The organism is Sphingomonas sp. (assembly GCF_036731925.1).
GTDB lineage: Bacteria > Pseudomonadota > Alphaproteobacteria > Sphingomonadales > Sphingomonadaceae > Sphingomonas.
In genome coordinates this window covers 425867-653635 of record NZ_DAINDJ010000002.1, presented here as the reverse complement: position 1 = coordinate 653635, position 227769 = coordinate 425867, and the positions used below count along the sequence as shown (strand labels likewise).

Here is a 227769-nt window from a genome sequence, read left to right as displayed (position 1 = left end):
ACAGCAGGCTCTGACTCGGCGTCCGCCAGCGTTTGCCTGATCCATCTGTCGTTCGGCGGCTTGACGATGGTGGCGCACAGTCCCTTAGAAGTACGAGAAACCGCAGACGTTATCTGATCGGGCCTAATTGTGCCAGGTCGGTTCCTGCCAAGCGAGGATGATCGACATGGCTCTCAAGGCAGCAATCAGCCAAATCGTGCAAACCGCTCGCATTAGCGTTGACTCTGCGAGGCGTTCTCAATAGCAGGCGCGTAACGATAATTCCCGGGGGTTACCTGCCTTGCGTTCTTCCTCGCCTGTACCGTCCAACCGCGTTCCTGCTTTCCTCGCGCTCGCCTGCGTAGGCTTCGTCGCCACCGCTCCGGCGCATGCTGATTCGGACGGCGCTGTTGCCGATCCCGACGATCAGGACCGGATCGTCGTCACCGGCCAGAAGGTCCGGGAGCAGGTCGGCCCCAAGGCAGTGGCGCCGCTCGTCAACACGCCGCGCTCGGTGGTCGTGCTCTCCCGTGAGGTGATCGAGCAGACCGGATCGACCAGCCTCGCCGATGCGCTGCGGACGGTGCCGGGCATCACCTTCGGCGCGGCCGAGGGCGGCAACCCGATCGGCGATCGCCCCTTCATTCGCGGCTTTGACAGCCAGGGCTCGACCTTCCTTGACGGGGTGCGCGACATCGGCGCGCAGACCCGCGAAGTCTTTGCTACCGAGCAGGTGCAGATCGTACGCGGCTCGGATTCGACGCTGGGCGGTCGCGGCAGCGCCGGCGGGTCGATCAACATCATCTCGAAGCTTCCCGTCGAGGGCAACTTCGTCGCCGGGACGGCGAGCGCCGGCACCGCCGATTTCAAGCGCTTCACGCTCGACGTGAACCACAAGCTTGCCGACAAGGTGGGCGTGCGGATCGCGGCGCTGTGGCACGACCAGGATGTCGCCGGTCGCGACGCGATCTGGCAGCGCCGCTGGGGCGTGGCCCCGTCGGTTACGATCGGCATGGGCACCAACACCCGGCTGACCGCGTCCTATTACTATCTCGAAAGCCACGAGCTGCCCGACAGCGGCATTCCCTATGCCTATACGCTGGCGAATGCGCCGGGCACCGGCACGATCCTCAGCCAGCCGGTGATGGGGGACTTCACCACCATTGCGGGCGTGAAGGGGCATGTCGATCGCAACAACTACTACGGCATCGCCGCGCGCGACTTCCGCGATGCGACAACGAACCAGGCGACGCTGCGCGCCGAGCATGATTTCGGCGGCATCACGCTGCGCAACACCGCGCGCTACAGCCATACCGACCAGGCCTATATCTTCACCCTGCCGGACGACAGCCAGGGCAACGTCTACGGTACCTCGGCAACGCCGGCGACCGGCGCGGCCGCCGCGCGCGGCGACGTGCTGACCGGCGGCCTGGTCTGGCAGCGCGCCAACACCCGCTATGGCTACACGCAGACGCTGAGCAACCAGACCGACCTCTACGGCACGTTCGAGACCGGCTCGATCAAGCACAGCTTCTCGACCGGCGTGGAAGTGAGCTGGGAGAAGGCGCGGCGCGGGACCTTCGTGGTCGCCAGCGGCTTCGGGGCCAGCCCGCGCTGCAACGCGGCGACGATCGCGCGCTTCTATTGCACCAGCGTCTTCAATCCGGTGCAGCAGCCCTGGGTGAACTACACCAACGACACCTCGACGGTGCAGACCCCGATCGTGAAGGGCGCCCCGATCACCGAGACGCAGAACGACGCAAGCACGGTGGCCGTCTATGGCTTCGATTCGATCACGCTGCTGCCGCAGCTGATCCTGAACGTCGGCGTGCGCTATGATCGCTTCAAGTCGACCGTGACGCCGGGCCAGGCGGCCGCCGCCACCAGCACCTTCCAGCTCAGCAAGACGAACAACCTGTTCAACTGGCAGGCGGGTCTGGTGTTCAAGCCGACCCACAATACCAGCCTCTATGCGAGCTATGCCACCGCCGCGACGCCGCCGAACAGCCTGGTCGGCGAGGGCCAGGAAGGAAACGGCCTTGGCACGAACGTCAGCGCCGCCGCGGTGCTGGACAGCCTGAAGGTGGAGAAGACCAAGTCCTACGAGGTCGGTGCCAAGGCCAACCTGTTCGACGAGCAGCTGTCGCTGACCGCCGCCGTCTTCCAGACCGACACCCAGAATGCCCGCGTCAACGGCCCGAACAACACGGCGGAGTTCATCGGCAAGCGCCGGATCCGGGGCTTCGAGTTCAACTTCAACGGCAACGTCACCAAGTGGCTTACGATGTTCGGCGGCTATACCCACCTTGATCCGAAGATCGTCGATGGCGGATACACCGTGTTTGGCACGATCCTGCTGCCGTCGGTCAACACCGGGCGCCAGGCGCCGCAGACGGTGAAGGACAGCTTCACGCTGTGGGCTGACGTCAAGCCGACCAGCAAGTTCAGCTTCGGCGGCGGCGCCTTCTACGCCAGCACGATGATTGGCGGTTATCAGGACAATCGCAGCGCCACGCAGACCACGGCAACCAAGGTGATCGTCCGCTCCGTTCCGTCCTACTGGCGCTTCGATGCGCGGCTTGCCTATCAGTTCACGCCGAAGATCGGGGTGAGCGCCAACGTCCAGAACCTCACCGACAAGACCTATTTCACCCAGGCCTATACGTCGCACTATGCGACGATCGCGCCGGGCCGCTCGGCCTTCGCGACGGTGAGTGTGAAGTTCTGATGCGCGTCGCGCTCGACGCCCTCAGCGCAGAAGACATCGCCGCCCGTCTCTCCGGTTCCCCGGAGGGGCGGGCGGCGCTCATTCGTGAGGGCGCCGAAGCGGGCGTGGCGGAGGCACAAGCCGTCTGGGGGCAGATGCTGCTAGACCAGGGCCGCAAGACGGAGGCGTTCGCTTGGTTCGGCCGCGCCGCCAAGGCCGGACATCTCATGGCGCTCAACATGCTCGGGCGGTGCTACGACCTGGGCTGGGGAACGACCATCGACAAGGTCCGCGCCGCCGAATGCTTCCGCGTCGCGGCCGAGCGCGGGCTCGACTGGGGCATGTATAATTATGCGACGGCACTCGCGCTTGGCGAAGGCTTGACCGAGGACAAGGCCGCTGCGCTCGGCTGGTTCGAAAAGGCCGCGGCGACGGGCAACGCCAAGGCCATCAACTATGTCGGCAGCTTTCACGAGGATGGCTGGGTGGTGCCGCAGGACATGGCCAAGGCGGCAGACTGCTATGCTCGCGCGGCCGAGGGCGGCGACTTCCGCGGCGCGTTCAACCATGCCCGCATGCTGGCGGGCGACGGGCTGCTGGAGACGGCGGCCTATTGGCTGAAGCGCTGCCGCGAAACCGCGACTCCGGCCTTCGTGGAAAAGGCCCGCGACTGGCTCCGCCGCTCGCCCTGGCCGGAACTGGAGACCCATCTTTGCTGATTCCGATTCCCGACCTGCTGACCGCAGACGAAGTCGCGCAGATCCGCGGCATCATCGATGCGGCGGAATGGGTCGACGGCAACGTCACCTCGGGCGCGCAATCGGCGCTCGCCAAGCGCAACGAGCAGCTGCCCGAAGGCGGCGAGGCGCATCGCAAGGCCGGCGCGATCATTCTCGACGCGCTGGCGCGTTCGCCGCTGTTCGTCGCCGCTGCGCTGCCGCTCAAGGTGTTTCCGCCGTTGTTCAACCGCTATGCCGGCGGTCAGGCGTTCGGGACGCATGTGGACAATGCGATCCGCATCCAGCGCGGCAGCGATTTCCGCATCCGGTCCGACCTGTCGATGACCGTATTCCTCGAGCCGCCCGAGGCCTATGACGGCGGCGAGCTGCGCATCGAGGGGCTGTTCGGCGAGCAGAGCGTGAAGCTGCCTGCGGGGCATGCGATCCTCTATCCCTCGTCGAGCCTCCACCGCGTGGAACCGGTGACGCGCGGCGCGCGGACCTCAAGCTTCTTCTGGCTCCAGTCGATGGTGCGTGACGATGGCGCACGGCGCATCCTGTTCGACCTCGACCGCTCGATCCAGGCGCTCGCCGGCGAGGTGGGGCAGGGGCATGCGGAGGTGGTGTCGCTCACCGGCGTGTACCACAATCTGCTGCGGCGCTGGGCGGACGCCTAGGCGCCGCATTGACAGGTTGGGGTTTGCCCGGCGGAGCGCTACAAGGCGGCATGGGTGTTCAAGGCAGCTGCCATTGCGGAAGGGTGCGCCTGGAGGTGCCTAGCGCCCCTGACTGGGTGGCGGACTGCAACTGCTCGCTCTGCCGCAAGCAGGCATGGCGCACGGCCTATTATCCGCCGCACGAGGTTCGCATCACCGGTGAGACCGTTGCCTATGTCTGGGGCGACCGGATGATCGGCATCCATCATTGCCCCGCCTGCGGATGCGGAACGCACTGGGCGACGCTGGGCGAGGATTTCGGCAGGATCGGCGTCAACGCCCGTCTGCTGGTGGGGTTCGACGAGGCCGTGGTCGAGGTTCGAAAGGTCGACAACGCCGCGTAAGGGGTGGAGGTGTCGCTTCCGCCTGCGGGCGGTGCATGAACGCCGGCACGTGCCTTTGGCTGGTCTGAGTGCGACCTCCCCTGTAGGGCAGTGCGATCGCTGACCGGTTTCAATAAAGAGGAAAACATGCGCAAGTCCCTCGTGTCGACCCTTGCCGGGGTTCTGCTCGGCGCGCCGGCGGCTGCCAATGACAGCACGGCCGAGATGGCGGCAGGGGGACTCGTGCTGCGCAAGACGGACGCCATCGAAATGGCGTCGGAGGATCTCTTCATCTCCGCCGACGCGGTGCGCGTGCACTATGTCTTCCGAAATCGCACGGCCAAGGACGTGCGCACGGTTGTCGCCTTCCCGATGCCCGATATCGACCTGTCGGAGCGAGAGGGGGGCGACGTCGCCTATCCTTCCGGCTTTGTCACCACCGTGGAAGGCAAGCGCGTGTTGATGGCGCTCGAGCAGAAGGCCGTGCTGAAGGGAAAAGACTATACGGCGCTGCTCACCGCGCTGAAGGTGCCGATCGCGGAACCGGAGGTCCGGCTTGATGCCCTGGGCCCGGCCGAGCAGGACAAGCTGCTCGCGCTCGGCCTCGTGACGGCGGAGGAAGGCGGCCGCCAGGGCGCCGGGAATCGCCAGCTGAATGCCGTGTGGACGGTGCGCCAGGCCTATCACTGGACGCAGTTGTTCCCCGCCGGACGCGACCTGGTGGTGGAGCATCGCTATGTGCCGGGTACGGGTGGCAGCGTCGAAACGCCGCTGGCGGATCCGGCATTTCGGCGCACTGCAGAGGGCAGGGCCTATGGCGCCACCTATTGTGCAGACGCGGCGTTTCTGGCGGGCGTCGACAGGCTGGCGCAATCCGCACGCGGTGCCGAGCGCGCACTGCCCGAGCTGCGGGTCAGCTATGTGCTGAAGACCGGCGCGAACTGGCGTGCGCCGATCGGGGATTTCCGCCTGGTCGTGGACAAGGGGACGCCCGCGAATCTGATCAGCTTCTGCGCCGACGGCGTGCGAAAGATCTCCGCCACGCAGTTCGAGGTGCGACATCGCAACTGGCTGCCGGACCGCGATCTCGACATCCTGATCGTGCAGCCCCAGTCGGGCGACTGATCCGGGCCGGAACAGCATCCTTCCCCCGCGCGGGGGGAAGGAATGCCACAGTGCCATGCCGCTCAGGCGCGGCCGACGACGCTCTCCGGCAGGTCCTTGCCGAACACGCGCTGGTAATATTCGGCCACCTGCGCCCGCTCGGCATCGTCGCACTTGTTGAGGAAGGATAGGCGGAACGCGAAGCCGATATCGCCGAAGATCAGCGCATTCTGTGCCCAGGTGATCACGGTGCGCGGGCTCATCACAGTCGAGATGTCGCCGTTGATGAAGCCGCGGCGGGTGAGCTCGGCCACGCGGACCATGTTCTCCACCGTCTCCTTGCCGCCCGGCTTGTCATATTCGCCGGACTTGGCGAGCACGATCCGCGCCTCGGTGGCGGCTGGTAGATAGTTGAGCGTGACCACGATGTTCCAGCGGTCCATCTGGCCCTGGTTGATCTGCTGCGTGCCGTGATACAGGCCGCTGGTATCGCCCAGGCCCACCGTGTTGGCGGTGGCGAACAGGCGGAACCAGGGGCTCGGGCGGATCACCCGGTTCTGGTCGAGCAGGGTCAGCTTGCCCTCGGTCTCCAGCACGCGCTGGATCACGAACATCACGTCCGGGCGGCCCGCATCATATTCGTCGAACACCAAAGCCGTCGGGGTCTGCAGCGCCCAAGGCAGCAGGCCTTCGCGGAATTCGGTGATCTGCTGGCCGTCCTTCAGCACGATCGCGTCGCGGCCGATCAGGTCGATGCGGCTGATATGCGCGTCGAGGTTGATGCGGATGCACGGCCAGTTGAGTCGCGCGGCGACCTGCTCGATGTGCGAGGATTTGCCGGTGCCGTGATAGCCCTGGATCATCACGCGGCGATTGTGCGCGAAGCCGGCCAGCACCGCGAGCGTGGTATCCGGATCGAAGACATAGGCGGGGTCCAGATCGGGCACGCGCTCGTCCGCCTCGCTGAACGCGGGGACTTCCATGTCGATGTCGATCCCGAACAGGTCGCGCACCTTCACCATCTTGTCGGGTGCGTCGAGGATCGTGGAGTCCCGGCTGTCGGGCAGGGTGTTGGGGATGTCGGCCATATCAAATCCTTCAGTCGCACCGGACCTAGTGGCTTGTTTGCCGCACTGCAACCGCATGTCCCAATGGGAGGGTCAGCCGCCGATTTTCGGCGGCAGCAGGAACAGCGTGGCGAAGGCGGCCGCGCGGGCCAGGTCCCCTTCGACAACGAACCGGCCCTCGGCCAGTGCCATGGCGAGCGGCATGGTGCCGAACAGCACCGGCAGGAAATCATTGGGTTCGCCGACGAACACGGCCTCGGCACCGGCGAGCGTGCCGCGGGTGATCCCGAACGCACCTTCAGCGACGGTGGCGAGATAGGTCTCCTCGCCCAGCCGGAATCCGATGCGGCCCGCCCAGCCTGCCGCCCTGTCGGGCAGCATCAGCATGCGCAACGCGAGCATCAGCGAAACGCGCGAAGAGGGCAGCGAGGGATCGTGCTGCGGCGAGCGCAGCGCCCAGCGGCCCATCGCCAGGATCACCGGCTCCGCTTCATACCCCCAGGGGGTGAGTGCATAGACCTGCACGCTGGCAGGTGGCGGCAGTTTCTCGCGCACGACAATGCCGTCTGCCTCCAGCCCGGCCAGCCGCTGGGTGAGCACATTGGCGCTCAAGCCCGGAAGGCCGGCGCGGATCTCGCCGAAGCGTCGCGGGCCGAGCAGCAGCTCGCGGATGATCAGCAGGGCCCAACGCTCGCCGACGAACTCCAGGGCGAGGGCAGTGCCGCAGGCATCCTCGTAGCGGCGTTTAACGGTAGTTACCTTTTCTAACTTCACGGTTGTTTTTTAGGATCAGGCGAGGCACGAATCAAGCAGGGCGCGACTCGAAAACGGCGCCTAACGGGAGAGAAGACGATGCCGGACGCCGTGTTCGTGAACCTGCCGGTGGCCGATGTACCGCGCGCGACCGCCTTCTACGAAGCGATCGGCTGCACGAAGAACCCGCAGTTCAGCGGGCCCACGGCCAGCGCAATGGTGCTGTCGGAATCGCTGACCTTCATGCTGCTGCACCGGGACTTCTTCCAGACCTTCACGCCGCGCGCGGTTGCTGATGCGCAGGCCGTTACCGAAGTGCTGATCGCGCTGCCGCTGGGAGACCGGGCTGCGGTAGATGCGCTGGTGGCCAAGGCAGAGGCGGCGGGGGGTACCGGGGACATACGGCCGGTGCAGGACATGGGCTTCATGTACGGCCGCACCTTCACCGATCCCGACGGGCATATCTTCGAGCCGTTTCACATGGACATGGCAGCCGCTGCCGCGGCCATGGCGGCGGCCGAGCCGGCCTGAGTCCAAGCGCGGACGGAGATGCCCGAACCCGCCTGAGGAGAGCGATCATGGCCTATGTGGATGGATATGTGCTGCCGGTGCCGGAAGCGAACCGCGATTCCTACACCGAACTCGCGCTGAAAACGGCCACCAAGCTGCGCACCGCGGGTGCAACGCGTGTCGTCGAATGCTGGGCGCAGGACGTGCCGCACGGCACGACAACCGATTTCTACAGGGCGACCAGGGCGGAGGAGGGCGAGACGGTCGTCCTCGCCTGGGTGACCTGGCCCGACAAGTCGACGCGCGACAACGGCTGGGCGGCGATGATGGCGGATCCGGAGATGGAGGGGCTGCCGATGCCGTTCGACACCAAGCGCATGTTCTGGGGCGGCTTCGAACCGATCGTGGATCTGGGCGAGGCGTGAGGCAGGAAGGAAGACGCGATGACCAATCGACAGGGTGAGATCATCTGGTACGAACTGATGACGCGCGATGCCACGCGTGCTTCGTCCTTCTACGGGGAAGTTGTCGGCTGGCAGGTCGGCGCTCCACCACCCGCGGGACCAGACTATCGCATGATCGCGGCGCCGGACGGCAACGCCGGGGGGATGCTGCAGCTCGACGAGGCAATGCTCGCAGCGGGGGCGAGCCCGACCTGGCTCGCCTATTTCGGGGTGGACGACGTCGATGCGAGCGTCGCGGCGATCCTGGGCGAAGGCGGCAAGGTGCTGGTGCCTGCCTGGGACGCGCCGGGTGTCGGCCGGATCGCGATGGTCACCGATCCGCAGGGCGTGCCCTTCTATGTCATGCGGGGCGCAACCGAGGGGGCGACCAGTACCGTCTACCAGCGACATGGGCCGGGCCATGTCGGCTGGAATGAGCTACTGTCGCCGGAGGCGGAAGGCGCGCTGGGCTTCTACCATCGCCAGTTCGGCATCACCCGTATGGGTGGCATGCCGATGGGCGAGTTGGGCGAGTACAGCTTCATCGGCCATGACGGCGGCGAGCCGATGGGTGCGATCATGCCGTGCCCGCCCGGCGCGCGGCCGGGCTGGAGCTTCTACTTCCGGGTCGATGACGTGGACGCAGCGAAGGGGCGCGTTGAGGCGGCGGGAGGCACGGTGGTCAACGGGCCGATGGATGTTCCCGGCGGGGAGCGGGTGCTCCAGGCGGTGGATCCGGATGGTGCGGTGTTCGGGCTGGTGAGCGGGCAGGCTACCGCGTAGCTCAGGCGAACGCTGCTGACCCCTTCAACTGCTGATACGCCGTGATGACCCGCTGCAGCCGCGCCTCGTGGCTGCGGTCGCCCCCATTGCGGTCCGGGTGATATTTCCGGACGAGCTCCGAGTAGCGTTTGCGGAGCGCGGTGCGATCCGAATCGATCTCCAGGTCGAGAACCTTCAGCGCATCGCGGTCGGCGCCGGAGAGCGGCCGGCCGTCCTTGCGCTCGCCGCGGTCCTTCATCCGATCCCGGAAGCGGGCGCCGATCGCATCCAGCGGATCGGCGAAATCGGCCCAGCGCGGCGGCACATCGGGGTTGGCGCTGAACGCGCGCGTCTCGCGCTCCCACCCGGCGATCGGGCGCTGTGCCTCGTGAATTTCGTCGGGGCTCATGCCCGAGAAGAAGTTGTAGCCGAAATTGAACGCACGGACATGATCCAGGCACAGCCAGCGGAACGGCGGCGGGCCGTCGAAGCTGCTGCGCGCGCCTTCCAGCGGCGGCGCGCGGAATTCACCGGCGGCGGTGCAGCCAGGTTCGGCGCACAGCCTTCCCTCCGCTTCCACACGACCGTGGAAACGGGCATTCGGACGATCCCTTTTCGGCTGATGGCTAGCCACGCGACTCCCTCGAACAAACCGCCTATATAGGCGCGATGAACGACCTCGCCACCGGCCCGTTGGCCGATCTGATCGCCGATCGCCTGCGCACTGCGCTCGCCCCGTCACACCTCCATGTCAGCAACGACAGTGCCCAGCATCGCGGGCATCTGGGCGATGACGGGACGGGGGAGACGCACTTCACTGTCACCATCGAGAGCCCCGAATTCGCCGGGCTCAACCGCGTCGCTCGCCAGCGCAAGGTGAACCACGCGCTGGCCGATCTGCTTGCCACGCGCATCCACGCGCTGGCGATCAAGGCGACTGCGCCCGGCGAATGAGCACGCGCATCGCGCGCCCCGCGGCGCGAATCCTGCTGCTCGACGGGCAGGACCGGGTATTGCTGTTCCGCTTCGATCCCAGCGACCGGCCGCCCTTTTGGTGTACGCCGGGCGGTGCGGTGGATCCGGGCGAAAGCTATGCGGATGCCGCACGGCGCGAGCTGCTGGAGGAGACCGGGATCGACGCCGATCCCGGACCCGAGGTCGCGCAGCGAGTCGTGGAGTTCGTGACGATCGAAGGCGTGCCGGTGTGGGCGGATGAGCGCTACTTCCTCGTCCACACGGCGGCCGAGGCGATCGACACCGCCGGGCACACCGCACTGGAGCAGCGGGTAATGCGCGGCTGGCGCTGGTTTACGCGCGACCAGATCGCCGCGCATGACGAGCCGATCTTTCCGGAGGACCTGCTCGAGATGCTGGCGGCGCTCCAGGGATAGGGCGCTATTCTCCCCCTCCCGCGCGAGCGGGAGGGGGCGTTAGGGTCATTCCCGCCCGAGCAGCACGCGAGCCTGGCCCGCGATCTGCGCGAGCATCGCCGCGTTCGGCACGGCCGACTGGCGCGCGCGCCGTACCAGCGCGCTGAACTGGTCGACGCGCGCGCGGTGCTCGGCCAGCCACGCATCCACCACTGCCTGCGGGTCCTGCCCGTCGACACGGGCAAGGAACTCCAGCCGCAGCTGCTGGAAGTCGCGGGCGAGGCCGGCGATCAGCAGGCGCTCCCACACGTCGCCGGTGGTGATCCGTGCCGCCGTGGCCTGTGCCCAGTCGAGGCCGAGCGCCTGGCCGAGCGAGGTGAAGGCACGGGTGAGCACCAGCTCGTCGATGCCGCGGCGCTGGCCGAGGTCGGCGAGCCCGACGCCGCCGTCCAGCTCGAACACCCGGACCACGCGGTCCACCAGCTCGCGCGGGGCGCCGGCAGCAGTGAGCTTGCCGCACAGCCGATCGGCCTGGGCGCGCACTTCCTCCAGCATCAGGCCCTTGGCTTCGCGGCCGAGCGCCTCGAAGCCGGGCTTGAGGCGTTCGATCACCTCGGCCGGGCTGGCGCCCGGGCGGGTGACGCGCAGCAGATCGGCGATCTGTCCGCGCACCGCCACCGCCACCTCGTCCAGCAGCGCGACACGGGCGCCTTCGCTGATCTCGGCGGTTTCCACCGCTTCCCACAGCGCGGGCAGGCCGAGCAGCTGTTCGGCGACGACGAACATCGCGGCGATGTCGCGCATCGCGGCGCCTTCCTCTTCCGCCAGCTCGAACGGATGGAGCACGCCCAGCCGGTTGACCACGCGATTGGCGAGCTTGGTCGCGACGATCTCGTTGCGCAGACGGTGCTCGTCGATCGCCTTGCCGAAGCGCTCCTGCATGGCGCGGGGGAAGGCAGCGTGGAGATCGCCGACCAGCGCCGGGTCATGCCCGAGGTCGCCCTTCTCGATTGCGTCCTGCAGCGCGAGCTTGGCCGAGGCGAGCAGCACCGCCAGCTCGGGCCGGGTGAGCCCGCGGCCTTCCTGCGCGCGGCGCAGCAGGTCCTCGTTCGAGCCCAGGCCCTCGACATTGCGGTCGAGCCGTCCGCTTGCCTCCAGGATCTCGATCACCCGTACATAGCTGGGCAGGTCGAGTGCACCGTCATTCTCCATGAAGGAGAGCGCCAGCGTCTGGAGGCGATTGTCCTCGAGCACGAGATGCGCGACGTCGTCGGTCATCGAGGCCAGCAGCGTGTTGCGGTCCTCGAAGCCGAGCCGGCCCTCGATCATCTCGCGGTTGAGCGCGATCTTGATGTTGACCTCGTTATCCGAGCAATCGACGCCGGCCGAATTGTCGATGAAGTCGGTGTTGAGCCGGCCGCCGTTCCGCGCGAACGCGATGCGCGCCGCCTGGGTGACGCCAAGGTTGGCGCCTTCGCCCACCACCCGCGCGCGGACCTGCTCGGCATTGATGCGGATGCGGTCGTTGGCGGGATCGCCCACCTCGCCGTTGCTCTCGCTCGCGGCCTTCAGATAGGTGCCGATGCCGCCGAACCAGAGAAGGCCCACCCGCGCCTTGAGGATCGCGATCATCAGCCCGTTGGGATCGATGCTGTCGACGTCGAGATCGAGCAGCGCCTTCACCTGCGGGCTGAGCGGGATCGACTTTTCGGTGCGGGGGAACACGCCGCCGCCCTCGGAAATGAGGTCGGGGTTGTAATCCGCCCAGCTCGAGCGCGGCAGCGCGAACATGCGCGCGCGCTCCTCCCAGCTCTTCGCCGCATCCGGGTTCGGATCGAGGAAGATGTGGCGATGGTCGAACGCGGCGACCAGCTTGATCGCCTTGGACAGGAGCATGCCGTTGCCGAACACGTCGCCCGACATGTCGCCCACGCCCGCCACGGTCACCGGCTCGGACTGGATGTCGGTGCCCATTTCGAGGAAGTGGCGGCGGACCGAGACCCATGCGCCCTTGGCGGTGATGCCCATCGCCTTGTGGTCATAGCCGACGCTTCCGCCCGAGGCGAAGGCATCGCCAAGCCAGAAATTCCGCTCGATGGCGAGGGCATTCGCCACGTCGGAGAAGGTCGCCGTCCCCTTGTCGGCTGCGACGACGAAGTACGGGTCCTCGCCGTCCAGCACCGTCACGCCTTCGGGATGCACCACCTCGCCCGAGACGATGTTGTCGGTGATCGACAGCAGCGCGCGGATGAAGATGCGATAGCTCTCGGTGCCCTCGGCAAGCCAGGCGTCTCTGTCCACGGCGGGCGAGGGGAGCTGCTTCGGGTAGAACCCGCCCTTGGCGCCCGTCGGGACGATCACCGCGTTCTTCACGCGCTGCGCCTTCATCAGGCCCAGGATCTCGGTGCGGAAGTCGTCGCGGCGATCGGACCAGCGCAGGCCGCCGCGGGCGACCGGGCCGGCGCGCAGATGGATGCCTTCCACGCGCGGGCTGTACACCCAGATCTCGCGCCAGGGGAGCGGCGCGGGCAGGCCCGGAACCTTGGCCGAATCGAGCTTGAACGCCAGCGCCTCTCCGCCGGCGGGGGCATAGGCGTTGGTACGCAGCGTCGCCAGCACCACGCCCTTGAACAGCCGCAGGATACGGTCGTCGTCGATCGCGGAGACCTGCGCGAGGCCAGCGTCGATCGTCTTCTCGGCAAGGTCCACCGCTTCGTCGTCGCCGCCGCGAGCGGGATTGTGCGCCGCCTCGAACCGCTCGACGAGCGCGAGCGCGACCAGCGGGGCTCGGCGCAGCGCGTCTACCACCGTGCCCATGCCGTAGAGCATGCCGGTCTGGCGCAGATAGCGGAACCAAGCGCGCAGCAGCACCACGGCATCGGGGGTGATGCCTGCTTCCACGATCAGCCGATTGAAGAGGTCGTTCTCGGCGCGGCCTTCGAGTACTGCGGCAACCGCGGCTTCGACGATCGCCGGATCGCGATCCAGCATTTCACTATGCGTCGCCGGCTCGACCTTGAAGTCGTGGATGAACGCGCCGTTGGTCAGTTCGGTCGGCACTTCCTCGATGACGCGGAAGCCGAAATTCTCGAATGCCGGAACCGCGTCGGACAGCGCCAGCGCGCCACCCAGGCGATAGAGCTTGATCCGGTACTTGCCCGGCTCATCGCGCAGCGGCACGATCCGGACCGACCGGGCGTGCTCGTCCTCGAGCCCGCCGATCCGCACCATGTCCTGCGCGGCTTCCTCGGGAGTGTGGGTGAGGCGGTAGACGTCGGGGAAGGCGTTGGCGAGCCGCAGCGACAGGCGGGCGGCGCCGCTGCCGGCGATGTCGGTGAGGCACGCTTCCACGGCCGGCGCCCAGCCGCGCACCATGCGGGCGATGCGGGCGTCGAGCTCGGCCTCGTCCGGCATGGTCGTGTCGCCGCGCAGGTCGAGCGTGTAGCGCAGCTGCGCCAGCACACCGTCTTCCAGCGCGATCGACCAGTTGATCATCTTCGCATGCGCCGCTTCGACCAGCATGTTGCCGATCGTCTCGCGGTGACCGGCGGCGACCTGCTCGCGCGGAAGCCAGACAAAGGCGAACAGGTGGCGGCCCAGGGTGCTGCGCACCAGCACCAGCTTCGAGCGCGGCCGATCCGCCACCGACATCGCGGTGAGCACCAGGCTTTCCAGCGCTTCAAGGTCGAAGGCAGTGGTAAGGTCGTGCGGCAGGCCGGTGAGCGCGTGCGTCATCGCCTTGCCGGTGTGGCCAGCGGGATCGAAGCCGAACTTGGATTCGAGCATCTCCAGCCGTCCACGCAGCATCGGCACCATCGCCGGGGGCGTGTTGAGCGCCTGGCTGGTCCACAGGCCGTAATGGATCGACAGGCCGGTCACGTCATTGCCGGTCATGGTCGGCGTCACGACGATGTCGAGCGGCACGCGGCGGTGCACCGTGGAGGTGGCGTTGGACTTGAGCAGCAGCGGGATCTCGCCGCCCATCTCGAAATAATCGACCGCGAGCTTGCGCGACGTCTCTGCCAGCAACGGCACTTCGTGGGTGTAGCGGGCAAGACCGATCTGGTCGCTGCTTTCCCCGCTGACCGACCATTTCTCATGGCCGAGCAGCGTCATCGCATCGTCGGCGAACCAGCGGAGCAGCGCTTCGCCTTCGCGCGAGGGAACCCGCGCGCCGTCGATGGAGATGGCCTGCTGCAGCGGCCGCCAGTCCGAAACGACGTCGCGGACATGTTCCAGCACGCGCTCGATCTCGCCGGTCAGGGCGCGGCGGGTGCGGGCGTCGGCGCGCTCCATCTCGATGTAGATCATCGATTCGGCCTGCGAATCCTTGGCCTTCTCGCCGATGTCCGTCACCAGGCCCTTGGCGTCGCGCTCCACCGGCAGGATCGGGTGGATGATGCGGAAGATCCCAAGGTCGAACGCGGCAATGGCGCCCGCGATCGAATCGACGAGGAACGGCATGTCGTCGTTGATCACCGCGAGCCGCATCTTGCGGCTGGCATCGTCCTGATAAGTTTCCAGATTGAGCCGCACGGTTTGCGGCGGGCGTTCCGCCGCCGTCTCCGCGACGAACCGCGCCACCTCGGTGCGCTCGGCCTCGTCCAGTCCTTCCAGCTCTCCGGGCAGGGCTCCCTCGAAGATCCGATCTTCAAAGGCCTGCATGATCTTTTTTTCTAGGTTCTTCATGGCTGCGGCTATGCTCCCGGGCGAAGGCCACCTCAAGTCTGGAAAAACCGGGAGGAAAGGCGCAGAAGCGCCGTTCGCTGTCCGGTGACTCGGTGCCGATTCAGGCCGCTGCGCGGCGTACCGCGCGGTCGGTCAGCTGTGCGTCGTCTTCCAGCTTGGCGATGATATCGAGGCCCTGCTCGCCAGCACGCGCGAGCAGCAGCACGAATTCCGACTCGCCGGCCGCCATGGCAACACGGGCGAGCGGCGGCCGCTGGCGCAGGGCCTCGGCAGCACGGGCGAAGGCGGCGGGGCGGCGGTCCCCGGCCAAGGTGGCGCGCAGTTCGCGTTCGGCCTGGACCACGCCCTTCACGCCGCCAGGGGTGATTTCCAGAAATGCATCCAGCCCGCCCGCGGGGATCGCCAGCCGCCTGGCATGGGTCAGCACGGCGGCGAACTCGGCCAGCCGAGTCTTGTCATAGTCTGGCCCGAAGACGAGCTTGACCACCGGCGTCATCGGCGCGCGCGCCTGGGCCGCGATCCCGGCCTCGGCGAGCAGCACGGCATAGCCGTCCGCGTCCTTCTCGGCGGCGAGCGCAAAGCCATAGGCGCGATCAAGCGCGCGATACAGCGCGGCGCGGCCACGCAGGTCGGACGCACGGACGGCGGCGGCCGATTCGCGCGCCATCATCAACTGATCGGCCAGCGGCGACGCAATCTCGCTGTGCGACACCTCGGCTGCGCCGGGCGAGTCGAAGCCGGCGCTGGGGCCGTCTGCCCAGACGGACTGCGTCGGCGCGGGATGGGGTGCTGCCCGGCGCGACGCCTCGATCTCGGCATCGAGCCGCGCCTGGGTATCGGCGTCGACCACTTCCTTCCAGTTGATCACGCCGTAGATGAAGCCGATCGTCTCCGCGTCGGATGCGAAGGGCATCAGGATGCCGCGGTAGAACATCTGGTGCCCGCGCTGGCCGACGAACTCGGCCTCGAAGCCGATCGGCGCGCGATTGGCGATGATCTGAAGATAATGGTCCGTCAGGCGCGAGAGCAGCGATCGACTCGGCACTTCCCCGACATGCGCGATGGCGCCGTCGATACCGCATTCCTCGCGCAGCGCGGCACCGAGATAGCGGATGGCCGGATTCTCGATGCCGGCGGTGAAGTCGAGCAGCACGCTATTCGGGCCGAAATCGGCGATATTCTCCGGATCGAGGTCGTGGATCGCGGGATAGGCGCGGCCGCGCAGCAGCGACACCCAATGATTGTAGGCGCGCACCTGCATGCGCCGCTCGTCTCCGCCGATCGCGACGGGGCGCTCGTCGATCGCCTCGTCGGCGGCGGGGGCGGGCTCGGGTGCTGCCGGACGATTGATGCCGCGAGCCATGTTCATGCGGGTGCTCCACTGCGGGCGAGGGCCCGAAACGCTGATCCGAAGCCTTGTGCAGGGTCCATGGTAAATGCCGCGTAAAAGGCGGATCGGGAAAAGCCGAGGGAATCTCCGGAGGCAAGAAAATCGGCGCTGGCGCACGGAGGCGCTTGCCAGCGTGCGGAACGGCTGGTAAGCGCGCCGTCCTCCGGGCAAACCAGCGCCCGGCACTAGGCGCCGCTTTAGCTCAGCTGGTAGAGCATCGCATTCGTAATGCGGGGGTCACAGGTTCGAGTCCTGTAAGCGGCACCATTTCCTTCAGCATCGCATCCACCTGCGCGTCGATGGCCGCCGGGCTCGCGTCGCCGTCAAGCATCATGTGCATAGCGGCCGGTCCATGCCGGCTCTGCGCCAGCCGCGGACCGCACGTACCCGCGGTGAGTGCCGCTACCCAGCCAGGATCCACCGACGTTTCAGAATTTCGGTCATGCTTGTGCCCCTTCAGTACCGCCGACATGTGCTCGTCGGCGTCCCAGAGCTGTACGCCGCCTGTCCTGCTGGCGGGTGTGCGCGAGGTAAAGTCATGCAAAGCGCGCTGTGGCCCGCACGCCGAGAGTCGGATCGAACCCGCTATGCATCCGATTCGCAGATCGCGGTGAAAGCTTAAGCTCACCAAGGGCGCTGCGGCCTTTTCCGAGCTCCGCAGCCATAGGCGCAGTACGGTCGCCAACATCTGGAGAGGAAGCTGCCGCCGACAAGTGTCGCCGGAAGCTTGGCGCGCAGCGATGTAGAGCAAGCTGGTGAGCGGCCTCACCTCACGCGCCTTCCAAACCTGCGTAGGCAGCTCACATTCATGCGCCGTGGCTGTCGGTCTCTAGAGAATGTGAACAGCTCGGGTTGATATTTTCAGGATATGTTGAGGTGCTGGTCTCCCCCTCGATCTTGTCCTAAGCAACCGTCCATTGTTCGAAATGCGGGGTTCCGATGGCGCTGGTGAAAAAGTCCAATCTTGGCGCGCGCGACAAAGAGAAACTCGTGGATCCCGTGACCGCCGAACGTCCAGCCCCGCCTTTGCGACCGCGTACGGCGAGGGGCGCGCAGAGGCCCGCAAACGCCATCGAGGGCATTGACCAGGCGGTGCAGGAACTGGGCAGCGGCATTGCCCAGGCCTCCGCTGCGGCGAGCGAGCTGCAGCGGTCGATGGATCAGATCGCAAGTGGTGCGCAGGAGGCCGCCGGCGCATCCCAGGAATCGCTTGGCCTGATCGCCTCGCTCAGCGCAGGATTTCGCGAGGCCAGCACGCGCGCAAAGGATGCGCGTCGCCAGATCGATGCGGTGCAGAACGCCTTTGTCGAAGCGGGCGTGCAGATCGAAACCTCGGTCGTCGCGGTCGAACTCAATGCCCAGCGCCAGCTCGCGACTGTTGGGGGTATTGCATCGCTCGAACAGGTGGCTGGCGAGATAGGAGAAATCGGCTTCGGTGTTGCCGATGTCTCGGACCAGACCAGCCTGCTCGCGCTCAACGCGACGATCGAAGCCGCACGGGCAGGGGATGCCGGGACCGGCTTTGCCGTGGTGGCCGATGAAGTCCGCGCGCTGGCTGAGGTTTCGGAAGCGAGCGCCGGCGACATCCAGCGCCTGTCGGCGATGGTGGTCAACCAGGTGCAGCGCGTTGCCGAGCGGGTCAGGGCGGCTTCAGAACGCGCGACCAGCCAGGCGGATTCGGGACGCGCCGTGGTGGTGCAACTCAAGGAATCGCGCGACGAGCTCGTCGCGCTGAGCAGGGGCATGCAGGCCATGGTCCAGGCGTCGGTCGAGGCCGAAGCGGCCGCGGGCGAGGCGGAGCGGGGTGCCGAGCAAGTTGCCAGCGCGGCCGAGGAACAGTCCGCAGCCGCCCAGCAGGCGCAGCACGCGGTGGAACAACAGGCAGCCGCCCTCGAACAAAGCCAGCGCACCGCCGAGGCGCTGGGAGACCTGACCGGGGCGCTGGGCACGGGCGACGGCAACCGGGGCGCGGTCGAGCAGGTCGCCGCCGCAGCGGAGGAATTGTCGGCGACCGTGCAGGAACTGTCGGGCGCCTCCGGCGAGATCCTCGTCGCGCTCGAGCAGATCGCGCGCGGTACCCAGATCCAGGCATCGGCGACGATGCAGGCCGATACGGCGATGGGGCAGATCGAGAATTCGGCTGCGCTGCTGCAGGACCGTGCATCTGCCGCTGCCGAACGGATTGGTGCGATTGTCGAGAACGTCGTCGAAGGCGGTGCGGCCATCGCGCGTCTGGCGGACGGTGTCGACCACGGCCTCGCCGATGTGCGCTCGGTGATGGAACTGCTGGCGGAGCTTGGCGACACGTCCCGCAAGATCGAGAAGATCACCGCCAAGCTCGCGCTTATTTCGGTCCAGACCAACATGCTCGCGGTCAGCGGCTCGGTCGAGGCGACGCGCGCCGGGGAGGCCGGGCGTGGCTTTGCAACGGTGGCGAGCGACATTCGCAAGCTCGCGGGGGACTCGGCAACAAGCGCCGAACGCGCCTCCGACATCGTCCGCACCGTGCAGGATCAGGTCGCCACCGTGCGACGCGATCTCGAACAGGCCATCGCCGCGGCAGAGGTGGAGGTGGGCCGCAACCGCGCCGTGGTTGAGCGGTTCGCGGCGCTGGTGGACGAATTGAAGGCTGCCCGCGCGTTGAACGAGGCGATCCTCGCCGGTACCGAGGACATGCTGCGTTCGGTCCGCGAAGTCCGCAGCGGGACCAACCAGATCGCCGAGGCCGCCGACCTCGCCAATGTGGCGGTGCGCGAGGCGGGAGCAGCGGCCCGTCAGCAGGCACAGGGCGCCGAAAGCCTCGCTGCGGCGATCGAAGAAATTGCGCAGATCGCCACTGCTCTTTCCCAACAGGCGGGATGAACGCGGTGGCAGATCCGGCCCCCGTGGACGATCGCGTGCTGGCGCTGCGCGCGGGCGGGGAAAGGCTGGGGGTGGCCGCGCGGCTGGTCCGCGAGGTCACCCGCGTGCCGCGGCTGACCCGCGTGCCGCATGCGCCACGCGCATTGCTGGGCCTCGCCAACATCCGCGGGGCGGTGGTGCCGGTGCTGTCGCTCGCCGACCTTGTCGACCGGCCGGGCGGCGGGGAACAGCGCGTCGTGCTGGTCGAGGACGGTGCGATCTTCGGGCTTGCGGTCGACGGGGTCGACCAACTGGTCGGCGCGGGCGAAGCCTCTGCACCGCGCACGCTCGAGCTGGCGGCGTTGCTCGCCGAACGGATGCCGTCCGGCCAGGGGCAGCGCGGACGCGGCGGCGACGTGCCCGAGGCGTCGGCAGCGGAAGTCGCCGACCAGGATCTGCTGCAGCTCCTCAGCTTCGCACTGGACGATCAGGAATTCGCCCTTCCGCTCGGCGCGATCGAGGAGGTGCTGCGCCTGCCGGACACGGTGGCGCTAGTGCCACATGCAGATGCCGTGGCGATCGGCAGCGCCAGCGTACGCGGGGCGCTGCTGCCCCTGCTCTCGCTGCGCGCGCTGCTCGCCATGCCCCTCGCCGAAGCGACTCCGCGCAGCCGCGTCGTCGTAGCGCGGATCGGCGTCTACCGTGTCGGGCTGCTGGTCGATGCGGTGCGCGGGGTTGAGCGTGTGCCGGAGGGCGTGATCGACCCGGTGCCGCAAGTGCTAACCCGTGGTCGCGCCGAGGCCCGCATCCAGGCGATCTGCCGGCTGGATGGCGGCGACAGGCTGGTGTCGGTGCTCGCCGCTGAGCATCTGCTGCGGGAGGACATCACCGCCCGGCTATCCCAGGGCGGCACGCGAATCGAAACTGCGGAGGCTGCGATGGAAGCGACGGGCGAGCAGTTCCTCCTGTTCCGGATCGGCGAGAGCGCGTTCGGGCTGCCGATCGCAGCGGTGGAGGAAGTCGTGCCGCTGCCAGACATGCTCACCCGGCTGCCCAAGGCGCCGTCCTTCGTGAAGGGCGTGATGAACCTGCGCGGCGCGGTGGTGCCGGTGATCGACCAGGCCGAACGGTTCGGCGAAACCGGTGTGGCCGGGCCCCGGCGGCGCGTCGTCGTTGTCCGGATCGGCGATCTCCAGGCCGGCTTCGTGGTCGACAGCGCGTCCGAGGTCTTGCGGATCGCCGCGGACGCGCTGCGGCCGGCACCGGAATTCGGCAGCGAAGAAATGCGCGTGTTCGAACGGGTCGCCAATCTCGCCGACCAGGATCGCATCGTGCTGATCGTCTCGCCGCGCGAGCTGCTCGACCGTGCCGAACAGGATCTGTTGCGGAGCATGGCCATTCCGTCGTGATCAAGCTGCTCATCGTCGACGATTCGCCGCTGATGCGGCGGCTGCTGGTCGACATCTTCACCGAAGCCGGAGACTTCGAGATCGAGGTCGCGCGGAGCGGCGCCGAGGCGCTGGAACGTCTCACGCACGTCGCGCCGGACGTGATCACCCTCGACATCCACATGCCGGGGATGAACGGCCTCGCCTGTCTAGACCGGATCATGATCGAGCGGCCTTGCCCGGTGGTGATGGTGTCGTCGCTGACCGCCGAAGGCGCCGACGAGACACTGGAGGCGATAGAGCTCGGCGCGATCGACTTTGTCGCCAAGCCGCGCGGCGCCCTGTCGCTCGAGATCGACACGGTGGTGCCGGCGCTGGTCGAGAAGGTGCGAAGCGCCGCCGGCGCGCGCATCTCGCCCGCCACGCGGTTGCGCGAGCGGGTTCGGGCAAGGGCTTCGATCGCGGCGCGCCTGCCGCTGCCGAAGCCAAATGCGGCGGTCGTTCGCGCGCCCAAGACCGTGCCGCTGCCGCCGGACGGTCTGGTGCTGGTCGGCTGCTCGACCGGCGGCCCGCCGGCGCTGGACGCGCTGCTCGGCAGCCTTCCCGCCACGTTTCCATGGCCGATCCTCGTGGCGCAGCACATGCCGGCGAGTTTCACCGGTCCACTCGCGCGGCGGCTGGACAGGCTGTGCGAACTGACCGTCAGCGAAGTCGCGAGCACCACGGTGCTTGCCCCGGGCAATGCCTATATCGGGCGAGGTGACGCCGATCTGGTGGTGACGCGGCGTGCGGGCGCTCTGGCGGCGATGGCTGCGCCGAGCAGCTCCGACCATATCTGGCATCCCAGCGTCGAGCGGCTGGTGGCAAGCGCGATGCGGCTTGTCGAACCCGAGCGCGTGATCGGCGTGTTGATGACCGGCATGGGCAATGACGGGGCGGGTGCGATGACGGACCTGCAGGCGCGAGGTGGCACCACGCTGGCTGAATCCGCCGACACAGCCGTGGTGTGGGGCATGCCGGGCGCACTGGTCGCCGCGGGAGGTGCCTCGATCGTCGCGCCGCTCGACACGCTTGCGGCGGAACTGATGGCGCTGTTCGCGCGGTGACGCAGCACGCCACAACCACCGCCGCACCGCCCCTGGTGCTGACCGACGACGAGATGCGTCGCGTAGGCGAGCTGCTCTATCGCTGGACCGGCATGATCTTCGGCGCGAACAAGCGCTATTATATCGAGCGGCGGATTGCCGCGCGAATGGCGCATAGCGGCATGCCCGATGCGCGCGCCTATCTCGGCTTCGCGGCAACCGATGCCGCCGAACGCGAGGCGCTGATCAACGCCTTCACGATCAACGAGACCTATTTTTATCGCGAGGAGCATCAGTTCGCCGCGCTCGCCCGCGGCATGCTTCCCGAGCTGATCCGCACGCGTCGCCCCGGGGATCTGATCCGCATCTGGTCAATGCCGTGCTCCACGGGCGAGGAGGCCTATTCGATCGCCATCTGGCTGCTCGAAAACTGGGCGTTGGTGGACGCCTACAACATCGAGATCGTGGCGTCGGACGTCGACACCGCCGCTCTCGATCTCGCCAGGGCAGGCCGCTACGGCGCGCGTGCGCTGGCGCGACTGCCCGGGCATGTGATCGACCGCTATTTCGAGCCGGAGCGTGGCCACCGCCGCAAGATCATCGACGATCTGCGCGAATCCGTGCGCTTCACGCCTGCCAATATCGTCGACCGCGCGACGCTGGCCGGGCTTGGCCGGTTCGACGTCATTCTGTGCCGCAACCTGCTGATCTATTTCGACGATGAATCGCGGCTGCTGGCAGCGTCGAACATGTTCGACAGTCTCAACAGCGGCGGCTTCGTCTGTCTCGGTCACAGCGAATCCATGGCGCGGATTACCGATCGGTTCACGATGGCTCGCCTTGAAGACGCAATCGTCTATCGTAAGCCGTGATGGACGAGCTGCTGGAGCATTTCCTTGTTGAGGGGCGGGACCTCGTTGTCGAGGCTTCGGCGGCGTTCGACCTGCTTGCGCAGGATTCCGGTAACCGCGCGGCGCTGGATGGCGCCTTTCGGGCAATCCACACGCTCAAGGGATCGGTTGCCCTTTTCCCCATGGCCGCCGCCGAGCGCACGCTCCACGCTGCCGAGGATGTGCTGGAGCGCGCACGCAAGGGCAGCGCGGCGCTGGACGCGGCGGCGACGGCGGGGCTGGTCGCCTGTCTCGACGCAGTCGATCGCTGGATCGACCAGATGGAGCAGCGCGGCGCGCTGGATGCCGAGGCCGACCGAATAGCGGGGGACCTGATCGCCAGGCTTTCCGGAATGGCCGTTGCGCCGATTGCGGCCGAGGCTTCCGAAGACGTGCCGAACTGGGCACGACGGCTCGCCGAGGGCGCGGACACGCCGATGGTCGCCTTCCGCTTCACCCCCGACCCCGACTGCTTCTTCCGCGGCGTAGATCCGCTGGCAATCGTCGCGACCATCCCCGATTTGGTCACGCTCGCCATCAACCCGGCGGAAGGCGACTGGCCAGCCCTCGATCTCCTCGAGCCGTTCCGCTGCATTTCGATTCTGGAAGGGACCAGCAGCGCGGCGCCCGAAGCCGTGCGCGCCGCGTTCCGGACAGTGCCCGATCAGATCGAGCTGCACCGCATCGATGTCGCGTCCGAAACGCAGGCCACGGGAGAGGCGTCCGAAACCCCCGGCGGCGCCACGCTGCGCGTCGACGCGGCACGGATCGATGCCCTGGTCGACGGGATCGGCGAGTTGCTGGTCGCCGTGAACGCGCTGGCGCCGCTCGCCGCCCGGGCCGAGCAGGTCGACGGCGCGCTCGCCGCTGCGCTCCGCGTGGCGCAGGCGCATATCGAGCGCAGCGTGGCGGCGTTGCAGGGCGGCGTGGCAGCGGTGCGCCTGGTGCCGCTCGCGCCCGCGTTGCGCCGCCTCCCCCGCATGGCGCGGGAGATCGCTGCCGCGCTGGGCAAGTCGATCGCCTTCTCGGTTACCGGCGACGGGCTGGAAGTCGACAAGCAGATCGCGGAAGGACTTTTCGAGCCGCTGCTGCACCTGCTCCGCAACGCGCTGGACCATGGCATCGAGGATCCGGCGACGCGCCAAGCATCCGGCAAGCCCGCGGAAGGGCGCGTTACCCTTAGCGCCGCGCGGGACGGCGACGCCGTGCTGATAGAGCTGGCCGACGACGGCAGCGGGATCGATCCCGCCCGCATCCGGGAGGTGGCGGTGGCGCGTGGACTGCTCGAGGCCGATGCCGCCGCGCAGCTACCCGATGCGGCCACGCTTCGCCTGATCTTCGCGCCCGGTTTCTCGACCGCTGCCGCCGTGACTGAGGTTTCCGGGCGCGGCGTCGGCATGGATGCGGTGCAGGCGGCAGTCGAGAAGCTGCGGGGCACGATCGCCGTCGACAGCGTGCCGGGGCGCGGAACCCGTTTCCGCCTGCGCTTCCCCGCCAACGCGCTGACCACGCGGCTGCTCGTGGTGGACGTGGCGGGCGAGCGCTACGGCGTGGCGCTCGATCAGGTGGTGGAGACTGCCCGCGTCGACGCCGCGGCGCTGTCGCCGATCGGCGAAGGCACGGTCTGCGTCCTGCGCGGCCGCACCGTGCCGGTGCTCAGCCTCGCGCGCTTACTCGGCGCCGACGAGGTTCCGGCCAGTACCGCGAAGCTGCTCGTCACCAATGCAGGCGGAGAGCGGGTGGCACTCCGCGTCGACGGTTTCGCCGAGCGGATCGACGCCGTCGTCCGACCGCCCAGCGGCTTGCTGGCTGGGGTACAAGGCGTTGGTGGCGCGACGCTTCTCGGCGATGGCCGCGTGCTGCTCGTCCTCGATCTGCCGGCGCTCGCCGCATGACTGTCCGGATCGAAGCGGAGGTGATCCACCTCACCGGCCGATGCCAGGCGGAGGACGCCGATACGCTGCTGATCGCCTTGCAGGAGCAACCGGGGCGGATCGTCGATATGGCGGATGTCCAGCGCCTCCATCTGGCGGTGGCGCAAGTGCTGCTTGCCGCTAGGCCCGCCGTGCGTGGCGTACCCGCGAGCGACTTTTTGGCGCGACACCTGCTTGATCTGCTGCAATGACAATGAAGCGGTTGACCGCTATTATTGTTACGCTTCCGCATCTTTTCAGACCTTGAGTCCCGATCCTTGGAGTTTCGAATGTCGGTTACCGTCCTCATCGTGGATGACAGCAAACTCGCGCGGATCGTTGCCGGCAAGGCTTTGGCCGAATTGCAGCCGGAATGGCAGAAGACCGAAGCGGGAAGCGCGGCACAGGCGCTGGAGGTGATCGCCGCCCAGCGCGTCGACGTCGCGCTGATCGATTTCAACATGGCGGACAGGGACGGTCTGGAACTCGCTGGCGAACTGCATGCGCAGCGTCCCGACATGCCGATTGCCATCGTCACGGCCAACATTCAGGACGAGATCATCGCCCGCGCCCGGGAGATCGGCGCGGCATTTGTGGCCAAGCCGGTCAATGCCGATAGTCTGGAGGCATTCCTTTCGGGTGCGGCGCTTCGCCTTCGGGCCGCAAAGGCATGATGCCGGACAGCATCCTGCTCGGCGAACTGGAGCGCGATGCGCTGACCGAAATCGTCAATATCGGCGTCGGCCGTGCAGCGTCGAGCCTGCGCAAGATGATCGGAGACCAGGTCACCCTGTCTGTGCCTTCGATCGACGTGGTCAGCCAGCGCCGTGCCGCGCGCCTGATCAGCGAGCGCGAGGTGGCCGAACTGGTAGCGGTTCGGCAGGATTTCGACGGGCCGTTCTCGGGCCGGGCACTGCTGATCTTTCCCGAGAGCAACAGCCTCGAACTGGTCCGTGCCGTGACCGGCGATTCGCTGTCGGCAGAGGATCTGGGGGAGATGGAACACGAGGCGCTGACCGAAACGGGCAACGTGATCCTGAACTCCTGCCTGGCCACGATCGCGAACATGCTGAAGCGATCGCTGGCGATGACCATCCCCGAAGTGCTGCGCGGCGACAGCGCCGCGCTGTTCGAAATCGATGACGATATCGCGCAAGACGGGCTGGTGCTGTTCCTCTATATCGACTTCGCGGTGCGGAAGCGCGATATCCGCGGCTATATCGCGATGATCATGGACATCCCTTCGCTGGTGAAGCTCAAGGAGCTGATCGACGAATTCATCGCGCGGGTGGTAGGGGAAGATGGCTGAAGAGGTAGCCGACGAGGCCGTTCAAATACGCTCGATCCTGGCGGCTGCCGGCGCAAGCGGAAGCTGGGACTGGGACATTGCTGCCGATACCCTTCACGTCGATGCACGCTTCGCCGAACTTTACGGGCTAGCGCCGGAACAGGTAGGCAAGGCATTGCCTACTGCCACCTTCTTCAAGGCGATCCATGGCGACGATCGGGCGCGGATCCGCATCGCGGTCGCGGGTATGCTCGCTGGTGCCGAGCGGTTTTCCAAGGAGTTCCGGATCGTCGGGCCCGAGGGTTCTACCTTGTGGATGCATGGTCGCGGCCAGGCGCATCTGGATGCCGATGACGAGCCGGTCCGCTTCACCGGGCTGCTGATCGACGTTACCGAGCGCAAGCGGACCGAGGAGCGGCTGCGCATCGCCCAGTCGGCGGGCGGCGTGGGCACGTTCGAATATATCGACGGCTTCGCCACCGCCACCGTGTCCACCGAGTTCTGCCAGCTGCTCGGCCTCTATCCGGCTGCCGTGCTGCCGGTGCGGACGATCAACGGCGTGCTGCAGGCGGGCGAGCCGCCATTGCTGCCCCAGCCGGGCAGCGGCGCGATGCCGGATACGCTCGAAGCGGTGTTTCGCATCGTCCGCAACGACGACGGCACGTCGCGGTGGATCGCCCGGCGCGGCGAGGTGGTGCGCGAGGGATCGGGCTACCGCCTGGTCGGCGTGATCTACGACGTGACGGCAGCGAAGGAACAGGAAGAGCGGCTTCGCGAGCTGGCGGACACGCTGGAGATGCGGGTCGAGCGCGAGGTGTCCGAGCGCCGCGAAGCCGAGGAGGCGCTTCGCCAGGCGCAGAAAATGGAAGCGGTAGGCCAGCTAACGGGTGGCATCGCCCATGATTTCAACAACCTGCTTACGGTGATCATCGGCAATATCGATACGGTGATCCGCCGGATGGACACGGATGGCGATCCGCGCATGCGGCGCTCGCTGGAAAATGCATTGAAGGGGGCAGAGCGGGCCGCTTCGCTCACCCAGCGTCTGCTCGCCTTCTCCCGCCGCCAGCCGCTCAATCCCAAGACGGTCGATGTCGGGCGGGTGCTTGCCGGCATGTCGGACCTGCTCACGCGCTCCATCAACGAGTCGATTGCAATCCAGGTCACTGCGGAGCCGGATCTATGGAAGGTGGAAGTGGATCCGCACCAGCTGGAAAACGTCATTCTGAATCTGGCGGTCAACGCGCGTGACGCGATGCCGGGTGGTGGAACGCTCACCATCGCGGCACGGAACGTGGGACAGGGAGCGGCGCTGCCGCCAGAGTGCCAGCTCGGCGATCATGTGGTGATCTCCGTCACCGACACCGGCACCGGCATGGCGCCCGACACCGTCGCCAAGGTCTTCGATCCCTTCTTCACGACCAAGGAGATCGGCAAGGGCACGGGGCTGGGGCTTTCGATGGTCTATGGCTTCGTCAAGCAATCCGGCGGCCATATCGTGATCGACTCGGCAGTCGGCCGCGGCACCAGCGTCCGCTTCTATCTTGCACGGAAGGTGGAGAGCCCCTCTGCCGAACGGGCCCTGGTAGAAGAGAACAACATTGTCGAGATGAGTGCTTCAGGCGAGACGGTCCTGGTCGTCGAGGACGATGAAGACGTGCGCGCCTATACCGTCTCCATGTTGCACGAGCTTGGCTATCACGTCATCGAGGCCCCGGATGGTGTCAGTGCGCTGAACATCCTCGAAAGCGGTGCGGCTTCCGTGTCGCTGCTGCTCAGCGACGTGGTGATGCCGAACATGTCAGGTAGCGAGCTGGCGCTTGCGGCGCGGAGACGTCACCCTGAATTGCGCGTGCTGTTCACCTCCGGCTATACCGGCGACGCCATCATGCACCACGGGCGGCTGGATCCCAGCACCGATCTGATGTCCAAGCCGTTTACCTACGCAACCCTCGCGACCAAGGTCCGGGAAGTTTTGGACCGACCGCACATCGATCTGGTTCAGATGCTTGGCCAGTAGGCGCGGAGTTTCGGCGAACCGCTATCGTGGCCTGCATCCTGACGCGCTGCCGGGAGGGACAGCCTAACGCCGGGTCCGTCGTTCTTCGTGGGCCTTCGAGGCGCGAACGCAGGCTTTTGGCGGCCTGCTCTTTACCGTTCCGCTCCCAGACCGAATGACATTCGCCCGTAGCCGGCTTCTCGCTGGCAACTTCAGTCGAGCGATCGCCAGGACCTACGTGCCTTGCCAATACTCCTTCAGCGACTTTGCTTCGAAACGAATATCGCTGAATCTCGCTGCGAAGTGGCTGCCGCTGGGCGCCTGACTCACGAAGCCGACTTCCACTGCCGCTGACGCGGCAAGTGGAAAGTCCCGGAGGATCTCCCAACGATCGCCGTCTTCCGAAGCATATCCGTACGCGGCCCCCGAGATCGCGACGGACGTTGCCATCAACGCTGCTTTCAACGCGAACTTCCTAAAAGCGATCTGCATCAGACGGCCCCATCCCAGAGTGCGAAGGAGAATGTGCGCTGTAGAAAGCACCCACAAGTGCTCGCGGGACGTCCACCGCTGATCCGACACGACGCAGAGCCACGCCCATCGGATCAGGCATGCACCGAAAGCCGGCTATTCGCAGCCCTGTCTTCTCCTTGGTCGAGGAGTTTCAGGGGAGCACGTCACGGGCGACGAACTCTGTTCCATTGCCCCGCGAAGCGTGACGACATCGCCTCAGCGAAGCTTCAGCGCATCGCGGATGATGTAGTGCAGATCGGTCTGGTCGAGCAGGCCGCTGACGTTCACTGCGCCCGGACCATAGGCTGCGATCCGCAGCTGGGTCCCGGTGTGGCCCTGCGATCCTTCCTCGGCGGTGCCGTAGTTAACCGTCATCACGCCGCCTTCCCGCGTGTTCAGCGCCGCCGTCAGCCCAGGCGCCCGCGTCCCGTTGCCGACAATCTGGCTGGTATGGGCGTGATCCGCCGTGACGATCACCAGCGTGTGCCCATCCGCCTTCGCGAAAGCGAGGGCCACCTGCACCGCCTCATCCAGATCCACGGTTTCGCCGATCTGCCCGCACGGATTGGCGCCGTGATCCTCCTTGTCGATCGACGCACCTTCCACCTGCAGGAAGAAGCCCTTGGGATTGTCCTTCAGGCGGTCGATCGCCTTGCGGGTCATGGCGGCCAGGGTAGGCACCGACCCGGTGCGTTCGGGATTGGGCTGACAGGTGACCGGCGGCTTGTCGAGATTGCCGTGGTAGCTCGCGCGCGGGCCCGTCCAGCGTACCGGCATGTTGCCTTCTGCGAACAGGCCGATCAGCGGTGCGCGATCCTCCCGCGTCACCGCATCGAGTTCCGCCGCATCCCGCACGATCCGGTATCCACGCGCCACTGCCTGATCGAGAAGCGTCCGTCCCTTCCACTTGCCCGCGCGCGCGGTTTCCCTGAAGCTCGCAGCGCCGCCGCCAAGCACCACATCTGCGCGCGTATCGAGCAGTTGCTCGGTGATCGATCCCGCGCCGCCGTTTTCCAACGCGTTCTGCGGGCAAACCTCGCTGGTGACGCGCGGCGCGAAGCACTTCCGCTGCGTGACATGGGCCAGCTGCGCACCCGGGGTCGCATCCTGGATGTCGGCAGTGGAAACGTCGCCGGTGGCCAGACCCGCCGCCTTCGCGCGCTCGATCAGGGTCGCGACCGGCTTGCCCGCGATATCGACGCCGATCGCGCCGTTGTAGCTTTTCACCCCCGACGCCCACGCCGTCGCCGAAGCCGCGGAGTCTGTGACATAGTTGGGCTTTCCCGTCTCGCGGTCGAGCGAATAATGGGTGTATTGCCCGGTGAACGGCAGGGCATCGATGCCCTTGAAATAGCCCCCGGCGCCCTCGGCGTAATTTCGCGCAATGGTGATCTCCGAGTCACCCATCCCATCCCCGATCATCAGGATGACATTGCGGACGGTGCCAACCGCGCCGAGCTGCTGATAGGCGCTGGTCATGTCGCCCGGCAGTCGACGCGCGCCGCCGGGCGCCCGCACATCCCCACGAGCGGCCCGCGAGAGATCGGGGGCCGTATCCTGTGCAAAGGCCGGCGTTGCGCACAGGGCGAGTAGGGTGGCGAGGGCGGTGCGGGAAATCATTGGCTACTCCAGACGATACGAAGGGGGGCGTTGCCCCACCGCCGCGGCGATGGGGCGATTATTCGATCAGAACTGCACGCGCCCGCCCAAGCTGATGCGGCTGCCGGACAGTTCGTAGGTCGCCGGGAACGAGGGATCCATGGTATAGCCCCTGGTCTTGGCGTTGCCGAGGTTGATGCCCTGCAGCTCGACGCGGAAGTTCTTCGTTACCTGGTAGCTCGCGGCGACGTCGATTTGGCCATAGGCCGAGCGATAGACCGGATAGAAGTTGCGCTCGATCCGCTCCACATAGGCGCCCTTCCAGTTGTACGACGCGCGCACCGAGAGCGGGCCCTTGTCGTAGAACAGCGTGGCATTGTACGTATTGTCCGACAGGCCGATCGGCGCGGTCGGGATCTTGAGGTCGGACTGGCCGGTCAGCGAGCTGTCGAGGAAGGTGTAGTTGGCATTGACGCCCAACCCGTCGAGCCAGCGCACCAGCATGCCGAACGGCACCACCGCGTTGAGCTCGACGCCGCTGACCTTGTATGATCCCTCGGCGTTGACCGGCTGATACACGTCGAAATCATAGACGCCGTCAATCGTGCCGTTGGCGTTGTACTTGGTGACGCCCGGCACCGTGCCGGTCAGCTTGTTCTGCACCACGCCCTTGATCTTCTTCCAGAAATAGGAGGCAGCGAGGATCCCGCCGTCGCCGACATATTTCTCGACGCCGACTTCCCACTGGTCGGCATAGGTGGGCTTCAGATTGGGGTTGCCGTCCGAGAACCGGAAATTGTTGAAGCTGGCGGTGCGCTTGTAGGCCAGATCGGTCAGCGCCGGGCGGATCAGCGTCTGCGAGGCGGCAGCGCGCAGGTAGAGGCTGTCGGTCAGCTCGGCGCGGGCGTTCAGTGCCGGCAGCAGCTTGCTGTAGCGGCCCTCGCTGGCGATCGGCGCGGCGCTGTAGCCGGTCGAGCCGTTCGGCTTCTGGATCTGGTGGAAGCCTTCGGAGCGCACCTGGGTGCGGACATAGCGGGCGCCGAGGTTGACGAACACCGGCACTGCGATGTCGAACTCGAAATCGACCATGCCGTAGCCCGCCCAGGTCGTCTCGCGGACCTTGTAGTACTGGCCCGGGTCGAACGGCGTGACGAAGCCCTGCGGGCGGTAGAAGCTGCGCGCATAGTCGTTGGAGACCTGCGACCAGCTGAGGTCGCGCGCTTGATAGGGCTTGCCGCCCGCGATGGAGGTCACATTCTCCAGCGGGTTGTCCGCCAGCGTGCGCTTGTTGACATAGGCGGTGCTGCCGCGCGTCGGGCCCTGGATCTTCTCCTCGCCATATTCGCGTTCGTTGGTCTTGTTGGTGTAGCGCGCGCCGAAATTGATGCTCTTCAGCGCCGCGAACCCGGCCAGGTCGGCCAGGTAGGTGACGTCGGCCTGCGCCGCATATTTGTCGTCCCGGATCCGCTCCAGCGTGGTCTCATAGGCTTCGAACAGATAGGCGCCGGGCGTGTTGTACATGTCGATCGACTTGGGATTGTCGCTCTTGATCGTCTCGCCGCCGATGCTGGTGTAGCGCGTGCGCGAGGGGGCGTAGGCGACATGCTTGAGATTGGCATAGTCGCGGGTCTTCCTGGCGCCCGAATAGCCGCCCAGCACGTTGATCCGCCACTGTCCCGTCTCCCAGTTCAGCTCGCCGCCGAACTGCCGGTAGTCGGTGTCGTTGCGATATTGCTTGCTGAGGAATTCGTGCTGGGTGTTGGTGTAGGCGACGTCGCGCAGCACGATGATGCCGGACTGCGACAGCGTCGTCTTGTCGGCCTCGTAGATCCGCTCCAGCGTCGAGTTGCTCGATGCCGAATAGCCGGCGGCGTCATACTCGTCCTCGACCGTGTCGTAGGAGCCGACGAACGCGTCGAAGCTCAGCGAGAATTTGTCGCTCGGCTTGTACTGCACCGCGCCCGAGACGCCGAGCCGGTCCTGGTCGTTGAAATAGACGCGGTCACCGACCTTATCCAGGAACACGATCCGGTTCTTGTCCGCATCCGAATAGGTGACGCCGGCGTCGCGGGCGAGCACCGCGATCGCCTGGTTGCGGTTGGTGCCGGCCTTGTCCGTCCAGCGCGCGATCGGGCGGAAGTTGATCCCCGAATTGCTGTCGGTGCGGTTGCTGCGCTTCTGCTTGGCCACCGAGACCAGCACGCCGAAATCGCCAAAGGTGTTGCTGGCGAGCACCGAGAAGTTCGGGTCGATCTTCTCCGAAATCGAATTGTACGCGCCCTCGGCGCTGCCGACCAGGCGGAAACCGGGCGTATCGAAGGGGCGGGCGGTGCGGATTGCGACGGACCCGGCGATGCCACCTTCCTCGTCCGCTGCGCGCGGCGACTTCTGCACGGTGACCGACTGGATCAGTTCGGAGGCGAAGGTGTCGAACTCGACGTCGCGGCCGCCCGAACCCGAAGCGGTGGCCAGCTTGTTGATCGAGACGAAGGTGAACTCGCTGGGCAGGCCGCGAACGTTGACGCGGGTGCCGAGGCCCTTGTTGCGCTCGATCGTGACACCCGGCACGCGCTGCAACGCTTCGGACAGGTTCTGATCGGGGAAGTCGGCGATGTCGGTGGCGATGATCGAATCGGAGAAGCCGACATTTTCGCGCTTCATTTCGATCGCTTCCTGCAGGCTGCGGCGATAGCCGGAGACGACGATCTCGTCGCCCGCGCCGGCCTGCGCGGCGTCGTCATTCTGCGCGGTCTGCGCCGCGGCCGGAACGGCAGCAAGCACAGTGGCCGCGACGCCGACGAGCAGACCGGCACGCCGACGCAGCTTGTTAAGATCCTGGTACATCGATTCCCCCTTCATTCATGCGATTCTGTATCCCCCCGCGCGCTTGCGACCGCGTGCTGAAGAGATCCGGAAACAGGGCTGGAAAAGTGAGTGCGTGCGCGATCTGACGCTCGCCACTGCGGTGAAACGGCGGCGCGGCTCCACGCTGCGACGCCGTTACCCTCCCGGTGCTCTCCCGCTCGTGCCCTTCCCCGAACAGAGCCGCAGGTGCGGAAGAGTTATGACGCGAACATTACGTAACGAAATTTTTGCCAGGCTGCATGTGCGGCGCACCCCGACTGCGGGTCGGGGTGCGCGCTCGCGCATCAGAACTCCGCGCTGAAGCCCAGCGTGAAGGTGCGGCCGCTGGTGGTGTAGACCACGCGGCGCGCGATCGTGCCGCCGGCGAACTGCTGGATTGGCTGGTTTGTCAGGTTGATGCCTTCGGCGATGAGACGGATGCCAGGCCGCAGGTTTATGTGCGCCTGGAAGTCGATGTTGTGGGTGCCCTCTATCCAGTCACCCACGTTCCCGATGGTGCCGAGACCGGTATAGTATTTGCTGCGATAGGCATCGGAGACGCGGATGCCCCAGCGCTGGTCCTCGTAGTAGAGCGTCGCATTGGCCGCCCACTTCGAGAGGTTGAACAGCGGTAGCGTAACGAAGCTGTTGCCGACTTTGCCCTGCTGCTTGCCATCGAACCAGGTGCCGTTGGCGGTGATGCCGAGATGGTCGAACGGCGCCGGCAGGAAGGTGAAGTCGTGCTGCACGGCGACTTCGACGCCCTTGATGTCCGCGCCCGGGCCGTTGATCGGCTGGCTCACGTCATAGGGCGTGCTGGCATCCTGGCCCTGGATCAGGAGCGACAGCGGCAGGCCGGTCTGGCCATAGGGGATCGTCGTCGTGCTCGGCGAGATATAGGTGTCCATGTTCTTGTAGAAGAAGCCGACCGAGGCGAAGCCCTTGCTGTCCATGTACCATTCGAGCGAGGTCTCGACCGAGGTCGCCTTGAAAGGCTTGAGGAACGGGTTGCCGAGGCTGAGGCTGCCGCCGTTCGGGCGGGTGGTGATCGAACCCGCCGCGGCGAGGTCGCTGAGGCCGGGGCGGTTGATGTTGCGATCGGCGCTGAGGCGGAACACCAGCGTCTTGGTCAGGTCGAGGGCGAGGTTGGCGGCGGGTAGCCAGCCATGGTTGTTGTCCTTGATCACCACCGGCACGAAGGCGGTGCCCACGGCGAGATGGCCGGACGAGGTGAGATCGGTCGAGTAGTAGCGCACGCCGGCATTGGCGCGCAGCCGCATGCCGGCCACCGTCGTCTCGAGGTCAAGCTGGGCAAAGCCGTCCCAGGTCTTCTCGTCGACCTCGTAATCGCTGCCCGCCTGGAGATTGGCGGGGCTGAGATCGCGCTTGTCGCCGATCGCGGCATAGACGCCGTCGACATTGCCGACGATGTACTGGAGCAGCGTCTTCGGCTCGACCAGCTGCTTCACATTGTTCGACACCGCGATGTTCGACGGCACGTTGTGGAACACCTTGTTGACCCAGGTGTAGCCGCTGTTGCTGAAGTGCTTGTAGGCGCCGCCGGCCTTGAAGCGGAGCCCGTCGCCAAAGTCGTACTCGGCGCTGAGTTTCCCGTTGGTGTAGCGGTTGACGATCTTGTTTTCCTGCACGTCCAGCCGCTGGACGGTCCAAAGGTTCGGATCGGTAATGGCGATGCCGTAGCTGTTGACCGGGATCTGCGGCCGCGTGTCGTAGCTGAACGCGGTCTGCTTAGCCTCCATGAAGACCTTGTCGAACACCGGCTGGCTGAAATCCGATTCCTCATAGCCGCCGAGCGCGCGCAGCGTCAGCCGGTCGCCCAGTTTCCAGCTGAGATTGGCGACGCCCTGGTAGAAGTCCGTGTGGTTCTCGACGATGTGGTGCTCGGAGCGCAGATCGATGCCGGTATAGCTCGCCGCGCGCAGCGTGTTGGTGTCGTCGATGACGGCGCTGTGGATCACCTGGGTGCCGGACACTGACGACCCCGTCAGCGGGTTGCTGCCCGCGGTCGCCAGCGCATAATCGTCGCGATGGTCCCACAGACGGCCGTAGAGGAAGTCGACGTCGAGCTTGAAGGCGTCGCCGGGATGGTACTGCACCGAGGAGGTGATGCCGAGGCGCTGGCGATCGGTGTACCAGGTCGAGGGCGACTGGGCGGTCGGCTGGTACACGCCGGCGAGCAGCTTGGCGCGGGTGGCGTCGTCGATCTCGGCGCCGATGTTCTTCGCGCCATATTTGGTCGGGCCCCAGCCCCAACTGCGATAGCCATACTCGTTGCTCTTGATCTTGCTGTAGGCGGCCGAAACCAGCGCGCCTAAATCACCCGAGCGGACCGAGGCGAGCGCCACCGCGCGCGGCGTCACGCCGCTGGTGTTGGTGTTGGTCTGGCCCTTGGCGGAGACCACGAACTTGTTGCCCGCATAATCGAACGGCTTGGCAGTAGTGAGCTGCACCGTACCGGCAAGGCCGCCTTCGTCCTGCTCCGCCGCATAGGATTTCTGCACCGAGACGCGGTTGAACAGTTCCGAGGCGAACAGGCTGTAGTCGAACGAGCGCGAGCGGGCGACCGAGCCGCGATTGTCCATCCCGGAGGCGGTGTTGCCCAGCACTTCCATGCCGTTCAGCTGGGTGCGGGTGAAATCGGCGCCGAGGCCGCGCAGCGCGATCTGGCGGCCTTCGCCGGTGTCGCGGGTGATGGTGATGCCAGGGACGCGCTGGAGCGCCTCGGCGAGGTTCAGGTCGGGAAAGGCGGCGATATCGGTCGCGACAATGTCGTCCTCCGCGCCCACTGCGCGGCGCTTCAGGTCCTGCGCGGCGGTGAGGCTTTCACGATAGCCGGAGACGACGATCTCGACAGCGTCCGAATCCTGCGCGTCGGTCCGCGCGGTCTGCACCGCTGCGGCAGCGGCAGGGGCAGGCGCTTCGCTACGGGCGACGCGGCGGGCGGCCGGGGCGGCGGCGCGCGACGGCGTGAGCACCACGATGCCGCCATGCACCGCAGCGCTGAGGTTCGAGCCGCGCAGCAGCTGGTCGAGCGCGGCGCGGACGGTGAGGGCGCCGCGTACCCCGGCCGTGCGGCGGCCGGCGACCGCGCTCGGCGCCACGACGACCTGCAGGCCGGTTGCCTGCGAGAATTGCGAGATGGCCGTGCGCAGATCGCTCGGCGCGATGTCGAACCGGCGCTGCGCCGCCAACGTCGCGTCGGCGGCATGCGCCTGCGCGACCGCGGGCGCTGCCAGCAGGATGGCGAGTGCCATGCGTGAAATCCCCTGGATGCGAGTCATTGTTGGTCTTCCCTCCGCTCCGGCGCGGTTGCGCCGCTAGCGAGGAAGACGGGAGCAGATCAGCTTCCGGACAAAAGAATTTTGTTGCAGTTCAATGTCATGGGCGTGGCGACCTGGCGTCATTCCCGGCGGTGGGTTCGAGCCGCAATTGCGTGCCGACGCGCGCGGTGCGGAAGCCATAGGCGAGCCCCATCGCGTCGAGCAGCGCGTGCGGCGAGTCGAGGCGGAAGCGACCCGATACGGCCAGGCCGCGCAGGCTCTGCGGCGGCGGCGCGATCAGCGGCCCGCCGCGGCGGTTGAGCGCGTCGATCAGGTCGCCCAGCGGCATCGCGTCGATGTCGAGCCAGCCGTCGCGCCAGTCCTTCTGCGCGGCATCGAAGCGGGTCGGCGGCTGGGCGCGGCCGTCGGCGAATCGGGTCCGCCAGCCGGCGGGCACGATCACCGCCGCACCCTTGGCCGCCGCGTCGCCGAAGCGCACCTTGCCGCGATAGACCGCGAGGCGGACGCCGCCGGCGGCGATGTCGAGGTTGAAGGCGGTGCCGAGCACCTGCGTCGCAGCACCGCCTGCGCGCACGACGAAGGGGCGATCGGGCAGATGGGCGACGTCGAAATAGGCTTCGCCGTGCCGCATCGTGACGCTGCGGCGACCAGGCTCCAGCGTAACGTCGAGGCTGGTTGCGCCGTTCAGATGGACCAAGGAGCCGTCGGCCAGCGTCACGTCCAGCATCTGGCCGCGTGCGGTCTCGTAATGGGCGGGGACGGGGGCGGCCGCGCGGTACCAGCCGGCCTGCCAGCCGCCGATCCCGAGGATGGCGACGATGCCTACTATGCCGCCGGTGCCGATCGCGGCACGGCGGCGGGTGCGCATCGCGCGGATATCGGCATCCGACAGGCGCGGCAGCTGCGCCATCGCATCGGACAAAGCGCGGTCGTCCAGCATCGCCTGCACTTCGCCGGCGGCGGCGGGCGGGGCCTCGTGCAGCACGGCATCGTCCTCGCGCATCGCCCAGCGGGCGGCGTCGTGCAGCGCGGTACGGCGGGCGGGGTTGAGGCTCATCGTGCCGCACCACCCGGCAAGCCGCGGCGCTCGAGCGCGGCGCGCAAGTCGGCGACGGCACGGACGCAATGCTTCTCGATCGCGGCGGGGGTCATGCCGAGATCGGCGGCGATGATCGCCACGGCAACCCCGTCGAGGCGGCGGCGCAGGAAGATCTCGCGACGCAGCGGCGGCATCACCTTGAGCGCGCGGACGAGGATGTCGACCCGCTGGCGATAGTCGAGCAGGTGGTCGGCGCGCGGCTGGGCGCAGGGAATGTCCTCGACGAGCTCGGCCGGGCGGGGCGCTGCACGGAGCCGGCGGAAATGATCGAACACCAGGTTGCGCGCCACGGCGAAGCAGAAGGCGCCGACATCGGCGACGCTGCGCGAGCGGCGATAATCGTACAGGCGGATATAGGTTTCCTGAACGATGTCCTCTCCGTCCGGCGAGTCCAGAAGACGGGACCGGACGAAGCGGTGCAAGGCGGCACGCAGCATCGCCTCTTCCGCACATGCCCTACGTCGCGGGGTGATCGCGCTGAGCTCTGTCATCGTTGCACAAACCCGCTGGAGCGTTCCGGCCACGATCCCTTGGCCAAGGCGATCTGTCCGCCCCTTGCCTCGGAACCTTTGCTGGTCGCAGTGCTAAACCCGCTCGATGAAGCGCGCATGACAACCGGATCGCGCAAGCGACGGGCCAAGTTGATTTTCAAATTGGCGACACGTCGCGATACGCATCGGCGGGCACCCGCAGGATCCCCACGCAGCTGCCACGAGCGTAACCGCATCGGCCGCGTATCCGGACATCTCGGGCATCAAAGGCGTACCGGAACGTGCAACGAAGATGCGCCCGATAATCTGCCAAGTTCCTCCATGCCGCTATCATTTGAGATCGTTACCCACAGCGTGCGCTCGGTGTAGGGCAAACGGGCAATCCGCTGGAGTCGGTTGAGCGGGGTGAACCGTCGGCGTGCTTCAGCCCGCGACGATCCACCCCTCGAACAGCCGCGCCCGGACCGCGCCGATCGTCAGTGTGCTGCTCTGTCCGCGACCGCCCTGAACCGCCGCGCCGGGGCCTTTGGATTCCGCTTCAGAGAAGCGAGAGTCCTCGGCCCGGAAGATCGCGGTCTTGGTGCCGTCGCGGGCGGTGCCGGCCATGCTCGTCCAGCGGCTCGGATGGATATGTCGATCCATCCAGCAATGCAGGAAGGCGGCATGCCCGACAGCATTGGGATCGGCGTAGCGACCATCGGCAAAGCGCGTAGTCGGATGCCAGGGGCGGCCGAGCGCGACCGAACCATCTTCCACTCCGCGTTCCCGAGTCAGGCGGGACCGGGAAATCACGATGCCGATCGGCTGGGACAGCGGCGTCGAAGGCGCGGTGATGAAGGAGGCGAAGTCGCCCTTCGGCGTTGGAAGGGCGCGGCGGCGGGAGCGGATCTCGCTGTCCTCGATCAGCAACATCCCATTGCCGAAGATAAAGTCGACATTGCCGGCGATGACGCCCCGGCGGAACCACGCCCGCCGCCCGCGGGTGAACAGCGTATCCTGATAGCCGAGCAGCGACACGCCATCGAACTGCACCCGGTCGCTGTCGGTATCGAGCAGCAGCGCTACCCCTTGCGAATTGCCGATCTTTTTCGGATCGCCTTCGGGCAGCGCGTCGTTGGCGAGATAATCGAAGTCGTTCTCCACGGTCACGTTGCGCACCACCACGTCGCTGGCATGGATGGTAAGCGTCGCCGATCCGGGTGTGCCCCAATTCGCGGGGTCATAGCGGCCGGCGGTCTGCGCCACCGCATCGAACACGATGCGCGTGCGGTCGGCGCCGGCACCGGCGATCCGCACCTTGTCGCGCCGTACCACCGGCTTTTCGCGGTAGGTGCCCGGCGCGATGGTGATGGTCACCCACTCGCCCGACCTGTCGCGGGCGGCAGCGTCCAGCGCCGCCTGCACGCTGCCAAAACACCCCGCGCGTCCCCCGCAATCGGCTGCCACCCGGTAGGAACTGGGCGCCGCGACGGCGGCGCCGGTCAGCACGGATCCGAGGAACGCGGCCAGGTACAGCTTCATCGTAATCCTCTCTTGGGCGCGGACGGGCGCAGGAAGGCGTCGATCTCCGCCACGACACGGGTCAGATAGGGTTGGTACAGCCAGAAGGTGTGCGGCGCATCGTCAAAGGCGAAGAAGCGATGCCGGACGCCGGTCCTTGCAAGCGCCGCCAGCACGGTGTCCTTGCCGGCGGTGAAGCGTGGCTGGCCGCTGCCGAGAATCAGCGTTGGCGGCAGGGCCGGCCCAAGGTGCCGGGCGGCGCTCGCCGTCCGCCAGCGATCCGGCACGCGCGCGAAGCTGCCGCCCACCCAGCGGGCGAAGGGGGAGTTCTCGCCGGCCGCATCCTCGAACTGGAGTGCGAGCTGGCTCGTCATGTCGAGCACGCCGTCGCAGTCGATCAGCGCGCTAACCTGGGTGTCGGCACCGGCGGGGGCATAGAGGCCGGAACCTGCGGTATACGCAAGCAGCGCCGCCATCTGCCCGCCAGAGGAGTCGCCACCGAGTGCGATTCGATCGGGCGCCACGCCGAGCTCCTCCGCATGCACCTTCGCCCAGCGAAGGGCGTCGTTCACGTCACGAAGGCCGGCGGGGTACGGTGCCTCGGGTGCGAGCCGGAACTCGGGTAACAGCACCGCATAGCCACGCTGGGCGAGCAGGTTCGCCATCGCATAGCCGTGCGACTTGTTGCCCGAGCGCCAGGCGCCGCCGTGCACCCACAGGATCGCCTGCCCGTTGGCCTTGCCGCGCGGGGGCAGGAACACGTCGAGGTGCAGTTCGCGGTCGCCGACCTTCTGGTAGCGCCGGTCGAACCAGATCCGCTGCCCCTGCTGCACCGCAAGGTTGGGCAGCCGGATCTGGGGGTATCTGGCGCGATCGGACTCGAACCGCGCCGAAACGGTGAAGCTGTCGTCGATCGGGGTCGCCTGCTGGGCCGGAGCGACGCCCGCCCCGGCCAACAGCAGTGCCGCCGCGACCAGCCGCATCGCCATCAAAAGCGCAACCGCGCGCCGACGAACCACTGCGCGCCGGTATGGGTGTATTCGCGCGTCAGATCCTGGGTGCCGTCGCCGGTGCCATAGATCCGCTCCACCTCGTCAGTGATGTTGATCCCTTCGACGCTCAGCGTCAGCCGCGAGCTGACATTGTAGAAGGCCGAGAAGTCGACGTGTGTCGGGCCATATTTCCGCTCCTGAACGTTGCCGCTGCTGCCCGGCTGCACCAGCAGATAGTCGTCGCGCTTGTTGGCGGAGACACGCGCGCCGAACTTGGGCGTGTCATAATAGACGGTCAGATTGTACGAGTTCTTCGAAAGGCCGGTGGAGTCGCGCGCAGAGACATAGGTGTAGTTCGACGCCATGCCGAAGTGCGACAGGAAGCCGGGCAGGAAGGTGAAGGGCTGGTTGTAGGTGAACTCGACACCCTTCACGCTGTTGCCGTTGTCCGCGTTGACGGGGATGGTGAAGGTATAGGGCACTTTCGCCGGATCGGCATTGTACGAGGGGTCATATTGCGGATCGGCATAGATGGCCGGCCAGAAGGCGGGATCGACCATCCGCTGTACCACCTGCGTGCGCAGCGAGGTGACGATATCCTTGTTGAACAGATTGACCGCGACGAGCCCGCCCTGGCCGAAATAATATTCGAGCCCCGCATCGAGATCGTTCGACTGATAGGGTTTCAGGTCCGGGTTGCCGAGATTGCCCACGGTGCGGGTGGTGTAGCCGAACACCGGCCCGGCGATGTTGAGCGAGCCCAGCCCCGGCCGCGTCATCGAGCGCGAATAGGACAGGCGCGCGATCAGCTTGCTGGTGATGTCCAGCGCCAGGTTCACAGAGGGCAGGTAGTTCTCGTAGCTGCGATGCACGGCGATCGGGGTGCCGGCCAGCACCGCTTCCGAGGTGAGGTTGGTCTTCACATAGCGCAGGCCGGTGTTTGCGCGCAGCCGCATCGCGCCGATGTCGAACTCGCCGTTCAGCTCGAAAAAGCCGCCCAGTGTTTCTTCCTTCACCTGCCAGCCGGCGCCGATATTGGGCTGGTAGCCCGCGGGCACGACGTTACCGGCGGCAATCTTGTCGAAATCGACCACTGCGAACTTGGGCAGGCCGATGCCGCCGAAATCCTTCCCGTAGTTCGAGATCGGGAAGGCCATCATGTAGCTGGACGGGTTGAAGCTCGGGTTGCTACCCGCGCCTTCCGAATAGCGCACCTTGCGATTGTTGTACGCAAAGCCGGTCTTCAGCGAGAAGCGATCGGCAGTGTAGCCGAGGTTCAGCTTGCCGGTATAGTTTTCCTTGAGGACATTGTTGATCCGGTTCGATGCCGTCAGCGCGTTGATGTAATTGCTGGCAAGGTTGGGATCGTAGCTGCCGAAGCTCACCACCGGCACATAGGCGTTCTTGGTGTAATCGTACGAATAGGGATGCGGCACCGAGCGAGCGTAGAAGCGCAGCTCCGTGCGATCGGCATCGTCGCTCGCCTTGCCGATCAGTCCGTCGATCTTGATCTTGTCCGTCACGTCATAGCTGCTGGACAGGACATATTGATTGAAGTTGGACTTGGAGCGCTGGTGGCGGCTCTCGTACCAGGAGGTCACGTCATTGAAGCTGGCAGCGATCAGCTGCTTGCCATCGGGTCCCACGGTGAAAGACACCGGTGTCTGGCCGACGAAGTTCCCCGGGGTGCCGTGGGTGAGCAGCCATTCCATCGAATTGTAGCTGAGGCGATCGTTGTCGAGCTGCGAGTGCAGGGCGTCGAAGGTGATCAGCCACGCATCGACCGGCTTGAACTGAAGCGAGCCGGTGATGCCGAAGCGCTTCTGGTTGTTGCCGAAGAAATCGGCGCGCGGCAACCGCGGTGCCCACAGGCAGTCGAGCGGATCGGTCGCGCCGCAGCCGCCCTTGGGCGTGCCAGTGACCTTGGGATTGGTCTTCGCCCAGGAGTCGCCGGTGAGATAGGGCGTCGTCCACAGCACGCTCGATGCGCCTTCCTGGTGGACGGTGCGCTCAGAATAGGCGGCGGAGACGAGCACGCCGATGCGATCGTCGGCAAAGGTATCGCTTATTACCGCGGCGACGCGCGGATCGAACTTCTGGGTGAGCGAATTATAGCCGCCTTGCGCCGATCCGAAGAAATGGAAGCCTTTCGAATCCAGCGGCTTGGCCGAATATAGATCGACCGTGCCGGCGATGCCGCCCTCTTCCATCGAGGCGGTCTGCGTCTTCTGGATGTCGATCCGGTTGAACAGCTCCGAAGCGAAGACGTGGAAGTCGAACGCGCGCCCCGCGTTGATCGTGAAACCGCCGGAATCGAGCCCGTCGCTGCTCGACGGCACTTCCATCCCGTTCAGCGTCGTGCGGGTGAAATCGGGGGCGAAGCCGCGCAGCGTGATGTTGCGCCCTTCGCCGCCCTCGCGCGAGATCGCGACCCCGGGCAGGCGCTGGATCGATTCCGCCAGGTTGAGATCGGGCAGCTTGGCGATGTCTTCCGCCATGATGCTCTCGATCGTGTTGACCGCGCGGCGCTTGTTTTGCTGCGCATCCTGCAGCGAGCGACGATAGCCGATGACGACGATGTCCTGCTCGGCGGCCCGTTCCGCCGCGGGCGCATCCTGCCCGGCGGGATCGGCCGCCGGCTGGGCGACGATGTCCACCGCCGTCGCAGACGCGGCGTGCATGCCCTGGGGCGCGCTGGCGGCGATCGTCTGGGCATAGAGGTTGCGCGCGACCTGCGCAGGCTTGTCGCGCCGCTTGAGCACGATCGCGCCGCCTACCTTCATCGGCGTGAGATCGGTGCCCGCGAGCAACTGGCGCAGCGCCGCGTCGACTTCCATTGATCCCTGCACCCGGTTGACGCTCAAGCCGCTGGTCAGCGCCTCGGGTGCGAGGATCTGGATGCCGGCCTGATGCGCGAACTGCGGCACGCCGGTGCGCGCGGGCTGGGCCGCGACGTCGAAGCGGCGAACCTGCGCATTCGCGGCCGGTGCGATGACGAGGCTGGCGAAGGAAACTGCTCCCAGCAGCCCATTACGGAAATGGTGCATCCGATCCTCTCCCTGTTCTGGTCGGCGCCCTTTTTCGGTGCGCTCTTGTGCGGAAGAGTGGGCCGGCTCCCCTTTCCGTCAGCTAGCCTGATTATTTTTTGCGCGACAACCGGATTTCGTCGGCCGTTGCCGTGACTTGCACGTTCAGCGTGGCCTCCAGCGTCTGCGCGAAGTCGAGCGGGCTGTTGATCTTGAACAGCCCGACCAGTCTTTCCCGGCCGAGCGCATCGTCGGTGAGGACCAGCTGCTGATGGTTGTAGCGGTTGAACGTATCGATCGCGCTGCGCAGCGTGTCGCCCTCCAGCGACACTTCCCCCTCCCGCCAAGCCAATGCCCGCTCGATCGCAGCGGGCGCGCTGCCGATCTGGGGATTGGGATTGCCCGTCTCGAAACGGGCATAGTCGCCCGCGTGGAGCAGGCTCATCGCACCGCTCGCATCGGTGGCCCATACCGCGACCACGCCCTCCGTAACCGCGATCTGCACGCCCGTCTCGGTCCGGTGCACCGAAAAGGCCGTACCGACCGCGCGGACATGCGCGATGCCCGCGTCGACGACGAACGGTCGCCGGCGATCCTTCGCAACCTGAAACCATGCCTGGCCGCGATCCAGCGCGATCTGGCGACTGTCCTTCGACAGCAACACCCGCACCGCGCTGTCCGTGTCGAGCGCGGCGATCGACCCGTCCGAAAGCGGCAAGCGGCGAATCTCGCCCTTGGCCGTGGCCAGCCGCTCCCCCCATAGCCGCGGCAGCCCGAAAACGGCGGCGACGCTCGCAGCGATCGCACCGCCCGTCGCGCCCAGCATCCAGCGACGGCTGCGGCGGGGCGCGGGGCGCGCCGCGAGATTAGGGGCAAGGCCGGCCTCGATCACGGTGAGCGCTGCCTGCGCGCGCAGCAACGCCCCGACATTGCGACGATCCTCCGCCAGCCAGGCATCGAGCGCACGCTGTTCCGCAGCGTCGAGCGGATGGCGCAACGCCCAACGCGCCGCTTGGTCGTCAACGCGATCGGGCATGGGCGCGGCCTCCCTTCGCAGCAGCCGGCAGATCGGCGATGTCGGGTTCGGTCAGCAGGTGCAGGACCTTGCGCAGACTGCGGCTGGCGTCATTTTCAACGACTGTCTCGCTCACATCAAGCAGCTCAGCGATGTCCTTCTGCGACATGCCGTCTACGCGGCGCAGCAGGAAAATCCGGCGCGCGCGTTCGGTGAGGGCCTCCAGCGCGCTCTGCACGCGGCGCAGCTCGCCTCGCGCCGAGGCGATCCGCTCGGGCGACAGCTCGTCGCAGCCCTGCGCCGCATCGAGATCTGCGATCGTCTCCAAGTGTACGACCCGTGCCGACTTCAGCTGCTGCTGCAACATGTTGCGCGCCATGCTGAACAAATAGGCGCGGCCATTCTCGATGTGCGCAACGTTGCGTAGCTGGGCCAGCCGGCAATAGCATTCCTGCACGATGTCATCCACGTCAGACGGCGTGGCGACGCGTTTGCGCAGCCACGCACGGAGCTCCCGCTCGTGCGGCAGGATCTCGCGTCCCACCCAGCCAGCTAGTTCCTCGCGTGCCGTTGCCTTTCTCCTCGCCCGAGAAGAGTGGATGTACCGCGATTTCCGTCAGAGGCAGGCAAAAGAAATTCGCCGGACAGTCTCGCGGGGAACAGGGTGTCCGTCTGGCGCTGAGTAGCCCACAGGTCCTCCGACGCCGTTCGTCGTGATTTCGAGTATGGGATCCGACACGCGTGTTGCCGTGCGTGTTCATGTAGTGGTGGGTCTTGCCGTAACGCACGATCCACGCATCGGGGGCGCCCGGCGCGGTCTGCGCTGCAATCGGGAGCGCGATCGCAGCTCGGGCAAGGCGGTAGAGCAATCGAAGCAGGCTTATCCTGCTCTCCTCCAGGGGAGCGGCCGCACCGTCATGCGAGCGGTGCGGCCTCGTCGGTCAGCGCGCGGCCGGCACCACGCCCCTGGGCGCGTCGGACAAGCGCCGGATCAGGTCGACCTCGGCCTGGCGATACGGCTTGCCGTCGCCGTGGAAGACCTCGTGGAACCAGATGGTCGGCTCCTCATAGGTATAGGGCTTCTTCCAGCTGTCCCAGGGCAGCCGGGTCTGCGACTTGCCGTCAACGAAACCCCAGTTGAACATGGCGATGTTCAGCCGCTTGCCGATCGGCAGCGTCCCGTCGAAGGTCGATCCGTTGCCGCGCGCCATATATTCGGTGCACAGCACCGGGCGGCCATAGCTGAGCATCTGGTTGGCGCGGCGCTCGAACGTCTCGGGCCAGCTGTAATCGTGGAAGCTCAGCACGTCGGACTGGGCGATCTGGATCTTCTCGACCGCGTCGAGCGTGCTCTGATCGTCCCAATGGTCGCCGATCCACACGCCCGAGGTGAGCGGCTGGATCGGATCGGCCGAACGTGCCGCGGCGAACACGCGCGGCAGTAGCAGGGCGACATATTTGTTCTTGTCCGGCGTCGGCGCGTAATTGCCGCCGCCGGGATTGTTGGGCTCGTTCCACACGTCCCAGCCGAGCACCCGCTCGTCCCTGGCGAAGGTGGTGACGATGTCCTTCACATAGGCTTCGAGCTTGCCGTACTGCGACGCATCCTTCAGCCGCGCGGCACCTGGCGACTGGGCGGAGCCCGAGTTGTGGACGCCCGGGATGGGCGGGTGCTGCGGGCCGGCATGGGGATCGGGATCCCAGCAGCTGTCGAAGAAGATCCACAAGGTCTTGATGTGATGACGCGCGGCGATCGTCATGAATTCGTCCATGCGGCGTTTGAGCCCTGCCGGGTCAGTTTCCCAGAGCAGGTTGTGCAGATTCACCCGCATCACGTTCATGCCGATCTTCTCGGCCCAGCCAAGTTCGAGATCGATCCGCTTGGGATCCCAGGTCTCGGCCTGGAACATCTCGAGCTGGTTGACCGCGGTGGCGGGGGTGAAGTTGGCGCCGACCATCCAAGGCTGCTGGGCGTACCAGGCATTGGCCTGAGCCTTGGTCCATTGGTCGCGCGCCTCGGCCGAGGGCATGGTGGCGGCAATCGCCAGCGCGGCGCCGGCGAGAAGAAAACTACGGCGGATCATCATATGGTCTGCTCCCCTAAGGTCGTTCAGCGCTTCTTCGGCGCTGCGGCCTGGCCCGTGGTCAGGCGATAGGTCATCACGTTGCGATAGGTCTGGCCTGGATCGAGCCGGGCGTTCGGAAAGCCCTTCTGATTGGGCGAGTCCGGGAAGATCTGCGGCTCCATCACGATCGCGTCGCCCTCGCGGTAGATCCGCCTGGACTTGCCATGCGTGGTGCCGTCGAGGAAATTGCCCGAATAGAATTGCAGCCCTGGCTGGTTCGACCAGAGCTCGAAGCCGCGGCCCGAGGCGGGATCATAGACCCTCGCCATCAGATGCTGGTCGCGCGTCACCTCGCGACCGATCACCCAGTTGTGATCATAGCCGCGGCCGAAGACGATCTGCTGGTCGCGCGCGTCGCGGACCCGGTCGCCCACCGCCTGCGGCGTGCGGAAGTCGAACACCGTGCCGGCGACGCTCTTGAACGCGCCCGTCGGGATCGCCCCGGCGTCCGTCGCCAGATAGGTCTGCGCCGGGATGGTGACGCGGTGGCCCATCGCGCCATTGGAAGATCCCTCGCCGGACAGGTTCCAGTAGCTGTGGTTGGTGATGTTGGCGATCGTCGGCGCGTCGGTGGTTGCGGTGTAGGTGATCGTCAGGTTGTTCTGCTCGTCCAGAGCGTAAGTGGCGTCGACCGTCATCGTGCCGGGGTAGCCCTGGTCGCCGTCGCGACTGACATAGCGCAGCGTCACCGAAGCGGTGGGGCCGTCCTGTACCGACACGACCTGCCACATCACCTTGTCGAACCCGACCGTGCCACCGTGCAGCGCATTCTTGCCGTCGTTGACCGGCGTCTGAAAGCTGCGGCCGTCGAGGCGGAAGCGGCCCTCGGCGAGGCGGTTGGCGAAGCGACCCACGGTTGCGCCGAAATACTGCCCCTTGGCGAGATAGTCGGCCATGTTGTCATAGCCCAGGATCACGTCCGCCTTGCGACCGGCGCGATCGGGCATCACCAGCGACTGGAGCATCGCGCCATAGGCGACCACCGTCGCCGAGACGCCGCGTGCATTGGTGAGGGTAACGGACGCGACTGCCGTGCCGTCCGCCAGCTTGCCGAACGTGCCGCGCTTGGCCGTCGCAGCCTCGGCATGGTTCGAAAGCGCGACCAGCGCGGCGATGCCGCAGATCGCCGTTGCCACCTTCATCGTCCATCTCCTCCCAAGCAGTCTTTTGTGCCTCTCGCGGCGTGCCGGGCACGTCATGAAAGATATGATAAATATGTTGCTTGCGATGTCAGGCTTATATAATCTCCGCGCAACGAACAAGCCCGCCACACGAGCGGCGCTAAAAAAGGGGAGGTTTTGCATGAACATCAAGCCATTATTGTGCGCGTCCGTGTCGGCCGTGATCGGCCTGACCCTGGCATCTGCAGCACATGCCCAAACCGCGATGGAAGCGCCGAAGCCGCAGACGTCTAGCGCGGACAGCATCAACCCGGCGTCGCCTGCCCCCGCGGTGCAGGAAAGCGGCCCGGAGGACGCGATCGTCGTAACCGGCTTGCGCCGCAGCCTCCAGTCCGCCCAGTCGATCAAGCGCAATTCGGACGGCATCGTCGATGCGATCGTCGCCGAGGACATCGGCAAGCTGCCGGATACCTTCGCTTCCTCGGCGCTGCAGCGCGTTGCCGGGGTGAACGTCACCCGCGGCGGCGGTGAATCCGCCGGCGTCACGGTGCGCGGCCTGCCGGACCTGACCACCACTTATAACGGCCGCCAGATCTTCACCGCCGAAGGGCGCTACGTGCAGATCCAGGACTTTCCCGCCGGTACCGTCGCCGCGCTGGAAGTGTTCAAGTCGGGCTTGGCCAACCAGATCGAGGGCGGCATCGCCGGCGCGATCAACGTTCGCGGCCGCCGACCGTTCGACTTCAAGGGCTTCGAGCTGTCGGGCTCGCTGAACGGGGTGCTGTCGCAGCAGTCGAAGGGCACGACCTGGAACGGCAACCTGCTGATCAGCGATCGCTGGAACACCGGCATCGGCGAAATGGGCCTGCTGGTGAACGCCTCCTATGTCGGGATCAACTTCCTTGATTCGACGCGCGAACAGTCGATGGTGATTGCGACGACGACCGCTGGCAACGCACCCGCGGGGCAGGCAGGGCTGCGCTATCCCGACGCGCAGGGCCTGTTCCTCGGTTATGGTGATCGCTGGCGCCCCTCGGCCAATGCCGCTTTCCAGTGGAAGCCGACGCCGGAGCTCGAGATCTACGCCGACGGGCTGTTCCAAGGGTTCCGCTCGCGCGATTACAACCGCTACATGTTCATCCCGATCTTCGGCGACAATTTGCAGCTGTCGAACATCACGACGCAGCAGAACAGCAACAAGATCGCGAGCATGACGGTGGCCGGTGCGTCGCGACCGGACGGCTATAGCGGCTCGTTCAACGGCCACACCGATACCTATCAGGGCGGCGGCGGCGCGATCTGGACGCGCGACCGGCTGCGGATCTCGGCCGACATTGCGTATACCGACAGCACCTACACGGCGAACGCCGCGAATATCGACTATGCAGCGGCCAGCTCGCCGGTGCGTAACGTGCAGTTCGAAGTGCCGATCGACGGCGGCCCGAGCAAGCAGTTCGTCAATTTCAACGTCACCGATCCGGCGAACTTCATCAGCCGAGGGCTGTGGCAGGAATTGCTGGCGGTGAGCGGCACCGACTGGCAGGCGCGTACTGACCTCTCCTACGATTTCGACGGCGGCTTCCTGAAGCGGATCGACGTCGGGCTGCGCTACGCTGATCGCAAAGCGGGCCGCGATCTCGGCAACCTTTACATCAATAATGAGGGCGCGCGCATTCCGCTGACGGCGCTGCCCGGCGCTGACGTGCGCCCGACGCGGCCCGGCTTTGCCTATAACAATGCGGAGCCGAACGTCTTCTTCGCCGCCAGTACCCGCGACAGCATCCGCAACAACCTGCCGGCGCTGCGCAGCTTCTTCGGCGCCCCCCCGGGCATCCCGCCGTTCAACCCGGCCGAGAATTTCCGGGCCAACGAAAAATCCTACGCCGCCTATGCGCAGGTAAAATACGGCTTCAACTTGGGCGACACGATCGTCGACGGCGTGGTCGGCCTGCGCGCGGTGAAGACGAAGACGCAGATCGACGGCTTCTCCCGCATCGAAGCGACGGGCGGCGCCGTCACCTATCCGGCGGTAAGCGCCAAGAGCGAGGTCACCGATTACCTGCCGAACGTGAGCGCGCGGGTCGGCTTCACCGACAAGCTCCAGCTGCGCCTGGCCTATACCAAAACGCGCACTCGCCCCGGCTTCTTTGATCTTCGTCCGAACACCACGCTGTACCAACCGGTGATCCTGGCGCCGGGCGATCCGTGCATCACCAACCCCACCACGCCCGAATGCGTGGAGCGGCTTCGTCGCGGCGGCGCGGCTGGCAACCCGAATTTGCAGCCGCTCACCTCGGACAATTACGATGTCAGCCTTGAATATTATTTCTCCCGCGCCGGCTCCGTCACCGCCGCGGTGTTCCGCCACGACGCCCAGGGTTTCCTGCAGACCGTGGCCGATCGCAGCACCGACGCCCTCCGCATCGATCGCCCTCAGAATCTGGGCAAGACCAAGCTCCAGGGCGCCGAGGTGACCTTCACCAGCTTCCTCGACATCGACGGACTGCCAGACTGGGCCAAGGGCTTCGGCATCCAGGCAAATGGCACCTACATCGATGCCAAGGGCGACCTGCCGCCCGATCAGGCGGCGACGTTCAACAACATGCGCCAGCCGTTCCGGGGGGTGTCCAAATGGTCGGGCAACCTTGTCGCGCTGTACGAGAAGCCGCAATTCTCGGCACGGCTCGCCTATAACTACCGGTCGAGCTTTGTGGTCACCGATCCGAGCTATTCGTTCCAGACATTCGATCCGATCGCCCACCCGGTGATCGAGAAGGGCCGCGGCCAACTCGACCTGTCGGCGACGGTGACCCCGGTCGAGAACGTCACCATCGCCTTTGATGTCGTGAACGTGCTCGGGAACCCGCTGCAGCGCTATCGCCAGTTCGACACGGGCGACAGCTACACCCGGCAGGTGCTGTATCTCGAGCGCGCCTATTCCCTGGGCGTGCGCTTCCGCTTCTGACCGGAAGCACGGAAGATGGCAGGGCGCGGCCAGGATGCCGCGCCCTGCCTCGGTACTGATGGCGGCGGAGACGGCATGCGACGCTTCATCCTGGCCTGCGGACTGGCCGCGCTGCTTGCGGGCACGGCGCTCGCCGACAATCCGCAGTTCATCGGCGCCGACCCGCACGCGGTGTTCATCGGCAACGACTTGTGGGTGTTCCCCACCGGCGGGCCCGGCGGCAGTTGGGCGGCGGACCGCTTCGGCGCCTTCTCGTCGCGCGATCTGCGGCATTGGCGGACGCGCGGTGAGCTGATCCGCCGCGACCAGATTTCCTGGATCGCGGACGACGGCGCGCCCGCCCATTTCCTGTGGGCGCCGGCGCTCGCGCGCCGCGGCGGCCGCTATTATCTCTATTACTCGGTTGGGCCCCAGAACCCGACCCCCAGCCGCATCGGCGTGGCCGTCGCCGACCGGCCGGGGGGGCCTTATCACGATATCGGCCATCCGCTGATCGCCTATGGCGGCAACGGCTTCGAAGCAATCGACCCGATGGTGTTCGTCGATCCCACATCGGGCACGGCCTATCTCTATGCTGGCGGCAGCGCAGGGGCCAGGCTGCGGGTGTGGGAACTGGCCAGAAACATGACCAGCATCGCCCGCGAGATCCCCGTCGCCACCCCGCCGAACTTCACCGAAGGCGCCTTCGTGCATGCGCGGGGCGGGACCTATTATCTCTCCTACAGCCATGGTCGCTGGAACGGGCCAGACTATTCGGTTCACTATGCGACGGCCAAGTCGCCCACCGGTCCCTGGACCTATCGCGGCGCGATCCTCACGAGCGACGCCAGACATCAGGGGCCTGGGCACCACAGTTTCGTACGCACCCCATCAGGGCGGTGGCTGATCGTCTATCACCGCTGGGAACGGGTGCCCGGTCCCGGTCCCTATAGTGGCGAACGCGAGATCGCGATCGATCGGGTTCGCTATCGGCGCGACGGCAGCCTCCGCCCGATCGGAATGACGGACGGGGCAGCATCGCCGGCGCTCCCGGCAATTCGGGTACGGGCCACAAACTCACCGGCACCCGAGCGGTCATCTAACTCATCCCCGCGGCCTTCACCGATGCTTCCATCTCCAGCTCTTTCCGCAAGCCGCAGTTCGCGCGTGGGCAGCAAATGACGCCTTCGTCCCAATGGCAGCCATCGCTTCGTACAGAGTGGCGGAGACTCCAGGTTTCGCACGACTGCACGGCGAGCAGGTTCGGGCGTTGGAAAACTCTTTTTTCGGTGGCCGGCTGCGGCTCGGAGCGGAACGACATTCATCAACGCCGTTCGCTCAGGACGCGTTCTCAACAAGGCGGGATGTCAATAGGACCGGGATTGAAGTTCGGTGGTCAAGGCATCGATGAATACCCGCACCTTGGCGGATAAACTGCGGTGGCTCGGATACACTGCATGAATCGCGGTCCGATCACCTGAGGTCGCAGGCCAAATCCGTACCAGCCGGCCGTCCGCGACATGAGGCGCGGCAAGGAAGTCCGGAAGCTGTGCAATGCCCCCATGGTCGAGCACTACCGGGAGCAGGGCCGCGGAGTCAGAGATGGCGAGGGACGGCGGCAACTCGATGCGGCCGAGCCCGCCTTCGGCGTCATCCTGATAGGCCGTGAGCCTGTCACCGTAGCCGATCAATGTATGACCGGTAAGGTCCGTGACGCGTGCAGGCGTTCCCCGGGCCGCTAGGTAGCACGGGCTGGCGCACAGCCACGCCTCCGAAACGAGCAGCCGCCGCGCGATCAAGTCACTGTCCACCATCGGCCCCACGCGGATCAGCAGGTCCGCCGATTCGACCGGCATGTCGACGAAGCGGTTCTCGACCGCCAGCATCACACGGACCTGCGGGTAGGCTGCCAGGAACTTCGGCAGCATCGGGGCGACCAGCGCCGTCGCGACAGTGTACGGCAGGCTGACTCGCAGCGTGCCGGCCGGAACGCCGCCCAGACCCTCCATGGCCGTACTCGCCTCGTCCACATCGGCGAGGATGCGGAGTGCATGCGGGCGGAACAGGGTGCCCGCGTCGGTCAGGCGCAAATGCCGCGTGGAACGATCGACGAGCAGGGTACCGAGGTCGCGCTCCAGCCGTGCGAGGGCGCGACTCACCCCGGACTTGGGCAGCCCGAGCGCCCGTGCTGCGGCCGACACGCTCATGAGGTCGGTGATGCGTACGAACGCGCGCACATCGGAAAGCTCCATCATCGTTCCATTTCAAGCAACGCCCTGTTCCGATTCGGCTGTCTAATCGCAAGCAGATGCAACGCCTATCCTCATGGTCAGCAATCAAGGGAACGGGTGATGCGCGGGATGAATGGTCGACCTCTGGTGGTCGTAGCCGGTGCTTCTGGCGATTTGGGGGAACGGATCGTTCGGGCCTTGCGGGCGAAGGACGTGGTGGTGCGGGCGCTGGTGCGCCGGCCGTCGGACGCGCTCGCGCGCCACGGTGTCGATCAGAGACCCGTGGACTTCGGAGACAGCGCGTCGCTGGCGCAACTGGTCACCGGCGCCGTGTGCGTCGTCTCCGCGCTCAACGGCACGGCGCCCGTGATCCTCGAAGCGCAGGGTCGCCTGCTCGATGCCGCAGTAGTGGCCGGCGTGCCGCACTTCATTCCGTCGGACTTTTGCCTGGACTACCAAGCGACAAAGCCGGGTGACAACCGCAACATGGACCTGCGGCGCCAGTTCGCTGCCCGGCTGGATGCGGCGCCGATCCATGCCACGTCGATCCTCAACGGGCCCTTTGCAGAGCTGTTGAAAGGCGAGGCGCCGATCGTGCTGCACCGCCTCCGCCGGGTCCTGTTCTGGGGTGACGCGGACCAACTGTTCGATTTCACCACCAAGGATGACGTGGCGAGCTTCACCGCGGATGCCGCACTCGATCCGGCAGCGCCGCGCTACCTGCGGATTTCCGGGGATCAGATCAGCCCGCGCGGCCTTGTCGAGCTATTGACGAAGAGGGAGGGGCAGCGTTGGCGGCTACTCCGGGCCGGAGGCATCGGCCGGCTGAGCACGATCATCGCGATAGCGCGTGCCCTGACGCCGGAAACCGATGCCCCGTTCCCCATATGGCAGGGGATGCAATATCTTCGCGACATGTCGACGGGTCGGGGCAAGCTGCACCATCTGGACAATGCTCGCTACGGCAAGACCGATTGGAGCAGCGCAGCCACCATACTTGCCTCCACGCTTTCATGAGCCGCCTCTTCGAGGAGAATGCCGCCGTGGCAGACATCATCACGCCTTTCCCGATCAGCGTTCCGGAGTCGGCGCTGACGGACCTCGCCGATCGCCTCGCCCGCACCCGCTGGCCCGACGCCGGTACCGTTCACGACGGGCGTCAAGGCCCTGCCTTGCAGGCCCTTCAGCGTCTGGTTACGCATTGGCAGGAGGGCTATGACTGGCGGGCAATTGAGGCTCGGCTCAACCAATGGGGAAGCAGCCGGACTGTCATCGACGGTTTCGGCCTCCACTTCCTTCATATCCGCTCGCCAGAGCCCGACGCCGTGCCGCTCCTGCTCGCCCATGGCTGGCCTGGCTCGGTCCTGGAGTTTCGCGACATGATCGGTCCGCTGACCGTCCCGGCCGCGAATGGCCAGGCGGCGCAGCAGGCCTTCCACGTCGTGATCCCCTCCATGCCGGGGTTTGGCTTCTCCGACCAGCCGGCGGAGCCCGGCTGGAACGTCGGCCGCGTCGCACGCGCCTATGCCGAGCTGATGCGCAGGCTGGGCTATGGCAACCGCTGGGTTGCGCAGGGGGGCGACTGGGGCGCCGCCGTGGTCACGGCACTGGCCCAAATGCGTGCGCCTGGACTTCAGGGCGTCCACCTCAACATGGTCCTGTTCCAGCCCACGCAGGAGGAGATTGCCAAGGCAACGCCGGAGGAGCAGGCGATGCTTGCCGACATCGGCGATACGACCAGGAGCAATCGGGCTATATGAAGCTCCAGAACACGCGGCCGCAGTCGGTAGCGTTCGCCCTGGCGGACTCGCCGGTGGGTCTGGCTGCCTGGATCTATGCCCTGTTCCAGGACGTGACCGACAGCGACGGCGCGCCCGAAACGGTGATCCCGCTAGATCACATGCTCGACGATATCATGTTGTACTGGCTTCCGAACGCAAGCGCGAGCGCGGCGCGCTTCTATTGGGAGAATGCGCAGGCTGCAGGCGGCTTTTCGGGCGAGCCGATCGCGCTGCCGGCGGGGGTCAGCATGTTCCCCGGCGAGGCGCTGCGCCTGTCGCGACGGTGGGCGGAGCAGCGGTTCGCGGATCTGCGCCATTATAGCCAGCCCAAGCGCGGCGGCCACTTCGCCGCCATGGAGAACCCCGCGGCTCTTGTGGCCGATGTGCGGGCGACTTTCGCTTCGATCTGATCTGCATTGGGATGGCGGCGGCGCGGAGCCTCCTGTCGGGCGCCGATGCCACCGGGCCGCTTCTACACCAAATTGTTGAGCACAACTCCGCCGCCCGCTCGGCGAGTTCCTCGGCGGGCTGGGCTTGGTCGTCATAGTTCACCGCCACGGCTGCGCCCGCTGCCGGCCGCTTCGGCAACTGCAAGGCCGACGCCCGAATTCGCACCGGTGACGATCGCGGCATGGCCCGCGAGAGAAGCGCTGGTCGGCTGCAGGAATGTGTCTCCAGAAGTGCGCAGAGGGGCCAGAACCTCACGCGCAAACGCGCCATCGGGCGGGGCGGTTACCGGAAAAATAGGGATCGATGCTGAAGGAGGAAATCGGTAAAGTCGTGCGGCGGCGTGCCGGTGAGGCGCTCGATCTCGAAGGTCGGATCGATATCGTGATGCCCGGCGACGACGTCGGCGAATTGCACGACCAGGCCCTTCGCCATCCAGGGCGAGTTGCCCGTCAGGCGCATCAGTCCCCAGAACAAAGGGGAGGGCAGATCGAGATAGCGGACCTTGTGGCCCGCGACCTTGGACAGGCGCGCCGCGGCTTCCTTCATGTCCAGCGTTTCCGGACCGGTGAGGAAATAGGTCGCGCCGTCATGGCCGTCCTGTGTCAGCACGGCGGCGGCCACGCGCGCGACATCGCGCGTGTCGACCCAGGAGACCGATCCCCTGCCGGCCACCTGGGGCAGAAAGCCCCTGGCGATCGGATCCTTGAACCACAGGAAATTCTGCATGAAGGCGGTAGGCTTGAGGATCGTCCAGCCGATGCCGGAGGCGCGGAGATGGTGGTCGATCAACGCGTGCGCCTTTGCCCAAGGCACCGGCGAGCGCACATTGCTGTCGGAGGCGGAGATCTTGACGATCCGGCTGACGCCGGCCTCGTTGGCGGCATCGATCGCGGCGGTCTCCTGTGTCACCTGCTGCGGCGTGGGCGGCGTGATGAGGAACATGGTCTCGATACCCCGCATCGCTGCCGCCAGCGTTTCCGGCCGGTCGAAGTCGCCGCGGACGGCATCAATGCCCTGCTGGCTCAGGCGCTCGACCTGTTCTTGTTTGCGGCACAAGCCGCGGAATGGCGTTCCCGCTTCCTTGAGGAGGCGGCAGACTTCACCACCGATGCCGCCGGTGGCACCTGATACCAAGATCATGACAGGGTCTCCTTCTGGGCGTTGGGGTCGGGGAGGGACGGGGGCACGGCACGGTCGAGCCAGTCCGCGAGAATGGCGTTCATCGCTTCCAGGGTCTGGACGGCGTCGCGGATCCGGGCGCGGCCGACGCGGTCGGCAATCTCTTCGTCGAGCGGGGCCACCGCCTGCTCTGCGCCGGTGACGGCGGCAATCCCTGCATCCGTCAGCACGATAAGCTTCGCGCGGCGGTGGTGCGGATTGTCCTGAAACTCGACCAGCCCGCGCTCGGCCAGCAGGTCAACGACGCGCTGCACCGCCTGGCGCGTCAGTCCCATGTTCCGCGCGATCGAGGCGGTCGGAAGCGGCACGGGCGAGTAGCGCAACGCTCCGAGCACCTGCCACCACGCGCTGGTTAGGCCGAGATGGGCAACCAGTTCGTTGCCGGTGCCGATCAGCCTTCCGCTGGTAGCGAAGACAGCAAGTGCAAGCTCCCGCACGTCCGATTCTTGATGAGACATTCGACAACGCGCCCCCTTATGGACAGCATGTTGTCGAACTACATCAATGCACGATGGTTCCTTCGGCAGGCAAGTCCTTGTCGCAGCTACCATTGGCGGGGATGGTGGCAGTCGCCTCCCCGAACCGACCACCGCCGTCGCACTCGCTCTGAGGCGAGCGACCGACCGGATGGATTCGAGTATTCTCAGCGGAGGCAAGCGCGTCTCCCAATTCGACTTCGTAATAACATGCTGTATTCGAACTGAGCGGGGCGAGCGATCTTCTGCCACGTTACAGCTGTCCGCGTTCGGACCGGCCCGCCGCTGACAAGGTCGCCGATCTTCAGCTGGAGCAGATTGCGGCCAAGAAAAACAAGCGGTTAGACTTGCGCGAAGCCAACGCACCCTCCACCTACCATCCACACGGATGGCGGGACGGATGCAATGCCTGAGCGAACTGACCTGCGGACGCGATCCGACAGTGAAAAGATCACGATCAATCTCGGCTATGTAGATCTCGGGCGCATCGACCTGCTCGTCCGCGACGGCTTCTACGGCAACCGGACAGACTTCATCCGAACAGCCATTCGCAGCCAGCTCGAGCGGCATGCCGAGGCAGCTGACAAGTCGATCCGCCGCCAGCAACTCGACCTTGGCCTGCGTCATATAACCAGTGCCGAACTCGAAGGAGCGCGGGAGCGCGGCGAGATGCTGGATATCCGCGTTCTGGGCCTGGCAACGATCGACGCCGACGTCACGCCTGAACTTGCGCTCGAGACGATCGCTTCAGTCACCGTGCTTGGCGCCCTGCAAGCCGGCGCAGCGGTAAAGACCGCCCTCGCCGACCGCATCCGCTGACAGCCCTTCCGGAGATCCAACATGCGCCTGCACCCAAACATCATGGAAGCGACCCGGCTCACGCGCGAGGGGAAACTCGGAGACGCGACCGCGCTGCTCCGCTCGATGCTCGGCGGCACGGTTGCAGAGCCAGCGCCGCGCCCAACCGTCCTACGCACCAAGCCCCCGCAGCTACCCGGGCGAGGCGCCGATGGTCACCAACCCTCGAGCGAGGCCTCACCATCCGGGAAAGCCGGCGGGACGTTCGAAGCCCACATCCATACTGGCCCGCAAGGCCGCCTCACATACAAACTCTACGTACCAGGGTCGGCTACGTCCGGAGCGCCGCTGATCCTCATGCTGCACGGGTGCACGCAGGACCCGGATGATTTCGCTGCGGGCACCGGCATGAACGATCTCGCCGACGAGTTCGGCTTCCTTGTTGCCTACCCTGCGCAAACCAAGGCGGCCAACGCCTCTCGCTGCTGGAACTGGTTCCGACCGGGTGACCAAAAGCGGGATGGGGGCGAACCCGCGCTCATCGCTGGCGCGACCCGGGAGATCATGGCGCGATACGGAATCGATCCAAAGCGCGTCTATGTCGCCGGCATGTCAGCGGGCGGCGCCGCGGCCACGATCATGGGAGAGGCTTATCCCGACCTCTTTTCCGCAGTTGGCGTACACTCTGGCCTCGCCTGCGGCGCCGCGAGCGATCTTCCCAGCGCGATGATGGCGATGCGCGGGAGTGGCGTGCGAGCCGCGAAGCATCGAGGTGCGCCGACCTTCGTGCCGACCATCACGTTCCACGGCGATCGTGATCAGACCGTAGACAGGGTGAACAGCGACCATATCGTCGAGAGGGTGATGGCAAGCGGCGGTCCGATCCTTACCGAGGAGACGATCAGAGGCGACGATGGCCGCGGCCGGCGCGCCTACACGCGCCGAATACTGCGCGATGCTGGCGGCACGCCGCGCCTCGAGCAGTGGACGATCCGCGGTGCTGGGCACGCTTGGGCCGGTGGCGATCCGGCGGGGAGCTACACGGACAGGGCGGGGCCGGACGCCTCGCGTGAGATGGTCCGCTTCTTCCTGGCGCAGGGCTGACGCTCCGCAGCCGGACGAGCGTGCGCCGTAATCTGCTCCGGACATGTCGGATTCGATGACTCTATAAATGCGGCTGTTGCAGCCGAGAGGTTCTGACGCCCGTCAAACAGCCGCTTTCTGCCTTCAGAGATTAGAGGCCGCCTTTCAGCAAGCGAGCAAATCTCGATCGTCCTGCTGTTCCGTTCGCGCAGGCGCTGCATGTCCGCTGCAGGCCAGACCCCGCCGTTCGCCAAGGGGGAGGAGGAGCAGGATTGTCTCACACTCGGCCGATCCGGTGCTTGTGGTAAGATGGCAGCTTTCCCGTGTAGTGAAGAATCTGACCTTCGATTGTTTGGCACAGCAGCCGCTGACGCGGCTCGACAGCGCAACGTCGTGCTGATGTCTCAGCCGGTCGCTTGTCATGGACATCCGGGCCTCAGGCTCTGTTGATGAGTGAGATCCAGCAAGGCGCTGGACTGACAAACCTCCTCCATCAGCGGAGTAGATCATGTACCTTCATGTCAAGGAAACCGCATTCCACTGTAAGCCCGAAAAGCCTGATCCAGTTTATGCAAAGCAACTTCAAGAGCTCATCGGCGGCCAGTGGGGCGAAATCTCGGTAATGCTCGGATATATGTTCCAGGCATGGAACAGCCGCGGCCCCATCAAGTATCGTGACATGACGTTCGACATCGGAACCGAAGAAATCGGCCATGTCGAGATGCTGGCGACAATGGTCGCCCGGCTGCTCGAGCGTTCGCCGGTGGAAGACCAGGAAAATGCAGCCAAAGACTCTCTCGTCGGCGCGGTAATGGGCGGTGCTCGCGTTGAAGACGTGATCATGGCCGGGATGAGCCCGCAGCATTTCATCGTCAGCGGTGGCGGCGCGATGCCCGTCGATTCACAGGGCAATCGCTGGACGGCCGACTATATTGTCGCAAGCGGCAATTTGCTGGCGGACTTCCGCTTCAACGTCACAGCGGAAAGCCAGGGGCGACTGCAAGCTGCCCGGCTGTACAATATGACGGACGATCCTGGCGTGAAGGAGATGCTCAGCTACTTGATCGCACGCGATACGATGCATCAGAACCAGTGGCTCGCCGCGATCGCCGAGCTTGAAGCCGACGGCTTGGATGAGACGCCTTGCCCGGCGAACTTCCCGCGCGAACTGGAGAACCAGGAGTTCTCGTATAAATTCCTGAATCATTCGGCCGGCACCGAAAGTGCCGAGGGCCGGTGGGCATCTGGTCCAACGCCGGACGGCAAGGGCAACTTCGAATACGTTGCCGAACCGCCCGCGCTGGGCCCTGTCCCCGACCTCGGCATGACGGACCCGCGCCTTTACGGCACGCAGAAGGTCCCAACGCCGCCGGATGCATCCTGATGCGCATATCGGGGCTCGCGCAGTGCGCGAGCCCCGCGTTCAGCTCCCGTTTCGCAGAGGATGTCATGAGTTTTCCAACGCCCATTGGCCGACTGCCCGTCTGGCGTGTCGCGGCTGGCCTGACGATCAACACTGCGGGGCTGCTCCTGCTGTTTGACGCGATTCATGCAACCACTATCTGGCAGTAAGCTGGCAACTGGGGTCCGCCCGGGTTTCTGGTCCAGCTTGGGCGTGAGTATCCGGCGTTCTTGATGCTCTGGTCGACGTCGATCGCCATAGCCTCGCGTGTGAAGGCGCCGCCTAACGTCAGCGCGCGCAAGCGCCGGTCGTCGAACAGAGCGTTCGAAGCGATGTCCATCGACCACATCGCGTTGGCAGCCGATGCCGCAGGGTGCCGCAGGGTGCCGCAGCCCAAAAGTGCCGGAATACTCTCGCTTCAACCGACCCAAAGACCAGGCAGGGAGTCAGAAGGAGCAGCCGGGCCACGGGATCCCGAGGGCCTGCGCGCCTTGCTCTCCCCATATTCCCTCGACCGCCCCGGGATGTTGCGCACGCGACACGATGGCGCTACCGCGGGCCATTCGGTCGAAAATCTCTTCGGCCGAACCATGATCGCGCTGGTGCTCCGGGAGGAGCTTAAAAGGGAACGCGGTGTGGGAGCTTGCTCCCGAAGCCGAGGCTGTCCCTGCAACTGTAAGCGGCGAGCGAGATGCACCGGCTTCCTGCCACGGAAGCAGCCACTGGGTCGAAGCGCCTGGGAAGGCGTGCATCGAGCGACGACCCGCGAGCCAGGAGACCTGCCGGCGTCCGGTCGCTCTTGCCCCGGCCCAGGGGGTGGCCGCGGCACGGTGTACTCCGTCTGAGCGACGAACGAGCGGCGGGGGCCGCATCGGTCACGTGCGTCGGTCGCCCATGGCGTCCGGCCGGCGCCGTGCGCCGACCGTTCGCGCGAACGGCACGCTCCCGCCCGACGTCGACGACGCCGGGGGTATGATGCATGGATCTTCGCGCCGTTTCGCGGCCTTTCGCCGCGCTTGCCTGCGCCGCTGTCGCCGCGCTCCCGCCCGCCCAGGCACAGACGGAGAGGGGCGACGAAACCGTGGTGGTGACCGGTACCAGCCTGGAGGACACGCTGCCGCGCCAGCGGGCACGCTATGGCAGCGACCTTGCGGTGCTCGGCGAGCTTCAGCTGCGGGAAGGCGGCGCCGTGGATGTGGCGAGCGCGCTGCGCAGCGTTCCCGGCCTGTATGTCCAGCCCGCCAGCGGGCCGTTCAGCTATGTTGACGTCTCGCTGCAGGGCTCGCGCACCCAGGACGTGCTGTGGACCGTCGACGGCGTCCGCATCAACAACCGGCTCTATGGCGGCACCTCGCCCAATGACACGCTGCCCGCCAGCATGATCGAGCGGGTCGAGGTTCTGAAGGGCGGCGAAAGCCTGTTCTATGGCACCCAGGCCGCCGCGGGCGTGATCAACGTCGTGACGCGCGATTTCTCGGATCGTTTCGGCGGCCAGGTCGACGCCAGCGTCGACAGCTTTGCCGGCACCAGTCTCGGCGGCTATGTGCGCAGCGGATCGGGCAGGCACCAGTTCGTTGCCTGGGGTTCCCGCAATCGCGCCGAAGGCTACCAGCCGTTCAGCCGGATGGAGCCGAGCGCTACCGATCGCGCCCGCGGCTATGCCCTTTGGTCGGTCGGTGGCAAATATCGCTACGACCTCGGCCCCGACTGGCGGTTCAGCCTGCACTATATCCACACCGAGGCGAAGCTCGACAATCTGAGCCCGACCCGCACCCGCGAGAGCCGCAACGACCGCAATGAGGAAATTGCCAGCGCCCGGCTCGATTATGTGGGGAGCGATGCGGTGCAGCTCTTCCTCAAGGCCTATTTCCACGACTGGAAGACCGCCTATGTGCAGATTCGCAATGCCGCAGGCGGGGGTGCGCCGATCGTGGTGTATCCGGCCGGCACCTTCTGGGGCTTTCGCGATTATGGCGGGAGCGCGCTCGTCCAGCTGCGGCCGCACCGCGGGCTCGACTATGTGCTCGGCTATGATTTCCAGCAGTTCAGCGGACGCGACGACGTGCTGCGGATCGGGGCTACAGAGGAGCGCGTCCACGCCGGCAGCGTGCAAGTCCGGACCAATGACGACCTCTCGCGTCGCGCCCGATTGTCGGCCGGGCTGCGCTACAACGACGGCGGCGGCGCGCGGAAGACGGTGTGGAACGTCACTGGCCGCGTCGAATTGAGCGACAGCCTGTTCTTCCAGGCCAATGGCGGCACGTCGTTCCTGCTGCCGAGCGCGTCGCAGCTCTACCAGATCGATCCCTGCTGCGAGCGCGGCAACCCCGATCTGAAGCCGGAAAACAGCCTGAGCGTGAATGCCGGCCTGGGCGGCACGCTGGCGAGCGGCCGCGTGCACTGGCAGGCCATGGTCTTCGCGCGGCGCATCGACAACCTGATCGCCATCGACACGGCCAATCCCGCCTATCCGGATGGCATCTATGCCAATTCGGAGTCGCGTGTGCACGTGCGCGGGGCCGAACTGGTGCTTGGCGCGGTACTTGCCGACGCCTGGCATTTCGATGCGAGCTACACCCATGCCCGCGCCCGCGATGCCGGCTCGCTGCTACAGCGCGATCGCACCCCGGAGCAGCTTGCGCGCGGCAGCCTTGCGTGGCGGCCGCGTACGCTGCCCGTGAGCGCCAGCGCCTCGGTCAACTGGGTGGGCGATGCGTATGCGACGGCCAGCGGCTTTGGCCGGCGTAACTATGGCGATTACGCGATCGTCGATGCCGGGGTGCAGTTCTTCCCCGATGCCGCGCGCCGGCATCGCGTCGCGATCAACGTGGACAACCTGTTCGATCGCGACTACGCCACGCGCGGCTTCCAGTCGGCGGTGCCGGATAGCGGCGTCGGCCGGTTCCTCTATTTCACCCGCGGCGTGCCGCGGACGCTGCGGGTCAGCTACGGCCTGGGCTTCTGACGGTGCCCCGGGCGATCCTTGTTGTCCATCGCTGGCTGGGCGTCCTCGTCGGGGCGGTGATGACGCTCTGGTGCCTGTCGGGCTTCGTGATGCTGTATGTCGACTACCCTCGGCTCACCCCGGCCGAGCAGCTGCGGGGCTTGCCGCCGCTGCACTTGCCGGCGGCGGATGCGCTGGCGAGGATCGGCTTGCCCGACGACCTTCCGCTTTCCTCCGCGCGGCTGGAAATGGCGGCAGGCAGGATGGTGCTGCGGATCGTGCCCGCCGCGGCCCCGGAGCGACCGATCGGCCAGACGCGAGCGCTGCCGGGCAGCTATGATCTCGCCACGGGCGCACCGCTGGCCGCGCTGTCGCCCGCGGCGCTCCGGCAAATAGCGTCCGATTATGCAGCGCAGGCTGGGCTGGCCGGCGGCGTGCGGAGGATCGCGGCAACCGGCATCGACCAGTGGACCGTGCAGGCCTTCCGCCGCAACCACCCACTGGTGCGTGTCGACTATGCCGATCCCGCGGGAACCAGCGTGTACATCGCGACGCGGTCCGGCGAGATCGTTCAGCAGACGACGCGGTTCGAGCGCTTCTGGAACTGGCTTGGCGCGGTGCCGCACTGGCTGTACCCGACCTTGCTCCGCCAGAATGCTGCCGTCTGGAGCCAAATGGTGATCTGGACGGCGCTCACCGGGTGCTTCCTGACGGTGACCGGTCTGTGGGTAGGCATCGCCCGGCTGCGGCGACGGAAGGACGGCAGCGTCGGATCGCCCTACAGGGGGCTGTGGTGGTGGCATCATGTCTTCGGCCTGGTTTTCGGCGTGCTGACGCTGACCTGGGTGGCCAGCGGGCTGCTCTCGATGAATCCCTGGGGCCTGCTGGAGAGCGCGGCGGGCGCCGCCGAGCGGCAGCGGCTGGCCGGGGAGGTGCAGTGGGGTGCGGTCCGAACGGCGTTGGGGCAGCTGGGGCAGCTGCCGCCCGATACCCGCCGCGTGGAGACCGCGCCGCTCGGCGGGCAGGTCTTTCTCGTCGCCCGGGATGGCGCCGGCGCCGTGGCGCGCTTCGACGCCGAAGGACGGCGCGCCCCGCTCCGCCGGGAGGCTATCGCTTCGGCGCTGCGCACCAGGCTGCCTTTGGCCGACCTGCACCTGCTGACGGCCGAGGACGCCTATCATTACGGGCACAAGGCACCGGCGCGGCTGCCGGTATGGCGGGCGGTCCTGAAGGACGCCGAGGCGACCCGGCTGTACATCGATCCCGATACCGGGGCGCTTCTCCACGCGGCGGACGGCAACGCCCGCGCGCAGCGCTGGCTGCAGGACGGGCTCCACCGGCTCGACCTCCCCGGGCTGCGGGCGCGCCCGCTATGGGATCTGGTCGTGCTGCCGATGCTGGTGATGGTGACGCTGGTCTGCGCAACCGGCGCCTGGATGGGCCTGCGCAAGGCAAAGCGCGACGTGCGGCGGGTGTTTCGCCGCCGCCGTCGTTGAGGGCGTCCCCGGTGCCCTGGTGATGCTTCCGGGGACGATGATGTGCGACCTTACTGCGCGGTGTTTGCCCGGTCGAGCGCCTGGCCAAGGTCGGCAAGGATATCGTCGATATGCTCCAGGCCGATCGACAGGCGGACATAGCCTTCCGACACGCCGGTCACCAGCTGCTCCTCGGCGGAGAGCTGGGAATGCGTCGTCGAGGCGGGATGGATGGCAAGGCTGCGCGCATCGCCGATATTGGCGACATGGTAGAACAGCTGGAGCGCATTGATGAAGGCGCGGCCCGCCGCGCTGCCGCCGGCCAGTTCAAACCCGACAAGCCCGCCCTGACCGCCGGTCAGCACGCGCGCGGCGCGCTCCGCCTGCGCGCCGGTCTGCACCGAAGGATGGATCACGCGCGTCACGTCCGGCCGCGATTGCAGAAACGCGACCACCCTGGCCGCATTCTCGCAATGGCGCGGCATCCGGAGCGGCAGCGTCTCCAGCCCCTGCAGGATCTGGAACGCGTTGGTCGGCGAGAGCGCGGCGCCCAGATCGCGCAGCAGCACGGTGCGCGCGCGCAGGACATAGGCGATCGGGCCCAGCGGCTTGGCCGCCTGGCTCCACACCGCGCCGTGATAGCTGGAATCCGGCGTGTTGAGCAGCGGCTGGCGATCGGGGAATGCTTCCCAATCGAAATTGCCGCCGTCGACGATCACCCCGCCGATCGAGGTGCCGTGGCCGCCGATATACTTCGTCGTCGAATAGACGACGATCGCGGCGCCGTGATCGAACGGACGCGCGATGAGCGGGGCGGCAGTGTTGTCGACGATCAGCGGGATGCCAAGCGGGCGCCCCAACGCAGCGATTTCGCCGATCGGGCAGACGATCAGCTTGGGGTTGGGCAGCGTCTCGACATACCAGGCGCGGGTGCGTTCGTCGGTGGCGCGGACAAACGCCTCCGGGTCGGCGGGGTCGACGAAGCGTACCTCGATGCCCTGATCCTTCAGCGTGTTGGCAAACAGGTTCCAGGTGCCGCCGTAGAGATCGGTGCCGCTGACGATGTTGTCGCCGGCGCGCGCCAGATTTTGCACCGCATAGGCCGAGGCTGCCTGGCCGGAGGCGACCGCCAGCGCCGCTGCGCCGCCCTCGAGCGCGGCGATGCGCTGCTCCAGCACGTCGGTCGTCGGATTGCCGAGCCGGGTGTAGATATTGCCCAGTTCGCGGAGCGCGAAGAGGTTGGCGGCATGCTCCGTGTCGCGAAACTGGTAGGACGTCGTCTGGTAGATCGGCGGCACGACAGCGCCCGTCGTCGGGTCTGCTCGCCAGCCGGCGTGCAGGGCCAGGGTTTCAGGGTGCAACTGGCGATCGGCCATTGTCGTCGTTCCTCTCACATCGTGCGTCTGTGCTGTCGACGTGGATGCTAGCGACTGGCCCCGCGAAGGGGAGAAAGTTTTCCTTGGCAGCGCCCGTGGCGGCGCACGCACCCAGGGATGCGTGCGCCTTCGGCTTACATCTTGAAGCGGGCGCCGAACAGGAACGTGCGACCGAAATGATGGAACTCGTAATTCCGGTTCGCGTCGAGATCGGTGTAGCGATCGCGATAGTCATCGGTGAGGTTGGTGCCCTCTACAGACAGTTCGAGGTTGGGCGTGATCTTGTACCGGATCGAGGCATCGACGTTCAGCGACGAATTATAGCCCTCGAAGATGTTGCCGGTGCCCGAGCTGCCATCGATATAGGGCCCGCGATAGCTGACGGAGCCGCGCGCGCTGAAACGCTTGTCCTCATAATAGAGCGTGCCGTTATAGGCGCGCTTGGACAGGCCATAGAGCGTCTCCGTCCGCGTCACCGGCACGAGTGCTCCGCCCGGGGTGATCGCCGGGCCGCTCTGCGTATAGGCAGCATCCGAGTCGATGAAGGTCGCGTTCGCGATCACGCCGAAATTCTTGAGGAAGCCCGGCAAGAAGCGGAACGCGGTCTGGAACGAGACTTCCATGCCCTTCAGCGATGCGCCCGTGCCATTGGTGATCGTGCTGATCTGCCAGATCTGCCCCTCCGGGTTCGATGCGGCGGGGGAGCTGGGCGGGATGATCGAGGTCGGCAGCCCGGTCGAGGCATAGGTGCCCGACGTGGTCACCGAGACCGGGAAGCTCTGGACGCTCTTCTTGAACAGCGCGACCGAGAAGATCGACTGCGGCGCGAAATACCATTCGGCCGCGAGATCATGGGAGGTCGCGCGGAATGGCTCGAGCTGCGGATTGCCGAAGCTGATCCGGTAGTTGAAGCCATCCACCGATCCGCCTGGGGTGAGGTTGCCCAGGGTGGGGCGCGTCATCACCTTGGAGATGGCGCCGCGCAGGATCACCTTCTCGGTGGGGAACAGCGCCACGTTCAGCGCGGGCAGCCAGTCGTCATAGCTGCGGCGCACCGTCACCGGCACGCCGTTGTTGAGGCCGGTGGAGGTCTGCCCGGTCTGCACATAGCGCATGCCGGCATTGGCGGCGTAGCGCAGCCCCAACAGATCGCCCTTCACGTCGAACTCGACATAGCCGCCCTTCACCGTCTCGATGACGCTGCGGATGTTGCCGACGTCCGGTGCGAGCGCGCGGTTATAGAGGCCGGTATATTTTGCCGACGCATCGATATTGGGGATGAGGAAGGTGCTGGTCGTGCCCGCCGGCTGGCCCGCCTTGCCGAGGTTGAACGTTTCGCCCAGCCCGGCGGCCGGGAAGCCATAGACCGCGCCCGGCGCGAATACCTGGTTCGATGCCGAACAGGTCACCGTGCCCAGCACTGCGTCCGGCGCCGCGGTCGCCTTGGTCGGGCAGACTACGGCGTCGCGGGTATAGGCCACCGAATCGAAGGAGAAGCGGCGATAGAGGCCGCCTGCCTTCACTTGGAAGCCGTCGGTCACGTCCCATTCGGTGCGCAGCTGCGCGGTGCGGAACTTGTTGACGACGCTGGACGGGCGGTCGCGGATCTCGGCCAGCTGGAAGTTGGCCGGATCGGTCACGCTGGTGCCGAAGGTCAGCTTCGGCTGCCACATGTTCGTGTAGTCGTAGCTGTAATTCTGCGAGGTGCGATTATCGAAGACGAAGGTCGTCTCGAGCGGAATGTCCGCGGTGGACTTGGAGATGCCGCCGAGCAGGGTGAAGCGCAGCGTGTCCGTCAGGTCCTGGTCCCAGCTGCCGCCGATCTGGTAGAATTCGGTCTGCGACTGGCGCAGATAATGTTCGGTGCGCACCCACGCATCGTTGAGGGTGGCCGAAACCATGTTGCCCTTGCCGTCATAGGTCGGGTTCAGCAGGTCGATCGAGCGTTCGTTGGAGCGCAGCAGCACCTCGCCCCATTTCTCCTCGCGGGTCTCCTTGAAGCGCGAATAGAGGCCGTCGATCGAGATCTTGGTAGCGTCGCTCGGTGCGAACTGGACGCTGCCGGTCACGCCCAGGCGTTCGCGATCGTGGAGGACCTCGCCGTAGCGCGGGATGCGCGGGTGGAAGGCCAGCGCGGCCTGGTCGCACGCGGCGCTGGGGCGGTAGGTCCCGCCGCTGTTCCGCACTGGCGTCGTGCCGCTGGCGCTGTTGTAGAAGCAGGGCGTTCCGTTCACAGAATCGAAGCGCGCCTGCGCCCAGCGCACGGTGTTGTTGCCGAGTTCGACATTGTTGGTCTTGCTGTACGCGGCCGAGACCGAGGCGCCGAAGGTGCCTGCGGCATTCTTCCAGGATAGCAGCCCGGCGAGGCGCGGCCGCAGGTTCTTGGAAAGATCGTTGTAGCTGGCCTGCGCCGATCCGACCGCCGTGAACCCCTGCTTGGCCGCCAGCGGATTGCCCGTGTTCAGATCGACGACGGCGCCAAGCGAGCCTTCGTCGAGCGAGGCCTCCGCCGTCTTGTGGACGACGATCGAGGTGAACAGCTCCGAGGCGAAGACGTTGAAGTCGAAGGCGCGGTCGCGGTTGGCGCTGGCGCCATCGGTGGAGGTGGCAACGGTTTCCATGCCGTTGACCCGCACCCGGGTGAACTGCGCGCCGAGGCCGCGTACCGTGATCGCCCGCCCTTCGCCGGCATCGCGCTGGATCGAGATGCCCGGAATACGCTGGAGCGATTCCGCGAGGTTCTGGTCCGGGAACTTGGCAATGTCTTCTGCGACGATCGCATCGACTGCAGCCACCGACTCGCGCTTGACATTCAGCGCCGCGTCCAGCGAGCGGCGGAAGCCGGTGACGATGATCTCGGAATTCGCCGCGTCAGCCTGGGAGTCCGTCGTGGCGGACGGATTCGTCTGGCCTGCATCCGGTGCAGCCTGCGCCCATGCCGCAACCGGCGTGGCCAGTGCAAATATCAGCGCGCCCGCAGAAATTCCCCGCAAATGCCCTTTGCGCGCACGACCGCGCAGCGCGAAACCCTCAGCCATCTCTCTCTCCTTCGCCCCGCAGGGCCGGTCCGTTCTGAAGCCCGGCGGCGCACCTGCGGCGTGCAACCGGGCATCGAGCTCTTGGTGAGGAGGGTCTGTGCGCGCGACGAATCGAGCGTCGATTCGATCCTCCCCGAAGAATGCGGATCTGCGCCCGCTGCTATGGCCGGCATTCTTGCGCGCAGCGGTAACCGGTGTCAACCGTACGACGATGCGAAGAACGTGCGGAGCGCATCAAGGGGCATGCCGAAACCAACGGCATGCTGCATCACCGCCCGCGGGCGCGGCGCAGATCGATTCCGAGGCGCTTGACCCGGTAGTAGAAGGTCTTGCGCGGCAGGCCGAGCGACGTGATGGCGGCATGGATCTCGCCGTCCGCTGCGGCGATCGCATCGAGGATCGCCGCCCGTTCGAAGGCTTCGATCCGATCGGTCAGGGGAAGCGGCTCGGGCGTGGTCGGGTTGGCGGCGGGCTGCTCCAGTCCGAGGATGAAGCGCTCGGCGGCGCGCTCCAGCTCGCGGACATTGCCCGGCCAGTCGCGCCGGGCGGCGGCATGTGCAGCTTCGGAAAGCGGACGCGCGGGCCGCCGATGCCGAGCGGCTGCCTGGAGAGCAAGGTGCGCGAAGAGCAGCGGCACGTCCTCGCGCCGCTCCGCCAGCGGCGGCAGCCGCAGCGGCACACCGGCCAGCCGGTGGTACAGGCCCGGCGGCAGCGCCGCCGCGCCGCCTTCTCCGATTGCGGCGATGATGCGCACGTCGACATGTTCCGGATCGCGCTGGCCGGCACCCACCGTGCGTGTCTCGGCGAACTGGACGAGGCGGTGGTGGAGTTCCGCCGGAGCCAGATCGAGATGGTCGAGGAAGAGTGTGCCGCGGTTCGCGCGCGCGATCGTGCCGTCGCGTCCGAACAGTTCGCGTTCCACGAGGGTCGGCGGCAGCGTCGCGCAGTCCACCACCTGGAAGCGGTGACGTCCGCGTCGTCCCGCACGATGGACGAGCCGGGCATAATGTTCCTTGCCGGTTCCGGTCGCGCCTTCGAGCACGAGGTCGAGGGCGGCGTCTGCCAGCACCGGGATCATGTCGCGCAGCTGCCGGATGGCAGGTGCCTCGCCGAGCAGTGCCGCATCGGCATCGGTGCTGGCTTCCCGCAGCCGCCGGTTCTCCAGCGCCAGCGTGCGGGCGGTGCCGGCCCGTTGCAGCGCGGCCGCCAGCGCGTCGCCCGGGAAGGGCTTGGTGAGAAAGTCCCAGGCACCGGCCTTGATGGCGTCGACTGCCATGGCCACGTCGCCATGCCCCGTCATCAGGATCACCGGCAGCTCGGCGTCGATCGCGCGGAGCCGGTGGAAGAAGTCGACGCCGGACATGCCCGGCATCCGTACATCGGTGACGACCACGCCGGGGAAGTCGCGATCGATCGCCGCCAGCGCGCTGGCCGCGTCGACGAAGGGCTGCACGGTATGGCCGGCCAGCGTCAGCAGCTGGACCAGCGCCGCACGAAAATCGTCGTCGTCGTCAACCAGGGCCACGGCCACGTTCATGCCCGCCGCAGTTCCAGTTCGAAACACGCGCCGCTCTCCTCCGGCAGCCAGCGCAGGCTGCCGCCGAGATCGGTCATGATGTCGCTGGCGATGACCAGCCCGAGCCCCAGGCCGCTGCTGCGGCTGGTGGCGAAGGGCGTGAACAGGCGTCCGGCAATGTCGGGCGCGATGCCGGGTCCGTTGTCGTGGATGCGCACCCACACCAGGCCGTCCGCCAGCGTGATGCGGATCGTGATCGTCGGATCGGGGCGGCCGGCAAGCGCCTCGACCGCATTCTGCAGCAGGTTGACGAACACCTGTTCCAGCCGAACCTGCCCCCCCATCACCTGCAGGTGCGCGCCGATCGCCGGCCGCTCGAGCCGAACCGATCGCAGCTGCTCCTTCAGGATCAGCAGCGCACCGTCCAGCACCTCGGCCAGCGGCAGCGGGCGAACCTCGCCGGGCTGGCGGCGGGAAAAGCCCCGCAGTTGCGCCGTCACCGATCCGATCCGGTCGCTCAGCCGGCGGATCGTCTCCAGATTGTCGCGTACCATGTCGGTCGCGCCCTGGGCGAGCAGCTGTACGCTGGTTTCGGCATAGGTGCGGATTGCGGCCACGGGCTGCGCCGTTTCATGGGCCACGCTGGCGGTGACCTGGCCCAGCGTGGCGAGGCGGTTGGCCTGGCGCAGCCCCTCGCGCAGATCGGCCGCGCGTGCCTCGATCGCGGCCCGTTCCTCGATCTCGCGGCGAAGCTCGGCGGTGCGGTCGGCGACGGCGGTTTCCAGCTCGGCAGTGCGGCGGCGGCTGAGCGTGGCCCGCTGGCGCAGGCTCCAGAACAGCGCGGCGAGCGCCAGCACGACGACCAGCGCAACCAGGCCGGCGGTGCGCTGGGCGGCCGCCACCGCCGGGCCCACCGATCGGCGGAGCGACAGGCGCCAGCCGGGTTGGCTGGTCGGCACGCTCGCCTCGATCAGGTCGCCGCGCGCCGGCGGCAGCAGGACGGGCGCGGACGTGTCGGGCAGCGCCGCATCGCGCCGCAGTGCGGCAAGCGCCGCCGGAACGATCGGCCGCGCCACTGCGAAGCGCAGGCTGGGGTCGCTGGCGACGAGCACCAGCCCGGCGGGATCCTCGACATAGGTATCGCCCCCGGCGCGTCGCCATGCAGCCTCGATCGCATCGAACTCCAGCTTGACCACGATCACCCCCTCCGTGGGAGTGCGGCGCGCGAGATACAGCCCCGAGTGGCGGCTGACCGTGCCAAGCGCAAACTGACTGGCTTCCCCGCGAATGCGCGCGTCGCGGAAATAGCGGCGGAAGCGATAGTCGGTTCCGACAAAGCTCTGCGGCGTACGCCAGTTGCTCGCAGCCCGGGTGCGGCCGTCCGCGCCGATCACATAGATGGCCGCGGCGCCGGTGGTGCGGGCAAGCGCTTCCAGCTTCTCGTCGAGCGGGCGAGCGGGACCGCCGGCGAGCGTCGCGGCAACGTCGCGGTCGCCGCTGAGGGCGAGGGGGAGGAGCCGGAAACGTGCGATCTCGCTGTCCAGCAAGGCTGCGCGCAGCTGGGCATCGGTGCGGGCGCCGAGGACCAGTGCATCGCGGGTGCGCGCACCGGCTATCCAGCCCGCCGCGATGGCCACCGCCGCCCCGAACAGCGCGGCGAGAGCCCAGTAGTGCCAGCCCGAGAGCGATTCGCGATAGGTCACACACCTGCTATCCGACAGCACCACTGAATGTGCAAGTTCTTGCACTTTGTGTCGTCCGCTTGTGCCGATTTTTGCGCACAGGAGGCTGCGGCGGTCGATTAAGACATTGACAAAAAACAACTAAATACCAGTTCGATTTGAACTTCCTCCGCAAGATTCCGCAATCGAGAATGGCCCAATCGAGTCCTACCGCACAACGGAGGCCGAAGGAGAGGAAGTGATGGTTCGTATCCCTGCCGAGTCCCAAGAAGCCAAGCATGTCGCGGTACCCGCCAAGCCCTTGCCCTGGTACCGGCATCTCTACGCGCAGGTGCTCGTCGCAATCCTGGCAGGCGTACTGATCGGCCATTATGCGCCCGGCACCGGCGAAGCGCTCAAGCCGATCGGCGACGGCTTCATCAAGCTGGTCAAGATGATCATCGCGCCGGTGATCTTCCTCACCATCGTCACCGGCATCGCGGGCATGCGCGACCTCAAGGCCGTCGGCCGGGTCGCGGCCAAGGCGTTCGGTTATTTCCTGTTCTTCTCCACGCTGGCGCTCGTGGTCGGCATGGTTGTCGCAAACGTGGTGCAGCCGGGGGCGGGGCTCAACATCGATCCCGCGTCGCTCGATGCCGGCAAGGTCGCCGACTATGCTGCCAAGGCCCATGAGAGCACGCTGACCGGCTTCCTGCTCGGCATCATCCCGGACACCTTCCTCTCGGCAATCACCGGCGGCAACATCCTGCAGACGCTGTTCGTCGCGATCCTGTTCGGCATCGGCCTCGCGCTGGTCGGCGAGCGTGGCGAGCGGATCACGCAGGCGCTCGAAGACGTGTCGCTGGCCATGTTCAAGGTCGTCGCGATCCTGATGAAGGCGGCCCCCGTCGGCGCGTTCGGCGCAATGGCGTTCACCGTCGGCAAATACGGCGTGGGCACGCTTGCCAATCTCGCAATGCTGGTCGGCACCTTCTACTTCACCTCGGCGCTGTTCGTGCTCGTCGTTCTGGGTGCGGTGTCGTGGATGGCGGGCTTCTCGATCCTGCGGCTGATCGCCTATCTCAAGGCCGAACTGCTGCTGGTGCTCGGCACTTCCTCGTCCGAAAGCGCGCTGCCCTCGCTGATCGAGAAGATGGAGCGCGCGGGCTGCCCCAAGACGATCGTGGGCCTCGTCGTGCCCACCGGCTATTCGTTCAATCTCGACGGCACCAATATCTACATGACGCTGGCGGCACTGTTCATCGCGCAGGCAACCAATGTGCATCTGTCGATCGAACAGCAATTGCTGCTGCTCGCCGTGGCGATGCTTTCCTCCAAGGGCGCGGCGGGGGTGACCGGCGCGGGGTTCATCACGCTCGCGGCGACACTCTCGATCGTGCCGAGCGTACCGGTGGCAGGCATGGCGCTGATCCTCGGTGTCGACCGGTTCATGTCCGAGTGCCGCAGCCTCACCAATTTCATCGGCAATGCGGTGGCGACGGTGGTCGTCTCGCGCTGGGAAGGCCGGCTGGACCACGAAGCGCTCGACGCCGCGCTGCACGGCCGCGCGCTGCCCATCGATCAGCGCCCCGCCGACGCCGTCCCGGCCGAATAAGGAAGTTCGCATGCGTACCGTAACTCGCGTCCTGGGCGCCACCCCGGCACTCGCCCTGAGCGTGCCTGCCGCCGCGCAGGTCGTCGAAACCGCCGGGTATCCAGCCGCCGCCGCCGGCGAAGGCACCACTACCGGCGGCTACAACCTCTCCCGCTGGGCGGAGGACTGGCGCAAGCTTTGCGATCCCGCCAGGCGCGATGATCCGATAGACGCGCTCAAATGCCTGAAGCTCACGCCAAGCGGCGAGGTGTACGTCACCCTCTCCGGCGAGGCGCGGTTGCGGATGAACCACACGACCAACCCCAATCTGCGCGACAGCCGCGCGCAGCGGCAGGACATCGTCCGGCTGGTGGGCGGGGCGGACCTCCACATCGGCGAGCATCTTCGCGTCTACGGCGAGATCGCGCATGGCGGGATCACCGGGGTCGAGCTCGGTGCGCCTGCCGCGACGCTGCGCAACGACGTCGCAGTGCAGCAGCTGTTCGTCGAGGCCAAGGGCGAGGTGGCCGGCATCGATCTCGGCGCGCGGTATGGCCGCCAGGAGTTCACCGACGGGCCGAACCTGCTGCTCTCGCAGCGCGACAACAACACCATCCGCTACACGCTCAACGGCTTTCGCGGCTGGGCACGGGGCAAGACGGTTCGGGTGGATGTGTTCGACCTCAAGCCGACTCAATATGGCGACCTCGGCACCGACGATGACGTGATCGATCCCGCGCGGCGCTTCTCGGGCGTCAGCCTGGGGTTTGTGGTGCCCAAGGCGTGGGTGGGCGGCGCCAAGCTCTATTTCGATCCCTTCTTCTGGCGCCGCCGCAACAAGGTTGGCACCTGGGGCGGCCGTATCGGCCCGGGCACGCGCTTCTATCTCGGCACGCATCTCTGGGGCGAGGCGGGGCCGGTGACGATCGATTGGTCGATCAATCGCCAATGGGGATATTGGCGCGACCAGCAGATCGATGCCTGGCAGGGCTTCTTCGCCCAGAACATCCGGCTGGGCAGCGGCAAGCGCGCGCCGCGGATCGGCTTCCATGCGGATTATGCCAGCGGCGGGGGCGGCTATGGTGACGGCAAGCTTCGCAACGCCTACGCCCCGTTCGGCAACAACGTCTATTACAGCTACGGCCTGTTCCTCACGCCCAGCAACCTGGTGGCGCTGGCGCCGACGCTGAACCTGTCGCCGACCTCGAAGCTGCGGCTCAATCTCGAATATCAGCGGGCGTGGCGCGCCAATGTGCACGACGCGGTGTACCGGGCGAACGGCCAGCCTTTCCCCGGCACCCAGAATGTGCGGGATTCCCGTACCGCCGATGTTGCGCGCCTGCAGGCGGTGTGGGCGCTTACCCCGCGGCTCTCGCTCACCGGCCGCTACGAGCACCTCGCCGCCGGGCCGGCGCTGACCAAGGCGGGCTATGCCAGCTCGGACTTCGTCGCTGGCTGGCTGAGCTTCCGCTTCTGACGTGGCCCGGCGATCCGCCACCAGCCGAGCCCGCCGTAGAGGAGTGCCAGCCCCAGCAGGGTGAGCACGCCGGGCGCGACGTCGCCGAGGCTCGCGTGCATCTGGTTGAGTGGCACGAACACATGCACGCCGCTGGTCGACGGGATCAGCTGCGCCAGCACGCGGACGAAGCCCGGCATCTGGTCGAGCGGCCAGGCGGTGCCAGAGAGAAAGAAGAAGGGCGCGGAGGTGGGCGCGAGGATCACCATCGCCCGCTCGGAGCGATCGAAGAAGCTGCCGAGCCACAGCCCAAGCCCCGCCACCGCCCCGGCGAGCAGGGGTGCCGCGAGCAGCATGCCGCCGACATTCTCGTCGCGCGGTATGCCTTGCACCCAGAAGATGAAGCCGAACAGGAACAGGCAGGTCAGCAGGCCGACCGAAGTGAAGGCGGCCCAGGTGCCGGCATATTCGCCGTGCCCCATCCGCCACCGCCCCTCGCGCCGCCGGCCGCCGACGAAGGTGGCGACGCCGAACAGCAAGGTCTGCTGGATGATCACGATCGCGACGGCGGGGAAGACATAGCCCTTGTAGCCGGCGGTCGGGTTGAACAGCGGTTCGCGCACGATGGTCACCGGCGGCCCGGTGCGCACGGCTTGCCCCAGCACGTCGAGCTTCTCGACGGCGAGGTCGCGCAGCACCTCGGTCACCGCCTCGCCGATCGTGCTGGCGCGCAAGAGGTACGAGGCGTTGACCCACACCGCGATCCCGGCCCCCGGAGCGCCGGTCCGCAGCTGGCGTTGCAGCCCGCGCGCGATCAGCACCACGCCGTCGGCCTTGCCGGCACGGAGCCGCGCCTGCGCCTCGGCGACGCTGGGGGCATGATCGACCACCACCACGGCGCGCGTGGCTTCAAGGTTGCGCACCAGCGCGCGGCTGAGCGCGCTGGCGTCCTCGTCGACCAGTACCACCGGCAGTTGCTGGGCGACTTCCTGACTGTACGGCGCCGGATAGTAGAAGGCGTAGAGCACCACCGCGAGCAGCATCGTGCTGAGCAGGGTGCGCGAGGTCAGCACCGTGGCCCAGGTGGCGCGGAAGGCAGCGGCGAAGCTCATCGCGCCTGCCGCCGGATCAGCACCCAGGCGAGCGCGCCCGGCACCAGCACATAGGCGAGCAGCGCCAGCATCGGCGCCACGACGGTGGCGAGGTCCTGCCCGCCCAGCTGACCGGTCTGGAGCGCAAGATAATGGGTGAGGGGCAGCACCTCGCTCCAGAAGCGGGCAAAGCCGCTGCCGCCGTTGAGCGGCAGGGTCGCGCCCGCATAGGCCAGTGCCGAGCCCGCATAGACCGCGCAGACCGACAGCGCCGTGGCCGTCTCGCGCGTGGCGGCGACCAGCAGCGCGGAGATCGCGGCAGTGCCCAGGTAGAACAGGGTCTGCGCTGCGACGATCGCCGCGATGCTGCCTTCCACCCGCCAGCCGCGCCCTAACGTTACGAACAGCAGCCAGGCGACGCCCCAGAGGCTCGCCGCCGCGACATAGGGCAGCATCTTGCCGAATAGTGCAGGCACGATTGCGCCGCTACCGGCGGCCCAGCCGGCTAGCGAGCGATCCTCAAGTTCGCGACCCAGCGCCATCGCGGCTGTGACCGCCGCGACCAGATGCAGCACCGCCGGATAGATCAACGTGCTGAGAAACCACTCGAAGCTGGAGGCCGCGTTGTTGAGCGGCACCGCCTCCACGGCGAAGCGCCGCGTCGGGTCAGGCGGCAGCGCATGGCCGGAAAGCTGGTCCACCACCAGCGACGCGGCGGCCGCCTGCGCCGCGCTCGCCGCGCCGCTCGCCGCCTGCGAGCCGGAGGACAGGAAGCTGGCATTGTACAGGATGCGGATCACCGGCGTGCGGTGGCGCGCAAGCCCGGCGCCGAGATCCTTGGGCAGGTGGACGAAGCCGTTGGCATGGCCGCGGCGGACCTCTTCCACCGCTTCCGCCTCAGTGGCGCGCATCGCCACGATATGCACCAGCGGCGCCGCGTCGATCGCCCGGAGGATGGCACGGCTCGCCGAACTGCGGTCGTCGTCCACCACCACGATCGGCAGCCGCCGCATCGATCCCTGCCAGAACATCGCGCCGATCAGGAACAGCAGCAGCGCGGGGATCAGCGTCAGCCCGGCCAGGTCCCAGCGGTCCCGCGCCAGATGGCGCAGCTCCGCCCGCAAGGCGTGGCCGAAGGCGCTCATTGCGGCCAGTCGAACAGCACGCTCATGCCGGGGCGCAGGCCGGGGATCGCCGCCACCGGGCGCAGCTTCACCTCGAAGGCGCGGACGTCATAGCCCGAGGCCTGCCGCGTCGCGCGCCACGTCGCGAAGTCGCCGCGCGGGGCGATCTGGTAGACCGCGAAATCGCCGTCGCGACCGAGCGCGGGGATGTGGCCGTGCAGCCGCTTGCCCATCGCGATGCCCCGGAAGCGATCCTCGCGCACGGTGAGCGCCACCCAGGCATGGTCGATGTCGAGCACCTGATAGGCGGGGATCACCGGGCTGACGACTTCGCCCGGCTGCACCAGCTTGCGCGACACCTCGCCGTCGATAGGCGAGACCAGCTGCGTCTCGCGGCCGAGCGCCGTGGCGGTCTGCAGCGCTGCCTCGGCGATGCGCACCTGCGCGTTTGCGGCCTGCTTGTTCTGCGGCCGGGCACCGGCCATCGCCTTGAGGTACTGTTGCCGCGCAGCCTCGGCCTGCTTGGCGCTGGCATCGCGCGCCGCCGCCGCCTCGTCGCGCCGCTGCGCCGCGACCACGCCCTGCGCGTAAAGGTTCGCGGTGCGCCGGCTGGTCACGGCTGCCAGATCCGCCGCCGCCTGCGCCGCCTGCCAGGTGGAGCGCAGCGAGGCGATGTCTTCCTGCCGCGCGCCCTCGTTGGTTTCCGAAGCGATCGCGCGTGCGGCGTCCACCGCGCCCTGCGCCTGGGCCTGGCCGCCGGCGATCTCCGGGCTCGACAGCGTCGCGAGCAGCGTGCCGGCGCGGACCCGCTGGCCCTCCTCGGCCACCAGCTTCTCGACGCGGGCGAGTGCCTTGGTGGCGACGTTCACCTCATCGGCATCGACCATGCCCTGCAGCTGCTCGGGGGCGGGCCGGTTGGCGAGCCATAGCCCGCCGACGATCAGCACCAGCACCGCGATGCCGATCACGATCGCAAGGATGGGCGGCTTGCGGCGCGGCGGGGCCGCGGTCTCGTCGGTCATTGCTGGTCCTCCACGTGCCGATCGGCACGCGCCATATAGTCGCTATACTCGTCGACGCGGTGGCTGGCGGCGAGCAGCGCCATCAGCCCCAGGTCATATTCATAGGCGGCGGCGAGCCGCTGGGTGCGCACCGTCGCAAGCGCCGCCTCGGCATCGATCAGCGCCGACGACGCGACCTCGCCCTCGCGGAAGGACAGCTGCTGCACCCGCAAATTCTCCTGCGCGGCGGCAAGGTTGGCGTCGAGCAGCAGGAACGAGCGCCGCGCCGCCTCGGCGATGTTCCACGCGCGGACGATCTCGCCCGCCACGTCGCGGCGCGCCTGGGCGGCGGCATCGGCCGCGGCGGCCTGGTTCTCACGCGCGGCGGAGAGCGTCTTCTGGCGATCGAAATTGGAGAGCAAGGTCATGCGCAGCGAGACGCCGGCGATCCAGTCGGGCTCGGTGGGCAGCGCGTTGTTGCGGTTGGCGTTGTAGCTGCCGAAGGCAAAGGCCTGGGGACGGTAGCGCGAGCGAGCGAGGTCGACCCCGGCCTGCGCGGCACTCTTCGCCGCATCGGCACCCTGCGCACGGGGCGACTGGTCGATGCCGTCCAGGAAGCGCTGAAGCGGCGGCAGTGCTTCGGTGTGGACGAACAGCGGCGTCGAGGCGGTGACACCCATCGGCTGATCGAGCAGCCGCGCCAGCGTGTCGGTGGCGATCACTTCCTCGCTGCGGGCATGTTCATGCGCGCGCTGGGCGGTGTTGCGGGCGACTTCCACCTCGAGCACGCGGGCATGGGCGAGCACGCCTTCCGCCTCCAGCTTGCGCGCGTCCGAGAGATGGCGGTCGAAGGCTTCGAGCTGCTCGCGGGTGGAGACGGTCAGCTGGCTCGCGACCTTCTGGCCGAAATAGGCGCGCACCAGATTGACGCGGGAGAGATCCTGCCCGCCGGCCTGCTTCGCGCGGGCGATGCCCACCGCCGCATCCGCACCCTTCTGCACGGCGGGGATCGCGCCGCCGGTATAGAGCGGCATCGCGGCGGTGATCGCCGGGCGGAAGACGGTGTCGCGGGTCTGGAACTCCAGCGTGTTGGGGATCGCGCCGAACAGCCGGGGCAGGGCGGCCCCGATCCGCTGCGTCACCTGCGCGACGATCTGCGCGCTCTCGCCCGAGAACTGGCCGCCGAGCTGGTCGAGAAAGCCGTTGGTGGCGCTCAGCGCATCGGCCTTGGGCTCGGACAGATCGACCGAGAGCGTCTTCTGATATTCGATCACGCTGGCCGAGGCGGTGACCACCGGGCGGCGCAGCGTGCGCGTGGCGGCGGCGATATCCTCGCTCGCGCGGACGGCGTGATCCTCGCCGCTAAGCCCCGGCGAGGCCCTGTCGAGCCGGGCGAGCGCTGCCTGGAAGCTGAGCGACGCTGCTGGGGCATCCTGCGCAGCAGCATAGCCTGGAACCATCAGCCATGCGGAAACCAGTATCGCCGGCCCCCGAAGGCAGCGATGCGCACGCTCGCGCAACCGATCCCGATTTACGGTTCGCACCTTGCCGCCCCCTTGCGTTCGGAACGACATCGGCGTGCCTGCAAGCCGATGCCGTCCATGGTGCTTGCGCATATTTGCAGCGACAGGCGGGTGCAACGTATTTTCTTGCGCGGGACTTGGCGCGGATAGCTGTGCAACAACGGGGCTGAGGCCTGCTCTCGGCTACTATGGCGGGGCCACCCGCTTCAGGCCGCAATCGGTTCCGCCGATGCCGCCTCGACCGGCACGAGGCGGTCGCGGAACAGGCGGTGCGCCTGCCGCTGCTCGATGATGCGCCCCGCGATGTAGAGGGCCGCGAAGATGCCGGCGAAGCTGTAGCCGGGAATGCGCATGCTTTCCGCCGCATAGGCCAGCGCCGCGAAGGGGGCCGGCGCGATGAAGCACCATAGCAGCGGGTGGCTGGTAAGGTCGTAGCGCAGCTCCGCACCGTTTTCGGCAGGAACGATCCGCAGGGTGCCATGCTCGAACGATGCAAGCTTGTCCTGCGAGTCCGGATTGTCCTTGTGGAAGACCAGCATGTCGGGGCTGCGCTCCAGGGTGGTGCCGCGCTTCTCGAACACGGGCTCCAGCGCTGAAAGGGAGGCCGAAGCGGCGGGCAGCGGCACCGTCCCGCGAACGTGCCAGATCCAGTCGATGGCGCGCATTGGCTTCCAGCTCATTCCGCCGCCACCGCTTCCTTCAGCCGCGGCGCGCGCAGCCGCTTTACCCAGCCGAACAGTGGCTGGAAGGGGTAGAGCATCTGCTCCTTGATTCCCAATCGGCGGCAGTCGTCGAGCCCGACCTGCTTGGCTTCGGAATCCACGCAGGTGCCGAAGATGCGGTCGATGAAGATGAAGGTGTTGGCGTAGTTGGTGCGGCTGCTGTCGTAATCGGGCGAGTGGTGCAGGCTGTGATGCTCGACCGTGTTGAACAGGAAGGACCACCAGCGCGGCGTGTTGAAGCGGATATTGGCGTGGGTATAGGCGCCGATCGCCATGCCGATGCCGCCCGCGAGCAGGGCCGCGCGCGGAAGGAAGTCGAAGAAGCCACCCAGGCTGAGGCCGATCAGGAACAGCTCGATCGGGTTGCCGACGGAGCCCTTCAGCGCGTTGAGCTGCGTGATGTGGTGATGCGGCGCGTGGGTGAGCCACAACGGGTACCAGTTGTGCATGCCGCGATGCATCCAATACTGGCAGAAATCGAAGATCAGCAGGATCGCCAGCGCCTGAAACAGGATCGGGATCTGGCCCGCCCAGGCAGTCTTAATGTGGAAATAGTGCTTGATCGCATCGATGATCGCATCGTCGCCGAAATGCTTGCCGGCATATTTCACCAGCGTGTAGCTCATGCCCACATAGAAGAGGTCGCTGGCGAGCTCCTTCCAGGTCAGTCGCCAGTGCGCGTGGCGCTCACTGATCCGCTCCATGCCGAGCAGCGTGATCTTGAAGACGATGCCGATGCCCACCGCGACCGAGGCCTTGGCGATCGAATCCGGCGCGAAGGTCCAGAACAGGATCATCGCCACCAGCATCGCCGGCTGGAAATGGGTGAAGATGAAGCGCTTCACCGGGCCGCCCTGTACGCCCGCCAAGTCGTCCGCGTTCAAAACAGTTGCATCCATGATCGCGCCCGGTCCTCGCAGTGACTCCGATGATCCGAGGATGACCGAAAGCCGCCGGATGTGCCGTAAGTCGTTTGACGTAGCGGGCGATTTCGCAGCTTGTCGGGGGTTGGAAGGTGGCCCAGCATGCCGTGCATGAACCGATTGCACGGCTGCCTTTCGCTCGCCCTCGGCGCGTTCCTGCTGCTGGGGTTGGCAGATCCCGAGCCGCTGGTGTTCGCGCCGTGGATGAACGGCACGGCGGCGGGCGAGCCCGAGACGCAGGTGCAGGCGGTCGACGGCGACACCTTCGTGATCCGCCAATCGGTGAAGACCAATTTCGAAGCGCCGTTCCTGTACCTGATCTTCGGGCGGGATCGGGCGCTGCTGCTGGATACCGGCGCGGGCGGGCTGAAGATCCGGCCGACGGTGGACCGGCTGATCGCAGACTGGCGGGCCGGGCATGGCGAGCGGCCGATCCGCCTCATCGTCGCGCATTCGCACAGCCATGGCGATCATCATGCTGGCGATGACGAGTTCCGGGACCGGCCGGATACCGATGTAGTCGGGTTGAAGCCGACCGAGGTCGCCGCATTCTTCGACTTCACCGACTGGCCGCGGGACGTTGCCCGCTTCGATCTGGGCGGGCGGATGCTCGACGTGCTGGCGACGCCGGGCCATCAGCCGGCGCACATCATGGTATATGATGCGCGGACGCAGCTGCTGTTCTCGGGCGACATGCTTTATCCGGGGCGGCTCTATGTGCCGCTCAACCATTTCGACGATTTCCGCGCGAGCGCCGAGCGGCTCGCAGCGTTTGCCAGGACGCACCCGATCCGCGCGCTGCTCGGCGCGCATATCGAGATGACCACGACGCCGGGGAAGGATTACGGGATGGAAGCGCCGGTGCATGCCGACGAGCATCCGCTGCCGCTGTCGCCCTCGGCGATCGAGGAACTCCGCGCGGCGGCGGAGAAGGCCGGACCGGTGCCGGCGATCGACCGGCACGCGGACTTCATCGTCTATCCCGTGCCGGCCCGCCCGAACGATTGAGGGCGTTCAGCCCCGCGCGATATACGCCCGCCAGCCGCCGAGCGCGGTGATGTCTTCCGCGCCGGTCATCGCGCGCGGTTCGGCGACGAAGCCCTTGACCATGCTGCCGTCCGCCAGCGTCACCGTGCCGATCGCGAGCGGCGGGGGCACTTCGGCTACGAAGCTGCCGAACGCGGCCAGGTCGAGCTCGTAGACTTCCAGCGCGATCGCGGCACCGCCGTCTTCGCTGTAAGCCAGCGCGGGCTTGGGCGGCACGCTTTCGGCCATCGCGTAGAGCTTGTAGTTCGGCGCCGTGGTGGTGGCGGTGATGAACTTCGCCTCGCGCGAGGTCAGCTGCCAGTGGAGCGGCATCCCTTCGAGATGGGCGCCTACGACCGCGAGCTTCACCGTTTCCATCCGTCCCTCCAGGTCCAGCGGCGGCGGGGATGCCGGCGCGGGGAAAAATGCGTTGGCCGCGTCGAGCAGCGCGCGATCGGTGCCCGCCGGGCCCATCAGCGTCACGCCGAAGCCGACGCCGCTGGCATAGCTGCCGGCGGGCACGGCGATGGCGGCCATGTCCAACAGGTTCACGAAATTGGTGTAGGCGCCGAGGCTCGCGTTGAGCGCGATCGGTGCCGCGAGCATCTCCGCCACGCGGTAGCTGGTCGGCGCGGTGGGAAGGGCTAGCAGGTCGACCTGGTCCCACATCGCCTCGGCGATGCGGGCGAGTTCGGCCAGGCGATAGGCGCCGTTGAAGGCATCGATCGCACTGTAGCCGAAGCCGCCTTCCACGATCTCGCGCACCACCGGGTGGATCGCCTCGGGCTTGTCGAGCAGCAGGCCCTGCAGCGCGGCGGTGCGCTCGGCGACCCAGGGGCCGTCGTAGAGCAGACGCGCGGCTTCATCGAGGGGGGCGAGGTCGATCTCGACCAGCTCGGCGTCGAGGGTCGCCAGCGCCTGGCGGTAGAGGAACTCGGACTCGGTGTCGCCGAACCAGCGGCATTGCGCCGGCCGGGGAACGCCGATGCGCCGACGGGCGCGGGGCACGTCCGGCAGGTCGCGGGAGAGGGAGTCTGTCGCATCAAAGTCGGCGGCGATGGTGTCGACCAGCGCGGCATCCTCGGTGGTGCCCGCGAAGACGGTGATGCAGTCCAGCGTGCGGCAGGCAGGCACGAGGCCGGTGCTGCTCCAACGCCCCTTGCTTGGCTTGAGCCCGACGAGATGGTTGAACGCGGCGGGCACGCGGCCCGAGCCGGCGGTGTCCGTGCCCAGCGCGAAGGCGACCAGCCCGGCGGCGACCGCCACGGCCGAGCCGCTGCTCGATCCACCGCTCACCCAGGCGCGGTTATACGCGTTGCGCGGGATGCCATAGGGGCTGCGCGTGCCGTTGAGGCCCGTGGCGAACTGGTCGAGATTGGCCTTGCCCACGGGAACCGCCCCGGCAGCGACCAGCTTCGCCACTACTGTGGCCGACTGTTCGGGCTGGTAGGCGAAGGCCGGGCAGGCGGCGGTGGTGGCAAGCCCGGCGAGATCGATATTGTCCTTCACCGCGAACGGCACGCCCGCCAGCGGCAGCGTCTCGCCTGCAGCTACGCGCGCATCGACCGCGGCCGCAGCGGCGCGCAGTGCATCGGGCTCGAACCGCGAGATCCACACCGCCGGCTGGATCGCGTCGTACGCGTCGAGCCGGGCCAGCACGTCCTCGATCACCGCGACCGCGCTGCGGCGCCCCGCCTGCACCTCGGCAGCAATGCCGACTACCGAGAGCCGGTCGAGCACCGTCATGCCCGCACCAGCGCCAGCACCGGGGAGCCCGGCGTGACCGTCTGCCGCTCGGCGACATAGAGCGCCGCGACCGTACCCGCTGCCGGGCTGGTCACCGGAAACTCCATCTTCATTGCTTCGAGCACCGCGATCGTCTCGCCCGCGTCGATGGTGTCGCCCACTTCCTTGAGCAGCTTCCACACGCTGCCGCCGAACGGCGCTTCGACCAGTTCGGCCCCGTCCGGCACCACCACCGCTTCATCGGCGCTGTCGTCGGCGGTTTCGCTGAGGCTCGCGACCCGGTCGAACTCGCCCTTGCGCTCCCAGTCCGCGCGCTCGGCGGCGAAGGCGGCGTTGCGCTGCTTCTCGAACGCGGCGATCGAGCGCGCATTCTCCGCCAGGAACTCGCGGTATTCCGAAAGCCGGAACTCGGTTTCCTCGATTTTGATCTCGCGGCGTCCCAACGGGAAGTCGCGCCGCCACTCGGTCAGCTCTTCATGGCTGACGGGGAAGAAGCGGATCTGGTCGAAGAAGCGGAGCAGCCAGGGCTTGCCCTCGGCGAAGGCGCCGGTCTGGCGATAGGTGTTCCACACCTGAATGGTGCGGCCGAACAGCTGGTAGCCGCCCGGACCCTCCATGCCGTAGATGCACATATACGCCCCGCCGATGCCGACCACATTGGGCGGGGTCCAGGTCCGGGCCGGGTTGTACTTGGTGGTGACCAGCCGATGGCGCGGGTCGATCGGGGTGGCGACCGGCGCGCCGAGATACACGTCGCCCAGGCCATAGACGAGGTAGCTGGCGTCGAAGATGATCCGGTGGACCTCCTCGGCGCTTTCCAGCCCGTTGGCGCGGCGGATGAACTCGATATTGTCCGGGCACCAGGGCGCGTCGTCGCGGACCACGCGCATGTAGCGCTGGATGGTCTCGTGGATCGCGGGGTCGTTCCAGCTGAGCGGCAGGTGGACGATGCGCGAGGGGATGACGAAATCCTCAAGATCGCCGAGCGCGTCCTCGATCTGCACCAGCCGTTCGATCAGTGCCGCTTCCTTGAGGCGGATGCCGTCGATATGCACCTGGAAGGAGCGGATGCCCGGCACGATGTCGAGGATGCCCGGCAGCGCGAGTGCGGCGAGCGCGGTCGTCGCGGCGTGGACGCGCAGGCGCAGTTCGAGGTCTAGCGTGATCGGGCCATATTCGACCAGCAGGTTGCGATCGCCCTGGCGGCGGAAGAGGACGCGCGGGCGGCGGCCCTTGGCGGGCAGGTCGACCAGGATCGCGTCGCGTCCGCCGCCCTTGGCCGGGCTGGTCGCGGTGGCGGCGCGGCCCTCGATCAACGCTGCCTCGACCTGCGCGGCGGCATCGGCCTCGTCGAGGCTGACCTGCTCGAACTGGATGCGGTCGCCCGGCGCGAGCTGACCGACCTTCCACAGGTCCGCCGCGATCACCACGAACGGGCAGACGAAGCCGCCGAGCGAAGGACCGTCGGGGCCGAGGATGATCGGCATGTCGCCGGTGAAGTCCAGCGCGCCGATGGCGTATGGGTTATCGTGGATGTTGGACGGGTGCAGCCCCGCCTCGCCGCCATCCTTGCGCGCCCAGTGCGGCTTGGGGCCGACCAGCCGCACCCCGGTGCGGTTGCTGTTGTAATGGACTTTCCACTCGGCGGAGAGGATCGTGTCGACATCCTCGGGCGCGAAGAAATCGGGCGCGCCGTGCGGGCCGTAGAGGACGCGGATCGTCCAGTCGGGACCAAGCTGCTCCTGCTCGATGGTGCGCGGGCCCGGGATGACGGCGGGGGCATGGTCGGTGAGGTGCAGCGTGTCGCCGACGCGGAGCACGCGTCCGCCATGGCCGCCGAACTCGCCGAGATCGAAGGTGCTGGCGCTGCCGAGATAGCTCGGCACGTCGAGCCCGCCGGCGAACAGGATATAGCCGCGCATGCCGCCGCCGGTGACGCGGCCGAGCGCCAGAATCTGGCCCTCGGCGATGGCGATCGGCTTGTTGCGATCGATCGGCTTGCCGTCGAGCGTCGCCGCGAAATCGGCACCGGTGAGGACGATGCGGGTCGCGGTGTTGAACTGGAGCGTCGGGCCGGTGGCGGTCATCTCCAGCCCGGGCGCGGTGCTGTCGTTGCCGAGCAGCATGTTGCCGAGGCGGAAGGCGCGGGCGTCCATCGGGCCCGAGGGCGGCACGCCGATGTCCCACAGGCCGACGCGGCCGGGATAATCCTGCACGCTGGTCGCGGTGCCGGCGGCACGGACGACGATGCTCTGCGGGCGGTGGACCACCGTCTCCAGCGAACGCGTCGAGACGTCGCCGGTGACGAAGTCCTCGCTGCGGGCCACGTCGCGCAGCCAGCGGACATTGGTCTCGATGCCGGCGAAGCGGGGGCGGTCGAGCGCCGCCTGCATCGCGGCGACGGCGGACTCGCGGTCCTCGCCATGCACGATCAGCTTGGCGAGCATCGGATCGTAGAAGGAGGAAACCGCGCTGCCCGATTCCACCCAGCTCTCGACGCGGACGCCTTCGGGGAAGGCCACTTCGGTCAGCGTGCCCGAGGCCGGGCGGAAATCGACCGCCGGATCCTCGGCATAGAGCCGCGCTTGGATGGACCAGCCTTTGGGGGCGGGGACGGGGGTGTCGAGGAAGCTGTAATCGCCGCCTGCACCGCGGACCATCCACTCGACCAGGTCGACCCCGGTGACTTCCTCGGTAACGCCGTGCTCGACCTGGAGGCGGGTGTTCACTTCGAGGAAGAACCAGTCCTGGCGTGCGGGATCGTAGAGGAACTCGACCGTGCCGGCGGAGCGGTAGTTGGCGGCCTGGCCCAGCCGTACCGCCGCCTCGATCAGCGCGGCGCGAACGCGTTCGGGGAGATGCGGGGCGGGAGCCTCTTCCACGACCTTCTGGTTGCGGCGCTGGAGCGAGCAGTCGCGCTCGCCGAGCGCCACGACGCGGCCCCGGCCGTCGCCGAAGATCTGCACCTCGACATGGCGCGCGCGCGGCACGAAGCGTTCGAGGAACAGCCCGGCATCGCCGAAATTGCCCGCACCCAGCCGCGCGACCGCGGCATAGCCGTCCCGCACCGCTTGTGCATCGGCGCATACCCGCATGCCGATGCCGCCGCCGCCGGCGGTCGCCTTGAGCATCACCGGATAGCCGATGCGCTCCGCCGCTTCGAGCGCGGCCTCGACACTGTCGAGCAGGCCGGTGCCTGGGGCAAGGGGAACATTCTCCGCCTCGGCCAGCGCGCGGGCGCTGTGCTTGAGGCCGAAGGCGCGGATGCTGTCCGGGGTCGGGCCGATAAAGGCGATGCCGGCGGCTTCGCAGGCCTCGGCAAAGGCGGCGTTTTCCGAAAGGAAGCCATAGCCGGGGTGGATCGCGTCGGCGCCGGTCTCCTTGGCCGCCGCGAGGATGCGAGCGACGTCGAGATAGCTTTCCGCCGCCGGGCCGGGGCCGATCCGCACCGCGATATCGGCGAGCGCGACGTGGCGCGAGGCCTCGTCGGCATCGGAGAAGACCGCGACCGAGCGGATGCCCATTGTCTTCAGCGTGCGGATGATCCGGCAGGCGATCGCCCCGCGATTGGCGATCAGGACGGTGCGCACGCCGCTCATGCGGTGACGATCATGCGGACGGGGGTGGGATTGAAGCCGTTGCAGGGATTGTTGATCTGCGGGCAATTCGAAACGACCACGGTCACATCCATTTCTGCGCGGAGATCCACGGTCAGGCCGGGCGCCGAGATGCCGTCGACGATGCCCAGCGCACCGTCGGCCTCGACCGGCACGTTCATGAAGAAATTGACGTTCGACACGATGTCGCGCTTGCCCCGGCCGTCGCGGAGATTGGCCTCGAGGAAATTGTCGACACAGGCGTGCTGCGCCTTGGTGAAATGGCCGTAGCGCAGGGTGTTGGATTCACACGAACAGGCGCCGCCGATCGTGTCGTGATACTCGACCGCGGTGGCGGTGATCGTCATCATCGGCCGGCCCTCGTTCGAGCGGAGCACGCTGCCGGTGCGCAGGAAGATATTGGCCTGCGCCGCGATCGTGTCCTGCGCGCTGTAGCGCTCGGCATCGTCGTGCGTCGCATACAGGAGGAAATCGACCGCCTGGTTGCCTTCCAAGTCGACGACGCGGAGCGTCTCGCCAGCCTTCACCCGGTGCAGCCAGGGCGCGCGGGCGGGAACGATCTCGTCGTGGACCACCCGGCCGGTGAGGCCGGCAAGCGCCATATCCTGTTCCATCAGCGGCGGACCCAGTCTTCGGTGTTGAGGAAGGCGCGCTGCCGCTCGGGCGTCGCGTTGCGGATCGGATCGTCCTCGCCCGTCACCGGGCCGCGCCAGGAGGTGGCGCGCAAGGGGGTGACGGTCCAGGGCCGGGGATCGAGCACGTGCGGGCAGTTGGCCAGCACCACGATCAGGTCCATCTCGGCGCGCAGTACCAAAGTGCGGCCGGGCGCGAACGGCCCGAGCTGCGGTTCGGTGCTACCGTCGGCGGCGATGCGGACGCCCTTGAACAGGTTGACGCAAGGGTGGACGTCGCGGCGCGCAAGGCCGTGCTTCGCGGCGCCGAGCAGCAGCCGGTCGCGCGCGTTGGGGAATGGCCCCGAATTGCTGCCGTCGCCGTAGCGGCGTTCGTTCGACGCAGCGTTGGACGCGCCGCAGAAGGCGTCGTGGGTGCCGGCGTCGTCCTGCTCGATGCTGGCGAGCACCCGGCCCATGTCCGAGAGGAACAGGCTGCCTTGGCCGAGATAGGCGTTCCACTGCACCTTCACCGTGTCGGCGACGTTGAGCCGCTCGGTCGGCATCGCGGCGTTGAACAGCTGGAGCGACACACACGCATCGCCCTGGAGGTCGATCAGCCGCAGCCTGGTGCCGCGCGACAGCTCGCGACTGGCATAGCCACCGGCGGCGATCGTCTCTTCCCAGACCAGATCGTCGGGCGAGACGCCTGCGGGCAGGTCGTCCGCCTTAGGCGGCAGAATCGGCATCGCCTCGACGACGGTGCCGGCCATCGCCCGCGCATGGTCGCGCGCGGCATTGGGGTCGGCGAGAATGCTCATGCCGCCTTGCTCCCGGTGGGGGCCGCCGCTTCGTCCTGCTCGTGGAGCGGGGGCAGCAGCGCGGTGGTGGTGAAGAGGCGCAATTGCTGGACGCCGCGCACCTTGCGCAGCGCATCGCACAGGTCGCGGAGCCGGCGGGCCGGCCCCTGGACCAGCAGCACCTCGAGCGACTGATCGTCCTCTAAGAACACATGCTGCGAGGAGATGACCTCCTTCAGATACTCGGCCTGGGTCTGCGCCAGCTGGTGGCGCACCCGCCCGAGATCGGCGCGGTAGACCAGCGTGATCGTGCCCGCGAGCATCTCCTCGGGGCGCGAGGCTGCGCTCTGCTCTGCGAGTTCGTCGCGGATCAGCTCGGCGATCAGCTGCGAGCGCGAGGGGAGCCCGCGATCCTCCACCATTTCATCGAGCTGGCGGAAGAGTTCGGCGGGCAGGCTCATGCTGAGCCGGGCGAGGGAGGAGGAGGAGGTGTCCTTCACAGTGATCCCTCTTTCCCGGTTATTACTGATTCTGTCAATCGTAATACTTCCTGCTGCGCCTCGACGATCGCCTCGCGCCGCTTGCGGGTGAGGTGGAGGTCGTAGACGGCGGTCGCGCCGAAACGGTGCGGCGCGTGCGGATCGATGCGGCGCTTGTCGAAGGTGAGCACGCGGGTGCCGAGGTTGAACGCCTCGGAAATGTCGTGGGTGACCATCAGCACGGTAAGCGCATGCTCCTCCCACAGCTTGAGGATCAGCCGGTGCATGTCCTGCCGGATGCCGGGATCGAGCGCGCCGAACGGCTCGTCGAGCAGCAGCACACGCGGCCGGGCGATCAGGGCCTGGGCGATGGCGAGCCGCTGCTGCATGCCGCCGGAAAGCTGGGCCGGGTAGAGGTCGAGCGCATCGCCAAGGCCAACCTCCGCCAGCATCGCGACGGCCTCGTCGCGGGCGCGGCGGCGGGCGGCGCCGAACAGCCGGGCGGTGAGCGGGGCGCCGACGCATTCGCGCTCGAACATCACGTTCCGCAGGGCGGTCAGGTGCGGGAACACCGAATAGCGCTGGAACACCACGCCGCGATCGGGGCCGCATTCGCGGGGGAGCGGCGTGCCGTCGAGCAGGATCTTGCCCCGCGTCGGCCGTTCCTGGCCGAGCGCCAGCCGCAAGAAGCTGCTCTTGCCCGCCCCTGAGGGGCCGACGATCGAGACGAAGCTGCGCTCGGCGATGTCGAGCTCGACGCGCTCCAGCACGATCTTGTCGCCATATTCGAGCCAGACATTCTGGAAGGAGAGGAGCGGGCTCATCGGCCGGCTCCATGCGCCCAGGCAAAGGCGCGCTTGCTCAGCTGGGCGAGCGCCACGTCCATCAGGATGGCGAGGATCGAGATCCAGGCGACGTACGGGATGATGATGTCCATCGAGAGATAGCGGCGGACGAGGAAGATGCGGTAGCCGAGGCCGATGTCCGACGCGATCGCCTCGGCCGAGATCAGATAGACCCAGGCGGGCCCGAGCGAGAGACGGATGCCGGCGATCAGCCTGGGTAGCGCCTGGGGCAGGGCGACGCGCAGCGCGAGCTGCCAGCTGCTGGCGCCGAGCGTCTGCGCCTTGATCAGCTGCTCCTGCGGGATGGCGGTGATGTGGTCGGCAAGGTCGCGGATCAGGAAGGGGGTGACGCCGATCACGATCAGCGCGACCTTGGCGGTGTCGCCGAGCCCGAAGACGATGAACAGGATCGGCAGCACCGCGATCGGCGGAATCACCGCGATCGTCGTCACCAGCGCCCCGAAGGTGGCCCGGGCGGCGGGGAGCACGCCCAGCACCATGCCGACCAGCAGCGCGGACAGCGCGCAGATGCCGAGCGCGAGACCCAGTCGTTCGAGGCTCGCCAGCGTGTCTGCCCAGAAGAGCAGGCGGCCGCTCAGCGGATCGGCCTGGGCGAGCAGAGCGTGCATCGCCTCGACCATCGCACCCGGCGTCGGCAACAGCTTGTCCGAGGGATTCTCGGCATGCCGCGCGGCCGAGGCGAAGAGGTAGACGATCGCCGCGAGCAGCAGCGGCAGGCTACCCAGCAGCCAGCCGGTGCGGCGGCGGGGACGGATGTTCACCCAGCGCATGTGCGGACCGGCCTCAGAGCTTGCCGGCCGCGGCCAGCTCCATATAGGTCGGGTCGAAGCGCAGCTTGACGTTGTTCGCGTCGCCGATCGTCTTGCCCGGCACCGATATGCCGATCGCGTCGGCCGACTTGGCGCCTTGGCCGAACAGCCCCTTGGAGAAGCTGAAGTCGCGCACCTTGACCATGGTTGCGCCGATCGCGGGCGACTTCACGGCTGCGACGGCATCCTGCGGGGTGCCGTAGAGGTGCGTCGTGGTGAGCTGGGCGTCGAACGCCTGCGGGGTGGCGCCGGCCAGCTTGGCCATCGCCGCGCGGGCGGCGGCGCCGGCGGCGTCTTTCTTCTGCATCAGCTGGATCGTCTCGTACCAGATGCCCGCCAGCGCCTTGCCGAGGTTCGGGTTGGCCTTGAGCGTCGCGGTGTCGACCGCGAGCAGGTCGAGTATCTCGGCGGGGACCTGGCTCGATTCGAACACCTTGATGGCGCCCGGCAGCTTGGCGACTTCGGTCAGCTGCGGGTTCCAGGTGACCACGGCGGTGGCGGCCGGATTGGCGAAGGCGCCGACAATGTCCGCGTCCGAGGTGTTGACCGTCTTCACGTCGGAGAGCTGCAGGCCCACCGTGGAGAGCCCGCGCGCGAGCAGATAGTGCGACACCGACAGTTCGACGAGATAGACGGTGCGGCCCTTGATGTCCGCCAGGCCCTTGGCGTTCTTGAGGACGATGCCGTCATTGCCGTTGGAATAATCGCCCAGGATGATCGCGCTGGTATCCTTGCCGCCTGCGGCGGGGATGGTGAGCGCGTCCATGTTGGTGACAGTCACGCCGTCCAGCTTGCCGGCGTTGAACTGGTTCACCGACTCGACGTAATCGTTCACCTGCGTGAAGTGGATCTTGAGCCCATATTTGTCGGCCCATTTTTTCACGATGCCGGCCTGTTCGGCGTAAGGCCAGGGCATCCAGCCCGCATAGATCGACCAGCCGATGTTGAACTCGGTCCGCGCCTTTGGTGCAGTGCCGTTACCGCCGCACGACGCCGTCGCCAGCATCGCCACCGCCGCTACCGCGATCCGCGCCTTCGCTACCCATTTTGTCATGATCGACCCCCCATCTTCGCAGCGCGAGAAAGCGCGATTTTCAGCCGCCGGACGGTCGCAACCGATATTACGTTTGCTCAATCCAGTAATACGATTTATAGGCATGTGCCATGGCATGTGTCACCCCAAATCGTGATGCTGCAATGCGTCATTCAGGCACTGGCGAGCGACGGTTTCGGGGCTCCGCCGCCGCGCGTCCGGTCCGGCGAAGGGGCTGATTGTACATGGTGATGGCGCGCATTCTTGGGACGATCTGCCTGGGGTTCGCGCTCGCCGTCGCCGCTACATTCGCCCGCCTGTTCCTGAGGGCTCGCGAGGGCCATCGTGCCGCCGAGGCCGCGAATCGTGCGCAGACCGAGCGCCTCCGCGCCGAGATCGCCGCGCACCATGAAACCGAAGCCGCGCTCGCCAGGGCCAAGGAAACCGCCGAAGCCGCGAATGCCGCCAAGACGCGCTATCTGGTGGCGGTAAGCCACGAGATCCGCTCGCCGCTCAACGCCATCTATGGCTATGCCCAGCTGCTGGAGCGCGGCGATTCGATCCCGCCGCGCGAGGCGGGCGGAGTGATCCGCCGCTCGGCCGAGCATCTCACCAACTTGGTCGAGGGCCTGCTCGATATCTCCCGCGTCGAAAGCGGGGTGCTGCAGGTGCGGCAGGAGCTGGTGCGGCTGCCCGCCTTGCTCGATCAAGTGGTGGAGATGTTCCGCGTCCAGGCATCGGCCAAGGGGCTGTCGCTCGATTATGTCGTCGAGGGCCGGCTGCCCGCCTATGTCCGCACCGACGAGAAGCGGCTGCGGCAGATCCTGATCAACCTGCTGTCCAACGCGATCAAATATACCGAAACGGGCGGCGCGACGCTCACCGTGCGCTATCGCAGCCAGAGCGCCGCCATCGAAGTGCGCGACACCGGCCCGGGCATCCCGCCCGAGGATCTGGAACGGATCTTCGAGCCGTTCGAGCGCGGCCGCGAACCCGATACCGTGATGCAGCCGGGGATCGGCCTCGGCCTCGCCATCACCCGCGTGCTGGCGCGCATCCTGGGCGGTGAGGTGACGGTGAGCAGCGAAGTCGGCGAGGGCAGCAGCTTCCTGCTCCGCCTGCTCCTGCCCGAGCCGATCGAGGCCCCTACGGGTGCCGCCGCCTATCGCCGCGTTACCGGCTATCAGGGGGCGCAAAAGACGATCCTCGTGATCGACGACAGCCCCGCGCAGACGACCGTGGTCAACCACTTGCTGCGCCCGCTCGGCTTCTCCGTCTTCGAGGCGAGCGGCGGCGCGGCCGGGCTCGCGCTCGCCGAACATTGTTCGCCCGACCTCGTGCTGCTCGACATCCAGATGCCGGGCACCAGCGGCTGGGACGTCGCCGAGCAGCTGCGCGCACGCTTCGGCCCGGGGCTCCGCATCGTGATGGTATCGGCCAACGCGCATGAATTCCACGCCGGGCGCGACGGCCGCCGCGCGCATGATGCCTTCCTCACCAAGCCGGTCGATCTCGATGCGCTGCTCGACATGATCGCGCGCCAGCTGAATCTCGACTGGATTGTGGAAGACGCCGAGGCTGCGGCCGCGCCGCCCTGTCCGCCGATGGCACTGCCCGAGTCGGCGGCACCCTATCTCGATGCGCTACGCCGCTTTATGAAGCTCGGGCATGTCCGTGGAATCGAAACGACACTCGTGAGCCTGGAGAGGGACGTCCCCGAAAGCGCCGATCTCGTCGCGCGGCTGCGGCCGCAGCTGGAGGCGTTCGATCTGCGCGGACTGGCAAGGACGCTCGACGATGTCGGCTAGCGATCCGGGCGCCACGATCCTGGTGGTGGACGACACCCCCGAATCGCTCCGCTTCCTCACTGCGACGCTGGAGCAGGCGGGGATGACGGTGCTGATCGCCGTCGACGGCCTCGCCGCGCTGGAGTTGCTGGAACACGGCACGCCCGACCTGATCCTGATGGACGCGGTGATGCCGGGGCTCGACGGGTTCAGCACTACCCGCCGCATCAAGCAGGACGGCCGCTTCCGCCATGTTCCGGTGATCTTCATGACCGGGCTTACCGAAAGCGAGCATGTCGTGCGGGGGCTCGAAGCGGGGGCGGTGGACTATGTCCACAAGCCTATCGTCGTCGACGAATTGCTGGCGCGCGTCTCGGTGCATCTGGCCAATGCGCGGATCGCGCAGAGCAGCCAGCTGGCGCTCGATACCGCCGGTCGCCCGTCCTTCGCCGTGGACGGAGAGGGGCAGACCAGCTGGCTGACTCCGCTCGCCGCAGAGACGATCGAGCGGCTGTTCCCCGACTGGTCGGCGCGCGCGCTGCATCTGCCGGACGAGCTCGCTGTGATCGTACGGCGCTTGCAGGATCCGTCGGTGCCGCCGGGCGCACAGGCGGGCTTGCAGATCGGCGACAGCGCCCTCCAGTGCAGCTTCCTGCGCCAGACCAGCGCCCGCGAATGGCTGTTCCGCCTGACCGAGAAGCGCGAGGGCGACGCTGAACGCATCCTCGCCGAGCGCCACGGCCTCACCTCGCGCGAAGCGGAGGTGCTGGTGTGGCTCAGCCGCGGCAAGCAGAACCGCGAGATCAGCGAGATCCTGGAGATCAGTCCGCGCACGGTGAACAAGCATCTCGAACAGATCTTCCAGAAGATGGGCGTCGAGAACCGCGCCTCCGCGACGGCGATCGCCGTGGCGACGCTCGCCGGATGAGCGCGGCAGCGGCGCGGGCGGCGCTGGAGCGGGGGGATTTCGACACGGCGGCACGGCTCGCCTCGGCGGCGCTTCCGTCTGCAGAGGGTGTGTTTCTGCTGGGCGTCATCGCAGCCGAGCAGGGGCGGATCGGCGAGGCGATCCGGCAGATCGAGGCGGCGGTGGCGGAGGGCCCGCGCGGCGAATATAGCGCGCAGCTTGCCCGGCTCTACACGCTGGTGCGGCGCGATGGCGATGCGGCGGCGCAACTCGCGCCAGCGGAGGCGGACCCACCCGCCGATGCGCTGTCGCGCGATACCATCGGCTGCGTCTATGCCCGCCTCGGCGACCATGCAGCGGCGCTCCCGCACTTCACCATCGCAGTCGCGCTGGCGCCGGAGAATGACCAGTTCCTCTACAACCACGCGGCAACGCTGAGCTTTCTCGGCCGCGTCGATGATGCCGAGGCTGCGCTGGAAACGCTGCTCGCGCGCAGCCCCGACGATGCCCGCGCCCACCATCTGCTTGCCGGGCTGCGCAAGCAGAGCGAGGACCGCAACCACGTCCCCCGGCTGCAGGCGGCGAAGCAGCGCGCACGGGGCGAGGGCCGGTTGCTCACCGGCTATGCGCTCGCCAAGGAACTGGAGGATCTCGGGCGCGACGACGAGGCGCTGGCCTGTCTGCTGGAGGTGAATGCCGAGCATCGCGCCGCCCTAGGCTATGATCCCGCGCGCGATACGGGAATCGCCGATGCGGTGGCGGGAAGCTGGCCTGCCTTCGCCGCAGCGCCGCTGACGGATGCGCCCGCCGATACGCCGATCCTGATCATTGGCATGCCGCGCACCGGCACCACGCTGGTCGACCGCATCCTCGCCGCGCATCCGGTGGTGGAAAGCGTCGGCGAGCTCCAGGCGCTGCCGCTGGCCGTGAAGGCGGCGTCGGGCACACGCACCCGCACGGTGCTTGATCCCGAGACGCTGCATGCCGCCGTAACCGCGGATCTCGGGGCGATCGGCCGCGACTATTGCGCGCGCGCGGCGCACCACCGGCGGATGCCCGGGCGGCGCTTCGTCGACAAATTCCCCGGCAATTTTCACTATGCCGGCATCGCGGCGCGGGCGCTGCCCCATGCGGCGATCGTCTGCCTGCGCCGCAACCCGATGGACACGGTGCTGGCCAATTTCCGTAACCTGTTCGCGATCAGCTCGCGCTACTACGACTATAGCTACGACCTGCTCGACATCGCCGCCTATGTGGCGGGGTTCGAGCGATTGATGGCCTTGTGGCGCCAGGTGCTCCCCGGGCGCATCCTGGAGCTGCGCTACGAGGACATCGTCGCCGATCAGGAAGGCGCGACCCGCCGCCTGCTCGCGCATTGCCAGCTCGACTGGTCGGATCGCTGCCTCGATTTCCATGCGCAGGGTGGGGCGGTCTCCACGCCGAGCGCCGCGCAGGTGCGCCGGCCGATCTACCGCGACTCGGTGGCGCGCTGGCGGAAGCACGAGGCCGTGCTGGCGCCGGTCGCCGCCTATTTCGCCGAGCGCGGTATCGCCATCGACTGATCGGCGCGTACGTCAAACGGCGCATGGTGCGCCGCGGTGGCCTCCGGCAGCCTGGCGTACATGGCAAGTTTCTTTCGCCTCGCCCTTGGTGCCGCGCTGCTGATTGCGCCGGCGGCGCATGCGGATGCACGTCCAAGCGCAAAGCTGGTGCGCTGTGCAGCGGGCGACTGCCTGCTGATCCGCGGGGAGCGCAGTTCCGTCGCAACCACGATTACGATCAACGATCATGAAGTTGCGGCAAGCGGCGGGCGCCGCTGGAAAGTCCGGGTGCCCGCGGCGGCGGTGCGCGGCTTCGCCTTGCCCTTTGCCCGCACGCTTGACGTCGCGGTGGTCGATGCAGCTGGTCGGGTAGAGCAGCGGGAAACCGTACGTCTCCCGGTGGGGCTGATGGGCCATACCACCGAGCTCGCCGCGTTGGTAGTACGCGCGCGATAATCTGTAATAACGATGGAGTCGTCTGAACGAGTATCACGAACTAATAAAGATGTAATACGTTGATGCTGCGTTGCAAAACTGCCCGTATCCAGTGATACGGAAGTTGAGTAGCGTTTCTTCGGCTTTTCGTCTTGCTGTTTGTTGTTCTTGTGACTAGATGCGCGGCACCCGCCCGGGTGAGGCGGTCTTGGTTGCAGGAGATTGCCATGAAGATGCTCGTCGCGGCCGCCGCCGCTCTCTCGATCAGTACCGCCGCCTTTGCAGCGCCCGCCGACACAGGCTTCGGCAAGCCCTCTGCAACGCTGACGCTGGCAGGGCTCGATCTCGCGACCGCCGACGGCCAGCAGCGCCTCGCCACCCGCGTCGACCAGGCAGCCCGCGCAGTGTGCGGCGAGAATCTCGCGACCATTCACCCCGAGCTCGAAGCCCGTGCGCGCCTGTGCCGTGCCGATGTAGCCGAGCAGGTTCGCACGCAGATCGAGGCGCGCGTCGCCCAGGCCGGCAAGACCCGCGGCGTACAGGTCGCATCGCTGCGCTGAACCGGCGCCTCTAGGCGACATTCCGCGGCCGCGTGTGCCCCGAAAGGGTGTGCGCGGCCGTATGCTTTTGGGCCCGCTACGTCATTCGGCCACCTGCGCGCGTATCGCTCGCATGGCTAGGCTTCGGTCAAAGAGGGGGCATCGCCCCGCTCGCGATCGGGACGAAAGCGCATGACCAAAGGGCTCGTGAACCTCCTTCCGCCGGCGACCGTGGTCGCAGTCGTCTGCTTCTGGGCCTTCGCGCCTGCTGCCGTGCTGGCGAACCCCTGGACGATCGTGATCGTGTCGGCGCTGATCACGCTGTACATCCAGGGACTCGAGTTCGTCTTCGAGCGGCACGCCGGCTGGCGGATGAACTGGCGCGAGTTCTGGACCGACCTGTTCTACGTCGTGCTCGGCTCGACGGCGATCTCCTGGGTCTCCCGCACGCTGGCCGATACGCCGCTGCTAGCGCTGAAGCAGTCGCTGGGGATCGCGACGCCTTGGGCCATGCACTGGCCGTTCCTGGCGCAGGTGGCGCTGGTGATCTTCCTGATCGAGTTCGGGCAATATTGGATGCACCGGCTGATGCACAATTCGGCACCGTTCTGGATGACCCATGCGCCGCATCACCACATCACCCAGCTCAACGCGGCCAAGGGCTATGTCGGCAATCCGATCGAGCTGTTTCTGATCAGCCTCAGCGTCGTGGCGCTGTTCGACCTGCCGCTGCCGGCGATCTTCTGCGCGGTGAGCGTGCTGGGTGTCATCTCCGGCTTCGCGCACGCCAATGTCCGCTCGGACCCGCCGATCTGGTACAGCTTTGTCTTCACCACGATCCGCCACCACAGCCTGCACCATTCGGTGCCGTATGAGGATACGCGCTGCAATTACGGCAACTCGCTGATCCTGCTCGACCGCATCTTCGGCACCTACCGGGAGGGCGAGGCCTCGGTGGTCGGCCAGGATGCGCGGCGGCGGCTGTCGATCCGCGAGCAATGGCTGTTCCCGTTCCAGCCGATCCTAGCGCGGCTGAAGCAGCGCCCGTCCGCCACCACCGACGTCGCGGCGGGCTGAGCGATGGTCTGGATGCCGATGCTCGCCATGCTGCTCGCCGCCGCGCCTGCACCCGCCGATCCGCAGCCGCAGGAGGCGCAGGTGCTCACCGTGCCGGGCTTTGCCGATTTCCTCGCGGTCGACGGCGACACCGTCTGGGTGACCAACAAGGGCCGCGTCGAGCGCTGGTCCCGTGGCGGCAAGCTCGCCGAAGTGGCGATGACGCACCCGTGCGGCGCGATGGCGATCGCCGCAGGCTCGCTCTGGGTGGCCGATTGCAAGGAGGGCGCGCTCAACCGGATCGATCTCAAGACCGCCAGGCTGCTGGCGGCGATCCCCACCGGCATCGCCAATCCGGCGGGCGAACTGAACGTCGTCGCCGGGGCCGGATCGGTCTGGGTGGCGAGCGACAATGCCGGCAAGATCGCGCGTGTCGATCCGGCGGACAACCGTGTCGTCGCTTCGATCGCGGTGGATCCGGGGACGCACTATCTCGCCTTCGGCTTCGACGCGCTCTGGGCGGTGAGCAGCGGCCAGCAGTCGCTTCAGCGGATCGATCCGGCCAGCAATCAGGTGACCGGGCGCACCAAGCTCGGCAAGCAGCCGGGGTTTCTTGCTACCGGTGAGGGCGCGGTGTGGGTGCAGGAGCAGGGCGACGGCACGCTCGCGCGGATCGATCCTGCCACGGTCGAGATATCCGGCCGGGTAAAGGTGGGCGCGGACCTTCTCTACGGCGATATCGATACGGGCGGCGGTGCGGTTTGGCTGCGTACTACCGCCGACCAGACGTTCGTGACCATCGATCCCGTCTCGCTTGCGATCCTCGGCCGCCTCGGCAAGCCGAGCGGCAGCGGCGCGCTGCGCTTCGCCGGCACCGGCGTGTGGACCAGCGCGCACGATGTTCACACGCTGTCCTGGTGGAGCCTCGCACCCGTGTCGGGCGGCGCTGGGCGGTAAGTCCGCCTGGTCGTCAAACAACGCCGCGTGCCCGTGCCAGGTGCGCGGCGTTTTCGCGTGTGTCTCCGCACGGGATTGTTGCGGTGCGGTACGTCAAACGCCCCATGGCGGCCCATCCCGTTTCCCCAAAGTCTGCAGGAACAAGCCAGCCGCACGCGATGCGGCCAGGGATCAGACCAGAAAAGGGGGCTAGGGTGGCACGATCGATTTCCCGCGCGGCGCTGTTGAGTGCAACCGTTCTCGCAAGCTTCGGCGCAACCCGTGCGGCGGCGCAGACCGAAGGCGCCGGCGCGCCGCCGTTACAGCAGACGGAGGATCAGGGCGGCAGCGGCGGCAACGAGATCATCGTTACCGGCAGCCGCCGCAGCGTCACGCTGCAGGACGCGCCGATCAACATCAGCGCGGTTTCCGAAGAGACGCTGGCGCGCCAGCGCATCGACGATGTTCGTGGGCTGGCGGCGTTCACCCCCGGCCTTACGATCGTCGACACCGGTCCGGCAAGTACCGGCAACATCATCCTGCGCGGCATCGAGTCCGGCGACACCAGCGTCAACGGATCGAACGACAATAGCGCCGTCGGCGTCTATCTTGGCGAGGTTCCGCTCTATCTTGATTTCAAGCTGATCGATATCGCGCGCGTCGAGACGCTGCTCGGGCCGCAGGGGACGCTCTACGGCCTGGGTACGCTGGCGGGCGCGGTGCGCTACATGCCCAACCGGCCGAACACCAGCCGCTTCTCGGTGGATTTGCACGGCCGCGGCTACGCGCAGTCGCACAGCAGCGATTTCGGGCGGATCGGCGACGTGACGGTCAATCTCCCGATCGTCAGCGATCACGTCGCGCTGCGGTCGGTGGTCGGCTATTACGACAATCCCGGCTTCATCGATTACAACTACATGCTGCAGCAGCCCGGTATCTCCAACGCGCAGCCGGTGCGCGGCGCGACGGCTGCGCAAGCATCGCTCGGCACACGGGCAGACTATGCGGCCAATTTCAAGCGCCAGGACGATGTCAATTTCGAGCACACCTTCACGACGCGCAACACGCTGCTGCTCGAATACAACCCGAACGTGAAGGCCTTTCTCACCTACGCGCACCAGGACACCAGGACCAACGGCCGCCAGGCGAACGGCGCGGGCGTGCTGGGCACCGGCAACTATGAGGGGCCGTGGCGCTATCTCGAGCCGTTCCACCGCAAGGCGGACCTGTATTCGGCCGAGTTCAACATCAACCTGTTCAACGTCGCGCAGCTGGTCAGCACGACGGCGTACACCGAACAGAAGATCGAGAATGTCGACGACAATACCGATCTGCTGCTCGACCTCGACTATGGCTATGAGGCGTTTCCGGCCTTTTCCTCCTTCGCCAACAATCATCGCAGCTACAAGCAGTTCAACCAGGAGGTGCGGCTGGTCTCCTCCCATGGCGGGCCGGTGAACTGGGTGATCGGCGGCTTCTACAACCGGCTGAAATATGCCAGCGATCGCCAGGAATATACGCCTGGTTTCGCCGCCTTCGCGGGCGTGAACCGGCCCGACGACCTGGAATATATCTCCTTCGTCAACACCAAGACGGTGGAGAAGGCGGTCTATGGCGAGGCGACGCTGCACGCCACCTCGGCCTGGCAGGTGACCGGCGGCCTGCGCTATTTCAAGTACGACGCGACTGCGACCGGCGGCACCGATACGCCGCTGTTCGGCGGCGGCCTCACCCGCACGCCCTATCCGCTGATCCAGTTCGCGCCCAGCCGCGTTCGCTCGGGCAGCACGGGGGACGACGGCTTCGTGTGGAAGGCGAACACCTCGTACAAGTTCAGCCCGGACCTGCTCGCCTATGCGACCTACAGCACCGGCTACCGGATCGGCGGCGTCAACCGCGTCGCGCCTTGCGTGGTGCCGCTGCCGCCGGGGCAGAATGTCTGCGCGCTGCCCAACGAGCTGGTCTACGGGCCGGACAAGACGCGCAACATGGAAATCGGTGTCCGCGCCTCGCTGTTCGACAAGCGGCTGCAGTTCACGCTTGATGCCTATCGGGTGAAATGGAACGGCGTGCAGGTGCCCAGCCAGACGGTAAACGGCGCGGTCGGCATCACCACCAACGCGGGCGCGGCGGAATCCAAGGGCATCGAATTCTCCGGGAGCTTCAGGGTAGTCCCGCGGGTCACCCTCCAGGCGACCTACTCCTATGTCGATGCGCATCTGACCGAGGATTTCGAGAAGCTGGTCGTGAGCCAGGGCCAGCGGGACGATGCCAAGGCTGGCGATCGGCTGCCGGGCTCCGCCAAGCATTCGGGCAGCGCCCAGCTGATCTACACCTATCCGCTGCCCCATGGCGGCGAGATCGAGGCGAACTGGGCCGCTACTTATACCGGCGACATCTATTCGCGCGTCGGCCTGCGCGGCAATGGCGAGGCGATCCCCGACTATATGACGCATCGTGCCTCGCTCACCTATCGCGACAAGATGTTCGAGGTGGGGCTGTTCGCCGACAACATCTTCAACAAATATGCCTACACCGCGATAAGCAACGACATCAGTTCGTACAACCAGGCGCGTACCGGCGTGGTCGAGCGCTATTACGCCCGGTCGGTGCTGACCCCGCGGCGCGTCGGCATCGATTTCCGCATCCACTACTGACCGGAGCCGCCCCCGAGCGGCGCCCGCCGGGTGCTTTCACGGGAGGCGCGCTCGCGCCTCCCGCCCCCCTTTTCCAAGGTGAAGACATGTTGAAACTGTTGGTTACGCCGCCCGCCGGTGCGCAGACGGCCGTCGAGGCGCAGGAGGGGCTGAGCGTCATGGAAATCCTCCGCGATGCCGGCTTTGAGTCGCTGCCGGCGTTCTGCGGCGGCGGATGCTCGTGCGCGACCTGCCATGTCTATGTAGACCCCGCCTTCGCCGACCTGCTGCCGCCGATCAGCGACGACGAGGACGCGCTGCTCGACGGTGCCGGGCAGCGCCGGCCGAGCTCGCGGCTTTCCTGCCAGATCGCCTTCGGCCCTGCGCTGGACGGACTGGCGGTGGAGATCGCGCCGGATCTGGGATAGGCGGCGTCAACCGCACTCAGAAGGGCAGTCGGGCGGGCTGCGGGTGTGGCGGGGGCGCCAGATAGGAGCCCAGCGCACTGTCGCACAGGCTGTAGCCGTGGTTGGCCAGCCGTGCGAATGCCTTCAGCCCCAGCGACCACAATCGCACGCTTTCGTCCTGCGCGCCGGCGACGTCCGCCGCGCTCGGCAACTGCGCGCTCGGGACGGGATAATTGGCCGCCGTGTTGCGCAGCGGCCAATAGCCCACCCGCCGCTGGTTCAGCTTCGCCAGCAGCATCAGCGGACGCTGGCGGTTGTTCTCCGCCTGGCGGTGGATCATGTTGATCACCCGCAGCAACAGGCTGAACCAGTCGCTGGGGTGGTGCGCCTCGTCGAAATGCCCGCCGGCATTGCTGACGAGCAGCGTGCCATAGCGTTTCCAGATCGGCTCCAGCCCCATATTGTCATAGATGCCGCCATCGGCGAGCAGCGCGCGCTCCAGGAACAGGCCTTCATGCTTGTCCGCGCCGGGTGTCGGGATCCAGCGCTGGCCGCGCAGGTCTATCTCGATTGGGCAGAAAAAGGGCGGGAAGGCCGAGGAGGCGGCGACGACGCGCGCCAGCGGCAAGGTGGGGTGATCGATGCGCCCCACGCGGTAGTCGGCGGCATAGGGGCGGGCGAAGCGCCAGAGCGAGTTGAGCTCGTAATTGGTCGCCAGGATCACGAAGCGCGGGGCGACGCCCGGCTTCTCCTCTGGCAGGTCCTGCAGGGTCGCGCCGTGGAACAGGTGCTTGTCATAGCCGCCCGCCACGCCGTCCGCGGCGGAGCGGAACGGCAGCAGCAGCCCGAGCAGCCCTTGCGTCACGTCCAGATTCACTTCGGTGAGGAAGGCATGCAGCGGCTGCACGATCACGGCGTCGAAGTTGGTGGCGACGCCGTTCGCGTCGAACGCGAGCTTGTGCCAGTTGCACCCCAGGAACCCGGCGGTGATCGATCCCCCGGACACGCTGGTGACCCGCGAGAGCCGGGGCAGCCATCCCAGTTCGTTCAGCCGGACGAGCGCGCCGACGTGGAAGGCGGCGGCCTTGTAGCCGCCGCCCGAAAGGGCAAGGCCGATCCCGTCCGCATCATAATCGGGCGAATTGAACAGCTGATCGACATCGCCGTCGTCGGTGCCCGCGAACTGGTCTGCCATTGCCTGCTCCTCCATGTTCTGCGTGGATCAATCGCGGCGGATCACTCCGGCTCGCCCGCATCGTCATTATGGTCCTCGATCACCACCGGGTGCTGGGCCTCGGCGGCAAGGGGGCGGTCGGCGAGGGCCTTCACCGCCGGATGGTCCGGGTTGGTGCAGTGGCCCTTTCCGTCGAACTCGGCGGCCAGCACATAGGCGGATTCCAGCGCTGAATAGCCCGGGTCCCAGTGCGAATTGTTCGGCACCTGCGAATGGCCGTAATGGCCGCCCTGCTTGTCGAAGATCGCCTGATCGCGGACATGGCCGCCCGGATCGCGCCCGTTCACCCCCGGCTTGGGTGGCCCGGCGGGCCATTTGCGCGGGATGGCGTGGGTTTCCTCCAGCCAGCGGCACAGCCGTGCGACATTGGCCAGCGCGCGCGGGTTCTTGTTCGCGCCGGCGAAGCCTACCAGTTCGATCTGCAGGGCGCTGTCGCGATTGGTTTCCGGCGTGCCCGCCGGATGGCGCAGCGCGCGGGCGGCGGTGTCGGTATCGATGTGCTGGTAGATCTTCACCGCATCGACAGTGAAGTGCGGGTCCGCCTTCTTGGTGCGGAACGCATCGAAGGCAGCCTGCGCGCCGCTGCCTTCGGTGGTGTGGTGGACGATCTTGTATGGCCCGCCGAGAAACGAGCCGGAGGTGCCGCTGATCGGCATCTGTTCGGCAAAGGGACATTTCGCCATGGCTCAGGCCTCCACGGTGCCGAGGTCCGCCTCGGCAATCATCGACACGCGATAGGCCTGCACCTTGGCGGCGAGCTGCGCGCGGATGCCGCGCAGCGCGTCCTCGGCAATCGAAAGCTGGCCCAGGCTGCGGCGCACCGAGGCACGGTTCTTGTGGATCTTGAAGAACAATATCTGCGTGATGGCCTCGTTCGCGGTGAGCCCGAACGCCGCCATCTCCGCGAGCAGCCCGTTGTCGGCGCCCTTGCGTACATAGGTGAACTGGAAGCGGCCGATCTTCTGCCGGGTGCTGCGCTTGTTGAACAGCGTGATGAAAGGCGCGCTGGTATTCATCTGGTAGAGCCCGTCGAGCACCGCCAGCACTGCCTGCGCCGCGCCTGCGATCGGGGCAAGGAAGGCGGTGATCACGCCGGTGATCGCGTGATGGACATCGAACCCGTCGCCCTGCACGTCCAGTTCCGAGGTGTCGCGCTGCTGCACCAGCCAACCCAGCTGCATCAGCCGGCGGAAATAGGCGTCGAAGAAGAGCATGGGATCGGCATCCGCGCCGACTTCCTTCAGCGCGGCGAGCTGGGCGAATAGCGCGCTGTCTGCGATCGCCTGGCGGAACTCGGCATCAACGCCGGTGCCGAACGACACCACGTCGGAACCGATGACAACCGATTGTTCCTTCCCTGCATCGAAATCCGGCAGACCGCCGCCCGTCGGGGCATCCGCGGCGAATGCCTCGATCCCCGGCAGCTCGGTCGTCGCGATAACGTCGCGCACTTCGTGAATGGTCGGCATGCAACTACCCCTTCTTGATCCTCAGAGCACACGATATTCCAGGTACAGGTCCGTCTCCTCGATCCGCTCGAAGAAGCCGGGATCGACCTGCTGCAGGTCCGGATCGGCCGCGCGCGCCCGCGGATCGTAATGGCGATCGTTGCGCAGGATCCTGCCCCTGGTGCGAGCGTGCAGTGCAGACTTCACCCGCGGATTGGGCATCTGCCAGCCGCTGCCGCCCTGGGTCTTGCCGAATGCCTCGTCGGTTGGGATCGCCGCCACCAGATCATCGCGCGTCATCATCGCCAGCCCCTTGGCATGTAGCGTCGCATTGTGGCTGCCGTGATGGCCGACCTTGTAGAAACGGGTGCGGTTGAGGATCTGCTCGGCGCTGTGTTCGGTGCCGCGTTCGTCGCGGTAGGTCCGGCTGTGCCACGACAGCCAGTTGCCGACCTGTGCGTCGGCGGCGAACAGCATCGCGCTGCCGTCAGGCAGGTCGAACGCCAGCGCCAGGCTGGTGTTGTTGGTGTCGCTGTCCAGCTTCAGCGCGAGCGGGTCGGCGGCGCCCAGCCAGTCCATGTCAACGGTGCGCCGCTTCCCTGCTTCGTCCAGCAGCTGGTCCCGCTTGCCCTGCTTGCCCGCCGCCGCAGCGCCGGCATAGCCATAATAATGCGCTGCGACCCAGGCGGCGTCTCCCTCCAGCGGGGTGCCGGCCTCGACGGCAGCGCGGATGTCGGCCACCTTCAGCGTGCGGAAGGGCGGTGCGAAGGGGGTGTCCGGGTCGGCGGGACCGTCGCCGCTCTCGGCAAAGCGTAGAATGGCGTCGCTCAGTTTCAGGTCGGCAAGGTAGGTTTCCGGCGTCTTGGCAGAGGGCTTGTCCTTGAACAGGAATTGCTCCTCGCGCGGGGGCCCGAGCACATAAGCGCGCAGGGCAGGGGCGCCGGGTCGCGCCGAGGGGGTGGACAGCACCGTTCCGGGCTCGAGAAATTGCGGCGCGGCCTTGGACTTGCGCTTCAGCGCCGCGATGATCTCCCGGCCCTGCAGGCGCTTGGCGCCGTTGCTCGAGCCCCCGCGAAAGCCCTGCAGCTCCGCGGCCAGCGACATGGCCGCCGCACCTTCGCGCTTCATCCGCGCCGCGAGCGCGTTAAGCGCAAAGCCTGCCTTGTCGAAGCGGGCGCGCAGCCGCTCCACTTGCGGATCGCCGTCCTTTTCGGTCCAGCCCATCCACAGGTTGGCGACCTGCAGCGTCTCGGCGCCGGTTGCCGGATCGGGCGCGCCGAGAAACACGTCCTGCGCCTGGGAAAAGCCGGAGATGTGGTCCCAATGCTCGTGCGTGACGACCAGCAGGTCCAGCACGCCGCCCGTGGTGCGCACGATGTCGGCGGCAACCGCCTGCATGCGCGCATCGGCCTCCGCGCTGCCGAGCAGCAGCCCGCAGTCGATCAGAATGTGCGAGGCCTGATCACCCTGCACCAGCCGGATCAGGAAACAGTCGCCGAGCATGCCCTGATAGGCTGCGCCGGGCCTCAGCGCGCGGTACATGCGGACATAGACTTCGAGCGGCGCCGCGGCCGCCGGTGCTGCACTGGCCATCACATCCCCCGGTGGATGAAGGCGAAAGGTTCGCCTGAATGGAGCGCGGCGGCGGGGCCTCCGGTCGTCTCGCCGCTGCGGAAGGCGCGTTCGCGCTCCAGCCGCTCGTCATCGTCGATCCGCTTGCGCAGGATGCGCAGCAGCCGCCCGTCGCGCAGGTCGACATGCAGCGTTGCCCCGCCGCGGAACCAGAAATCCGGGGTGGCCCAGCGGGTATCGCCGATCACCTGCTTGTCACCCCGATCGGCGGCGGCCTGCTCTTCCTTGTCGAAATAGCCGCGGCGGCGCTGGACGATCTCGGCGATCAGCATGTGCATCTCGAAGCCGTCCGGGCCGGTGCGCCGCGAAATCCGGGCCGAATGAACCTCGAACTTCGGCTGCGGCTTGCGGCGGCGATCCCCCAGGCTGCCTTCGATCGAGAGCAGCGGGCTGCAGCCGTCCTCCGGTCGATCGGCCAGCGGCATCAGGCGAAGGCCGAGCAGCCGCTCCCAATCGGCCGAGTCGGTCACCCGGCTTTCCAGCCAGTCGTGGATGGCGCGCTGGTTGTGGACGACCACTTCCATCGCGAGGTTCCGCAGGTTGCGGCGGCCGTTATCGCCCCGCGAATAGGCGGCCTCGCCCTTGTCACCGGCCTCGAAGGTCACACCGAACTTCAGGCGGCTCAGCAGGTCGGTGAACAGCATGTTCAGCGCATCGGCCGGGTCGGCCAGTGGCGCCGGCAGATCGGCCTCGGCGTGCTTGAGGATCTCCGGATAATCCTCCAGTCGCGGCGGGTCCCACAACAGGCTGTCCGGCGCCATCGAAATGCAGCCCGGCACGGTGATGCCCCAGCGCTTGAACGCTTCGACAAAGGCGATGCGGTAGCGCAGCGGATCGTCGCGGACGAGATCGGTATCGGCGGTGATGATCGCGCGCAGATACTCGCCGAACTTGACCGCTGCCGGCGGCAGATAGTCGAGCGCACGAACGCACATGCGCAGTACCTGATCCGCCGCCGTCCCCGCCTCGCTTGCCAGCCGCCCGACGAGATCGGGGCTGAGGCCGTTGCCCGGCACCAGGCCCGGCCGGGCGAGGCGCAGCAGATCCTCCGTGCGGCGCTCGTAGATGGTGACGAACGCATCGAACACCGCGGCGACCAGGAACCCGCCCCGCGCGTGCGGCTCGGTCGTATCGCCCAGCGCGCGAATGGCAGCGACGATGCTCGCCGCCGAGCCGTCGGCCGGCGTGGCGGCGCGCTCCCCCAGTGCCTCCAGCGCATAGCGCAGGGACTTGCTGCGCCCGATCGCCCGGCCGAACTGCTCGGCGAGTCCCGTCAGCAGCCCCGGCGCGCGCAGCGACCCGCCACTGGCGGCAAGCAGCTGCCGCACGACGGGAGTCATCGAGAAATGCTGGAGCAGGGCGACGATGTCGGCAAAGCCTTCGTGGAAGGCGGCGGCGTCGACGCCGCTCGGCTCGATCGAGCGCTGGCGCATGCCGTGGAGGATCGCGTGCGTGGTCTCGTGCGCAACGATGTCCTGCGAGAGGCAGGTGAACACCCAGCTCGCCTGTACGTCGGCGGCTTCCTCGTCGGGCTTGAAATAGCCGAACAGCAGCGCGCGCTTGGCCGGACTGTAATAGGCGTTCGCCTCGCGCAGCGCATGGGGATAGATTCGCAGCCGCCGGGTGAAGTTGCGCTCCACCGGAGTCAGCGTGCTGTCGCGCCACGAAAGCTGGTCGTCGCGCGCCCACAGCACCACGCGGCCCAGTGCCCGCTCGAACGCGCGGATCGTCCGCATCACCACCGCGAAGACCATCTGCTGGTGAAACTGCGGCCGCCCCTCAGACGGTTCGAGCCCGCCGTCGCGCAGCCAGGGGTCGTTGAGATCCACCGGCGCGTAGAACAGCCCCGCCGCCGGATCCACGTCGATCACCTCGACATAATCGTTGACCGGCCCCTTCTCGAGCGGCGCCTCCCAGCGCTCCTCCCAGGGAAGTTCGATGACATAGTCGTTGGCCATCGCCGTCGACAAGGTAACGGACGCCTGCGGATCGAAGGCATAGACCTTCAACCGCCGAATGGCCGGCTTCGGATAGTTCGTACCCACACGCCTCTCCCCCTTGAGAGCAGTGTTTTGCGATCAGATCGTTACGATTTTTATGGTGCGACCGTCAGGTAAAGCTTTGGCCGTGCGAAACTCCGAAAGGAGCGGCAGTAGCCAGTACGTAAAGCGAGTCGATAGACACGGCCTAGCAGTTTAGCGTGACGATGGACAGCGCGTCGCCGCCTGGCATGATCAGCCGCGCTGGTCTTCCTGCACCATGTCGATCTCGCGGACCCCGCGCAGGCGACGGGCATTGCTCACCAGTTCGCGCAGCTTCTCGCGCCGTTCGCGGGCATATTCCACGTCGCGGATCACCAGCGGGCCGCCGCGCGTTGTCTCGTCCGACGACGTGATCGTCAGCGTGCCGATGCCGGAGATCTGGTTGACGATCGAATAGTCGAGCCGCACGTCCTTCACCCGGTACAGCTCGATCTCGTCGATCGATTTGCGCACGATCCCGCGGTAGAGGACGATGCGATCCTCGGTCACTTCGTACAGCGTCGCCTTGTTGCCGATCCAGCGCACCGCCAGGATGACGAACCCGATTCCGATCAGGCACGAGGCAAGCGTGGCCCAGCCAGCGAACGAGCCCTTCAGCCAGCCCGCGGTGGAGGATTGAAAGCGATCGATCAGCTGCGCCATGCGTCCATCATAGCCGGGGCGCCGCCTACCGCAACGGCGAAGTCATCCAGCCTTGGGGGTGAGGAAGCGGACCAGTTCCTCGCGGCTCACCTTCTGGTCGCGGTTCGCATCCGCCGAGGCGAAGCTGCCATCGATCCAGCCGCGTCCCTCGGGGCTCTCCGCCTTGAAATCCGCTTCCTTCGCGGTGCGGAGTGCGGCCAGCCAGCTGCCATATTCGCCCTTGTCGAGCATGCCGTCGCCATCCGCGTCATAGCGCGCGAACTGGGTTTCGACCGGCAGCTTCGCCGGATCCGGCCGGGGGGTGGGCTGCGCGGCTTGGGCGGCGGGGGGCGGGCCTGCCGATTGCTCCGGGCTGGCCATCGGCCGGTCGGCGGGAACGGGTTGCGTGCCGGGCATGGCCTGGGTTGCGCTGGGGGACTGGCCGGTCCGCGCAGGCTGCGCCGGCAGGTCCTGCGTCGGCGCGGTGGCCTGCAGCGCGGCGGCGAACAACAGGGACGTGAGCATCGGACCTCTCCTCTGCCAGGGACAACGGCCGGGGTGCGCGTCGGTTGCCGCTTTGGCCGGTTCTTGCTAGGCGCGGCCGCGACCCGCCCGGGGCTGCCGGGCTCCCTTTTCCCGCACATGAAGGAACGCCATGGTCCCCCGTTATGCCCGCGCCGCGATGACCGACATCTGGTCGCCCGAGACGCGTTTCGCCATCTGGTTCGAGATCGAGGCGCATGCCACGCAAGCGCTCGCCGATCTTGGCGTGGTGCCGCAGAGCGCCGCTAAGGCGCTGTGGGACTGGTGGGCGACCAAGCCCGCCATCGACGTCGCCGCGATCGACGCGATCGAGGCGGTGACCAAGCATGACGTGATCGCCTTCCTTACCTGGGTGGCCGAGCAGGTGGGCGAGGAAGCCCGCTTCATGCACCAGGGCATGACCAGCTCCGACGTGCTCGACACCTGCCTTGCCGTCCAGCTCGCCCGCGCCAGCGACCTGCTGCTGGCCGATATCGACGCGCTGCTGGAGGTGCTGGAGCGACGCGCCCGCGAGCACAAGATGACGCCGACGATCGGCCGCAGCCACGGCATCCACGCCGAGCCGGTCACCTTCGGCCTCAAGCTGGCCGAGGCGCATGCCGAGTTCCAGCGCAACAAGACGCGCCTGCTCGCCGCGCGCGCTGACATCGCCACCTGCGCGATCTCCGGCGCGGTCGGCACCTTCGCCAACATCGACCCGCGGGTGGAAGAACATGTCGCCGCAAAGCTGGGCCTGTCGATCGAGCCGGTCTCGACCCAGGTGATCCCGCGCGACCGCCACGCGATGTTCTTCGCGACGTTGGGCGTGATCGCCTCGTCGATCGAGCGCCTCGCGGTGGAAATTCGCCACCTGCAGCGCACCGAAGTGCTGGAGGCGGAAGAATATTTCTCGCCCGGCCAGAAGGGCTCGTCCGCCATGCCGCACAAGCGCAACCCGGTGCTGACCGAGAACCTGACCGGCCTCGCCCGCATGGTGCGCGGCTATGTCACCCCGGCGCTGGAGAATGTCGCGCTATGGCACGAGCGCGACATCAGCCATTCCTCGGTGGAGCGCTATATCGGCCCGGACGCGACGATCACGCTCGACTTCGCGCTGGCCCGCCTCACCGGCGTGGTCGACAAGCTGCTCGTTTATCCGGTGCGGATGCAGAAGAACCTCGATCGCATGGGCGGCTTGGTCCACTCGCAGCGCGTGCTGCTGGCGCTGACCCAGGCTGGGGTGAGCCGCGAGGACGCCTATCGCCTCGTCCAGCGCAACGCGATGAAGGTGTGGGAATCGGACGGCGAGCTGTCGCTGATGGAACTGCTCAAGGCCGACGCGGAAGTCACCGCCGCGCTCAGCCGGGAAGTCATCGAGGAGAAGTTCGACCTCGGCTATCACTATCGCCACGTCGACACGATCTTCGCGCGGGTCTTCGGCGCCGCCTGAGTTGAGGCCGGTTCGGCCGTAATGGAACGCATCCGCGGCAGGCGATTTTTGTCTGCCGTGGATCGCCGTCTCACGAAACTTCCTCCCGCATGAACGCCGCGCATCGCCGATTGCGAGAGGCAACGGGTGCCGCGCATGCGCGCGTCGACACGCTGTTCAGTCGCTTCGATCTTGCGCGCCGCGACGATTATGCCGGGCTGCTCGCCGCGCATGCCGAGGCGCTGCTGCCGATCGAGGCACTGCTCGACCAGAGCGGCGCCGAGGGGATCACCGGGGATTGGCCGCAGCGGCGCCGCGCGGGCGTGATCCAGGTGGATCTCGATGCGCTCGGCATTGTGCTGGAGCCGCAACAGCCCGCGGGTGATGCATTGTCCAGCCCGGCCATGGCGGGCATGCTCTACGTGCTTGAAGGCTCACGCCTGGGCAGCCGATTCCTCGCCCGCAGCGTGCCGGACAGCTGGCCACGCGCCTATCTGGGCAGTCACCAGCCACCGCATATGTGGCCGGAATTGCTGGAAAAACTTGATGCACTCCTGTACGAGCCGGAGGCATTGGAGACTGCCGTAACTGCCGCCAACCAGACCTTCGGGCGGTTCGAGGCCGCCGGCACGAAGTGGCTGGCGAAGGTTGGTTAAGTGGACGATGGCGTTTTTCAGGTCGATCTGACCAATTGTGATCGGGAGCCGATCCACCAGCTGGGGGCGATCCAGCCATTCGGCTTCCTCATCGCTTTCTCGAGCGACTGGCTGATCAAGCGCGCCTCCGCCAATGTCGACGCGCATTTCGACATGTCCGCCGAGGACATGCTGGGCACGCCTGCCAGCGACTATCTTGAAGACGATGCGATCCACGCGCTGCGCAATCGGCTCACGCTGCTGCGCGGCGACGATGCGCTGGAACGGATCTTCGGCATCAAGGCGCTGCGCATGCGGGGCGGCGACTATGATCTCGCGCTGCACATGATCGGCGACACGATCGTCATCGAGGGCGAACCCTGCACGGCCGACGCGGCGGGGGATGCCGCGAGCACGCTGCGCGCGATGATGGGTCGGCTGGACGAGAAGGACAAGCTCGCCGACTTCTTCCGCGAAGGCGCGCGACAGGTGCGCGCGCTGACCGGCTTCGACCGGGTGATGGTCTATCGCTTCGAGCGGGACGGTTCGGGCGTGGTGGTCGCGGAAGCCGCGCGCAGCGGCATCGGCAGCTTCATGGACCTGCGCTATCCTGCCAGCGACATTCCCCAGCAGGCGCGCAAGCTCTATCTGCGCACGCCCTTCCGGATCATTGCGGATGTGCATGCGACGCCGGTGCCGATCGTGCCCCAGCGCGACGAGACCGGTGCGCCCCTGGACCTGTCGTTGTCGGTGCTGCGCTCGGTATCGCCGATCCACATCGAATATCTGAAGAACATGGGGGTGCGGGCCTCGCTCTCGATCTCGATCATCGTCGAGGGCAAGCTGTGGGGCCTGTTCGCCTGCCACCATTATGGCGGCCCGCGCTGCCCGGGCTTCGAGCGCCGTTCGATGGCCGAGCTGTTCGGGCAGATGTTCGCGCTCAAGCTGGAGAGCCGCGAACGCAAGGAACTCTCCGTCTATGAGGCGGCGGCGCGCGCGACCAGCGACCGGCTGCTCGCGGCCGTGGCGAGCGACGGCGGGCTGCTCGACGACCCCGAATGGCTGGGTAGCCGGCTGCGCGAGGTGGTGCCGTGCGACGGCATCGCGATCTGGATCGGTGGCAAGGTGGCGTTCAGCGGCATCACACCGCCGCCTTCGTCCTTTGCTGCGATCACCCGACGCTTGAACGCGATGGCGGCCGGTCGCGTGTTCGCGACGGATCATCTGGCTGAGGTCTTGCCCCAGGCGGCGGACTATGCCGATGTGGGGGCGGGGCTGCTGGCGATTCCGATCAGCCGCAGCCCACGCGACTATGTGCTGCTGTTCCGCCAGGAGCTGGTGCGCACCGTCAACTGGGCGGGCGACCCGCACAAGCCCGTCGAGCTGGGGCCGCACGGTGCCCGTCTCACGCCCCGGCAGAGCTTCGAGTTGTGGAGCCAGGAAGTCCGCGGTCGCTCGCTGCCCTTCAGCGAGGTGGAACTGCGTATTGCCGAGGTGCTGCGTGCCTCGCTGATCGAAGTCGTGCTGCGCCTGTCCGACGACGCGCAGGAAGAGCGCCAGCGCGCCTCGGAGCGGCAGGAACTGCTGATCGCCGAGCTCAATCACCGGGTGCGCAACATCCTCGGCCTGATCCGCGGGCTGGTGCGCCAGTCGCGCGCACCCGGAATGGATGCTGCCGCCTATATCCGCCTGCTCGAAGGGCGGATCGAGGCGCTTGCCCGCGCGCACGACCAGATCACCGAAGACAATTGGGCGCCCGCGCCGCTCGGCCGGCTGCTGCGGACCGAGGCGGCGGCCTATCTGGGCGACCGCTCGGGCCGTCTGGAGCAGGACGGGCCGATGGTGCTGCTGCGCCCCGCTGCCTTCTCGACCCTGGCGCTGGTGTTCCACGAACTGATGACGAACTCGGCCAAATATGGTGCGCTGTCGGACAGTGGGACCGTCTCGGTTCGGTGGTGGCTCGATCCCGAGGGCGACTGCCGGGTCGAATGGCGCGAGCGCGGCGGACCGGTGGTCCAGCCGCCGACACGGCAGGGCTTCGGCACGACGATCATTCAGCGGTCGGTGCCCTACGATCTCGGCGGCAAGGCGACCGTGCGCTATCCGCTGACGGGGCTGGAAGCGGAATTCTGTATCCCGGCGCGGCACGTGGTGCTCGACGGTGCGGCAGCGGAAAAGCACGCGCGCGATGTGGAGGGGCCGGTGATGCTGCCCGCCAGTGGGGAACTGCGGCCCGTGCTGCAGGGGCCGGTGCTGCTGGTCGAGGACAGCCTGATCATCGCCATGGACGCGGAGGACATCCTGCTCCGTCTCGGCGCCGACCGGGTAGCGACTGCGGCGTCCATCGGCAGCGCGCTAGAGGAAATCGGCACGGAGCGTTTCGACGTGGCGATCCTGGACGTGAATCTGGGGGCCGAAAACAGCCTGCCGATCGCGGATCGACTCCGCGCAGAAGGCGTACCCTACGCCTTTGCGACGGGCTATGGCGAACAACTCCAGCTTGGCGAGGATCACGCCGGCGTACCCGTGCTGCAAAAGCCCTATACCGCCGTGAACATGGCGCGGATGCTGGAAGAGTTGTTGGGGCGCTAGGCGGGGCGAGCCGGTGGACGCACTCAGCGACCCTTGGGCAGCTTGATCCCCAGCAACACCAGCCGTTCGCCGGTGATCCCGAACCAGTGCGGCACGCCGGCCGGCACCAGGATCACGTCGCCAGGTGCAAGCGCGCGGGTTGTGCCGCCCTCGATCCGGCTGCCTTCGACCAGGGTGGGGTTGCGGACCTCCTGATCGGGCATGGTGCCGCCGGAGACGAGCGTTCCCGCGCCTTCCAGCACGATCGCATATTCGGCCTGGTCCGGGTGCACGGCGGGTTTTCCCGGCTTCTTCCAGATCTCGATCGCCGCGATATTGGCACCGTCTCGCACCAGCGGCTTCCAGGCAAAGCCCTGGCCCGGCTTCATCTCCGCCAGCATCGCGCGCAGCTGCGCTTGTACGGCGGGGCCGCTGGCGACCACGGCAGGATCGGTCATGGTCTGGGCCAGCACCGGTGCGGCGCTGATCAGACATGCGGGCGCGAGCGCGAGGAGGCGAGCGACAATCTTCACGGCTTCATTCTCCCTGTGGGGAGCGCAACCATGGCAGAGGTCCGGCACCACCGAAAGCACGCGGGGGTCGTAGGCCGGTCACCCGCGCCAGCGCAGCCGCTCCACCAGCAGGGCAAAGGCCGGGGTGGGCTGGCGGCGGCTCGGGTAATAGAGGTGATAGCCGGCGAACGGGGGCGAAAAGCGGGTCAGCACCGCCTCCAGCGCGCCGCTGTCCAGATGCGGCTGCACCGCCGCGTCGGGCAGGCAGGCGATGCCGAAGCCGTCCAGTGCGGCCTGCAGCACCGGGAAGACGGAGGAGAAGGTGAGGCCCCCCTCCACCCGGACTCGGCGCTCGCGACCATTCTCCTCGAACTCCCAGGCATATAGCCCGCCATAGGTGGGCAGGCGCAGGTTGATGCAGGCGTGATCCGTCAGGTTCTCGACCGCCGACGGACGTCCGCAGCGATCCAGATAGGCGGGGGAAGCGACCGCCAGCATGCGCGCATCGGGCCCGATCGGCACCGCCACCATGTCCTTGGCCACGATGTCGCCGAAGCGGACGCCCGCATCGAAGCGCTCGGCAACGATGTCGGTGAGGCGATAGTCGGTATCGATTTCCACGCGAATGTCCGGAAACGCGCGCAGGATGGGCGCCAGCCTTGGCCAGAGCGTGGTCTTCAGCGACAGCTCGTCGGCACTGATCCGGACCAACCCGGCGGGCTTGTCGCGCAGCGCGCTGAGCGCCGCCACCTCGGCCTCGATCTCGTCCAGCCTGGGGCCGAGGGTGGCAAACAGCCGTTCGCCCGCTTCGGTGAGGCTGACGCTGCGCGTGGTGCGGTGGAGCAGCCGCAGCCCCAGCCGCTCCTCCAGTCCGCGCATGGCGTGGCTGAGCGCGGAAGGCGTGACGCCGCTCTGCGCGGCGGCGCGGGTGAAGCTGCGCTGGCGGGCAACCGCAAGGAACGCGGCGAGTTCGGAAAGCTGCTGGCGATTCATTGCTGAACTCTATTCAACACTGCATGCAGCTTCCAGTGGCTACCCCTCTGGTGGCGCGGCCTCCATCTAACGGCATGAGGGGCCGCTCGGTCCTGCGTCAACCACCACCACCCAAGGAGACCAAGCATGGCTACCAAGGCCTTTGGCGCGTACGCCGCCGACAAGCCGCTCGAAGCGATGGAGATCGAGCGCCGTGCACCCGGCGCACACGACGTCCAGATCGACATCGCCTATTGCGGCGTCTGCCACTCGGACCTCCACCAGGTCCGTTCCGAGTGGGAAGGCACGCTTTATCCGTGCGTGCCCGGCCATGAGATCGTCGGGCGCGTGAGCGCAGTGGGCGAGCATGTCTCCAAGTTCGCGGTCGGCGATCTGGTCGGTGTCGGCTGCATGGTCGACAGCTGCCAGCATTGCGCCTCGTGCGACGAGGGGCTGGAGCAATATTGCGAGAACGGCTTTGTCGGTACCTATAACGGCCCGACGCAGGATGCGCCCGGCCACACGCTGGGTGGATATTCGCAGCAAATCGTCGTCAGCGACAAGTTCGTGCTGAAGGTTGGGCATGGCGAGGAGCAGCTTGCCGCCGTCGCGCCGCTGCTCTGCGCGGGCATCACCACCTGGTCGCCGCTGCGCCACTGGCAGGTTGGCCCGGGCAAGAAGGTCGGCATCGTCGGCATCGGCGGGCTCGGCCATATGGGCGTGAAGCTGGCGCACGCGCTCGGCGCCCATGTCGTTGCGTTCACCACTTCCGAGAGCAAGCGCGCCGATGCGCATGCGCTGGGTGCCGACGAAGTCGTCGTCTCGCGCGACGCCGAGGCGATGGCGGCGCATGCGAACAGCTTCGACTTCATCCTCGACACGGTGGCCGCGAGCCACAATCTCGATGCGTTCACCACCCTGCTGAAGCGCGACGGCACGCTGACGCTGGTGGGTGTGCCCGAGCATGCGCACCCCTCCCCGAACGTCGCGGCGCTGATCTTCAAGCGGCGCTCGATCGCCGGCTCGCTGATCGGCGGCATCGCCGAGACGCAGGAGATGCTCGATTTCTGCGCCGAGAAGGGCATCGTCGCAGACATCGAGATGATCCGCGCCGACGAGATCGAGGCCGCCTATGCGCGCATGCTGAAGAGCGACGTGAAGTACCGCTTCGTCATCGACATTGCGTCGATGGGCTGAGGCACGCGGGGGCGGCAAATCGCTGCCCCCGCATTTCGCTTTTCGCCGCAGGCGCCTACATCGCGGTGATGCATCTTCGCGCCGAGGCCATTCTGCTCAGTATTCGCGCGCACGGCGAACATGGTGCGATAGTGCGGGCGCTCACGGAAAGCGACGGCGTCCAGCCAGGCTATGTGCGCGGCGGGCGATCGCGCGCGCTGCGGCCGGTGCTGCAACCGGCAAACCTGATCCTGGGCGAATGGCGCGCGCGGACGGAGGAGCAACTGGCCGGCCTCACCGTGGAGCTGCTCCACAGCCGGGCACCGATGTTCGGCGAGCCCCTGCCTGCCGCCGCATTGGCCTGGGTGACGGCGCTCACCGCGGCGACGCTGCCCGAAGGCCTGCCCTATCCCCGGCTCCATGCAGCGCTCGGCGGCGTGCTCGACGCGATCGAGGCCGCCCCCGCGGCGCGAGGCTGGGCGGTGGCGCTGGTCCGCTACGAGCTGCTGCTGCTCGCCGAGCTGGGCTTTGGTCTCGATCTGGAACGCTGCGCGGCGACGGGGGGTAGCGACGATCTCGCCTATGTCAGCCCCAAGAGCGGCATCGCGGTGAGCCGGGCAGGGGCGACCGGCTATGAATCGCGGCTGCTCGCTCTGCCCGCTTTCCTCACCGAAGGCGGCGCGGCGGATTGGGAAGACATCCTCGCCGGGCTTCGCCTCACCGGCCACTTCCTGGCGCGCGATCTGCTGATCGGGCGGGGGGCGGAACTGATGGCCGCGCGAGAGCGGCTGGCGGACCGCTTGTTGCGAGCGGTTGCATAAGCGGCCCGGGGGCGGCTAAGCGGCGGCCATACCAGCTGCTGCTTGCGTGGGGATCGGAATGCCGTTGATTGCTGTTCTGCCGGGTGACGGGATCGGCCCCGAGGTGACTCGCGAGGCGCGCCGCGTTCTCGAGGCGATGAATCTCGGTCTCAGCTTCGAGGAAGCGCCGGTCGGCGGCGCTGGCTATCTTGCCTCCGGTCATCCGCTGCCCGAAGCAACGCTGGCGCTCGCCAAGCGCGCCGATGCGGTGCTGTTCGGCGCGATCGGCGATCCGCGGTTCGAGAAGCTGGAGCGCGGGCTGCGACCGGAAGCCGCGCTGCTCGGCATCCGCCAGGCGCTGGGCCTGTTCGCCAACCTTCGTCCCGCCACGCTGTTCCCGGCGCTCGGCGATGCCTCGCCGCTCAAGCCCGAGGTGGTGAACGGCCTCGACATCGTCATCGTCCGCGAACTGATCGGCGACGTCTATTTCGGCGAGAAGGGACATCGCACCACGCCCGAAGGCCTGCGCCAGGGCTATGACGTGATGAGCTATAACGAGCAGGAAGTGGCGCGAATCGCCCGCGTCGGCTTCGAAATGGCCAAGCGCCGCCGCAAGAAGCTCTGCTCGGTCGACAAGGCGAATGTGCTGGAGACCTCGCAGCTGTGGCGCGACGTCGTCACCGCGATGGCGTCCGAATATCCCGACGTCGAGCTGACCCACATGTACGTCGACAACGCGGCGATGCAGCTGGTGCGCGCGCCGGCGACGTTCGACGTGATCGTCACCGGCAACCTGTTCGGCGACATTCTTTCCGACCAGGCGAGCATGTGCGCCGGATCGATCGGCATGCTCCCCTCGGCCTCGCTCGCGGCCTGGTCTGGCGCGAACGGCATGTACGAGCCGATCCACGGCAGCGCGCCGGACATTGCCGGGCAGGGCAAGGCGAACCCTTGCGCCGCCATCCTTTCCGCGGCCATGCTGCTGCGGCACTCGCTGGCCGACGAAGCCTCGGCGCAACGGATTGAAAAAGCGGTTGCCGCCGCGCTCGCCAAGGGCGCGCGGACGGCCGATCTCGGGGGCACCCTTTCGACTGCCGCGATGGGGGACGCGGTGCTGCTGGAGCTTCAGTGAGCGACATCCTGCTCGAACTCGCGGTCGTTATCCCCACGTTCAACGAACGCGCCAATGTTCCCCTGCTGATCGCCAAGCTGGACGCGGCGCTTGCCGGCCGCGCCTGGGAAGCGATCTTCGTCGACGACGACAGCCCGGACGGCACGTCGGACGCCGCGCGCGAGATCGCCCGCCGCGATCCGCGGGTGCGCGTGATCCAGCGGATCGGGCGTCGCGGCCTCTCGTCGGCGTGCATCGAAGGGATGTGCGCGACGGCGGCGCCGCACGTCGCGGTGATCGACGGTGACCTCCAGCATGACGAGATGCTGCTGCCCAAGATGCTTGACGCGCTGCAGGCCGACGGCGCGCTCGACGTGGTGATCGGCTCACGCTTCTGCGAAGGCGGCGGCACCGGCGAGTGGGACAGCGAGCGCGTCGCCAAGTCCGCCTTCGCGACCAGGCTGTCGCGCCAGGTGCTCAAGGCCGATCTGACCGATCCGATGAGCGGTTTCTTCATGATCCGCAGCGAAATCGTTCGCGGGCTGGTGCCGGTGCTTTCCGGTATCGGATTCAAGATCCTGCTCGACATCATGACGGCGAGCCCGAAGCCGCTGCGGTTCCTGGAACTGCCCTATACCTTCCGCGTCCGGACGGAGGGGGAGAGCAAGCTCGATCACGTCGTTGCGATGGAATATCTGATCGCGCTGTACGACCGTATGTTCGGCAAGATCGTTCCGGTGCGTTTCGCGATGTTCTCCGTCATCGGTGCGATGGGTGCCGCCGTGCATCTCGGCGTGCTGTTCCTGCTGTTTCGCCTGGCAAGCCTGCCGTTCGTGACGGGGACCATCATCGCCACGATGGTGGCAATGACGTTCAACTTCCTGCTCAACAATGCGCTGACCTATCGCGAGCGCCGGCTGAAGGGCGTGCGCCCGCTGCTGGCAGGCTGGCTGAGCTTCTGCCTGGTCTGCGCAGTAGGGGCAGCGGCCAATGTCGGGCTCGCGGCCTTCCTCCACAATGTCCAGCACGGCGACTGGCGGCTCTCTGCGCTGGCGGGGATTGCGGTGGCCGCAGTGTGGAATTTCGCACTGTCGTCGCGGTTCGTGTGGGGGCGGTACTAGCTGGCGGCAAAAGCCCCTCCTCCTGGGAGGAGGGGTTGGGGGTGGAGGGATTCCAGAACCCTGGTTGGTCTCGGTGAGACACAGCCCCACCCCAACCCCTCCCCTGAAGGGGAGGGGCTAAGCGTTGGTCGAGCCTTAGACCAGCTCCGCCAGCGCCGCCGGGCTGAAGCCCTTCAGTTCGTCACCCGCACCGGCCTGGATCTTCTTCACCCAGTCGGCATCGCTGATCAGCGCGCGGCCTACGGCAATCAGGTCGAACTCGTCACGCTCCATCCGCTCGACCAGCTTGTCGAGGTCGGTGCGCTGCGAGGTCTCGCCGCCGAACGCGGCGATGAACTCGCCCGAGAGGCCTACCGAGCCCACGCTGATCGTGGCCGCACCGGTCAGCTTCTTCGCCCATCCGGCGAAGTTGAGGCCGTTTTCGCCGTCGATCTCGGGGAATTCGGGCTCCCAGAAGCGCCGCTGCGAGCAGTGCAGCACGTCCGCGCCGGCATCGACCAGCGGCTGGAGCCACGACGCCATCTCGTCCGGCGTCGCGGCGAGACGGGCGCTATAGTCCTGCTGCTTCCACTGGCTGATGCGGAGGATCACCGGGAAGTCCGGCCCCACCGCCGCGCGCACGGCCTTCACCACCTCGACCGCGAAGCGCGAGCGCTCGGCGATCGTGGCACCACCATAGCCGTCTTCGCGCGTGTTGGTGCCGGCCCAGAAGAACTGGTCGATCAGATAGCCATGGGCGCCGTGGATCTCGACCGTGTCGAAGCCCAGCCGCTTGGCATCGGCTGCGGCCTTGGCGAAGGCGGCGATGGTCGCCTCGACGTCCTGCTCGGTCATCGCGACGCCGCGCGGCTTGCCCGGCGCGACCAGGCCTGAGGGGCTCTCCACCGGCGCTTCGGGCTGCCAGTTGCGGTCCGGGCCGAAGGTGGAGCCGGTGTGCCAGATCTGCGGCGCCATCTTGCCGCCTGCGGTATGGACCTCATCGATCACCTGCTGCCAGCCGGCCAGCGCGGCGTCGCCGTGGAAGAACGGGATGTTGGGATGGTTGCGCGAGGCAGGGCGGGCGATCACGGTGCCTTCGGAGAGGATCAGGCCCACGCCCCCTTCCGCGCGGCGGCGGTAATAGGCGGCATTTTCCGCGCCGGGGATGCCCTGGGGCGCGAAGGTCCGCGTCATCGGCGCCATCACGATCCGGTTCGGCAGATCGAGCGACTTGATGCGGAACGGCCGGAAAAGCGTGTCGATCGCGGGCATGGGTGCTCCGTTGCAGTTTGAAACTGATGCAAAGCTAGCGACTGCGGCGGTTGGTTCAAGATGGCGCGCAGGGCCGCAACGAAATTTACCGCCAGCTCGGCAGCCACATCCAATGGGTATAGCTCTGCACGTCGTTCAGCGGAGCGGCCGAGAGGATGGGGTAGAAATAGCCGAAGCAGACCAGCGCCAGCCCGAGATACCACTCTTCCCAGCCCTTGGCGCGCAGCCGGTCGAACTGGTGGAAGGTCACCGGCAGCAGCATGCACAGAAAGAGCGCGGAGAGGTGGTAATAGTAATAGAAGCCGAGCGACTTGGGGATGATCGCGTAGATTGCCACCGAGAAGGTCCAGAGCAGCGCCAGCACCAGCGGTCGCCACGCCCGGGTACGGAACCACAGCAGGTAGCCGGCCAGCACAGCGACCAGCCCGCCCCACATGATCACCGGATTGCCGATCAACAGCACGCCGCGCTGGGCGCCGTGGTCCCATTCGTAGAAGAACCAGATCGGTCGCAGCATGATCGGCCAGCTCCACCATTCGGACTGGTAGTTATGGTGCGGCAGGACCTGGGTTTGCGCCGCATACATCTCGCGCTGGAGCTGCAGCAGGCCGTGCAGCCCGTTCGTTGCGCCGGTGAGATAGAAGAAGGTCGGCGCGAAGGTCGCGAAATAGACCGGCACGCTGATCGCACCCAGCAGCACGAGCCCGGCCAGCGTCGACAGCCCCGGCCAGTGCGGCTGGTCGCCGGAGACGAATGCCGTGGCCAGCGTGCGCCGGGCCCGGCGCGCGTCGATCACGCGAACGGCGATCAGCGCCAGCCCGATCGCGGCGATATAGGGTGCTGCGGCCCATTTCACTGCCGTCGCCAACCCGAGCAGTGCCGCGCCGATGCACCAGCGCCACTGCACCTGGTGGCGCGTGGCGTGCATCGCCCACAGCAGGAACACCAGGCCCCACAGCAGGAAGGCGCCCAGGAACACGTCGAGCATCGCCGTGCGCGCCTGCACGAACAGGCTCTGGTCCAGCATCGCCAGCACCGCGCCGGTCACCGCAACTCGCATCCGCCCGCGCATCAGGATCCACAGGAACGTGAAGATGGCGAGCACCGTCGCCGTGCCGGCGATGGTCGGCATCAGGCGCCAGCCAAACGGATTGTCGCCGAGCAGTTCCATCCCGGCGCCGATCAGCTCCTTGCCGAGCAGCGGATGTTCGGTGTTGCGTGGACCCGACAGCTCGATCAGCGATTTCGCGGCGGGCACATAATGCACCTCGTCGAACATGATCCCGCCCGGCTGATCGATATGCAGCGAAAACAGCAGCTGCGCGGCGATGGCGAGGAGGAGGGCGACGAGCCAGGGGCGGGTGGCGAGAGCCGAAAGGCGGAGGCGCATGGCGCTGGCGTAGCCGAGGCCGCGCAGGAGCGGAATAGGGCATGCGCCCGTCCGTACCGCCATTAGCCCGGGCAGGCGGGGGGAGGCTGGCCGCTTCCTTCTCTCGTTATGCCTGGGGCGCCATCTTCATGACGACGAGCCCGGCGATGATCAGCAGCGCGCCGACAATGCGCGGCGCGTTCGCCGGCTCGCCGAGCACCAGGATGCCGATCAGGAACGCACCCACCGCGCCGATGCCGGTCCACATGCCATAGGCGGTGCCGAGCGGCAGCGTCCGCATCGAAAAAGCCAGCAACGCAAAGCTGGCGATCATCGCCGCGATGGTGACGGTCGCCGGCCAAAAGCGGGTGAATCCGGCTGATTGCTTCATCGAAAAGGCCCAGACGACCTCGAGAATGCCGGCGATACCCAATGCAATCCAAGCCATGCGGCCCTCCTTTGGAAGAGCCGGGCCGTCCCGGACTTGATACCCGATCGCGGGGCGGGAACGTGGTCGCCGCATCCAGAATCTAGGAATTGCGGTGCGGCTTTCAACGGCTGCCCCGTACGGGAGGCCCGATCGCCGCGCCTAGAGGTTGACGCCGCGCCCCCAAGCGCCGCAAAGCAGCGGCCATGAAGCGTCGTACCGGACAGGATCCCAGCGTCACCCGTAAGTGGAAGCCCGCGACTCAGGCGGTGCGCGGCGGCACCGCGCGTTCCGAGTTCGGCGAGACGAGCGAGGCGCTGTTCCTCACCTCGGGCTATGCCTATGATTGCGCGGGCGATGCCGCCGCGCGGTTCGCCGGCGAACAGTCGGGCATGACCTATTCGCGTCTCCAGAACCCGACGGTGGAGATGCTCGAGCAGCGCATCGCCCTGCTCGAAGGCGCCGAGGCGTGCCGCACCATGGCGACCGGCATGGCGGCGATGACCGCGGCGCTCCTCTGCCAGGTGAGCCAGGGCGACCACATCGTCCAGGGCCGCGCCGCCTTCGGTTCGTGCCGCTGGCTGACCGACAGCCTGCTGCCGCGCTTTGGCGTCACGACGACGACGATCGACGCGCGCGATCCGCAGCAGTTCGAGGACGCGATCCGCCCGAACACCAAGCTCTTCTTCTTCGAGACCCCGGCCAACCCGACAATGGACGTGGTGGACCTGGAGGCGGTCTGCGCGATCGCGAAGCGGCATGGTATCGTCACCGTCGTCGACAACGCCTTCGCCACGCCGGCCCTCCAGCGCCCGATGGAGTTCGGCGCGGACGTGGTCGCCTATTCCGCCACCAAGATGATGGACGGGCAGGGCCGCGTGCTCGCCGGAGCGGTGTGCGGCTCCGAGGATTTCATCACCAACACGCTGCTGCCGTTCACCCGCAACACGGGGCCGACGCTCAGCGCGTTCAACGCCTGGGTGGTGCTGAAGGGAATCGAGACCCTCGACCTGCGGATCCGCCGCCAGAGCGAGAATGCACTCAAGGTCGGCAGCTTCCTGGAGCAGCGGGTGCCGCGGGTGAACTTCCCGGCGCTGCCCAGCCATCCGCAGCATGCCCTTTTCATGCGCCAGATGGCCGCCGGTGGCCCGATCTTCAGCTTCGAGGTGGATGGTGGCCGCGCCCAGGCGCATGCCCTGCTCGACGGGCTGGAGCTGATCGACATCTCCAACAATATCGGCGATTCGCGCTCGCTGATGACGCACCCGTCCTCCACCACCCATTCGGGCCTGGCCGAGGAGAAGCGGCTGGAGATGGGCATCACCGAAGGGATGATTCGCATCAATGTCGGCCTGGAAGACGCCGACGACCTGATCGCGGATCTCGACCAGGCGCTGCGAGGCGCCGGGCTGTGAAGGCGCTCTTCACCGACGAGGCGACGACGCGCGGCGTGGTCGTCCGCGTGTCGGTGTCGTATCTGCCCGAACAGTCGGAGCCGCATCGCGGCCGCTGGTTCTGGGCCTATCATATCCGCATTGAGAACGAAGGCCCGGTGGCGGTCCAGCTGCTCACCCGGCACTGGATCATTACCGACGGCCGCGGCCTGCGCCATACGGTGGAAGGCGAGGGTGTCGTCGGCGAGCAGCCGATGATCGCGCCGGGCGCGAGTTTCGACTATGTCTCGGGCTGCCCGCTCTCGACGCCGACGGGCGCGATGCAGGGGAGCTACCACATGATCGCCGAGGACGGCTCCGCCTTCGACGTGTCCATCCCGCGATTTGCCCTGATCGCGCCGGCGGTGGCGGGCGAGCAGTGAAGCGCACCCATCTTCCGCTGAACGGCATGCGCGTGCTGGACGCAGCCGCACGCCATCTCTCCTTCACCCGTGCGGCGGACGAGCTGGCGGTGACGCCGGCGGCCGTCGGCCAGCAGATCCGCGCGCTGGAGGATACGCTGGGCGTGGTGCTGTTCCGCCGCACCACCAAGGGGCTGGAGCTGACCCCGGAGGCGGAAAGCGGCCTCACCGCGCTGCGCAGCGGCTTCCTCCAGTTCGAGGAAGCGGTGCGGGCGATGCAGGCGGGGCAGTCCTCCAAGTCGCTGACCATCGCCGCGCCGCGCGACCTGACCGCCAAGTGGCTGATGCCGCGCCTCTCCGGGATCGCCCATGCGGACCCGGACCTGCGCTTCGTGCTGGTGCCGGCCGACGACGCACTCGATTTCACCGAGGCCAATCTCGACCTCGCCATCCGCTGGGGCGAAGGCCCCGGCGAGCATGAGGGCGAGGCGCTGGAAAGCGACGGGATGGTCACTGTCGAGCGTCCGGGCGGCGGCGGAATCGACGTGCGGATCTCGTGGCCAGGCTGCATGGCCGAGGATGCAGGGTCGCTGGTCCGCGTGGCCGATGCGGGCCTTGCGATCGACGCGGCGGCGCAGGGGCTGGGGCGGGCAACCGTGCCCGAGCTGCTGGCCCGCGCCGATATCGAAGCCGGCCGGGTCGCCGTAATCGGCGAACCCAAGGCCTCGCGGCTCGGCTACTGGCTGGTGGCGCCGCTGCCGCAGTGGCGCCAGAAGAAGGTGCAGACGCTGGTCGAGGTGCTGGGCAGCTAGCTAGTAACTAGGCGCTCTTCACCCGCCCGATCGGTACCGGCAGCAGCCGGCCCTGATCGTCGCCGATCACCATCACTTCCACGCCGAATGCCTCGCGCAGCGGCTGATGCGCAAGCGCGGCTTCCGCGGGACCGAACGCCACGACGCGGCCATCGCGAAGCAGCAGCACATCGTCGGCAGCACGCGCGGCCTGGAGGAGATCGTGCAGCACGATCACCACGCCCATCCCGCCGGCGGCAAGCGCACGCAGCCGTTCGAGCAGGTCGAGCTGGTGTACCGGATCAAGGCTTGCCAGCGGCTCGTCCGCCAGCAGCCATTGCGGCTCCCCGGCCAGAACGCGCGCCAGCAGCACCCGCGCGCGCTCGCCGCCCGACAGCTGTGTGACGCGGCGATCGGTCAGCGGGCGGACGGCGGTGGCCTCGATCGCCGCGTCGATCGCCGCATGGTCGGCGGCGGAAAGCCCGGCGAAGGGCGTGCGGTGCGGCGCGCGGCCAAGCGCGACCAGCTCCGCCACTCGCAGGTCCCAATGCACCGTGGCGTCCTGGGGAAGATAGCCGATGCGGCGCGCGCGTTCGCGCGGATCGAGGCGGGCGAGCAGCTTGCCGCCGAGCTTCACCTGACCCGCGTCGGGATCCAGCAAACCGGCAAGCGTACGCACCAGCGTCGACTTGCCGGACCCGTTGGGGCCGAGGATCGCCGTGACCCGCCCCGGCCGCAGGACGGCGTCAAGGCCGTGCAGCACCCGGCGCTTGCCGAGGCTGACCGCGAGATCGGAGACGCTCAGTTCCATGTCGACCGCCGGAGCTTGAGGAGCAGCACGAAGAAGAAGGGGGTGCCGAGCAGCGCCATCGCAACGCCCAGGCGTACCTCGCTGGGGCCGGGCGACAGGCGCACCAGGCTGTCCGCCGCCAGGAGCAGCGCGGCGCCGCCCAACGCGCTCGGCACCAGCAGCGCCGATGGTCGCGCGCCGGTGAGCGGGCGCAGCAGGTGCGGCACGATCAGCCCGACGAACCCGACGATGCCGGTGACCGCAACGCTGGCACCCACCGCCAGCCCGGTGCCGAGCACGATCAGCAGCTGCGCCCGCTCCAGCCGCACGCCCATGGACCGGGCCGCTGCTTCCCCCAGTGTCAGCGCATCGAGCGCACGGCCGGTGAACAGCAGCAGCGCACACCCGACGGCGATGAAGGGCAGCGCCAGCTGAACCTCGGCATAGCTGCGATCGGTGAGCGCCCCCATGATCCAGTCGAGGATCTCGGCGGTGGCATAAGGATTGGGCGCGATCGAGATCAGGAAGCTGGTGAGCGCCGCCCCGAGGCTGGCGAGCACCGTGCCGGCGAGGATGAAGGCGACGGCGCTTTCCGCGCGCCAGGCGAGACCCGCAAGCAGCAGCATCGATCCGCAGGCCGCTGCCATCGCGCAGCCGAACAGCACCAGCGGCGCGCTGCTCCCCAGCAGCACGATGGCGCCGACCGCGCCCAGTGCCGCGCTGGAAGACACCCCCACCACGGCCGGGTCAGCGAGCGGATTGCGCAGAAACCCCTGCAACGCCGCGCCGGACAGGCCCAAAGCGGCGCCGATCGCAAGCCCCAGGATCGCGCGCGGCAGACGCAGTTCGACGATGATCCACCAGCGCGGATCGTGGCTGAACCAGGCGGACAGGGGCACCCAGAACTTGCCTGCCACCAGCGAGCCGGCGAACAGGAAGGCGACAAGCAGCGCGAGGCCAAGGGTGAGGGCAAGCCGGTGCATGCCTTGCGCCATAGCATCCCGGCGGCGTTCGCCTACCGAAACCTTGGCCGTCGGCACCGGGTGCGCAGACGCCCGGAGGGTTCTGGCCACCCACACCTTGGTTTAGTCTTCCCACATCAAAGCCGTGTCCGATGGTGCGGAGGTTCGATTCCGCTGCGCCGTCGCCTGCGCGACACTCCACCCGGCAAGACGGGATGGAACCATGTACCACCAGGCGTTGATCGATGTTGCTGCAGGGGCTCAGGCGAGCTGCGGTCCAAACCTCTCGGCGTTGCTCGCCGGGGCGATGCACTCGCCGGACGAGCACCCAATGCACACGTGCCGCCATCGGGAACGGCATTCCGGCCTGCGCCCCGCGCCGGACGCCGCCGGCCCGCCGGACCTGTTGCCCGACGGCCCCATGCTGTCGGGCCGCCTGGCCAGGGGCGGCCTGGCCGGCTGGCAGCTCCGCCGTGTCGCGGAGCATGTCGACACCTGTCTTCACGGCCCGATCTTCACGTCCACGCTGGCGGAGGTCGCCCAGCTGAGCACCGGCCATTTCTGCCGCGCTTTCAAGACGAGCACGGGGGAGACGCCGCATGCCTATGTCATCCGCCAGCGGATCCGCCGGGCACAGCTGCTGATGCGCGAGACGCGCGACACCCTGTCGCAGATCGCCTGCGCCTGCGGGCTGAGCGATCAGGCGCATCTGACCCGGCTGTTCCGCCGCCTGCTGGGCACCACGCCGAACAGCTGGCGGCGCACGTGGCAGCAGGCGGACTGATCGCGGCACCGACGTTCGAGACACGCCTGAGGAGCAAGGAGCTGCGCGCCGGATATGAGCAATAGGGGGTCGCTGCCGATCGGCGCGTGGCGCGGCGTGTCCTTCGCCGTGGCGCAGATCGACGTGCTGCGGGCGGCGGACGACCTGCTCGTGGTCGGCATGCTGGAGAAGGACGTCGCCGGTGCGCACCGCGGCGGCGCGGATGCCATCGACCACGCGCTCCACGGCACGCTCTCCCGCTTGCGCGAAGGCGGCATCTTCACGGGCGGCTTCGGGGAGACGCTGATGCTCACCCGCCCGCCCGCGCCCATTCGGGCGGCGACGTTGATGCTGATCGGCATGGGTGCTTCCCTCACCGGCGATCCCGAGGCGGCAGGCGCGCTGACCGGCCTCGCGATGCAGGCCGCATTGCGGATCGGCGCGGCATCGGTGGGATGCCTGCTCGGCTGGTCCGAATGCGATCTGCCCCCGCCGCTGGTGGCGCCGAGCGCCACGGCAATGATGCGCGGTGCCCTCGCTGCGATCGATGCGCAGGAGCAGCAGGCCGCGGCCATGGCATGGACCTTCAATATTCGAAACGGTGCCGCTGCGCGCACGACGGCGGCGCTTCGCGACGCGCTGGCCGTCTGGCCCTGAAGGACGGGCAAGCCGTGGCGGCCGCCATGCAGCCATGCTAGAGTGCGTTTCTCAGGGGAGTTGATACGCTTGCCATGTTGACCAGGGTTTCCAGCGGGCGTGTGCCGGCACGCGGCACGGCGCCGATCCGCATCCTGCTGGTCGACGACCACATGCTGCTGCGCGAAGGGGTTCGCGCGGTCGTCTCCACCCAGGACGACATGGAGATCGTCGGGGAAGCGAGCGGCGGCGGCGAGGCGATCCGGGAGTTCGCCCGGCTCCAGCCCGATCTGGTGCTGATGGACCTGCAGATGGCCGACATGTCCGGCCTCGATGCGATCACCGCGATCCGCAAGGCTTCGCCCGACGCCCGGATCATCGTGCTGACCACCTATTCGGGCGACGGCCGCGCGATCAAGGCGCTGCGCGCGGGCGCGATGGGCTATCTGCTCAAGGCCAGCCTGCGCAACCAGCTGCTCGAGGCGATCCGCTCGGTTCATCACGGCGGCAAGCATCTCGACGCCAGCGTCGCGACCGCGATCGCGCTACACGTGCTCGACGAGGACCTGACCGAGCGCGAAGTCTCGGTGCTGACGCTTGCCGCCTGGGGCAATTCGAACAAGCAGATCGCCGCCCGGCTCGCATTGTCCGAGGAGACGGTGAAGGGGCATATGAAGGCCTTGTTCGCCAAGCTCGGCGCCAGCGACCGCACCCATGCGGTGACGATTGCCGCCAAGCGCGGGCTGATCGAGCTCTGATCGCACGGGCGCGGCACCGCCCGATCGCATCAAACCCGTCCAATACCTGTCTGGCGGAGGTCCCTAGGGAGGACGGCGGCGGTTCGCTGCCGTGCGTGCGCGATGCATGCGCGCGTCGGAACCGCCGAACTGTTCGAAAGAATGGAACGGTACGCGTAAATTTATCCGAGTTTTCGGAAAATTCGCGCCGGCTATTCTGCCCCCATCGACGCCGGACGCCGGCAGCAACAGGAGCCGCACCATGACCCTCACCGCCACCGCCACGCCGGGCAAGTCGCTGGTCTCGCCGACCAACCACGCGCTCGTCCTCATCGACTTCCAGTCGCAGATGGCGTTCGCCACCAAGTCGATCGATGCGACGAACCTGCGCAACAATGCCGCGCTGATCAGCCGCGCCGCCGCCTCGTTCGACGTGCCGACGATCCTCACCACGGTCGCAGAGAAGAGCTTCTCCGGCCCGATGTTCAGCGAAGTGACCGATGCATTTCCGGGCCAGAAGCTGCTCGACCGTACCTCGATGAACACCTGGGAAGATGGTGCGGTGATCGAGGAGGTCAATCGCATCGCCAAGCCGCGGATCGTGTTTGCAGGGCTCTGGACCAGCGTCTGCATTGTCGGCCCCGTCGCTTCGGCGATCGACCAGGGCTTCGAGGCCTATTTCATCGCCGATGCCTGCGGGGACATCTCCGCCGAGGCGCACGAGCGCGCGGTTGAGCGGATGATCCAGCTGGGCGCGGTGCCGATGACGTCGCTCCAGTATCTGCTCGAGCTGCAGCGCGACTGGGCGCGGGCCGAAACCTACGATTCGACCACCGGCATCGCGAAGCAGTGGGGCGGGGCTTACGGCCTGGGCGTCACCTACGCGAAAACGATGTTCGGCGCCTCCGAAGGCCATTGATCCCCACACCCGGTTTCCTGCCCCCCAACGACAAGGAATGCTCCCATGACCTCCACCGTGACCACCAAGGACGGCGTCTCGATCTTCTTCAAGGATTGGGGGCCCAAGGATGCCCAGCCGATCATGTTCCACCATGGCTGGCCGCTCTCGTCGGACGACTGGGACGCGCAGCTGATGTTCTTCCTGGCGCAGGGTTTCCGCGTCGTCGCGCATGACCGCCGCGGCCATGGCCGCTCGGAGCAGGTGAGCGACGGCCACGACATGGACCATTATGCCGCCGATGCGGCTGCCGTTGTCGAGCATCTCGACCTGCGCAACGCCGTGCACATCGGCCATTCGACCGGCGGCGGCGAAGTCGCGCGCTATGTGGCCCAGCACGGCATCCCGCAGGGCCGCGTCGCCAAGGCGGTGCTGGTCGCGGCCGTGCCCCCGATCATGGCGAAGACCGAAGCCTATCCGAACGGGCTGCCGCTGGAGGTGTTCGACGGCTTCCGCAAGGGCACCGCGGAGAACCGCGCGCAGTTCTTCCGCGACGTTGCCGCGGGGCCCTTCTACGGCTTCAACCGCGACGGCGCGACGGTCTATCCGGGCGTGATCGACAATTGGTGGCGCCAGGGCATGATGGGCAGCGCCAAGGCGCATGTCGACGGCATCAAGGCCTTCTCGGAAACCGATCAGACTGCCGATCTTCAGGCCATGACGGTGCCGACGCTGGTGCTGGCGGGCGATGACGACCAGGTGGTGCCGTACCATCAGGGCGCCGAGCTGCAGGCCAAGCTGCTGCCGAACCCCACGCTGAAGATCTATCCGGGCATGCCCCACGGGCTGCTGACCACGCATGCCGACGTGCTGAACGCCGACATCCTCGCCTTCGTGCGCGGCTGATCCGGCACGCCGGGGAGGATCTGCAGATGAAGCCCTATCTGATCTCGCTCGCCGTCGGTCTGCTGGTCGGGGTGATCTACAGCCTCCTCGGCGTGAAGTCGCCGGCGCCGCCCACGATCGCCCTGATCGGCCTGCTCGGCATGTTGCTGGGCGAGCAGGCGGTGCCGGTGGCGAAGCGCCTCTTCGCCGGGCGCGATGTGGTGGCGTACCTCCGCACGGACTGCGCCGAGCAGGTGCTCGGCGCGCCGGTCAAGAAGCGCGACGACCAGGCATGAGCCTCACCCGCCGCCAGACCCTCGCAGCCGCGGGCGCCACCGCCGCCGGCGCGCTGCTGCCTACGCCTCTCTTCGCAAGGAATGCCAGCATGCCCGCCACCGACCTGATCCTCGTCAACGCACAGGTGACGACGCTCGACCGGGAAAACCCGGTGGCCGAGGCGATCGCGATCCGCGACGGCAAGTTTCTCGCGGTGGGCAGCGAGGCCGAGGTCCGCGCCGCTGCCGCGCCGGACGCGCAGGTGATCGACGCGCATCGCCGCCGGGTGATCCCGGGGCTGATCGACAGCCACATGCACATCATCCGTGGCGGCCTGAACTATAACATGGAGCTGCGCTGGGACGGCGTGCCCAGTCTTGCCGATGCGATGGCGATGCTCAAGCGTCAGGTCGACAATACGCCCGCGCCGCAATGGGTGCGCGTGGTCGGTGGCTTCACCGAGCACCAGTTCGCCGAGAAGCGGCTGCCGACGATCGACGAGCTCAACGCGGTCGCGCCGGATACGCCCGTCTTCATCCTCCACCTCTATGATCGCGCGCTGCTCAATGCTGCAGCACTTCGGGTGGTGGGCTATACCAAGGACACGCCGAACCCGCCGGGCGGCGAGATCGTCCGCGATGCCGCCGGCAACCCCACCGGCCTGCTGCTCGCCCAGCCCAACGCGACGATCCTCTATTCGACGCTCGCCAAGGGGCCGAAGCTGCCGGAGGACTATCAGATCAATTCCACCCGCCACTTCATGCGCGAAGTGAACGGCCTGGGTGTCACCGGCGTGATCGACGCGGGCGGCGGCTTCCAGAACTATCCCGATGACTATGCGATCATCGAGAAGCTGCATGCCGACGGCCAGCTGACCGTGCGGATCAGCTACAACCTGTTCACGCAGAAGCCCAAGGAAGAGCTGGCCGATTTCGCAGGCTGGGTGAAGCAGGTGAAGCCGGGCCAGGGCGACGACAGCTATCGCCACAACGGCGCAGGCGAGATGCTGGTCTATTCCGCCGCAGACTTCGAGGATTTCCGCGTCGCCCGCCCGGACATGCCGCCGACCATGGAAGGCGATCTGGAGCCGGTGATCCGGCTGCTCGCGGAGCATCGCTGGCCGTGGCGTCTCCACGCCACCTATGACGAGACGATCGGCCGCGCGCTCGACGTGTACGAGAAGGTCCACCGCGACATCCCGCTGACCGGCATCCACTGGTTCTTCGACCATGCCGAGACGATCAGCGACCGCAACATCGATCGCATCGCGGCGCTGGGCGGCGGCATCGCCGTGCAGCACCGCATGGCCTATCAGGGCGAATATTTCGTCGAGCGCTACGGGACGAAAGCGGCCGAGCGCACCCCGCCGATCGCGAAGATGCTCGCTGCCGGCATTCCGGTGGGCGCAGGCACCGATGCGACGCGGGTGGCGAGCTATAATCCCTGGGTGTCGCTCAGCTGGCTTTTGACCGGCCGGACGGTGGGCGGGCTGAAGCTCTATCCCGGCGCCAACCGGGTCAGCCGCGAAAAGGCTTTGCGCATGTGGACGCACGAGAACACCTGGTTCTCGAACGAGGTCGGCAAGAAAGGTCAGATCAAGGCCGGCCAGCTTGCCGATCTCGCGGTGCTCTCGGCCGATTACTTCGCAGTGCCCGAGGATCAGATCGTCCATATCCGCTCGGTGCTGACGCTGCTCGGCGGTGCGGTGGTGCATGGCGACGGCGACTACGCCCCGCTCGCGCCCGCGCTGCCCCGGCCGATGCCGGACTGGTCGCCGGTCGCGACCTTCGGCGGTTATCACCAGTCGCCCGAGACTCGCGCCCAGCTCGCCTCCGCCTGCGCCTGTCACAGCAGCTGTTCGGTCCACGGCCACGACCATGCGGCCGCACTTGGCGCGCAGGTACCGGCCGCCGACGTCCAGAGCTTCTGGGGCGCGTTCGGCTGCGGCTGCTGGGCGGTTTGAACCTCTTCCCTTGTCAGGAGCCAACCATGCGCTTTTCCGTCCTAGTCGCTTCCGCGCTTATCCTCGCCACACCCGCGCTCGCCCAGCAGCAGGCGGCGGGCGCCGACTATTCGGTCGGCCCGCAATATGACACGACGCACGTCTACGTCCCCGAGGATCAGTTCGACAGCTTCGTCACCAGCTTCGTGGGCACGTTTGGCGGGACGACCAGCAAGCAGGGCGTCTTCCAGGTGACCCCCACCACCAGCCTCACCAAATCGCAGCTGGTGCTGACCCCTGCCGGGACGGTCTCGGTGTTTGGGTTCAAGACACCCATTCCGTTTCCGTTCGGCGACGAGCGCACCGGCTATCTGGTGACCGATCTCGACGCCGCGGTAACTTCGGCGGTGCAGCACGGAGCGGTCCGCCGGCTGGTGACCTTCCCCGATCCGATCGGCCGAGATTCGCTGATCCAGTGGCCGGGTGGGGTGAACATGCAGCTCTACTGGCACACCGCCAAGCCCAGCTACGCGCCGCTGGAGACCGTACCGGAGAACCGCATCTACCTGACCGCAGACGTTGCCAATCGCTTCGTGAAGAGCTGGGTCGGCTATGCCAAGGCCAAGGTCACTGCCGATGATCGCGCCGCGCCCGGCGCCGAGGTGGGCGAGCCCGGAAAGACGATCCGCCGGATCTCGATTGCCAGCGGCTATGGCAAGATGGTGGTGTTCGTCACCGACGGCCTGCTGCCCTGGCCCTATGGCCGCGACACGACCGGTTACGGCGTGCCGGATCTCGACGCCACGCTCGCCAAGGCCAAGACGGCAGGCGTCGAGACGCTGGTGCAGCCCTATGCCGCAGCGGGCGGGCGCGCCGCGATCGTGCGCTTCCCCGGCGGCTATATCGCCGAGATCCACAGTCCCGCGGGCAAGTGACGGTGCAGCATTCCGACCCGCGCTTCGTCGATGCCATTCTCGGCTGGCGGCCGACCTGGTTCCTCGCCCGGCTGCTGCTGATCGGCGCCTATCTGCTCGGCGGGCTGGTGAAGCTCACCGACTGGGCGGGCGCAGTGGCCGAGCAGGCGCATTTCGGCATGCAGCCGCCGGCGCTCTGGGCGGCGCTGACCATCGTCGTGGAGCTGGTCGGACCCGTGCTGATCCTCACCGGGCGCTGGATCTGGCTGGGGGCGGGGATGCTGGGGGTGTTCACCCTGCTCGCCGCCTTTACCGCCAACGCCTTCTGGACGATGCCGCCCGGCCCGGAGCGGTTCGGCGCGACCAACGCGTTCTTCGAGCATCTCGGCCTGATCGGCGGCTTCGTCCTCGCGGCGCTGGTGGCGGAGCAGGCCAAGCGGCGTGGCTAGCCTCGCCGCGGCGGTGGTGCTAGTGGTGCCCGCCGCGCAGGACCAGACGTCTCTGCTAGCGTTCCCCTCCCGCTTGCGGGAGGGGCTAGGGGAGGGGCTGGAACCGCACAGCGCTTCTACCACATCAGGCCCTTCCCCGACCCCTCCCGCAAGCGGGAGGGGAGCGCCGACTGCGGATTCAGCACAAGTCTCTCCCATCCACGAACCCTGGCAGGCGCCCACGCTCAGCATCACCCGCTACGACGAGGACTGGTCCGACCTCGCCGACGCCGAGAAGCGCGCCCACCATTGGACCGGCCCGTTCAAGTACATCCCGCTCGGCGGCGATGCCTGGCTCTCCACCGGCATCGAAGTCCGGCTGCGCAGCGAATCCTTCGCCAACAACGCGCTGGGCAACGCGGCCTCGCCCGACGACGCCTATCTCTGGACCCGCGTGCTGCCCTATGCCGATCTCCATGTCGGCCGCGTCCGCGCCTTTGCCCAGCCGATCCTGGCCTATGCCGCCGGAGTACGCCCCGCAGCCGGCCCGGTCGACCAGACCCGCACCGATCTGCTGCAAGGCTTCGCCGAACTCGACCTCGGCGCACTCACGCTGCGCGGCGGCCGGCAGATGCTGTCGCTCGGCACCGAGCGGCTGATCGGCACCCGCTATGGCCCCAATGTCCCGCTCGCCTTTGATGGCGTGCGCGGGATCGTGGCGGTCGGCCAAGCGAAGATCAGCCTGTTCGCCGTCGCGCCGGTGGCGCCGCGGCTCGGCACCTTCGACGACCGCACCTCGCCGACCAAGACGCTCTGGGGCGCCTATGCGGTGCTGCCGGGGCTCGACCTCTATTATCTCGGCTATCGCAACCGCACCGCGCAGTTCGGCGACCGCACCGGCCGGGAACTGCGGCACAGCTTCGGGGGGCGGGTCCATGGCACCCGCAACCACTGGCACTGGAACGTCGAAGGCGTCGCCCAGTTCGGCCGCTTCGCCGACGGGCCGATTTCCGCCTGGACGCTTGGCACCGAACTGGGCCGCACGCTGCCGAACTTGCCCTTCGCACCCGATGCGGTGCTCCGCTTCAACGTGATCAGCGGCGACCGGCATCCCGGCGACCGCCGGCTCGGCACGTTCAACGCGCTGTTCCCCAAGGGCAAGTATTTCGGCGAGCTGTCGCCGGTCGGCCCCTACAACCTGATCAACCTCAACCCCCGCATCGCCGGCACGCTGGGCGGCGGCGTTTCCGCCAGCATCGCCGGCAGCGCCTATTGGCACTATGCGACGGCGGACGGCGTGTACGACATTCCGGGCAATCTGCTTCGCGCGCCCGGCACCAGCACCGCCCGCTTCATCGGCAAGCAGATCGAAGGCGCGGTCGCCTGGCAGGCCACCGCCGAACTCGAGCTTTCCGCTTCGCTTTCCTTCTTCGAGGCCGGCCGCTTCCTGCACGAGAGCGGTGCTCCCCAACCGATCCGGATGATCGGCCTCGAAAGCAATTTCCGGTTCTGAGGACCCACGCCATGCCCGACCCCAAGACTTCCAGCTCCCCGCTCCCGCCGCTGCTCCTGCTGCTTTCGGTCACCACCGGCCTTGTCGACGCGGTGAGCGTGCTCGGGCTGGGCAAGGTGTTCACCGCGAACATGACGGGCAATATCGTGTTCCTCGGCTTTGCCGCTGCGGGCACACCCGGCTTCACCATTGCGCCCTATCTGGTCGCGCTTGCGTCCTTCCTCGTCGGCGCGCTGATGGCCGGCAAGGTGGGAACGCACCTCGCCGGCCAGCCGCTGCGGCGATGGCTGGTGCTTGCGGCGGGGACGGAGGCGGTGCTGTTCGGCATCGCGGCCGGCATCGCCGCCTGGGCCGGCGCCATGGGCATCCTGCCCGAAACCTGCGTCTTCGCGATCATCGCCCTCACCGCGATCGCGATGGGCTTTCGCAACGCCACCATCCGCCAGCTCAAGGTGCCGGACCTCACCACCACTGTCCTGACGCTGACTCTGACCGGCATCGCCGCCGATTCGCACTTCGCCGGGGGGCGCAACCCGAACCTCGGCCGCCGCCTTGCCGCGGTAGCCGCGATTCTGATCGGCGCCTGTGTCGGTGCACTGCTGGTCAACCGGTACGGCCTGGCGATTCCGCTGCTGGTGGCGGGGCTTACCGTGCTGGTCGGCACGCTCGCCTGCGTTCGCCATCCCATCGCTGCCCAGCCGCTGCGGCCCTGATCGGGTCATGCCCCTTTGACAGCCCGCCGCGCGCTCCCTATCGGCCAGCCATGACGCTCCAGCACACCGACTCCATCCTGATCGTCGATTTCGGCAGCCAGGTGACCCAGCTGATCGCGCGCCGCGTTCGCGAAGCCGGGGTCTATTCCGAAATCGCACCCTTCACCACCGCTGCCGAGGCCTTTGCCCGGATGCAGCCCAAGGGCGTGATCCTGTCCGGATCCCCCGCCTCGGTGCTCGACGAAGGCAGTCCGCGCGTGCCGCAGGTGATCTTCGACAGCGGGCTTCCGGTGCTGGGCATCTGCTATGGCGAGCAGGTGATGATGCACCAGCTGGGCGGCCAGGTGGTGCAGGGCGACAGCGGCGAGTTCGGCCGCGCCTTCATCGAGATCGCCGATGGCTGCGCGCTGTTCGACGGCCTGTGGCAGACCGGCGAGAGCCACCAGGTCTGGATGAGCCACGGCGACAAGGTCGCGGCGCTCGCGCCGGGCTTCCGCCCGGTCGCGGCCAGCCCCGGCGCGCCGTACGCGGTGATCGCCAATGACGAGCGCCGCTATTACGCGATGCAGTTCCACCCGGAAGTGGTCCACACCCCGGACGGCGCAAAGCTGCTGGCCAATTTCGTGCGCCATGTCTGCGGCCTGTCGGGCGACTGGACCATGGCCGAGTTCCGCGCCGCGAAGATCGCCGAGATCCGCCAGCAGGTGGGCGACGGCAAGGTGATCTGCGGCCTGTCGGGCGGTGTCGATTCCGCGGTGGCCGCGGTGCTGATCCACGAGGCGATCGGCGACCAGCTGACCTGCGTGTTCGTCGACCACGGCCTGATGCGGGCAGGCGAGGCCGACCAGGTCGTCACGCTGTTCCGCGAGCATTACCATATCCCGCTCGTCCATGTGAACGTGGAGGACCTGTTCTTGGGCGGCCTCGCCGGCGTCACCGACCCCGAGGCGAAGCGCAAGTTCATCGGCAAGACCTTCATCGACGTGTTCGAGGCCGAGGCGAAGAAGATCGGCGGCGCCGATTTCCTGGCGCAGGGTACGCTGTATCCGGACGTGATCGAAAGCGTCAGCTTCACCGGCGGCCCGTCGGTGACGATCAAGAGCCACCACAATGTCGGCGGCCTTCCCGAGCGGATGAACATGCAGCTCGTCGAACCCTTGCGCGAGCTGTTCAAGGACGAAGTCCGCGCGCTCGGCCGTGAGCTGGGTCTGCCGGAGATCTTCGTCGGCCGCCATCCGTTTCCGGGGCCGGGCCTCGCGATCCGCATTCCGGGCGAAGTCACCAAGGCACGCTGCGACATCCTGCGCAAGGCTGACGCGATCTACCTCGAGGAGATCCGCAACGCCGGTCTCTACGACGCGATCTGGCAGGCGTTCGCGGTGCTCACCCCGGTGCGCAGCGTGGGCGTGATGGGCGACGGCCGCACCTATGACAGCGTGCTGGCGCTGCGCGCTGTAACGTCGATCGACGGCATGACCGCCGAAGCGTTCGAGTTCCCCGGCGGCTTCCTGCCCCGCGTCGCGACCCGCATCGTCAACGAGGTGCGCGGCGTGAACCGCGTGACCTACGACTATACCAGCAAGCCGCCCGGCACGATCGAGTGGGAGTGATCCCCGGTCCGGCATGGCGGTACGGCCAAGGTTGAGTTCGTGCATGGACAAGTGCGAAGTCGGGGCCGAATAGCGGCGAGTACGCATTTGCGCATTATCGCCCCTGCGCCCTTGAACCTGCAGCCATGCAACGCACCGGGATCAACGCACTTCGATTTCCGGCCCCACCGCCTGCTGCGGCGGAAGATCGACGGGCGAGCAGTTTCCGCTCGCGCCGTCCTCGTCAGCTGCGCGAGCGGTCCTCGATCTTGCCGCCGGACCGTCGCTTCGCAAGCAGGGCAATGGTAAGGCCGATGCCGGCCACGACCGCGACCTTGGTGGCGAAGCCGCGCTTGTTGTGCGCGAGCTCGGCGCGGATCCCCATTTCGGCGGGGATGTTCGGCAGCCGGGCGTGTGCCAGGTCGTCGACCACGCCTTCGACGACGTTGATCCGGTCCGCACCCAGCAATAGCAGCCAGTGGATCCAGTTGGACTCGCTCCAGCGGAAGGCGACGCGACGCAGGATGCCGCTCACGCCGCTCGGTGGCGTCGAGGTGCCGACCACCGCCGGACGGCGGACATGTTCGATAGACTGCAGGATCTCGACCTCGGCATGCTGGATCGGCGGCCTTTCCCATCGGCGGGTAAGCCCGTGGTCCTGCGTCTGGTCGCGCATCGGATAGGTGGGGTCGTTCTGCGGATCGGCATCCACGCCCCAGCCCGGGATTGCCGACGTATCGACCAGTGCCGGGCTATCGGTCTTCTGGGGAAGGTTCATCTGGGCCTCCTGCTCAGCCGCCATTGGGAACCAGGACGGGCTTGATGCATCCGTCCAGCTTGCCTGCGAACAGGTGATAGGCGTCCGCCACGTCGGCGAGCGGCACCTTGTGGGTGATCATCGCCTTGGGATTGATATGGCCTGCGCGAACATGTTCGATCAGCCGCGGCAACAACCGTTTCACCGACGCCTGGTTGGCGCGGATCGTGATGCCCTTGTTCACGACGTTGCCCATGGGCACCATGTTGCCGGTGGGGCCATAGACGCCGACGACCGAGACCACGCCGCCCTTCTTCACCGAATTGATCGCCCAGTGCAGCGCGATGGCGGACCCCGCCTCGAGCTTCAGCTTCGTGCCGAACAGCGTCTGCAGGAAATTGCCCTTGGCGTCGCCGCCGACCGCGTCGATCGCGACATCGACTCCGAGCCCGTCGGTGGTCTTCTTCAGGAAGACGACGATATCATCGACCTCCTTGAAATTGTAGACCTCCGCGGGGCCGAAGGTGCGGGCGAACTCCAGCCGGTAATCGACATGGTCGAACACGATCACGCGGCCTGCGCCGAACAGCCAGGCGGCGCGCGCGGCCATCAGGCCCACGGGGCCCGCGCCGAAGACCGCGACCGTGTCGCCTTTCTGGATTCCGCCCATCTCGGCGGCCTGGTAGCCGGTGGGCACCACGTCGGTCAGCAGCACGGCGTCATCGGGATCCATCCAGTCGGGGATGATCGTCGGCCCGATATCGGCATAGGGCACCCGGACATATTCGGCCTGGCCGCCGTCATAGCCGCCGGCGGTATGCGAATAGCCGAAGATCCCGCCCACCGCTGTCGCCTGGGCATTGGACTCGTGGCAGTTGCCGAACAGCCCCTGCTGGCAGAAATGGCAGTGTCCGCAGGCAATGTTGAACGGCACCAGGACATGGTCGCCCGGCTTGAGGTTCTGGATCTCGGCGCCGACTTCCTCGACGATGCCGCAGAACTCGTGCCCGAAGGTCATGCCCACGCGCGTGTCCGGCACCATGCCGTGATACAAATGAAGATCCGAGCCACAGATGCACGAGCGCGTTACCCGGACGATCGCGTCGCGGGGATGCTGTATCTCGGGCATCGGCTTTTCGGAGAGGCGGACGCGATAGGGTCCGCGATAGTCCATTGCCAGCATGCGCGTTCCTCCGTTGCAGAGTCGAACATCGATGCGCGGCAGTAGTTCCGAAATTGAGTTGCGTGGGCGCGAATCCGTTTGTCCGTGCAACATTGCCAGCAGAATGAAGAAGGTGCGCAGTGAGGCACATCTACTGATGCACGTTAGCGCAGCGTCTTTGCCCGACCTGGCGGCGCGAATGCGACATTCTGTCGGACCCTTCGACCGGCCGCGTCGTTGAGACCCGCGGTCCGGCCAGCGCCATGTGCTTCGGCCGATCCGACAGCCCACCCAAGCAAGGAGATGCCGCGTGGCCGTATTCAACAAGGACATGATCGAGCTGGCGAACAAGAACAAGGATTTCCAGAAGGAAGTCTATTATGACGAGAATTGCCAGGTCGTTCTGATGAGCATCGAACCCGGCGAGGACATCGGCGAAGAGACGCACGATGCCGACCAGACCACCTTCTTCGTTGCGGGCGAGGGGCAGGCGGTAGTTGATGGCAGCCGCACCAAGGTGACGCCGAACCACATGATCATCATTCCCAAGGGCGCCAAGCACAACATCATCAACAAGGGCGAGGAGCCGCTGAAGCTGTTCACCGTCTATTCGCCGCCGGCCGAGGAAGAGGGCATCCACCACAAGACCAAGGAAGAAGCCGAGGCTGCCGAAGAGGCGTGACCCGGTTTCGCGGCGCGCCCGGCGGCGCGCCGCGCCCATGCGAGGAACGAAGGACGATTGATGGCAGATATCGCCGGTTGGCTGGCCCTTGCCGCCACCTGTATCGCAGCGCTGATGACGGCATCCAATCTGGGTGCGCGGGTCACCGGCTGGGGCTTCGTCGTGTTCACCGTCGGTGCCGGCGCCTGGATCGTCGTCGGGATCGCCACCCACCAGACGCAGCTGCTGTGGAGCAATATCTTCCTCGGGCTTGTCGATCTGTTCGGCATCTGGCGCTGGCTCGGGCGTCGGGCCCGCTTCAGCGACGCGGCCGACACCGAGCAGGCGATCAGCCGGGAGCAGCCAGGGGAGAACCTCTTTGCTGCATCGGGTCTCGACGGGATGCCGGTGAAGGGCCGCGACGGCGCGGTTCTCGCCTATGCGGTGGACGCGATGCTGGCCTGCTCCGGGGGCGAGCTTTCGCACCTGGTCATCCGGGAGGGCGGTGTTGCGGGCGTCGGCGAGACCCTGCGGCGGCTTGCCTGGCGTGACGTCCGCGTGCTCGACAACGCGCTGCTGACCGCGCTGGACCCCGCCGCGCTGTCCAGGCTGCCTGTCGTCGAACCCGCCTAGGCGGGCGCGTGGCCCGGCTGCGGCGGGACGGGTGCGCCGTCGAGCAGGCCCATCGATCGCGCGACGGCATCCTGGAGCGCTTCGACGATCTGGAACGCGGCGTAGGGCCAGACAAACGCGGGCTGCAGGCCGGCGCTCGGGCTTTGCCAAGGCGCGTTCTCGACGAGGAGGTAGGGGATGTTGCGTTCCATCAGCGATGGCGGCAAGGGCGATTGCCTCTCCCGAAGCCAATCAGCGCCGAGGACGATCGCCGCCGGCGGCTGGGGAAATGCATCCGCCCATGCGTGCAGTTCCGCCTCGGAGGCGAAAGGACCCACCGTGCGCAGCCCGAACATCGAGAGCGCCTGCGCAAGGTAGGATGCGCAAAAGCTCTGCTGCGTCGCGAGCAGGATCGTCGCGTTCTGGAAAAATGGTTGGGGCGCCCACATGCTCGCCTCCTTCCTGTTGGAACCAGAACATCCACTCGGATCGTAAGATCCCCGGTATCGTATTGATCTGCATCTAGCCTGAAGTGGCCGCTCAAGAATGGGCCGGTAGCTGCGCCAAGCTCGATGCGAGTTCATCCTTGCGAAACGGCTTGATCAGCCGCGGCAGGTCCGGGTCAACGCCTTCCGTTTCGGCATAGCCCGACACGAGCAGCACCGGCACGTCCGGGCGCGCCTTGCGGATCATCCGCGCCAGATCGGTGCCCGTAACACCCGGCATCAGATGGTCTGTCAGAAGCACGTCGAAGGGCACGCCCTTCTCGGTGATCCGCATCGCCTCTTCGCCGGAGGCGGCCTCGATGACGGCATAGCCCAGTTCGGTGAGCATGTCGGCGGTGCTCATCCGCACCAGTTCCTCATCGTCGACAAGTAGCGCGACGCCCCGCACCATCGGCGCCAAGCTGTGTTCGCCCGTCTGCTCCGAGACTTTCGGCGGGGCGGCGCTCTGCGGCAGCCACAGCTCGATGGTGGTGCCGCGGCCGGGCTGGCTTTCGATCGTCAGGGCGCCGCCGAGCTGGGAGGCAAGGCCATGCACCATGGACAGGCCGAGCCCCGTGCCCTTGCCGACACCCTTGGTGGAGAAGAACGGCTCGATCGCGCGTGCCAGGGTTGCTTCGTCCATCCCGGCGCCCGTGTCGGCGACGGAAAGCTTGATGTAGGTGGCGGGCTTCAACCCGGAGCGATGTCCGCGCGCCACTTTCTCGGTCGTGGCGGCGATCCGCAGCACCCCGCCGCCCGGCATCGCATCGCGCGCATTCACCGCCAGGTTCAGCAGTGCCATCTCCAGCTGGTTCGGATCGGCTTTCGCGGCGGGCAGATCGTCGCCGGCTTGCAGCACGACCTCGATCTGCGGCCCCGTCGTGCTCGAGACAAGCTCGCCCATTCCCTGCACCAGCCTGGCGACGTCGACGGCGACCGGCTGCAAGGGCTGGCGCCGGGCGAAGGCGAGCAGGCGCTGCACTAGCGTCTTGGCACGCTCTGCCGACTGTACGGCGCCGGCAATCAGGCGCTGCTCGCGCTCGTTGCCGATACCCCTGCGCTGCAGCATGTCGAGCGATCCGACGATCGGCGTGAGCAGGTTGTTGAAGTCGTGTGCCACGCCCCCGGTCAGCTGGCCCATCGCTTCCATCTTCTGGCTCTGTCGGAGCGCCTCCTCGGCCTCCGCCAGACGGTGCTGCTCGGCGATCCGCTGCGTCACGTCATACACGAACTGGTACGCGCCGATGCGCGCGCCGCTGGCATCCCGCAGCACGTTGAACTTCATCTCGTAAAACCGGCGATCGCGGCTCGGATCGCCGAACTCCCCGATCTCGGTGAATTCCTCGCCGGCCATCGCACGCGCCCACAGCGCTTGCGCAGTTGCCTGATAGGCAGGCCTGTCCGCGAGAATGTCCAGCATCGAATCGCCGACCTTGGGCCGGATGCCATAGATCCTCTCGAATTCATCTGCGGCCGCCAGATTGATGGCGAGCCAACGGAAATCGGGATCGACCACCTGAACAAAGGCATCGGTACCCTCGACCAGATCCGCAAGCAGCTTTCTCTCCGCCAGCGCCGCAGCCACACGACGCTCGAGCGTTTCGTTCAGCTCGCGAAGTCGGTCCTCGGCAGCGGCCCGTTCGATCGCGGCCTTCACGCGTTCGCCGACCTCGCGGAACAGCGCTTCCTCCGCCGGAGTCCAGCTGCGCGGTGTGGCGCTCTGCATCGCCAGCACGCTCACCCAGTGCTCGTCCTCGAACAGCACGACGTCGAGATAGGCGCCGACCTCTCTTGCCAGCAGCCCGGCGCGCGCATCCTCGCCGAGCCGCGGGTCGGTGCGGACATCGTCGATCCGGACGATCGGGCTCTCGTGATAGGCGCGCAGCAGCGGTTCGCCGAATGCGGCCAGCTCGTGCTCGCCCACGATCGAGGCGACGTCCCGCGTGAAGTCGCGCTTGACCTTCATCAAGCTGCCGAAGAATTCGGCATAGAAGACCCGGTTGAGCCCATATTGCTCGCCGATGTGCTGCGCGGCGGCCGAGGCGATGTCGAGCGGCGACTTCAAGGCGCGCAGGGCGTCGGACAGCGAAAGGAGGAAGGCCTGGCGCGCCTGGCTTTCGCGCAGTTCGGCCTGCGCCGTTACCCGTTCGATCCCGTCGGCCGCCTGGCGTGCCAGCACGTCGAAGAGCTTGAGGTCGCGTTCCGAGGGCGTGTGCGGCCGCTTCCAGTGGGTAGACAGCATGCCCAGCGGCTTGCCCGATCGCGACAGGAGCGGCGTCGTCTGAACCGCTCGCATGCCCGTCCAGCGGTAGGACTTCAGGTCGCCGCTCTCTTCGGCGAGCCCGCTGTCCTCCACGTCCGGCACGATCACGCGCTGACCCGTGGCCAGTGCGATGCCGCATGTGCTGCCCGATGTTGCGTGGACGGTCTGCCAATACTCCGCCGAGCGCGAATCGTAGCCGCGGTGCGCCAGAAGGTCGAGGTACCCGGATGCATTCAGCATCTGGATGCTGGCACACTCCGACCCCATCAGGTCCGTGGCCGCCGTGAGGATGGCATCGTACACCGACTGGGGCGATTCATCGCGGATCAGGCGCGTGCTGACTTCCTGCAGACGGCCCAATGCCGCGACCTCGGCCGCGAGCGCTTCCTGCGCCCGGGTGCGCTCGATGATGTCGGCCGCCTGGCGACCGAGCTGCACGATGATCGCCTCGTCATTCTCGTCAAACTCCGATCCGTCCTCCTTGTCGGAAAGTTGGATGAGGCCGAGATTGCGACCGTCGCGGCCGACGAGGGGTACGGCCAGCCAGCCGCGCATCGGGGGGTGCTCCTGCGCATGCGCGCCGAACCCGCGCCACCGAGGATGGGCCTCCAGCTCGGCCTGGGTAAGCCGCAACGGGCGGTTCGTTTCGCAGACCACCGCATAGATGCCCGACCCGTCGGCCGGCGTGCTGTACGCGCGCCACCCGGCATATTGCCCGCTAAGATCGATATAAGGGATGATCTGCGCCCAATCCTCGCCCTGCGCCAGGCTGACGACCGCCTGATGTGCGCCGACGATCCTGCGCGCTGCGCGGGTGATCTCGTCGAGCGTCACTTCCAGCGTCGGCGCGCTCGTTACGGCGTTGGCCGTCTCGGCAAGACCCTGAAGCTGTTCGGAACGACGGCGCAGATGCGCCTCCGCTTCATGTTCGGACGTGCGATCTCGGAAGATCTTGAGGTATCCGCCGCCGGGCTGATCGAGGCGCATGGTGAGCCCGGAGCCCCAGAAACGGCTGCCGTCCTTCCGCACGTGCCAGCGCTCGTTCAGCGAGCGACCGTCGCTTTTCGCTCTGTTCAACTCGTGGTCCGGCGCTCCGGCGGCGCGGTCCTCGGGCGTGAAGATGAGCGCGCCCGATTGCCCGAGGATATCCGCTTCCTCGAAGCCCGTGATCCGGGTCGCGCCCGTATTCCAGCTTGTGATGCGGCCATGCGGATCGACCGAGGCAATTGCGAAGTCCTCGGCGCCTTCGACGATCTGCCGATAGCGCCCCTCGCTTTCGCGCACGCGCTGTTCCGCGGCCAGTCGCTCCGTCATGTCGACGGTGACGATGAGGAGATTGCTCGACTGCGCGTCGTCGTCGAGGCGCGAGACGCGGCTGTTCGCCCAGACGGTGCTGCCGTCGGGCCGCACATAGCGCTTGTCGAGCGACGCGGCCTGTCCCGTCCGCAGGGTGTCCGCGACGGCGTCGATGCTCGGCTGTAGCGATTCCGGGTGGGTCACGTCGGCAATCGTCATGCCGAGCAATTCGTCCTGCCGGCGTCCTACGATCCGGCAAAGCTCCTCGTTGACGCGCAAGAAGCGCCCGTCCGGCGTCACCTCGGACAGCCCGACGGTTGCGCCATCGAAGATCGCCGCCAGTCGCGCGTCGCTGGCCCGCTGCGCTTCCTCGGCACGCTTCTGGTCGCCGATGTCGCGGAAGTAGACGGACAGTCCGCCACTCGCCGTGGGGTGGATGTCGACACCGACCCAGCGATGCAGGATCGGCGACACTGTCTCGATCCGCACCGGCACGCGATCGCGCATCGCGCGCAGGTGCGCTTTGTATGCCTCGCTGCCGACCGCTTGGGGGAACTCCGTCCAATACTGCTTGCCAAGAAGCTCGGTGGCGGCGCGGCCCCACCATTCCTGCGCCTTGCTGTTGACGTAGGTGAAGCGCCATTCGCCATCCACGGCGTAGAAGGCGTCGGAGATGCTCTCGAGGACCTCCGCGACAAGGTCTCGCTCGGCTTTCAGCGCGTGTTTTGCCGCGACATGCCCGGTCGTCTCCATCGCGATCGCGAGCACGCCCGCCGGGTTGCCGTCCTCACCCAACACCGGCGAATAATCGAGGTTGACGAACGCCTGCTCGAGCTTGCCGTGTCGGTGCAGCGTCAGCGTCTGGTCCCGGTAGGCGAGACGCCCGCCGGCCAGCCCCACCCGCAGGGCGCTGTCGTTGAAGTTCGCGATCTCGGGCCAGCCTTCCCTGATCGTGGCGCCGAGCAGTGCCGGGTGTCTCTCGCCGGCCAAGGCGGCGAAGGCGTCATTGTAGAGCGTGACCCCGTCCTTGCCCCACAGCAGTGCCATGGGCGCGGGGGACAGCAGCAGGATGCCGAGCGTCGTCTTCAGGCTTTCGGGCCAGCGGTCGATCGGGCCGATGGCCGTCTGCGCCCAGTCGTGCCGCGCCACCAGGCGGCCGAGCGCACCGTCGAACCTCAGCAGGCTCTCGATGAAGCGTTCCGCCCGAACTTCGGCCACGATCCATCTTCTCCTTGCCTAACCGAATGAAAATCTGAGGAAAGCTCTAGCGATACGTCCGCTCCAGTCCAGTGCTGGAGAACCCATTGATGCCCGGTTGGTTCAGCATGGATATACGTAAAGCCCGTCAGGGCCACCTTCTTCTGGGAGACGGGCCGCCCCCGGGGCGGCCGGCACGCGCCAGTGAGGGGGCGCGCATGCAGGTGAGCACGGATTTTCGTCGCAAGCTACTGCGATGCTTGAAACTTTTTGACGCGCTCCCAATATCCCGAGCCTTGTTCAACAACAGAAAGGAGGTGGTCGAATGTCTCATTGTCACATGCCGCTGAAGACGGATACCGTGAGCATGGCGAACCTCGTCGAGGCTAGCCGCTACTGACCTCCCGGCCTTCAGTGGCAGGCAATGGAAGGGCCGCTCCAGCGATGGGGCGGCCCTTCGTGTGTCGGATTGCTGGAACCCCGTCCCATGCGGAACGTCTCTTCGGCATGATGTCGATTGCTTCGTGGGGACGCAGCGTTGTTCGGGCCAGTGCAGCGGCCGCGTCGTTGACGGGTGCGGGCAGCGCGGCCGCGTGCACCCTGTGCCACTCCAGCCAGGCGATCTCGATACGTGCGCGGCTGCTGGGTCCCGACTTGCTATGGAACCTGGCAGCGGTCGTGCTCCCGCTGACCCTGTTGCTGGCGGTCATCGTGCTCGTCCTTCACGAGCCCGCGATCGGCGAGGGGACGGCATGATCCCGCGCCGTCGCCCGATGCTCGCTGCCGGTCTGGCCCTTGGGATCGGCATGGGCGGTTTCGTCGACGGGATCCTGTTCCACCAGATCCTGCAACTTCACAACATGATGTCTGCCCGCATTCCGAACACGGACTATGTCGGTGCCAAGGTGAACATGGTGTGGGACGGCGTGTTCCACGCCGGGGTCTGGATGATCACGGCGATCGGCGTGTCCCTTCTCTGGCGGGCGGGGAGGGTTGCGGGGGCCGACCTTTCAGGGCGCCTGTTCGCCGGCGCGCTGCTGATGGGGTGGGGCCTGTTCAACATGGTCGAGGGGGTGATCGATCATCACCTGCTCCAGCTGCATCATGTGTATGAGCCGATGGGGCAGTCGGGCTGGGATTACGTCTTTCTTCTGAGCGGCGGCGTAATGCTGGCCTTCGGTTTCATGTTGGTCCGGGCGGGGACCGGACGTTCTCCGCGGTAGTTGCGCCGCCACCGCCCGGTGCGTCTGGGGCGGGGAACCTTGGGCGAGCCGATGCGCTCGGTTCGTCTGCCCCTGCGGTCCCCGGATCGCCCGAATATTCTCCTGGCGCTGAGGTGATGCATGCCGATCAAGGCCGTTCTGTTCGACATCGACGGCACGCTCGTGGACAGCAACGCGTTCCACATCGCCGCCTGGCAAGAGGCTTTCGCGACGATCGGCAAGCATTTCGATCAGCGCGTGATCCACGATCAGATCGGCAAGGGTACGGACATGCTGGTGCCGGCGCTGCTGCCGGAGATCGACAAGGAAGCCCAGGAAAAGCTCGGCGAGGCGCATGGGGAGATCTTCAAGGCCCGGTTTCTCCCCCGGGTCCAGCCGTTCGCCGACGCACGGGCGATCCTTGCGCGCGTGCATGCCGACGGGCGGCGTGTAGTGCTTGCCTCGTCGGCGTCGAAGGCGGAGCTCGACCATTATGTCGACTTGCTCGATGCGGGTGCGATCGTCTCCGAGACGACGAGCGCCGACGATGTCGAGCGGACCAAGCCCGCCCCGGACATCTTCGCGACCGCGCTCGAAAAGGTAGCGCCGCTCGCGCCCGAGGAGGTGATGGTCCTGGGGGATACGCCCTATGACATCGAGGCGGCGCGCAAATGCCGCATCGCTGCGATTGGCGTGCGCTCGGGCGGTTTTGCCGACGATGCGTTGATCGAGGCGGGAGCGGTGGCGCTGTACGATGACGTGGCGCACCTCCTGCGCGACTATGCGCGGTCGCCGCTCGCCCGCTGATCTGCGATGTCTGCGCCGCTGGAGGTTCCGAAGGCGGCGCCGGAATGAGGGATAGGATCTTGGCCCATTCTGCACCCACCGACGCGATCCTCCAGCTCGGCCTGATGGAGGACGAGGCGATCGACCTCGACGCGGCCGCGCTCCAGTTGGCGGCGCTGGACCATCCCGATGTGGATCTGGAGCCCTATGTCGGCCAGCTCAACGGCTTTACCGAAGCGCTGGCAGCGACCGGCGCAGACGCCGAAACGGTCGAGGAACGCGCGCAGGCACTGGCCCGCGTCATGGCAGCAACATTCGGCTTCAGCGGCGACCGGACCCAGTATGACGATCCTGCCAACGCCGACATCATCCGCGTCATCGATCGCAGGCGCGGTCTGCCGGTGAGCCTGACCATCCTCTACGCCGCGGCGGCGCGCCGGCTCGGCTGGAGCGTCGATCCGCTCAATACGCCGGGCCATGTGCTCGCCCGGGTGGGCTCCGAGACCGAAGCCGTGCTGATCGACCCGTTCAATGGCGGACGCATCGTTGCAGCGGAGGATCTGGCCGCGCTGCTTCGGGGCGTGTTGGGGCCGGCGACAGCACCCACGATCGAGCACGTCACGCCGATGTCGAACCGATCGGTTCTAGTGCGCTTGCTGATGAACCAGGCCAGCAGGGCGGAAGCCGCGGGCGACGTTGCCAGGGCGCTGACATTGTATGAGCGCATGACCGTGATCGCACCGGACCATGGCCAGGGCTGGTGGGAACGCGCCCGCCTGTTGCTGCGGGCGGGAGAGATCAGCAGCGCCCGTTCCAGCCTGAGCGCCATGCTGGAGATCACGCGCGACCCGGCGCTACGCACGCACATCTGCTCGGCATTGGATTCGCTCAGCGGCCGCGACGGCATCAACGAGCGCTGACTCGGCAGCACGCAGGGTGCAGCAGCAACCCAGGCTGCGGGGAACGGTTGCTGTCCCCCTGCATTCCTCTCCCATGATTTCAAACGCTTCCCGCTGGCCGAGCCGATTGTGGCTGATCCGGCATGGCCAAAGCGCCGGCAACGTCGCCAGGGACGCAGCGCACGCCGCCGGCGCGGAGCGCATCGCCCTCGAGCATCGCGACGTGGATGTGCCGCTTTCGGCGCTGGGTGAGCGCCAGGCCGCCGCCCTTGGGCGCTGGTTCGCTGCGGGGGACGGGAATGGCAGGCCGGCCGTGATCCTGTGCAGTCCCTATGCCCGGGCGCATGCGACGGCGCGGCTGCTGCGGGAGGCAGGCGGTGCCATGCCGGATGCAACGCTCTGCGGCGACGAGCGCCTGCGCGAGAAGGAGTTCGGGATCCTGGACGGGCTCACCACCGCCGGGATCGCGGCGCAGATTCCCGAGCAGGCCGAATTCCGCCGCTTGCTGGGCAAGTTCTACCACCGGCCGCCCGGCGGGGAGAGCTGGTGCGACGTGATCCTCCGCCTGCGCTCGCTGCTCGACACGGTGTCGCTGCACTATGCGGGCGAGCCGGTGATGATCGTCGCGCATCAGGTGGTGGTCCTGTGTCTGCGGTACATCCTGGAAGGGATGAGCGAAGCGGAGATCCTGGCCATAGACCGTGCCGGAGATGTCGCCAATTGCTCGGTCACCGAATATGCCTGCGGAGACACAGGATTGCAGCTGGTGCGCTACAATGTCGTCACGCCGATGGAGGCGGACGCGGCGGTCACGGCGGCGCCCGACGCGATGGCGGGGGCGCGCGGATGATCGCGCTGGATCGCGCCTGGCTGGCCGCCAACCCGCTGCCGCCCTGCGACGGGGCAACCGACAAGAATGCGCGCGGAAGGGTGCTGATCGCGGGCGGATCGGAGCGGGTGCCCGGCGCCTTGCGGTTGACGGGCGAAGCAGCGCTGCGCAGCGGCGCCGGCAAGATCCAGCTCGCCACCGTCGAGCGTGCCGCGCTCGCGCTCGGCGTCGCAATGCCGGAGGCTGCGCTGTTCGGGCTGCCGGCGAATGTCGCGGGCGAGCTCGGCGATGCTGCCGGAAGGGCGCTGGCGGACCTGCTGGCGCGCTGCGACGCGCTCGTGCTCGGCCCCGGGATGGGCGCCGATGCAGATGCAGCGCCGATCCTGGATGCCGTGCTGGCCGCGGAGCGCGACGGTATCGCGCTGTTGCTCGACGCGGCGCTGCTGGCGGTCGCCGCCAGCCGCGCCAAGGCGGTATCGGCGCGCAAGGCCGCAACGGTGCTGACGCCGCACCCGGGCGAGATGGCAAAGCTGATGGACGAGGATCCCGAACGGATCGCGCGCGAGCCTGCCACGGTCGCGCGCGAGGCCGCCGCGCGGTTTGGCGCGGTCTTGGCGCTGAAGGGGCCGGAGACGCAGGTCGCGACGCCGGACGGCACCGTGCTCCATTATGCCGGCGGCGGCCCCGGTCTGGCGACGGGCGGATCCGGCGATGTGCTGGCCGGCGCGATCGGTGGCCTGCTGGCGCGGGGCGCGGCGCCGCTGGTCGCGACCGGCTGGGGCGTATGGCTGCACGGCGAAGCGGGCCGGCGGCTAGCCGAGCGCATCGGGCCGATCGGGTTCCTGGGCCGCGAGCTTCCCGCAGAAATTCCTGCGCTGATGGCGTCGATCTAGAGCGTTTTCACCTTGGGCGGAGACGCCCTGGCTGTTTGTTTGCCGCATTCGGCAAAGCGTCATGCGGGGGCGCGTGCCAGCGTCGAGAGTTCGGCGGGGCGGACCTCGTGGATCAGTTGCTCCATCCGGCACTGCGCGGGTGCCTTGTCGGGGCGCCAGCGCAGCAGTTTCGTGCCGTGGCGGAACCGGTCGCCGGTCACCTGGTCATACACCACCTCCAGCACCCGTTCGGGCCGCAGCGGCTCCCATGCGCTTTCTGCGCCGTCGTTCCAGCGGCTCGGCCCGCCTGGCGCCTTGCCGGTGAAGCCGGGCGGGGCGATCAGCGGTTCCAGCGTCGCCAGCAGCGATCGACGTTCGGCCGTCGCGATCCCCGAGGTGAAGCCGACATGCTGGAGCAGACCCGCATCGTCATAGAGCCCGAGCAGCAGCGACGCGACGCCGTCGCCCTCCTTGGTCCGGCGAAAGCCTCCCACCACGCAGTCGGCGGTGCGATGCTGCTTCACCTTCAGCATCGCCCGTTGACCCGCGCGATAGGGTTCCTCGAGGCGCTTCGCGACCACCCCGTCCAGCGCGCCGCCGCCCTGCGCAAGCCAAGCCTCCGCAGTCGCCCGATCTTCCGTCCGGTGCGACAGCAACAGGGCCGGTCCGCCATGCGCTCGGTGGAAAGCTTCCAACGCACGGCGGCGTTCGTGCAGCGCCGCATCGACGAGCGGCTGGTCGTCGACGCCGAGGCAATCGAACAGCATGAGCTGCGCCGGCGTCTCCCGCGACAGGCGGCGGATGCGGCTTGGTGCGGGATGCAGGCGGGCCTGGAGGGCATCGAACGACAACACGCCGCCGATCGGCAGGATCAGCTCGCCGTCGAGCACGAACGCGCGGCAGTCCACCGCCGCGATCGCGGCGACGATTTCCGGGAAATAGCGCCCGAGGGGCTTCCCCGCCTTCGATCGGAGTTCGACTGCATCGCCGTCGCGGAACACAAGCGCGCGGAAGCCATCCCATTTGGGCTCGAATTGCCAGCCGGGTTCCTCCGGCAGCGTGGCGACCAGCTTGGCCTCCATGGGAGACAGGTCGGGCGTCGTCATGATGCTCCCCTTGCACAGTGATGCGCGGAAAGAACGCGCGTCGACCGGCCGTGTTCAGGGCATCGGAAGCGCTGCCGCGGCGGAAAGCAGGTGCGAAAGCTGCAGCGCATCGCCCATCGCTGCGGACGAGGCGGTATTGTCGAACATGCACCAGACAGTCCGGTCGGGGGCGGTGTCGGCCGCGATGGCCGCTGCGATCTCCCGCAGGCGGGCCTCGCCATAGGCGGAGCGGTACAGTACCGGCGAGCCGTGCAGCCGCCAGTAGGAAAGCCCGCGCCATCCGCCCGGCGACGCTGCTTCGGGCACGCGCGCCGGATCGGCGGCGACGCGGGCGACGCCTCGGCTGGCGAGCAGCACATCCGCTTCCGCCGTGAACCAGCTCGCATGCCGGGGCTCGCAGGCGACGGAGATAGCGGTGCGCGCGGACAGGGTATCGATGAATGCGGAGAGCACTTCCGCATCAAAGGCGAAGCTTGGCGGCAGCTGGAGGAGCAGGATCGCCAGCTTGCCTCCCAGACCGCCGACCTCGTCGAGGAAAGGGGCGAGCAGCGCGTCCGCATCGGCGAGCCGCCGGTCATGGCTGATCGCCTTGGGAATCTTCACCGCGAAGCGGAAGCCCTCGGGCACGGACTCGCCCCAGCGCTGCCAGGTGGAGCGGCGGTGCGGCCGGTAGAAGGAGGAGTTCACTTCCACCCCGGCCAACCGGCCAGCGTAACGCTGCAGCACGCTCCCCTCGGTCGGGAAAGCAGGCCGGTCCACCGCGGGGATGGCCCAGCCGGCGGTTCCGATCACCGGTTGCATCGTTCTTCTCCACGGCAGCCAAATCGCGTCGTCTGATCGGTTTCAGCCGGCATTGGTTCCTGGCGGCGAAACCGGCCGGCCGGTACTTGCTCGCGCTCCACGCGGTGTTCATCCCGGCACCCTTCGGCGTCGCGGCCGCGTGCAGGTCGCCCGATGCGGCGTGCTGCCGACGCAACATACGTTACCGAAAAATATGGGGCAAAGCATGCGCGCCACGGGGCGATGTGGGCGTTCGTCGGTTGGGAAGACCAGCTTTTCCGTCGCTTCCGAGGAGCATCATGCGCATCCACCATCTCAACTGCGGTACGGACTGCCCGCTTGGCGGCGCGCTGTTCGACGGCCGCTCGCTCGCGCCGCTGGGGCGGCTGGTCTGCCACTGCCTGCTGATCGAGACGGACGCGCACGGGCTGGTGCTGGTCGACACCGGCTATGGCCTGCGCGACGTCGCGCATCCGCACGGGCCCGGCGCGCCGCGCATCACCCGCGCCTGGCGAACGATGCTCAACATCCGGCTGCACGAGGCGGAGACCGCCATTCGCCAGGTCGAGGCACTTGGGTTTCGCGCCACTGATGTTCGCCACATCGTCGTCACCCATCTTGATTTCGATCATGCCGGCGGGCTGGAGGATTTTCCCAACGCCGTGGTGCATGTGATGCAGCGCGAATATGACGACGCGACTGGCCCGCATGCCGGCATCGTCGCGTGCAACCGCTGGCGCCTGCCGCAGCTCGATGGGGTGCAGCAATGGCGCGGCTATGGCGCGCGCGGCGAGCCCTGGTTCGGCTTCGACGCGGTGCGCGGCCTGGAAGGGCTGCCGCCCGAGATCCTGCTCGTGCCGCTGCCGGGGCACAGCTGGGGCCATGCCGGCGTGGCCGTGCAGCGCGACGACGGGCGCTGGCTGCTCCATGCGGGCGACGCCTATTTCTATCGCGGCGAGATGCGTCAGGCGCGGCGGCGCTGCACGCCCGGCCTGCGCGCCTATCAGCGGCTGATGGAGGTCGATGCCGACAGCCGCATGCAGAACCAGGAGCGGCTGCGTCGGCTGTCGATCGAGCAGAGCGACACCGTCTCCATAGCCTGCGCGCACGATGCGGTCGAACTCGAACGCTGCCAGGCGGGGCAGCCGCTTTGAGCGGCATCGGCGATGCTCGTGTCGTGCTGGTGCTGGCCGGTGGCAATGCGCTGGGTGCCTATCAGGCGGGAGTCTACCAGGCGCTCCACGAAGGTGGGATCGCGCCCGACTGGATCGTCGGCACGTCCGCCGGGGCGATCAACGGCGCGATCCTCGTCGGCAATGCGCCCGATGCGGGTCTGGCGAAGCTCGCCGCGATGTGGCGGCCGGACGATCCCGATTGGTGGCAGAGCTGGCCGGAAACCTGGCGGCGGACGATCGAGACCAGCGCCACGGCCCTGGGCGGCCGGCCGGGTCTTTTCAGCCCGCTCGGCACCGCATTGTTCGCCAGCCCTACGCCCGCGTTGTACGATACCGCCCCGCTCGCGGCGACGCTGGATTCCCTGATCGATTTCGAGCGCCTGAATTGCGGCGCTCCGCGCTTCACCGCCGTCGCCGTCGACCTGGAGAGCGGCACGGAAGCGGCGTTCGACACGCGCGAGCGCTTCGTCGGCGCGGGGCATGTTCGTGCCAGCGCGGCGCTGCCGCCTGCGTTTCCCGCGGTCGAGGTGGACGGGCGGCTATATGTCGACGGCGGGCTGGCGACCAACCTGCCGCTGGATCCGGTGCTGTCGACACCGCCGGCACAGCCGACGCTCTGCATCGCCGTCGATCTGCTGCCCATGCGCAGCGGCAGGCCGGATACGCTGGGCGCGATGGCGGCACGCGCGCAGGATCTGACCTTCGCCAGCCAGACGCGCCGCACGATCGCGCGCTGGCAGGCGCAATATGCGACGGATCCCGCCTTTCGCGGCGCCTCCGTCCTCCTCGCGCAGCTGCTCTACGCCGATCAGCAGCTGGAGGTTGCCGGCAAGGCGATGGATTTCTCGCCGGCGTCGGTCCGGCGGCGCTGGGGACAGGGATTGCGAGACGGGGCGGGGCTTGTCCGCCGTCTCGCAGGCGGCGATCTCCCGATCGGCGTCGAGGGGCTCCACATCCTGCCGGGCCAGTCGGAGAACGCACCCTGAAAGCGGTGCGAGACGTCGCGAGGCAATCCTCCTTCATCGGCGCGCGCGGGTAGTTCCCGCAGGCCAGCGGCGGCGGCTCGGCGAATCGCGGCGGAACGCGTGCGCGGTGCCCTGATCCGGGGCGCTCGTACCGGCGCTTCCTCCGACGACGATGCTGCAAAACATCTCAATCTCCTGCCACCGCGTCTCAAACCCGATCCCGTGTCTTGACCGCCGGGGCGTGGCGATGCCTGCGGCGCCATCACGTCAGGGGATCATGGGGGCATGGCGCTGATCGGGATCACGGCGTCGCTCTTTCGGGGGGAAGGCAACGCCGCGCCGGCGAGCGGGGCGCCGGCGGTGGTGCTGCGCGTGCCGGGGGCGTGGGCGCTCGCTCGCGCGTCGGTGCGCGCAGCCGCCCAGGCCCTGCTGTGCCGGGGACGTTGTGCCCCACGCCAAGTCCGTTTGTAAGCGAGTATAGATCATGTTGATGCGCCGCCGCGCCGCCACTGCCGACCATCGCAGGACAAGCCTTCCCCGCGACGAAGGGCGTCGCCTCCGCCGATGGCTGCTCGGCGCGACCATCCTGAGCGGTGCCGTGCCGCTGGCGGCGCAGGCGCAGACGGCAACGACGCTGCCCAGCGGCGGCACCGTCGTCGCCGGGCAGGCGACGATCGCACAAGTCGGAAGCGCGCTGACGATCCACCAGAGCGGGGACCGTGCGGTCATCGACTGGGCGGACTTCTCGATCGGCGAGAAGGCCAGCGTGCTGATCAACAACGGCTCGGGCGCGACGCTGAACCGCGTGACGGGTGGCGCGGTCTCCTCGCTCGACGGACTGCTCCGCGGCACCGGATCGGTGTATCTGGTCAACCCCAACGGCATCGTCATCGGCGCAGGCGGCGTGGTCGAGACCAGCGGCAGCTTCATCGCCTCGACGCTTGACGTGCCGAACGCCGCGTTCATGGCCGGCGGCAGCCTGACCTTTGCGGGCACATCGCGCGCCAAGGTGGTCAACCTGGGCAAGGTGGGCGCGCTGGGCGGCGACGTGGCGCTGATCGGCGCAGTCGTGGAGAACCGGGGCAGCCTTTCCGCGGCCAACGGCACCGCCGGCCTGATCGCCGGCAGCAAGGTGCTGCTCCGCGACGGCGCCCATGACGGCGGGGGGCTGTTCTCGGTCCTCTACGGCGATGCCGCGACCAGCGCGGCCAACGGCGGCACCATCGCCGCCGCGAATGCGGAGCTGCGCGCGCAGCAGGGCAATGTCTATGCGCTGGCGGGCAACAGCGCCGGCACGATCAACGCGACGGGCGTGCGGCGGGGCGACGGGAAGGTATGGCTGGTCAGCACGGCCGGCGCCACAGACGTGGCGGGCACGATCCACGCGCGGGGCGAGGGCGGCACGGCCGGTGCGATCGAAACCTCCGGCGCTCGGCTTCGCATCGGCGCTGCCTCGATCAACGCCGCTGGCGGCACCTGGCTGCTCGATCCCGAAGACCTTGTCATCGACGAGGCGGCGGCGTCGGCGATCAACGGCACACTGGCTGCCAATACCGGCGTGTCGCTGGTCAGCGGTGTGGACGACTATGGTCATCTGAAGGATGGCCTCGGCGACATCTTGATCAACGCCGGCCTGTCGTGGAACACCGGCGCAAAGCTGACGCTCAACGCCTATCACGGCATCAGCATCAACGCGGACATCGCGGTGAATGGCGGGGGATCGGTGGAGCTGCGCACCAATCAGGGCGGCAGCGGCGGTGCGGTCGTCTTTGCTGCGGGTCGCTCCATCACCTTCGCCGACGGCTATTCGGACCAGTCGCTCGGCATCAACGGTGCCGGCTACACGCTCCTCCATTCCTGGTCGGATCTACAGGCGATCAGCGGGCAGAACGGCAATTATGCGCTCGCGCACGATCTGCCGCCGCTGGCCTCGGGCAACACGGTGGTGCCGACGCTGGACGGGGTGCTGGACGGCTTGGGCAACAGCATCGAGGATCTGGAGATTCGGACCAGGAACGTGGCGGATGTCGGCCTGATCGGCACCATCACGCACGACTCTACGGTGCGCAACCTCGTGCTCGCCAAGATGGTCGTCACCGACTGGAATGCGCATGGCAGCAGCGAGATGGGTGCGCTCGCAGGCCGGAACCAGGGTACGGTGGAGCACGTCTCCGGCGATCTCACCGCCTATACGGGGGACGGCAACAACATCGGCGGCCTGGTGGGCGTGAACACCGGGGATATCCGCAATGTGTCCGTTCGCGCCAGCGCCATCGGGAACAACAATGTCGGTGGGCTGGTCGGGCAGAATTTCGGCCGGATCCAGGGCGCGCAGGTCCTCTCCGGCGATGGCGTGGAAGGTGCGCACTTCGTTGGCGGGCTGGTGGGCAGCAACGCCATCTCGCTCGACGGCACCCTCGTCGGCAGCGTCGTCGATTCCTCCTCTACGATACCGGTGGTCGCCACCCTGAGCCGGCGGATCGAGGTGCGGCAATCCGGCCTATCGGATCATGCGGGCGGTCTCGTCGGCCTGAATTCGGGCACCATCACGCGCTCGTTCGCCACTGGCGACGTTCGAGGCTTTGAAACGGTCGGTGGGCTGGTCGGCGAAAATGCTGCAACAGGCACCATCACCAACTCATATGCGACCGGCAAGGCCGCTGGCGATGATACCCGTCCATATGGCAATTTAACCGATAAAAATTGGCGAGCGAAGATCGGCGGCCTGGTCGGCCGGAATGCCGGCACCATCGCGCAGGCTTTCGCTACCGGCGCCGTGACGGGCTCGGAAAGCCTGGGTGGGCTCGTCGGGGAGAATGCGAGTGGAGGCACGATCGATCGTTCCTACGCCACGGGCGCGGTCGCGGCCACGGTGTTCATCCTGGCGTCTGGCCTACCCACGAGGACGACGTATACGCGAGTGGGTGGGCTGGTAGGCTATAACATAGAAGGCTCTCGAATCACGAACGTCTACGCCACGGGCAGCGTGCGCGCCCGAGAGATGGCGGGAGGACTCGTCGGGGAGAATCGAGAGATGATCTCCAATGCCTACGCATCCGGAAGCGTCGTGATTACCGACACCAATTCCGTCATGCACGGGGGCCTTGCAGGCTTGGGCGGCTCGTTCAAGAATGCGTTCTGGAACAAGGATACGTCCGGCCAGTCGCAACCTGCCTACGGAAGCAGCGACGGGTACGGCGCCCATGGGCTGACCAGTAGCGAAATGATTTCTGCCAGCAGTTTCGCAAACTGGGACCTCGACAGCACCGGCGGCGAGAACAAGATCTGGCGCATCTATGACGGCGCGACCGCGCCGATGCTCAAGGCGTTTCTGACCACCGCGAACGTCTCCTTGAGCGGCAGCCCCTCCGTCACCCTAGTCTATGACGGTACGAGCCAGCCGACGGCCTTCGGCACCTCCGTGGCTGCGGCGAACGGGCAGGCAGTGGATCCGGCCAAGATCCTGGGCACCGCTGCCTTCGCCTGTTCGGGCGGGGACGGTTCGTGCAGGAACGTCGGAAGTTATCAGCTGACCCTGGCAGGCGGCCTCTACTCGATGCAATCGGGCTATGATCTGGTCTTCTCCAAGGCACAGGCGAGCCTCGCCATCACGCCGCGCGCGTTGACGGTCACCGCGAACGATCGCGCCATGACCTATGGCGAAAGCGTGCCGACGCTGACCTACCGGTTGGGCGGGGACGGACTGGTCGGCACCGATACGCTGGGCGGCGCGCTTGCGACCAGCGCCAGCGCCACGAGCGGCGTCGGCACCTATGGCATTGCGCAGGGCACGCTGAGCGCTGGTGCCAATTATGCGCTGAACTTCACCGGCGCCAACCTGACGGTGACGCCGCGTGCGCTGACGGTGTCGGCGAACGACCGCACCATGGTCTATGGCGACGCCGTCCCGGGGCTTACCTACACGGTCGGCGGCGCAGGGCTCGTCAACGGCGATATGCTGGGCGGCGCGCTGGCAACGAGCGCAAGTGCGACCAGCAACGTGGGCAGCTACGCGATCGGGCAGGGAAGCCTCAGCGCCAGCCCCAATTACGCGCTGACCTTCGTCGGCGGCAGCGTCTCGGTCACGCCGCGCGCGCTGACGGTGACGGCGAACGATCGCACCATGATGTACGGCGATAGCGTGCCGGCACTCACCTATGCGCTGGGCGGCGCGGGGCTGGTCAATGGGGATACGGTCAACGGCGCGCTGGCAACCAGCGCGGGTGCGACCAGCGCTGTGGGCAGCTACGCGATCGGCCGGGGCACGCTGACTGCCGGCGCCAACTATGCGCTGAGCTTCACCGGCGGCAGTCTGGCGGTGACCCCGCGGCCGCTGATCCTGACAGCCGACGATCGCACGATGGTCTATGGCGGCAGCGTTCCGGCGCTGAGCTATGCGCTGAGCGGTGCGGGGCTGGTCAACGGCGATACGCTGGCCGGCGCCCTGAGCACGACGGCGAGCGCAACCAGTGCCGTCGGCAACTATGCGATCGGCCTGGGTACGCTGACCGCCGGCGCCAACTACGCGCTGCAGCTGACCGGCGGCAGCGTATCGGTAACGCCGCGCCCGCTGGCGGTGACGGCGAACGACCGCACGATGGTCTATGGCGACGGCGTGCCGACGCTCACCTACGCGGTGACGGACGGGAGCCTGGTCAACGGCGATACGCTGAGCGGCGCCCTGACGACGAACGCGAGCGCGAGCAGCAGCGTCGGCAGCTATGCCATCGGCCAGGGTACGCTGGGGGCCGGGGGCAACTATGCCTTGAACTTCACCGGCGGCGTGCTGGCGGTGACCCCGCGCGCGTTGACGGTAACCGCCAACGATCGCACGATGGTGTACGGCAACGGCGTGCCGACGCTGACCTATGCCGTGGGCGGCGCCGGGCTGGTCAACGGCGACACGCTGGCCGGTGCCCTGGCGACGAGCGCCAGCGCGACCAGCGATGTGGGCAGCTATGCCATCGGCCAGGGGACGCTCAGCGGCGGCACCAATTATACGCTGAATTTCACCGGCGGCAGCCTCTCGGTCACCGCGCGGCCGCTGTCGGTGGCGGCGAACGACCGGTCGATGGTCTATGGCGATGCCGTGCCGGACCTCACCTACACGCTCGGGGGCGCCGGGCTGGTCAATGGCGACACGCTGACCGGTGCCCTGGCGACCGGCGCGAACCCGACCAGCGGCGTCGGCAGCTATGCGATTGGCCAGGGCGGCCTGCGCGCGAGCAGCAACTATGCGCTGACCTTCACCGGCGGGACTCTGGCGGTGACGCCGCGCGCGCTGATGGTGACGGCCAGCGACCGGACGATGGCCTATGGCGACGGCATTCCGGCGCTCACCTACAGCGTGGGCGGCGCGGGGCTGGTCAACGGCGATACGCTCAGCGGCGCGCTGACGACGGCGGCGACCTCGGCGAGCGGGGTCGGCAGCTATGCGATCGATCGCGGCACGCTCGCCGCGGGCGCCAATTATGTGCTGGGCTTCACCGGCGGCAGCCTGTCGATCACGCCGCGCGCGCTGGCGATTGCGGCGGACCCCCGCACGATGCTCTATGGCGATGCGGTGCCGGGACTGACCTATACGATCGGCGGCGGCGGGCTCGTCAATGGCGACACGCTGAACGGTGCCCTGGCAACGACCGCGACGGCGACCAGCGGCGTGGGCAGCTACGCGATCGGGCAGGGGACGCTGCAGGCCAGCGCCAATTATGCGCTGACCTTCACCGGCGCCAGTCTTGCCGTTGCCCCGCGTACGCTCACGGTCGCCGCGGGCGACCGCAGCATGATGTATGGCGAGGCGGTGCCGACGCTCAGCTATGCGGTGGATGGCAGCGGCCTGGTGAATGGCGATACGCTGGGCGGGTTGCTGCGCGGCGCCCTGAGCACCGAAGCAAGCGCGACCAGCCCTGTCGGCAGCTATGCGATCGGGCTGGGCACGCTGAGCGCCGGCGCCAATTACACGCTGCGCCTGACCGGCGGCAGCGTGTCGATAACGCCGCGGCCAGTGGCGGTAACGGCGAACGATCGGTCGATGCTGTACGGCGACAATGTGCCCGTGCTGACCTACACGCTTGCCGGCGCAGGGCTGGTCAACGGCGACACGCTGCGGGGCGCGCTCGGAACCGCCGCGACCGCGGCCAGCCCGGTGGGCAGCTATGGGATCGGGCTGGGCACGTTGAGCGCGGGTGCCAACTACGCGCTGACGTTCACCGGGGGCACCCTTGCAGTAACGCCGCGCCCGCTGATCATCCAGGCGCAGGACAGCAGCAAGGTGCTGGGTACGCCGCTGGATCCGGGCGCAACGGCGTTCCAGGCGATCGGCCTGGTCAATGGGGATCGGGTGGACGGCGTCACCCTGTCGAGCGAAGGTTTTGCCGCCGAGGCGCCGTACCAGCCGGATCCCTATGCCATCGCGGCCTCCAACGCGACCGGCACCGGCCTGTCCAACTATGTGATCGTCTATCAGAATGCGCCGACCGGGCTGATCGTCCGCGAACCGGACGTGCGGCCAACACCCGTTTCGATCCGCTTTGCCGGCGATGCGCCGTTCAGCGGCCGCTGGGCCGTGCCGTACGAGCAGGCGGTCTCCGCCCGTGCGGACGGACCTGTTCCCCTCGGGCGTTGGCCCGGCATCTTCTTCAAGCGGCAGAACTGACCCGTGCACATCCTCGTTCCTGCGCGCCGCGTGGCGCGCCCCGTCCGCATGCTGGTGCGGCTTGCCCCGGTCTCGTGCATCGCACTGCCGCACACGGCGCTGGCGCAGGCGATCGAGCGCAACCCCGCGCCCGTCCTCCAGCCGCAGCCGGCCATGCCCGTGCCGCCGGTGGAGGTGGATCCGGCCGCCGATCCGACGCCGCTGGGCGTGACGCTTACCGGCATCACGCTGGTCGCGGGTGACGCCGCCGGCGCCGCCACGGAAAGCGCTGGTATTCGCCTCCAGGGCATTGACGATGCGCCCTGGCTTGCCGGTCGGCTGCGCCATTTCCTCGGCCGCCCGCTGTCACAGCGCGAAATCAGCGCGATCAAGGCCGCAATCGCCAGGGCGTATCGCGACCATGGGCGGCCCTTCGTCCATGTCTCGGCGCCCGAGCAGGAACTCTCCTCCGGCGTGCTGACGCTGCGGGTGGAGCGCTTCCGGCTCGGCCAGGCCCGCATTTCCGGCACGGGTGCGGGCGAGGCGGCGCATCTGTCGGCGGCGATCCGGCAGCAGCCGGGCGCGCCCATCGATGCGCAGGCGCTCAGCGACGATCTCGACTGGCTGAACCGCTACCCGTTTCGGCGGGTGGAGGCGGTGTTCGAGCCGGGGCAGCAGTTCGGGGCGACCGACGTGACCTATGTCGCCACCCGCCAGCGGCCCTGGGCGATCGGCGGCGGCTATGCGAACAGCGGCAGCCCGAATACCGGGACCGGCCGCTATTTCCTCTATGCGCTCGCGCGCATCCCGGGCCTGCGCGACGGCTATGCCAGCTACCAGCTCACCACGTCCGGCCAGCGCCTGACCGGGCTGGGCGCCCACCCCGGGGGCAGCAGCCGCTATGTCAGCCAGGCGGGGCGTCTGTCGCTGGCCATCGCGCCGCGTACCAGCCTGGAGGCGAATGTCGGCGACATTCGCTCCAACCAGCCGTTCGAGGCATTCGACGCGCGGCAGCACACCCGCGAATATGGCCTCACCGTTCGCACCGCGCTGGCGAACGTCGCCGCGCGCCTGCGGGGAGAGGTCTATGCCGGGCTCGACTGGAAGACTCAGTCGAGCAGCCTGTTGTTCGGCGACCTGCTGGTGCGGCCGCAATCGCGCTTCCATGTCGGCCAGGTCACCGCCGGCTATGCCGTGCAGGCCAATGACGCGCGGGGGACGACGCTGATCGACGTCGCCGTCCATGTCAGCCCCGGCGGCATCGACAGCTACAATCGCGGCGCCGCGTTCCGGGCCGCCTCGCAGGGCCAGTTCGGCGCGGCCCGCTACGCCTATGCGAGCGGCGTCGTCTCCCGGCGCACCCGGCTGCGCGGTTTCAGCCTGGTGCAGCAGCTGAACTGGCAGTTCGCCGGCGTGGCCCTGCCGCAGACCGAGTTGCTCGGCATCGGCGGGCGCGGCCAGGTGCGTGCCTATACGCTGGACGACGGGGCGTTCGACCGTGGCGCGGTGCTGCGCAACGAACTGCGGCTCGACCCGCTGCGGATCGGGCATGGCCACTGGACATCGACGCTTGAGCCCTGGCTGTATCTCGACGGCGGCTATGCCGGCCGCCTGCGCGGCGGTGCCGCCGGGCCGGTCGCCGCCGCGGGGGCGGGCGGGGACTGGGCGCTGGCGCGGCGCGTGACCCTGTCGGGCGATGTCGGGGTGGCGATGAAATCGCTGGGGGCGACCCGGGCAGGCGATGTGCGGGCAAACGTCCGCGCCACGCTGGCGCTCTGAGCGGCCGGTCCGCCCGATGCGGACCGGCGATGTCGCAAGGTCAGGCTACGGCCGAACGCTTCTGTCCGCGCCCTTAGGGATGCCAGCGGCAGAAGTCGCTGGAGACGGCCTGGTCGAGGATCTGGCGATAGGGTGCATATTGTTCCTCGCCGGCGACGAGGATGCCGAAGTGCGGCGCTTCGATCTGTTCGAGCGGGACCAGCGCGATCGGGCTGGCGACGGGCAGGAGCTGTGATCCCGGCCCGGCCTGCAGGGTTGAAAGCAGGCCGAACATCCGCCGCTCGCGCGTGCCGCGCCCCAGCATGATCAGGCGGTACTGGCCCTCCTCGCTGGTTACCAGATAGGTGTGCCCCGAAAGGTTGGGCATCGAGACATAGCCTGCCTGGGTGAAGGTCCGGTCTGCCCGCTCGCTCTCGGTGAATCCGAGGTGCGCGTCCGCGCTGTTCCAGAAAATCTCGGTGCGATAGGCATAGAGCGCGCCCGGCTGGCTGAACGCGGGGCGCAGCGTAAGATAGGCGCCTTCGATCCAGCGCACGGCCGGGCGGCTGTAGGAGCCCATGTGCGTCGGCGCGAGCAGCGTGTCCGTCGGCATCGGCAGGGCGGCGGTACCGGGCCGCAGCGAGCTGCCCAGCACGTCCTCGATCCGCACCACCGTCGCGAGCGAGAACGGCCGGCTTCCGGAAAGCGCCTTTTCCAGCGTGGAAAGGCTTATCCGGGCCATGTCGGCAAGCGCCTGACGCGAAATGCGGCGCCGGGCGAGTTCTTCCCGAAGCCGTCTCGCAATTTCTTCATTCTCGCCGCGTTGCAGCGGCCGCTCTTCACGCATGATATCTCCCAACCGGACAACCCGACACAAATACGTACAATCCGTCAAGGGTTTGGCGTCCGATCGTCACGTTCCGCCGCTCCTCGCCACCCGGTGGCGAAAGCTGGCGGACCTTTCGCGTGGCGGTACGGCACGGGCGATCTCTACCGGAGAGGCTCCACCCTTCAGGGAGCCTTGCCATGGTACCGCGTGCTTATATCCTCCAGCCGGTGTCCGCAGATACGCGTCGCCGCCTCGCCATCGGTGCGATCGGCCTTGTCGGCGTGGTGCTGAGCAGTCTTGCTGCAGCGCAGGCGCGGGCGGCGGACGCAGACGATGTGGCCGCGGGCGGCGCGTTGCTCCTCGAAGCGCGGGCGGGCAAGGGCGACCAGTCCGGCGCGCTGCCGGCCGTACGGCTTGGCACCGACATGGACGTGACCGTCAGCGGTCCGATCATGCGGGTGCGGATGACCCAGGCGTTTCGCAACACCAGCAAGGGCTGGATGGAAGCGACCTATCTCTATCCGCTGCCGGAAGACGGCGCGGTCGACACGCTGAAGATGGTCGTCGGCCAGCGTGTCATCATCGGCCACATCAAGCGCCGCGCCGAAGCCCGCGACATCTACGAGCGCGCAAAGGCCGAGGGGAAGCGCAGTGGCCTTGTCGAAGCCGACCGGCCGAACCTGTTCCGCACCAGTGTCGCCAATGTCGGCCCCGGCGAGACGGTGCTGATCTCGATCGAGTATCAGGCCCCGGTGCGCCAGCTCGGCGGCGAATTTGCGATGCGGCTGCCGCTGGTGGTCGGCCCGCGCTACGTGCCGCCGCACAGCCTGACGAGCGGCGCGGCGATGGCCGATGCGGCGCGGGTGACGGCGCCGCTGGTCGCTCCTGCCGTGAAGGCTGCGCTCAACCCCGTCTCGATCACCATCCATCTGGCGCCCGGCTTCATGCCGGCCAACATCATCAGCCCGTATCACCGCATCCAGGTGGTGGACGCAGGGCCCGCGGAGCGGACGATCACGCTCGCCGCGGGCGAGGAGCCGGCCAACCGCGACTTCGAGCTGCGCTGGCGTTCGGCCAGCGCCGATCCGGTTGTCAGCCTGTTCCGCCAGGCACTGGGCAATCAGCAGTATGTGATGGCGACGGTCACGCCCCAGGCGCGGGTGGAGCCCGGCAAGGTGGCGCCGCGCGAGATGATCTTCGTGATCGACAACAGCGGCTCGATGGGCGGCGGATCGATGGATGCGGCGAAGCAGAGCCTGCTCTACGCGCTCGGCACGCTGCGCCCCGAAGACAGCTTCAATGTGATCCGCTTCGACGACTCCATGACCCAGCTGTTCGATCAGCCCACGCCGGCCACTGCCGAGCAGGTGGCGATTGCGCGCAAGTTCACCCTCGGCCTGGCGGCGGCGGGCGGTACCGAGATGCTGCCCGCGCTGAAGGCCGCGCTGGTCGATGCGCACCCAGCGAACAAGGGCGTGCGCCAGATCGTGTTCCTGACCGACGGCGACCTTTCGAACGAGAAGGAGATGATGGCCGAAATCGCCGCGCATGGCGGGCGCAGCCGCGTGTTCATGGTCGGCATCGGCTCCGCGCCCAACAACTACCTCATGCACCGCATGGCGGAGGCCGGGCGCGGCACCTACACCAATATCGGCGAAGGCAGCGAAGTGCTTGCCAAGATGACTGCACTGCTCGACCGGCTGAAAGCGCCTGCCATGCATGACGTTTCGGTGCGTGTGGAAGGGGCGCCGCTCGATCTCACCCCGCACGATCTGCCGGACCTCTACGCCGGGGAGCCGCTGGTTCTGCTGGGGAAGGGCGAGGATCCCAAGGGGGTGCTCGTGGTCACCGGGATGATCGGCGACACGCGGTGGAGCCAGCGGATCGATTTGGGCAACGCCATCGCCAGCCCGGCAGTCGCGCGGCTCTGGGCCAGCCGCAGCATCGCTGATGTGGAGGCGCAGCGCTGGTCGGGGCAGCTTGAGGACGATGCCGCCAACGAGAAGGTCGCGCAGCTTGGCCTCGCCTATGATCTCGTGACCACGCAGACGAGTCTTGTGGCGGTTGACGAGACCCCGGCCCGGCCGGAAGGCGCGAAGCTGACGCGCGAGGACCTGCCGCTGTTGCTGCCCAAGGGTTGGGATTTCGATGCGCTGCTGGGCCGGGATGCGCCTGCCGCAGCCCCCGCCGCAGGGCTTCCCGAGGCGGAGCAGCAGATGGACCTGCCGCAGACCGCGACAGGCTTTCTCAGCGCCGTGCGGCTAGGGCTGGCAATGCTGGTGCTCGGCGCGTTCGGCCTTGTTGCCGCGCGTCGCCGCGGCCGCGTAGCGGGGCGCCCGTGAAGCGCTTCGCAATCTGGGCCGCCTCGCTCGGGCTGTGCCTTGCCGGGGCGATCAGCCTGGCCGAAGGCATCGCGGTACCGATCAAGGCAAACGTTGCGCAGAACCGGCTGCAGCACGTCTTCGAGCAGCGCCTGCAGGCGGCTTCCCTTGCAACGCCGATCGCCCCGGCCACTCCGCCGGGGCGCCTTGCGCGGACGGGTGCGCGCGTAGCGGCGCGCGCCCTGCCTGCGCTGCCGAACGAGGGGCCGATTGCCAGGATCACCGTTGCCCGGCTTGGGGTGCGGGAAATCGTTCTCGCCGGAAACGGGGCCCACGAGCAGCTTGCCGAGGGGCCGACGATGATCAAGCGGGGCAATGCGGCGAGCCCCGTTACCGTCCTGGCCGCGCATCGCGATACCCACTTCCTGTTCATCCGCGATCTGCACGAGGGCGACGATATCCGCCTGCAGTTCGTCAACGGGGTGGTGGAACGCTACCGCGTCACGCGGTTCGAGACGGTGCGCTGGAACCAGTTCACCTACCCGCTCGATCCCGTGCGTCCGCGCCTCGCGTTGACCACGTGCTTTCCCTTCGGGGGCACCGAATATGGCGGGCCCTTGCGGCGGGTGGCCTGGGCCGAACGGATCTAGCGAACCGTCGGGCGGCTTTGGGACTGTATTCTGCGGCACCTGCCTGTAAGCGGAGGCCAAGGGAGGTCTTTTTGCCGCTGATCAATATCGTCATCCGCCCCGGTGCATTGCTTGCGCTGGCTGTTGTGCTTACCGCCTGTGTTCCCGCGCCCCCGGCCGTCGTCCAGGCGCCGCTGCCAACGCCGCCGACCCGCCCCGCCCACGTCGTGCCACCGGCGCCGGCATCGCCCGCGACGTCGCGGAGGAATCGTTCGAACGAGCCGCCCGCCGCGCTGCTCAATGCCGTTCAGGCGCTGGGCGCATCGTTCCAGGGGCAGGTGGCCATTTCGGTCCGCGACGTGGAGCAAGGCTGGATGGTCGCCTGGAACGGCGCGCGGCCGCATCCGCAGCAGAGCGTAAGCAAGCTGTGGGTCGCCATCGCGGTGCTCGACGCGGTCGATCACAAGCGGCTCGCGCTGTCGACGCCGATAACCGTGACCCGCGCCGACCTTACCGTCTTCCATCAGCCGATCCGCGCGCTGGTGGGCCCCAGCGGCCATCGCACCACGGTGGGGGCGCTGCTCGAATGTGCGCTCACCCGCAGCGACAACACGTGCAACGACGTGCTGCTGTGGAAGGTGGGCGGCCCGGACGCCATCAACCGGATGTTGGCCGAAAAGGGGGTGCGCGGCGTCGGCTTCGGCCCCGGCGAGCGGCTGTTGCAGGCGCGGACCGCCGGGCTGGTCTGGCGCAAGGAATGGGCCGGGGGCGCAGGATTTCTCCAGGCGCGCGCGGCGTTGAATCCCACTGCACGGCGCAAGGCGCTGGAGCGCTATCTCGCCGCGCCCGAAGACGGCGCTACCGCAAACGGCGTCACGCTGGGTCTTTCGCTGCTCGCTCAGGGCAAGCTGCTCAGCCCCGCCTCCACCGACCGACTGTTCCGGACTATGCTGGCGAGCAAGACCGGCCCGATGCGGCTCAAATCGGGTCTACGGCCCGGCTGGAAGATGGCGCACAAGACGGGCACCGGACAGGAACTGGGCAGCCTCGCCACCGGCTACAACGATGTCGGCCTGCTCACCGCGCCGGACGGGCATCGCTACGCGGTGGCGGTGATGATCGCGAGCACGCGTCAGCCGATCCCCGTGCGCATGCGGCTGATGGGGGATGTCACGCGCGCCGTGATCCGCGTCGCGAATTGACGATCGTATCGGCTCGCGCGCGGCGTCGCGTCCAGCGTCGCGGAAGCTGGGGGCAGGCGCCCCGATCTCCCCGCTGCCACTCGGCGCCGGCGCATGTCGCCCGGGCCGCGGCGGGTCCGCCTAGCCGCGCGTGAAGTCGATAAAGGCGCGCAGCGGGGGCGGGACCAGCCGTCTGCCGGGATAATAGAGGAAGGGGCCGGAGAAGCTCTGCCACCATTCCGGCAGCACCGGCTCCAGCAGCCCGCTGTCCAGCGCGGGGCGCAGCCAGGCCTCGAACAGATGGAGGATCCCGCTGCCCGCGATCGCAAGATCGACGAGCAGGTCGGCCGCACCGGCGACGCTTGCGATCACCGGGCCCTGCGGTTCGATGCGGACCAACTCGTCGCCGCGCTCGAACTCCCAGGGGCCGGTGAGCGCGCCACTGGCGAAGCGCCCGCGCAGACAGGCATGCCGCAACAGGTCGCGCGGATGCCCGGGCCGTCCATGCCGATCGAGATAGGCGGGCGCGGCTGCGGTGGCGAAGCGCTGGGTGCGCGGGCCGATCGGCACCGCGATCATGTCCTGCTCCAGCCGTTCGTCGTAGCGGATGCCTGCGTCACAGCCCGAGGCGACGAGATCGACGAAACCATCCTCCGCGACGATCTCGACTTGAATGTCCGGATAGGCGGCGAGGAAGCCGGGCAGGACCGCGGGGAGCACCAGCCGGGCGCCGCTGACGGGCACGTTGAGCCGCAGCGTGCCCGTCGGCCGGTCTCGAAAGACGTTCAGCACGTCGAGCGCCGCCTCTACTTCGTCCAGCGCCGGTGCCAGCCGCTCGATCAGCCGCTGGCCCGCTTCGGTCGGCGTGACGCTGCGCGTGGTGCGGTGGAGCAGGCGGACACCCAACTGCCCCTCCAGCCGCCGCACTGCTTCGCTGAGCGTCGACGCGCTCGTCCCGCTGGCCCGCGCGGCATCGCGAAAGCCGCGCGCGCGGGCGACGGCCAGAAAGGCGTTGAGCTGGGCAAGATCCGCTTTCATTGTTCGATTTTCCGTACAGGCCGTGCCGATATCTCCCGCTTATCCAAACAATGCGCAACGCATAGATTCCGGCCATCGAAGGAGATGACGATGATCGATCAGGCAGGTACCTATGTCCTTGGCAGCCGGGCGGTGAACCGGCTCGGCTATGGCGCAATGCAGCTCGCCGGACCCGGTGTGTTCGGGCCGCCGCGCGATCGCGACGAAGCGGTGGCAGTGCTGCGCGCCGCCATCGCCGCAGGTGTGAACCATATCGACACCAGCGACTTCTACGGGCCGCACGTCACCAACCAGCTGATCCGCGAGGCGCTGTCGCCCTATCGCGACGATCTGCTGATCGTCACGAAGATCGGTGCCCGGCGCGGCGAGGATGCCGCCTGGCTGCCGGCGTTCGGCCCGGACGACCTCGCCCGGGCAGTGGAGGAGAATCTCGCCAATCTCGGGCTGGAGACGCTCGAGGTGGTCAACCTGCGGCTGATGTTCGATGTGCACGGGCCGGCCGAGGGTTCGCTGGCGGCGCCGCTGAAGGCGCTCGCCGATCTGCAGCGGCAGGGGCTGGTGCGGCATATCGGCATCAGCAACGCGACGCCTACGCAATTCCGAGAGGCGCGCGACATCGCCAAGATCGTCTGCGTGCAGAACCAGTATAATCTCGCGCATCGCGATGACGATGGCTTCATCGATGCGCTGGCAGCCGAGGGTATCGCCTATGTGCCGTTCTTCCCGCTGGGCGGTTTCAGCCCGCTGCAATCCTCGGCGCTATCGGCGGTGGCGGCACAACTCGGGGCCACGCCCATGCAGGTCGCGCTCGCCTGGCTGCTGCAGCGCTCCCCCAACATCCTGTTGATCCCGGGCACGTCGTCTCGCGCGCATCTGCAGGAGAATCTGGCGGCGGCGTCGCTCACGCTCTCCGACGACGTGGTGCGTACGCTGGATGCTATCGGACTCTAGGGCGAGAGCCCGGAGTCCGCATGCGGCGATCACCCGGGCTTTGCGCGCACCCATGGAGGTGCGCGCGAAAGGCTCAGTCCCCCGCAGCACGCTCCAGAATATCGGCCTCGACAATGCTGAGCCTCCACCCGGCGGGCACGACATCGGCACCGACGCTGGCGGCGACCTTGTCGTTCTTCACCTCGACGATGTTGCCAAAGGCGTCCCGGTCCACCGTCGGGCCGGTCAGCGCGATGCGCAGGCGGCTTCCCTGCGTCGGCGTCACCGGGATGTCGACATAGCCCAGCGACTTGGCGGTGGTGCCCTCGAAGATGGTCCTGCCGTCCAGCGTGATGCGGATCGGATAGGCGCGGATGCGCCACCCGGTCAGCCGCAGCGAGACCTGCGACACGCGCGCGGGCCGGGCGAACTGATACTCGATCCAGGCCGTCTCCGGCCGCCCGTCGCTGCTCCAGGTGGTCGCCTCGTTGTCGTCATGCGACGCGCCCGCCACGTCGGCGTTCGACCCGGCAGTGATTGCCTGCACCGGCACCGTGCGGGCCCGCTGCACCACGGTGGAGGCGACGGGCGTCGGCCCACGGGACAGGTCCGCGGGCTGGGCATCTTCCGGGAAGCTGGTGGAAAGCCCGTCGCGCACCGGCGCCGCGACGCTGGCCACGGTCAGCGATGCGGGGGGCAGTCCGGCCGCGGTGGCGGTCAGCCGGATCTTGCCTGCGCTGGTCGCCGACCGGATCAGGACACGGTTGATACCCAGTTCGACCGGTAGCTGCCTCGACAGGATGTAATTGTCCTGCTCGCGCGCCGTGCCGGTGGTGGGTGTCACGCCCGGCTCGGTCTTGCCCATGGTTGCGACGGCGGCTCGGGGTCTGCCGCGCGAATCTCCCTGCGCCATGCCGCCGCGCCATTCGGCAGGTCCATCCAGGCGGAAGTCGATCGCGTTGGACGCCGTTGGCACCCGCTGCCCGCGCGCGTCCACCACCTCGACATCGACCAGCATCACGTCGGCGCCGTCCGCCACGAAGCCACGCGGGCCGGTATGCGGAGTAAGGCGCAGCGCCGCGGGCGGCCCTGCGGTCGTCAGCAGCTGTTCCACCGTCTTCCCGTCGGCGAAGGTCGCCACCGCCTTCAGGGTGCCGGGGGCATAGGCCACGTCCTTGAAGGTGAAGAGGAAGCCTTCCTTGTCACCCTTGCCCAGCGAACGGCCGTTGAGGAACAGCTCGACACGGTCCGCATTGGACGTCGCATAGACCGGCTTCACCGTCCCCGGTGCGTAGGTCCAGTGGCCGATGACGTGCAGATGTCGTCCGCCGCTCTCCACCCATCCGTCCCACATGCTGCGGTGAACGTACCAGGGATCCTTGGGCAGGCGCAGCCCGTCCACCACGCCGGAGCGGCGATAATTGTTGTCGCCGCGGAAGTGGGAGTTGGAATCGGTAAAGCCGATCTTCACGCCGCCGGCATTGCTGCGATCGCCTCCGCCGGGCCGCTGCGCATAATAGTCGAGCCAGCGGCTGGCATCCTCCACCGCCATGCTCTCGACGTTGCGGTTATAGTCGGGTGCGTCCTTGTGGAACGGGGGAGTCCAGTCGTCCTGGTATGCGCGGGCCGCCTCGTCGCGCGAATATTCCATCTGCCACAGCGGCTTGCCGGCGCTCTTGTTGATGTACAGCATCTCCCCGCCATATTCTGCGGTGTCGCTGCCCAGCATCTCGCGCGCGCCCATCGCCCGGCCGCCATGCGGATCCCAGCGCTGCTTGAGCGCCAGCAGGTCCGCCATGTGGCTTTCGGTGATGCCCTTGTTTCCGCCCTCGTAGAACAGGATGGAGGGGTTGTTGCGATTGTAGATGATGGCGTCCTGCATCAGCGCCACCCGCTGCTTCCAGCGCGCCTCGTCCTTCGGGTCGCCTTCGCTGTCGCCGGCGGGCATCGCCTGGAGCAGGCCGAGCCGATCGGCGGACAGGATGTCCTGCTTGGCGGGGGTGACATGCATCCAGCGCACCAGATTGCCGTTGCTGCCGGTGATCAGCCCGTTCGAAAGGTCGCTCATCCAGGGCGGCACGTCGGGGCCGACCGCGGGCCATTCGTTGGTGGAGCGCTGCGCATAGCCTTTGAGGTGCAGTACCTGGCCGTTCAGCGTGACGACCCCGCGATCGAAGGACGTGGACCGGAAGCCCGTCCGTATGTCCACCGCATCGATGACGCGGCCGCCGGCATCCTTCAGCGCTCCGGTGACGGTGTAGAGATAGCCATACCCCCAGCTCCAGAAGTGCAGCCCGGTAAGGCGCTTGTCGGCGCGGACGGTCGCCGCCTCGCCCGGTGCGACCGTCTGCCGGTCCCCATCGAAGCTGGCGACCAGCTTGCCGTCCGCATCGCGTACCGTGACGGCGTAGCGGACGTGCATCGGCGTGGCGCCGTCGTTTCGCACTTCGCTGCTGGCATGGACCGTGGCGGCGGCGGCCGGCACGTCGAAATCGTCGGCCCAGACATAGGCGCCGCTGGTACCAAGCGAGCTGTACAGCGGCAGCGTCTGGTAGACCGGGCCGGTCAGGTGCAGTTTCACCGGCTTGTTGATGCCGCCGAAGTTCGCGAAGAAATTCTTGTCCTGCCACTGGAATTTGGTGCCGGTCGCGCGTTCGCGGTAGTTCCAGTGATTGTCGACGCGCACCGCCACGACATTGTCGCCCGGCCGTAGCGCGGTGGTGATGTCCACGCCGAAGGCCATCACGCCATTCTCGCTCAGGCCTACCCGGATGCCGTTGACCCAGATGTCGGCAGCCTGGCGCACGCCTTCGAATTCCAGCAGCGCGCGTCCGGCGGGGGCCCGTGCTGGCAGGCGGAAGTGCTTGCGGTACCAGACAATCCCTTCGGCATGGTCGTGCCCGTCGATGGCGAAGGCCTGGTCCTCGTTGAAGGCGCGCGGCAAGGTGACCGGATGCCACTTGCCGTCGTCCAGCTCCGGCGAGGAAAAGCCTGCATCGTCGCCGAGATGCATCCGCCAGTCGCGGCTGAACTCATAGCTCTGGCGAGGAGACGCGACATAGCTGGACGCACGTTGTGCCGCCGCGGGGTGCGTAACGGCGCACAGCATGGCGGCACCAAGCAAGAACGCCGAACGTTGCATGCCGTCTCCTTTTCGCGGTGCGCTGGCAACATTGGTCCGACAGTTGCCAAAATTGGTCAAGCCTGTTTCTTCAACTTATAGATGCGCGGTCCATCATGTGGGAATACGGGGTTGCATCGTGGGCGCGACAGGCGCTGTTGGTCCGTCTGCGAGCGGCTGCTCAGCTATTGAGCAGGAAGACGACATATCCCTCGAAATGCGGGTTCGCCGCCAGGCCGGGCGGCGGCGTCCATTCGCCGCCCTGCAGCAGGCCGATTCGAAAGGGAATGCGCAGGCGGTCGAGCTTCGCCAGATAGGCGCCGTAGCCGGGGATGACATGCCGGCCCTGGTAGATCTGCAGCACCACCTCATCGACGACCCCGGCGAGCTGTTGCAGCCCCTCCGGGTCGCCGTTCGCACTCCAGTCCAGCAGCCCGGTGATCCCCAGCTTGTAGCGCGCGGGGATCTGTCCGCGCAGCGCGCGCAGGAACGCCGCGTAACGGGCAAGGTGGCGGGTTCGTGCATCGAAGTCGATCTGGACACCGGCGACCCTGTTGCCGGCGCGACGCCAGCGTTCGAGCGCGGCGAGCAGTTGCGCATGGATCTGCGGATCCCAGGCGAGCGTCTCCACGCGCAGCACCATCCAGACCTCGGCATGGCCGATCCGGGGGACGGCCGGGCGCTGTGCGATCAGCCGCGGCACGTCGCCGCCGACCACGGCGCCCTGGAGCAGGTAGATGCGCCGGGCATGGTCAAGCACCGGCTGCGGCCGCACGCCCGCCCAGAGCCAGAAGGCGTCGTATCGGCGGGCGTCCACCCGCGCCTCTGCCACGATCGGGGGGCGGGGCGGCGTGGCCGAGAGCAGCAGCGGCAGCAGCAGCGCCAGTCCGGCTGCCGCGTGCCGACGCTTGCCCTTACCAATAATAGCGCAGCTCCTGCGCCCAGCGCGACGCGGGATAATCGCGCTTCAGGCGCTGGAACCAGCTCTTCCGCACAGCCGGCTCCACGCCCTTGCCGCCGCACGCGTTGCTGCCGCCCGGCGCATAGCAGTTCACCGCGCGGAACAGGGCATAGGCCTTGTCGTCCGCTGTCGCCTTGGGCGAGGCCATCACCGCCTGATAGGCGTCCAGCCGCGAATAGGGCGGCGCGGCGAATTGCGAGGGCGTGCCGCCCAGATGATCGGCAGGAGGGCTGTCGTCGAGGTAGAATCCGTCGAACCCGTTCACGCGCGTGAACTCGCCCAGGCAGAGCATCGCCTTGGCGTCGCCCGGGTTGGCCGCCAGCCGGCTCTGCGTCTCCGGGAACGGCGGGCAGCCATAGTCGCCCAGCTTCCGACCTTTGGTGAAGATCGCCAGCGGAAGCTGATCGGTTGTGCCGAAATCATAATAGTTCGCCTCGACCGGCGCGTTGGCAGGAACAAGGCGGGCATCGGCGGCGAAATCGCGGTGCGATCCGCGCGTCGCTTCCTTGTAGAGCAACGTGAACAGTGCGATCCGGCGCTCATGCGGCGAGGCGCTCGCCGCCTGCGCCTGCTGCCGCAGCAGCTTCGCGTCGGCGACGTTCATCAGCAGCGTGTCCCGAATTTCCTGCGTGCGGATCGGCGAGTCGGGGGCGAAGATGCGCGCCAGGCCGTTGTGGCGCTCCTCGTGCATGGCCAGGGCGAGCTCGACCACCGGGCGCTGCCCGGTTCGCCTGGCGCCGGCGAGAAGATCGATCCAGAAGCCGCGGACGTTGCGATCGGCCTTGCTCTCCAGCGCGATCCCGCGGAGCATCTGACGGCTGAATTCGACATAGCCGAAGTCCGCCTGGTGCGATGCATCGGGAAGCAGCCGCAGGGACTCGTCCGGCTGCGAGGTCACGAAAAAGGCGTGGACGGCCTGCAGATAGGCGAACAGCGCGGGCTTGCCGGCGAATTTCGGGCGCTGTGCATCCAGCGCCGCACGGGAAATGGGGGTGCAGCACGGCTCGCCGTCATAGGTCTTGCCGCGCATGTGCATCAGGTCGAACGCAGCCAGCAGGATGGGATCGCGCAGCCTGTCGGCAGTGGCGGAGGCGAAGAGCTTGGCATCGATCTCCTGCGCCAGCGACGCGGCATCGATGCCGCGCTCGGCATCCGGCAGCGCGATCAGCGCGGCATATTCCGCCTCCAGCCGCGCCCAGTCCTGCGCCAGCCAGAAGACGCGGCGCAGCAGGCCGCGCGCGGAGAAGAAATACGCGCCCTTCGGATAGGCCTTCATATAGGCGCGCAGCCCGGCTTCCGCGTCTGCCAGCAGCTTGGGCGCGATCTGCTTGCCCTCCCGGGGCGACCCATAATCGTCGTAATAGTCCACTTGCGCGCGGTTCACCGCCACGCGGCCCAGCATGTAGCGCGCCGTCTCGCGAAGCCACGGATCGCGGGCGGAAACCAGCGCGCCGAAGCGGGCCGCCGCACCGTCGAAGTCGGCATCGTAGAATGCCGCCGCGCCTTCGAGATAGGCAGCGAACGCCTTGCCGGCGTCCGACGTCACCCCGCGACTGGCGCGGGCGATCGCGGTCCCGGCCGACACGTCCGAAGCGCAATCGGGCTGGAGCGCGTGTCGGGCCGCGATCAGGGCAGCACGTTCCTGCTCCGGTACCCTGGCATTCGCGCGTATGGCGGCTTCGAAGCTTGCGGCCCCGGCCACGTTGCTGCGGCAGCGCGAGCCTTCGCCGTCGGAGAAGAACGGGCTTTCCCCCCCGGCAGACGACTGCCGCAGCGAGGAAAGATCGAGGAAGATCGAACGCCGGCCCGTCGCCGCCAGCGGCGCGGCGCCGCGCACGTCTGCCATCAGCAGCATCAGGTTGATCCGGCTGTCGTTGCGCGGGCCGATCATCGCGGTGTCGTCGCAGCCCGTATAGCTTGCGTAGACGAGCTTCGTGACGGGGCCGCAGCTGACATCCCCGCTGGCGCGGGCGGGCATGGACCAGAAGGCGAGGGTGCCCAGCAGGAGGCAAAGGATCACTCGAAGCATGCAGCACGTCTCGCAAGGGGTGGGGCTGCGCGCGTAGCCCAGCCAGCCGCGGCGCGCCATAGGCGGGGCAGGGTTGCTCGCGCGCGGCAATCCATGCGCCTCCGGGCGGGCGAAGGCAGAGCAGGCTAGAGCGTTTCCACCTTGGGCGACAACGCTCTAGCTGTTTGAGTGTCGCACTTTCCGAGGCGTTGACCGTGAACGGTAAACTAGAAAATGCTTTAGGGGCGGCCGCCCGATGCCAGGGGCACGAAACCCCGGGGTGTGAGGTCGATGGCGGCCAGGTCCAGGCCCATCGCCTGCGCCCCCTGGCGCACCGCCCCGCCGATCTGGCGCAGGCGCGCTGCATCGCCCTTGGCCTGCTCCATGGCGCCGTCGATCAGCGCGGTCTGCACCCACAGGGCTTCGGCGAGTTCCTGCTTCTGTGAATCGGTCGCGCGGTCCAGTTCGCCTGTCGCACCGAGCGCCCCCGCCGCCTGCGCGCGTACGGCGGCAAGGGTCTCGACATCGGGCAAGTCGTTGATGCCGCGGGAAGCCTCCCAGGCAGTGATCCACCACAGGGCATAGGCATCGGCGACATTGTCGATGTGCAGGCCGTGCGGGGCGACCGCTGCGCCGATCTTGTCGATGAAGTCGCTCTCGGCGAACAGCTTCTGCAGGTCGGCCGCACCCTTCGGATCGACGGCGCGCGTCTTCTGGACGAAGGCGGCAAGATTGGCGGTTCGTCGCGCCTTGGACGGCGTGTAGCGCAGCGCCGCCAGATCGGGCGCCGGCCGCGGACGTGCCTGCGGTTCCTCCGCGTCACCGGAGAACCGGTCGGCATGGCTCTGCAGCGCGATCCGCGGCCATTCGTAGAGCATCGGGCTGATCATCTGGGCCCGGGCAGCACCGGGCACCGCGACCAGCGCGAGACCAAGGACGATCGCTGCTGCACGTCGCTGCATGGCAGTCCTTCCAGGTTCAGCCGCGGCGCTGGCGCAGCAGCAGGAATCCGCCGACGCTCATCCCGCCGGCCGCGAGCGCGAGGGCGCCATAGCCGGTGGGCGAGCCGCCACCCCCGGGCATCGCTGCGGGGGCCTCGTTCCGGCTCAGCCCGGCCGGCACGAAACCGCGCGAGGTCAGGTCGATCCTGTCGAGATCGAGGCCCATGCCCTTGGCGCCCTGGCGAACGGCGTCGCCCACCGCGCGCAGGCGGGCAGGGTCCTGCTTGGCCTGTTCCATCGCAACGTCGATCAGCGCGCTCTGGACCCACAGCGCTTCGGCGAGTTCCTGCTTCTGTGCGTCCGAGGCGCGGGCGATCTCGCCGGTGGCAAGCACGGCGCGGGCCGCCTGCGCTTTCACGGCCGAGATGATTTCGGGCGCGGGCGTATCGTTGTTGCCGCGCGCGGCGTGCCAGGCGGTGATCCACCAGAGCGTATAGGCATCGGCGACATCGTCGATCTGCAGTCCATGTGGCGCCACGAGTGCGCCGATCCGCTCGATGAAGTCGCCTTCGGCAAAGACCTTCTGCAGGTCGGCCGCACCCTTCGGATCGACGGCGCGCGTCTTCTGGACGAAGGCCGCGAGATTGGCGCTGCGGCGTGCCTTCGAGGGTCGGTAGAGCAGATTCCCGGCGTCGGCGGGCGCTGTCGCCCGGGGCGCGTCGTCGCGCGGCAGCGGCCTTCCCTCGCGGCGCGCCCTTTCCTCGTCCTGCGCCATGCGATCGTCGAGCATCATGCTCAAGGGGTCGGAGTGCGTGGCCGTGGAAATGATCCCTACCCAGCCCTGCTCCTGCGCCCAGGCGCTACCTGCCCAGGGCAGGGCCAATGCCAGGACGATCGCTGCTCTCAAGCGTCTCATTGATCCGGTCCTCTCATCTTCATCCACGGCGCTGGCGCAGCATCAGGAACCCGCCGACTCCTATGCCGCCGGCGGCGAGCGCCAAGGCGCCATAGGGGGCGGCACTTCCCGGTTTAGGCGTCGTGGCAGGTGCGTCATTCTGGCCGACGCCAACGGGCACGAAGCCCTTCGAGGTCAGATCGATGGTATCGAGATTAAGGCCCATGCCCTTGGCGCCCTGGCGCACCGCGTCGCCGACCGCGCGAAGGCGGGACGGATCACGCTTGGCCTGTTCCATCGCAACGTCGATCAGCGCGCTCTGGACCCACAGCGCTTCGGCCAGTTCCTGCTTCTGTGCGTCCGAGGCGCGGGCGATCTCGCCAGTGGCGGTGATGGCGTGCGCTGCCTGCGCGCGAACCGCCGTCAGGGTCGCGGGGCTCGGGTCGTCATTCTCACCCCGTGCGGCGTGCCAGGCGGTGATCCACCACATGGTATAGGCGTCGGCGACATTGTCGATCCGCAGACCGTGCGGCGCGACCAGCGCGCCGATGCGTTCGATGAAGTCACCCTCGGCGAACAGCTTCTGCAGATCGGCAGCGCCACGTGAGTCGACGGCGCGGGTCTTCTGCACGAAGGCCGCTAGATTGGCGCTGCGACGTGCTTTGTCAGGCGTGTAGTGCAGGCCGGATACATCTCCCCTACGCGCCTGCCCTGTCGCGGCCGACCGCGCATCGCGCCGAGGCGTTCGCGCTTGGGCTTCGTGTTCTCGCATACGATCATTCAGGAACATGCCCAGGGGATCGGTGCGGCCGACAGATGGAACGAGAATACTCCAGCTCCACCCGTCGACAATCTGCGCCTGCGCACAACTCGCCCATGGCATCGTTAGACCCAAGGCGAGCAAGGCTCGGAACGATTTCACGGCGCTAGCCTCCTTAACCAATCAGCCGCGGCGCTGGCGCAGCATCAGGAACCCGCCGACGCCTATGCCGCCTTCGGCGAGCGCGAGGGCGCCATACGAGGCGGCGCTTCCCGCCTTAGGCGCTGTGGCTGGCAGGGCATTCTGGCTGACGCTGGCCGGAACGAAGCCCCGCGAGGTCAGGTCGATCGTATCAAGATTGAGACCCATGCCCTTGGCGCCCTGCCGCACCGCATCGCCGATCTGGCGCAGGCGCGACGGATCGCCCTTCGCCTGTTCTACGGCAACTTCGACCAACGCGGTCTGGACCCAAAGCGCCTCGGCGAGTTCCTGCTTCTGTGCATCCGAGGCCAGCGCCATCTCCCCGGTCGCGCTGATCGCCCGCACAGCTTGCCCGCGGACAGCGGCCGCAAGTGCGGGCGTGGTTTCGTCATAGCGGCCGTGCGCGGCCTGCCATGCGGTAATCCACCACAGCGCGTAGGCATCCGCGACGTTATCGATATGCAGGCCTACCGGCGCGATAAGCGCGCCGATCCGTTCGATGAAGTCACCCTCGGCGAACACCTTTTGCAGGTCCGCAGCGCCTCCGGGGTCAACGGCGCGGGTCTTCTGGACAAAGGCTGCAAGATTGGCCGCACGCCTTGCCTTCGACGGCGCGTAGCGCAGGCTGGACATGTCTGGAGCAGGGCGCTGCTGGCCCGTGTCAAAGGGGACGCCGCGGCGGCTCGCTCCGCGAGGACGCTCCGCCTCCTGGCTTTCCCGATCGTCGAGCATCATGCTGAGCGGGTCGGTATGGGTAAGCGTCGGCAGGATCATGGCGAAGCTCGACCCATCCTGCGCCGTGGCATTGCCGCTCCAGCCAGCGGTCACAAGCAATGCGAACGCTCTCGCTAACGTCTTCACGCTGTTCTCCCGCTTCGCACCACGCATCAACCCCGACGCTGGCGCAGCATCAGGAACCCGCCGACGCCCATGCCGCCAGCGGCAAGTGCCAGGGCGCCATAGGGAGCGGCACTTCCCGGCGCGGGTTTGGTAGCAGGTGCGTCGTTCTGGCCGACGCCAACGGGCACGAAGCCCTGCGAGGTCAGGTCGATCGCATCCAGATTAAGCCCCATGCCCTTGGCGCCCTTGCGAACCGCATCGCCTACCGCACGAAGGCGGGACGGATCACGCTTGGCCTGTTCGATCGCACCGTCGATCAACGCGCTCTGCACCCAGAGTGCTTCGGCCAATTCCTGCTTCTGGGCATCCGATGCCCGCGCGATCTCGCCTGTGGCGACCACCGCGTTTGCCGCCTGCTGGCGGACGGCGCCGAGGATGGCGCGGCTGGGGGTGTTGTTGTTGCCGTGCGCGGCCTGCCATGCGGTGATCCACCATAGCGCGTAGGCATCGGCAACATTGTCGATGTGCAACCCTTGCGGCGCCACCAGCGCGCCGATCTTTTCAATGAAGTCGCCTTGCGCAAACAGCTTCTGCAGATCGGCTGCACCACCCGGGTCGCCCGCGCGCGTCTTCTGAACAAATGTGGCTAGGTTGGCGCTCCGTCGTGTCTTGGACGGAGTGTACCGCAACCTTGCGACATCAGCCGGCTGCAGGTTGCGTGACGCGCGCAAGTCCGGCGTGTTTGGCGCGATACGGCGCGCGCGAGTTTCCCCGCGCCGCTCCCGATCCTCCAGCGTCACGCTCAACGGATCCGTGTGATACATGGAGGGCAGCATGAGCGATAATTGGGTGCTGTCCCACATCTGGGCCGTGGCATTGCTGCTCCAGCCGGTGGCGACCACCAGTGCGAGAGCTCCCAAGATCTTTTTCATACTGCGCTCCTTTCCAAAAACGCGAAAAGGGGGGAGCGGCGCGCCGCTCCCCCGCGAAACTCGCAGAACCGTGTTACTGCTTGCGGGCCATCGAGCTGAGGCCTTCGCCGATCGTCTTGATCACGGTGCTGGTCGTGCTCATCAGATACCCGAACTCCTGGCCTGCAACGGTAAGGTCGGTGCTGGTCTTCGTCGAACGGTTCTTGCCCTGCTTGTCCAGCGACTGCGACAGGCTGTCCATGTCGGAGATCTTCTGGTCCATCGTGGCTGCCAGCGAATCGGCGATCGCCTGAAGCCAGCTGCGGCCCTTGCCGCTGCGCGAGGAGTGCGCCTTGGCCTGCGTTTCGCCGTCCTTCATCGCTTCGCTAAGCTGGGTGTAGAGGTCGCGCGAGTCCGACTCTGCGGCGCGCTGCAGTTCGCCCTGCTGCGACGGGGACAGGTCGAAATTCTGGGCGAGGCTGGCCACCGCTTCGGCGATCGTGGCCGGGCCGCCCATCGAGCCGGTGGCCGCCGAGAAGCCGTCCTGCACCAGGTTGATCGCACTCTGCGGCAGGCCGAGCTGCTGGCCGAGCTGCTGCAGCACTTCCTTGGCGATCGCCGTGCCCAGCGTGCGCACCGCGAGCGATGCCCAGCCCGCCGGGCCCATCGCGAGGGAAGCCAGGCTGATCGGATTGACCAGAGACCGCGTAAGACCGCTCAGGAGACCCATGGATCGTTCCTTTCCATCCAGATATCGCGCTCCCCTCGGGAGCAAGCCGTCGACACCGTGTCGCCGGTACAAGGGCAAAGTGCCCCGAATCGGCGATCCGCGCGCTCCACGATTCGTTTAGTCGGGCTCAACGAATCGTGGAGGGGCGCGGTCATTCGAGCGGCAGGAAAAGCAGTCCTGCCAGGCTGTTGAGTTCGCGAACGCCGTCGAGATCGAGCTTGCGGATCGCGTTGTTCATGTGCGTGCGCACGGTGTTCTCGGTCATGTTGAGCAGGGTGCCGATGTCGCCGTTCGCGCGGCCCCAGCCGAGGAAGCGGAGTACCGCGGCTTCGTTGCGGGTCAGCGTCTGCAGCCCGGCCAGATGGAGCAGCGGCACGCGCCAGCCGGGGACGGTGAACTCGCCGATGCGGATCTCGCGGGTGGCGGCGCCGCGGCGTTGCTCCGCTGCGCGCAGCTCGGCGATCAGCTGGGCGAGCTGCTCGGCATCGCTCTGAGGGGGCGAGGGCGCGCGGAGGGCGGTGGCGCTGGTCATTGGGGCTTGGCCGTTCGCTGGAGGACGCCGCCCGCAATCTCCTCGCGCGTGCCGAGATCGGCGAGGATTGCCTGGGCGAGCAGCGGGAGCGTGAGGATGACGACGAAGGTGGCGGCGGCGGCCTTGATCGGCATCGCCATCGAGAAGACGTTGAACGACTGGGCGAAGCGGTTGAGGAACCCCATCGCCAGGTCGATCACGTAGAGCACGGTCAGCACCGGTGCCGCGAACAGGAAGGCGAGGGCGAACAGCCGCCCGAACTCGCCCTCGAAGAACATCAGCGCGCGGGCATCGAGCTGCAGCCCGCCGGGGCCGAGCGGCCAGATCAGGTAGCTGCCCATCACCGTGCCGACGAGCAGGGTGAGCCCGCCCGCGGTGACGAACACCACCTCGGCAAAGCGGCTGAGCAGGATGCCGGTGAGGGAGCTGGTGTTGCCGCTCAAGGGATCGACCAGCTGGCCGATCGTCGCGCCAACCTTCGTATCGATGATCTCGCCCGCGGCGCCCAGCGCCCAGAGCACGGTGCCGAAGAAGAAGCCGATCGCCCCGCCGGCGGCGGCTTCCTTGAGCAGCATCTTGAGCCAGCCCATCGCCGACAGGTCGTTCGGGTGGAAGTCCGGCTGCATCTGCAGCGCGACGAGCCCGAAGGTGACGATGATGCTGTTGCGCACCGTCCCCGGCATCACTTCGCGCGAGAAGACCGGCACGAACACGAAGGCGAAGGCGAAGCGCGCCGAGGCGACCGCGACCACCAGCAGCTGGTCGAGCCAGGGCATCGCCGCGAACAGCGGCACGCCGACGCCGGGGGGCACGGCCTCGATCATCGCCCCACCGCCGCGAGGCCGGAGAAGATCGAGTCGGCATAGCTGTACAGCGTGCCCGCCATCAGGCTGGCGGTGACGAAAATGCTGATCACGATCGCGAAGAACTTCAGCGTGTATTGCAGCGTCTGTTCCTGCAGCTGGGTCGCCGCCTGCACGATCGCGACGAGCAGCCCCACCACCGACGCCGCGATGATCGGCGGCGCCGAGAGCAGCAGCACCAGCCACAGCCCCTGCGTGGTGACCGCGACGAGGTCGTCGCTCATGGCCGGGCGCTCCTACGCATAGGAGAGCACCAGCCCGTGGCTCAGCTTCACCCAGCCGTCGACCAGCACGAACAGCAGGATCTTGAATGGCAGCGAGATGGTGACGGGGGACAGCATCATCATGCCCATTGCCAGCAGGATGTTGGCGATCACCATGTCGATGACGAGGAAGGGCAGAAAGATCAGGAAGCCGATCTGGAAGGCGAGCTTGAGCTCCTTCACCACGAAGGCCGGGATGATGATCACGAAATCGGTGTCGCGCAGCGTGCTGACCTTGGCGGGATCGCCGATGCGCTGCTGGGTGCGCAGGAAGAAGGCGCGCTCGCGCGGGTCGCTGTGCTTGACCAGGAACTCGCGGAGCGGCTCCTTGGCGCGGTCGGCGGTGGCGAAGATGTCGCCGGTGCTCTCGATCGGGTTTTCGGCCTGTGCCGGGGGATCGCCGGGCATGGTGGGGGTGGCGGGCCCCTGCACGGCTGCGGCGACCTGCATCTTCTCCAGCGTGGGGTACATCACGAACACGGTGAGGATCAGCGCCAGCCCGTTGAGCACGAGGTTGGGCGGCACCTGTTGCAGCCCCAGCGCATTGCGGACCAGGCTCAGCACCACGGCGATCTTGGTGAAGCTGGTCACCATGACCGCAAAGAACGGGGCGAGCGCGATCAGGACGACGGTGATCAGCGCCGAGCCGGGGGTGAACTGGGCGAGGTTCACGCCTCCACCTCCACCGGCTGCTGGACCGTGGCTTCGACAAGGTCCGCCCGCGATTCGATCAGCACCGCGAAGCGATCGCCCATCTGGACCAGTTCGCCCCGTGCCAGCGGGCTGCCGGCAACGAGCAATTCCACCGGCATGCCCTCTGCGATGGGGCCCAGCGGCAGCGCGACCCCGGGGCGCAGATCGGCGAGCGCCGCTGCGCTGGTCAGCCGTTCGGGCAGACGGAGCGTCAGCGGCACGGCGAAATCGCGCGGGGAAGGGGCGGCGTCACTGGAATCCATGGGCGCTCCATCGGGATGCGGGGTGAAGGTGCAGGCGGTCAGGTCGGCCTGACCTGCCTGCCTGAAATGCGGCGCTTCGAGGGTGGCGCGCGGGCGCGGGTCGATCAGAACCAGGTCGCCCGCGGCGAGGCCCCCCGCTTCGGCGATGCCGAGCCGGGGGCCTTGCACCAGCAGGCGAACCAGCACCGGCAGGCGCGCGGCGGGCGGGGTGAGACCCTCCGCCTCCGCGATCCAGTTGCGCGCATGGGGATGCGCGCAGGGCAGCAGCAGCGTGGCGGCACGATCTTCGCGCGTCAGCGCCAGGTGCAGCGCGGGCGCATCCGAAGCCTCGTCGATTGTGTCGGGTTCCAGGTGCAGGCCCAGCGCTTGCTCCAGCGCCAGCAGGAGGGGCTCGGCCGCGTCCAGCACGCCGGCGGCCTCCGCAACGCGCTCCGGATGCAATGCTGCGGCGCCGGGACGGAACTGCACGCCATCGGCGCAGGCGAACCAGCTGCCGCGGGGCGGTGCGGCGAGGATGTCGACTGCGAATCCAGCATGTTCCAGCAGCCGGGCAATCGCGCCGGCAAGCGTGTCCTGCGCCGGATCGATGCGCGGCAGGTCGAGGGCCTCGAGGCGAAAGGCGGTGGCCATCAGAAACGCACCTGCGCGGGCAACGGCTTGGTCGGGGCCTGACCCTCCGGCCAACGCGCGAGCAGCGTCACCGAACCGGCGGTGACGCCTACCAGCATCGTCTCGCCGCGCGCCTCGATCAGCACCACGCGCTCACGCTGGCCGAGCGGCATCGAGCGGAGGAAGCGGATCGGCGCTTCACCCTCGCCATTGGCGGCGACGCCCAGCTGGCGATCCTGCAGCTTCTTCAGCAGCCAGATCACCCCCCAGGCCATGCCCAATACCAGGGCAAGCGCCAGCACGATGGCGAGGATCGAGGATAGGACGGCTCCAATTCCCATGATGTGGTTCGTTCTCCAGTCGGGTCAGCGAGGGGGCGCGGCGAGGCGCGGGGCGGCGGTGTCCATGTCGTGCTGCATCGGGCCTTCGCCGCTGCGGGCCTTGGCGGCCCAGAGGATCACGGCGGCGACCGCGTCGAACATGTCCTCCGGCACGATCTCGCCGATCTCGCCGCGCGCCCAGAGGGTCCGCGCGGCCGCCACGTTGCGGACGATCGGCACGCGCGATTCCTCGGCCTCGGCGCGCATCGCGGCGGCGAGCTCGCCCATGCCCTTGGCGGCGATCACCGGAACGGGGCAGTGCGTTTCGTCATAGTTGAGCGCGATCGCGATGTGGGTGGGGTTCACCAGCAGCGCGGCAGCGCCGCGGGTGGCGCCGATATTGTTCTGGTTCGCCCATTCCTGGTGCATGTCGCGGCGGAGCGCACGAACCTGCGGGTCGCCTTCGCTCTCCTTGTGCTCCTGCTTGATGTCGCGGCGGCTCATCTTCATCTTCTTGATGAAGCTGTGCTTGGAATAGATCCGGTCGGCCACCGCGACGAACAGGAACACCGCGACGATCATCGCCAGCATCTGCAGCGTCAGCGAATAGGTGAGGCCGATCGTGCTCAGCGCCGCACCTTCGCGCGATTCGTCGATCGGGGAAGTGGCGGCGAGTCGAATCAGCTGGCCGGAACTGGAGAGCGCGCTCTGGTAGACCAGATAGCCGATCGCACAGATCAGCCCGGCCTTTACCAGCGTCTTGGCGAGTTCGAACAGGCCGTCCTTGCCGAACATCCGCTTGAGGCCTTCGACCGGATTGAGCTTCTCCAGTCCAAACTTCATCTTCTCGGTCGTCATCATCGGGCCGACCTGTAGAAATTCGGCCAGGGTGCCGATCGCTGCCGCCGGCACCAGCGTTACGAACGTCAGGCGCAGCAGTGTCCAGGCCGCGTCCCAGCCGATCGCCGGTGCGGTCTGGTCGAACGACCCTGTCGCGGCCTGCGCCACCACATCGGTAGCGAGGCGCGCAAGTTCGCTCGCGGCATAGCCCGAGACCACGACGAACAGCAGCAGCCAGGCGAGCGTGAGAAGGCCGGTGGCCAAATCCTTGGACTTGGCGACATCACCCTTCTTGCGCGCGTCTTGCAGCCGCTTCGGCGTCGGGAGCTCGCTCTTGTCGGCGCTGTCCTTGCCTTGGCTCATGAAGTTGAACTCTTGCTGCCAGGCGATCGCAGCGAAGTTGCTGGCGGTCCTGGCAGGTCAAGCAGGTCGACACATTGTCTGCCCGTGGGGCGGGGCAGCAACATCCTTAAAATCCTGTAACCGGTTCCTGGACGCAACAGGCAAATTTCGTGCCGCGTGGCACATGAACTGTTTAAACCCTAGGGAAACCGTAGTTTTTGCTGATTCGCCGCGCGACGGGCCGTTGCGACGAGCCGTTCAACGGTGCTGACACCGATGTAAACAAATGCATCCCTGGGAAAAGTTCCTCAGCTTGTCGCTTCAGTAGCTCAGCTCGTCGCGGAGCAACGTCCTGAAATATTTCTAGATATCGACTTGAAAATGTAAGAAATTCGCGACAGCCTATAGGTGTTCCTGGACGAGCAGGCCGGGAATTGTGGGGCATCGTGCTGAGACAACTGTTGGCCGGAGGGGCCATCGGCTGGGGAGCGATGCAATGTGTAGAGTAGTTCTTAGCGTAACGTCGCTTGCCCTGTGCGGGGCGGCGCTGATTATTCCGCAAGCGGCATGGTCGCGGGATCGAACCCCGCCGCCGCGCTGTGCGCTGACCGCGACCTTGCGGGTGGCGGATGCCGCTTCCTTGGCGGGGATCCAGTCCCTCCAGGGGTGCAGCAACATCCTTGTCGCGCCGGGCACCCCGGCGGAAATGCCGAAGGACGTGCGCATCGCGCCGGAGGCCGAGGAGGGGTCGTCTGGCGACCGTGCGGCATCGTTCCAGCTGGTCTCCGGCAAGAAGCGCCGTCAGGTGGAACCCGCGCCGGCGGCCACGCTGCGCGTCGCCGCGATCGCGCCGCTGCGGCAGGAGCCGGCACCGCTGATCGCCGCCGCAGCGTCGGACAACGCGATCCTGGCGATGCGGCCGCTGTCCTATGCCACGCGCTATGACGCGATGATCGCGCGGGTAGCGGCGCGGCGGCGCGTGGACCCGCTGCTGCTCCACGCCGTGATCGATCAGGAATCGCGCTACCGCGCCGATGCGCGCAGCCCCGTGGGCGCGCACGGCCTGATGCAGCTGATGCCCGGCACGGCGCGGATGCTCAACGTGTCGGCGTCCAATGCCGAGGCGAATGTCGACGGCGGCGCACGGCTGCTCCGCCAGCTCCACGGCCGGTTCAACGATTTCAACCTGACACTTGCTGCCTATAACGCCGGCGAGGGCGCAGTGCGCCGTTATGGAAACCGCATTCCGCCCTATCGTGAAACGCAAGCCTATGTGGCGGGCGTGATGGGCCGGTATAGCCGGCTGCTCGCCGAACAGGCCGCGCGGAGCCGCTGAACATGGCCCCAGCCCTGATCCTGCGCGGCCTGCGCCGCATGCCCCTGCGCGTGGCCGACATGCTGCTGGTCGGCAGCGTCGTGACGGTCGTACTGCTGATGATCGTGCCGATGCCGCCGCTGGCGCTCGACGCGTTCATCGCCACCAACATGACGGTGGGCATCCTGCTGCTGCTCAGCTGCATGTACGTCACCAAGCCGCTGGATTTCTCCACCTTCCCGACGGTGCTGCTGCTCTCCACGCTGTTCCGGCTGGCGATCAGCATCTCGACGACACGGATGATCCTGACGCAGGTGGACGGCGGCGAGATCATCCAGCAATTCGGCCAGATGGTCGCGGGCGGCAACCTCGTGGTCGGGCTGGTGGTGTTCCTGATCATCACGATCGTCCAGTTCATCGTGATCTCGAAGGGCGCCGAGCGCGTCGCCGAGGTCGCGGCGCGGTTCAGCCTCGATGCGATGCCCGGCAAGCAGCTGTCGATCGACAGCGATCTGCGTTCGGGCATCCTCTCCAAGGACGAGGCGCGCGAGAAGCGGCGCACGCTGGAGATGGAGAGTAAGCTCCACGGCAGCCTCGACGGCGCGATGAAGTTCGTGAAGGGCGATGCCATCGCCTCGGTGATCATCGTGCTGGTCAACCTGCTCGGCGGACTCGCGGTGGGGATGCTCTACCACGGCATGTCGGCAGGCGAGGCGGCGACGACCTTCTCGATCCTGACGATCGGCGACGGGCTGGTCGCACAGGTGCCGGCGCTGTTCTCGGCAATGGCGGCGGGCCTGCTGGTCACGCGCACGACCGACGAGGAACGCGAGAGCGATCTGGGGCCGGCCATCGCGCGGCAGATCACCGGCAAGCCGCACGTGCTGATGATCGCCGGCGGCCTGGCAATGCTGCTCGGGTTGGTGCCGGGCTTCCCGACGCTGATCTTCTTCACGCTGGCCAGCGCGCTGCTGCTGGGCGGGGCGTTCCTCCACCCGACGTCCGGCGCCTGGCTGCGTGCGCGGCTGGGGCTCTCTTCAGGCGAGACGGCGGTCGCGACGGGCGAGACGCTGATCGCGGCGCAGGCGCTGCCGGTGGTCGATCCGCTGCGGCTCGCCGTGGGCCTGCCGCCGCAGCATCCAGCGTTCGCCGCGCTGGCCGATCGGCTGCGCGAGGGGGCAGCGATGCTCCAGACGCGGACGGGTATCGCCATCCCGGACCTGCGCATCGTTCCCGACGCGCGGCTGAGCGAAGGCGAGTGGCTGCTCAGCGCCCACGACGCGCCGCTCGGCGGCGGGATCGCCGATACGGCTGCGTTGCCCGACATGGCGGCGGATCGGGTGGCGCAGCTGCTCGAACGCAATCTGGGCCTGTTCCTCGGCCTGCAGGAGGTGACCGATCACCTCAACCGGCTCGGGGAGACGCATCCGGAGGTCGTGAAGGAGGCGGTGCGCGCGGTGCCTACCGGCCGGATCGGCGAAGTGCTGCGGCTGCTCGCCGAGGAAAGCGTGCCGCTGCGCAACTTCCGCGATGCGATCGAGGCGATCGGCGAAGTCGGCCAGTATGAACGCGAAGCCGTGCCGATGGCCGAGCGGGTGCGCGTCGCGATGCGCCGCCACCTGATCGCGCCGCTCTGCAAGGCCGGCCGGTTGCGCGTACTGATCGTCGGCGCCGATCTGGAGGAGACGATCCGGCAGACCGTCACCCCCGTCGACGGCCAGATGCGCCTGGCGATCAACCCGCACCAGATGCGCGCGCTGATCGCGCTGCTTTCCACCCAGGTTGCCAGCAGCGGCGCGCGAGCGATCCTCACCGCGCAGGATCTCCGGCGGCCACTGCGTCTGCTGATCGCGGGCGATCTGTTCGAAGTGCCGGTAATCAGCTTCAACGAGCTCAACCCGGCCGTGCCGCTCGACATCGTCGGCGAGATCAACGCCGCGCCGGAGAGCCTGACCAATCAGATGTCGGACGAGGTTTTTCAATGATCCGCGCTTCGCGCTTCCTTGCCCTGCTCGCCTGCACGGCGCTGCTGCCCATGGCGGCGCCCGCCGAGACGCCGCCGATGGGCCAGAAGAAGATTACCCTCACCGCGCGAAACCAGCGCGTCGACGTCGCCGTCGTCGATCTGTTCGGCCAGGCCGGCATCAAGGCCAAGGTGAGCTCGGCGGTCACCGGCAAGATGAACGGCGTGTTCGTCGGCACGCCGCGGCAGGTGTGGACCCAGATCGCCAGGGCGTTCAACCTGGTCGCCTATTATGACGGTGCGGTCGTGCGGGTCTATTCCGCGGCCGAGGTGACCTCCCGCAGCTTCATGGCGGCCGATCCGGGCGCCGTGGTACGGGACGCCCAGAAGCTCGGCATCCTCGACGACGCCAATCGTGTCGCTGCGGCCAGCAATTCGGTGAGCGCCACCGGCGTACCCGCCTTTCTCGACCGCGTGGCGCAGCTGGCGGGTACGGCGGGCAACCCGGCGGTAACGCAGGTGGCCGCAACGGCGTCCAACGCGCCGATCGTCTCGCCGCTGCTGGGACCGGCGGCGCTGGAGACGGTGACCAGCTCGCCGCTCCATTCCAAGGTGCTGAGCGGGGCGACCACGCGCTCACCCTATGAGGTGCGGATCTTCTATCTCCGCTACGCGCGCGCCGACGATACGATCCAGAAAAGCTTCGACCGCACTATCACCATCCCCGGCGTCGGTTCGATCCTGCGCGGGATGATGGGGGACGGGCGGCCGAGCGCGACGGTCTCGACGGCGGGCAATTTCGACATCCAGCGCCAGTCGCTGCCGCGGCTCGGCGGGCGCGGGCTGAATGCAGTGCCGCCGGACGAGGCCCAGCGCAGCTTCGACCAGCAGGGCACGCCGGGGCTCGACACGGTGGTGGTACGCGAGGCGGCGGTGCGGGACGTCAACGGCCCGCGCGTCGAGGTGGACCCGAGCAACAACGCCGTACTGATCCGCGACCGGCCCGAATCGATGAGCGTGTACGAGGACATCGTCCGCGCGCTCGACGTCGAGCCGCGCGGGGTCGAGATCGAAGCGACGATCCTCGAGCTCGACACCAGCATGCTCAAGGAACTGGGGCTGGACTTCGGCTTCAAGACCGGCGGCCTTGGCGCGCTGTTCGGCGGCAACGCGACCAACCCGACCAACAATTTCTCGGCCGGCAATGTTGGCGCCGCCTACCTGACCGGCGGGCTGGATCTCTTCGCCGCGCGCATCACGGCGCTGGAGAAGACGGGCGCGCTGCGGGTGATCTCGCGCCCGCGGCTGAGCACGCTCAACAATATCCCGGCCGTGTTCAACAACCAGGTGCAATATTATGTCCGCGTCGCCGGCGACCGGCAGGTGGACCTGTTCCCGGTGACCGCGGGCATGGTGATGCGGGTCAATCCGTCCATCCTCTATGACGGCGGCGAGCTGCGCACCCGCATGTCGATCGAGATCCTGGACGGTTCGCCGACCGGCCTTGTCGTCGACGGCATTCCGGCCGTGAAGCAGAGCAGCATCAACACCAGCGCCGTGGTGAAGCAGGGCGAGAGCCTGCTGATCGGCGGCATGACGGTGGAAACCTCGTACGACTACAAGTCGAAGGTGCCGGTGGCCGGCGACATCCCGGTGCTCGGCCAGGCTTTCCGCAAGCGCAAGAAGGGCGACCAGCATTTCGAGCGCATCTTCCTGATCACGCCGCGCGTGGTGTCGCGCCGCGAGCAACAGGCGGCGGCGGTGCAGCCGACCACGGCGACCAACCCGATCCCGCTCCAGCAGATCGAGGCAGCGGCCGATCACCGCCAGAAGCGCCGGCGGAGGGCTCGCCGGTGAACGCGCCCTTCGCTCCGGTGAAGTCCGGCACCATGGTGCTGCGGGTGCTGAACGGGCGCTTGTCCGGCGCCGAGCACCGGCTGCATCGCGGCAAGTTCGTGCGCGTCGGCCACGGGTTCGAGCACGACATCGTATTGCGCGATCCTTCCGCGCGCGGCGTCTCGCTCGAGCTTGATCTCGGAGAGGGCATGGCCTGCCTGCGCGTGGTGGCGGGGCAGGTGACGCTGCTCGGGCGCCCGGTTGCGGCGGGTGAGCAGGCATCGCTGCCGCCCTTCGTGCCGATGCTGGTCGGGTCCGTGGCCTTCGCCATCGGCGAGCCCGAGGATCCCCGCTGGGACGAAGCGATCCGCCTCGCGCCGATGGTCGCGCCCGCCGCGGCCGACACGCCTGCTCCGGCGCCGCAGCGCGCGGCGATCCCCGAGCGGGTGGCCACGCGGCTCTATCCAATGCGCGGCGCGCTGGCGCTCGATCGCACCTGGCCGGCTTATGCTGCTGCACTGGCCGCGCTGCTGCTGCTCCTGCTGTTCGCGCCGCCGGTGATGCGCTGGGCGACACGGCAGTTGCACGATACCGCTGGCGAACAGGCGATGCTCGCCGCCGCGGGCTTCCGAGACCTGAAGATCGAGGAAACGCGGAGCGGCACGATCGTGCGCGGGATCGTCAAGGACGATACGGCGCTCGCCCGGCTGCGCCAGGTCGTCGCAGAGCAGATCGGGCCGGCCACGCTGGATGTCGAGACGATGGACGGCCTTGCCGCGGCTGCCACCGACCTGTTGCGCGCGCAAGGGGTCGATGCGGAGGCCGTTCCCCGCCGCGGCAACGCGCTGATGGTGAAGGCCGAGTTCCTGCCCGCGGATCGCCAGGCCGAACTCGCGCGGCTGATCAAGGAGGACGTGCCGGGCATCACTCGCGTCGTCTTCACGTCCGACGCCGCGCGCGGCGACCGTGACCTGCAATATTTCTTCTCGGGCTCGGAGTACGGCCTCGCCACCTTCGTCGATGGCGATCCGGGCTACATCACCACCGCCGACGGCACCCGCTGGTTCGCCGGCGCCACGGTGCCCACCGGCCACCGCATCGTCGCGATCGGCAACGGCCGCGCCAGCTTCGAGCGCGATGGCCGGATCGAAGAACTCGTCCTGGGACCCAGCACGCCGCCGTCCCCGGCACCTTCCACCCCCACCCCTGGCGGCGACACCAACGGAGTGACCACCCAATGACCAACCCGATCAACAGCGCCGTCCTGGGCACGATCGCCTCGCTCGGCAACATGGGCACCACCGAAAGCCGCACCGGCAAGGGCAACTGGTTCGAGGCGTTCGGCGAAGCCTGGGGCAAGGCGCTCGACACCCAGGCCGATGCGATCACCGCCCAGTCCGACGTGGTGAGCCAGGGCGGCGACAAGCCGTCCGACATCACCCAGCTGACCACCGAATCCATGCGGATGAGCTTCATGGCGAACAGCTCGCACAGCTCGATCGACAGCGTCTCCAAGGCGCTCGAAACCATGGCGCGGAAGAACTGACGATGAGCATCGATGCGATCGGCGCGCTGGTCGCGCCGGCCGGGGGGCAGGGCGCGAACGGCGTCTCGCGCGCCTTCGAGCTGCTCGCCCCCGGCGGCCATGGCGGCGGCGCCACCACGCCGCAGTTCGACGCCCGCTTCCAGGCGGCGCTGGAGAAGATGGGCGGGGTGCAGGGCACCGTCGCAGCGGGGCCCATCCCGCCGGCGATGAAAGGCATGTTCAACGCACTCGACCAGGTGAACGTGCAGGCCCGCGCCGTCTCGCGCTATGCCGAGACGGCCGAGGCCAGCGGCGGGCAGCTGACCCCGGGCGAGATGGTGCAGCTCAACATGAAATGCTCCGAATTCATGTTCCAGGCGCAGCTTACCTCCAACATCGCCAACCGCAGTTCGGACGGCGTGCAGCAGCTGTTCAAGCAGCAATGAGCGGCCGCACCCCCGCTCGCCGCTGGCAGGCGCGCGTCGCCGCGCCGCTGCTGGTGATTGCCGCCTTCGGTCTCGCCGGCTGCAGCCGGCAGGAAGTCTATGGCAAGCTCACCGAACCGGCCGCCAACGAGATGATCGCCGTGCTCAACCAGGCCGGCATCACCGCGAGCAAGGTGGCGGGGGAAAAGGGCGTGTGGAGCATCGCCGTCGATCAGGCGGACTTCGCCCGCGCCGTGGAGACGCTGCGCGCGCACGGCCTGCCGCACGAGGAGTACGACTCGCTCGGCTCGGTGTTCAAGAAGGAGGGCTTCACCTCCACGCCACTGGAGGAACGCGCGCGGCTGATCTACGGCCTCTCGCAGGAGCTGAGCCGGACGATCAGCGGCATTGACGGCGTGGTGCAGGCGCGCGTGCACCTGACCATGCCCGAGGCCGATCCGCTGTCACGCGAGGCCAAGCCCTCGGCGGCATCGGTGTTCGTGAAATACCGCACCGGCTTCGACCTGCGTAGCCAGACCGGGGCAATCAAGTCGCTGGTCACGAACGCGATCGACGGGCTGACCTATGACCGCGTCTCCGTGGTGATGGTGCCCGCCCAGGCGGCGCCGGTGCTCCCGGAGAGCGAGGGCATGGTCTCCGTGTCCACGTTGCTGCGCGGCGCGATTGGCCTGGTCGCGCTGATCGTGCTGGCGATCGCCGGACGCGGCCTGTGGCGGATGCGCAAGCCGCGGGCCAACCTGCCGGACACGGTGCAGCGGTGAACCCGAAGGCGCGGAACGCCAGGCTGGCGCTGCTCGCCCGGCATTGCGGGCAGGGACGCGGCGCGCGCTTCGCCCGGCGAGCCAGCGGGCAGCCGGCGGTGCGGTTCGGCGACTTGGCCAAGCTGCCGGACTGGCTCGACGCGCCTGAGGAACAGCGCGTGCGGATCGCGGCGGCGGCGGGGCTGCTGCGCCACCGCCGGGCGATCGACGCAGAGCTTTCCGGACCGAGGCTGGCGGCGCTTGCCGCCGCCGTGGGTGAGCCGCTGTTCGACGCGGTGTGCGAGGCGGAAGTGCCGGAGATTGCCGGGGCGGAGAAGCTGCCGCCGCCCGAGCGGGTGCTCGCCAGCGGCACGCAGTTGCTGGAAGCCGCGCTGCCGCTTGCCTTGCAGGACCGCTTCCCCGGCGCGCGGGACGATGCCGATGCGCGCGACCTGCTGGCGCGGGCGCAGCGTATCGCGGAGACGCTGGAATGACCTACCACCTGGTACATGCCGACGATGCCGCGCTGCTGTTCAGCGAGCGCGCCGTGATCAAGCGTGACGAGCGCCAGTCCTTCACCGATGCCGTTGCGTTGCTGGGGGCGGTTCGTGAGGCACAGGCAAAGGCAGTGCAGGCAGCTGAGGCCGCGCGCGAAGCCGCCTACGGCACCGCGCATGCCGCTGCGCGTTCCGAAATCAACGACCTCCTCGTCCAGGAAATCGCGCAATTCGCCGCGTCGATCGACGCGCAGGAGCAGGCCCGGCGCACAGAGATCGCCGAGGCCGCACTGGCCGCGGTGCGTGCGGTGTTGGGGGAACTCGACGACGCGGCGTTGATGCCGGCGCTGGTCGCCCGCGCGCTCGATCGCCTGCAGCCGCAAGGTGCGGTGATCGTCGCGGTCGCGCCCGACATGGCCGAAAAGGTGGTGGGGCGGCTGACGGGGCTGGCAGAAGTCACCGTCGTGCCCGATCCCGCCCTCGGCGTGCACGATTGCGTGATCCGCACCCAGCAGGGGCAGGTGATTGCCAGCCTTTCGGTCCAGCTCGAAACCCTCGCCAAGCGCTGGGGCGTGGCATGAGCGATCCGCTTGCCCTACTTCGCGCGCTCGATGCCGCGCCGATGTTCGAGCAGCATGGCCGCATCGTGGGCGCACTCGGCACCACGCTGCGCGTTACCGGGGTGCGCGCGCGGATCGGTGAGAATTGCGAGATCGTCGATGCCGAGACCGGTTTCTCGCTCTGGGCCGAAGTGATCGGCCTCGCTGATGGCGGCGCAATCCTGACGCCGCTCGGCGATCTGCGCGGCCTTTCGATGAACAGCGACGTCATCCTGCGCAGCGGCGAGGATCGGGTGCCGTACGGTGCAGACATGCTCGGTCGTGTGCTCGACGCGCGGCTCCAGCCGCTCGACGGCCTGGGCAACGTCCGCCGCGGCACGGACCGGCCGATCCATGGCGAAGCGCCCAACCCGATGCACCGCCGCCCGATCGATGCCGCGATGGAGACGGGCATCCGCGCGATCGATGGGCTGATGCCGATCGGCATTGGCCAGCGCGTCGGCATCTTCGCGAGTGCCGGCGTCGGCAAGTCGACGCTGCTCGCCAACCTCGCCCGCAACGCCCAGTGCGACGCAATCGTCATCGCACTGATCGGCGAGCGCGGCCGCGAAGTGCGCGAGTTCATCGAGGAGACGCTGGGCGCCGAGGGGCTCGCCCGATCGGTCGTGATTGTGGCGACCTCGGACCGCCCGGCGATGGAGCGCGTGCGCGCGGCGCATGTCGCTACTGCGATTGCCGAGGGCCTGCGCGACGAAGGCCGGCACGTGCTGCTGCTGATGGACAGCGTCACCCGCTTCGCCCGTGCGCTGCGCGAGATCGGGCTGGCGGCGGGGGAGCCGGCGGTGCGGCGCGGCTTCCCGCCCTCGGTGTTCGCCGAACTGCCGCGGCTGTTCGAGCGCAGCGGTACTGCGGAGCAGGGGGCGATCACCGCCCTCTACACCGTGCTGCTGGAGGACGAGGACGGCGATCCGATCGGCGAGGAAGTGCGCTCGCTGCTCGACGGGCATATCGTCCTGTCGCGCAAGCTGGCCTCGCGCGGCCATTATCCGGCGATCGACGTGCTGGGCAGCCTTTCGCGCCTGTTTCCGCGCCTCGCCAACGCGGCGCAGCAGCGCGCGGCGCATGGGCTGCGGGCGATGTTGGCCAAGCTGGACGAGATCGAGCTGCTCGTCCAGATCGGCGAATATCAGCCCGGCCGCGATCCGCTGGCGGACCGCGCGCTGGCCGAGCGCCAGGCGATCGCCGCCTATCTGCGCCAGTCCGGCAGTGAACGCACGTCGCTGGGCGAAAGCATCGCCCGGCTGCGCACCTTCGAGGAGATGGACCATGCCCGCTGACAATCGCGCGCCCGTGCTGGCGCGCATCGCCGCGATGCGCGAGCAGCGCCTGACCCGTGCGCTGATCGAGGCGCGGGAGGCTGCCGATCACGCCGAAGCGGCCGCCAGCGCTGCCGAGGCCGCACGCACGGCGGCGGCGCGCGAGCGGGGCGACGCCCGGCTGCTGTTCCAGGCAAGCCCCGGCTGCCCGCAGACGCGACTCTGGCTGGAGCAGCGCGTGGCTGAGGAGATCGGCGCGGTAGCACGCGCGAGCGACCAGCGCGCCCGTCACGACCTTGCGGTGGATGCGCAGGGTGAAGCGGGACGGGCGCTCGATCAGCACCGTGTGCGCAGCGAGAGCGTCGCGGCGCATCATCAGTCCCTGCGGCGGGCCGAGCAGCGCCGTGCCGAAGATCGGTCGGAGCCGGAGGCTTCTTCCTTCCTGCTGTCGCGAGGCTGGGCATGAACGGCGCGTCGGGCAGCAACGCGGTGCAGCCCAAGGCCGCGCCTGCACCGCGGGATGCTGCGGGCAAGGAACAGCCCGAAGCCGCGCCGAAGCAGCGCAAGGCGTTCGCCGATGCGCTCTCGCGGCACGCGGGCAAGCGCGCCGCCAGGGATCCCGGCATGGACAAGGCCGACGGCATGGCCGCGATGATCACCCCGCGCGACTTCGCCGCCGCTGCGGTGACCGCGCGACCTGCTGCGGCGGGGATGGTCGATGCCGCGCAACATGCCCAGCTCGATCGCATCGCGGCAGCCATTGCGGAGGTCAGCAAGACGGCGCAGCCCGAGGTGCACCTGTCGCTGCCGCTCGGCAGCTACAAGGTGGAAGGCGCCGTGCTGGGGCACGACCTGGCCGGGCAGGTGAACGTGCTGCTGATCCCGTCTGCCGCGGTGCCGCCGACCGTGGCGGCGCAGTGGAGCGAGCAGCTGCACGAGCGGCTGTTGCGACGCGAGGTGCGCGTCGGCAACGTCGGCGTGCAGGGAGGTGCGATGGCGAGGACGGCGCGGCGCTGACGCCTGCGCCGCTCAGCGGTCGGTGCGGGTGGGGTCCTCGCGCAGCTGGAAGATCGCGCTTTCGATCGTGGCAACAGCATGGTCGGTGTCGGTCATGCCCGGGCGGCCGTCGGGATCGAGCAGCGCGTAGCCGAGGCCGGAAAGGCGATCGAGCACGTCACTGGTCGGGCTTGCCGCGACCAGCGCCGCAACTTCGCTGGTGAAGTCGTCCAATGCGCGCGACAAGCGGCCGGCATCGGCCGGGCTTGCCCCCAGCGATGTGGCGAGTTCCCGCGCCTGGCCCTCGGCACCATAGGGGTCCACCGATCGCAGCGGCTGCTGCGTGCCCTGCACGAGCCCCAGTTCGCGGGTGAGCGTGCCGGCGATCCGGTTGGACAGCACCGTCATCGCCTGACCCGCAAGCGACCCCGGCGTGTTGCCGGTAGCACCGATCGCGCCGATCGCAGCGGCGCGCGGGCCGGTGATTCCGATGGGCTGGGTCATCGCCGAATCTCGTCCGTGGAATGGAACATGCTAGCGTAGATAGCGCCTTCGGAGCGTTCGCGCGCTCCACGAATCGCTTAGGCAATGCTACGGAACCCCCGGGCCCTTTGCGGGAGTTGCGTGATGATCCTTCCTCTGGTTGCCGCCGCTGCGGTAGAGATCGCTCCGGCAGACCGCGCCGCCATTATCGATGTCGCGCACCAGGCCATCGCCCGCCGTATCGGGAAGACGCCCAGGCTGCTCGTCCGCACGCTGGGGCATCAAGGCGACTGGGTGTTCCTGGTCGCGACGATGCAGGACAAGGCGGGCCGTCCGATCAGCTATGCCGGCACACCGCTGGCCTCGGCCGAGGCCGAAGGCATGGTGTCGAAAGACTATGTCGCGCTGTTCCGCCGCGCAGGCAACGGCTGGCGGCTGGTCGAGGAAGCCCTTGGCCCCACCGATGTCGCCTGGGCCGGCTGGGCAGCCAAGCACGGGGCGCCCAGCTCGATCTTCGGCTAGCTCAATAGGTCCCGTGCTCGTTTCCACGAGTCCAGTATTCGAAGCTGCGGTCGAGGGCGCGGGTGGAGAACACCACATGGCCGCGATTGCGCTCGAAGGCCATCGCCGGCGCGTTGTCGAGCGTGCCCGCCCACCAGCCATTGGCGCGCTTGCCGGTGAAGACGGTGCGCTTTCCGCTCTTGCCCGTGGCGCGCAGCTGGGTAGTGCCGCCGGGCCCCGCCTGCACCTGAATGGTGCAGGGTTCCGGCGGGGCGATGTCGAACACGCAGGTGGCGGGTTCGGCGGCGGCTGCGGCGGCAAGCGCGGCGAGGGGGAGCAGGATCATCGCTGGAAGATGGTGGCGGCCAGCTGCGCGCGGTAGGCGGAGTCGCCCTGAATATCGGCAGGCCGTTCATAATAGCGGCACACGATCGCCCCCGCATCGCGCGCGCTGGTTGCCTGCTGGAGGCGCCGGCCCGCCGCGCTCTCGGTACCCGTCAGCTCGTGCTGGACGAAGGCAAGCTGCTCTTCGAACGTCGAGTTGCGAATGTCGTGGCCGGCGAAGGCGGCGAAATCGGCCTGACGCGGTCCTTCCCACTGGCCCAGGCCATAGCCGGGCCCGCCGCCGATCTGACGGATATTGGCTTCCATGCGGCTTTCCGCATCCAGATTGGCGACGATCCCCGCCGCCTGCGCGCGCGTCCAGCCCTGCGCCTGGAAATAGGACATTGCCTGGCCGATGCGCCCCTGTCGCGATGCGGACGGTGCGCCGGCACCGGCGGTGCCGCTCGTCGCTGCCGTCTCCTTGGTGGCGCCTGGTGCATGGAGGATCTTGGCGCCGTGCGAAAGCGCCCAGGAGAGGTTGCCGGTGGTTACCTTCTGGGTACCGTCGGCATTGCGGTTGTTCGATCCGATCGTCTGGCCGTTGCCCGCATAGAGCACGGTGTGCGAGACGCCGCCACCCTGGATGATCACGACGTCACCGGGCTTGGCCTGCGCTGCGCTGACCTCGGTCCAGCCCTGCGCGCGCAGCGTCTTGTCGAGCTGAGCGACCGAGTCCGTGTGGAGATTGGCGGGCAGCTGGCCGGCCTCGGTGAGCACTGCCGAGACGAAGTTGGCGCAGCATATATTTGCCGGCACGTTCGCGTTCATCGGCAGATTGTCGCTGCGATCGCCGCGCAGGTCGGCGGCGTTGCGGCCGAGATATTGCCGCGCGACATCAGCGGCGTTGCGACCGGTGCCGCCGCCCTCCAAGCCGCCCGCCGCTTCGGTGCCGCCGGCGCGAGCCGTGCCGCCGCCGTTCAGCCGCAGCGTCTCGCCCGGCAGAATCATCCCCGGATTGGCAAGGCCGTTATCGAGCGCAAGATCGTGCCAGTCGAGGCCGAAGCGCGCGGCAATGCCGGACAAGGTGTCGCCCGCCTGCACGGTGTAGCTGGCGGTACCCGATTGCGGCAGTGCGATCGTCTGGCCGGGGAAGATCAGGTTCGGGTTGCGGATCTGCGGGTTGGCCGCACGGAGCGCCGCAAGCGAAATGCCGTTCTTCGCCGCGATTCCCGAAAGCGTGTCGCCCTGACGGACGGTGTAGCCGCCGCTCGCGCCGGAGCGTCCTGCACCGGTTGCGCTGGTGCGATTGATCGAGTCGAGCATGGAACGCCTCCCTGGACTGACGGGCGGAGGTTCGCACCCGACAGAGCCGGCGTCTCTCGACGATTCGTTTAGCTGGCGACGGAAGGGGCGTGCGAGCCGCGCGCGTATGGCGCCCACCGGCGCCGCCCGCCACCTTCCCCAGCCTGCTGCAGCGGGTCAGCCCGTCTTGAGTTGGCCCGCGCGCGCTCGGCGCAGTCGCAGCGTGCTGCCGGCGATACCGAACCCGCCGATCAGCAATGCCCACGCCGCCGGTTCGGGAACGCCCGCGCCGCTTGTCGCGCCCACGCTGAAATCGGCCTGGAACTGCACGTCGCCGAACACGCCATTGCTGTCGTCCCACTCCTTGCCGACAACCGCATCCAGGCTGTCGCCGGCATTGGTGTAGACGAAGTCGCCGCCCGCATAGGCATTGCTGCCGAAGTCGCCGGCGGTAGGCATCCATGTGACGCCGCCGTTTGCCGGCTGATCGATCCCGGCCGTGGTGAGGAAGGCAACATAGCGCTGACCGGGGCGCAGATCGATCGCGCCGACATCGAAGCGCAGCGCCTGATAGGCATCGCCGTCCGTTCCGCCGAAGCTGCGAACGTCGCTGGTGTAGTGGGCATGACCCAGCACGCCGTGGCCGCCCCACGAATAGACATAGGCGCGGACGTTCGTCGCACCGCCGCCGAGGAAGAAGGTGAAGCCGTTCAGCGCATTTGCGGGGCCGACGGTGAAGGTCTGCCCATAGGTCGGTGTGTAACCAGCCCCGAGATAGTCGATTTTCCCGGCATAGCTCCCCCGGGTATCGATCGTGTCGGCAAACGCCGGTGTCCCGGCCGTTACGCTCGCAAAACCAATAAGCGCAAGTACAGTGATCCGCTTCATGCAGTCTCCCCCCAGATTGGACGGCCATGGCAGCCGTCCGACTCTTGCGCGACAAGGTAACCGCAGCTTCGCCGTGCGGCAATTCACAAGTGATTACAGATGTTGTGGTCGCCACTGGGCAACATCGTCACGGCAGAAGCGCTTCCGCGCGTTTGCTCAGCGCTTGGCCGTCCGCAGCCGTTCCAGCACCGGCGGCGCGATCGTCATTCCCGCCCGGGACATGGCGGGCGTCGGCCAGGCGCCGCTCGCCACCTGCTGTCGGACGGTGGCGCGGTCGGGCGGGGGCCAGCCGATCCCGCTTTGCCGTGCACGTTCCAGCAGACGCGCCCGGGCGGCAAGCATCTCCGGGCTGGTGAAGACCACCGGGTGCTCCAGCAGCGCATGCGCTGCCATGCTGCCGTCGTCGGCGACGCTCCAGAGCGTACCGCCCTTTTCGACCAAATGTTCCGCGATCCCGGCCTGTTCGGCGTCCATTGCCATGCGCACGGGATCGATCCCGAAGGGATCTGCCCAACGCGGATCAGCGCCGTGGCGAAGCAGCGTCATTACGCCGCCGAGATGGCCGAAGGTGATCGCGTTCCGCATCGGGCTTTCGCCCCCTGCGGCCTGCGGGTCCGGCGAGGCGCCGGCGGAAAGCAGCTGCTCCGCGATCGCCGGGCTGTCCGCCAGGATCGCGAGCGACAGCGCAGCGCCAGGCTTTATCCCGTCCTTCGGCATGCCAGCGGCGAACAGCATGGTTACCGCATCGGCATCGCACCGGGCGACAGCGAAGGTGAGCAGGTCGCCATAGCGGCCGGCGGGTGGCTGCGGGACCTTGGGATCGTCGACAACCGCGGTGCTGATCAGCCGCGGATCGCGGGCGAGCATGGCACGGGCATCCTCGACGCGCCCCTCGAGGATCGCTTCGGCCAGTGCGCGACCGGCAGCGCCGTTGCTCAGATGGCCGAGCACGCGGGTGCGATCGGGCAGCACCACCGAGGCGCGCTTGGTATAGCAGGAAGGCTCGGCGGCCATGCATCCTCCGGTCGGGGCGGCCGCCAGCATCAGCGCGGCGAGGATGCGAAGGCGGCGGGTCACGAGACCCTGCTGTAGGGATTGGGGGAGGCCCGGGTCAATGTGCGGCCAGGCTGCTCTCCACCCAATCCATGCCGTGGCGGGCTAGCGGCGTATCCTGATACCAGTGCTCGCCGGCGGGCCGCTTTGCGTCCAGCGGAATGCGGGTGCCATAGGCCTCGGGCGCATCGGCGACGATGGCGCCGGGGATACCGCCGAGGATGGCACCGACCACGCGATCGCCGCCGTCCTGGATCGCCGACAGGATCTCGCCGCGCACATAGAAGGCCGCGATCTTCGGTGCCGGCGCGCTACCCCGGATCGCCTCCGCCTGCCGGACGGTGGCGTCGCTGAGCCCGGCGGCATTGAAGGTCTGCGCGTCGCGCCCGCTGGCGACCGCCGCTGCGGAGGCGAGGCCGCCGCCCAGCGAATGGCCGGTGATCGTCACCTGTGCATCCGGGTGGCGGCCGATCGCCTTCGCGATCAGCAGCGCACGGCCATATTGGTCCGATGGCAGGCCCACGCCCTGCCGGGCATTGGCCTTCCAGTCACTCCCGTCGGTGGTGCCGCGGAAACTGACGACATAGTTCGGCCCGCCATCGCCCTCGGCGACATAGATGCGGGCACGAAAGCTGCTCTGCGGCGAGGCGAGATCCTCGCCGCGCAGGCCGATCTGCGCCAGGTCGTCGCTGCTCGCGACACGATAACCGGCGGGCGGGGCAGGCGTGTCGTTGTAGACGTCCGCTGCCATCGCCGCGAGGTCGACGGTGGAAGGTCCGCCGGCCCGTTCGACCGTGAGCTGTGGGGCTTCGCTGCGGACGAACGGGGCCGGCGGCACGGGCTGCTGCCAGGCAAGCAGCTCGCGCGGGGGCAGGTGACGGATCTGGAAATCGTCGTTCGCGGCACGGTGCTGCGACGCCGACACCGGCGAGGAGGATGCGATGCCGGTGGGTCGCGAAAGCTGGTCAGCAGCCGACATCATTTGCCTAGTACCTCGCCATGGGCCGTCCACGCCCCGGATGCCACGCCGCCGCGCCGCCGTCGCTAGACGATTCGTTTAGGCGCCCTACGCGATCCGCCGATGCCGGGGCGGCGTGCGGCATGGGAAGCAGCGGCATCAAGACGGGTCCGCACCCCAACCGCCTTTGCAGGAGCATGGACATGACGACGATCCCGACGGCCGCCTCGACGCCCTTCGCTGCCGCCAACCTGATGCTGGCCAGCGGCGTCCTCGCGCAGCAATTCTCGCCGCTGGGTGCAGGGCCGCTCGCCACCGCGATGCTGCCGTCGCTGCTGTCGATCCAGCTGGGTACGCTGGGCAACGGCGCGCAGCTGCAGCCCCAGGCCGGCTTCACGGCGCAGACCACCGGGCAGAACACTGCCCAGATCGATCTGGGAGACGGCTATCACCTCGCCATCGACGAGCGGAACAGCCAGATGACCATCGTCAACGAGACGACGGGCCAGAGCACCCGCGTGTGGGGCGACCCGCATGTCGACGTGAACGGCAAGCACCAGTTCGATTTCTACGGCACCACCACCTTCGAGCTGGACAACGGCACCAAGATCACGGTGAACACCGAGCAGGGGAAGACCAACCCGAATGTCTATTTCGCCAGCCAGGTGGTGGTGACGCGCGGAAACAATGCGGTGGTGATCGACGGCATCAGCCAGCAGCAGCTCGGCGACCTTTCGGTCAGCGTCTCCGCCAACGGCTATGCGCTCGATGCCGCGAACCGCGACGGCTTCACCGTGCACGAGGCGGCGGGCGGCTGGCAGACCGAACTCGGCGGGACCGTGACCCAGGCCGATGCGGATCTGACCAAGCCGGGGCAGATCTACGGCCCGGACAGCGACATGCCGAGCCTGGCGGAACTGGGCACCGCGATCGGCGGCTTCCTGATGTTCGGCAGCCTGCTCAGCTTCGGCTTCGAAGCGACCGCGCGCGCCGCGGTCGCTGCGCCCGAGAGCAGCCGCGTGCTGCGCCAGATCCTGTTCGCATGAGCGGAAGGGCTGCGACCGGAACCCAGCGTTTCCGGCCGCAGCCTTGCCGATCGTGCCGCATGAGGCGCAACCTCCGCTCGTTGCGCCATCGATTCGGTTTCGGTTCGCGCGCAGCCGTGCGCGGCGTCGCCGCGTGCGCATCGAAGTGAGCGAGGCTGTGCGTGGCGGGATTGCGGGAACGATATAGCGGGATTGCAATCCTGCTCCACTGGGCGCTGGCGCTGCTGCTGCTGTTCCAGCTTGGGCTCGGCTGGGCGCTGGAGGATCTGCCACGGTCCACGATGTTTGTGGCCTTCCAGTTCCACAAGTCGGTCGGCATCCTTATCCTGGTGCTCTCGCTCGCGCGGTTGCTGGTGCGCATCGTCGTCCCGCGTCCCCCGGCAGAGGGCGCGCCCGCGCTGAGGCTGCTCGCCAGCGCGGTGCACTGGGCGCTGTACGGCGTGATGATCCTGGGGCCGCTGAGCGGCTGGATCATCGTTTCCACCGCGCGGGTGAAGCTGCCGACGCTGCTCTTCGGCACCGTTCCGCTGCCGCACCTTCCGCTGGGGGCTGCCTGGAACGAGCCCGCGGAGACGATCCACGGCCTGATCGGCTGGCTGCTCGCCGGGTTGTTCGTGCTGCACGTGGCGGGGGCGCTGCGCCACCATCTGCTGCGCGACGATCTGATCGGGCGGATGATGCCCGCCGCACTGGCCCGACGCCCGGCGCTGTCGATCGCCGTCGTGGTGGCGCTGGCGGCGTGTGTTGCAGCCTTCCTCACCGGCTCCTGGCGCTATCGCGGCCATGCCGAGGTGCCGACGCCGTCGCAGCCAATTCCCGCGCCGGGATCGACCCCCGATCTGGCACCGGCGCCGACGCCCGAAGCCGCCTCCACTCCCGAGCCGGCCCCGTCGCCATCGCCTTCCGCAAGCACGGCAGCGATGCCGGTGCGCAGCTGGAAGGTGGCGCCCGGCGGGGCGCTGGGCTTCCGCACCGTCTATAGCGGCGAGGCGATCAACGGCCGCTTCACGCGCTGGACGGCGGACATCCAGTTCAGCCCGGACGATCTCGCCCGCTCGAAGATCGCGATCGATGTCGATCTCGCCTCGGTGAGCAGCGGCGACGGCGAGCGCGACGATACGCTGAAGGGTGACGACTTCTTCGCCGTCGCGGCCCATCCGCACGCGCGCTTCACCGCCACGCGCATCCGCAAGCAGGGCAGCGGCTATGTCGCCGACGGCACGCTTGCGCTGGCCGGCGTCACCCGCCCGATGCCGGTCGCGTTCAAGCTGACGATCGACGGCGGCCATGCCCAGGCGAGCGGCACGGCTACGGTCAAGCGCCTGGCCTTCGGAGTCGGCAAGGGCCAGTGGAGCGATCCCGCAACCATCCCGGATGCGGTGGCGGTCACCTTCCGCTTCACCGCCGACGCCAAGTGACTCGTCTAGCAGAAGCGACCCCCGCCGATCGTTCGGCGGTGATCGCGCTGTGGCAGGCGGCTGGCCTTACCCGGCCGTGGAACGATTCCGCCGCCGATTTCGACCGCGCACTAGCCGGTGCGACCTCGACCATCCTGCTGCTGCGGGACGGCGAGGCGCTGCTCGGCACCGCCATGGTGGGGGAGGACGGGCATCGCGGCTGGGTCTATTATCTCGCCGTCGCCGCGGCCGTCCGGGGGCAGGGCCACGGCCGGGCGCTGATGGCTGCGGCCGAATCCTGGCTGCGCGCCCGCGGCTGCCCCAAGCTCCAGTTGATGGTCCGCGAGGGCAATGATGCGGCGATCGGTTTCTATCGCGCGTTGGGACTGGCGCCCCAGCCGGTTGTGACGCTCGGCCGTTTCCTTCACTAAGCGCGCATGACGATTGCGCTGTACGGAATCAAGAATTGCGACACTATGAAGAAGGCGCGGGCCTGGCTCGACGCCAACGCAATTCCCTATGTTTTCCATGATTATAAGGTCGAGGGTGTGGATGCCGCCCGGCTCGATCGGTGGATCGGAACGGAAGGCTGGGAGCCGCTGCTCAACCGCGCCGGCACCACCTTCCGGAAGCTTCCGGAGATTGACAAGACCGACCTTGATTCGAGCAAGGCGCGCGGGCTGATGATCGCGCAGCCTTCGATGATCAAGCGGCCGGTGCTGGAATATCCGGGCGGATTGCTGATCGGATTCGCGCCAGAACGCTATGCGCGCGCGCTGCTCTGAGCACGAAAAATTTACACGTTCGTGGCTTTACCACCGTGTTTATCCTAAATTAACACGATAAACGAGACGGGTTACTGGGATCGCATGGCGTCTTATATTCGACAACGGCCAGCCAGCTGGTTTCGCACGGTCGCAACGATGCTGGTCCTGTGGGGGCTGCTCGGCTGCCTCGTCTTCTATTCCCATGCGACGCTTTCGCCGCAGCGCGCCGGTGAGCCGGGGCTGTGGAACTGGGAATATTATCAGGCGGTTCCGCGCTGGTTCCTGGTCGATTACGCCATCGGTGTCGGTGCCAGCCTGCTCGGCTCGGTCGCCATGCTGCGGCGGTCGCGCAAGGCCAATGTCCTGTACGTGGTCTCGCTCGCGGCGGTCATCGTGCAGTTTGGCTATCTGTTCGCGACCGGCATGCTTTCCGGGCCGGTGCAGGCCTTTGTCGTCCCGGTGTTCATCCTGGGCGTGACGATATTCCAGATCTGGCTTGCCGCAATGGCGACGCGACGCGGCTGGCTGCGCTGATCCTCGCCGGGCTGGCGGGGCGGCGCCTGACCCGCTAGACCGCGCGCCATGTCGCACCAGCTCACCCTTGATACCGGCACCAGCCGCGCCAATCCAACGCCCGCGCCGATGAAGCGCGTTACCGTGCCCGCGATCCGCAAGCGCAAGGGCGGCGAGCCGCTGGTGATGCTCACCGCCTATACGGTCCGCATGGCGCAGCTGATGGACGCTGCCTGCGACATGCTGCTGGTCGGCGACAGCCTCGGCCAGGTGATCTACGGTCTGCCGTCCACCGTCCCCGTCACGCTCGAGATGATGGCGGCACACGGCGCGGCGGTAGTGCGGGGCAGCTACCACGCGCTGGTCGTCATCGACATGCCCTTCGGCAGCTACGAGGCCTCGCCCCAGCAGGCGTTCGAGAGTGCCGCCCGGCTGCTCAAGGAAACCGGCGCGGCGGCGGTGAAGCTCGAAGGCGGCGCGGCAATGGCGCCGACGGTCCGGTTCCTCAACGAGCGCGGGATTCCGGTGATCGGCCATATCGGCCTGACCCCCCAGGCGATCAACGTGCTGGGCGGCTATGGCGCCCGCGGCCGCAGCGAGGCGGAACATGCCAAGCTGGTCGGTGACGCGGTGGCGATGGACGAGGCGGGTGCCTTCGCGATCGTCGTCGAAGGCGTGGTCGAGCCGATCGCCGTCGAGATCACCCAGGCTGTCAAATGCCCCACCATCGGCATCGGTGCGTCGGCGGAGTGCGATGGCCAGGTGCTCGTCGCCGAGGACATGCTCGGCCTATTCGAACGCACCCCGCGCTTCGTGAAGCGCTATGACGATCTCGCTGGCCGCATTTCCGCCGCGGTTGAAACCTATGCCGGTGAGGTACGGTCCCGGGCCTTTCCGGGACCGGATCAGGTCTATGCGCCGAAAGACTGACGGAGTAGGGCGATTTGCGTTCACCGCACGCGGCGCTAAGGTCCGCGGCCGCATCAGACCCATGGAGTAGATTTTGGCGCTTCCTCCTTCCGGTACCACCGACGAGGCCTTCCTTCGCGAAGTCGACGAGGAATATCGGCGCGATCAGCTGATCCGCGCCGGCCGTCGCTATGGCATCTGGGTCGTCGCGGGCGTGGTGGCCTTCCTGGTCGCCGTCGCAGGCTGGCTGTTCTACGATCACAGCCAGCGCACCGCCGCCGAGGCGCGCGGCGCGGATTATGATGCAGCACTTCAGCTCGCCGCGCAGAACCAGGCGAGCCAGGCGCAGCCCGGGCTCGACAAGCTGGCGCAGGGCGAAGACGGCTATGCCGCGATGGCGCGCTTCACCCAGGGCAACCTGCTGTTCCAGCAGGGCGACAAGAAGGGTGCGGCGGCCAAGTTCGCGAGCATCGTGACCGATGCCAAGCTCGCCCAGCCGTTCCGCGATCTGGCGCTCGTCCGCCAGACCCAGGCCGAGTTCGACACACTCAAGCCGCAGGATGTGATCCAGCGGCTCGGCACGCTCGCCAACCCCGATTCGCCGTGGTTCGGAACCGCCGGCGAGATGGTGGCGGCCGCGTATCTCAAATCGGGCAAGCGCGGCGAGGCCGCCAAGCTCTATCGCCAGTTGAGCGAAGCGGGGCCCCGCGTACCGGACTCGATCCGCGAACGCACCGCCGAACTCGCCAAGACGCTTTCGGTCGCTCCCACCACGACGACCGCTCAGACCCAGGAAAAGCAAGCTAAATGAACACGAAGGTTCGCGTTGTAACGGCGGTTGCCGCGCTCGCGCTGGTGAGCGGCTGCGGTGTCTTCAAGGGCGGCGGCGCCAAGAAGACGCCCGTGCTCGGCGAGCGTGTGCCGATCCTGGTGACCGAGAACGACATCACCGCCGACAAGACGCTGGCGGGCATCGAGGTCCAGCTGCCCGAGGCAGCGGCCAACGAGAACTGGAACCAGCCGGGCGGCAGCGCCTCCAAGGCGATGGGCCATCTCGCCCTTGGCGAATCGCTGTCGCGCGTCTGGTCGCGTCAGGTCGCCAAGCCGTCGAAGAGCCAGCGCCTCGCCGCCTCGCCGGTGATTGAAGGCAACAAGCTGTTCGTGATCGACCAGGCCGGCACCGTACACGCGATGGCGGCCGATACCGGGTCCGAGTTGTGGAACGCGCGCACCGGCTCCGGTGAGGACAAACGCAGCCGCGGCGCGCTGTTCGGCGGCGGCGTCAGCGCTGACGGGGACCATGTCTATGCAGCCAATGGCTTGGGGGACGTGGTTGCCCTGCAGGTCGCCGACGGCAAGGAAATCTGGCGCAAGCGCCCCGGTGGCCCGCTGCGTGGCGCGCCGACCCTCGCCAACGGCAATGTCTATGTGGTTACGCAGGACAACCAGCTGTTCGCGCTTACTCAGGACAAGGGCGACGTCTCGTGGACGGCAACCGCCAGCCCCGAATCGCAGGGCGTGTTCGGCGTCGCCGCACCGGCCTCCGCGCAGGGCACGGTAATCGCCGGCTTCTCGTCGGGCGAGCTCAACGCCTATCGCTACGAGAACGGTCTGTCGCTGTGGGGCGACGTGCTGACCCGCAACACCATGACCACCTCGGTCTCCTCGCTGTCGGACATCGATGCCGAACCGGTGATCGACCAGGGCCGCGTCTATGCGCTGGGCGAGGGGGGCCGGATGGTCGCGGTGGACATCACCAGCGGCTCGACGCTCTGGGAACAGAGCATCGGCGGTCTCTCGTCGCCCTATGCGGTGGGTGAGTGGCTGTTCGTCGTCACCGACGATGCGCGTCTCCTGTGCCTGTCGCGCAGCAGCGGCAAGCCGCGCTGGATCGTCCAGCTGCAGAAGTACAAGAACGAGAAGAAGCTGAAGAACCCGGTGGCCTGGAAGGGCCCGATCGCAGCCGGCGGTCGCCTGCTGCTGATCAACACGCTGGGTCAGATTGTGTCCGTGTCGCCGAAGGACGGCAGCATCCTCTCCACCAAGGAGACCAAGGATCCGCTCTCGCTCCCGCCGGTGATCGCCAACAACACGCTCTACCTGCTCGACGACAAGGGCCGCCTGAGCGCCTATCGTTGAACCCGTTCCCCCGGCGCCTCGCCGGGGAGCGATACCCATTCGGGGGCCGGGGCGCAGTGCTCCGGCCCCTCTCGTTTTTCCGGCGACTTTGCGTCGCCCCTCCTACTGCGTTAGAGAATCGACCATGCCTTTGCCCACCGTCGCCATCATCGGACGCCCCAATGTGGGCAAGTCGACGCTGTTCAACCGGCTGGTCGGAAAGCGCCTCGCGCTGGTCGACGATCAGCCTGGCGTTACCCGCGATCGCCGCGAAGGCGATGCGAACCTGCTCGGCCTCGAATTCCGCGTGATCGACACGGCGGGGTATGAGGACGAGGATGCCGCGACGCTCCCGGGCCGCATGCGCGCGCAGACCGAAGCGGCGGTGCGCGAGGCGGACGTCTCGCTGTTCCTGATCGACGCGCGCGCGGGTGTAACGCCGCTCGACGAGGAGATCGCCCGCTGGCTGCGTTCGACCGACCGGCCGGTGGTGCTGATGGCCAACAAGGCGGAAGGCCGTGCGGGCGAGTCCGGCATCCTGGAGGCGATGGCGCTCGGGCTTGGCGACCCGATCCCCTTTTCGGCCGAGCATGGCGAGGGTGTCGCGGATCTGTTCGAGGCGCTGCTGCCCCATGTCGATCGCGAGGACGAGGAGCCCGAGGAAGATCCCGAAAGCCCGGATGCACCGCTGAAGCTGGCGATCGTCGGCCGCCCGAACGCGGGCAAGTCGACACTGGTCAACCGCATCCTCGGCGAGGACCGGATGATCACCGGGCCCGAAGCCGGCATCACCCGGGATTCGATTTCCATCGATTACGAATGGACGGATTTCGAGGACAAGCCGCGCAAGGTCCGGCTGGTCGACACCGCGGGCTTGCGCAAGAAGGCCCGCGTTGAGGAGAAGCTGGAGAAGCTTTCGGTCGCGGACACGCTGCGCTCGATCGACTTCGCCGAAGTGGTGGTGCTGCTGCTCGATGCGACGCGCGGGCTGGAGGTGCAGGACCTCAAGATCGCCGATCGCGTGCTGCAGGAAGGCCGCGCGCTGATCATCGCGATGAACAAGTGGGACGTGGCGGAGAATGCCTCCAGCCTGTTCAACGGGGTAAAGGGCGCGCTGGACGAGGGCCTCGCGCAGGTGAAGGGCGTGCCGTTGCTCACCGTTTCGGCGGTGACCGGCAAGGGGCTCGACACGCTGATGCGCGTTGCGTTCGAGACGCGCGACGCCTGGTCCCGGCGTGTGTCGACCGGCCAGCTCAACCGCTGGTTCGAACGCGCGATCGAAGCCAATCCGCCCCCTGCACCCGGCGGCAAGCGGATCAAGCCGCGCTACATGACGCAGAACAAGACCCGCCCGCCCAGCTTCGTGCTGTTCGGCACGCGGGTGGACCTGCTGCCGATGAGCTATCAGCGCTATCTGATCAACGGCCTGCGGCGCGAGTTCGATTTCGGTGCGGTGCCGGTGCGGCTGGTGCTGCGCGCGCCGAAGAATCCCTTCGACCACAGCAAGGATTGAGGGGCGGGGGCGATCACGGACTTCGGCCCCAATCCCCGCCTGTCATTCCCGCGAAGGCGGGAATCCATTTGCCAGGACGTTCCGGCAAGAGCCTCGACGACTCCACCAATGGATCCCCGCCTTCGCGGGGATGACGGTGTGGGGGCGTGCGTCCGCCCCCATGCAGTCGCAGCCTACTCCGCCTCGGTCGGCTTGCTGTTGAGCTGGATGTAGTTTTCCAGCCCCATCCGCTCGATCATGTCGAACTGGCGCTCCAGCGTGTCGACATGCTCTTCCTCGCTCTCGAGGATCTTGAGGAACAGGTCGCGGCTGACAAAGTCGCGCACGGTCTCGCAATGCTGGATCGCGTCGCGCAGCACGGCGATCGCCTCCACTTCCAGCGCCAGGTCGGCGCGGAGCAGCTCTTCCACCGTCTCGCCGATGCGCAGCCGGCCGAGCAGCTGGAAATTGGGCAGGCCGTCGAGGAACAGGATGCGCTCCGACAGCCAGTCCGCATGCTTCATCTCGTCGATCGATTCGTGGCGCTCGAACTGGGCGAGCTTCTGCACGCCCCAATGGTCGAGCATGCGATAGTGCAGCCAGTACTGGTTGATCGCAGTCAGCTCGTTCTTGAGCACCTCGTTGAGATACTCGAGAACCTTGGCGTCGCCCTTCATATGCAAATCCCTTGTCGTTCGGCACGCAACCTAGCGGCGAAACGATCGGGACGGAACCTTGGAGTTGGCCTTAGGCGGCCGCGCGTTCCTCGGCGATGATGGCTCGGGCGAACGGCACGCACTGGCCGCATTTCGCCTGGCAGCCGAGCGCACGATAGGCCTGGCATGCACTTTGCGCGCCCTGCCGCGCCACTTCCCGAACTTCACGCTCCCGCAGGGCATTGCACACGCACACGACCATCGGAGATCCTCGATTCTCTGGTGATCGAAGATGTAGCGCTACTGCGAGCGATTCGCAAGGCTATTGCGAATGGGTTGCAGAGATCCGCGCGACAGACTCCGCCACAGCCATTCGAGGGGACCATAGCGGAAGCGCTGCAGCCATGGGCGTGACCAAGCCAGCAGCAGCACCCACACGCAGGCCACCACCGGGTACAGCTGCCATCGCGACAGGCGGCCGAACCAGCCGAGCCCATAGCCGTCGAACATGAACACGCAGATCAGGCTGGTCGCGAGATAGTTGGTAAAGGCCATGCGGCCGGCAGCGGCGATACGGCGGGCAAGCCATCCGTCGGGTCGTGCAGCGTAGAGGATCAGGCACGCCCAGCCGAGAATCATGATCGGCCGTATCAATCCGGGCAGCGTTACCGACGCCACCAGCACCGAGAAGAGGCTGAACCGCGCCGCAATCAGCCATGCGGCGAGCAGGGCATAGACGGGTAGGGCGATGGCCCAGCAGCGAAGCCACCACCGGCGATAGGTGTCGCGCGGCCAGGTGCCGGCAAGCAGCCCGCTACGCAGCGCCGCCATACCGAACAGCATATAGCCGAGTGTTTCCCACCCATACAGCGTCAGCAGGGCCAGCGGGCTATCGCCATATTCGTGGAACCGCTGTGCGACCACCCCGGCATAGCTGCCGCGCCGCACCGCCAGCTCGCCCGCGATGCGGCTCTCCGGCGGAGTACCGAATGCTTCTACCAGCGACGCATATTCGCCGTGCGCCGGCTGCGGTGCGAGCGACATTCGCCAGGCATCATGCGCCAGCATCCCGAACAATGCGGTGCTGGCCAGCACCAGCACCGCGCCCAGGCTCACCAGCCGCGACACCGGCAGTTTGCGCAGCGGGAAGGCGATCATGCCGACCAGCGCATAATGGGCGAGGATGTCGCCGTGCCAGATCAGCCAGAGGTGCAGGAGGCCGAACAGCAGCAGCCATGCCATGCGGGCATAATGCGCCCGCGCCGGGTCTCGCCCCGCCGCCTCGGCCGCCTCGGTGACGATCAGCAGCGACGCGCCGAACAGGAAGGAGAACAGCCCGCGCATTCGCCCGTCGAAGAACAGGAAGTTCACGGCCCAGGCGACCAGGTCGGCGCCGTGCCAGCCGCCATAGGCGCGCGGGTTGAAATAGGCGGCTTCGGGCATGCCGAAGCTGACGATGTTGAGCAGCAGGATGCCGAGCAGCGCAGTGCCGCGGACGAGATCAAGCGAGAGCAGGCGGGAACCGGTCGGGTATTGCACCCGAGGGCGCTTAGAACCAGCTGGCGATCTTATCGAGCGGTTTGCGCTCGAGCGCGGTCACAGGGATCGTCGCGTCGGGCGCAGGGTGGCCGGCAACGATCAGCATGATCGGCTTCTCCAGCGCCGGGCGCCGGCACAAGCGGTTGAGGAAGCGCGCCGGCGTCGCGGTGTGGACCAGCGTTGCGAGGCCCGCGAGATGCAACGTTGTCAGCAGGAGGCCGCAGGCCAGGCTTACGCTCTCGACGAGGTGCGGATTGGGGAAACGATCGGTTTCGTTCGCCTTGGTCTGCCCGAAGGCGACGATGACCCAGGGTGCGATTTCCAGATAGGGCTTGTCGGCGGTGGTGCCGAGGTTGTGCAGCAGCCCCTGCCATTCGCTGCCGCCGATGCCGCCGTAGAAATTGCGTTCCTCCTCCTCCACCGCCACGCGCAGCGCGGTCTTGGCACCGGGGGAAGAAAGGGCGGCGAAATGCCATGGCTGGCGATTGGCACCACTGGGTGCGGTGCCGGCCGCTGCGATCGCGGTTTCGATGATCGCGCGCGGAACCGGATCGGCAGAGAAACTCCGGCAACTGTGACGGGTCGCCATCCGCTCGCAAAAGGCAGCGGCGTGGGCGATCCGCTCGTGATCCGGCAGATCGATGTCAGGAGTCCAAGGCCGCATATCAGGTTTCATAGAGATGATGGGCTCGGAACGTCGCCGAACGCATGGAATATGTCTATTCGGTTGTTGTGCGGAGCGACGATTATGTCGCGCTTTTTGCCGGGTTCGTCGGAATGCGCGGGGTGAGCTTCACGCCGGACCAGCCTTCGAAGGCGCAGCGGTCGCGCTGTTCCCAGCCATGGGCCGCGGCGACGTCGGCAACCGTTTCGCTCGCAAGGTCGGAGGCCCCCGCCGGTTCCGGCCAGGAAACCCAGCAGAACCCGTTGCTCGCCAGCAGGCCCCGCAGGGCCCCCAGTTCGCGTTCCAGGTGATCGCGCCGGGAGGTGAACAGGTGCACTCCCTGCACGCCGTCGGTGGCGCATCCCATTTCTTCGAGCGCGGTGCGTTCCGGCGCAATCGCTTCCCGCACTGCCTGCGGCATGTCGTGAAACCATACGCGCATGCCGGGCTTGAAGCCGAGCCGCGCAGCCATCGGGGTGCCAGAACGCTGTTCCATGGTCGCCGCCCTCCTTGGGATCAGCCTACAGGATGCGCCCTCGCGGCGCCAGCGGCATTGATCGAGGTCAGACAGGGCGCGCCGCAACGGGCGTGATCGGAAGGTTGCGCAGTTCCACCCGCGTACCGGGCCGTCCCGGGACGATGCGGAGTTCAGCGCCGAGGCTCTGGCACAGGCTGCGGGCGATCCGCAGGCCCAGGCTGTCCACCGTCGCGACGTCGAACCCTTCTGCGACTCCCGCGCCATCGTCGTGGATCGTCAGCGAAACGCGCTCATCCTCTGCACGGACCTGCACGAGGATGGTGCCCGCCTCGCGCGCGGCGAAGCCGTGCTCGACGGCATTGGCGATCGATTCCGCGACGATCAGGGCCAGCGGAATGGCGCGATCGGGCGGCAAGAGTACGGCGCTGTCCGCCTCCACCACGTGCCGGATGCCCGGCTTGCCGCCGCTTTCCGCCAGATCCTCCACGAGCGCTGTGATGAAGGCATCCAGCGCCAGTGGCTCGCCGCGGCTGCCATAGAGGCGCCGCTGTATGCGGCCGATCAGCTGGAGCTTCGCCGCCGCTTCCCCGATTGCCCGCTGTGCCTCGCCGTCCGTGACCGCGCGGCGCTGCAGCGCGAGCATCGCGCCCACCATCTGCAGGTTGTTGGATACCCGGTGCTGCAATTCCTCGAACAGGATCTCGGTACGCGCGGCGAGCGCCGCGTTACGCTCGCGCTCGGCAGCCAGTCGCGCATTGGCGGTCTGCATCCAGTGCACGAGCAGGATATCGACGGTGACCACGCCGGCATAGAACAGCAGCGCCACGCCGGTGCCGCGCGCAAGCGCGAAGCTGCCGAACGGCGGGATGAAGAAATACCAGGCGAGCAAGCCGCACAGCAGGGCGGCGACGGTGCCGGGTCCCCGCCCGAAAAGGAACGAGGCGAGGATCACCGCAGGGAAGAAGGTCAGGTAGGGAAACCCTGGCGGAAAATACGGATCCAGCACCAGCCGGAGCCACCAGGCGAGCGCGCAGAACCCCAGCGTGATCGCATAGGCAAGGGATCTCCGCCCTTGCAGCAGCGGCAGGTGTTCCAGCGTAAGACGAAAGGAGTTCATTGCCACCCGTTGCCCCGGCCCCGCCCTGTACGCGGGCCGTTCTTCGGGGGGAACGTCCGGGCGTCTTCCTCATCGTTCAGAAACAATGCAGACGCAAGCGCTGCAAACGGGTTTTGCGGCGGGTCGCGGGGCAGGTGGGGGCTCGCACGCGTTCAGCGGAGGTGGAAGCGTGCGCCGGGGCGTGCGGCAGCTGCGATGCTGGCCGCAGGATCCGCATTGCGCGGCACTGCGCTCGCCTATAGCCTCCCTCCACTTGCATACGGGAAGAATCGCCATGACCCTCGTGACGACGCCCCTGGATCGGTTCTCGGTAATCAGTACCGGCAATGGCCCGGCCCGCGCGCTTTCGGCGCTGTTCGGGGCGCCCCTGCGGGCCGATGCGCACCTCGCTTATTCGGAAGAGACGCCGCGCCAGCGCAACCTGTGGGCTGCGAAGCTCGATAGCGCCATCCTCCATGCCGAGCGCCCGGTGCTGCTGGTGGCGAACGGCGCCAGCTGCTTTGCGGCGACCTGGTGGGCGCGGCTGTCGCCCCGTGACTATATCGCCCGGGTGGCAGGTGCGCTGCTGATCGATCCCATGGCGGGGGAGGGCGATGCCGCCCACTTCGCTTCGCCCGGCATCCGGTTGCCCTTTCCCTCGCTGCTGCTCAGCGGCGAGACGCCGAATGCGGCGGTTGCGGAGCGAGTGCAGGCGCTTGCGACCGGCTGGGGCAGTGCTGTAGGCGGCCTGCCCCAGCTCCCCCATGCCCGCCGCAGCGGCAGCCACTGGCAGGGTGCGCGGGAACTGGTGCTGCGGATGACCGCCGGCATCGTGGAGCGCCGGGCCCAGGCTGCCGATGCACTGGCAGCGGCGCTGGCACCCGACCGGGACTGAGCCGGGCGCTCAGTCCTTTCGGGCGAGCGGGAGTCGTTCGTCGAGGTCGAACTCGTCGCCATGGCTGAGGACGTGCAGCCGCACATCGTGCATGGAGAGCGTACGCTCCGGGCTGGCCTCGGCAATGTTCGAGCGGGTCACGCCCGAGCCGTCGACGATGTACACCGCGCCGGCCCCCACGACGCGGAAGCAGCAGCCCTCCAGCACGATGGCGGTGTCCTCGTCGATGCCGATGCCCAGCACGCGCGGGTTCTGCGCCACTGCGCCCAGCAGGCGGCCGATGCGCCCGCGCTCGGCGAAATGCTGGTCGATGATCACGTCGCGTACCAGCCCCAGCCCCGGTGCCATGTGCAGGTCGCCGATCCGGTGCGATTCCGAACTGGTGCCCTTCACCAGCATCGTCTCGCTCATCACCGAGGCGCCCGCCGACGTTCCCGCCACCACGCCGCCGCGGTGATGGATGTCGCGGACCATCCGCTCCACCGGGGTGTCGCCGATCTGGCTGGAGATGCGCAGCTGGTCGCCGCCCGTGAAGAAGATGCCGGCGGCGCCTTCGAACACCGACTGCGTTTCCTGCTCCAACGTGTCGCCGCGTTCATGGACGTAGAGTTCGACCAGATTCTCGACGCCCAACGGCCCGAACGCCTTCTGATACGCCTCGAAATAGCCCTCCGGCTTGTGGCTGGCGACGGTGGCGATGACGAGCTTGCCGCCCTTCACCCGCGCGGCCACCTCCTTGAGGATGGTCTTGTCGCCTTCCTTGTCTTCGTGACCGCCGATGATGATGAGCGGTCCGCCACGATCAGCCATGCAGGATGTCCTTCAATTCGTCGCGGTGAACGCCCGCGCGCGGGGCAGTGAGCTCACTGGAATGCAGTGCCAGCGCGAAGTGATCGCTGTTGTGCGCAATGCCGAAGGCGCCTGATCGCTCCACCACGATCGCGCCTGCCTCGCCGCCGACCCGGCCCAGCCGTGCAATGGCGTGCGCGGCCGCCTCACCGGCGTTGCCGCCCTCTTCCAGCGCATGCATCACCTGCGCGGCAAGCATCGTCCGCAGGATCGCCTCGCCGTCGCCGGAGAAGGCACAGCCGCCCAGCGTATCGTCGGCATAGAGGCCGGCGCCAGGCACGGGAGAGTCGCCGATCCGGCCGGGATGCTTGCCGGGCAGCCCGCCGGTGGAGGTCGCGGCAGCGATCGCGCCGGTGGTATCGATGGCCACGCAGCCCACGGTGTCGTGCGCCTTGCTGTTCTCGGAGGCGAGCGCTTGCGGCGAAAGCATCGTCTCGGGCTCGACCAGATCGATGCCGTTCTCCGCCGCGAACCGTTCCGCACCCTCGCCGGCGAGCAGCACCGGGCGCGCGGACAACATCGCCCGGGCGACGCGCACGGGATTGCGGACGCGCCGCACCCCCGCCACCCCGCCCAACGCAAGCTCGGTGCCTTCCATCAGCGCGGCATCCATCTCGACAGTGCCGTCGCGCGTCAGGACGGAGCCGAAGCCGGCGTTGAAGACCGGATCGTCTTCCAGCACCCGCACTGCCGCCTCGGCCGCGAGCACCGCGCTGCCGCCGGCGCGCAGCACCGCCGCCCCCGCCTCGGCGGCAGCGGCGCAGCCCGCGCGGTTGCGATCGTGGAGTGCCGGATCGATCGTCTTGGCGCCACCGTGCACGATGATCGCCCAACGCGTGGCTTCAGGCATCCAGCTGCTCCCGTGCGGTGGCTTCGGCACCGGGGCGGAAGGCGAGGATGCGGTCCCACACCGCCTGGATCGCGCTGGGCATGATCACCAGCAGGTCGCCCGCGCGGCCGAGCTGCAGCACCGTGTCGACCGCCTCCATCTCGTCGACGATGCGGTGTACCTGGTCGGGGCGCATCCCGGCCTGCATCGCACCTTCGGACATCAGCCCATTGGTCTCGCCGCGCGGCCGCCCCCGCCCATCAGGCGCTTCGCGGAAGACGATTTCGTCGAAGATCGCGCCGGCGAGCTGACCCATCTCGACGATGTCGCAGTCGCGCCGGTCGCCGGGAATGCTGACCATGCCGATCACGCGGTTGTAGCGCGCGCGCATGCGATCGATCACCTGGCCCAGCGCCTGCAGTCCGGCGGGGTTGTGGGCATAATCGAGGATGCAGCGCATGCCGTGCGCGTCATGGATGTTGAGCCGACCTGGCGAATCCTCGAACGATACGCTGAAGGCGTGGAGCCCCTCGCGGATCGCATCGAGCGGCACGCGTTGCGCGACGCACATCGCAACCGCGGCCAGCGCGTTCGCGATGTTGAATTCGGCGATCCCGCCCAGCGTCGCGGGAATGTCTGCGGCCGGCATCAGTTCGATCCGCTCGCCGGCCTGGTGGATCACGATGCATCCGCCATAGCTGCCAGGCTCGCGCACCACGGCCATGCCGCCCTCGGCGATATGGCGACGGAGGTGATCGGACAGGTCGGTGCCGCCGGCCAGCGAGAACCACACGATGGTGCCCCGCGCATGGCGGGCGATGCGGTGGCACATCGGATCGTCGGCGTTGAGCACCGAATGGCCCCGCCGCGCCACGCTCTCCACCACCACGCCCTTCACCTGCGCCAGTTCTTCGACGGTATCAATGCCCTTGAGGCCGAGATGATCGGCCGTGACGTTGAGCACCGCCCCGACATCGGCGCTGTCATAGCCGAGCCCTTCGCGCAAGATTCCGCCGCGCGCTGTCTCCAGCACTGCGACATCGGCTGCGGGATTGCGCAACACCGTGCGCGCGCTCTTCGGTCCGCTGGCGTCGGCCTCTACCATGAGGTGGCCGTTGAAATAGATGCCGCTGGTCGAGGTCATGCCGACATTCTTGCCGGCGTGGCACAGGATGCGGGATACCATGCGCGCGGTCGTCGACTTGCCGTTGGTGCCGGTAATCGCAAAGATCGGAATCCGGCTGCGGCTGCCGCGCGGGAACAGCATGTCGATCACCGGCGTGGCGACGTCGCGGGGGGTGCCGCTGGAGGGCTCCAGATGCATGCGGAAGCCGGGCGCGGCGTTGACCTCGACGATCCCGCCGCCGGTCTCCCGCACCGGGCGGCGGATATCGGGCGAGAGGAAGTCGATCCCGCACACGTCGAGCCCGACCACCGCCGCCGCCTGCTCCGCGACTGCCTTGTTGGCAGGGTGGATCACGTCGGTACGGTCTACCGCCGTGCCGCCGGTGGAGAGATTGGCAGTATCGCGCAGGACCACCACCTCGCCCGCCATCGGGATCGTCGCGGGCGTGCGATCGGATTTTTCCAGCAGCGCGCGCATCGCGTCGTCGATGACGATACGGGTCAGCACGTTCTCATGGCCGGTGCCGCGGCGTGGATCCTGGTTCAGATCGTCGATCAGCTGTGCGATCGAATGGAAGCCGTCGCCGACCACCTGGGCGGGCACGCGCTCGGCGACGGCGACCAGCTTGCCGTTCACAACCAGGATGCGATGGTCGTTGCCCGGCACCTGCTGCTCCACGATCACGCGGCGGCCATGCTGCACGGCGAGATCGAAGGCGGTGCGCAGCGCGTCCTCATCGGCGATGCCGGTGGTGACGCCGCGGCCGTGATTGCCGTCGAGCGGCTTCACCACCACCGGCCAGCGCAGGCGCCTGGCTTCGGCAAGCGCCTCCTCGACCCGCCGGACCACGACACCGCGCGGCACCGGCAGTCCCGCCTCGGCGAGCAACTGCTTGGTCATCGCCTTGTTGCCGGCGATGTCGACTGCGATCTGCGCGGTATCGCCGGTGATGCTCGCGCGGATGCGCTTCTGGCGGCTGCCCTGGCCGAACTGGATCAGGCTCTGCTCGTTGAGGCGGGTGACGGGAATGCCCCGCCGCTCCGCCGCCTCCACCAGCGCGCGAGTGGTGGGGCCGAGGGCGCCCGCCTTCAGCATCGCCTGCAGCGATGCGACGATCGCGCGCACGTCCTGCGGCGCGTCGAGCGGGGCCGTGCCGAGCAGTTGCAGCCCTTCCACCTTCCGCATCGGCTCCGGCAGCAGATCGGCGACCAGCCGGATCGCAGCCAGGCCTGCCGCGAGCGCCAGCGTCTCGTCGCGATAGGTGTAGAGGATGTTGTATACGCCCGGCCGGTCCTTCACCGATCGAGTCTTGCCGCGGGTGACGCGCGAGCCGGCAAGCGTCTGCAGCTCCAGCGCGACATGCTCGATGATATGGCCCATCCAGGTGCCTTCGCGCAGCCGTTCCACGAACCCGCCGGGCCGCTGATAGCTGCAGCCATGCACGCCGAGGCCGGGGAGCAGGGCGAGCAGCCCATCGGTGAAGCCCGGGAGCTTGTCGCTCGGCCATTGCTCCAGGTCGCGCAGATCGACCTGGATGCGGATCATCGGGCGCGTGCTGTAGAGATGAGGTCCGCGATAGACGCTCCGCTCGAGCACCCGCATTCCGTTCGCCGACGCCGGGCGGACGAAATCGGCCGGCTGCACCAACGCTGTCATAGTTGACCTCTAGTAGCGGCGCCGAGAACCGGTGCCTGAGCCGCAAAAACGGCCCAGACGCCCGCCGCGTTCCGCCTTTGATGCGGATCAACTATATGGCATCAAGCTGCCTTATCTTCCTGTTTTGAAAAGGCCGTTCACCCCACCAGGCGCGGCGCCAGAATGCGCATCAGCGCCTCGCAGCCGGCGGCGTCGCCCGCATCGAACCGGGCCGGAATCGGGCTGTCGAGATCGAGCACGCCCAGCAGCTCTCCCTGATGCACGATCGGCACGACCAGTTCCGAGCGGCTTGCCGCGTCGCAGGCGATATGGCCCGGAAAGGCGTGGACGTCTTCCACCAGCTGCGTCTCGCGAGTGGCGGCGGCCGCGCCGCATACGCCCTTGCCGAAGGGAATGCGAATGCACGCCGCCTTGCCCTGGAAGGGGCCGAGTACCAGCTCGTCGGCGATGTTGCGGTAGAAGCCCGCCCAGTTGAGATCGGGGAGATACTGGCCGATCAGCGCCGAGACGTTCGCCATGTTGGCGATCGGATCCGGCTCGTCCGCGGTCAGCGAATCGAGTGCTGCGGCAAGGTCGCGATAGAGCTCGGCCTTGGAATCTGCGGTGATGTCGAAGCTGTACATGGGGGTGATGTAGGGGATCGCGCGGCGGGGCGCGAGGGGTCAGTCGAGCGAGACCTTGCCCCGTCCGGCCTTGACCGCCGATCGGCCCTTCTTCGCATCCACCCGGCGTGCCTTGGCCGCCTTGCTCGGCTTAGTCTTGACGCGCTTCGCCTGGCGCTCGTGGGCCTTGTCGATCAGGTCGGACAGGCGCTGCCGGGCATCGGTGCGATTGGCGTCCTGGGTGCGATATTGCCGGGCGGTGATCAGCAGCTCGCCGGCCGAGGTCATCCGCGTGCCGGCCAGCTCCTTCAGCCGTTCATAGGCATAAGGAGACAGGCCAAGCCGGAACACGTCCACCCGCAGCTGCACCGCGGTTGCCACCTTGTTGACGTTCTGCCCGCCCGGCCCCGTGGCGGCGAGGAACTTCTCCTCGACGATCGCCGCTTCGGGAATCTCAGCCATTTGTCGGGCGGCCGAAGCCGATATGGTGGAAGCGTGCGGGCAAAGGCGCGTCGCCATGCACGTCGGGCTTGCCCGGGCGCGGTACGGTGATCGACTGGGCGTGGAGCATCAGCGCCGGGCCGCCGCTGCCATAGACGGGATCGCCGACGATCGGGATGCCGATGCCTTCCAGCGCATGAACGCGGATCTGGTGGGTGCGCCCGGTCTCGGGATAGAAGGCGACGAGCGCGCGGCCGTCGTGCACTTCCATCCGCTTCCAGCGAGTGCGCGCGGACTTGCCCTTGGGATCATGGGTCATCCGCCAGCCCTCTTCGATGCTCGAGACCTTGCCGAGCGGCAGGTCGATTTCCCCACTTTCCTGCTCGGGCACGCCTTCCAGGATCGCGACATAGCGCTTGGTCACCTGGCCGGCCTCGAATGCCTGGCCAAAGCGCTTCATCGCCTTGGGGTTGCGCGCGAGCAGCAGGCAGCCGCTGGTGTCGCGGTCGAGCCGGTGGACGGGAACAGGCGGGCGCTGGAAGCCGAAGGTCAGCTGGTCGAGCAGATCCTCCAGGCTCTCGCTGCGGTCGCGCGGGCGATCGACGGGGAGGCCCGCCGGCTTGTCGATGATCAGCGCTTCGCCGTCGATGAAGAGTACCCGGTCCTTGAACATGGCCGGGATATAGCGCGCCGCGCGAAATGCGCGAGCCCGGATGCAAAAACGGCCGGAGCAGGGGGGCAGGCTCCGGCCGTTCTGGCAGACCGCGCGTCACGCAAAGGCGCGGTCCGGGGGGAAGTTACGCCTTCAGCTTGGCCGCGGTCTCGGCGACTCGGCGACCCTGGTAGCGGGCGCCTTCCAGCTCGACGGCGCTCGGCAGGCGGCTGCCGTCGCCATCCGCGATCGTGGTTGCGCCATAGGGCGAGCCGCCCTTCACTTCGTCCACGCCCATCTGGCCCTGGAAGCCATAGTCCAGGCCGACGATGGTCATGCCGAAGTGCAGCAGGTTGGTGAGGATCGAGAACAACGTGGTTTCCTGGCCGCCATGCTGCGAGGCGGTGGAGGTGAACGCCGCACCGACCTTGCCGTTCAGCTGGCCCTGGAACCACACGCCGCCGGCCTTGTCCCAGAAGGCGGCCATCTGGCTTGCCATGCGGCCGAAGCGAGTCGGCGCGCCGACGATGATGCCGTCATACTGGGCGAGCTGGTTCGGATCGTCGAACAGCGCGTGGCTGTCGTCGACGCGGAATCCGGCCGCCTGCGCCACTTCGGCGGGTGCGGTTTCGGCGACGCGCCGCACATCGACTTCCGCGCCGGCGCTGCGCGCGCCCTCGGCAACGGCATCGGCCATCTTCGCGAGGTGGCCGTAGGACGAGTAATAGAGAACGAGAATCTTGGTCATGGCAAAAGCTCCCAGTGCGGGTGGAAAGGACGAGGCACGAATCCCCGCCTTATTCGGAATCGACGAGAACGATCTCTGCGTCTTGAACGGCAGTGATGGTGACGGTCCGGCCGCCCGAAAGCGCCGCGCCGTCGCGGGCGTTTACCGCCTCACCGTCGACGGTGATCGCGCCTGCGGCGGGCACCAGATAGGCGTGGCGGCCTTCGCCCACCGAATGCGTCACGCTCTCGCCCGCCTTCAGGGTCGCGCCCAGCACGCGCGCGTCGGCACGGATCGGCAGCGCGTCCTTGTCCCCGGGGAAGCCCGAGGCGAGGGTGACGAAGCGGCCGGAGCGATCGCCCTTCGGGAAAGGCTTGGCACCCCAGCTCGGCTGCCCGCCGGCCTCGCGCGGCAGGATCCAGATCTGGAAGATTCGAGTCGTTTCCGGCTCGAGATTATATTCCGCATGGCGCACGCCGGTGCCGGCGCTCATAACCTGCACGTCGCCCGCCTCGGTGCGGCCCTTGTTGCCCATCGAATCCTGGTGGGTGATCGCACCCTGGCGAACATAGGTGATGATTTCCATGTTCTGGTGCGGATGCGGTGGAAAGCCTGAATTCGGCGCGATCTCGTCGTCGTTCCAAACCCGAAGCGCGCCCCAGCCCATCCGTGCCGGATCGTAATAGTCGGCGAAGCTGAAGTGATGCTTGGCCTTGAGCCAACCGTGATCGGCACCGCCCAGGCTTTCGAAACTGCGTTTGTCGACCATTGCTGATCTCCTTGTGGGTTGCCGCCAAGATAGGGATCGGCATCAGCGCGTAAACGGAAACGTTGGAAACTGATCGTTTCGTGATCAGCGTGGAGCAAGAGGGAGGCGGGGATGAAGCTACCGGATTTCGAAGCCTGGGCGGTGTTCGCCAGCGTGGTGGAGCATCGCTCGTTCAGCGGTGCTGCGGTTGCGCTGGGCGTTTCCAAGGCAACGGTTTCCAAGGCGATCACGCGGCTGGAGGAACGGCTGGGCACTTCGCTGTTCCACCGCACCTCGCGCCGGCTCACCCTTACCGACAGCGGCCAGCAGCTCGCTGAACATGCCCAGCGCATTCTGGACGAAGGCCAATCTGCGGAGGAAGCGGCATTCGAGTCGGCCAGTGCGCCTTCGGGGCTGGTGCGGCTGGCGGCGCCGCTCACCTTCGGCGTGCGCCATCTGGCGCCGCTGCTCGCGGAGTTCATGGCGGCGAACCCCCAGATCACGGTGGAGCTCACGCTGTCGGATGCGCGTGTCGACATCGTCGCCGAAGGGATCGACGTGGCGCTTCGCATTGCCGAATTGCCCGACAGTTCGCTGCGCGCGCGACGCCTTGGTCCGGTGGCGATCCATGTCGTTGGCGCCCCGTCCTATTTCGATCGGGCCGGGCGCCCGCTGCACCCGGCCGATCTCGCGCGGCATGCATGCTTCGTATACACCAACATGGCGATGCCGGGCACGTGGCGCTTTCGCAAGGCGGGCGGGGAGGAGGCGGCGGTGCGCGTCGACGGGCCGCTGCGCACCGACAATGGCGAGGCGATGTTGCCCATGCTGCTGGCGGGGCAGGGCATCGCCTGCCTGCCCAGCTTCCTCGTCGATGCCGACCTGGCTGCCGGCCGGCTGGAAGCGGTGCTGGCCGACTGGGTCGCGGGTTCGGTGGGGCTGCACCTCGTCACCCCGCCCGGATCGCGCCGCCCGGTACGGGTGGAGGCGCTGATCGACTTTCTGACGGAGCGCTTGCGCAGCATCTGCGTTCGGGAGGCGTGAGGCGCCTTGTTCCTGATGATGCCGATGCGCGGTTCATCCGCCGCGTCCTGATCCTGCTGACCGTGGGGGCGGTGGTGGTCGCGCTCGTGCGCGCCGCCGATCTGCTGATCCTTACCTTCGGCGCGGTGCTGGGTGCGGTGGTGATCCGCGCGATTGCTGATCGCTATGCCCAGCTGGGCGTGCCCAGGCGATGGTCGGTGGTCGCCTCGATGCTCAGCGTGCTGGCGTCGATCGGCCTTCTCGTCTGGCTGTTCGCAGTGCAGTTCGGGCCGCAGGTGGAGGCGCTGGTGCGCTCCATTCCCCAGCTGGTCGTCCGCCTCAGAGAATGGGCCCAGGGAAGCCCCGTCGCTGCCAAGCTGTACGACGCGGCCGAGGCGGCGTTCGCCGGATCGCGCGTGGCTCGGGACGCGAGCGGGTTTGCGCTGGGATCGTTCGAGCTGTTCCTCAACGCCTTGCTGCTGCTGGTCGGCGCGCTGTTCATGGCGGCGGACCCCGGCGTCTATCTGCGCGGGTTGCTGCTGCTGGTGCCTCGGGGCGATACCCGCGACGCCGTCGCCGATGCGCTCGCGGATGTGGGTACCACGCTGCGGCTGTGGCTGCGCACCCAGCTGATCCTGATGACCAGCATGGGCCTGCTGGTCGGTGTTGGATTGTGGATCGCCGGCGTGCCGTCGCCGGCCGCGCTGGGGCTGCTGGCGGGCTTGAGCGAGTTCATCCCCTATGTCGGTCCGACCGCGGCGATGCTGCCGGCGCTCGGCCTCGCCGCCACCGGCGGATCGGGCGCGCTGATCGGCTGTCTGCTGGTGTTCGCGGGCGTGCGAATCGTCCAGACCAACTTCCTGACCCCCTTCGTGCAGAGCCGGGTGATTTCGATCCCGCCGGCCGTCACGCTGTTCGCGATCATCGGCATCGGCTTCGTCTTCGGGCTGTTCGGGCTGTTCTTCTCGGCTGCGCTGCTGGTGGTGATTTTCACGCTGGTGCGCAGCCTGTATCTGCGGGAGGTTCTGGGCGAGGATATTGAGGTAAGGCCCCAGGATTCCCCGGATAAGGCCGAACCCGATGCGTAGATTCCACAGGGCTTGCGGAACCGCCCGACTTACGAGAAATTAACCTTTCGGCTTCATTGACGCTTAGGTTAATGAAGCGTCCAGCGCGTCGAGCATCGGGGCTCCGTCGTGTGGTGTGGACAGGGGAACCGGCAATGCGCGTGCTGCTGATCGAAGACGAACCTAGCACAGCCAAGGCGATCGAACTGATTCTCTCGGGCGAAGGTT

At 67.6% G+C, this 227769-nt stretch carries 202 protein-coding genes, 1 tRNA gene, 1 pseudogene and 1 riboswitch (1 of these 205 running past the window's edge); of the genes and pseudogenes, 106 read left to right on the top strand and 98 right to left on the bottom strand.

The features are described 5' to 3' along the window. Positions 1-280 precede the first annotated feature (280 nt). The 5 genes from V7E00_RS12520 (at position 281) to V7E00_RS12500 (ending at position 5569) form a co-directional block, all read left to right on the top strand. Entirely contained in the window at positions 281-2707 is a 2427-nt protein-coding gene (locus V7E00_RS12520) for a TonB-dependent receptor (RefSeq protein ID WP_333572974.1), read from the top strand. After that, the gene (locus tag V7E00_RS12515; protein WP_333572973.1) at positions 2707-3405 is read left to right on the top strand and encodes a tetratricopeptide repeat protein; all 699 of its coding nucleotides are present in this window, start codon (positions 2707-2709) and stop codon (positions 3403-3405) included. The genes V7E00_RS12520 and V7E00_RS12515 overlap by 1 nt, the downstream gene beginning before the upstream one ends. Next, positions 3399-4082 carry a Fe2+-dependent dioxygenase gene (locus V7E00_RS12510; RefSeq protein ID WP_333572972.1) on the top strand — a complete coding sequence of 228 codons (684 nt, stop codon included), beginning with the start codon at positions 3399-3401 and terminating at the stop codon, positions 4080-4082. The genes V7E00_RS12515 and V7E00_RS12510 overlap by 7 nt, the downstream gene beginning before the upstream one ends. A 50-nt stretch (positions 4083-4132) precedes the next feature. Further along, the gene (locus V7E00_RS12505) at positions 4133-4465 is read left to right on the top strand and encodes a GFA family protein (protein ID WP_443019193.1); all 333 of its coding nucleotides are present in this window, start codon (positions 4133-4135) and stop codon (positions 4463-4465) included. A gap of 126 nt (positions 4466-4591) precedes the next feature. Next, on the top strand, positions 4592-5569 hold the full coding sequence (locus V7E00_RS12500) for a DUF4424 domain-containing protein (protein WP_333572970.1): 978 nt from the start codon (positions 4592-4594) through the stop codon (positions 5567-5569). Positions 5570-5631: 62 nt separating this feature from the next. Here the strand turns inward: V7E00_RS12500 and cobS are convergent, their stop codons facing one another. Beyond that, positions 5632-6636, bottom strand: coding sequence for a cobaltochelatase subunit CobS (cobS, locus tag V7E00_RS12495; protein WP_333572969.1), 1005 nt, complete (start codon positions 6634-6636; stop codon positions 5632-5634). Positions 6637-6708: 72 nt separating this feature from the next. Further along, a complete protein-coding gene (locus V7E00_RS12490) occupies positions 6709-7389 on the bottom strand; it encodes a winged helix-turn-helix transcriptional regulator (protein WP_333572968.1) in 681 nt (226 codons plus the stop codon). Between the two features lie 78 nt (positions 7390-7467). On the opposite strand from V7E00_RS12490, the gene V7E00_RS12485 reads away from it, so the two are divergent. Genes V7E00_RS12485 through V7E00_RS12475 form a run of 3 tightly spaced genes read left to right on the top strand, consistent with a single transcriptional unit; the run spans position 7468 to position 9104 of the window. Then, a complete protein-coding gene (locus V7E00_RS12485; protein ID WP_333572967.1) occupies positions 7468-7899 on the top strand; it encodes a VOC family protein in 432 nt (143 codons plus the stop codon). A gap of 47 nt (positions 7900-7946) precedes the next feature. Continuing rightward, positions 7947-8303 carry a DUF1428 domain-containing protein gene (locus tag V7E00_RS12480; protein WP_333572966.1) on the top strand — a complete coding sequence of 119 codons (357 nt, stop codon included), beginning with the start codon at positions 7947-7949 and terminating at the stop codon, positions 8301-8303. 18 nt (positions 8304-8321) lie between these two features. Continuing rightward, positions 8322-9104, top strand: coding sequence for a VOC family protein (locus V7E00_RS12475; protein WP_333572965.1), 783 nt, complete (start codon positions 8322-8324; stop codon positions 9102-9104). A 1-nt stretch (position 9105) separates the two neighbouring features. Here the strand turns inward: V7E00_RS12475 and V7E00_RS12470 are convergent, their stop codons facing one another. Further along, positions 9106-9663, bottom strand: a complete 558-nt coding sequence (locus V7E00_RS12470; protein WP_333573859.1) for a J domain-containing protein — start codon at positions 9661-9663, stop codon at positions 9106-9108. 89 nt (positions 9664-9752) lie between these two features. On the opposite strand from V7E00_RS12470, the gene V7E00_RS12465 reads away from it, so the two are divergent. Together V7E00_RS12465 and V7E00_RS12460 are read left to right on the top strand one after the other, a co-directional pair. Beyond that, entirely contained in the window at positions 9753-10037 is a 285-nt protein-coding gene (locus V7E00_RS12465) for a BolA family protein (protein WP_333572964.1), read from the top strand. Further along, a complete protein-coding gene (locus tag V7E00_RS12460; RefSeq protein ID WP_333572963.1) occupies positions 10034-10474 on the top strand; it encodes an NUDIX hydrolase in 441 nt (146 codons plus the stop codon). Before V7E00_RS12465 ends, V7E00_RS12460 begins: the two co-directional genes overlap by 4 nt. Positions 10475-10519: 45 nt before the next feature. Here V7E00_RS12460 and V7E00_RS12455 read toward each other — a convergent pair whose 3' ends face one another. Together V7E00_RS12455 and V7E00_RS12450 are read right to left on the bottom strand one after the other, a co-directional pair. After that, positions 10520-15142, bottom strand: coding sequence for an NAD-glutamate dehydrogenase (locus V7E00_RS12455; protein ID WP_333572962.1), 4623 nt, complete (start codon positions 15140-15142; stop codon positions 10520-10522). Positions 15143-15242: 100 nt separating this feature from the next. After that, a complete protein-coding gene (locus V7E00_RS12450; RefSeq protein ID WP_333572961.1) occupies positions 15243-16511 on the bottom strand; it encodes a PAS domain-containing protein in 1269 nt (422 codons plus the stop codon). Between the two features lie 212 nt (positions 16512-16723). Between V7E00_RS12450 and V7E00_RS12445 the strand changes: the two genes are divergently transcribed. From V7E00_RS12445 to V7E00_RS12400, 10 genes are all read left to right on the top strand, one after another. Then, positions 16724-16799, top strand: a tRNA-Thr gene (locus V7E00_RS12445). Positions 16800-17624: 825 nt separating this feature from the next. Further along, the gene (locus V7E00_RS12440) at positions 17625-19394 is read left to right on the top strand and encodes a methyl-accepting chemotaxis protein (protein ID WP_333572960.1); all 1770 of its coding nucleotides are present in this window, start codon (positions 17625-17627) and stop codon (positions 19392-19394) included. 5 nt (positions 19395-19399) lie between these two features. Further along, positions 19400-20782 (top strand): chemotaxis protein CheW, encoded by a 1383-nt coding sequence (locus tag V7E00_RS12435; protein WP_333572959.1) that lies wholly within the window; start codon positions 19400-19402, stop codon positions 20780-20782. After that, positions 20779-21867, top strand: a complete 1089-nt coding sequence (gene cheB, locus V7E00_RS12430) for a chemotaxis-specific protein-glutamate methyltransferase CheB (protein ID WP_333572958.1) — start codon at positions 20779-20781, stop codon at positions 21865-21867. Before V7E00_RS12435 ends, cheB begins: the two co-directional genes overlap by 4 nt. Further along, positions 21864-22718, top strand: coding sequence for a CheR family methyltransferase (locus V7E00_RS12425; RefSeq protein WP_333572957.1), 855 nt, complete (start codon positions 21864-21866; stop codon positions 22716-22718). The genes cheB and V7E00_RS12425 overlap by 4 nt, the downstream gene beginning before the upstream one ends. Further along, a complete protein-coding gene (locus tag V7E00_RS12420; protein ID WP_333572956.1) occupies positions 22718-24631 on the top strand; it encodes a chemotaxis protein CheA in 1914 nt (637 codons plus the stop codon). Before V7E00_RS12425 ends, V7E00_RS12420 begins: the two co-directional genes overlap by 1 nt. Beyond that, a complete protein-coding gene (locus V7E00_RS12415; protein WP_333572955.1) occupies positions 24628-24861 on the top strand; it encodes a hypothetical protein in 234 nt (77 codons plus the stop codon). Before V7E00_RS12420 ends, V7E00_RS12415 begins: the two co-directional genes overlap by 4 nt. Before the next feature lie 78 nt (positions 24862-24939). Beyond that, positions 24940-25323, top strand: coding sequence for a response regulator (locus V7E00_RS12410; protein WP_333573858.1), 384 nt, complete (start codon positions 24940-24942; stop codon positions 25321-25323). Next, positions 25320-25958, top strand: a complete 639-nt coding sequence (locus V7E00_RS12405; protein WP_333572954.1) for a chemotaxis protein CheX — start codon at positions 25320-25322, stop codon at positions 25956-25958. The genes V7E00_RS12410 and V7E00_RS12405 overlap by 4 nt, the downstream gene beginning before the upstream one ends. Continuing rightward, positions 25951-27957 carry a hybrid sensor histidine kinase/response regulator gene (locus V7E00_RS12400; protein WP_333572953.1) on the top strand — a complete coding sequence of 669 codons (2007 nt, stop codon included), beginning with the start codon at positions 25951-25953 and terminating at the stop codon, positions 27955-27957. The genes V7E00_RS12405 and V7E00_RS12400 overlap by 8 nt, the downstream gene beginning before the upstream one ends. Before the next feature lie 213 nt (positions 27958-28170). Here V7E00_RS12400 and V7E00_RS12395 read toward each other — a convergent pair whose 3' ends face one another. The 13 genes from V7E00_RS12395 to V7E00_RS12335 all read right to left on the bottom strand — a co-directional run bounded on the left by V7E00_RS12395 (position 28171) and on the right by V7E00_RS12335 (position 47585). Continuing rightward, positions 28171-28428, bottom strand: a complete 258-nt coding sequence (locus V7E00_RS12395) for a DUF1349 domain-containing protein (protein WP_333572952.1) — start codon at positions 28426-28428, stop codon at positions 28171-28173. Positions 28429-28665: 237 nt separating this feature from the next. Then, the gene (gene phoA, locus V7E00_RS12390; protein ID WP_333572951.1) at positions 28666-30069 is read right to left on the bottom strand and encodes an alkaline phosphatase; all 1404 of its coding nucleotides are present in this window, start codon (positions 30067-30069) and stop codon (positions 28666-28668) included. A 66-nt stretch (positions 30070-30135) separates the two neighbouring features. Continuing rightward, positions 30136-32892 carry a TonB-dependent receptor gene (locus tag V7E00_RS12385; protein ID WP_333572950.1) on the bottom strand — a complete coding sequence of 919 codons (2757 nt, stop codon included), beginning with the start codon at positions 32890-32892 and terminating at the stop codon, positions 30136-30138. A gap of 305 nt (positions 32893-33197) precedes the next feature. Beyond that, on the bottom strand, positions 33198-36167 hold the full coding sequence (locus tag V7E00_RS12380) for a TonB-dependent receptor (RefSeq protein WP_333572949.1): 2970 nt from the start codon (positions 36165-36167) through the stop codon (positions 33198-33200). Between the two features lie 124 nt (positions 36168-36291). Further along, complete coding sequence (locus V7E00_RS12375) at positions 36292-37251, bottom strand: FecR family protein (protein WP_333572948.1); 960 nt, start codon at positions 37249-37251, stop codon at positions 36292-36294. Next, positions 37248-37730 carry an RNA polymerase sigma factor gene (locus V7E00_RS12370; RefSeq protein ID WP_333572947.1) on the bottom strand — a complete coding sequence of 161 codons (483 nt, stop codon included), beginning with the start codon at positions 37728-37730 and terminating at the stop codon, positions 37248-37250. Before V7E00_RS12370 ends, V7E00_RS12375 begins: the two co-directional genes overlap by 4 nt. Positions 37731-38207: 477 nt before the next feature. Beyond that, positions 38208-39305 carry a pectinesterase family protein gene (locus tag V7E00_RS12365; RefSeq protein ID WP_333572946.1) on the bottom strand — a complete coding sequence of 366 codons (1098 nt, stop codon included), beginning with the start codon at positions 39303-39305 and terminating at the stop codon, positions 38208-38210. Further along, a complete protein-coding gene (locus V7E00_RS12360; RefSeq protein ID WP_333572945.1) occupies positions 39302-40303 on the bottom strand; it encodes an alpha/beta hydrolase in 1002 nt (333 codons plus the stop codon). The genes V7E00_RS12365 and V7E00_RS12360 overlap by 4 nt, the downstream gene beginning before the upstream one ends. Further along, positions 40273-43323, bottom strand: coding sequence for a TonB-dependent receptor (locus V7E00_RS12355; RefSeq protein WP_333572944.1), 3051 nt, complete (start codon positions 43321-43323; stop codon positions 40273-40275). The genes V7E00_RS12360 and V7E00_RS12355 overlap by 31 nt, the downstream gene beginning before the upstream one ends. Positions 43324-43414: 91 nt before the next feature. Next, complete coding sequence (locus tag V7E00_RS12350; protein WP_333572943.1) at positions 43415-44338, bottom strand: FecR family protein; 924 nt, start codon at positions 44336-44338, stop codon at positions 43415-43417. Beyond that, entirely contained in the window at positions 44322-44861 is a 540-nt protein-coding gene (locus V7E00_RS12345; protein ID WP_333572942.1) for an RNA polymerase sigma factor, read from the bottom strand. Before V7E00_RS12345 ends, V7E00_RS12350 begins: the two co-directional genes overlap by 17 nt. Positions 44862-45258: 397 nt before the next feature. Beyond that, positions 45259-46401, bottom strand: coding sequence for a cellulase family glycosylhydrolase (locus V7E00_RS12340; RefSeq protein ID WP_333573857.1), 1143 nt, complete (start codon positions 46399-46401; stop codon positions 45259-45261). Positions 46402-46427: 26 nt separating this feature from the next. Then, on the bottom strand, positions 46428-47585 hold the full coding sequence (locus V7E00_RS12335) for an aldose epimerase family protein (RefSeq protein WP_333572941.1): 1158 nt from the start codon (positions 47583-47585) through the stop codon (positions 46428-46430). A gap of 160 nt (positions 47586-47745) precedes the next feature. Between V7E00_RS12335 and V7E00_RS12330 the strand changes: the two genes are divergently transcribed. Together V7E00_RS12330 and V7E00_RS12325 are read left to right on the top strand one after the other, a co-directional pair. Next, positions 47746-50529, top strand: coding sequence for a TonB-dependent receptor (locus V7E00_RS12330; protein ID WP_333572940.1), 2784 nt, complete (start codon positions 47746-47748; stop codon positions 50527-50529). 75 nt (positions 50530-50604) lie between these two features. Next, entirely contained in the window at positions 50605-51690 is a 1086-nt protein-coding gene (locus tag V7E00_RS12325; RefSeq protein WP_333572939.1) for a family 43 glycosylhydrolase, read from the top strand. 185 nt (positions 51691-51875) lie between these two features. Here the strand turns inward: V7E00_RS12325 and V7E00_RS12320 are convergent, their stop codons facing one another. After that, positions 51876-52763 carry a LysR family transcriptional regulator gene (locus V7E00_RS12320; RefSeq protein WP_333572938.1) on the bottom strand — a complete coding sequence of 296 codons (888 nt, stop codon included), beginning with the start codon at positions 52761-52763 and terminating at the stop codon, positions 51876-51878. A gap of 96 nt (positions 52764-52859) precedes the next feature. Between V7E00_RS12320 and V7E00_RS12315 the strand changes: the two genes are divergently transcribed. The 3 genes from V7E00_RS12315 to V7E00_RS12305 are packed head-to-tail and all read left to right on the top strand — an operon-like array spanning position 52860 to position 54930. Continuing rightward, positions 52860-53756 carry an NmrA family NAD(P)-binding protein gene (locus V7E00_RS12315; protein ID WP_333572937.1) on the top strand — a complete coding sequence of 299 codons (897 nt, stop codon included), beginning with the start codon at positions 52860-52862 and terminating at the stop codon, positions 53754-53756. Further along, a complete protein-coding gene (locus V7E00_RS12310) occupies positions 53753-54499 on the top strand; it encodes an epoxide hydrolase family protein (RefSeq protein ID WP_333572936.1) in 747 nt (248 codons plus the stop codon). Before V7E00_RS12315 ends, V7E00_RS12310 begins: the two co-directional genes overlap by 4 nt. Then, positions 54496-54930: a hypothetical protein gene (locus V7E00_RS12305; RefSeq protein ID WP_333572935.1), complete on the top strand. Its 435-nt coding sequence runs from the start codon at positions 54496-54498 to the stop codon at positions 54928-54930. The genes V7E00_RS12310 and V7E00_RS12305 overlap by 4 nt, the downstream gene beginning before the upstream one ends. A gap of 322 nt (positions 54931-55252) precedes the next feature. Here V7E00_RS12305 and V7E00_RS12300 read toward each other — a convergent pair whose 3' ends face one another. Together V7E00_RS12300 and V7E00_RS12295 are read right to left on the bottom strand one after the other, a co-directional pair. Continuing rightward, entirely contained in the window at positions 55253-56110 is an 858-nt protein-coding gene (locus tag V7E00_RS12300) for an SDR family oxidoreductase (protein ID WP_333572934.1), read from the bottom strand. Further along, on the bottom strand, positions 56107-56607 hold the full coding sequence (locus V7E00_RS12295) for a MarR family winged helix-turn-helix transcriptional regulator (protein ID WP_333572933.1): 501 nt from the start codon (positions 56605-56607) through the stop codon (positions 56107-56109). The genes V7E00_RS12300 and V7E00_RS12295 overlap by 4 nt, the downstream gene beginning before the upstream one ends. A 423-nt stretch (positions 56608-57030) precedes the next feature. Here V7E00_RS12295 and V7E00_RS12290 point away from each other — a divergent pair, with 423 nt between their 5' ends. The 3 genes from V7E00_RS12290 to V7E00_RS12280 all read left to right on the top strand — a co-directional run bounded on the left by V7E00_RS12290 (position 57031) and on the right by V7E00_RS12280 (position 59890). After that, the gene (locus V7E00_RS12290; RefSeq protein ID WP_333572932.1) at positions 57031-57444 is read left to right on the top strand and encodes a hypothetical protein; all 414 of its coding nucleotides are present in this window, start codon (positions 57031-57033) and stop codon (positions 57442-57444) included. Positions 57445-57465: 21 nt separating this feature from the next. Continuing rightward, a complete protein-coding gene (locus tag V7E00_RS12285) occupies positions 57466-58527 on the top strand; it encodes an extracellular catalytic domain type 1 short-chain-length polyhydroxyalkanoate depolymerase (RefSeq protein ID WP_333572931.1) in 1062 nt (353 codons plus the stop codon). A 487-nt stretch (positions 58528-59014) separates the two neighbouring features. Then, complete coding sequence (locus tag V7E00_RS12280; protein ID WP_333572930.1) at positions 59015-59890, top strand: manganese catalase family protein; 876 nt, start codon at positions 59015-59017, stop codon at positions 59888-59890. A 247-nt stretch (positions 59891-60137) separates the two neighbouring features. On the opposite strand, the pseudogene V7E00_RS12275 reads toward V7E00_RS12280, so the two are convergent. Continuing rightward, a pseudogene (locus tag V7E00_RS12275) lies at positions 60138-60287 on the bottom strand (IS3 family transposase); the annotation flags it as partial. Positions 60288-60493: 206 nt separating this feature from the next. Then, positions 60494-60709: riboswitch (cobalamin riboswitch) on the top strand. A 178-nt stretch (positions 60710-60887) separates the two neighbouring features. Between V7E00_RS12275 and V7E00_RS12270 the strand changes: the two are divergent. Both V7E00_RS12270 and V7E00_RS12265 read left to right on the top strand, forming a co-directional pair. Further along, on the top strand, positions 60888-62873 hold the full coding sequence (locus V7E00_RS12270) for a TonB-dependent receptor plug domain-containing protein (RefSeq protein WP_333572929.1): 1986 nt from the start codon (positions 60888-60890) through the stop codon (positions 62871-62873). 2 nt (positions 62874-62875) lie between these two features. Continuing rightward, on the top strand, positions 62876-64348 hold the full coding sequence (locus V7E00_RS12265; protein ID WP_333572928.1) for a PepSY domain-containing protein: 1473 nt from the start codon (positions 62876-62878) through the stop codon (positions 64346-64348). Between the two features lie 50 nt (positions 64349-64398). On the opposite strand, the gene V7E00_RS12260 is transcribed toward V7E00_RS12265, so the two are convergent. The 4 genes from V7E00_RS12260 to V7E00_RS12245 all read right to left on the bottom strand — a co-directional run bounded on the left by V7E00_RS12260 (position 64399) and on the right by V7E00_RS12245 (position 71960). Continuing rightward, positions 64399-65703: an O-acetylhomoserine aminocarboxypropyltransferase/cysteine synthase family protein gene (locus V7E00_RS12260; RefSeq protein WP_333572927.1), complete on the bottom strand. Its 1305-nt coding sequence runs from the start codon at positions 65701-65703 to the stop codon at positions 64399-64401. Positions 65704-65837: 134 nt separating this feature from the next. Then, entirely contained in the window at positions 65838-68741 is a 2904-nt protein-coding gene (locus V7E00_RS12255) for a TonB-dependent receptor (protein ID WP_333572926.1), read from the bottom strand. A 268-nt stretch (positions 68742-69009) separates the two neighbouring features. After that, positions 69010-70278 (bottom strand): sigma-54-dependent transcriptional regulator, encoded by a 1269-nt coding sequence (locus tag V7E00_RS12250; RefSeq protein ID WP_333572925.1) that lies wholly within the window; start codon positions 70276-70278, stop codon positions 69010-69012. Beyond that, complete coding sequence (locus V7E00_RS12245) at positions 70275-71960, bottom strand: sensor histidine kinase (RefSeq protein ID WP_333572924.1); 1686 nt, start codon at positions 71958-71960, stop codon at positions 70275-70277. Before V7E00_RS12245 ends, V7E00_RS12250 begins: the two co-directional genes overlap by 4 nt. A 220-nt stretch (positions 71961-72180) precedes the next feature. Between V7E00_RS12245 and V7E00_RS12240 the strand changes: the two genes are divergently transcribed. Together V7E00_RS12240 and V7E00_RS12235 are read left to right on the top strand one after the other, a co-directional pair. Then, positions 72181-73533 (top strand): dicarboxylate/amino acid:cation symporter, encoded by a 1353-nt coding sequence (locus V7E00_RS12240; protein WP_333572923.1) that lies wholly within the window; start codon positions 72181-72183, stop codon positions 73531-73533. Between the two features lie 10 nt (positions 73534-73543). Then, on the top strand, positions 73544-74989 hold the full coding sequence (locus V7E00_RS12235; RefSeq protein ID WP_333572922.1) for an alginate export family protein: 1446 nt from the start codon (positions 73544-73546) through the stop codon (positions 74987-74989). On the opposite strand, the gene V7E00_RS12230 is transcribed toward V7E00_RS12235, so the two are convergent. The 6 genes from V7E00_RS12230 to V7E00_RS12205 all read right to left on the bottom strand — a co-directional run bounded on the left by V7E00_RS12230 (position 74941) and on the right by V7E00_RS12205 (position 81328). After that, entirely contained in the window at positions 74941-76080 is a 1140-nt protein-coding gene (locus V7E00_RS12230; protein WP_333572921.1) for an ABC transporter permease, read from the bottom strand. The two genes, V7E00_RS12235 and V7E00_RS12230, sit on opposite strands and share 49 nt — an antisense overlap. Continuing rightward, positions 76077-77204: an ABC transporter permease gene (locus V7E00_RS12225; RefSeq protein ID WP_333572920.1), complete on the bottom strand. Its 1128-nt coding sequence runs from the start codon at positions 77202-77204 to the stop codon at positions 76077-76079. The genes V7E00_RS12230 and V7E00_RS12225 overlap by 4 nt, the downstream gene beginning before the upstream one ends. Continuing rightward, the gene (locus tag V7E00_RS12220) at positions 77201-78205 is read right to left on the bottom strand and encodes an HlyD family secretion protein (RefSeq protein WP_333572919.1); all 1005 of its coding nucleotides are present in this window, start codon (positions 78203-78205) and stop codon (positions 77201-77203) included. The genes V7E00_RS12225 and V7E00_RS12220 overlap by 4 nt, the downstream gene beginning before the upstream one ends. Then, complete coding sequence (locus tag V7E00_RS12215) at positions 78202-79644, bottom strand: TolC family protein (protein WP_333572918.1); 1443 nt, start codon at positions 79642-79644, stop codon at positions 78202-78204. The genes V7E00_RS12220 and V7E00_RS12215 overlap by 4 nt, the downstream gene beginning before the upstream one ends. Before the next feature lie 269 nt (positions 79645-79913). Continuing rightward, the gene (locus tag V7E00_RS12210; RefSeq protein ID WP_333572917.1) at positions 79914-80387 is read right to left on the bottom strand and encodes a hypothetical protein; all 474 of its coding nucleotides are present in this window, start codon (positions 80385-80387) and stop codon (positions 79914-79916) included. Then, the gene (locus V7E00_RS12205; RefSeq protein WP_333572916.1) at positions 80384-81328 is read right to left on the bottom strand and encodes a sterol desaturase family protein; all 945 of its coding nucleotides are present in this window, start codon (positions 81326-81328) and stop codon (positions 80384-80386) included. The genes V7E00_RS12210 and V7E00_RS12205 overlap by 4 nt, the downstream gene beginning before the upstream one ends. Positions 81329-81463: 135 nt before the next feature. Between V7E00_RS12205 and V7E00_RS12200 the strand changes: the two genes are divergently transcribed. After that, on the top strand, positions 81464-82360 hold the full coding sequence (locus tag V7E00_RS12200; protein ID WP_443019192.1) for an MBL fold metallo-hydrolase: 897 nt from the start codon (positions 81464-81466) through the stop codon (positions 82358-82360). 6 nt (positions 82361-82366) lie between these two features. Here the strand turns inward: V7E00_RS12200 and atzF are convergent, their stop codons facing one another. The 8 genes from atzF to V7E00_RS12160 are packed head-to-tail and all read right to left on the bottom strand — an operon-like array spanning position 82367 to position 92360. Further along, entirely contained in the window at positions 82367-84124 is a 1758-nt protein-coding gene (gene atzF, locus V7E00_RS12195; RefSeq protein ID WP_333572914.1) for an allophanate hydrolase, read from the bottom strand. Further along, positions 84121-87723, bottom strand: a complete 3603-nt coding sequence (uca, locus tag V7E00_RS12190; RefSeq protein ID WP_333572913.1) for an urea carboxylase — start codon at positions 87721-87723, stop codon at positions 84121-84123. The genes atzF and uca overlap by 4 nt, the downstream gene beginning before the upstream one ends. Continuing rightward, on the bottom strand, positions 87720-88355 hold the full coding sequence (locus V7E00_RS12185) for an urea amidolyase associated protein UAAP2 (protein ID WP_019367883.1): 636 nt from the start codon (positions 88353-88355) through the stop codon (positions 87720-87722). Before V7E00_RS12185 ends, uca begins: the two co-directional genes overlap by 4 nt. Then, positions 88355-89173: an urea amidolyase associated protein UAAP1 gene (locus V7E00_RS12180; protein WP_333572912.1), complete on the bottom strand. Its 819-nt coding sequence runs from the start codon at positions 89171-89173 to the stop codon at positions 88355-88357. Before V7E00_RS12180 ends, V7E00_RS12185 begins: the two co-directional genes overlap by 1 nt. Further along, positions 89170-89613 carry a CopG family ribbon-helix-helix protein gene (locus tag V7E00_RS12175; protein WP_206364592.1) on the bottom strand — a complete coding sequence of 148 codons (444 nt, stop codon included), beginning with the start codon at positions 89611-89613 and terminating at the stop codon, positions 89170-89172. The genes V7E00_RS12180 and V7E00_RS12175 overlap by 4 nt, the downstream gene beginning before the upstream one ends. Before the next feature lie 35 nt (positions 89614-89648). Further along, positions 89649-90455, bottom strand: a complete 807-nt coding sequence (locus V7E00_RS12170; RefSeq protein ID WP_333572911.1) for an ATP-binding cassette domain-containing protein — start codon at positions 90453-90455, stop codon at positions 89649-89651. Next, positions 90452-91267 (bottom strand): ABC transporter permease, encoded by an 816-nt coding sequence (locus V7E00_RS12165; RefSeq protein ID WP_333572910.1) that lies wholly within the window; start codon positions 91265-91267, stop codon positions 90452-90454. The genes V7E00_RS12170 and V7E00_RS12165 overlap by 4 nt, the downstream gene beginning before the upstream one ends. A 13-nt stretch (positions 91268-91280) precedes the next feature. Next, positions 91281-92360 carry a putative urea ABC transporter substrate-binding protein gene (locus tag V7E00_RS12160; RefSeq protein ID WP_333572909.1) on the bottom strand — a complete coding sequence of 360 codons (1080 nt, stop codon included), beginning with the start codon at positions 92358-92360 and terminating at the stop codon, positions 91281-91283. Positions 92361-92590: 230 nt separating this feature from the next. Between V7E00_RS12160 and V7E00_RS12155 the strand changes: the two genes are divergently transcribed. The 9 genes from V7E00_RS12155 (at position 92591) to V7E00_RS12115 (ending at position 102604) form a co-directional block, all read left to right on the top strand. Beyond that, positions 92591-94147, top strand: a complete 1557-nt coding sequence (locus tag V7E00_RS12155; RefSeq protein WP_333572908.1) for an ATP-binding response regulator — start codon at positions 92591-92593, stop codon at positions 94145-94147. Further along, positions 94137-95054 carry a DNA-binding response regulator gene (locus tag V7E00_RS12150; protein WP_333572907.1) on the top strand — a complete coding sequence of 306 codons (918 nt, stop codon included), beginning with the start codon at positions 94137-94139 and terminating at the stop codon, positions 95052-95054. The genes V7E00_RS12155 and V7E00_RS12150 overlap by 11 nt, the downstream gene beginning before the upstream one ends. Further along, entirely contained in the window at positions 95051-96595 is a 1545-nt protein-coding gene (locus tag V7E00_RS12145; protein WP_333572906.1) for a tetratricopeptide repeat-containing sulfotransferase family protein, read from the top strand. Before V7E00_RS12150 ends, V7E00_RS12145 begins: the two co-directional genes overlap by 4 nt. 60 nt (positions 96596-96655) lie before the next feature. Then, the gene (locus tag V7E00_RS12140; RefSeq protein ID WP_333572905.1) at positions 96656-97030 is read left to right on the top strand and encodes a hypothetical protein; all 375 of its coding nucleotides are present in this window, start codon (positions 96656-96658) and stop codon (positions 97028-97030) included. Positions 97031-97236: 206 nt separating this feature from the next. Next, positions 97237-97569 carry a UrcA family protein gene (locus tag V7E00_RS12135; protein ID WP_333572904.1) on the top strand — a complete coding sequence of 111 codons (333 nt, stop codon included), beginning with the start codon at positions 97237-97239 and terminating at the stop codon, positions 97567-97569. Positions 97570-97740: 171 nt separating this feature from the next. After that, positions 97741-98625 (top strand): sterol desaturase family protein, encoded by an 885-nt coding sequence (locus V7E00_RS12130; protein ID WP_333572903.1) that lies wholly within the window; start codon positions 97741-97743, stop codon positions 98623-98625. An 18-nt stretch (positions 98626-98643) separates the two neighbouring features. Next, positions 98644-99561: a Vgb family protein gene (locus V7E00_RS12125; protein ID WP_333573856.1), complete on the top strand. Its 918-nt coding sequence runs from the start codon at positions 98644-98646 to the stop codon at positions 99559-99561. Between the two features lie 194 nt (positions 99562-99755). Next, positions 99756-102197, top strand: coding sequence for a TonB-dependent receptor (locus V7E00_RS12120; protein WP_333572902.1), 2442 nt, complete (start codon positions 99756-99758; stop codon positions 102195-102197). An 86-nt stretch (positions 102198-102283) separates the two neighbouring features. Continuing rightward, the gene (locus V7E00_RS12115) at positions 102284-102604 is read left to right on the top strand and encodes a 2Fe-2S iron-sulfur cluster-binding protein (protein ID WP_333572901.1); all 321 of its coding nucleotides are present in this window, start codon (positions 102284-102286) and stop codon (positions 102602-102604) included. 16 nt (positions 102605-102620) lie between these two features. Here V7E00_RS12115 and V7E00_RS12110 read toward each other — a convergent pair whose 3' ends face one another. The 7 genes from V7E00_RS12110 to V7E00_RS12080 all read right to left on the bottom strand — a co-directional run bounded on the left by V7E00_RS12110 (position 102621) and on the right by V7E00_RS12080 (position 110085). Continuing rightward, a complete protein-coding gene (locus V7E00_RS12110) occupies positions 102621-103778 on the bottom strand; it encodes a patatin-like phospholipase family protein (protein WP_333572900.1) in 1158 nt (385 codons plus the stop codon). Positions 103779-103819: 41 nt separating this feature from the next. Then, positions 103820-104500 (bottom strand): peptidoglycan recognition protein family protein, encoded by a 681-nt coding sequence (locus V7E00_RS12105; RefSeq protein WP_333572899.1) that lies wholly within the window; start codon positions 104498-104500, stop codon positions 103820-103822. 3 nt (positions 104501-104503) lie between these two features. After that, positions 104504-105286 carry a hypothetical protein gene (locus tag V7E00_RS12100; protein WP_333572898.1) on the bottom strand — a complete coding sequence of 261 codons (783 nt, stop codon included), beginning with the start codon at positions 105284-105286 and terminating at the stop codon, positions 104504-104506. A 21-nt stretch (positions 105287-105307) separates the two neighbouring features. Next, positions 105308-106858 (bottom strand): MBL fold metallo-hydrolase, encoded by a 1551-nt coding sequence (locus V7E00_RS12095; RefSeq protein ID WP_333572897.1) that lies wholly within the window; start codon positions 106856-106858, stop codon positions 105308-105310. Then, entirely contained in the window at positions 106858-108942 is a 2085-nt protein-coding gene (locus tag V7E00_RS12090) for a hypothetical protein (RefSeq protein WP_333572896.1), read from the bottom strand. The genes V7E00_RS12095 and V7E00_RS12090 overlap by 1 nt, the downstream gene beginning before the upstream one ends. A gap of 189 nt (positions 108943-109131) precedes the next feature. Then, positions 109132-109581, bottom strand: coding sequence for a PH domain-containing protein (locus V7E00_RS12085; protein WP_333572895.1), 450 nt, complete (start codon positions 109579-109581; stop codon positions 109132-109134). A 42-nt stretch (positions 109582-109623) separates the two neighbouring features. Beyond that, complete coding sequence (locus V7E00_RS12080) at positions 109624-110085, bottom strand: EF-hand domain-containing protein (RefSeq protein WP_333572894.1); 462 nt, start codon at positions 110083-110085, stop codon at positions 109624-109626. A gap of 130 nt (positions 110086-110215) precedes the next feature. Between V7E00_RS12080 and purB the strand changes: the two genes are divergently transcribed. From purB to V7E00_RS12065, 3 genes are all read left to right on the top strand, one after another. Next, positions 110216-111532, top strand: coding sequence for an adenylosuccinate lyase (gene purB, locus V7E00_RS12075; RefSeq protein WP_333572893.1), 1317 nt, complete (start codon positions 110216-110218; stop codon positions 111530-111532). 89 nt (positions 111533-111621) lie between these two features. Then, positions 111622-112167, top strand: a complete 546-nt coding sequence (locus V7E00_RS12070) for a biliverdin-producing heme oxygenase (protein WP_333572892.1) — start codon at positions 111622-111624, stop codon at positions 112165-112167. After that, positions 112168-114738, top strand: a complete 2571-nt coding sequence (locus V7E00_RS12065) for an HWE histidine kinase domain-containing protein (RefSeq protein ID WP_333572891.1) — start codon at positions 112168-112170, stop codon at positions 114736-114738. Positions 114739-114761: 23 nt separating this feature from the next. Here V7E00_RS12065 and V7E00_RS12060 read toward each other — a convergent pair whose 3' ends face one another. Together V7E00_RS12060 and V7E00_RS12055 are read right to left on the bottom strand one after the other, a co-directional pair. Beyond that, the gene (locus tag V7E00_RS12060; protein WP_333572890.1) at positions 114762-115250 is read right to left on the bottom strand and encodes a cupin domain-containing protein; all 489 of its coding nucleotides are present in this window, start codon (positions 115248-115250) and stop codon (positions 114762-114764) included. 78 nt (positions 115251-115328) lie between these two features. Next, complete coding sequence (locus V7E00_RS12055; RefSeq protein WP_333572889.1) at positions 115329-116222, bottom strand: LysR family transcriptional regulator; 894 nt, start codon at positions 116220-116222, stop codon at positions 115329-115331. Between the two features lie 126 nt (positions 116223-116348). On the opposite strand from V7E00_RS12055, the gene V7E00_RS12050 reads away from it, so the two are divergent. The 4 genes from V7E00_RS12050 (at position 116349) to V7E00_RS12035 (ending at position 120409) form a co-directional block, all read left to right on the top strand. Beyond that, the gene (locus tag V7E00_RS12050; RefSeq protein WP_333572888.1) at positions 116349-117398 is read left to right on the top strand and encodes an NAD(P)-dependent alcohol dehydrogenase; all 1050 of its coding nucleotides are present in this window, start codon (positions 116349-116351) and stop codon (positions 117396-117398) included. A gap of 68 nt (positions 117399-117466) precedes the next feature. Next, positions 117467-118198 (top strand): DNA repair protein RecO, encoded by a 732-nt coding sequence (gene recO / locus V7E00_RS12045; RefSeq protein ID WP_333572887.1) that lies wholly within the window; start codon positions 117467-117469, stop codon positions 118196-118198. Positions 118199-118256: 58 nt separating this feature from the next. Continuing rightward, positions 118257-119309: a 3-isopropylmalate dehydrogenase gene (leuB, locus tag V7E00_RS12040; RefSeq protein WP_333572886.1), complete on the top strand. Its 1053-nt coding sequence runs from the start codon at positions 118257-118259 to the stop codon at positions 119307-119309. Continuing rightward, positions 119306-120409 carry a glycosyltransferase family 2 protein gene (locus tag V7E00_RS12035; protein ID WP_333572885.1) on the top strand — a complete coding sequence of 368 codons (1104 nt, stop codon included), beginning with the start codon at positions 119306-119308 and terminating at the stop codon, positions 120407-120409. Before leuB ends, V7E00_RS12035 begins: the two co-directional genes overlap by 4 nt. 135 nt (positions 120410-120544) lie before the next feature. Here the strand turns inward: V7E00_RS12035 and V7E00_RS12030 are convergent, their stop codons facing one another. From V7E00_RS12030 to V7E00_RS12020, 3 genes are all read right to left on the bottom strand, one after another. Beyond that, complete coding sequence (locus V7E00_RS12030; RefSeq protein WP_333572884.1) at positions 120545-121660, bottom strand: NADH:flavin oxidoreductase; 1116 nt, start codon at positions 121658-121660, stop codon at positions 120545-120547. 85 nt (positions 121661-121745) lie between these two features. Further along, positions 121746-123050 (bottom strand): phospholipid carrier-dependent glycosyltransferase, encoded by a 1305-nt coding sequence (locus tag V7E00_RS12025; protein ID WP_333572883.1) that lies wholly within the window; start codon positions 123048-123050, stop codon positions 121746-121748. A 106-nt stretch (positions 123051-123156) separates the two neighbouring features. After that, on the bottom strand, positions 123157-123477 hold the full coding sequence (locus V7E00_RS12020; protein WP_333572882.1) for a DMT family transporter: 321 nt from the start codon (positions 123475-123477) through the stop codon (positions 123157-123159). A 185-nt stretch (positions 123478-123662) separates the two neighbouring features. Between V7E00_RS12020 and V7E00_RS12015 the strand changes: the two genes are divergently transcribed. From V7E00_RS12015 to V7E00_RS12005, 3 genes are read left to right on the top strand one after another with little or no spacing between them, the layout of a single operon-like run. After that, the gene (locus V7E00_RS12015; protein WP_333572881.1) at positions 123663-124871 is read left to right on the top strand and encodes a trans-sulfuration enzyme family protein; all 1209 of its coding nucleotides are present in this window, start codon (positions 123663-123665) and stop codon (positions 124869-124871) included. Next, positions 124868-125272: a Co2+/Mg2+ efflux protein ApaG gene (apaG, locus tag V7E00_RS12010; protein ID WP_333572880.1), complete on the top strand. Its 405-nt coding sequence runs from the start codon at positions 124868-124870 to the stop codon at positions 125270-125272. The genes V7E00_RS12015 and apaG overlap by 4 nt, the downstream gene beginning before the upstream one ends. Beyond that, on the top strand, positions 125269-126063 hold the full coding sequence (locus V7E00_RS12005) for a LysR family transcriptional regulator (RefSeq protein ID WP_333572879.1): 795 nt from the start codon (positions 125269-125271) through the stop codon (positions 126061-126063). Before apaG ends, V7E00_RS12005 begins: the two co-directional genes overlap by 4 nt. A gap of 7 nt (positions 126064-126070) precedes the next feature. On the opposite strand, the gene V7E00_RS12000 is transcribed toward V7E00_RS12005, so the two are convergent. Next, positions 126071-126853 carry an ABC transporter ATP-binding protein gene (locus V7E00_RS12000; RefSeq protein WP_333572878.1) on the bottom strand — a complete coding sequence of 261 codons (783 nt, stop codon included), beginning with the start codon at positions 126851-126853 and terminating at the stop codon, positions 126071-126073. Then, positions 126844-127815 (bottom strand): FecCD family ABC transporter permease, encoded by a 972-nt coding sequence (locus V7E00_RS11995; RefSeq protein WP_333572877.1) that lies wholly within the window; start codon positions 127813-127815, stop codon positions 126844-126846. The genes V7E00_RS12000 and V7E00_RS11995 overlap by 10 nt, the downstream gene beginning before the upstream one ends. A 310-nt stretch (positions 127816-128125) precedes the next feature. Here V7E00_RS11995 and V7E00_RS11990 point away from each other — a divergent pair, with 310 nt between their 5' ends. The 12 genes from V7E00_RS11990 (at position 128126) to guaA (ending at position 139109) form a co-directional block, all read left to right on the top strand. Beyond that, positions 128126-128578, top strand: a complete 453-nt coding sequence (locus tag V7E00_RS11990; protein ID WP_333572876.1) for an AraC family transcriptional regulator — start codon at positions 128126-128128, stop codon at positions 128576-128578. Positions 128579-128632: 54 nt separating this feature from the next. Further along, positions 128633-129214 carry a M17 family peptidase N-terminal domain-containing protein gene (locus V7E00_RS11985; protein ID WP_333572875.1) on the top strand — a complete coding sequence of 194 codons (582 nt, stop codon included), beginning with the start codon at positions 128633-128635 and terminating at the stop codon, positions 129212-129214. A gap of 74 nt (positions 129215-129288) precedes the next feature. After that, positions 129289-129951, top strand: a complete 663-nt coding sequence (locus V7E00_RS11980; RefSeq protein WP_333572874.1) for a response regulator transcription factor — start codon at positions 129289-129291, stop codon at positions 129949-129951. A gap of 241 nt (positions 129952-130192) precedes the next feature. Then, complete coding sequence (locus V7E00_RS11975) at positions 130193-130849, top strand: hydrolase (RefSeq protein WP_333572873.1); 657 nt, start codon at positions 130193-130195, stop codon at positions 130847-130849. A gap of 45 nt (positions 130850-130894) precedes the next feature. Beyond that, positions 130895-131734, top strand: coding sequence for an alpha/beta fold hydrolase (locus V7E00_RS11970; protein ID WP_333572872.1), 840 nt, complete (start codon positions 130895-130897; stop codon positions 131732-131734). A gap of 26 nt (positions 131735-131760) precedes the next feature. Next, positions 131761-132009, top strand: coding sequence for a DUF1427 family protein (locus V7E00_RS11965; RefSeq protein WP_333572871.1), 249 nt, complete (start codon positions 131761-131763; stop codon positions 132007-132009). Between the two features lie 89 nt (positions 132010-132098). Then, positions 132099-133952: an amidohydrolase gene (locus V7E00_RS11960; RefSeq protein WP_333572870.1), complete on the top strand. Its 1854-nt coding sequence runs from the start codon at positions 132099-132101 to the stop codon at positions 133950-133952. 26 nt (positions 133953-133978) lie between these two features. Continuing rightward, positions 133979-134866: a VOC family protein gene (locus V7E00_RS11955; RefSeq protein ID WP_333572869.1), complete on the top strand. Its 888-nt coding sequence runs from the start codon at positions 133979-133981 to the stop codon at positions 134864-134866. 2 nt (positions 134867-134868) lie between these two features. Further along, a complete protein-coding gene (locus V7E00_RS11950) occupies positions 134869-135294 on the top strand; it encodes a DoxX family protein (protein WP_443019191.1) in 426 nt (141 codons plus the stop codon). A gap of 196 nt (positions 135295-135490) precedes the next feature. Beyond that, entirely contained in the window at positions 135491-136786 is a 1296-nt protein-coding gene (locus tag V7E00_RS11945; protein WP_333573855.1) for an alginate export family protein, read from the top strand. Between the two features lie 11 nt (positions 136787-136797). After that, a complete protein-coding gene (locus V7E00_RS11940) occupies positions 136798-137499 on the top strand; it encodes a YoaK family protein (RefSeq protein WP_333572867.1) in 702 nt (233 codons plus the stop codon). Between the two features lie 50 nt (positions 137500-137549). After that, positions 137550-139109: a glutamine-hydrolyzing GMP synthase gene (gene guaA / locus V7E00_RS11935; RefSeq protein WP_333572866.1), complete on the top strand. Its 1560-nt coding sequence runs from the start codon at positions 137550-137552 to the stop codon at positions 139107-139109. A gap of 223 nt (positions 139110-139332) precedes the next feature. On the opposite strand, the gene V7E00_RS11930 is transcribed toward guaA, so the two are convergent. Then, positions 139333-139866 (bottom strand): hypothetical protein, encoded by a 534-nt coding sequence (locus V7E00_RS11930; RefSeq protein ID WP_333572865.1) that lies wholly within the window; start codon positions 139864-139866, stop codon positions 139333-139335. A 13-nt stretch (positions 139867-139879) separates the two neighbouring features. Next, positions 139880-141028, bottom strand: a complete 1149-nt coding sequence (locus V7E00_RS11925) for a zinc-dependent alcohol dehydrogenase (protein ID WP_333572864.1) — start codon at positions 141026-141028, stop codon at positions 139880-139882. 289 nt (positions 141029-141317) lie between these two features. On the opposite strand from V7E00_RS11925, the gene V7E00_RS11920 reads away from it, so the two are divergent. Both V7E00_RS11920 and V7E00_RS11915 read left to right on the top strand, forming a co-directional pair. Next, positions 141318-141689: a cupin domain-containing protein gene (locus V7E00_RS11920; protein WP_333572863.1), complete on the top strand. Its 372-nt coding sequence runs from the start codon at positions 141318-141320 to the stop codon at positions 141687-141689. Positions 141690-141749: 60 nt separating this feature from the next. Beyond that, entirely contained in the window at positions 141750-142301 is a 552-nt protein-coding gene (locus tag V7E00_RS11915; RefSeq protein ID WP_333572862.1) for a PRC-barrel domain containing protein, read from the top strand. Here the strand turns inward: V7E00_RS11915 and V7E00_RS11910 are convergent. Both V7E00_RS11910 and V7E00_RS11905 read right to left on the bottom strand, forming a co-directional pair. Beyond that, positions 142298-142729 (bottom strand): hypothetical protein, encoded by a 432-nt coding sequence (locus V7E00_RS11910; RefSeq protein WP_333572861.1) that lies wholly within the window; start codon positions 142727-142729, stop codon positions 142298-142300. The genes V7E00_RS11915 and V7E00_RS11910 overlap by 4 nt on opposite strands. Before the next feature lie 91 nt (positions 142730-142820). After that, on the bottom strand, positions 142821-147542 hold the full coding sequence (locus V7E00_RS11905) for a PAS domain S-box protein (RefSeq protein WP_333572860.1): 4722 nt from the start codon (positions 147540-147542) through the stop codon (positions 142821-142823). Between the two features lie 486 nt (positions 147543-148028). On the opposite strand from V7E00_RS11905, the gene V7E00_RS11900 reads away from it, so the two are divergent. The 6 genes from V7E00_RS11900 to V7E00_RS11875 all read left to right on the top strand — a co-directional run bounded on the left by V7E00_RS11900 (position 148029) and on the right by V7E00_RS11875 (position 152130). Then, positions 148029-148277, top strand: a complete 249-nt coding sequence (locus tag V7E00_RS11900; RefSeq protein ID WP_333572859.1) for a hypothetical protein — start codon at positions 148029-148031, stop codon at positions 148275-148277. Continuing rightward, positions 148274-148744, top strand: coding sequence for a DUF2243 domain-containing protein (locus V7E00_RS11895; protein ID WP_333572858.1), 471 nt, complete (start codon positions 148274-148276; stop codon positions 148742-148744). The genes V7E00_RS11900 and V7E00_RS11895 overlap by 4 nt, the downstream gene beginning before the upstream one ends. Positions 148745-148864: 120 nt before the next feature. Continuing rightward, the gene (locus V7E00_RS11890) at positions 148865-149530 is read left to right on the top strand and encodes an HAD family hydrolase (protein ID WP_333572857.1); all 666 of its coding nucleotides are present in this window, start codon (positions 148865-148867) and stop codon (positions 149528-149530) included. 59 nt (positions 149531-149589) lie between these two features. Next, entirely contained in the window at positions 149590-150429 is an 840-nt protein-coding gene (locus V7E00_RS11885) for a SirB1 family protein (RefSeq protein WP_333572856.1), read from the top strand. Positions 150430-150502: 73 nt separating this feature from the next. Continuing rightward, positions 150503-151258, top strand: a complete 756-nt coding sequence (locus V7E00_RS11880; protein ID WP_333572855.1) for a histidine phosphatase family protein — start codon at positions 150503-150505, stop codon at positions 151256-151258. Beyond that, the gene (locus V7E00_RS11875; RefSeq protein ID WP_333572854.1) at positions 151255-152130 is read left to right on the top strand and encodes an NAD(P)H-hydrate dehydratase; all 876 of its coding nucleotides are present in this window, start codon (positions 151255-151257) and stop codon (positions 152128-152130) included. The genes V7E00_RS11880 and V7E00_RS11875 overlap by 4 nt, the downstream gene beginning before the upstream one ends. Before the next feature lie 59 nt (positions 152131-152189). Here the strand turns inward: V7E00_RS11875 and V7E00_RS11870 are convergent, their stop codons facing one another. Together V7E00_RS11870 and V7E00_RS11865 are read right to left on the bottom strand one after the other, a co-directional pair. Beyond that, positions 152190-153215: an ATP-dependent DNA ligase gene (locus tag V7E00_RS11870; RefSeq protein WP_333572853.1), complete on the bottom strand. Its 1026-nt coding sequence runs from the start codon at positions 153213-153215 to the stop codon at positions 152190-152192. A gap of 54 nt (positions 153216-153269) precedes the next feature. After that, positions 153270-154016 carry a DUF72 domain-containing protein gene (locus tag V7E00_RS11865; protein WP_333572852.1) on the bottom strand — a complete coding sequence of 249 codons (747 nt, stop codon included), beginning with the start codon at positions 154014-154016 and terminating at the stop codon, positions 153270-153272. A gap of 278 nt (positions 154017-154294) precedes the next feature. Between V7E00_RS11865 and V7E00_RS11860 the strand changes: the two genes are divergently transcribed. The 4 genes from V7E00_RS11860 (at position 154295) to V7E00_RS11845 (ending at position 164548) form a co-directional block, all read left to right on the top strand. Continuing rightward, positions 154295-155149, top strand: coding sequence for an MBL fold metallo-hydrolase (locus V7E00_RS11860; RefSeq protein WP_333572851.1), 855 nt, complete (start codon positions 154295-154297; stop codon positions 155147-155149). Beyond that, positions 155146-156156, top strand: coding sequence for a patatin-like phospholipase family protein (locus V7E00_RS11855; protein WP_333572850.1), 1011 nt, complete (start codon positions 155146-155148; stop codon positions 156154-156156). The genes V7E00_RS11860 and V7E00_RS11855 overlap by 4 nt, the downstream gene beginning before the upstream one ends. A gap of 469 nt (positions 156157-156625) precedes the next feature. Next, positions 156626-162790 (top strand): MBG domain-containing protein, encoded by a 6165-nt coding sequence (locus V7E00_RS11850; RefSeq protein ID WP_333572849.1) that lies wholly within the window; start codon positions 156626-156628, stop codon positions 162788-162790. Positions 162791-162793: 3 nt separating this feature from the next. Continuing rightward, the gene (locus V7E00_RS11845) at positions 162794-164548 is read left to right on the top strand and encodes a ShlB/FhaC/HecB family hemolysin secretion/activation protein (protein ID WP_333572848.1); all 1755 of its coding nucleotides are present in this window, start codon (positions 162794-162796) and stop codon (positions 164546-164548) included. Positions 164549-164621: 73 nt separating this feature from the next. On the opposite strand, the gene V7E00_RS11840 is transcribed toward V7E00_RS11845, so the two are convergent. Continuing rightward, positions 164622-165374, bottom strand: coding sequence for a helix-turn-helix domain-containing protein (locus V7E00_RS11840; RefSeq protein WP_333572847.1), 753 nt, complete (start codon positions 165372-165374; stop codon positions 164622-164624). A 179-nt stretch (positions 165375-165553) separates the two neighbouring features. Here V7E00_RS11840 and V7E00_RS11835 point away from each other — a divergent pair, with 179 nt between their 5' ends. The 3 genes from V7E00_RS11835 to V7E00_RS11825 all read left to right on the top strand — a co-directional run bounded on the left by V7E00_RS11835 (position 165554) and on the right by V7E00_RS11825 (position 169508). After that, on the top strand, positions 165554-167698 hold the full coding sequence (locus V7E00_RS11835; RefSeq protein ID WP_333572846.1) for a marine proteobacterial sortase target protein: 2145 nt from the start codon (positions 165554-165556) through the stop codon (positions 167696-167698). Beyond that, positions 167695-168327, top strand: a complete 633-nt coding sequence (locus V7E00_RS11830) for a class D sortase (protein ID WP_333572845.1) — start codon at positions 167695-167697, stop codon at positions 168325-168327. Before V7E00_RS11835 ends, V7E00_RS11830 begins: the two co-directional genes overlap by 4 nt. 71 nt (positions 168328-168398) lie before the next feature. Then, entirely contained in the window at positions 168399-169508 is a 1110-nt protein-coding gene (locus tag V7E00_RS11825; RefSeq protein ID WP_443019190.1) for a serine hydrolase, read from the top strand. Between the two features lie 120 nt (positions 169509-169628). Here the strand turns inward: V7E00_RS11825 and V7E00_RS11820 are convergent, their stop codons facing one another. Then, complete coding sequence (locus tag V7E00_RS11820; protein ID WP_333572844.1) at positions 169629-170525, bottom strand: LysR family transcriptional regulator; 897 nt, start codon at positions 170523-170525, stop codon at positions 169629-169631. An 84-nt stretch (positions 170526-170609) separates the two neighbouring features. On the opposite strand from V7E00_RS11820, the gene V7E00_RS11815 reads away from it, so the two are divergent. Continuing rightward, positions 170610-171476, top strand: a complete 867-nt coding sequence (locus V7E00_RS11815) for an aldo/keto reductase family oxidoreductase (protein WP_333572843.1) — start codon at positions 170610-170612, stop codon at positions 171474-171476. A 73-nt stretch (positions 171477-171549) separates the two neighbouring features. On the opposite strand, the gene V7E00_RS11810 is transcribed toward V7E00_RS11815, so the two are convergent. From V7E00_RS11810 to V7E00_RS11735, 16 genes are all read right to left on the bottom strand, one after another. Then, positions 171550-174597 (bottom strand): DUF4982 domain-containing protein, encoded by a 3048-nt coding sequence (locus V7E00_RS11810; RefSeq protein WP_333572842.1) that lies wholly within the window; start codon positions 174595-174597, stop codon positions 171550-171552. Between the two features lie 160 nt (positions 174598-174757). After that, a complete protein-coding gene (locus V7E00_RS11805; RefSeq protein ID WP_333572841.1) occupies positions 174758-175393 on the bottom strand; it encodes a DUF3142 domain-containing protein in 636 nt (211 codons plus the stop codon). 97 nt (positions 175394-175490) lie between these two features. Beyond that, a complete protein-coding gene (locus tag V7E00_RS11800) occupies positions 175491-177566 on the bottom strand; it encodes a hypothetical protein (RefSeq protein ID WP_333572840.1) in 2076 nt (691 codons plus the stop codon). Positions 177567-177784: 218 nt separating this feature from the next. Next, positions 177785-178507, bottom strand: coding sequence for a DUF6683 family protein (locus tag V7E00_RS11795; protein WP_333572839.1), 723 nt, complete (start codon positions 178505-178507; stop codon positions 177785-177787). A gap of 16 nt (positions 178508-178523) precedes the next feature. Further along, positions 178524-179402 carry a DUF6683 family protein gene (locus V7E00_RS11790; RefSeq protein WP_333572838.1) on the bottom strand — a complete coding sequence of 293 codons (879 nt, stop codon included), beginning with the start codon at positions 179400-179402 and terminating at the stop codon, positions 178524-178526. Between the two features lie 19 nt (positions 179403-179421). Continuing rightward, positions 179422-180153, bottom strand: coding sequence for a DUF6683 family protein (locus V7E00_RS11785; protein ID WP_333572837.1), 732 nt, complete (start codon positions 180151-180153; stop codon positions 179422-179424). Between the two features lie 171 nt (positions 180154-180324). Next, positions 180325-181230, bottom strand: coding sequence for a DUF6683 family protein (locus V7E00_RS11780; RefSeq protein WP_333572836.1), 906 nt, complete (start codon positions 181228-181230; stop codon positions 180325-180327). Beyond that, entirely contained in the window at positions 181230-182114 is an 885-nt protein-coding gene (locus V7E00_RS11775; protein WP_333572835.1) for a DUF6683 family protein, read from the bottom strand. Before V7E00_RS11775 ends, V7E00_RS11780 begins: the two co-directional genes overlap by 1 nt. Before the next feature lie 73 nt (positions 182115-182187). Then, positions 182188-182823, bottom strand: coding sequence for a hypothetical protein (locus V7E00_RS11770; RefSeq protein WP_333572834.1), 636 nt, complete (start codon positions 182821-182823; stop codon positions 182188-182190). A 151-nt stretch (positions 182824-182974) separates the two neighbouring features. Next, positions 182975-183355, bottom strand: coding sequence for a helix-turn-helix domain-containing protein (locus V7E00_RS11765; protein WP_313537569.1), 381 nt, complete (start codon positions 183353-183355; stop codon positions 182975-182977). Then, positions 183352-184179 carry a type III secretion system export apparatus subunit SctT gene (sctT, locus tag V7E00_RS11760; protein ID WP_121075918.1) on the bottom strand — a complete coding sequence of 276 codons (828 nt, stop codon included), beginning with the start codon at positions 184177-184179 and terminating at the stop codon, positions 183352-183354. Before sctT ends, V7E00_RS11765 begins: the two co-directional genes overlap by 4 nt. Next, complete coding sequence (gene sctS, locus V7E00_RS11755; RefSeq protein ID WP_019368943.1) at positions 184176-184442, bottom strand: type III secretion system export apparatus subunit SctS; 267 nt, start codon at positions 184440-184442, stop codon at positions 184176-184178. The genes sctT and sctS overlap by 4 nt, the downstream gene beginning before the upstream one ends. A gap of 12 nt (positions 184443-184454) precedes the next feature. Continuing rightward, entirely contained in the window at positions 184455-185153 is a 699-nt protein-coding gene (gene sctR, locus V7E00_RS11750; protein ID WP_333572833.1) for a type III secretion system export apparatus subunit SctR, read from the bottom strand. After that, the gene (locus V7E00_RS11745) at positions 185150-186067 is read right to left on the bottom strand and encodes a FliM/FliN family flagellar motor switch protein (protein ID WP_333572832.1); all 918 of its coding nucleotides are present in this window, start codon (positions 186065-186067) and stop codon (positions 185150-185152) included. The genes sctR and V7E00_RS11745 overlap by 4 nt, the downstream gene beginning before the upstream one ends. After that, positions 186067-186387 carry a flagellar biosynthetic protein FliO gene (fliO, locus tag V7E00_RS11740; protein ID WP_333572831.1) on the bottom strand — a complete coding sequence of 107 codons (321 nt, stop codon included), beginning with the start codon at positions 186385-186387 and terminating at the stop codon, positions 186067-186069. Before fliO ends, V7E00_RS11745 begins: the two co-directional genes overlap by 1 nt. A gap of 24 nt (positions 186388-186411) precedes the next feature. Continuing rightward, positions 186412-187569, bottom strand: coding sequence for an EscU/YscU/HrcU family type III secretion system export apparatus switch protein (locus V7E00_RS11735; RefSeq protein ID WP_333572830.1), 1158 nt, complete (start codon positions 187567-187569; stop codon positions 186412-186414). 475 nt (positions 187570-188044) lie between these two features. Here V7E00_RS11735 and V7E00_RS11730 point away from each other — a divergent pair, with 475 nt between their 5' ends. The 12 genes from V7E00_RS11730 to V7E00_RS11675 are packed head-to-tail and all read left to right on the top strand — an operon-like array spanning position 188045 to position 198763. Next, positions 188045-188884 (top strand): lytic transglycosylase domain-containing protein, encoded by an 840-nt coding sequence (locus V7E00_RS11730; protein ID WP_333572829.1) that lies wholly within the window; start codon positions 188045-188047, stop codon positions 188882-188884. Positions 188885-188886: 2 nt separating this feature from the next. Then, entirely contained in the window at positions 188887-190848 is a 1962-nt protein-coding gene (locus V7E00_RS11725) for a flagellar biosynthesis protein FlhA (RefSeq protein ID WP_333572828.1), read from the top strand. Then, positions 190845-192683, top strand: coding sequence for a type III secretion system outer membrane ring subunit SctC (gene sctC, locus V7E00_RS11720; RefSeq protein WP_333572827.1), 1839 nt, complete (start codon positions 190845-190847; stop codon positions 192681-192683). The genes V7E00_RS11725 and sctC overlap by 4 nt, the downstream gene beginning before the upstream one ends. Then, positions 192680-193903, top strand: coding sequence for a hypothetical protein (locus V7E00_RS11715; RefSeq protein WP_333572826.1), 1224 nt, complete (start codon positions 192680-192682; stop codon positions 193901-193903). The genes sctC and V7E00_RS11715 overlap by 4 nt, the downstream gene beginning before the upstream one ends. Further along, on the top strand, positions 193900-194208 hold the full coding sequence (locus tag V7E00_RS11710) for a hypothetical protein (protein WP_066722170.1): 309 nt from the start codon (positions 193900-193902) through the stop codon (positions 194206-194208). Before V7E00_RS11715 ends, V7E00_RS11710 begins: the two co-directional genes overlap by 4 nt. Before the next feature lie 2 nt (positions 194209-194210). Next, complete coding sequence (locus tag V7E00_RS11705) at positions 194211-194633, top strand: hypothetical protein (RefSeq protein WP_333572825.1); 423 nt, start codon at positions 194211-194213, stop codon at positions 194631-194633. Then, positions 194630-195394: a type III secretion system inner membrane ring lipoprotein SctJ gene (sctJ, locus tag V7E00_RS11700; protein ID WP_333572824.1), complete on the top strand. Its 765-nt coding sequence runs from the start codon at positions 194630-194632 to the stop codon at positions 195392-195394. The genes V7E00_RS11705 and sctJ overlap by 4 nt, the downstream gene beginning before the upstream one ends. After that, positions 195391-195867, top strand: coding sequence for a hypothetical protein (locus V7E00_RS11695; RefSeq protein WP_333572823.1), 477 nt, complete (start codon positions 195391-195393; stop codon positions 195865-195867). Before sctJ ends, V7E00_RS11695 begins: the two co-directional genes overlap by 4 nt. Beyond that, positions 195864-196451, top strand: coding sequence for a FliH/SctL family protein (locus V7E00_RS11690; RefSeq protein WP_333572822.1), 588 nt, complete (start codon positions 195864-195866; stop codon positions 196449-196451). The genes V7E00_RS11695 and V7E00_RS11690 overlap by 4 nt, the downstream gene beginning before the upstream one ends. Then, positions 196448-197767 (top strand): FliI/YscN family ATPase, encoded by a 1320-nt coding sequence (locus tag V7E00_RS11685; protein WP_333572821.1) that lies wholly within the window; start codon positions 196448-196450, stop codon positions 197765-197767. Before V7E00_RS11690 ends, V7E00_RS11685 begins: the two co-directional genes overlap by 4 nt. Then, positions 197757-198212 (top strand): hypothetical protein, encoded by a 456-nt coding sequence (locus tag V7E00_RS11680; RefSeq protein ID WP_333572820.1) that lies wholly within the window; start codon positions 197757-197759, stop codon positions 198210-198212. The genes V7E00_RS11685 and V7E00_RS11680 overlap by 11 nt, the downstream gene beginning before the upstream one ends. Further along, positions 198209-198763, top strand: coding sequence for a hypothetical protein (locus V7E00_RS11675; RefSeq protein ID WP_333572819.1), 555 nt, complete (start codon positions 198209-198211; stop codon positions 198761-198763). The genes V7E00_RS11680 and V7E00_RS11675 overlap by 4 nt, the downstream gene beginning before the upstream one ends. A 12-nt stretch (positions 198764-198775) precedes the next feature. Here V7E00_RS11675 and V7E00_RS11670 read toward each other — a convergent pair whose 3' ends face one another. After that, positions 198776-199246: a hypothetical protein gene (locus V7E00_RS11670; protein WP_333572818.1), complete on the bottom strand. Its 471-nt coding sequence runs from the start codon at positions 199244-199246 to the stop codon at positions 198776-198778. Positions 199247-199369: 123 nt separating this feature from the next. On the opposite strand from V7E00_RS11670, the gene V7E00_RS11665 reads away from it, so the two are divergent. Continuing rightward, positions 199370-199747, top strand: a complete 378-nt coding sequence (locus V7E00_RS11665; RefSeq protein ID WP_333572817.1) for a hypothetical protein — start codon at positions 199370-199372, stop codon at positions 199745-199747. 1 nt (position 199748) lies between these two features. Here V7E00_RS11665 and V7E00_RS11660 read toward each other — a convergent pair whose 3' ends face one another. From V7E00_RS11660 to V7E00_RS11640, 5 genes are all read right to left on the bottom strand, one after another. Further along, positions 199749-200072: a hypothetical protein gene (locus V7E00_RS11660; protein ID WP_333572816.1), complete on the bottom strand. Its 324-nt coding sequence runs from the start codon at positions 200070-200072 to the stop codon at positions 199749-199751. Next, positions 200069-201373 (bottom strand): phage tail tip lysozyme, encoded by a 1305-nt coding sequence (locus V7E00_RS11655; protein ID WP_333572815.1) that lies wholly within the window; start codon positions 201371-201373, stop codon positions 200069-200071. The genes V7E00_RS11660 and V7E00_RS11655 overlap by 4 nt, the downstream gene beginning before the upstream one ends. Positions 201374-201529: 156 nt before the next feature. Beyond that, positions 201530-202240: a PEPxxWA-CTERM sorting domain-containing protein gene (locus V7E00_RS11650; RefSeq protein ID WP_333572814.1), complete on the bottom strand. Its 711-nt coding sequence runs from the start codon at positions 202238-202240 to the stop codon at positions 201530-201532. Between the two features lie 156 nt (positions 202241-202396). Next, positions 202397-203317, bottom strand: coding sequence for an ankyrin repeat domain-containing protein (locus V7E00_RS11645; RefSeq protein ID WP_333572813.1), 921 nt, complete (start codon positions 203315-203317; stop codon positions 202397-202399). Between the two features lie 34 nt (positions 203318-203351). Then, positions 203352-204275, bottom strand: coding sequence for a lipase family protein (locus tag V7E00_RS11640; protein ID WP_333572812.1), 924 nt, complete (start codon positions 204273-204275; stop codon positions 203352-203354). A 179-nt stretch (positions 204276-204454) separates the two neighbouring features. Between V7E00_RS11640 and V7E00_RS11635 the strand changes: the two genes are divergently transcribed. The 9 genes from V7E00_RS11635 to der all read left to right on the top strand — a co-directional run bounded on the left by V7E00_RS11635 (position 204455) and on the right by der (position 212514). After that, a complete protein-coding gene (locus V7E00_RS11635; RefSeq protein WP_333572811.1) occupies positions 204455-205297 on the top strand; it encodes a DUF1521 domain-containing protein in 843 nt (280 codons plus the stop codon). A gap of 161 nt (positions 205298-205458) precedes the next feature. Beyond that, complete coding sequence (locus V7E00_RS11630) at positions 205459-206715, top strand: YceI family protein (protein WP_333572810.1); 1257 nt, start codon at positions 205459-205461, stop codon at positions 206713-206715. Then, positions 206712-207125, top strand: a complete 414-nt coding sequence (locus V7E00_RS11625) for a GNAT family acetyltransferase (RefSeq protein ID WP_333572809.1) — start codon at positions 206712-206714, stop codon at positions 207123-207125. Before V7E00_RS11630 ends, V7E00_RS11625 begins: the two co-directional genes overlap by 4 nt. A 6-nt stretch (positions 207126-207131) precedes the next feature. Further along, on the top strand, positions 207132-207479 hold the full coding sequence (locus tag V7E00_RS11620; RefSeq protein ID WP_333572808.1) for an ArsC family reductase: 348 nt from the start codon (positions 207132-207134) through the stop codon (positions 207477-207479). Between the two features lie 138 nt (positions 207480-207617). Continuing rightward, entirely contained in the window at positions 207618-207995 is a 378-nt protein-coding gene (locus V7E00_RS11615; RefSeq protein WP_333572807.1) for a hypothetical protein, read from the top strand. A gap of 48 nt (positions 207996-208043) precedes the next feature. Beyond that, complete coding sequence (gene panB / locus V7E00_RS11610; protein WP_333572806.1) at positions 208044-208904, top strand: 3-methyl-2-oxobutanoate hydroxymethyltransferase; 861 nt, start codon at positions 208044-208046, stop codon at positions 208902-208904. Positions 208905-208977: 73 nt separating this feature from the next. Next, the gene (locus V7E00_RS11605) at positions 208978-209694 is read left to right on the top strand and encodes a tetratricopeptide repeat protein (RefSeq protein ID WP_333572805.1); all 717 of its coding nucleotides are present in this window, start codon (positions 208978-208980) and stop codon (positions 209692-209694) included. Beyond that, the gene (locus V7E00_RS11600; protein WP_333572804.1) at positions 209691-211022 is read left to right on the top strand and encodes an outer membrane protein assembly factor BamB family protein; all 1332 of its coding nucleotides are present in this window, start codon (positions 209691-209693) and stop codon (positions 211020-211022) included. Before V7E00_RS11605 ends, V7E00_RS11600 begins: the two co-directional genes overlap by 4 nt. A gap of 124 nt (positions 211023-211146) precedes the next feature. Beyond that, positions 211147-212514 (top strand): ribosome biogenesis GTPase Der, encoded by a 1368-nt coding sequence (der, locus tag V7E00_RS11595; RefSeq protein ID WP_333572803.1) that lies wholly within the window; start codon positions 211147-211149, stop codon positions 212512-212514. A gap of 173 nt (positions 212515-212687) precedes the next feature. On the opposite strand, the gene bfr is transcribed toward der, so the two are convergent. The 6 genes from bfr to V7E00_RS11565 form a co-directional block, all read right to left on the bottom strand. After that, a complete protein-coding gene (bfr, locus tag V7E00_RS11590) occupies positions 212688-213170 on the bottom strand; it encodes a bacterioferritin (protein ID WP_010545523.1) in 483 nt (160 codons plus the stop codon). A 70-nt stretch (positions 213171-213240) separates the two neighbouring features. Continuing rightward, positions 213241-213411 (bottom strand): (2Fe-2S)-binding protein, encoded by a 171-nt coding sequence (locus V7E00_RS11585; protein ID WP_333572802.1) that lies wholly within the window; start codon positions 213409-213411, stop codon positions 213241-213243. A 38-nt stretch (positions 213412-213449) separates the two neighbouring features. Continuing rightward, the gene (locus V7E00_RS11580; RefSeq protein ID WP_333572801.1) at positions 213450-214688 is read right to left on the bottom strand and encodes a DUF418 domain-containing protein; all 1239 of its coding nucleotides are present in this window, start codon (positions 214686-214688) and stop codon (positions 213450-213452) included. 10 nt (positions 214689-214698) lie between these two features. Then, positions 214699-215352 carry a nitroreductase family protein gene (locus tag V7E00_RS11575; protein ID WP_333572800.1) on the bottom strand — a complete coding sequence of 218 codons (654 nt, stop codon included), beginning with the start codon at positions 215350-215352 and terminating at the stop codon, positions 214699-214701. Positions 215353-215434: 82 nt separating this feature from the next. Further along, a complete protein-coding gene (locus tag V7E00_RS11570) occupies positions 215435-215824 on the bottom strand; it encodes a hypothetical protein (RefSeq protein WP_333572799.1) in 390 nt (129 codons plus the stop codon). Between the two features lie 91 nt (positions 215825-215915). Next, positions 215916-216947, bottom strand: a complete 1032-nt coding sequence (locus tag V7E00_RS11565; RefSeq protein ID WP_333572798.1) for a sensor histidine kinase — start codon at positions 216945-216947, stop codon at positions 215916-215918. 274 nt (positions 216948-217221) lie between these two features. On the opposite strand from V7E00_RS11565, the gene V7E00_RS11560 reads away from it, so the two are divergent. Beyond that, positions 217222-217821 (top strand): alpha/beta hydrolase, encoded by a 600-nt coding sequence (locus tag V7E00_RS11560; protein ID WP_333572797.1) that lies wholly within the window; start codon positions 217222-217224, stop codon positions 217819-217821. 9 nt (positions 217822-217830) lie between these two features. Here V7E00_RS11560 and V7E00_RS11555 read toward each other — a convergent pair whose 3' ends face one another. From V7E00_RS11555 to V7E00_RS11520, 8 genes are all read right to left on the bottom strand, one after another. Then, the gene (locus V7E00_RS11555; protein WP_333572796.1) at positions 217831-218631 is read right to left on the bottom strand and encodes a cyanophycinase; all 801 of its coding nucleotides are present in this window, start codon (positions 218629-218631) and stop codon (positions 217831-217833) included. Further along, a complete protein-coding gene (locus V7E00_RS11550) occupies positions 218624-219520 on the bottom strand; it encodes an isoaspartyl peptidase/L-asparaginase (protein WP_333572795.1) in 897 nt (298 codons plus the stop codon). The genes V7E00_RS11555 and V7E00_RS11550 overlap by 8 nt, the downstream gene beginning before the upstream one ends. After that, entirely contained in the window at positions 219513-222281 is a 2769-nt protein-coding gene (gene cphA, locus V7E00_RS11545) for a cyanophycin synthetase (protein WP_333572794.1), read from the bottom strand. The genes V7E00_RS11550 and cphA overlap by 8 nt, the downstream gene beginning before the upstream one ends. Positions 222282-222418: 137 nt before the next feature. Beyond that, entirely contained in the window at positions 222419-222904 is a 486-nt protein-coding gene (locus V7E00_RS11540; protein ID WP_333572793.1) for a GAF domain-containing protein, read from the bottom strand. 39 nt (positions 222905-222943) lie between these two features. Continuing rightward, positions 222944-223345 carry an alternative ribosome rescue aminoacyl-tRNA hydrolase ArfB gene (gene arfB, locus V7E00_RS11535; protein ID WP_333572792.1) on the bottom strand — a complete coding sequence of 134 codons (402 nt, stop codon included), beginning with the start codon at positions 223343-223345 and terminating at the stop codon, positions 222944-222946. Next, entirely contained in the window at positions 223338-223997 is a 660-nt protein-coding gene (locus V7E00_RS11530; RefSeq protein WP_333572791.1) for an RluA family pseudouridine synthase, read from the bottom strand. Before V7E00_RS11530 ends, arfB begins: the two co-directional genes overlap by 8 nt. 124 nt (positions 223998-224121) lie before the next feature. Further along, entirely contained in the window at positions 224122-224724 is a 603-nt protein-coding gene (wrbA, locus tag V7E00_RS11525; protein ID WP_333572790.1) for an NAD(P)H:quinone oxidoreductase, read from the bottom strand. A gap of 49 nt (positions 224725-224773) precedes the next feature. Then, positions 224774-225472 (bottom strand): pirin family protein, encoded by a 699-nt coding sequence (locus V7E00_RS11520; RefSeq protein ID WP_333572789.1) that lies wholly within the window; start codon positions 225470-225472, stop codon positions 224774-224776. Between the two features lie 111 nt (positions 225473-225583). On the opposite strand from V7E00_RS11520, the gene V7E00_RS11515 reads away from it, so the two are divergent. From V7E00_RS11515 to ctrA, 3 genes are all read left to right on the top strand, one after another. After that, a complete protein-coding gene (locus V7E00_RS11515; RefSeq protein WP_333572788.1) occupies positions 225584-226495 on the top strand; it encodes a LysR family transcriptional regulator in 912 nt (303 codons plus the stop codon). Then, positions 226492-227562 carry an AI-2E family transporter gene (locus V7E00_RS11510; protein WP_333572787.1) on the top strand — a complete coding sequence of 357 codons (1071 nt, stop codon included), beginning with the start codon at positions 226492-226494 and terminating at the stop codon, positions 227560-227562. Before V7E00_RS11515 ends, V7E00_RS11510 begins: the two co-directional genes overlap by 4 nt. A gap of 134 nt (positions 227563-227696) precedes the next feature. After that, positions 227697-227769, top strand: partial view of a response regulator transcription factor CtrA gene (ctrA, locus tag V7E00_RS11505; protein ID WP_333572786.1) — the 5' portion only. The gene runs 635 nt beyond the window's last position; the window shows 73 of its 708 coding nt (coding positions 1-73); the start codon lies at positions 227697-227699; its stop codon lies off the right edge, out of view.

Excerpts from the sequence above, each read along its gene's own strand:
- V7E00_RS12180 (WP_333572912.1), bottom strand. The coding sequence starts at position 89,173 with ATGAGCATTCTCGCCGACCCCAATGCCGCGCGCGACCATGCGCGGGCG.
- V7E00_RS11820 (WP_333572844.1), bottom strand. The coding sequence starts at position 170,525 with ATGAAAGCGGATCTTGCCCAGCTCAACGCCTTTCTGGCCGTCGCCCGC.
- V7E00_RS11555 (WP_333572796.1), bottom strand. The coding sequence starts at position 218,631 with ATGGCTGATCGTGGCGGACCGCTCATCATCATCGGCGGTCACGAAGAC.
- V7E00_RS11560 (WP_333572797.1), top strand. The coding sequence starts at position 217,222 with ATGACCCTCGTGACGACGCCCCTGGATCGGTTCTCGGTAATCAGTACC.
- V7E00_RS11680 (WP_333572820.1), top strand. The coding sequence starts at position 197,757 with ATGCCCGCTGACAATCGCGCGCCCGTGCTGGCGCGCATCGCCGCGATG.
- V7E00_RS11520 (WP_333572789.1), bottom strand. The coding sequence starts at position 225,472 with ATGGTCGACAAACGCAGTTTCGAAAGCCTGGGCGGTGCCGATCACGGT.
- V7E00_RS12500 (WP_333572970.1), top strand. The coding sequence starts at position 4,592 with ATGCGCAAGTCCCTCGTGTCGACCCTTGCCGGGGTTCTGCTCGGCGCG.
- V7E00_RS11775 (WP_333572835.1), bottom strand. The coding sequence starts at position 182,114 with ATGAAAAAGATCTTGGGAGCTCTCGCACTGGTGGTCGCCACCGGCTGG.
- V7E00_RS12260 (WP_333572927.1), bottom strand. The coding sequence starts at position 65,703 with ATGGCCGATCGCCAGTTGCACCCTGAAACCCTGGCCCTGCACGCCGGC.
- V7E00_RS11565 (WP_333572798.1), bottom strand. The coding sequence starts at position 216,947 with ATGAACTCCTTTCGTCTTACGCTGGAACACCTGCCGCTGCTGCAAGGG.
- V7E00_RS11640 (WP_333572812.1), bottom strand. The coding sequence starts at position 204,275 with ATGATGTCGGCTGCTGACCAGCTTTCGCGACCCACCGGCATCGCATCC.
- V7E00_RS11515 (WP_333572788.1), top strand. The coding sequence starts at position 225,584 with ATGAAGCTACCGGATTTCGAAGCCTGGGCGGTGTTCGCCAGCGTGGTG.
- V7E00_RS11575 (WP_333572800.1), bottom strand. The coding sequence starts at position 215,352 with ATGCGGCCTTGGACTCCTGACATCGATCTGCCGGATCACGAGCGGATC.
- V7E00_RS11910 (WP_333572861.1), bottom strand. The coding sequence starts at position 142,729 with ATGTGGGCGCCCCAACCATTTTTCCAGAACGCGACGATCCTGCTCGCG.
- V7E00_RS11665 (WP_333572817.1), top strand. The coding sequence starts at position 199,370 with ATGATCCTTCCTCTGGTTGCCGCCGCTGCGGTAGAGATCGCTCCGGCA.
- V7E00_RS12475 (WP_333572965.1), top strand. The coding sequence starts at position 8,322 with ATGACCAATCGACAGGGTGAGATCATCTGGTACGAACTGATGACGCGC.
- V7E00_RS11925 (WP_333572864.1), bottom strand. The coding sequence starts at position 141,028 with ATGCTGGCAATGGACTATCGCGGACCCTATCGCGTCCGCCTCTCCGAA.
- V7E00_RS12420 (WP_333572956.1), top strand. The coding sequence starts at position 22,718 with ATGGACGAGCTGCTGGAGCATTTCCTTGTTGAGGGGCGGGACCTCGTT.
- V7E00_RS12505 (WP_443019193.1), top strand. The coding sequence starts at position 4,133 with ATGGGTGTTCAAGGCAGCTGCCATTGCGGAAGGGTGCGCCTGGAGGTG.
- V7E00_RS12460 (WP_333572963.1), top strand. The coding sequence starts at position 10,034 with ATGAGCACGCGCATCGCGCGCCCCGCGGCGCGAATCCTGCTGCTCGAC.
- V7E00_RS12240 (WP_333572923.1), top strand. The coding sequence starts at position 72,181 with ATGGTTCGTATCCCTGCCGAGTCCCAAGAAGCCAAGCATGTCGCGGTA.
- der (WP_333572803.1), top strand. The coding sequence starts at position 211,147 with ATGCCTTTGCCCACCGTCGCCATCATCGGACGCCCCAATGTGGGCAAG.
- V7E00_RS11675 (WP_333572819.1), top strand. The coding sequence starts at position 198,209 with ATGAACGGCGCGTCGGGCAGCAACGCGGTGCAGCCCAAGGCCGCGCCT.
- V7E00_RS12115 (WP_333572901.1), top strand. The coding sequence starts at position 102,284 with ATGTTGAAACTGTTGGTTACGCCGCCCGCCGGTGCGCAGACGGCCGTC.
- V7E00_RS12055 (WP_333572889.1), bottom strand. The coding sequence starts at position 116,222 with ATGAATCGCCAGCAGCTTTCCGAACTCGCCGCGTTCCTTGCGGTTGCC.
- V7E00_RS12335 (WP_333572941.1), bottom strand. The coding sequence starts at position 47,585 with ATGAAGGTGGCAACGGCGATCTGCGGCATCGCCGCGCTGGTCGCGCTT.
- V7E00_RS11780 (WP_333572836.1), bottom strand. The coding sequence starts at position 181,230 with ATGCGTGGTGCGAAGCGGGAGAACAGCGTGAAGACGTTAGCGAGAGCG.
- V7E00_RS12185 (WP_019367883.1), bottom strand. The coding sequence starts at position 88,355 with ATGGAACAGGATATGGCGCTTGCCGGCCTCACCGGCCGGGTGGTCCAC.
- sctJ (WP_333572824.1), top strand. The coding sequence starts at position 194,630 with ATGAGCGGCCGCACCCCCGCTCGCCGCTGGCAGGCGCGCGTCGCCGCG.
- V7E00_RS11615 (WP_333572807.1), top strand. The coding sequence starts at position 207,618 with ATGCTGGTCCTGTGGGGGCTGCTCGGCTGCCTCGTCTTCTATTCCCAT.
- V7E00_RS11955 (WP_333572869.1), top strand. The coding sequence starts at position 133,979 with ATGCGCTTTTCCGTCCTAGTCGCTTCCGCGCTTATCCTCGCCACACCC.
- cobS (WP_333572969.1), bottom strand. The coding sequence starts at position 6,636 with ATGGCCGACATCCCCAACACCCTGCCCGACAGCCGGGACTCCACGATC.
- V7E00_RS12285 (WP_333572931.1), top strand. The coding sequence starts at position 57,466 with ATGCGCCTGCACCCAAACATCATGGAAGCGACCCGGCTCACGCGCGAG.
- V7E00_RS12465 (WP_333572964.1), top strand. The coding sequence starts at position 9,753 with ATGAACGACCTCGCCACCGGCCCGTTGGCCGATCTGATCGCCGATCGC.
- V7E00_RS11810 (WP_333572842.1), bottom strand. The coding sequence starts at position 174,597 with ATGCAACGTTCGGCGTTCTTGCTTGGTGCCGCCATGCTGTGCGCCGTT.
- V7E00_RS11685 (WP_333572821.1), top strand. The coding sequence starts at position 196,448 with ATGAGCGATCCGCTTGCCCTACTTCGCGCGCTCGATGCCGCGCCGATG.
- V7E00_RS12220 (WP_333572919.1), bottom strand. The coding sequence starts at position 78,205 with ATGACCGACGAGACCGCGGCCCCGCCGCGCCGCAAGCCGCCCATCCTT.
- V7E00_RS12015 (WP_333572881.1), top strand. The coding sequence starts at position 123,663 with ATGAAGCGTCGTACCGGACAGGATCCCAGCGTCACCCGTAAGTGGAAG.
- arfB (WP_333572792.1), bottom strand. The coding sequence starts at position 223,345 with ATGGCTGAGATTCCCGAAGCGGCGATCGTCGAGGAGAAGTTCCTCGCC.
- V7E00_RS11900 (WP_333572859.1), top strand. The coding sequence starts at position 148,029 with ATGATGTCGATTGCTTCGTGGGGACGCAGCGTTGTTCGGGCCAGTGCA.
- V7E00_RS12485 (WP_333572967.1), top strand. The coding sequence starts at position 7,468 with ATGCCGGACGCCGTGTTCGTGAACCTGCCGGTGGCCGATGTACCGCGC.
- V7E00_RS12300 (WP_333572934.1), bottom strand. The coding sequence starts at position 56,110 with ATGATCTTGGTATCAGGTGCCACCGGCGGCATCGGTGGTGAAGTCTGC.
- V7E00_RS11890 (WP_333572857.1), top strand. The coding sequence starts at position 148,865 with ATGCCGATCAAGGCCGTTCTGTTCGACATCGACGGCACGCTCGTGGAC.
- V7E00_RS12455 (WP_333572962.1), bottom strand. The coding sequence starts at position 15,142 with ATGAAGAACCTAGAAAAAAAGATCATGCAGGCCTTTGAAGATCGGATC.
- V7E00_RS12020 (WP_333572882.1), bottom strand. The coding sequence starts at position 123,477 with ATGGCTTGGATTGCATTGGGTATCGCCGGCATTCTCGAGGTCGTCTGG.
- V7E00_RS11800 (WP_333572840.1), bottom strand. The coding sequence starts at position 177,566 with ATGCTTCGAGTGATCCTTTGCCTCCTGCTGGGCACCCTCGCCTTCTGG.
- fliO (WP_333572831.1), bottom strand. The coding sequence starts at position 186,387 with ATGGGAATTGGAGCCGTCCTATCCTCGATCCTCGCCATCGTGCTGGCG.
- V7E00_RS11635 (WP_333572811.1), top strand. The coding sequence starts at position 204,455 with ATGACGACGATCCCGACGGCCGCCTCGACGCCCTTCGCTGCCGCCAAC.
- purB (WP_333572893.1), top strand. The coding sequence starts at position 110,216 with ATGGTCCCCCGTTATGCCCGCGCCGCGATGACCGACATCTGGTCGCCC.
- V7E00_RS11585 (WP_333572802.1), bottom strand. The coding sequence starts at position 213,411 with ATGGTCGTGTGCGTGTGCAATGCCCTGCGGGAGCGTGAAGTTCGGGAA.
- V7E00_RS11880 (WP_333572855.1), top strand. The coding sequence starts at position 150,503 with ATGATTTCAAACGCTTCCCGCTGGCCGAGCCGATTGTGGCTGATCCGG.
- V7E00_RS12400 (WP_333572953.1), top strand. The coding sequence starts at position 25,951 with ATGGCTGAAGAGGTAGCCGACGAGGCCGTTCAAATACGCTCGATCCTG.
- V7E00_RS12025 (WP_333572883.1), bottom strand. The coding sequence starts at position 123,050 with ATGCGCCTCCGCCTTTCGGCTCTCGCCACCCGCCCCTGGCTCGTCGCC.
- V7E00_RS12130 (WP_333572903.1), top strand. The coding sequence starts at position 97,741 with ATGACCAAAGGGCTCGTGAACCTCCTTCCGCCGGCGACCGTGGTCGCA.
- V7E00_RS11915 (WP_333572862.1), top strand. The coding sequence starts at position 141,750 with ATGGCAGATATCGCCGGTTGGCTGGCCCTTGCCGCCACCTGTATCGCA.
- V7E00_RS12030 (WP_333572884.1), bottom strand. The coding sequence starts at position 121,660 with ATGCCCGCGATCGACACGCTTTTCCGGCCGTTCCGCATCAAGTCGCTC.
- V7E00_RS12310 (WP_333572936.1), top strand. The coding sequence starts at position 53,753 with ATGAGCCGCCTCTTCGAGGAGAATGCCGCCGTGGCAGACATCATCACG.
- V7E00_RS11985 (WP_333572875.1), top strand. The coding sequence starts at position 128,633 with ATGAGCAATAGGGGGTCGCTGCCGATCGGCGCGTGGCGCGGCGTGTCC.
- sctC (WP_333572827.1), top strand. The coding sequence starts at position 190,845 with ATGATCCGCGCTTCGCGCTTCCTTGCCCTGCTCGCCTGCACGGCGCTG.
- V7E00_RS12150 (WP_333572907.1), top strand. The coding sequence starts at position 94,137 with ATGTCGGCTAGCGATCCGGGCGCCACGATCCTGGTGGTGGACGACACC.
- V7E00_RS11835 (WP_333572846.1), top strand. The coding sequence starts at position 165,554 with ATGGTACCGCGTGCTTATATCCTCCAGCCGGTGTCCGCAGATACGCGT.
- V7E00_RS11745 (WP_333572832.1), bottom strand. The coding sequence starts at position 186,067 with ATGGCCACCGCCTTTCGCCTCGAGGCCCTCGACCTGCCGCGCATCGAT.
- V7E00_RS12350 (WP_333572943.1), bottom strand. The coding sequence starts at position 44,338 with ATGCCCGATCGCGTTGACGACCAAGCGGCGCGTTGGGCGTTGCGCCAT.
- V7E00_RS12070 (WP_333572892.1), top strand. The coding sequence starts at position 111,622 with ATGAACGCCGCGCATCGCCGATTGCGAGAGGCAACGGGTGCCGCGCAT.
- V7E00_RS11895 (WP_333572858.1), top strand. The coding sequence starts at position 148,274 with ATGATCCCGCGCCGTCGCCCGATGCTCGCTGCCGGTCTGGCCCTTGGG.
- V7E00_RS12205 (WP_333572916.1), bottom strand. The coding sequence starts at position 81,328 with ATGGATGCAACTGTTTTGAACGCGGACGACTTGGCGGGCGTACAGGGC.
- V7E00_RS12085 (WP_333572895.1), bottom strand. The coding sequence starts at position 109,581 with ATGGCGCAGCTGATCGATCGCTTTCAATCCTCCACCGCGGGCTGGCTG.
- V7E00_RS12320 (WP_333572938.1), bottom strand. The coding sequence starts at position 52,763 with ATGATGGAGCTTTCCGATGTGCGCGCGTTCGTACGCATCACCGACCTC.
- V7E00_RS12325 (WP_333572939.1), top strand. The coding sequence starts at position 50,605 with ATGCGACGCTTCATCCTGGCCTGCGGACTGGCCGCGCTGCTTGCGGGC.
- V7E00_RS11970 (WP_333572872.1), top strand. The coding sequence starts at position 130,895 with ATGACCTCCACCGTGACCACCAAGGACGGCGTCTCGATCTTCTTCAAG.
- V7E00_RS11790 (WP_333572838.1), bottom strand. The coding sequence starts at position 179,402 with ATGAGACGCTTGAGAGCAGCGATCGTCCTGGCATTGGCCCTGCCCTGG.
- V7E00_RS11600 (WP_333572804.1), top strand. The coding sequence starts at position 209,691 with ATGAACACGAAGGTTCGCGTTGTAACGGCGGTTGCCGCGCTCGCGCTG.
- V7E00_RS11540 (WP_333572793.1), bottom strand. The coding sequence starts at position 222,904 with ATGTACAGCTTCGACATCACCGCAGATTCCAAGGCCGAGCTCTATCGC.
- V7E00_RS11660 (WP_333572816.1), bottom strand. The coding sequence starts at position 200,072 with ATGATCCTGCTCCCCCTCGCCGCGCTTGCCGCCGCAGCCGCCGCCGAA.
- V7E00_RS11940 (WP_333572867.1), top strand. The coding sequence starts at position 136,798 with ATGCCCGACCCCAAGACTTCCAGCTCCCCGCTCCCGCCGCTGCTCCTG.
- V7E00_RS11785 (WP_333572837.1), bottom strand. The coding sequence starts at position 180,153 with ATGCGAGAACACGAAGCCCAAGCGCGAACGCCTCGGCGCGATGCGCGG.
- wrbA (WP_333572790.1), bottom strand. The coding sequence starts at position 224,724 with ATGACCAAGATTCTCGTTCTCTATTACTCGTCCTACGGCCACCTCGCG.
- V7E00_RS11840 (WP_333572847.1), bottom strand. The coding sequence starts at position 165,374 with ATGCGTGAAGAGCGGCCGCTGCAACGCGGCGAGAATGAAGAAATTGCG.
- V7E00_RS11705 (WP_333572825.1), top strand. The coding sequence starts at position 194,211 with ATGAGCATCGATGCGATCGGCGCGCTGGTCGCGCCGGCCGGGGGGCAG.
- V7E00_RS12270 (WP_333572929.1), top strand. The coding sequence starts at position 60,888 with ATGGATCTTCGCGCCGTTTCGCGGCCTTTCGCCGCGCTTGCCTGCGCC.
- V7E00_RS11975 (WP_333572873.1), top strand. The coding sequence starts at position 130,193 with ATGACCCTCACCGCCACCGCCACGCCGGGCAAGTCGCTGGTCTCGCCG.
- V7E00_RS12125 (WP_333573856.1), top strand. The coding sequence starts at position 98,644 with ATGCTCGCCATGCTGCTCGCCGCCGCGCCTGCACCCGCCGATCCGCAG.
- V7E00_RS12215 (WP_333572918.1), bottom strand. The coding sequence starts at position 79,644 with ATGGTTCCAGGCTATGCTGCTGCGCAGGATGCCCCAGCAGCGTCGCTC.
- V7E00_RS12140 (WP_333572905.1), top strand. The coding sequence starts at position 96,656 with ATGGCAAGTTTCTTTCGCCTCGCCCTTGGTGCCGCGCTGCTGATTGCG.
- V7E00_RS12100 (WP_333572898.1), bottom strand. The coding sequence starts at position 105,286 with ATGCCGACCATTCACGAAGTGCGCGACGTTATCGCGACGACCGAGCTG.
- V7E00_RS11930 (WP_333572865.1), bottom strand. The coding sequence starts at position 139,866 with ATGAACCTTCCCCAGAAGACCGATAGCCCGGCACTGGTCGATACGTCG.
- V7E00_RS12080 (WP_333572894.1), bottom strand. The coding sequence starts at position 110,085 with ATGCTCACGTCCCTGTTGTTCGCCGCCGCGCTGCAGGCCACCGCGCCG.
- uca (WP_333572913.1), bottom strand. The coding sequence starts at position 87,723 with ATGAGCGGCGTGCGCACCGTCCTGATCGCCAATCGCGGGGCGATCGCC.
- V7E00_RS12095 (WP_333572897.1), bottom strand. The coding sequence starts at position 106,858 with ATGGCCAGTGCAGCACCGGCGGCCGCGGCGCCGCTCGAAGTCTATGTC.
- V7E00_RS12315 (WP_333572937.1), top strand. The coding sequence starts at position 52,860 with ATGCGCGGGATGAATGGTCGACCTCTGGTGGTCGTAGCCGGTGCTTCT.
- V7E00_RS12280 (WP_333572930.1), top strand. The coding sequence starts at position 59,015 with ATGTACCTTCATGTCAAGGAAACCGCATTCCACTGTAAGCCCGAAAAG.
- V7E00_RS11530 (WP_333572791.1), bottom strand. The coding sequence starts at position 223,997 with ATGTTCAAGGACCGGGTACTCTTCATCGACGGCGAAGCGCTGATCATC.
- V7E00_RS12515 (WP_333572973.1), top strand. The coding sequence starts at position 2,707 with ATGCGCGTCGCGCTCGACGCCCTCAGCGCAGAAGACATCGCCGCCCGT.
- V7E00_RS12480 (WP_333572966.1), top strand. The coding sequence starts at position 7,947 with ATGGCCTATGTGGATGGATATGTGCTGCCGGTGCCGGAAGCGAACCGC.
- cphA (WP_333572794.1), bottom strand. The coding sequence starts at position 222,281 with ATGACAGCGTTGGTGCAGCCGGCCGATTTCGTCCGCCCGGCGTCGGCG.
- V7E00_RS11875 (WP_333572854.1), top strand. The coding sequence starts at position 151,255 with ATGATCGCGCTGGATCGCGCCTGGCTGGCCGCCAACCCGCTGCCGCCC.
- V7E00_RS11965 (WP_333572871.1), top strand. The coding sequence starts at position 131,761 with ATGAAGCCCTATCTGATCTCGCTCGCCGTCGGTCTGCTGGTCGGGGTG.
- V7E00_RS12375 (WP_333572948.1), bottom strand. The coding sequence starts at position 37,251 with ATGAGCCTCAACCCCGCCCGCCGTACCGCGCTGCACGACGCCGCCCGC.
- V7E00_RS12155 (WP_333572908.1), top strand. The coding sequence starts at position 92,591 with ATGGCGCGCATTCTTGGGACGATCTGCCTGGGGTTCGCGCTCGCCGTC.
- V7E00_RS12305 (WP_333572935.1), top strand. The coding sequence starts at position 54,496 with ATGAAGCTCCAGAACACGCGGCCGCAGTCGGTAGCGTTCGCCCTGGCG.
- V7E00_RS11725 (WP_333572828.1), top strand. The coding sequence starts at position 188,887 with ATGGCCCCAGCCCTGATCCTGCGCGGCCTGCGCCGCATGCCCCTGCGC.
- V7E00_RS12225 (WP_333572920.1), bottom strand. The coding sequence starts at position 77,204 with ATGAGCGCCTTCGGCCACGCCTTGCGGGCGGAGCTGCGCCATCTGGCG.
- V7E00_RS12160 (WP_333572909.1), bottom strand. The coding sequence starts at position 92,360 with ATGACAAAATGGGTAGCGAAGGCGCGGATCGCGGTAGCGGCGGTGGCG.
- V7E00_RS12365 (WP_333572946.1), bottom strand. The coding sequence starts at position 39,305 with ATGAAGCTGTACCTGGCCGCGTTCCTCGGATCCGTGCTGACCGGCGCC.
- V7E00_RS12235 (WP_333572922.1), top strand. The coding sequence starts at position 73,544 with ATGCGTACCGTAACTCGCGTCCTGGGCGCCACCCCGGCACTCGCCCTG.
- V7E00_RS11690 (WP_333572822.1), top strand. The coding sequence starts at position 195,864 with ATGACCTACCACCTGGTACATGCCGACGATGCCGCGCTGCTGTTCAGC.
- V7E00_RS12050 (WP_333572888.1), top strand. The coding sequence starts at position 116,349 with ATGGCTACCAAGGCCTTTGGCGCGTACGCCGCCGACAAGCCGCTCGAA.
- V7E00_RS11620 (WP_333572808.1), top strand. The coding sequence starts at position 207,132 with ATGACGATTGCGCTGTACGGAATCAAGAATTGCGACACTATGAAGAAG.
- V7E00_RS11980 (WP_333572874.1), top strand. The coding sequence starts at position 129,289 with ATGTTGACCAGGGTTTCCAGCGGGCGTGTGCCGGCACGCGGCACGGCG.
- V7E00_RS11655 (WP_333572815.1), bottom strand. The coding sequence starts at position 201,373 with ATGCTCGACTCGATCAATCGCACCAGCGCAACCGGTGCAGGACGCTCC.
- V7E00_RS12370 (WP_333572947.1), bottom strand. The coding sequence starts at position 37,730 with ATGCTGCGTGCCGCCTTGCACCGCTTCGTCCGGTCCCGTCTTCTGGAC.
- V7E00_RS11710 (WP_066722170.1), top strand. The coding sequence starts at position 193,900 with ATGACCAACCCGATCAACAGCGCCGTCCTGGGCACGATCGCCTCGCTC.
- phoA (WP_333572951.1), bottom strand. The coding sequence starts at position 30,069 with ATGATTTCCCGCACCGCCCTCGCCACCCTACTCGCCCTGTGCGCAACG.
- V7E00_RS12330 (WP_333572940.1), top strand. The coding sequence starts at position 47,746 with ATGAACATCAAGCCATTATTGTGCGCGTCCGTGTCGGCCGTGATCGGC.
- V7E00_RS12175 (WP_206364592.1), bottom strand. The coding sequence starts at position 89,613 with ATGAGCCTGCCCGCCGAACTCTTCCGCCAGCTCGATGAAATGGTGGAG.
- V7E00_RS12395 (WP_333572952.1), bottom strand. The coding sequence starts at position 28,428 with ATGCAGATCGCTTTTAGGAAGTTCGCGTTGAAAGCAGCGTTGATGGCA.
- V7E00_RS12230 (WP_333572921.1), bottom strand. The coding sequence starts at position 76,080 with ATGAGCTTCGCCGCTGCCTTCCGCGCCACCTGGGCCACGGTGCTGACC.
- V7E00_RS11815 (WP_333572843.1), top strand. The coding sequence starts at position 170,610 with ATGACGATGATCGATCAGGCAGGTACCTATGTCCTTGGCAGCCGGGCG.
- V7E00_RS12145 (WP_333572906.1), top strand. The coding sequence starts at position 95,051 with ATGAGCGCGGCAGCGGCGCGGGCGGCGCTGGAGCGGGGGGATTTCGAC.
- V7E00_RS12295 (WP_333572933.1), bottom strand. The coding sequence starts at position 56,607 with ATGTCTCATCAAGAATCGGACGTGCGGGAGCTTGCACTTGCTGTCTTC.
- V7E00_RS11730 (WP_333572829.1), top strand. The coding sequence starts at position 188,045 with ATGTGTAGAGTAGTTCTTAGCGTAACGTCGCTTGCCCTGTGCGGGGCG.
- V7E00_RS11865 (WP_333572852.1), bottom strand. The coding sequence starts at position 154,016 with ATGCAACCGGTGATCGGAACCGCCGGCTGGGCCATCCCCGCGGTGGAC.
- V7E00_RS12165 (WP_333572910.1), bottom strand. The coding sequence starts at position 91,267 with ATGCGCTGGGTGAACATCCGTCCCCGCCGCCGCACCGGCTGGCTGCTG.
- recO (WP_333572887.1), top strand. The coding sequence starts at position 117,467 with ATGCATCTTCGCGCCGAGGCCATTCTGCTCAGTATTCGCGCGCACGGC.
- V7E00_RS12000 (WP_333572878.1), bottom strand. The coding sequence starts at position 126,853 with ATGGAACTGAGCGTCTCCGATCTCGCGGTCAGCCTCGGCAAGCGCCGG.
- sctS (WP_019368943.1), bottom strand. The coding sequence starts at position 184,442 with ATGAGCGACGACCTCGTCGCGGTCACCACGCAGGGGCTGTGGCTGGTG.
- V7E00_RS12105 (WP_333572899.1), bottom strand. The coding sequence starts at position 104,500 with ATGGCGAAATGTCCCTTTGCCGAACAGATGCCGATCAGCGGCACCTCC.
- V7E00_RS12210 (WP_333572917.1), bottom strand. The coding sequence starts at position 80,387 with ATGAGCTGGAAGCCAATGCGCGCCATCGACTGGATCTGGCACGTTCGC.
- V7E00_RS11850 (WP_333572849.1), top strand. The coding sequence starts at position 156,626 with ATGCGCCGCCGCGCCGCCACTGCCGACCATCGCAGGACAAGCCTTCCC.
- V7E00_RS12415 (WP_333572955.1), top strand. The coding sequence starts at position 24,628 with ATGACTGTCCGGATCGAAGCGGAGGTGATCCACCTCACCGGCCGATGC.
- V7E00_RS11990 (WP_333572876.1), top strand. The coding sequence starts at position 128,126 with ATGCACACGTGCCGCCATCGGGAACGGCATTCCGGCCTGCGCCCCGCG.
- V7E00_RS12170 (WP_333572911.1), bottom strand. The coding sequence starts at position 90,455 with ATGAGCCCGCTCCTCTCCTTCCAGAATGTCTGGCTCGAATATGGCGAC.
- V7E00_RS12450 (WP_333572961.1), bottom strand. The coding sequence starts at position 16,511 with ATGAACATGGCTCGCGGCATCAATCGTCCGGCAGCACCCGAGCCCGCC.
- V7E00_RS12340 (WP_333573857.1), bottom strand. The coding sequence starts at position 46,401 with ATGATCCGCCGTAGTTTTCTTCTCGCCGGCGCCGCGCTGGCGATTGCC.
- V7E00_RS11735 (WP_333572830.1), bottom strand. The coding sequence starts at position 187,569 with ATGAGCCAAGGCAAGGACAGCGCCGACAAGAGCGAGCTCCCGACGCCG.
- V7E00_RS12405 (WP_333572954.1), top strand. The coding sequence starts at position 25,320 with ATGATGCCGGACAGCATCCTGCTCGGCGAACTGGAGCGCGATGCGCTG.
- bfr (WP_010545523.1), bottom strand. The coding sequence starts at position 213,170 with ATGAAGGGCGACGCCAAGGTTCTCGAGTATCTCAACGAGGTGCTCAAG.
- V7E00_RS11870 (WP_333572853.1), bottom strand. The coding sequence starts at position 153,215 with ATGACGACGCCCGACCTGTCTCCCATGGAGGCCAAGCTGGTCGCCACG.
- V7E00_RS12385 (WP_333572950.1), bottom strand. The coding sequence starts at position 32,892 with ATGTACCAGGATCTTAACAAGCTGCGTCGGCGTGCCGGTCTGCTCGTC.
- V7E00_RS11860 (WP_333572851.1), top strand. The coding sequence starts at position 154,295 with ATGCGCATCCACCATCTCAACTGCGGTACGGACTGCCCGCTTGGCGGC.
- V7E00_RS11550 (WP_333572795.1), bottom strand. The coding sequence starts at position 219,520 with ATGCCTGAAGCCACGCGTTGGGCGATCATCGTGCACGGTGGCGCCAAG.
- V7E00_RS12135 (WP_333572904.1), top strand. The coding sequence starts at position 97,237 with ATGAAGATGCTCGTCGCGGCCGCCGCCGCTCTCTCGATCAGTACCGCC.
- V7E00_RS11960 (WP_333572870.1), top strand. The coding sequence starts at position 132,099 with ATGCCCGCCACCGACCTGATCCTCGTCAACGCACAGGTGACGACGCTC.
- guaA (WP_333572866.1), top strand. The coding sequence starts at position 137,550 with ATGACGCTCCAGCACACCGACTCCATCCTGATCGTCGATTTCGGCAGC.
- V7E00_RS12355 (WP_333572944.1), bottom strand. The coding sequence starts at position 43,323 with ATGCACCATTTCCGTAATGGGCTGCTGGGAGCAGTTTCCTTCGCCAGC.
- atzF (WP_333572914.1), bottom strand. The coding sequence starts at position 84,124 with ATGACGGTGCTCGACCGGCTCTCGGTAGTCGGCATTGCTGCCGAGGTG.
- sctT (WP_121075918.1), bottom strand. The coding sequence starts at position 184,179 with ATGATCGAGGCCGTGCCCCCCGGCGTCGGCGTGCCGCTGTTCGCGGCG.
- V7E00_RS12410 (WP_333573858.1), top strand. The coding sequence starts at position 24,940 with ATGTCGGTTACCGTCCTCATCGTGGATGACAGCAAACTCGCGCGGATC.
- V7E00_RS12200 (WP_443019192.1), top strand. The coding sequence starts at position 81,464 with ATGAACCGATTGCACGGCTGCCTTTCGCTCGCCCTCGGCGCGTTCCTG.
- V7E00_RS11650 (WP_333572814.1), bottom strand. The coding sequence starts at position 202,240 with ATGAAGCGGATCACTGTACTTGCGCTTATTGGTTTTGCGAGCGTAACG.
- V7E00_RS12110 (WP_333572900.1), bottom strand. The coding sequence starts at position 103,778 with ATGGCAGACCAGTTCGCGGGCACCGACGACGGCGATGTCGATCAGCTG.
- V7E00_RS11570 (WP_333572799.1), bottom strand. The coding sequence starts at position 215,824 with ATGGCTGCGCGGCTCGGCTTCAAGCCCGGCATGCGCGTATGGTTTCAC.
- V7E00_RS12250 (WP_333572925.1), bottom strand. The coding sequence starts at position 70,278 with ATGAACGTGGCCGTGGCCCTGGTTGACGACGACGACGATTTTCGTGCG.
- V7E00_RS11795 (WP_333572839.1), bottom strand. The coding sequence starts at position 178,507 with ATGCAGCGACGTGCAGCAGCGATCGTCCTTGGTCTCGCGCTGGTCGCG.
- V7E00_RS12380 (WP_333572949.1), bottom strand. The coding sequence starts at position 36,167 with ATGGCACTCGCCATCCTGCTGGCAGCGCCCGCGGTCGCGCAGGCGCAT.
- panB (WP_333572806.1), top strand. The coding sequence starts at position 208,044 with ATGTCGCACCAGCTCACCCTTGATACCGGCACCAGCCGCGCCAATCCA.
- V7E00_RS11770 (WP_333572834.1), bottom strand. The coding sequence starts at position 182,823 with ATGGGTCTCCTGAGCGGTCTTACGCGGTCTCTGGTCAATCCGATCAGC.
- V7E00_RS11670 (WP_333572818.1), bottom strand. The coding sequence starts at position 199,246 with ATGACCCAGCCCATCGGAATCACCGGCCCGCGCGCCGCTGCGATCGGC.
- leuB (WP_333572886.1), top strand. The coding sequence starts at position 118,257 with ATGCCGTTGATTGCTGTTCTGCCGGGTGACGGGATCGGCCCCGAGGTG.
- V7E00_RS11995 (WP_333572877.1), bottom strand. The coding sequence starts at position 127,815 with ATGCACCGGCTTGCCCTCACCCTTGGCCTCGCGCTGCTTGTCGCCTTC.
- V7E00_RS12255 (WP_333572926.1), bottom strand. The coding sequence starts at position 68,741 with ATGGCTGAGGGTTTCGCGCTGCGCGGTCGTGCGCGCAAAGGGCATTTG.
- V7E00_RS12290 (WP_333572932.1), top strand. The coding sequence starts at position 57,031 with ATGCCTGAGCGAACTGACCTGCGGACGCGATCCGACAGTGAAAAGATC.
- V7E00_RS11765 (WP_313537569.1), bottom strand. The coding sequence starts at position 183,355 with ATGACCAGCGCCACCGCCCTCCGCGCGCCCTCGCCCCCTCAGAGCGAT.